The 227460-nt window shown below is 55.1% G+C and carries 208 protein-coding genes, 7 tRNA genes and 2 pseudogenes (1 of these 217 running past the window's edge); 115 read left to right on the top strand and 102 right to left on the bottom strand.

Annotated features, from left to right (window positions below; translation table 11 throughout):
- Positions 1 to 42: 42 nt before the first annotated feature.
- Together ACFQW4_RS14155 and ACFQW4_RS14160 are read right to left on the bottom strand one after the other, a co-directional pair.
- Entirely contained in the window at positions 43 to 1134 is a 1092-nt protein-coding gene (locus ACFQW4_RS14155; protein WP_137385000.1) for an ABC transporter ATP-binding protein, read from the bottom strand.
- A 13-nt stretch (positions 1135 to 1147) separates the two neighbouring features.
- Complete coding sequence (locus ACFQW4_RS14160; protein ID WP_336769150.1) at positions 1148 to 1747, bottom strand: GNAT family N-acetyltransferase; 600 nt, start codon at positions 1745 to 1747, stop codon at positions 1148 to 1150.
- Between the two features lie 528 nt (positions 1748 to 2275).
- Here ACFQW4_RS14160 and ACFQW4_RS14165 point away from each other — a divergent pair.
- The 4 genes from ACFQW4_RS14165 (at position 2276) to ACFQW4_RS14180 (ending at position 6774) form a co-directional block, all read left to right on the top strand.
- The gene (locus ACFQW4_RS14165; RefSeq protein ID WP_377725889.1) at positions 2276 to 3619 is read left to right on the top strand and encodes an ABC transporter substrate-binding protein; all 1344 of its coding nucleotides are present in this window, start codon (positions 2276 to 2278) and stop codon (positions 3617 to 3619) included.
- Between the two features lie 59 nt (positions 3620 to 3678).
- The gene (locus tag ACFQW4_RS14170) at positions 3679 to 4551 is read left to right on the top strand and encodes a carbohydrate ABC transporter permease (RefSeq protein WP_101762375.1); all 873 of its coding nucleotides are present in this window, start codon (positions 3679 to 3681) and stop codon (positions 4549 to 4551) included.
- Positions 4551 to 5366 (top strand): carbohydrate ABC transporter permease, encoded by an 816-nt coding sequence (locus tag ACFQW4_RS14175; RefSeq protein WP_101762341.1) that lies wholly within the window; start codon positions 4551 to 4553, stop codon positions 5364 to 5366. Before ACFQW4_RS14170 ends, ACFQW4_RS14175 begins: the two co-directional genes overlap by 1 nt.
- Positions 5367 to 5445: 79 nt before the next feature.
- On the top strand, positions 5446 to 6774 hold the full coding sequence (locus tag ACFQW4_RS14180) for a glycoside hydrolase family 28 protein (RefSeq protein ID WP_377725891.1): 1329 nt from the start codon (positions 5446 to 5448) through the stop codon (positions 6772 to 6774).
- Between the two features lie 14 nt (positions 6775 to 6788).
- Here the strand turns inward: ACFQW4_RS14180 and ACFQW4_RS14185 are convergent, their stop codons facing one another.
- Positions 6789 to 7082 (bottom strand): isocitrate/isopropylmalate family dehydrogenase, encoded by a 294-nt coding sequence (locus ACFQW4_RS14185; RefSeq protein ID WP_377725893.1) that lies wholly within the window; start codon positions 7080 to 7082, stop codon positions 6789 to 6791.
- Positions 7083 to 7273: 191 nt separating this feature from the next.
- Here ACFQW4_RS14185 and ACFQW4_RS14190 point away from each other — a divergent pair, with 191 nt between their 5' ends.
- The 3 genes from ACFQW4_RS14190 to ACFQW4_RS14200 are packed head-to-tail and all read left to right on the top strand — an operon-like array spanning position 7274 to position 10564.
- Entirely contained in the window at positions 7274 to 8695 is a 1422-nt protein-coding gene (locus ACFQW4_RS14190; protein WP_101762339.1) for a sodium:solute symporter family protein, read from the top strand.
- Between the two features lies 1 nt (position 8696).
- On the top strand, positions 8697 to 9884 hold the full coding sequence (locus tag ACFQW4_RS14195; protein ID WP_377725895.1) for an exo-alpha-sialidase: 1188 nt from the start codon (positions 8697 to 8699) through the stop codon (positions 9882 to 9884).
- On the top strand, positions 9881 to 10564 hold the full coding sequence (locus tag ACFQW4_RS14200; RefSeq protein ID WP_377725897.1) for an SDR family NAD(P)-dependent oxidoreductase: 684 nt from the start codon (positions 9881 to 9883) through the stop codon (positions 10562 to 10564). Before ACFQW4_RS14195 ends, ACFQW4_RS14200 begins: the two co-directional genes overlap by 4 nt.
- A 109-nt stretch (positions 10565 to 10673) precedes the next feature.
- Here ACFQW4_RS14200 and ACFQW4_RS14205 read toward each other — a convergent pair whose 3' ends face one another.
- Entirely contained in the window at positions 10674 to 12629 is a 1956-nt protein-coding gene (locus tag ACFQW4_RS14205) for a sigma-54-dependent Fis family transcriptional regulator (RefSeq protein WP_101762336.1), read from the bottom strand.
- Positions 12630 to 12826: 197 nt separating this feature from the next.
- On the opposite strand from ACFQW4_RS14205, the gene ACFQW4_RS14210 reads away from it, so the two are divergent.
- The 5 genes from ACFQW4_RS14210 (at position 12827) to ACFQW4_RS14230 (ending at position 18039) form a co-directional block, all read left to right on the top strand.
- The gene (locus ACFQW4_RS14210) at positions 12827 to 13846 is read left to right on the top strand and encodes a Gfo/Idh/MocA family oxidoreductase (protein WP_377725899.1); all 1020 of its coding nucleotides are present in this window, start codon (positions 12827 to 12829) and stop codon (positions 13844 to 13846) included.
- A complete protein-coding gene (locus tag ACFQW4_RS14215) occupies positions 13846 to 14625 on the top strand; it encodes a TIM barrel protein (RefSeq protein WP_110868111.1) in 780 nt (259 codons plus the stop codon). The genes ACFQW4_RS14210 and ACFQW4_RS14215 overlap by 1 nt, the downstream gene beginning before the upstream one ends.
- 85 nt (positions 14626 to 14710) lie before the next feature.
- Positions 14711 to 15625 carry a substrate-binding domain-containing protein gene (locus ACFQW4_RS14220; protein WP_137385009.1) on the top strand — a complete coding sequence of 305 codons (915 nt, stop codon included), beginning with the start codon at positions 14711 to 14713 and terminating at the stop codon, positions 15623 to 15625.
- Between the two features lie 197 nt (positions 15626 to 15822).
- Complete coding sequence (locus tag ACFQW4_RS14225) at positions 15823 to 16791, top strand: glycosyltransferase family 8 protein (RefSeq protein WP_101762332.1); 969 nt, start codon at positions 15823 to 15825, stop codon at positions 16789 to 16791.
- Entirely contained in the window at positions 16792 to 18039 is a 1248-nt protein-coding gene (locus tag ACFQW4_RS14230) for an O-antigen ligase family protein (RefSeq protein ID WP_217549996.1), read from the top strand. It begins immediately after the preceding gene.
- Positions 18040 to 18083: 44 nt separating this feature from the next.
- Here the strand turns inward: ACFQW4_RS14230 and ACFQW4_RS14235 are convergent, their stop codons facing one another.
- Positions 18084 to 19019: a glycosyltransferase family 2 protein gene (locus ACFQW4_RS14235; RefSeq protein ID WP_110868109.1), complete on the bottom strand. Its 936-nt coding sequence runs from the start codon at positions 19017 to 19019 to the stop codon at positions 18084 to 18086.
- 233 nt (positions 19020 to 19252) lie between these two features.
- Here ACFQW4_RS14235 and ACFQW4_RS14240 point away from each other — a divergent pair, with 233 nt between their 5' ends.
- Positions 19253 to 20704, top strand: coding sequence for a methyl-accepting chemotaxis protein (locus tag ACFQW4_RS14240; RefSeq protein ID WP_377725903.1), 1452 nt, complete (start codon positions 19253 to 19255; stop codon positions 20702 to 20704).
- Positions 20705 to 20749: 45 nt separating this feature from the next.
- On the opposite strand, the gene ACFQW4_RS14245 is transcribed toward ACFQW4_RS14240, so the two are convergent.
- The 4 genes from ACFQW4_RS14245 to ACFQW4_RS14260 all read right to left on the bottom strand — a co-directional run bounded on the left by ACFQW4_RS14245 (position 20750) and on the right by ACFQW4_RS14260 (position 24065).
- The gene (locus tag ACFQW4_RS14245; protein WP_277976898.1) at positions 20750 to 21040 is read right to left on the bottom strand and encodes a DUF1330 domain-containing protein; all 291 of its coding nucleotides are present in this window, start codon (positions 21038 to 21040) and stop codon (positions 20750 to 20752) included.
- On the bottom strand, positions 21040 to 21921 hold the full coding sequence (yghU, locus tag ACFQW4_RS14250) for a glutathione-dependent disulfide-bond oxidoreductase (protein ID WP_377725905.1): 882 nt from the start codon (positions 21919 to 21921) through the stop codon (positions 21040 to 21042). Before yghU ends, ACFQW4_RS14245 begins: the two co-directional genes overlap by 1 nt.
- A 101-nt stretch (positions 21922 to 22022) precedes the next feature.
- Positions 22023 to 23042, bottom strand: coding sequence for a LacI family DNA-binding transcriptional regulator (locus ACFQW4_RS14255; RefSeq protein ID WP_377725907.1), 1020 nt, complete (start codon positions 23040 to 23042; stop codon positions 22023 to 22025).
- Positions 23043 to 23183: 141 nt separating this feature from the next.
- Positions 23184 to 24065, bottom strand: coding sequence for a sugar phosphate isomerase/epimerase family protein (locus tag ACFQW4_RS14260; protein WP_007888450.1), 882 nt, complete (start codon positions 24063 to 24065; stop codon positions 23184 to 23186).
- 317 nt (positions 24066 to 24382) lie between these two features.
- On the opposite strand from ACFQW4_RS14260, the gene ACFQW4_RS14265 reads away from it, so the two are divergent.
- The 3 genes from ACFQW4_RS14265 (at position 24383) to ACFQW4_RS14275 (ending at position 27662) form a co-directional block, all read left to right on the top strand.
- Positions 24383 to 25411 carry a LacI family DNA-binding transcriptional regulator gene (locus ACFQW4_RS14265; RefSeq protein ID WP_377725910.1) on the top strand — a complete coding sequence of 343 codons (1029 nt, stop codon included), beginning with the start codon at positions 24383 to 24385 and terminating at the stop codon, positions 25409 to 25411.
- Between the two features lie 147 nt (positions 25412 to 25558).
- Entirely contained in the window at positions 25559 to 26482 is a 924-nt protein-coding gene (locus tag ACFQW4_RS14270) for a TIM barrel protein (RefSeq protein WP_110868105.1), read from the top strand.
- 10 nt (positions 26483 to 26492) lie between these two features.
- Complete coding sequence (locus ACFQW4_RS14275; protein ID WP_377725912.1) at positions 26493 to 27662, top strand: Gfo/Idh/MocA family protein; 1170 nt, start codon at positions 26493 to 26495, stop codon at positions 27660 to 27662.
- A gap of 62 nt (positions 27663 to 27724) precedes the next feature.
- On the opposite strand, the gene ACFQW4_RS14280 is transcribed toward ACFQW4_RS14275, so the two are convergent.
- Positions 27725 to 32455 carry an Ig-like domain-containing protein gene (locus ACFQW4_RS14280; protein WP_377725914.1) on the bottom strand — a complete coding sequence of 1577 codons (4731 nt, stop codon included), beginning with the start codon at positions 32453 to 32455 and terminating at the stop codon, positions 27725 to 27727.
- A 910-nt stretch (positions 32456 to 33365) separates the two neighbouring features.
- On the opposite strand from ACFQW4_RS14280, the gene ACFQW4_RS14285 reads away from it, so the two are divergent.
- The 4 genes from ACFQW4_RS14285 to ACFQW4_RS14300 are packed head-to-tail and all read left to right on the top strand — an operon-like array spanning position 33366 to position 38222.
- The gene (locus ACFQW4_RS14285; protein ID WP_101762319.1) at positions 33366 to 33890 is read left to right on the top strand and encodes a fimbrial protein; all 525 of its coding nucleotides are present in this window, start codon (positions 33366 to 33368) and stop codon (positions 33888 to 33890) included.
- A gap of 53 nt (positions 33891 to 33943) precedes the next feature.
- Entirely contained in the window at positions 33944 to 34630 is a 687-nt protein-coding gene (locus ACFQW4_RS14290; RefSeq protein ID WP_101762318.1) for a molecular chaperone, read from the top strand.
- 11 nt (positions 34631 to 34641) lie between these two features.
- Positions 34642 to 37200: a fimbria/pilus outer membrane usher protein gene (locus ACFQW4_RS14295; protein ID WP_377725916.1), complete on the top strand. Its 2559-nt coding sequence runs from the start codon at positions 34642 to 34644 to the stop codon at positions 37198 to 37200.
- 11 nt (positions 37201 to 37211) lie between these two features.
- On the top strand, positions 37212 to 38222 hold the full coding sequence (locus ACFQW4_RS14300; RefSeq protein ID WP_377725917.1) for a fimbrial protein: 1011 nt from the start codon (positions 37212 to 37214) through the stop codon (positions 38220 to 38222).
- Between the two features lie 40 nt (positions 38223 to 38262).
- Here ACFQW4_RS14300 and ACFQW4_RS14305 read toward each other — a convergent pair whose 3' ends face one another.
- The 7 genes from ACFQW4_RS14305 to nac all read right to left on the bottom strand — a co-directional run bounded on the left by ACFQW4_RS14305 (position 38263) and on the right by nac (position 43288).
- Positions 38263 to 38538, bottom strand: a complete 276-nt coding sequence (locus ACFQW4_RS14305; RefSeq protein WP_101762315.1) for a hypothetical protein — start codon at positions 38536 to 38538, stop codon at positions 38263 to 38265.
- Between the two features lie 88 nt (positions 38539 to 38626).
- Positions 38627 to 39364, bottom strand: a complete 738-nt coding sequence (locus ACFQW4_RS14310) for an amino acid ABC transporter ATP-binding protein (protein ID WP_101762314.1) — start codon at positions 39362 to 39364, stop codon at positions 38627 to 38629.
- Between the two features lie 9 nt (positions 39365 to 39373).
- Positions 39374 to 40129: an amino acid ABC transporter permease gene (locus ACFQW4_RS14315; protein WP_309836159.1), complete on the bottom strand. Its 756-nt coding sequence runs from the start codon at positions 40127 to 40129 to the stop codon at positions 39374 to 39376.
- 5 nt (positions 40130 to 40134) lie between these two features.
- Positions 40135 to 40830, bottom strand: a complete 696-nt coding sequence (locus tag ACFQW4_RS14320; RefSeq protein ID WP_061718311.1) for an amino acid ABC transporter permease — start codon at positions 40828 to 40830, stop codon at positions 40135 to 40137.
- Positions 40831 to 40852: 22 nt separating this feature from the next.
- Entirely contained in the window at positions 40853 to 41605 is a 753-nt protein-coding gene (locus ACFQW4_RS14325) for an SDR family oxidoreductase (protein WP_137385023.1), read from the bottom strand.
- 227 nt (positions 41606 to 41832) lie between these two features.
- Positions 41833 to 42255, bottom strand: a complete 423-nt coding sequence (locus tag ACFQW4_RS14330; protein ID WP_110868100.1) for an acetyl-CoA carboxylase biotin carboxyl carrier protein subunit — start codon at positions 42253 to 42255, stop codon at positions 41833 to 41835.
- Positions 42256 to 42364: 109 nt separating this feature from the next.
- Positions 42365 to 43288, bottom strand: coding sequence for a nitrogen assimilation transcriptional regulator NAC (nac, locus tag ACFQW4_RS14335; protein ID WP_049851333.1), 924 nt, complete (start codon positions 43286 to 43288; stop codon positions 42365 to 42367).
- Between the two features lie 485 nt (positions 43289 to 43773).
- Between nac and ACFQW4_RS14340 the strand changes: the two genes are divergently transcribed.
- Positions 43774 to 44976 carry a pyridoxal phosphate-dependent aminotransferase gene (locus tag ACFQW4_RS14340; protein ID WP_377725922.1) on the top strand — a complete coding sequence of 401 codons (1203 nt, stop codon included), beginning with the start codon at positions 43774 to 43776 and terminating at the stop codon, positions 44974 to 44976.
- A 112-nt stretch (positions 44977 to 45088) separates the two neighbouring features.
- On the opposite strand, the gene ACFQW4_RS14345 is transcribed toward ACFQW4_RS14340, so the two are convergent.
- Genes ACFQW4_RS14345 through ACFQW4_RS14360 form a run of 4 tightly spaced genes read right to left on the bottom strand, consistent with a single transcriptional unit; the run spans position 45089 to position 48415 of the window.
- On the bottom strand, positions 45089 to 45859 hold the full coding sequence (locus ACFQW4_RS14345; RefSeq protein WP_336768342.1) for a 5-oxoprolinase subunit PxpA: 771 nt from the start codon (positions 45857 to 45859) through the stop codon (positions 45089 to 45091).
- Between the two features lie 20 nt (positions 45860 to 45879).
- Positions 45880 to 46866 carry a biotin-dependent carboxyltransferase family protein gene (locus ACFQW4_RS14350; RefSeq protein WP_377725924.1) on the bottom strand — a complete coding sequence of 329 codons (987 nt, stop codon included), beginning with the start codon at positions 46864 to 46866 and terminating at the stop codon, positions 45880 to 45882.
- Positions 46863 to 47573 (bottom strand): 5-oxoprolinase subunit PxpB, encoded by a 711-nt coding sequence (gene pxpB, locus ACFQW4_RS14355; RefSeq protein ID WP_137385029.1) that lies wholly within the window; start codon positions 47571 to 47573, stop codon positions 46863 to 46865. The genes ACFQW4_RS14350 and pxpB overlap by 4 nt, the downstream gene beginning before the upstream one ends.
- Positions 47574 to 47575: 2 nt before the next feature.
- Positions 47576 to 48415 carry a transporter substrate-binding domain-containing protein gene (locus ACFQW4_RS14360; protein WP_277976877.1) on the bottom strand — a complete coding sequence of 280 codons (840 nt, stop codon included), beginning with the start codon at positions 48413 to 48415 and terminating at the stop codon, positions 47576 to 47578.
- A gap of 271 nt (positions 48416 to 48686) precedes the next feature.
- On the opposite strand from ACFQW4_RS14360, the gene ACFQW4_RS14365 reads away from it, so the two are divergent.
- The gene (locus ACFQW4_RS14365) at positions 48687 to 49607 is read left to right on the top strand and encodes a DMT family transporter (RefSeq protein ID WP_377725927.1); all 921 of its coding nucleotides are present in this window, start codon (positions 48687 to 48689) and stop codon (positions 49605 to 49607) included.
- A gap of 134 nt (positions 49608 to 49741) precedes the next feature.
- Here the strand turns inward: ACFQW4_RS14365 and ACFQW4_RS14370 are convergent, their stop codons facing one another.
- Positions 49742 to 50437, bottom strand: a complete 696-nt coding sequence (locus tag ACFQW4_RS14370; RefSeq protein WP_101762304.1) for an RraA family protein — start codon at positions 50435 to 50437, stop codon at positions 49742 to 49744.
- Between the two features lie 461 nt (positions 50438 to 50898).
- On the opposite strand from ACFQW4_RS14370, the gene ACFQW4_RS14375 reads away from it, so the two are divergent.
- Both ACFQW4_RS14375 and ACFQW4_RS14380 read left to right on the top strand, forming a co-directional pair.
- The gene (locus tag ACFQW4_RS14375; RefSeq protein WP_377725929.1) at positions 50899 to 51264 is read left to right on the top strand and encodes a type II toxin-antitoxin system RelE/ParE family toxin; all 366 of its coding nucleotides are present in this window, start codon (positions 50899 to 50901) and stop codon (positions 51262 to 51264) included.
- Entirely contained in the window at positions 51251 to 51550 is a 300-nt protein-coding gene (locus ACFQW4_RS14380; protein ID WP_176970147.1) for a helix-turn-helix domain-containing protein, read from the top strand. Before ACFQW4_RS14375 ends, ACFQW4_RS14380 begins: the two co-directional genes overlap by 14 nt.
- 88 nt (positions 51551 to 51638) lie before the next feature.
- On the opposite strand, the gene ACFQW4_RS14385 is transcribed toward ACFQW4_RS14380, so the two are convergent.
- The 5 genes from ACFQW4_RS14385 to aspA form a co-directional block, all read right to left on the bottom strand.
- A tRNA-Phe gene (locus tag ACFQW4_RS14385) sits at positions 51639 to 51714 on the bottom strand.
- Between the two features lie 108 nt (positions 51715 to 51822).
- Entirely contained in the window at positions 51823 to 52401 is a 579-nt protein-coding gene (locus tag ACFQW4_RS14390; protein ID WP_101762303.1) for a transcriptional regulator, read from the bottom strand.
- A 66-nt stretch (positions 52402 to 52467) separates the two neighbouring features.
- Entirely contained in the window at positions 52468 to 54168 is a 1701-nt protein-coding gene (locus ACFQW4_RS14395; RefSeq protein ID WP_377725932.1) for a protein-disulfide reductase DsbD, read from the bottom strand.
- Positions 54169 to 54251: 83 nt separating this feature from the next.
- Positions 54252 to 55553: an anaerobic C4-dicarboxylate transporter gene (locus ACFQW4_RS14400; RefSeq protein ID WP_192235898.1), complete on the bottom strand. Its 1302-nt coding sequence runs from the start codon at positions 55551 to 55553 to the stop codon at positions 54252 to 54254.
- A 117-nt stretch (positions 55554 to 55670) separates the two neighbouring features.
- Positions 55671 to 57107 carry an aspartate ammonia-lyase gene (gene aspA / locus ACFQW4_RS14405; protein WP_101762300.1) on the bottom strand — a complete coding sequence of 479 codons (1437 nt, stop codon included), beginning with the start codon at positions 57105 to 57107 and terminating at the stop codon, positions 55671 to 55673.
- 375 nt (positions 57108 to 57482) lie between these two features.
- Between aspA and ACFQW4_RS14410 the strand changes: the two genes are divergently transcribed.
- From ACFQW4_RS14410 to ACFQW4_RS14425, 4 genes are all read left to right on the top strand, one after another.
- On the top strand, positions 57483 to 57935 hold the full coding sequence (locus ACFQW4_RS14410) for an FxsA family protein (RefSeq protein WP_192236087.1): 453 nt from the start codon (positions 57483 to 57485) through the stop codon (positions 57933 to 57935).
- A gap of 191 nt (positions 57936 to 58126) precedes the next feature.
- On the top strand, positions 58127 to 58420 hold the full coding sequence (locus ACFQW4_RS14415; protein ID WP_101762298.1) for a co-chaperone GroES: 294 nt from the start codon (positions 58127 to 58129) through the stop codon (positions 58418 to 58420).
- Between the two features lie 46 nt (positions 58421 to 58466).
- The gene (groL, locus tag ACFQW4_RS14420; protein ID WP_101762297.1) at positions 58467 to 60119 is read left to right on the top strand and encodes a chaperonin GroEL; all 1653 of its coding nucleotides are present in this window, start codon (positions 58467 to 58469) and stop codon (positions 60117 to 60119) included.
- A 196-nt stretch (positions 60120 to 60315) separates the two neighbouring features.
- On the top strand, positions 60316 to 60663 hold the full coding sequence (locus ACFQW4_RS14425) for a DUF4156 domain-containing protein (RefSeq protein ID WP_008104416.1): 348 nt from the start codon (positions 60316 to 60318) through the stop codon (positions 60661 to 60663).
- Positions 60664 to 60727: 64 nt separating this feature from the next.
- Here ACFQW4_RS14425 and ACFQW4_RS14430 read toward each other — a convergent pair whose 3' ends face one another.
- Together ACFQW4_RS14430 and epmB are read right to left on the bottom strand one after the other, a co-directional pair.
- The gene (locus ACFQW4_RS14430) at positions 60728 to 61162 is read right to left on the bottom strand and encodes a DUF1090 domain-containing protein (RefSeq protein WP_101762296.1); all 435 of its coding nucleotides are present in this window, start codon (positions 61160 to 61162) and stop codon (positions 60728 to 60730) included.
- A 96-nt stretch (positions 61163 to 61258) separates the two neighbouring features.
- Positions 61259 to 62287, bottom strand: a complete 1029-nt coding sequence (epmB, locus tag ACFQW4_RS14435) for an EF-P beta-lysylation protein EpmB (RefSeq protein ID WP_101762295.1) — start codon at positions 62285 to 62287, stop codon at positions 61259 to 61261.
- A gap of 42 nt (positions 62288 to 62329) precedes the next feature.
- Between epmB and efp the strand changes: the two genes are divergently transcribed.
- Together efp and ACFQW4_RS14445 are read left to right on the top strand one after the other, a co-directional pair.
- Positions 62330 to 62896, top strand: coding sequence for an elongation factor P (gene efp / locus ACFQW4_RS14440; protein ID WP_034826669.1), 567 nt, complete (start codon positions 62330 to 62332; stop codon positions 62894 to 62896).
- Positions 62897 to 63041: 145 nt separating this feature from the next.
- Positions 63042 to 63176 carry an entericidin A/B family lipoprotein gene (locus ACFQW4_RS14445; RefSeq protein ID WP_007886592.1) on the top strand — a complete coding sequence of 45 codons (135 nt, stop codon included), beginning with the start codon at positions 63042 to 63044 and terminating at the stop codon, positions 63174 to 63176.
- Between the two features lie 39 nt (positions 63177 to 63215).
- Here ACFQW4_RS14445 and ACFQW4_RS14450 read toward each other — a convergent pair whose 3' ends face one another.
- Positions 63216 to 63740 carry a lipocalin family protein gene (locus tag ACFQW4_RS14450; protein ID WP_101762294.1) on the bottom strand — a complete coding sequence of 175 codons (525 nt, stop codon included), beginning with the start codon at positions 63738 to 63740 and terminating at the stop codon, positions 63216 to 63218.
- 136 nt (positions 63741 to 63876) lie between these two features.
- On the opposite strand from ACFQW4_RS14450, the gene epmA reads away from it, so the two are divergent.
- Complete coding sequence (epmA, locus tag ACFQW4_RS14455; RefSeq protein WP_101762293.1) at positions 63877 to 64854, top strand: elongation factor P--(R)-beta-lysine ligase; 978 nt, start codon at positions 63877 to 63879, stop codon at positions 64852 to 64854.
- A gap of 23 nt (positions 64855 to 64877) precedes the next feature.
- Here the strand turns inward: epmA and degS are convergent, their stop codons facing one another.
- The 3 genes from degS to zapG form a co-directional block, all read right to left on the bottom strand.
- The gene (gene degS / locus ACFQW4_RS14460) at positions 64878 to 65957 is read right to left on the bottom strand and encodes an outer membrane-stress sensor serine endopeptidase DegS (protein WP_110868088.1); all 1080 of its coding nucleotides are present in this window, start codon (positions 65955 to 65957) and stop codon (positions 64878 to 64880) included.
- Positions 65958 to 66043: 86 nt separating this feature from the next.
- A complete protein-coding gene (gene degQ, locus ACFQW4_RS14465) occupies positions 66044 to 67414 on the bottom strand; it encodes a serine endoprotease DegQ (RefSeq protein ID WP_101762291.1) in 1371 nt (456 codons plus the stop codon).
- A 104-nt stretch (positions 67415 to 67518) separates the two neighbouring features.
- Complete coding sequence (gene zapG, locus ACFQW4_RS14470; protein WP_064737767.1) at positions 67519 to 67923, bottom strand: Z-ring associated protein ZapG; 405 nt, start codon at positions 67921 to 67923, stop codon at positions 67519 to 67521.
- 190 nt (positions 67924 to 68113) lie between these two features.
- Here zapG and zapE point away from each other — a divergent pair, with 190 nt between their 5' ends.
- The 5 genes from zapE (at position 68114) to sspB (ending at position 71779) form a co-directional block, all read left to right on the top strand.
- Positions 68114 to 69241, top strand: a complete 1128-nt coding sequence (gene zapE / locus ACFQW4_RS14475) for a cell division protein ZapE (RefSeq protein WP_110868087.1) — start codon at positions 68114 to 68116, stop codon at positions 69239 to 69241.
- A gap of 238 nt (positions 69242 to 69479) precedes the next feature.
- Positions 69480 to 69908, top strand: a complete 429-nt coding sequence (gene rplM / locus ACFQW4_RS14480) for a 50S ribosomal protein L13 (protein WP_007886599.1) — start codon at positions 69480 to 69482, stop codon at positions 69906 to 69908.
- A 15-nt stretch (positions 69909 to 69923) separates the two neighbouring features.
- Positions 69924 to 70316, top strand: coding sequence for a 30S ribosomal protein S9 (rpsI, locus tag ACFQW4_RS14485; protein ID WP_007886600.1), 393 nt, complete (start codon positions 69924 to 69926; stop codon positions 70314 to 70316).
- 329 nt (positions 70317 to 70645) lie between these two features.
- Positions 70646 to 71287, top strand: a complete 642-nt coding sequence (sspA, locus tag ACFQW4_RS14490) for a stringent starvation protein SspA (RefSeq protein ID WP_008104394.1) — start codon at positions 70646 to 70648, stop codon at positions 71285 to 71287.
- Positions 71288 to 71290: 3 nt separating this feature from the next.
- Positions 71291 to 71779 (top strand): ClpXP protease specificity-enhancing factor, encoded by a 489-nt coding sequence (gene sspB / locus ACFQW4_RS14495; protein ID WP_064737765.1) that lies wholly within the window; start codon positions 71291 to 71293, stop codon positions 71777 to 71779.
- Positions 71780 to 71832: 53 nt separating this feature from the next.
- Here sspB and ACFQW4_RS14500 read toward each other — a convergent pair whose 3' ends face one another.
- Both ACFQW4_RS14500 and ACFQW4_RS14505 read right to left on the bottom strand, forming a co-directional pair.
- A complete protein-coding gene (locus ACFQW4_RS14500) occupies positions 71833 to 73587 on the bottom strand; it encodes a sulfite reductase subunit alpha (RefSeq protein ID WP_101762289.1) in 1755 nt (584 codons plus the stop codon).
- Between the two features lie 129 nt (positions 73588 to 73716).
- Positions 73717 to 79248: a glutamate synthase-related protein gene (locus ACFQW4_RS14505; protein ID WP_137385041.1), complete on the bottom strand. Its 5532-nt coding sequence runs from the start codon at positions 79246 to 79248 to the stop codon at positions 73717 to 73719.
- 902 nt (positions 79249 to 80150) lie between these two features.
- Between ACFQW4_RS14505 and arcB the strand changes: the two genes are divergently transcribed.
- Together arcB and mtgA are read left to right on the top strand one after the other, a co-directional pair.
- Positions 80151 to 82505 (top strand): aerobic respiration two-component sensor histidine kinase ArcB, encoded by a 2355-nt coding sequence (arcB, locus tag ACFQW4_RS14510; RefSeq protein WP_192412546.1) that lies wholly within the window; start codon positions 80151 to 80153, stop codon positions 82503 to 82505.
- A gap of 875 nt (positions 82506 to 83380) precedes the next feature.
- A complete protein-coding gene (gene mtgA / locus ACFQW4_RS14515) occupies positions 83381 to 84103 on the top strand; it encodes a monofunctional biosynthetic peptidoglycan transglycosylase (protein WP_192412544.1) in 723 nt (240 codons plus the stop codon).
- Positions 84104 to 84108: 5 nt separating this feature from the next.
- On the opposite strand, the gene npr is transcribed toward mtgA, so the two are convergent.
- The 11 genes from npr to ACFQW4_RS14570 all read right to left on the bottom strand — a co-directional run bounded on the left by npr (position 84109) and on the right by ACFQW4_RS14570 (position 92110).
- Positions 84109 to 84381 carry a PTS phosphocarrier protein NPr gene (gene npr / locus ACFQW4_RS14520; RefSeq protein WP_008104379.1) on the bottom strand — a complete coding sequence of 91 codons (273 nt, stop codon included), beginning with the start codon at positions 84379 to 84381 and terminating at the stop codon, positions 84109 to 84111.
- Positions 84378 to 85232 (bottom strand): RNase adapter RapZ, encoded by an 855-nt coding sequence (rapZ, locus tag ACFQW4_RS14525; RefSeq protein WP_101762285.1) that lies wholly within the window; start codon positions 85230 to 85232, stop codon positions 84378 to 84380. Before rapZ ends, npr begins: the two co-directional genes overlap by 4 nt.
- Positions 85233 to 85284: 52 nt before the next feature.
- On the bottom strand, positions 85285 to 85767 hold the full coding sequence (ptsN, locus tag ACFQW4_RS14530) for a PTS IIA-like nitrogen regulatory protein PtsN (RefSeq protein ID WP_176970221.1): 483 nt from the start codon (positions 85765 to 85767) through the stop codon (positions 85285 to 85287).
- A 160-nt stretch (positions 85768 to 85927) separates the two neighbouring features.
- Positions 85928 to 86215, bottom strand: coding sequence for a ribosome hibernation promoting factor (gene hpf, locus ACFQW4_RS14535; RefSeq protein WP_101762283.1), 288 nt, complete (start codon positions 86213 to 86215; stop codon positions 85928 to 85930).
- Positions 86216 to 86236: 21 nt separating this feature from the next.
- A complete protein-coding gene (gene rpoN / locus ACFQW4_RS14540) occupies positions 86237 to 87676 on the bottom strand; it encodes an RNA polymerase factor sigma-54 (RefSeq protein ID WP_377725945.1) in 1440 nt (479 codons plus the stop codon).
- A gap of 48 nt (positions 87677 to 87724) precedes the next feature.
- Positions 87725 to 88450, bottom strand: coding sequence for an LPS export ABC transporter ATP-binding protein (gene lptB, locus ACFQW4_RS14545; RefSeq protein ID WP_008104371.1), 726 nt, complete (start codon positions 88448 to 88450; stop codon positions 87725 to 87727).
- A 5-nt stretch (positions 88451 to 88455) separates the two neighbouring features.
- A complete protein-coding gene (gene lptA / locus ACFQW4_RS14550) occupies positions 88456 to 89010 on the bottom strand; it encodes a lipopolysaccharide ABC transporter substrate-binding protein LptA (protein ID WP_036648348.1) in 555 nt (184 codons plus the stop codon).
- Positions 88985 to 89557, bottom strand: coding sequence for an LPS export ABC transporter periplasmic protein LptC (gene lptC, locus ACFQW4_RS14555; protein WP_101762281.1), 573 nt, complete (start codon positions 89555 to 89557; stop codon positions 88985 to 88987). The genes lptA and lptC overlap by 26 nt, the downstream gene beginning before the upstream one ends.
- Complete coding sequence (gene kdsC, locus ACFQW4_RS14560) at positions 89554 to 90120, bottom strand: 3-deoxy-manno-octulosonate-8-phosphatase KdsC (protein ID WP_101762280.1); 567 nt, start codon at positions 90118 to 90120, stop codon at positions 89554 to 89556. The genes lptC and kdsC overlap by 4 nt, the downstream gene beginning before the upstream one ends.
- A gap of 12 nt (positions 90121 to 90132) precedes the next feature.
- Positions 90133 to 91113, bottom strand: a complete 981-nt coding sequence (gene kdsD / locus ACFQW4_RS14565; RefSeq protein ID WP_110868082.1) for an arabinose-5-phosphate isomerase KdsD — start codon at positions 91111 to 91113, stop codon at positions 90133 to 90135.
- 13 nt (positions 91114 to 91126) lie between these two features.
- On the bottom strand, positions 91127 to 92110 hold the full coding sequence (locus ACFQW4_RS14570) for a calcium/sodium antiporter (RefSeq protein ID WP_101762278.1): 984 nt from the start codon (positions 92108 to 92110) through the stop codon (positions 91127 to 91129).
- 227 nt (positions 92111 to 92337) lie between these two features.
- On the opposite strand from ACFQW4_RS14570, the gene mlaF reads away from it, so the two are divergent.
- The 7 genes from mlaF (at position 92338) to murA (ending at position 97118) form a co-directional block, all read left to right on the top strand.
- Positions 92338 to 93153, top strand: coding sequence for a phospholipid ABC transporter ATP-binding protein MlaF (mlaF, locus tag ACFQW4_RS14575; protein ID WP_377725950.1), 816 nt, complete (start codon positions 92338 to 92340; stop codon positions 93151 to 93153).
- 4 nt (positions 93154 to 93157) lie between these two features.
- Complete coding sequence (gene mlaE, locus ACFQW4_RS14580; protein ID WP_007886633.1) at positions 93158 to 93940, top strand: lipid asymmetry maintenance ABC transporter permease subunit MlaE; 783 nt, start codon at positions 93158 to 93160, stop codon at positions 93938 to 93940.
- 4 nt (positions 93941 to 93944) lie between these two features.
- Positions 93945 to 94481, top strand: a complete 537-nt coding sequence (gene mlaD, locus ACFQW4_RS14585; protein ID WP_137385047.1) for an outer membrane lipid asymmetry maintenance protein MlaD — start codon at positions 93945 to 93947, stop codon at positions 94479 to 94481.
- 18 nt (positions 94482 to 94499) lie between these two features.
- A complete protein-coding gene (gene mlaC / locus ACFQW4_RS14590) occupies positions 94500 to 95135 on the top strand; it encodes a phospholipid-binding protein MlaC (RefSeq protein WP_101762276.1) in 636 nt (211 codons plus the stop codon).
- A complete protein-coding gene (gene mlaB, locus ACFQW4_RS14595; RefSeq protein WP_008104353.1) occupies positions 95135 to 95440 on the top strand; it encodes a lipid asymmetry maintenance protein MlaB in 306 nt (101 codons plus the stop codon). Before mlaC ends, mlaB begins: the two co-directional genes overlap by 1 nt.
- Before the next feature lie 114 nt (positions 95441 to 95554).
- Positions 95555 to 95812 carry a BolA family iron metabolism protein IbaG gene (gene ibaG, locus ACFQW4_RS14600; protein ID WP_008104351.1) on the top strand — a complete coding sequence of 86 codons (258 nt, stop codon included), beginning with the start codon at positions 95555 to 95557 and terminating at the stop codon, positions 95810 to 95812.
- Positions 95813 to 95858: 46 nt separating this feature from the next.
- Positions 95859 to 97118 (top strand): UDP-N-acetylglucosamine 1-carboxyvinyltransferase, encoded by a 1260-nt coding sequence (gene murA, locus ACFQW4_RS14605; RefSeq protein ID WP_377725954.1) that lies wholly within the window; start codon positions 95859 to 95861, stop codon positions 97116 to 97118.
- 68 nt (positions 97119 to 97186) lie between these two features.
- On the opposite strand, the gene ACFQW4_RS14610 is transcribed toward murA, so the two are convergent.
- Together ACFQW4_RS14610 and ispB are read right to left on the bottom strand one after the other, a co-directional pair.
- Positions 97187 to 97468 carry a helix-turn-helix domain-containing protein gene (locus ACFQW4_RS14610; RefSeq protein ID WP_101762273.1) on the bottom strand — a complete coding sequence of 94 codons (282 nt, stop codon included), beginning with the start codon at positions 97466 to 97468 and terminating at the stop codon, positions 97187 to 97189.
- A 236-nt stretch (positions 97469 to 97704) separates the two neighbouring features.
- The gene (gene ispB, locus ACFQW4_RS14615; RefSeq protein ID WP_101762272.1) at positions 97705 to 98676 is read right to left on the bottom strand and encodes an octaprenyl diphosphate synthase; all 972 of its coding nucleotides are present in this window, start codon (positions 98674 to 98676) and stop codon (positions 97705 to 97707) included.
- Positions 98677 to 98928: 252 nt separating this feature from the next.
- On the opposite strand from ispB, the gene rplU reads away from it, so the two are divergent.
- The 3 genes from rplU (at position 98929) to cgtA (ending at position 100938) form a co-directional block, all read left to right on the top strand.
- On the top strand, positions 98929 to 99240 hold the full coding sequence (gene rplU / locus ACFQW4_RS14620; protein ID WP_007886644.1) for a 50S ribosomal protein L21: 312 nt from the start codon (positions 98929 to 98931) through the stop codon (positions 99238 to 99240).
- A gap of 15 nt (positions 99241 to 99255) precedes the next feature.
- On the top strand, positions 99256 to 99513 hold the full coding sequence (gene rpmA, locus ACFQW4_RS14625; RefSeq protein ID WP_007886647.1) for a 50S ribosomal protein L27: 258 nt from the start codon (positions 99256 to 99258) through the stop codon (positions 99511 to 99513).
- 249 nt (positions 99514 to 99762) lie between these two features.
- A complete protein-coding gene (gene cgtA, locus ACFQW4_RS14630) occupies positions 99763 to 100938 on the top strand; it encodes an Obg family GTPase CgtA (protein WP_101762271.1) in 1176 nt (391 codons plus the stop codon).
- Between the two features lie 40 nt (positions 100939 to 100978).
- On the opposite strand, the gene ACFQW4_RS14635 is transcribed toward cgtA, so the two are convergent.
- Genes ACFQW4_RS14635 through ACFQW4_RS14655 form a run of 5 tightly spaced genes read right to left on the bottom strand, consistent with a single transcriptional unit; the run spans position 100979 to position 105835 of the window.
- Positions 100979 to 101395 carry a hotdog fold thioesterase gene (locus ACFQW4_RS14635; RefSeq protein WP_101762270.1) on the bottom strand — a complete coding sequence of 139 codons (417 nt, stop codon included), beginning with the start codon at positions 101393 to 101395 and terminating at the stop codon, positions 100979 to 100981.
- A gap of 3 nt (positions 101396 to 101398) precedes the next feature.
- Positions 101399 to 102157 (bottom strand): 2,3-dihydro-2,3-dihydroxybenzoate dehydrogenase, encoded by a 759-nt coding sequence (gene dhbA / locus ACFQW4_RS14640; RefSeq protein WP_101762269.1) that lies wholly within the window; start codon positions 102155 to 102157, stop codon positions 101399 to 101401.
- Positions 102154 to 103008: an isochorismatase gene (locus ACFQW4_RS14645; protein WP_110868078.1), complete on the bottom strand. Its 855-nt coding sequence runs from the start codon at positions 103006 to 103008 to the stop codon at positions 102154 to 102156. Before ACFQW4_RS14645 ends, dhbA begins: the two co-directional genes overlap by 4 nt.
- An 18-nt stretch (positions 103009 to 103026) precedes the next feature.
- The gene (locus ACFQW4_RS14650; RefSeq protein ID WP_377725959.1) at positions 103027 to 104643 is read right to left on the bottom strand and encodes a (2,3-dihydroxybenzoyl)adenylate synthase; all 1617 of its coding nucleotides are present in this window, start codon (positions 104641 to 104643) and stop codon (positions 103027 to 103029) included.
- Between the two features lie 10 nt (positions 104644 to 104653).
- Positions 104654 to 105835 (bottom strand): isochorismate synthase, encoded by a 1182-nt coding sequence (locus tag ACFQW4_RS14655; protein WP_377725961.1) that lies wholly within the window; start codon positions 105833 to 105835, stop codon positions 104654 to 104656.
- A 176-nt stretch (positions 105836 to 106011) separates the two neighbouring features.
- On the opposite strand from ACFQW4_RS14655, the gene fepB reads away from it, so the two are divergent.
- Positions 106012 to 106977 carry a Fe2+-enterobactin ABC transporter substrate-binding protein gene (fepB, locus tag ACFQW4_RS14660; RefSeq protein WP_377725963.1) on the top strand — a complete coding sequence of 322 codons (966 nt, stop codon included), beginning with the start codon at positions 106012 to 106014 and terminating at the stop codon, positions 106975 to 106977.
- Here fepB and entS read toward each other — a convergent pair.
- Complete coding sequence (entS, locus tag ACFQW4_RS14665) at positions 106972 to 108222, bottom strand: enterobactin transporter EntS (RefSeq protein WP_192235872.1); 1251 nt, start codon at positions 108220 to 108222, stop codon at positions 106972 to 106974. The genes fepB and entS overlap by 6 nt on opposite strands.
- Before the next feature lie 141 nt (positions 108223 to 108363).
- Here entS and fepD point away from each other — a divergent pair, with 141 nt between their 5' ends.
- From fepD to ACFQW4_RS14680, 3 genes are read left to right on the top strand one after another with little or no spacing between them, the layout of a single operon-like run.
- On the top strand, positions 108364 to 109353 hold the full coding sequence (fepD, locus tag ACFQW4_RS14670; RefSeq protein ID WP_101762264.1) for a Fe(3+)-siderophore ABC transporter permease: 990 nt from the start codon (positions 108364 to 108366) through the stop codon (positions 109351 to 109353).
- Positions 109350 to 110333 (top strand): iron-enterobactin ABC transporter permease, encoded by a 984-nt coding sequence (gene fepG / locus ACFQW4_RS14675; RefSeq protein WP_101762263.1) that lies wholly within the window; start codon positions 109350 to 109352, stop codon positions 110331 to 110333. The genes fepD and fepG overlap by 4 nt, the downstream gene beginning before the upstream one ends.
- Complete coding sequence (locus ACFQW4_RS14680) at positions 110330 to 111127, top strand: ATP-binding cassette domain-containing protein (protein ID WP_110868073.1); 798 nt, start codon at positions 110330 to 110332, stop codon at positions 111125 to 111127. The genes fepG and ACFQW4_RS14680 overlap by 4 nt, the downstream gene beginning before the upstream one ends.
- 175 nt (positions 111128 to 111302) lie before the next feature.
- Here the strand turns inward: ACFQW4_RS14680 and ACFQW4_RS14685 are convergent, their stop codons facing one another.
- Positions 111303 to 115214 (bottom strand): enterobactin synthase subunit F, encoded by a 3912-nt coding sequence (locus ACFQW4_RS14685; protein ID WP_377725966.1) that lies wholly within the window; start codon positions 115212 to 115214, stop codon positions 111303 to 111305.
- Positions 115199 to 116428 (bottom strand): enterochelin esterase, encoded by a 1230-nt coding sequence (gene fes / locus ACFQW4_RS14690; RefSeq protein ID WP_350261471.1) that lies wholly within the window; start codon positions 116426 to 116428, stop codon positions 115199 to 115201. Before fes ends, ACFQW4_RS14685 begins: the two co-directional genes overlap by 16 nt.
- A gap of 259 nt (positions 116429 to 116687) precedes the next feature.
- Between fes and ACFQW4_RS14695 the strand changes: the two genes are divergently transcribed.
- Positions 116688 to 118958, top strand: a complete 2271-nt coding sequence (locus ACFQW4_RS14695; protein ID WP_377725968.1) for a TonB-dependent siderophore receptor — start codon at positions 116688 to 116690, stop codon at positions 118956 to 118958.
- Positions 118959 to 118964: 6 nt separating this feature from the next.
- On the opposite strand, the gene pmrB is transcribed toward ACFQW4_RS14695, so the two are convergent.
- The 3 genes from pmrB to dacB are packed head-to-tail and all read right to left on the bottom strand — an operon-like array spanning position 118965 to position 122118.
- The gene (gene pmrB, locus ACFQW4_RS14700; protein ID WP_101762258.1) at positions 118965 to 120026 is read right to left on the bottom strand and encodes a two-component system sensor histidine kinase PmrB; all 1062 of its coding nucleotides are present in this window, start codon (positions 120024 to 120026) and stop codon (positions 118965 to 118967) included.
- Positions 120023 to 120685 (bottom strand): two-component system response regulator PmrA, encoded by a 663-nt coding sequence (pmrA, locus tag ACFQW4_RS14705; protein ID WP_101762257.1) that lies wholly within the window; start codon positions 120683 to 120685, stop codon positions 120023 to 120025. The genes pmrB and pmrA overlap by 4 nt, the downstream gene beginning before the upstream one ends.
- Entirely contained in the window at positions 120685 to 122118 is a 1434-nt protein-coding gene (gene dacB / locus ACFQW4_RS14710) for a serine-type D-Ala-D-Ala carboxypeptidase (RefSeq protein ID WP_137386837.1), read from the bottom strand. The genes pmrA and dacB overlap by 1 nt, the downstream gene beginning before the upstream one ends.
- 246 nt (positions 122119 to 122364) lie before the next feature.
- On the opposite strand from dacB, the gene greA reads away from it, so the two are divergent.
- Complete coding sequence (gene greA, locus ACFQW4_RS14715) at positions 122365 to 122841, top strand: transcription elongation factor GreA (protein WP_110868068.1); 477 nt, start codon at positions 122365 to 122367, stop codon at positions 122839 to 122841.
- Between the two features lie 126 nt (positions 122842 to 122967).
- Here greA and yhbY read toward each other — a convergent pair whose 3' ends face one another.
- Positions 122968 to 123261, bottom strand: coding sequence for a ribosome assembly RNA-binding protein YhbY (yhbY, locus tag ACFQW4_RS14720; protein WP_007886683.1), 294 nt, complete (start codon positions 123259 to 123261; stop codon positions 122968 to 122970).
- A 125-nt stretch (positions 123262 to 123386) separates the two neighbouring features.
- On the opposite strand from yhbY, the gene rlmE reads away from it, so the two are divergent.
- The 17 genes from rlmE to ACFQW4_RS14805 all read left to right on the top strand — a co-directional run bounded on the left by rlmE (position 123387) and on the right by ACFQW4_RS14805 (position 141479).
- On the top strand, positions 123387 to 124016 hold the full coding sequence (gene rlmE / locus ACFQW4_RS14725; RefSeq protein WP_007886684.1) for a 23S rRNA (uridine(2552)-2'-O)-methyltransferase RlmE: 630 nt from the start codon (positions 123387 to 123389) through the stop codon (positions 124014 to 124016).
- Between the two features lie 175 nt (positions 124017 to 124191).
- Positions 124192 to 126099, top strand: coding sequence for an ATP-dependent zinc metalloprotease FtsH (ftsH, locus tag ACFQW4_RS14730; RefSeq protein WP_036620266.1), 1908 nt, complete (start codon positions 124192 to 124194; stop codon positions 126097 to 126099).
- 130 nt (positions 126100 to 126229) lie between these two features.
- On the top strand, positions 126230 to 127063 hold the full coding sequence (gene folP, locus ACFQW4_RS14735) for a dihydropteroate synthase (protein ID WP_350261474.1): 834 nt from the start codon (positions 126230 to 126232) through the stop codon (positions 127061 to 127063).
- Positions 127064 to 127066: 3 nt separating this feature from the next.
- Entirely contained in the window at positions 127067 to 128401 is a 1335-nt protein-coding gene (glmM, locus tag ACFQW4_RS14740; RefSeq protein WP_377725970.1) for a phosphoglucosamine mutase, read from the top strand.
- A 215-nt stretch (positions 128402 to 128616) separates the two neighbouring features.
- The gene (gene secG / locus ACFQW4_RS14745) at positions 128617 to 128952 is read left to right on the top strand and encodes a preprotein translocase subunit SecG (RefSeq protein WP_007886689.1); all 336 of its coding nucleotides are present in this window, start codon (positions 128617 to 128619) and stop codon (positions 128950 to 128952) included.
- 49 nt (positions 128953 to 129001) lie between these two features.
- A tRNA-Leu gene (locus ACFQW4_RS14750) sits at positions 129002 to 129088 on the top strand.
- A 59-nt stretch (positions 129089 to 129147) separates the two neighbouring features.
- Positions 129148 to 129224 (top strand) — tRNA-Met (locus tag ACFQW4_RS14755).
- 212 nt (positions 129225 to 129436) lie between these two features.
- Entirely contained in the window at positions 129437 to 129889 is a 453-nt protein-coding gene (gene rimP, locus ACFQW4_RS14760) for a ribosome maturation factor RimP (RefSeq protein WP_137386838.1), read from the top strand.
- Positions 129890 to 129913: 24 nt separating this feature from the next.
- Entirely contained in the window at positions 129914 to 131401 is a 1488-nt protein-coding gene (nusA, locus tag ACFQW4_RS14765; protein ID WP_101762251.1) for a transcription termination factor NusA, read from the top strand.
- A 17-nt stretch (positions 131402 to 131418) separates the two neighbouring features.
- Complete coding sequence (gene infB / locus ACFQW4_RS14770; protein ID WP_064737725.1) at positions 131419 to 134109, top strand: translation initiation factor IF-2; 2691 nt, start codon at positions 131419 to 131421, stop codon at positions 134107 to 134109.
- A 65-nt stretch (positions 134110 to 134174) separates the two neighbouring features.
- A complete protein-coding gene (gene rbfA, locus ACFQW4_RS14775; protein ID WP_101762250.1) occupies positions 134175 to 134582 on the top strand; it encodes a 30S ribosome-binding factor RbfA in 408 nt (135 codons plus the stop codon).
- Positions 134582 to 135526 (top strand): tRNA pseudouridine(55) synthase TruB, encoded by a 945-nt coding sequence (gene truB / locus ACFQW4_RS14780; RefSeq protein WP_354466991.1) that lies wholly within the window; start codon positions 134582 to 134584, stop codon positions 135524 to 135526. Before rbfA ends, truB begins: the two co-directional genes overlap by 1 nt.
- A 133-nt stretch (positions 135527 to 135659) precedes the next feature.
- Positions 135660 to 135929, top strand: coding sequence for a 30S ribosomal protein S15 (rpsO, locus tag ACFQW4_RS14785; protein WP_036620269.1), 270 nt, complete (start codon positions 135660 to 135662; stop codon positions 135927 to 135929).
- 309 nt (positions 135930 to 136238) lie between these two features.
- On the top strand, positions 136239 to 138377 hold the full coding sequence (gene pnp, locus ACFQW4_RS14790) for a polyribonucleotide nucleotidyltransferase (RefSeq protein ID WP_101762248.1): 2139 nt from the start codon (positions 136239 to 136241) through the stop codon (positions 138375 to 138377).
- 129 nt (positions 138378 to 138506) lie between these two features.
- Positions 138507 to 139391, top strand: coding sequence for a lipoprotein NlpI (gene nlpI / locus ACFQW4_RS14795; protein WP_008104288.1), 885 nt, complete (start codon positions 138507 to 138509; stop codon positions 139389 to 139391).
- Between the two features lie 104 nt (positions 139392 to 139495).
- Positions 139496 to 139552: a protein YrbN gene (yrbN, locus tag ACFQW4_RS14800; RefSeq protein WP_098053093.1), complete on the top strand. Its 57-nt coding sequence runs from the start codon at positions 139496 to 139498 to the stop codon at positions 139550 to 139552.
- A gap of 16 nt (positions 139553 to 139568) precedes the next feature.
- On the top strand, positions 139569 to 141479 hold the full coding sequence (locus ACFQW4_RS14805) for a DEAD/DEAH family ATP-dependent RNA helicase (protein WP_101762247.1): 1911 nt from the start codon (positions 139569 to 139571) through the stop codon (positions 141477 to 141479).
- Positions 141480 to 141547: 68 nt separating this feature from the next.
- Here ACFQW4_RS14805 and ACFQW4_RS14810 read toward each other — a convergent pair whose 3' ends face one another.
- Positions 141548 to 142294, bottom strand: a complete 747-nt coding sequence (locus ACFQW4_RS14810) for an SDR family NAD(P)-dependent oxidoreductase (protein WP_377725976.1) — start codon at positions 142292 to 142294, stop codon at positions 141548 to 141550.
- A 183-nt stretch (positions 142295 to 142477) separates the two neighbouring features.
- Between ACFQW4_RS14810 and ACFQW4_RS14815 the strand changes: the two genes are divergently transcribed.
- Positions 142478 to 143395: an AraC family transcriptional regulator gene (locus tag ACFQW4_RS14815; RefSeq protein WP_137385065.1), complete on the top strand. Its 918-nt coding sequence runs from the start codon at positions 142478 to 142480 to the stop codon at positions 143393 to 143395.
- Positions 143396 to 143398: 3 nt separating this feature from the next.
- Here the strand turns inward: ACFQW4_RS14815 and ACFQW4_RS14820 are convergent, their stop codons facing one another.
- The 3 genes from ACFQW4_RS14820 to ACFQW4_RS14830 all read right to left on the bottom strand — a co-directional run bounded on the left by ACFQW4_RS14820 (position 143399) and on the right by ACFQW4_RS14830 (position 146416).
- Complete coding sequence (locus tag ACFQW4_RS14820) at positions 143399 to 144409, bottom strand: luciferase-like monooxygenase (protein WP_377725978.1); 1011 nt, start codon at positions 144407 to 144409, stop codon at positions 143399 to 143401.
- Positions 144410 to 144526: 117 nt separating this feature from the next.
- Positions 144527 to 145411, bottom strand: a complete 885-nt coding sequence (locus tag ACFQW4_RS14825; protein ID WP_101762243.1) for a U32 family peptidase — start codon at positions 145409 to 145411, stop codon at positions 144527 to 144529.
- Between the two features lie 9 nt (positions 145412 to 145420).
- Positions 145421 to 146416, bottom strand: coding sequence for a peptidase U32 family protein (locus ACFQW4_RS14830; protein ID WP_137385068.1), 996 nt, complete (start codon positions 146414 to 146416; stop codon positions 145421 to 145423).
- Positions 146417 to 146619: 203 nt separating this feature from the next.
- Here ACFQW4_RS14830 and ACFQW4_RS14835 point away from each other — a divergent pair, with 203 nt between their 5' ends.
- A complete protein-coding gene (locus tag ACFQW4_RS14835) occupies positions 146620 to 147144 on the top strand; it encodes an SCP2 domain-containing protein (RefSeq protein ID WP_377726189.1) in 525 nt (174 codons plus the stop codon).
- A complete protein-coding gene (locus ACFQW4_RS14840) occupies positions 147138 to 147644 on the top strand; it encodes a GNAT family N-acetyltransferase (RefSeq protein ID WP_377725981.1) in 507 nt (168 codons plus the stop codon). The genes ACFQW4_RS14835 and ACFQW4_RS14840 overlap by 7 nt, the downstream gene beginning before the upstream one ends.
- Here the strand turns inward: ACFQW4_RS14840 and ACFQW4_RS14845 are convergent.
- On the bottom strand, positions 147628 to 147915 hold the full coding sequence (locus ACFQW4_RS14845; protein ID WP_101762240.1) for a GIY-YIG nuclease family protein: 288 nt from the start codon (positions 147913 to 147915) through the stop codon (positions 147628 to 147630). The two genes, ACFQW4_RS14840 and ACFQW4_RS14845, sit on opposite strands and share 17 nt — an antisense overlap.
- Positions 147916 to 147995: 80 nt before the next feature.
- Between ACFQW4_RS14845 and ACFQW4_RS14850 the strand changes: the two genes are divergently transcribed.
- A complete protein-coding gene (locus ACFQW4_RS14850; protein WP_110868059.1) occupies positions 147996 to 148421 on the top strand; it encodes a YhbP family protein in 426 nt (141 codons plus the stop codon).
- Between the two features lie 38 nt (positions 148422 to 148459).
- Here ACFQW4_RS14850 and ACFQW4_RS14855 read toward each other — a convergent pair whose 3' ends face one another.
- Entirely contained in the window at positions 148460 to 148981 is a 522-nt protein-coding gene (locus ACFQW4_RS14855) for a type 1 glutamine amidotransferase domain-containing protein (protein WP_101762238.1), read from the bottom strand.
- Positions 148982 to 149220: 239 nt separating this feature from the next.
- On the opposite strand from ACFQW4_RS14855, the pseudogene ACFQW4_RS14860 reads away from it, so the two are divergent.
- Positions 149221 to 150255, top strand: a pseudogene (locus ACFQW4_RS14860) (permease).
- Here the strand turns inward: ACFQW4_RS14860 and nrdG are convergent.
- Both nrdG and nrdD read right to left on the bottom strand, forming a co-directional pair.
- Positions 150148 to 150714 carry an anaerobic ribonucleoside-triphosphate reductase-activating protein gene (nrdG, locus tag ACFQW4_RS14865; RefSeq protein WP_110868057.1) on the bottom strand — a complete coding sequence of 189 codons (567 nt, stop codon included), beginning with the start codon at positions 150712 to 150714 and terminating at the stop codon, positions 150148 to 150150. The pseudogene ACFQW4_RS14860 and the gene nrdG sit on opposite strands and share 108 nt — an antisense overlap.
- A complete protein-coding gene (gene nrdD, locus ACFQW4_RS14870; RefSeq protein WP_377725984.1) occupies positions 150711 to 152849 on the bottom strand; it encodes an anaerobic ribonucleoside-triphosphate reductase in 2139 nt (712 codons plus the stop codon). The genes nrdG and nrdD overlap by 4 nt, the downstream gene beginning before the upstream one ends.
- A 268-nt stretch (positions 152850 to 153117) precedes the next feature.
- Between nrdD and ACFQW4_RS14875 the strand changes: the two genes are divergently transcribed.
- Positions 153118 to 155502: a beta-N-acetylhexosaminidase gene (locus tag ACFQW4_RS14875; protein WP_377725986.1), complete on the top strand. Its 2385-nt coding sequence runs from the start codon at positions 153118 to 153120 to the stop codon at positions 155500 to 155502.
- A gap of 152 nt (positions 155503 to 155654) precedes the next feature.
- On the opposite strand, the gene ridA is transcribed toward ACFQW4_RS14875, so the two are convergent.
- The 4 genes from ridA to argF all read right to left on the bottom strand — a co-directional run bounded on the left by ridA (position 155655) and on the right by argF (position 158781).
- A complete protein-coding gene (gene ridA, locus ACFQW4_RS14880) occupies positions 155655 to 156041 on the bottom strand; it encodes a 2-iminobutanoate/2-iminopropanoate deaminase (RefSeq protein ID WP_061718232.1) in 387 nt (128 codons plus the stop codon).
- 78 nt (positions 156042 to 156119) lie between these two features.
- Positions 156120 to 156584, bottom strand: a complete 465-nt coding sequence (pyrI, locus tag ACFQW4_RS14885) for an aspartate carbamoyltransferase regulatory subunit (RefSeq protein WP_007886734.1) — start codon at positions 156582 to 156584, stop codon at positions 156120 to 156122.
- A 10-nt stretch (positions 156585 to 156594) separates the two neighbouring features.
- Positions 156595 to 157530, bottom strand: a complete 936-nt coding sequence (gene pyrB / locus ACFQW4_RS14890; protein WP_137385077.1) for an aspartate carbamoyltransferase — start codon at positions 157528 to 157530, stop codon at positions 156595 to 156597.
- 243 nt (positions 157531 to 157773) lie between these two features.
- Positions 157774 to 158781 (bottom strand): ornithine carbamoyltransferase, encoded by a 1008-nt coding sequence (argF, locus tag ACFQW4_RS14895; RefSeq protein ID WP_377725989.1) that lies wholly within the window; start codon positions 158779 to 158781, stop codon positions 157774 to 157776.
- A 161-nt stretch (positions 158782 to 158942) separates the two neighbouring features.
- Between argF and rraB the strand changes: the two genes are divergently transcribed.
- Positions 158943 to 159365: a ribonuclease E inhibitor RraB gene (gene rraB / locus ACFQW4_RS14900; RefSeq protein WP_008104254.1), complete on the top strand. Its 423-nt coding sequence runs from the start codon at positions 158943 to 158945 to the stop codon at positions 159363 to 159365.
- A 60-nt stretch (positions 159366 to 159425) separates the two neighbouring features.
- Positions 159426 to 160187 (top strand): tRNA-(ms[2]io[6]A)-hydroxylase, encoded by a 762-nt coding sequence (locus ACFQW4_RS14905; RefSeq protein ID WP_101762230.1) that lies wholly within the window; start codon positions 159426 to 159428, stop codon positions 160185 to 160187.
- Between the two features lie 162 nt (positions 160188 to 160349).
- On the opposite strand, the gene ACFQW4_RS14910 is transcribed toward ACFQW4_RS14905, so the two are convergent.
- The 4 genes from ACFQW4_RS14910 to pepA all read right to left on the bottom strand — a co-directional run bounded on the left by ACFQW4_RS14910 (position 160350) and on the right by pepA (position 165923).
- Complete coding sequence (locus ACFQW4_RS14910) at positions 160350 to 160853, bottom strand: GNAT family N-acetyltransferase (RefSeq protein WP_377726191.1); 504 nt, start codon at positions 160851 to 160853, stop codon at positions 160350 to 160352.
- Positions 160854 to 160919: 66 nt separating this feature from the next.
- Positions 160920 to 163775 (bottom strand): valine--tRNA ligase, encoded by a 2856-nt coding sequence (locus ACFQW4_RS14915; protein ID WP_101762228.1) that lies wholly within the window; start codon positions 163773 to 163775, stop codon positions 160920 to 160922.
- Positions 163776 to 163777: 2 nt separating this feature from the next.
- Positions 163778 to 164239, bottom strand: a complete 462-nt coding sequence (locus ACFQW4_RS14920) for a DNA polymerase III subunit chi (RefSeq protein WP_110868052.1) — start codon at positions 164237 to 164239, stop codon at positions 163778 to 163780.
- A gap of 172 nt (positions 164240 to 164411) precedes the next feature.
- Entirely contained in the window at positions 164412 to 165923 is a 1512-nt protein-coding gene (gene pepA / locus ACFQW4_RS14925; protein WP_101762227.1) for a leucyl aminopeptidase, read from the bottom strand.
- A gap of 269 nt (positions 165924 to 166192) precedes the next feature.
- Here pepA and lptF point away from each other — a divergent pair, with 269 nt between their 5' ends.
- Both lptF and lptG read left to right on the top strand, forming a co-directional pair.
- On the top strand, positions 166193 to 167293 hold the full coding sequence (gene lptF / locus ACFQW4_RS14930; RefSeq protein ID WP_110868051.1) for an LPS export ABC transporter permease LptF: 1101 nt from the start codon (positions 166193 to 166195) through the stop codon (positions 167291 to 167293).
- Entirely contained in the window at positions 167293 to 168369 is a 1077-nt protein-coding gene (gene lptG / locus ACFQW4_RS14935; RefSeq protein ID WP_101762225.1) for an LPS export ABC transporter permease LptG, read from the top strand. Before lptF ends, lptG begins: the two co-directional genes overlap by 1 nt.
- 32 nt (positions 168370 to 168401) lie before the next feature.
- Here the strand turns inward: lptG and ACFQW4_RS14940 are convergent, their stop codons facing one another.
- The 3 genes and pseudogenes from ACFQW4_RS14940 to ACFQW4_RS14950 all read right to left on the bottom strand — a co-directional run bounded on the left by ACFQW4_RS14940 (position 168402) and on the right by ACFQW4_RS14950 (position 173110).
- On the bottom strand, positions 168402 to 169679 hold the full coding sequence (locus ACFQW4_RS14940; RefSeq protein ID WP_210080925.1) for a DUF445 domain-containing protein: 1278 nt from the start codon (positions 169677 to 169679) through the stop codon (positions 168402 to 168404).
- Positions 169680 to 169759: 80 nt separating this feature from the next.
- Positions 169760 to 171262 carry a helicase HerA-like C-terminal domain-containing protein gene (locus tag ACFQW4_RS14945; protein WP_377725993.1) on the bottom strand — a complete coding sequence of 501 codons (1503 nt, stop codon included), beginning with the start codon at positions 171260 to 171262 and terminating at the stop codon, positions 169760 to 169762.
- A 280-nt stretch (positions 171263 to 171542) separates the two neighbouring features.
- A pseudogene (locus ACFQW4_RS14950) lies at positions 171543 to 173110 on the bottom strand (ABC transporter substrate-binding protein).
- A gap of 532 nt (positions 173111 to 173642) precedes the next feature.
- Between ACFQW4_RS14950 and ACFQW4_RS14955 the strand changes: the two are divergent.
- Genes ACFQW4_RS14955 through ACFQW4_RS14965 form a run of 3 tightly spaced genes read left to right on the top strand, consistent with a single transcriptional unit; the run spans position 173643 to position 177442 of the window.
- Positions 173643 to 174374 (top strand): gluconate 2-dehydrogenase subunit 3 family protein, encoded by a 732-nt coding sequence (locus tag ACFQW4_RS14955; protein WP_110868049.1) that lies wholly within the window; start codon positions 173643 to 173645, stop codon positions 174372 to 174374.
- 37 nt (positions 174375 to 174411) lie between these two features.
- The gene (locus tag ACFQW4_RS14960; RefSeq protein WP_192235833.1) at positions 174412 to 176181 is read left to right on the top strand and encodes a GMC family oxidoreductase; all 1770 of its coding nucleotides are present in this window, start codon (positions 174412 to 174414) and stop codon (positions 176179 to 176181) included.
- A gap of 4 nt (positions 176182 to 176185) precedes the next feature.
- Positions 176186 to 177442 (top strand): c-type cytochrome, encoded by a 1257-nt coding sequence (locus tag ACFQW4_RS14965; RefSeq protein ID WP_377725995.1) that lies wholly within the window; start codon positions 176186 to 176188, stop codon positions 177440 to 177442.
- A gap of 89 nt (positions 177443 to 177531) precedes the next feature.
- Here ACFQW4_RS14965 and ACFQW4_RS14970 read toward each other — a convergent pair whose 3' ends face one another.
- The 3 genes from ACFQW4_RS14970 to ACFQW4_RS14980 form a co-directional block, all read right to left on the bottom strand.
- Positions 177532 to 178209, bottom strand: a complete 678-nt coding sequence (locus ACFQW4_RS14970) for a MarC family NAAT transporter (RefSeq protein WP_110868046.1) — start codon at positions 178207 to 178209, stop codon at positions 177532 to 177534.
- Positions 178210 to 178342: 133 nt separating this feature from the next.
- Positions 178343 to 178978 carry a hypothetical protein gene (locus ACFQW4_RS14975; protein ID WP_101762216.1) on the bottom strand — a complete coding sequence of 212 codons (636 nt, stop codon included), beginning with the start codon at positions 178976 to 178978 and terminating at the stop codon, positions 178343 to 178345.
- 95 nt (positions 178979 to 179073) lie between these two features.
- Positions 179074 to 179553 (bottom strand): carboxymuconolactone decarboxylase family protein, encoded by a 480-nt coding sequence (locus ACFQW4_RS14980; protein ID WP_137385086.1) that lies wholly within the window; start codon positions 179551 to 179553, stop codon positions 179074 to 179076.
- A gap of 110 nt (positions 179554 to 179663) precedes the next feature.
- Between ACFQW4_RS14980 and ACFQW4_RS14985 the strand changes: the two genes are divergently transcribed.
- Entirely contained in the window at positions 179664 to 181040 is a 1377-nt protein-coding gene (locus tag ACFQW4_RS14985; protein WP_377725998.1) for a PLP-dependent aminotransferase family protein, read from the top strand.
- A 45-nt stretch (positions 181041 to 181085) separates the two neighbouring features.
- Here ACFQW4_RS14985 and ACFQW4_RS14990 read toward each other — a convergent pair whose 3' ends face one another.
- The gene (locus ACFQW4_RS14990) at positions 181086 to 181595 is read right to left on the bottom strand and encodes a DUF2501 domain-containing protein (RefSeq protein WP_101762213.1); all 510 of its coding nucleotides are present in this window, start codon (positions 181593 to 181595) and stop codon (positions 181086 to 181088) included.
- Between the two features lie 273 nt (positions 181596 to 181868).
- Between ACFQW4_RS14990 and ACFQW4_RS14995 the strand changes: the two genes are divergently transcribed.
- Together ACFQW4_RS14995 and ACFQW4_RS15000 are read left to right on the top strand one after the other, a co-directional pair.
- A tRNA-Leu gene (locus tag ACFQW4_RS14995) sits at positions 181869 to 181953 on the top strand.
- A 600-nt stretch (positions 181954 to 182553) separates the two neighbouring features.
- Positions 182554 to 183894 (top strand): MFS transporter, encoded by a 1341-nt coding sequence (locus ACFQW4_RS15000; RefSeq protein WP_377726001.1) that lies wholly within the window; start codon positions 182554 to 182556, stop codon positions 183892 to 183894.
- Positions 183895 to 184203: 309 nt separating this feature from the next.
- Here the strand turns inward: ACFQW4_RS15000 and ACFQW4_RS15005 are convergent, their stop codons facing one another.
- The gene (locus ACFQW4_RS15005) at positions 184204 to 185154 is read right to left on the bottom strand and encodes an NAD(P)-dependent oxidoreductase (RefSeq protein WP_377726002.1); all 951 of its coding nucleotides are present in this window, start codon (positions 185152 to 185154) and stop codon (positions 184204 to 184206) included.
- Entirely contained in the window at positions 185154 to 185846 is a 693-nt protein-coding gene (locus ACFQW4_RS15010) for an RraA family protein (RefSeq protein WP_192235812.1), read from the bottom strand. Before ACFQW4_RS15010 ends, ACFQW4_RS15005 begins: the two co-directional genes overlap by 1 nt.
- A 171-nt stretch (positions 185847 to 186017) precedes the next feature.
- Between ACFQW4_RS15010 and ACFQW4_RS15015 the strand changes: the two genes are divergently transcribed.
- From ACFQW4_RS15015 to ACFQW4_RS15040, 6 genes are all read left to right on the top strand, one after another.
- Entirely contained in the window at positions 186018 to 186728 is a 711-nt protein-coding gene (locus tag ACFQW4_RS15015; protein ID WP_110867461.1) for an IclR family transcriptional regulator, read from the top strand.
- Positions 186729 to 187210: 482 nt separating this feature from the next.
- Complete coding sequence (locus tag ACFQW4_RS15020; protein WP_377726006.1) at positions 187211 to 187696, top strand: Hcp family type VI secretion system effector; 486 nt, start codon at positions 187211 to 187213, stop codon at positions 187694 to 187696.
- Positions 187697 to 187699: 3 nt separating this feature from the next.
- Positions 187700 to 188116 carry a polymorphic toxin type 44 domain-containing protein gene (locus ACFQW4_RS15025; protein WP_377726008.1) on the top strand — a complete coding sequence of 139 codons (417 nt, stop codon included), beginning with the start codon at positions 187700 to 187702 and terminating at the stop codon, positions 188114 to 188116.
- Positions 188094 to 188522: a hypothetical protein gene (locus tag ACFQW4_RS15030; RefSeq protein ID WP_377726010.1), complete on the top strand. Its 429-nt coding sequence runs from the start codon at positions 188094 to 188096 to the stop codon at positions 188520 to 188522. Before ACFQW4_RS15025 ends, ACFQW4_RS15030 begins: the two co-directional genes overlap by 23 nt.
- 94 nt (positions 188523 to 188616) lie before the next feature.
- Entirely contained in the window at positions 188617 to 189003 is a 387-nt protein-coding gene (locus ACFQW4_RS15035; RefSeq protein ID WP_277974486.1) for a DUF1090 domain-containing protein, read from the top strand.
- Positions 189004 to 189130: 127 nt separating this feature from the next.
- Positions 189131 to 189460: a DUF1493 family protein gene (locus ACFQW4_RS15040; protein ID WP_008107769.1), complete on the top strand. Its 330-nt coding sequence runs from the start codon at positions 189131 to 189133 to the stop codon at positions 189458 to 189460.
- Positions 189461 to 189490: 30 nt separating this feature from the next.
- On the opposite strand, the gene ACFQW4_RS15045 is transcribed toward ACFQW4_RS15040, so the two are convergent.
- A complete protein-coding gene (locus ACFQW4_RS15045; protein WP_377726013.1) occupies positions 189491 to 190270 on the bottom strand; it encodes an NAD(P)H-dependent oxidoreductase in 780 nt (259 codons plus the stop codon).
- A gap of 88 nt (positions 190271 to 190358) precedes the next feature.
- Here ACFQW4_RS15045 and ACFQW4_RS15050 point away from each other — a divergent pair, with 88 nt between their 5' ends.
- Both ACFQW4_RS15050 and ACFQW4_RS15055 read left to right on the top strand, forming a co-directional pair.
- Positions 190359 to 191252 (top strand): LysR family transcriptional regulator, encoded by an 894-nt coding sequence (locus ACFQW4_RS15050; protein ID WP_377726192.1) that lies wholly within the window; start codon positions 190359 to 190361, stop codon positions 191250 to 191252.
- A gap of 83 nt (positions 191253 to 191335) precedes the next feature.
- The gene (locus ACFQW4_RS15055; RefSeq protein WP_377726015.1) at positions 191336 to 192385 is read left to right on the top strand and encodes a DUF1176 domain-containing protein; all 1050 of its coding nucleotides are present in this window, start codon (positions 191336 to 191338) and stop codon (positions 192383 to 192385) included.
- Positions 192386 to 192467: 82 nt separating this feature from the next.
- Here ACFQW4_RS15055 and ACFQW4_RS15060 read toward each other — a convergent pair whose 3' ends face one another.
- Entirely contained in the window at positions 192468 to 193145 is a 678-nt protein-coding gene (locus tag ACFQW4_RS15060) for a YecA family protein (protein ID WP_101762207.1), read from the bottom strand.
- Between the two features lie 215 nt (positions 193146 to 193360).
- Between ACFQW4_RS15060 and ACFQW4_RS15065 the strand changes: the two genes are divergently transcribed.
- The 4 genes from ACFQW4_RS15065 (at position 193361) to ACFQW4_RS15080 (ending at position 197175) form a co-directional block, all read left to right on the top strand.
- A complete protein-coding gene (locus ACFQW4_RS15065; RefSeq protein ID WP_377726017.1) occupies positions 193361 to 194377 on the top strand; it encodes an isopenicillin N synthase family dioxygenase in 1017 nt (338 codons plus the stop codon).
- Between the two features lie 17 nt (positions 194378 to 194394).
- The gene (locus tag ACFQW4_RS15070) at positions 194395 to 195177 is read left to right on the top strand and encodes a MetQ/NlpA family ABC transporter substrate-binding protein (RefSeq protein WP_377726019.1); all 783 of its coding nucleotides are present in this window, start codon (positions 194395 to 194397) and stop codon (positions 195175 to 195177) included.
- Positions 195178 to 195360: 183 nt separating this feature from the next.
- Positions 195361 to 196506, top strand: coding sequence for a serine hydrolase domain-containing protein (locus ACFQW4_RS15075; protein ID WP_354467202.1), 1146 nt, complete (start codon positions 195361 to 195363; stop codon positions 196504 to 196506).
- A gap of 156 nt (positions 196507 to 196662) precedes the next feature.
- Positions 196663 to 197175, top strand: a complete 513-nt coding sequence (locus tag ACFQW4_RS15080; RefSeq protein WP_192412452.1) for an RcnB family protein — start codon at positions 196663 to 196665, stop codon at positions 197173 to 197175.
- On the opposite strand, the gene ACFQW4_RS15085 is transcribed toward ACFQW4_RS15080, so the two are convergent.
- A complete protein-coding gene (locus ACFQW4_RS15085) occupies positions 197172 to 198620 on the bottom strand; it encodes a PLP-dependent aminotransferase family protein (RefSeq protein ID WP_377726022.1) in 1449 nt (482 codons plus the stop codon). The genes ACFQW4_RS15080 and ACFQW4_RS15085 overlap by 4 nt on opposite strands.
- Before the next feature lie 107 nt (positions 198621 to 198727).
- On the opposite strand from ACFQW4_RS15085, the gene ACFQW4_RS15090 reads away from it, so the two are divergent.
- Positions 198728 to 199441 (top strand): GNAT family N-acetyltransferase, encoded by a 714-nt coding sequence (locus ACFQW4_RS15090; RefSeq protein ID WP_377726024.1) that lies wholly within the window; start codon positions 198728 to 198730, stop codon positions 199439 to 199441.
- Here the strand turns inward: ACFQW4_RS15090 and opgB are convergent.
- Complete coding sequence (opgB, locus tag ACFQW4_RS15095; protein ID WP_377726026.1) at positions 199438 to 201729, bottom strand: phosphatidylglycerol--membrane-oligosaccharide glycerophosphotransferase; 2292 nt, start codon at positions 201727 to 201729, stop codon at positions 199438 to 199440. The two genes, ACFQW4_RS15090 and opgB, sit on opposite strands and share 4 nt — an antisense overlap.
- 213 nt (positions 201730 to 201942) lie before the next feature.
- Positions 201943 to 202332, bottom strand: coding sequence for a tautomerase family protein (locus tag ACFQW4_RS15100; protein ID WP_101762200.1), 390 nt, complete (start codon positions 202330 to 202332; stop codon positions 201943 to 201945).
- A 120-nt stretch (positions 202333 to 202452) separates the two neighbouring features.
- Here ACFQW4_RS15100 and ACFQW4_RS15105 point away from each other — a divergent pair, with 120 nt between their 5' ends.
- Complete coding sequence (locus ACFQW4_RS15105; protein WP_101762199.1) at positions 202453 to 203376, top strand: LysR family transcriptional regulator; 924 nt, start codon at positions 202453 to 202455, stop codon at positions 203374 to 203376.
- Here the strand turns inward: ACFQW4_RS15105 and ACFQW4_RS15110 are convergent.
- Positions 203350 to 204363: a glycosyltransferase family 32 protein gene (locus tag ACFQW4_RS15110; RefSeq protein WP_222185209.1), complete on the bottom strand. Its 1014-nt coding sequence runs from the start codon at positions 204361 to 204363 to the stop codon at positions 203350 to 203352. The genes ACFQW4_RS15105 and ACFQW4_RS15110 overlap by 27 nt on opposite strands.
- A 415-nt stretch (positions 204364 to 204778) precedes the next feature.
- Here ACFQW4_RS15110 and ACFQW4_RS15115 point away from each other — a divergent pair, with 415 nt between their 5' ends.
- Positions 204779 to 205732, top strand: a complete 954-nt coding sequence (locus tag ACFQW4_RS15115; RefSeq protein ID WP_101762197.1) for a YncE family protein — start codon at positions 204779 to 204781, stop codon at positions 205730 to 205732.
- Here ACFQW4_RS15115 and ACFQW4_RS15120 read toward each other — a convergent pair.
- On the bottom strand, positions 205729 to 206283 hold the full coding sequence (locus ACFQW4_RS15120; RefSeq protein WP_137385106.1) for a histidine phosphatase family protein: 555 nt from the start codon (positions 206281 to 206283) through the stop codon (positions 205729 to 205731). The two genes, ACFQW4_RS15115 and ACFQW4_RS15120, sit on opposite strands and share 4 nt — an antisense overlap.
- A 584-nt stretch (positions 206284 to 206867) precedes the next feature.
- Here ACFQW4_RS15120 and ACFQW4_RS15125 point away from each other — a divergent pair.
- The 4 genes from ACFQW4_RS15125 (at position 206868) to ACFQW4_RS15140 (ending at position 211800) form a co-directional block, all read left to right on the top strand.
- A complete protein-coding gene (locus ACFQW4_RS15125) occupies positions 206868 to 208250 on the top strand; it encodes an MFS transporter (RefSeq protein ID WP_377726030.1) in 1383 nt (460 codons plus the stop codon).
- 75 nt (positions 208251 to 208325) lie between these two features.
- Positions 208326 to 209348: a LacI family DNA-binding transcriptional regulator gene (locus ACFQW4_RS15130; protein WP_101762194.1), complete on the top strand. Its 1023-nt coding sequence runs from the start codon at positions 208326 to 208328 to the stop codon at positions 209346 to 209348.
- Positions 209349 to 209360: 12 nt separating this feature from the next.
- Entirely contained in the window at positions 209361 to 210338 is a 978-nt protein-coding gene (locus ACFQW4_RS15135; protein WP_101762193.1) for a nucleoside hydrolase, read from the top strand.
- 241 nt (positions 210339 to 210579) lie between these two features.
- The gene (locus tag ACFQW4_RS15140; RefSeq protein ID WP_101762192.1) at positions 210580 to 211800 is read left to right on the top strand and encodes an MFS transporter; all 1221 of its coding nucleotides are present in this window, start codon (positions 210580 to 210582) and stop codon (positions 211798 to 211800) included.
- Here the strand turns inward: ACFQW4_RS15140 and ACFQW4_RS15145 are convergent.
- The 3 genes from ACFQW4_RS15145 to ACFQW4_RS15155 all read right to left on the bottom strand — a co-directional run bounded on the left by ACFQW4_RS15145 (position 211797) and on the right by ACFQW4_RS15155 (position 214412).
- Positions 211797 to 212261, bottom strand: a complete 465-nt coding sequence (locus ACFQW4_RS15145) for a YbaK/EbsC family protein (RefSeq protein WP_008107722.1) — start codon at positions 212259 to 212261, stop codon at positions 211797 to 211799. The genes ACFQW4_RS15140 and ACFQW4_RS15145 overlap by 4 nt on opposite strands.
- A gap of 95 nt (positions 212262 to 212356) precedes the next feature.
- Complete coding sequence (fhuF, locus tag ACFQW4_RS15150; protein ID WP_377726034.1) at positions 212357 to 213151, bottom strand: siderophore-iron reductase FhuF; 795 nt, start codon at positions 213149 to 213151, stop codon at positions 212357 to 212359.
- A gap of 166 nt (positions 213152 to 213317) precedes the next feature.
- On the bottom strand, positions 213318 to 214412 hold the full coding sequence (locus tag ACFQW4_RS15155; protein ID WP_137385109.1) for a diguanylate cyclase: 1095 nt from the start codon (positions 214410 to 214412) through the stop codon (positions 213318 to 213320).
- 227 nt (positions 214413 to 214639) lie between these two features.
- Here ACFQW4_RS15155 and ACFQW4_RS15160 point away from each other — a divergent pair, with 227 nt between their 5' ends.
- Positions 214640 to 214924 carry a DUF1435 domain-containing protein gene (locus ACFQW4_RS15160; RefSeq protein ID WP_110867479.1) on the top strand — a complete coding sequence of 95 codons (285 nt, stop codon included), beginning with the start codon at positions 214640 to 214642 and terminating at the stop codon, positions 214922 to 214924.
- A 93-nt stretch (positions 214925 to 215017) separates the two neighbouring features.
- Here ACFQW4_RS15160 and ACFQW4_RS15165 read toward each other — a convergent pair.
- From ACFQW4_RS15165 to rsmC, 4 genes are all read right to left on the bottom strand, one after another.
- A tRNA-Leu gene (locus ACFQW4_RS15165) sits at positions 215018 to 215104 on the bottom strand.
- A gap of 29 nt (positions 215105 to 215133) precedes the next feature.
- Positions 215134 to 215220 (bottom strand) — tRNA-Leu (locus ACFQW4_RS15170).
- A gap of 34 nt (positions 215221 to 215254) precedes the next feature.
- Positions 215255 to 215341 (bottom strand) — tRNA-Leu (locus ACFQW4_RS15175).
- A gap of 132 nt (positions 215342 to 215473) precedes the next feature.
- On the bottom strand, positions 215474 to 216505 hold the full coding sequence (rsmC, locus tag ACFQW4_RS15180) for a 16S rRNA (guanine(1207)-N(2))-methyltransferase RsmC (RefSeq protein ID WP_377726036.1): 1032 nt from the start codon (positions 216503 to 216505) through the stop codon (positions 215474 to 215476).
- Between the two features lie 106 nt (positions 216506 to 216611).
- On the opposite strand from rsmC, the gene ACFQW4_RS15185 reads away from it, so the two are divergent.
- The 4 genes from ACFQW4_RS15185 to yjjJ all read left to right on the top strand — a co-directional run bounded on the left by ACFQW4_RS15185 (position 216612) and on the right by yjjJ (position 219570).
- On the top strand, positions 216612 to 217022 hold the full coding sequence (locus ACFQW4_RS15185; protein ID WP_101762186.1) for a DNA polymerase III subunit psi: 411 nt from the start codon (positions 216612 to 216614) through the stop codon (positions 217020 to 217022).
- A complete protein-coding gene (gene rimI, locus ACFQW4_RS15190; RefSeq protein WP_101762185.1) occupies positions 216994 to 217434 on the top strand; it encodes a ribosomal protein S18-alanine N-acetyltransferase in 441 nt (146 codons plus the stop codon). The genes ACFQW4_RS15185 and rimI overlap by 29 nt, the downstream gene beginning before the upstream one ends.
- 8 nt (positions 217435 to 217442) lie before the next feature.
- Positions 217443 to 218126 carry a pyrimidine 5'-nucleotidase gene (gene yjjG, locus ACFQW4_RS15195; RefSeq protein ID WP_137385112.1) on the top strand — a complete coding sequence of 228 codons (684 nt, stop codon included), beginning with the start codon at positions 217443 to 217445 and terminating at the stop codon, positions 218124 to 218126.
- Between the two features lie 121 nt (positions 218127 to 218247).
- Positions 218248 to 219570, top strand: coding sequence for a type II toxin-antitoxin system HipA family toxin YjjJ (gene yjjJ / locus ACFQW4_RS15200; RefSeq protein ID WP_309836007.1), 1323 nt, complete (start codon positions 218248 to 218250; stop codon positions 219568 to 219570).
- Here yjjJ and ACFQW4_RS15205 read toward each other — a convergent pair.
- A complete protein-coding gene (locus tag ACFQW4_RS15205) occupies positions 219567 to 220247 on the bottom strand; it encodes a YtjB family periplasmic protein (protein ID WP_101762182.1) in 681 nt (226 codons plus the stop codon). The genes yjjJ and ACFQW4_RS15205 overlap by 4 nt on opposite strands.
- A 107-nt stretch (positions 220248 to 220354) precedes the next feature.
- Between ACFQW4_RS15205 and serB the strand changes: the two genes are divergently transcribed.
- The 3 genes from serB to nadR all read left to right on the top strand — a co-directional run bounded on the left by serB (position 220355) and on the right by nadR (position 224063).
- The gene (gene serB, locus ACFQW4_RS15210) at positions 220355 to 221332 is read left to right on the top strand and encodes a phosphoserine phosphatase (RefSeq protein ID WP_101762181.1); all 978 of its coding nucleotides are present in this window, start codon (positions 220355 to 220357) and stop codon (positions 221330 to 221332) included.
- Positions 221333 to 221345: 13 nt separating this feature from the next.
- On the top strand, positions 221346 to 222731 hold the full coding sequence (gene radA, locus ACFQW4_RS15215; protein ID WP_007886867.1) for a DNA repair protein RadA: 1386 nt from the start codon (positions 221346 to 221348) through the stop codon (positions 222729 to 222731).
- A 105-nt stretch (positions 222732 to 222836) separates the two neighbouring features.
- Positions 222837 to 224063: a multifunctional transcriptional regulator/nicotinamide-nucleotide adenylyltransferase/ribosylnicotinamide kinase NadR gene (gene nadR, locus ACFQW4_RS15220; RefSeq protein WP_110867484.1), complete on the top strand. Its 1227-nt coding sequence runs from the start codon at positions 222837 to 222839 to the stop codon at positions 224061 to 224063.
- Between the two features lie 50 nt (positions 224064 to 224113).
- Here nadR and ettA read toward each other — a convergent pair whose 3' ends face one another.
- Positions 224114 to 225781: an energy-dependent translational throttle protein EttA gene (ettA, locus tag ACFQW4_RS15225; protein WP_097095007.1), complete on the bottom strand. Its 1668-nt coding sequence runs from the start codon at positions 225779 to 225781 to the stop codon at positions 224114 to 224116.
- Positions 225782 to 226013: 232 nt separating this feature from the next.
- Positions 226014 to 226784, bottom strand: a complete 771-nt coding sequence (gene deoR / locus ACFQW4_RS15230) for a DNA-binding transcriptional repressor DeoR (protein ID WP_101762370.1) — start codon at positions 226782 to 226784, stop codon at positions 226014 to 226016.
- 360 nt (positions 226785 to 227144) lie between these two features.
- Here deoR and rbsK point away from each other — a divergent pair, with 360 nt between their 5' ends.
- On the top strand, positions 227145 to 227460 hold the start of the coding sequence (gene rbsK, locus ACFQW4_RS15235) for a ribokinase (RefSeq protein ID WP_377726042.1). The gene runs 602 nt beyond the window's last position; the window shows 316 of its 918 coding nt (coding positions 1-316); it begins with the start codon at positions 227145 to 227147; its stop codon lies off the right edge, out of view.

The raw sequence follows: 227460 nt of genomic DNA on the forward strand, positions 1-227460 counted from the left end.
GCGCGATTTATCGCGCCGCGACGAAAAGATGCGGCTTTTACCTTATCTGAGTCGCAAACCCTGCTCATCAAACAATAAACAATGCTCGGCACGCAGCTGATAACTCAGCCGCTCGCCAATCGCGTGTTCCGCCACGTTACGCTCCTCAATCACCAGCAGCTTCTCTTCGCCGATATCGAGATAGAGATAATTGGTGTGTCCCAGCATCTCGCTAAACGACAACTCGCCGCTGAAACTTAGGGCATCCTCATTGCTGCTCACTGGCTGGAAATGCTCTGGACGTACGCCCAGCGTGATTTTCTGCCCTTCGCGGCACGACGCGGCGATCGGCAGCGTAAGCTGATTAATGCCCAGCGCCGGCACGCGTAACTGCACCGCGCCCGGCGCGATCGCGGCCACTTCGGCAGTGAGGAAATTCATCTTCGGCGAGCCAATAAACCCGGCGACAAACAGGTTGTCGGGATCGCGATACAGCGCCATCGGTGCGCCGACTTGCTCAATGCGGCCCTGACGCAGCACCACGATGCGATCCGCCAGCGTCATCGCCTCCAGCTGATCGTGCGTCACGTAGATCATGGTGTTGCCCAGCGAAGCGTGCAGGCGAGCAATCTCAATGCGCATCTGCAAACGCAGCTCGGCATCGAGGTTCGACAGCGGCTCATCAAACAGAAAAATGCGCGGATGGCGGATTATCGCGCGGCCAATCGCCACACGTTGCCGCTGTCCGCCGGACAGCGCGCGCGGTAAGCGGTCAAGAAATTCTGTCAGATGCAGGCGCGCCGCAGTCTGTTTGATCGCCTGCTCAATTTCCGCTTTCGGGCGCTTCATCACTTCCAGCGGATAGGCCAGATTGCCGCGCACCGTCATGTTCGGGTAGAGCGCATAGGACTGAAACACCATGGCGATGCCGCGCTCGGTGGCGTGCTGATCGGTCATATCGGCGCCTTCAATCAGCAACTTACCGTCGGTGATCTCCTCCAGCCCGGCAATCATGCGCAGCAGCGTAGATTTCCCGCAGCCGGAAGGGCCGACAAACACCACGAATTCGCCGCTGTTAATGGTGAGATCGATGCCATGAATCACGTTTACATTTTCGTAGGACTTTTTAACGTTTTGCAGATGCAGGCTGGTCATGCGATGCCTCGACTCAGAGAAGTTGGCCCATATAAATGGCGTTGCTGCGCACAATCGGCGTGAAGCCAAGGCGCTGATAAAAGCCGCACACCTGCTCGTTCTGCAGGCTGACGCCGAGATAAACGCCCGGCACGCCCGCAGCACGCAGATCGTGTAGCAGCTGTTCAATCAGCTTGCGCCCCCAGCCACCTTGCTGCGCGGCGGGTAACAAATTGATGTGCAGATGCGCAGGCCATTGCGTCACCAGCTGATCCGCTGCCGCATCGGGCTGATGAATCGCTTCCAGCACTTTGCTGTCGAGCGGCGCCTGCGGCGCGTAATCGCGATACTGCTGTTGCAGCTGTGGCCACCAATCAGTATTCAACTTTGCTTCGAAGGCGCGCGTATCGGGCGCGGCGACCGCGTAGCCGACTACCTCGCCGTGCTGTTCCAGCACATAAGCAAATTCGGGCGCAAAGCGCGCGTAGGGAATGACAAAGCGCAGGCCTGGCAGCACGGGATCGGAGTAGAGCGCGCTGGCATCGGTGCCGGCATTGGCGGTCTCTAAGCAGATGCGCGACAAGGCGGGAAAATCTGCCTCGCTGGCGCGACGAATAACACCTTCAGCCGTCATGGTGGAGCCTCTGTGGTCAGGAGATGAACAGATTTTACGGTAAAGAAAGCCGACTTAGTTTTCAAGGTGTAATAATTGCGCTGGCGCACAAAGCTGATGCGAACTATAACCACAAAGCATGACTGGGCGGCTGACAAACTCACGCGCAACGTCGGTATGAGCGCTGGTTGAAAGCACATTGCCTTTCGCTTACCTATTGCTGTGATGATAACTATAGGATTTTCGTATGCTCTATCAGTATGTTAAAGCAGCTTGCCTGGCTGAGTGATTTATACTGATGCTCAGGCTTTACTGCGCAACGCTGTCCGGTTTGCGCGCTGAATCGCAGCATCCTCTGCTGTTCTGGCGGCTTTTCTTCTTACTCTTTGCACTGTATCACAGAGCAAAAATTCCGCAGTGGTGATGTTTGACTTTCTTTTGTGCATAAAGTAAGTATGAATTATGTGCGTTGTCGCTGCTGAATCAACCTGCCGGGAATCGCAGGTGTCGAGATGAAGGGATGCCAGTCATCTGTTGGAGAAACCGAGCATGATGTGTGATTCAACCAATCGTCCTTCCCGTTTGCAAAGCTCACTGCGCACGGTGTCGCGTCTGGTCTCCGCCGGGATTCTGCTCGGTGCGACCATGGCAGCCGCGCAGGCCGTTACCCTGAATGAGTGGGACATTTACAACTATCCGCAGCAGACCGAAGCGGTGGATGAAGCGGTAAAAGCGTTCCAGCAAAAGAATCCGGGCATTGTGATTCAGCGTTCGGTGCACTCCTTCGAAGACACGCGCATTCCGCTTAAGCTGGCGCTGACCGCCGGTGACGGCCCGCAAATCGCCCAAGTGAATCAGGGCGGCGGCGATATGGGCTCGCTGGTGAAAGACAAGCTGCTGTGGCCGCTGGATGATTACGCCAAAACTTACGGCTGGACCACGCGCTTCCCGGATTCAATCCTGAAACGTAACCGCTGGTCAGATAAACAAGATTTCGGCAGCGGCAAACTCTACGGCGTAGCGAGCCTCGGCGAGATAGTGGGTTTGTACTACAACAAAGCGCTGCTGGATAAAGCCGGTGTTGCGGTGCCTAAAACCTTGCCGGAACTCGAACAGGCGATGGAGAAACTCAAAGCCGCTGGCACACCGCCGATGATGCTCGGCCTGCTCGACGGCAACATGGGCCAGCAGCTGCTCAGCACCTTGTGGGAAGCGCAGATTGAGAGCAGCGACCGGAAAAAACTCGACGATCTGATTTACGACGTGGGCGGCACGTTCAAAGACGACAAGCTGGTGAAAGCCGCCAATATGATGAAAGGCTGGAACGACAAAGGCTATCTGTTCCCCGGCTTCCAGGGCATTGGGCACGACGATGCCGCGACCCTGTTCCAGAACGGTCAGGCAGCGTTCCTGGTGAGCGGAACCTGGTATCTCGGCCAGTTTAAAGACAACAAAGATCTGCACTTCGCTGCGATGCCAGCGGGCGAGGGCGTGCAGCATCCGCTGATGGTGGGTGGCACCGATCTGGCGTTCTCCATCACCAGCACCGCCAAAGACAAAGCGCAGCAGGATGCCGCAGCGAAGTTCATCGATTACATCGTCTCAGATGAGATGGCGAACCGCTGGCTGAAAGTGGGCTTCCTGCCGGCCGGCACCAGCAAAAATGCGCAGATTCCGGCGGATAACCCGCTGCTGGCAGAAGCGTATCAGGTGTGGGTGACGCTAAATGACAACGATGGTCTCGGCCATTATCTCGACTGGGCCACGCCAACCATGAACGCCGAGCTGAATCAGAATGTGCAGCTGCTGCTGGCGGGACGTCAAACCGCCGACCAGATGGTGATCAACTTCGATAACAACTATCAACGTTACCTGAAAACCCTCAAGCACTGATGACGTACGGCCCGGCATAAGTGGCCGGGCCGCGAACAGGCCCGCAAGCGAGTACGGTTATGCTGAATAAATCTGCCTGGCGCAATGCGCTCTATCTTCTGCCCGCGGTGCTGGTGTATGCGGTGTTTCTGCTGATGCCGCTGTTGGCCTCGTTAGGGATCAGCTTCACCGAATGGGACGGCACCTCGTGGCCGATTTTCATCGGCATGGGTAACTATCTGCGCATGTTCCAGGATCCGGTGTTCTGGGTGGCGCTCGGCAATAACGCCTTGCTGATGCTGTTCTACACACTCTTTCCAATTGGCGTTGGACTGCTGCTGTGCAGCTTCCTGTATGAGACGCGCAATAACAAAGAGCGCAGCGTGCTGCGTATCCTCTTCTTCCTGCCGTACATCATGCCGATGGCGGTGCTCGGCGTGGTGTGGCGCTGGCTGTATAACCCGGCGTTTGGCCCTATCGATCAATTCCTGCGCGCCGTGGGTTTGCCGCAGCTGGCGAAGTCGTGGCTGGGTGATTTTACCTGGGCGCTACCCGCGGTCGGCTTTGTCGCCACCTGGTACTTCTTCGGTTTCTGCCTGGTGCTGTTTATGGCGGGCTTGCAACGCATGGATCCGTCGCTGCTGGAAGCGGCCGATCTCGATGGTTCATCACGCCGGCAGAAATTTATGCGCATTACGCTGCCGTCGCTGCGTCCGGAACTGCGTATCGCGCTGCTGCTGACGGTGATCGCCAGCTTGAAAGCCTTCGATCTGGTTTACGTGATGACGCAAGGCGGGCCGGGCACGTCCACTATGGTGACCAACATCTTTATGTATAAGCAGGGCTTTGACCTGCACTACTTCGGCTATGCCTCCGCCGTGGCGGTGTTCAGTATGCTTATTGTTTTAATGATCAACGGCTTAATTCATCTATGTCTACGGGAGCGTCACTGATGCGCGGCACGCCAACTGTTTCACGCGCGCTGATCTGGATTGTCGCGTTGATGACCATCCTGCCGTTTTTAATGGCGCTGATGACCTCGTTCAAAACCCAGATGGAGCTATTTCAGGGCGTGTTTACCTTGCCCTCGTCGCTCAATTTCAAAAACTACATCACCGCGTGGCAGCAGGGACATTTCAACGTCTACTTCATGAATTCGGTGCTGGTGGTGATTCCGGTAGTGATCTGCAGCATCCTGCTCGGCATTCTGGCGGGATTCGGTTTTGCCTGGCTGAAGATCCCCGGCAAAACGGTGGTTGCCGCGCTGCTGGGCCTTGGCATGGTGCTACCAAGTGAAGCCTTTATTATTCCGCTCTATCACGAGCTGCGCTGGATGGGCCTCACCAACACCTATCTGGCGCTGATTCTGCCGCAAATTGCCTTGTCGCTGCCGTTTACCACGCTGATGATTGCCACCGCGTTGCAGCAGGTGCCGCGCGAGCTGGTGGAAGCGGCGGTGATGGATGGTGCCTCACGCCGCAAAATTCTCTGGGGCCTGCTGGTGCCGGCGATTTGGCCAACGCTGTCCACGCTGGCGCTGCTGCTGTTTATCTGGACGTGGAACGAGTTCCTTATCCCGCTGATTCTGGTGAATAAAGATGAGCTGCGCACCTTGCCGATCGGCATGATGTTTTTCCAGAATAAAAACACCATCGATATTCCGGTGCTGATGGCGGGCGCGATGATTGTCATCCTGCCGCTGGTGGCGGTGTTCCTGGTGTTCCAGCGCAAATTTATCAGCGGCGTCACCGAAGGCGCGGTGAAATAACCATCTTGTCCACCAGCAAAAGGTTTTGGTCATGCGGCGCGTGCTGCAATAGCGCATCGCCGCTATTCAGGAGAACCGCATGCACGTTTCACTGGCTGATTTCTATCCCATCGCCGATGGCGAAACGCTGGATACACACTGCTTCCAGCGCGCACTCAATCATCTGGCAACGCGCGGCGGCGGCACCTTATCAGTGCCGCCTGGCCGCTATCATCTCGGCACGCTAACGCTGGGATCCAACATTAATCTGCATCTTGAAGCGGGCGCCACGTTGCTCGCCAGCTCACGCGTTGAGGATTATCAGCAGCAACTGGCGCAGAGCCAGGCTGAACTGTCGCAGCATGTGCTGCTGTACGCCGTCGGACAGCGCAATATCAGCATCAGTGGCAAAGGGGTGATCGACGGTAACGGCGATGCGTGGTTTGCTGCGGAAAAGGACGAGCAGGGTTATCGCCTGCCACGTTCTCAGCGCCCGCGCATCGTGGTGTTTGAGGATTGCGAGCAGGTGACGCTGCAAGATTTCACCATCATTCAGGCGCCGATGTGGACGGTACATCTGGTGAGTTGCCGCCATGTACATGTCGACCATCTCACCATCAATAACAGCATGAGCATGCCGAACACCGATGCGCTGGATATCGACAGCTGTGAAGCGGTGTTTGTCAGCAACAGCTATCTGAGCGCGGCCGATGATGCTATCTGCATCAAAACCAGCCAAAAACCCGCGCATCTGCGACGTGCCGCGCGACAAATCATGATCAGCAACTGCCTGCTGCGCTCCTACAGCTGCGCGTTCAAAATCGGCACCGAAACCTTCGATGACGTGGAAGATGTCACCGTCTCCGGCTGCACCCTCTTTGATTCCAACCGCGCGATTGGCTTGCTGTCGCGTGATGGCGGCCAGTTCCGCCGTTTGCTGTTCAGCAATATCACGCTGGCCTGCCGCCACGCGCCGCCGTGCCATTGGGGTAAAGCCGATGCGCTGTTTGTTTCAGTGCGCGCACGCGATCCGGCGATAGCGCCGGGCAGCATTGAGCAACTGCAATTCAGCAACGTCAGCGGTGTGATGGAAGGAGCAATTAACCTGCATGCGGAACAACCGGGACAGATTCGTGATGTGATGCTGGCGAATGTGCAGCTGCGGCAAATGCTAGCAGCAGCTGCGGATCAAGGGCATTACGATGTGCGCCCGCCGTGTAATCCCGAATCGCCGACCGGCATGGGTTTGGACAATGCGTACAAACTGGATAGCGCATCGGGCTTAGCGTACGGTGTTGCCGCCTATCCGGATGGCTTGCCGGGCGTGTTTGCGCGCGGCGTGGAGAATCTGCAGTTGCATAACGTGGTGATTACGCGCCCGCAGCCGTTGCCCCACGGCTGGCATGCGGAAACAGTGCAGATTCTTTAGGGCACGCCTGGAGGTTACAACGCAGCAGCGATAGCCGCGCCCAGCTCCTCGATTGACGCGCGGCCGTCGAGGTCGCGCGTCAGGCTGTTGCCCGCCGCCAGCGTAAGCTCGATGGTATCCAACACCGCTGCGCCCGCTTCGGCGTAATCGAGGTGCTCCAGCATCATCGCGCCACTCCAAATCTGACCAATCGGGTTGGTCACCCCTTTACCCGCGATGTCGGGTGCCGATCCAAAGGCGCTGTAATAAATGCGTTGATTTTGATTACTTGTAATCATATTTGATGCTTTGTGAGCAACATCAAACAAATTAAGCCCTGTTTAGCCTATAAAACGCCTCTAATATGCGTAAATTCATTCTTATTTGAGCGAAATGAATCATAAGCATAAGTGGGGTGGCGAAGTGCGTAGACACGGTGAATAACAACATTGGCCACCTCATCAACGGGACGCGTGAAGCCCAGCGCGTTCCACGACCCTACGTTATCGATGAGGCTGAAATGAAACAATTCTCTACAGAAGGGATGGTGATTATCGTCGGGATTGTCATTGCGTACATCCTGTTCACCACCTGGCTCACCTGGCGTCTGCGCAGTAAAAACAGCGGCGACTTTATGGCTGGCTCCAATGTGATGCCGGCATTTGTGGTGGGCGTGATGCTGATGTCGGAATACATCGGCGCCAAATCCACCATCGGTACGGCTCAGGCAGCTTTCGAAGATGGCTTTGCCGCTTCATGGTCGGTGATTGGTGCCGCTATCGGTTTCCCGCTGTTTGGTTTTCTGCTGGTAAAGCGCATCTACAATACCGGTAAAATCACCATCTCTGCGGCGATCGCTGAACGTTATGGCAACTCCACCAAAAACATCATCTCGCTGATTATGATCTATGCGCTGTTGCTGGTTAACGTCGGTAACTACGTTAGCGGTGCGGCGGCGATCTCAACGGTGCTCAACCTCGATCTCACTACCGCTGCGGTGATCACCGCGATCGTCAGTACGTTCTATTTTATGTTCGGCGGCATGAAAGGTATCGCCTGGGTCACGCTGCTGCACAGCGGACTGAAATATATCGGCATTCTGATCATTCTCGGCGTGGCCCTGCACATGACCGGCGGCGTCAGCCCAATGATTAAAGAGATGCCGCATTTCTACTGGACGTGGGACGGCAACGTTGGCGGCAGCACTATTTTCGCCTGGATGATCGGTACTATCGGCTCGATCTTCTGTACTCAGTTTGTGATTCAGGCGATTGCCTCGACCAAAAGTGCCGAGTCCGCCAAACGTGCAACCTGGGTGGCGTTCTTCTTCTGCATGCCGATTGCCATTGCTATCGCGCTGATTGGCGTGGCGGCGAAATACCTGCATCCGGATATTAAAAGTCTCTATGCGCTGCCGGTGTTCCTGCAGGACATGAGTCCCTGGCTGGCGGGGATTGTCACCACCTCACTCGTGGCGTCGATCTTTGTCAGCGTCAGCACCGTAGCGCTGGCGATTGCCTCGCTGGTGGTAAAAGATTTCTATGTGCCCTATCGCAATCCGACGCCGGAGCGTGAGTTCCGCATGACGCGCTGGCTGTCGCTGCTGATCGGTTTCCTGCCGCTGATTTTCGTGCTGTTCGTGCCGGAAGTGTTGAAGCTCTCCTTCTTCACCCGCGCTATTCGGCTGTCGATTTCAGTGGTGGCAATCATTGCCTTTTACCTGCCGTTCTTTAAAAGCACGCGCGGCGCCAATGCAGGCCTGATTGGTGCGTGTGTCATGACGTCAGTGTGGTATCTGCTCGGCGATCCATTAGGTATCAACAACATGTACGTGGCGTTGATCACGCCGGCGGTCATCATGGTGATTGACCGCCTGATCCCTTCAAGCCAAACCCATGTGAAAAAAGCCCCGAAATCTTCAATGCAAAACAGTGGAGCCTGAAATGAGTGATTTAACCCTTACCGTTGAACGCAGCGGTAACCTCCATCCGCACGCGCAGGATGCGCAACAGCTCACGGCGATGCTGCCTTCGGTCTGCCCGCAGAACCATGCGGCGAATCTGCTGCCGCTACCCAATGGCGACTTGCTGTGTGTGTGGTTTGGCGGCACGCAGGAAGGGATCGCCGATATTTCTGTGTGGTGCTCGCGGCTGAAAAGCGGCAGCACACAGTGGAGCGAGGCGGAAAAACTCTCTGACGATCCCACGCGATCGGAGCAAAATCCGCTGCTGTTCCTCGATCCTGAACAGGTGCTTTGGCTGCTGTGGACGGCGCAGAAATCCGGCAATCAGGACACAGCGATTGTGCGCTATCGTCAGTCACGCGATTTTGGCCGCAGCTGGGGGGCAATCGACACCTTGCTCGATCAGCCCGGCACCTTTATTCGCCAGCCGATTGTGGTGCTGCCAAACGGTAACTGGCTGCTGCCGGTGTTTTATTGCCGAACTCAGCCTGGCGTGAAATGGGTGGGTAACGACGATATCAGCGCGGTGAAAATCTCCAGTGATAAAGGCCAAAGCTGGCGCGATGTGGCGGTGCCAGACAGCCTGGGCTGCGTGCATATGAACATCACGTTGCTGCAGGATGGCAGCTTACTGGCGCTGTATCGCAGCCGCTGGGCCGATTTCATCTATCAAAGTCGTTCGATCGACGGCGGCGAAAGCTGGAGTGCGCCGCTGGCGACTGACTTGCCAAACAACAACTCGTCGATTCAGGTCACGACATTGCACAACGGCCATCTGGCGCTGGTGTTTAATGCCATGAGCGCCAGAGATGCCAGCGAGCGCCGCTTATCGCTGTATGACGAAATCGAAGATGAAGAGGATGACGGCGATGTGGCGGTGGCGGCAGAGCCGCTGGTGCACAGCGGACGCAGCGCGTTTTGGGGCGCACCCCGCGCGCCAATGACGCTGGCGATTTCCGCCGATGGCGGCAAAAGCTGGCCATGGCAGCGTAATCTCGACGAGGGCGACGGCTACTGCATGACCAATAATTCGCAGCAAAAGCTTAACCGCGAGTTCTCCTATCCGAGCATCAAACAGAGTGACGATGGCGCGCTGCATGTGGCTTACACCTATTTTCGTCAGGCGATTAAATATGTGCGCGTCAATGAAAGCTGGGTGAAAGGATGAGCAGGCAGCGACACGCGCTGGTGACGGGCGTCAGCTCTGGCATAGGCGCCGCCATCGCCGATCATCTGTTGCAACAAGGTTGGCAGGTGACCGGTTTTAGCCGCACGTCGGTGCAGAACGATCATCCAGCGTTCACCTCGGTCAGCGTGGATCTGTTGGATGCCAATCTGCTGAAGCAGGCGCTACTGGCGCTGCCGAAGGTGGATGCGCTGGTGCATGCCGCAGGCATGATGGCGGCTGCGCCGCTCGGTGAGCTGGATGAGAAGCAGAGCGCGCATTTGTGGTACCTGCACGTGCAGGTGGCGGAGATAATGGCAAATGTCTTGCAGCCGCAGATGACACAGGGCGATCGTATCTTGCTGATTGGCAGCCGTACGTCACGCCGCGCGGCGAATCGCAGCCAGTACGTGAGCACCAAGGCGGCAATGGTGGGCATGGCGCGCAGCTGGGCGGCGGAACTGGCACCCAAAGGCATCACGGTGAATGTGATTGCGCCGGGGGCGACGGAGACGCCCATGCTGCTGCAGCCCGGCCGCGCCAGTTCACCCCCAAAGCTGCCGCCGATGGGGCGCTATATCAAGCCACAGGAAGTGGCGGCGCTGGCAGGGTTTGTGCTGTCGCCTGCCGCCGATGCGATTACCGGGCAGGAGTTGGTGATCTGTGGTGGGGCGTCGTTGTAGTTTTTTCCCTCACCCTAACCCTCTCCCACAGGGAGAGAGAATTGAATAGTGCACCGACTAACTCCCTCTCCCAGTGGGAGAGGGCTGGGGTGAGGGCAACAAGTCGCACCTAACCGCGCCGCAATCCCGCCACATCCACCTGCCACTGATGCAGCTTGTTATACAGTGCGGTGCGTGAAATCCCCAGCAGCTGCGCGGACTGGCGCAGGTTACCTTTTTGCTCACGCACCACCTGCATCACATGCTGGCGCTCATTCTCCTGCAGCGAGGTCAATTCGCTGGCGACAGGCGCGTTACGCTGCACCATCTCTTCCGGCAGATCGTGGCGCTCAATCTCCAACCCTTCACACAAATTCACCATGCGCTCGACCAGATTCTCCAGCTCACGCACGTTGCCGGGCCAGTGCCACGCCTGTAAACAGCGCATCGCCTCAGCGGAGAGCTGCGGCGCGATGCGCTTCAGCCGGGTGCAGAGCGCCTGAATAAAGGTATTCACCAGGCCGGGAATATCCTCCTGACGCTCGCGCAGCGGCGGGATCTCCAGCGAAATCACATTCAGACGATAGTAGAGATCGCGGCGGAACGCGCCTTTTTCCACCGCATCCAACAGATTGCAGTGGGTAGCGGCGATGATGCGCACGTTGACCTTGATAGGATGGGCCGCGCCGATTCGCACCACTTCGCCCTCCTGCAGCACGCGCAGCAGGCTGGTTTGCGCTTCGAGCGGCATCTCGCCAATCTCATCAAGGAACAAGGTGCCGCCATCGGCCAGCTCAAATTTGCCCGCCGAGCCGCCGCGTCGCGATCCGGTAAAAGCGCCGTCGACATAGCCAAACAGTTCGCTCTGCACTAAATCACGTGGCAATGCGCCGCAGTTCAGCGCGATAAAGGCTTCCTGCTGGCGCGGGCTGGCGTTGTGAATCGCCTGCGCGAACAGCTCTTTACCGGTGCCGCTTTCGCCGGTTAATAACACCGTACTGTCGCTGCGGCTGCTTGCGCGCGCTTTCTGAATCGCTTGCAGCACGCGCGGCGCGTGCCCGCGAATCATCTCAAAGGTGTAGCTGGCGCCGACGCCCATCACGCGGCGCGTAATGGCGCGGATACGTTGATTCTCGCGCAGCGACAGCACGCGGCCGCCGTCTGGCGCGGGCATCAGCGAAATCAGGCAGGAAAGGGGATGCACGCCATCCGGCATAAATTGCAGCTCGCGGTCATTGCAGAACGGCATGGTGAGCAGCGATCCGCCTTGCGGTTGCAGCAGCACGTCGATCGGTCCAGCGCTGGGATCGAGGCCGCTAAAGATCTGGCGCGCATAGCGATTCAGCGTTTTGATGCGACCGTGACGATCGCAGACGATTACGCCTTCGTTCAGGGTTTCGAGGATCGACTGCTGCTCGGCTAGCAAACGGCGCAGCATCAGCTGCTGACCAACCGCTTCGGCTGCCGCTTGCACCGTGCCGAGCGTATGCGCATTAAAGTTGTCAGGCGTGGCGGTCAGCGTGAGTACGCCCAGCAGCTGGCCGCTGGCATCGCGCACCGGTGCGGCAGCACATTGGCGATGGCGTTTGCGCAGATCCAGCTTCCAGTTTTCGCCACTCAACACGTACACCAGCCGCTGCTCAATCAGGCAGCGCGCGGTGCAGTTGGTGCCGAGCACCTCTTCGCGCAGGATGCTGCCGACCGGCGTCAGATCCGCGCCGCAGAAGTGCAGCGTCACGCCTTGCGCATCGGTCAGATTGATGTGGCCATCCGGGTTATACGCCAGCAGGTTTTCCATGATGCTGCGCGCCGCGAGGATCAACTCGGCATTGTGCTCAAGGATCGCCGCCAGTTCCGCAGCGGGTGGCGAGACATAGGCAAAGGTGGCGGGATCGATCGCGCGCTGCTGCGATCGCCGCCACGACTGCAAAATGCTGTGCCGCATCCAGCCGGGCTGTTCACCGCGTTCGAAGCTGTGCCAGCCCTGCCACAACAACGTATCCCATTCGCCCACCTCCGCGCTGTCCGGCAAGCTGAAGATCGGATCGCTTTCATCTTTAAACGGCAAACGCTCACTGGCACGCATGTGACACTCCTGAACGATATGGAATGTCCATTTTATTGACATGTGAAGTTGACATGTAAATTTTGTTGCCAGATTGTGAGCTATATCTGTGTTATGCCTCACATAAAGCGGCGGATTGCAGTTGGCATCGCCTTTGCACTACCGATTGCACATCCCTACGCTCGAATGAGCACATCCAAAACAATAAGGAATAGGTCATGACATTTCATCTTAAGCCAGTACGCGTCGGCCTGATTGGCGCCGGACGCATGGGCAGCTTCCACGCGGAAAACCTGGCCTGGCGCGTGCCGGGTGCGATCCTCGCAGCGGTGGCCGATCCGCAACCGGGCGCGGCCGACGCGCTGACCAATAAGCTCGGCGTCGCTAAAGCCTATAACGATCTGCATGCGCTGCTGCAGGATCCCGAAATTGAGGCGGTGGCGATTGCCGCACCGGCGCGCACGCACGCCGAATGGGTGATCGCTGCCGCCGAGGCGGGCAAACATGTGTTCTGTGAGAAGCCGATGGCGGTGACGCTGGAAGAGGCGGATCGTGCAATTGCTGCCGCGAAAGCGGCCGGCGTGGTGTTGCAGGTCGGTTTTAACCGCCGCTTTGATTCCGGCTTTGCTGCAGCGATCGCCGCGGTGAAAGCGGGTGAAAATGGCACCACGCAGCTGAGCCGATCGCTGACGCGCGATCCGGGCCTGCACGATCCTTCGCGCATCCCACAGTGGACGATCTTCCTTGAAACCCTGATCCACGATTTCGACACGCTGCTGCACTTCAACCCTGGCGCGAAGCCGGTGGAAGTCTATGCGCTGGCCGATGCGCTGGTGCGTCCGGATTTCAAAGACAAAGGCTTGCTCGACACATCGGTGGTTACCATCCGCTTTGATAACGGCGCGATCGCCACCGCTGAAGCCAACTTCCAGGCGGTATACGGCTACGATGTGCGCGGCGAAGTGTTCGGCAGCAAAGGCATGCTGCAGGCGGGCCACATCAACGTTAACAACTGTGTGCGCTATCACCAGGATGGCATCACGATTGAAACCTCACGCATGGATTCAGACCTGCTGCGCGAAGCCTATGTGGCGGAGATGGCCGAGTTTGCCCGCTGCATTCGCAGTGGCGAAACGCCGCGCGCTACCGGTGAAGATGCACGCAACGCGCTGGTAATCGCGCTGGCTTGTATCGACTCGGTGCAGCAGCAGCAACCCATCAAACTGGGAGCGCGCTAATGGCCGGTTATCAGCTGTCGGTGTGTGCCGAAATGGTGTTTCTCGATCTGCCTTTTGTCGAGCGCGTGAAACGCATTCATGCACTGGGCTTTGGCGTCGAAATCTGGGGCTGGGCCAACAAAGATATCGATGCGCTGGCGGCGACCGGCGCGCGTTTCACCTCGATGACCGGCTACCTCAGCGGCAACCTGACCGATGATGATGAGATTCAGCAACTGCTGCAAAGTGCTGAAGCGTCGCTGGCGGTGGCCGAGCGGCTCAACTGTCCGGCGTTGAACCTGCACGGTACCGGACTGGATGACAAAGGGTTGCCGGTCAAACCGGTTGACGTGGTGACCGGCGCGATGTGGCTGAAAGCGGCTGATACGCTGCGCAAAGTGGCGCAGCTGGGCGAGCGCGCCGGACGCGTCTTCACGCTGGAGAACCTTAACTTGCCGGTTGATCATCCCGGTACGCCGTTCGCGCTGGCGGCCGACACGCTGGCGCTGGTGGAAGCGGTTAACAGCCCGGCGCTAAAGATGAACCTCGACCTGTATCACGCGCAGATTGGCGAAGGCAATTTGATCGAACTGATTCGTCGCTGTGGTTCGGCGATAGGTGAGATTCAGGTGGCCGATGTGCCGGGGCGTCAGCAGCCGGGCACCGGTGAGATTAACTATCGCGCCATCGCCCGTGCGTTACACGATGTTGGCTATCAGGGCACCGTGGCGCTGGAAGGCTGGGCCAGCGGCGAAAGTGGCGCCGCGCTGCAGCAGTTCCGCGATCACTTCACGCTTTAACGGTTCCACCGCCGGGTATTCGCCTGTTGCCCGGCGTTAACTCGATGAAATAAATAATAATATCTCAACTCTACAGGACTAACCCATGAACATCAGAAATGTGATGCTGTGCCTCTGCGCGCTGCTGCTCAGCCTGAGCGTGAGCGCTAAAACCTTCACCGTCGGCGTCGCGCTGGCGAACTTCGATCTCAACTTCGTCTCGATTCTGCGCACCCAGATGCAGGCAGAGCTGAAAGCTAACCAGCTCAATAGCCAGTTTGTAGATGCCAAAGGCGATGTCGCGCTGCAAGTGCAGCAGGTGGATGATTTTGTTAATCAGGGTGTCGATGCCATCATCCTCAATCCGGTGGACACTCAAGGCGTATTGCCAATGATTACCGCGGCGAAAAATGCCGGCATTCCGCTGATCTTCGTCAATCGTAAGCCAGAAGTGAAACTGCCAAGCGACATGGCGTATGTTGGTTCAGACTCGGCGTTGGGCGGAGAAATGCAGATGGAAGCGCTGGCGAAGAAGATGAATTACAAAGGCAACGTGGCGATTTTGATGGGCGCGCTGTCGAATGAAGAAGCGCGTGAACGCACCCGCGCGGTGGAAGCCGTGATTGCCAAATACAAAGATATGAAGGTGATTGAAAAGCAGAGCGCCAAATGGCAGCGCAACGAAGCGGTGGATGTGGTATCGAGCTGGCTGCTGAATCAGCGCCCGATTGACGCTATCGCGGCGAATAATGATGAAATGGCGATTGGTGCCATCATGGCGCTCAACCAGGCGAAAAATGAGAAGATTTTGGTCGCCGGTATCGACGGCACGCCGGATGGTCAGCAGTTCGTGAAGAACGGCAAAATGACGCTGACCATTTTCCAGGACGCGAAAGGGCAGGCGACCGGCGCGGTGCAGGTGACTAAAGCGCTGCTGGAGAAGCAGAAAGTGCAGGAGTTCAACTGGATTCCGTATCAAACCATCACGCCTGAGAACTATGCGCAGTTCGCGGCGAAATAACATTTTTATTTACCAAAACTCTCCTGCTCGCAGGAGAGTTTTACGCTGGAAACCCGATTTATTCCTCCTCCACTTCGCTTTATTTGCCTAACTCTGACTGATAAACTCCGGCTGCAACCAGAATTGTCTCTGGTTAATGATTGCTCAGGCATGATGCATTAACAGAACGCATGCGTTCGACCGGAGAGAAGTGCAGGATGGATAAAGAGATTCTCAACACCATAAATTCTCAGCACCTTTTTCCCGCGCACAGCGACCGGCATATTTTTTTTGGTGTTGATGGTAAATTCATTGGCCACTCGCTGATTACCATCATGTCGATAATCAAGCATGCCAATGATGTTCGTTATCACTTTCATCTTATCTCTTCGGAAATATCTGCAGTTGATACTGCGCGTCTGGAAAAAATATTCGCTGGATCGCCACATGGGTTAACGCTGCATCATATTCAGGATAGTTTGTTTAGCGCGTTCCCTACCACAGAGTTGTTCACTCGCGCGACCTATTATCGTTTTCTCGCTCCGCTTATCTTGCCGCATGCCACTAAATTGCTTTATCTCGATGCCGATATGGTGTGTCTGAATCCTCTTGATGAATTATGGCAGATTGCCATGCCAGCTGACGTTATTGCCTTGGTGGTTGGCGAGATTCAGGCATTGCAACCGCAGTTGGCTGAAAAGGTGGGCTTGCGTGGAAAGCGCTATTTTAATGCCGGCATGATGCTGATTGATGTTCAAAAGTGGAACCGCGAGCAGATCAGTGAACGCGCTTTTAATTTGCTTAGCGAAAAGGGAAAACAATTCCAGTATCTCGATCAGGATGCGTTGAATACGTTGCTTGAGGATCGTGTGATATTTACGGAAACGCGCTTTAATACCATCAATATGCTCTCACACGATGATAGCGGTTATACACAGGATGTGCCGAAAAATACCTGCTTATTGCATTATGCGGGTGCCGATAAACCCTGGCAGCGGTGGAATCAACAGCACGTTGGCCATTACTATCGCGATCTTTATCAGATTTCACCATTAGCCGACGTCTCTTTTGAAACACCGAAAAACGCGCAACAAGCGAAGAGAATGTACAAATTTTTGTTCCGTAGTCATCAATGGATGCCGGCACTCTATTGGCGCATTAAGTATTTTAAAATGAGGTATTTTTGAGTGCAGACTTTACGTTTAAAGCCGCTGTTAACCGAAAGCAATATTTATCAGCTGTGCTTTCTGCTGTTAACCCTGGCATTTGCGACCTCGTTAGTTATCCCCGCATATCCTAAGAAAACATTTTATCTGGTGGGTTATTTAACGCTATTTTTTCTGCTGGCCCAGGGAATAAAAAGAAAATTCATTATCGATAAGAGTGCTTTCATCGTCGCTATTCCCATTCTATTATTGGGCATAGTCAGGGTAATATGGTCGCGTATTTATGCCGATGCCTATTTTAGCGATGTAGTGGATAACTATTTTCAGGGCGGTAAACTTTTCATTATCTCCGCTTTTGTCAGCTATTTTTTCATTGCGTGGCGTCACTGTTTGTCAGCGAAAGTCCTGCGCATTAGCGTGTGCTTGTTAATTTTTGGTTTGCTGCTGACGCTGGGCGCCGGCTGGTACGAACATGCTCAGACGCAGCAACGCATCAAATTACTCACAGATTCAGCCGGTACCGTTTCATACCTGATGACGGCGTTAGCATTAACTGCCCTGTTTATTGTGAATAAGGTGATAGTTCGCCGCCTTAATCAAATTCTGCTGTTCACCGCTATCTTTGTGGTGAATATGCTGCTGATGTTCCTCACTGAGTCACGTGCGGCGGTGTTGGTGCTGCCCGTTTTATACTTGCTCTGTTTTTATCTGGTTCATCGCTGGGCAGGAAAATATTCGCTGGTGATTTTAGTTCTTTGCATTGCGGGGGGGCTGTTCTTCATGCCCAGCTCCATTATGCATCGGTTGGACAACATCCAGAACGAAATAGACAGCTATCAGAAAAATAATGATACCTCAATTGGTGCGCGCTTCTCGATCTGGAAAAGTGGCTATCACAGCGTTTCCTGGTCGCTGCTGGGGCAAAGTCCGGATGACAGAACGGATAAAGCGCGCGTTTATATTAAAACCTATGAACGCGCTAATCCTGAGGCTTATAAAAATGTGATGTATCACTTGCACGATGATTTTTTAGAAACGCTTTCGCTGCAAGGTATCGCGGGTGCTGTCACCCTGATTCTTTTTTATGTCGGTTTAATTGTGGCGGCAATACGTCGTCGGGCATTGGATGTTGCGCTGCTTCCTGTTTCCATTTTTATATTCGGTTTGACTGATACCGTATGGATTCAAAGCAGTTCAGTATTTATTCTGATGGCATCGATTATTATGAGCTATGCGCTGATGCAGCATAAGCCCCGAACGCATATCTAATATTTGTCAGGTCGCCATTGAAGGCGACCGATTTTCTCAACGCTTCAGTTCATTCTCCGCAATTTCATTCTCAGATATTTTTTCTTCAAACTAAATCTGACTTTACTGTCCAGCAAAAATGAAACGAAAGAGACGTTTTCAATCGCCTGCTTCACCACCTGTTTCTCATGTTCATCGTTAATCAGCGGATAAAACTTATGCGCCAGATTGATCCAGTGACAAGCGAGCAGGTTGCGGTAGCTTTCACCGAGCACATTATCCATCTGTTGCGTGGCTTTGATCAGCATCGATATTTTATCGGCATCCAGCGCGCTGGAGAGACTTTTTTCTCGTTTGAAATAGAGATACGGGCTCTGCTTCGCTAAAAATATCGTCTGACTGGCTTTCAGAATCGAGGGGAATAAATACGCATCTTCGTAGCAACTGAAGTCAGGGAAATGGTTATCTTCCAACAGCGAGCGTTTAATAAACTGACCGATAAAATGCGCCTGAATATCACGATGGATGAGGAATTTTTCAATCACCTGATGTTGCGACAAGGCGTTGACCTGCAAACCTTTCCACTGCTGTAGTTTGGTCTTCTTTTCATAAATTTCATTCAGCGGCGCCAGCAGAATATCGGGTTGTTGCGCCTGCAAAAACTGCACGATGTCAGCAAAAGAGTTCGGCAAAAGCTGATCGTCACCATCCAGCATCGTGACAAAATGGCCGCTGCATTTGCTGACGCCGAAATTTCTCACTTTGCCGATGTTACGGAACATCACGTCAAAGATTTTCACCTGGCTGAATGAAGCGGCAAAGCTGTGCAGCAACGCGCTGGTGTTATCTGTGGATGCGTCATTCACCAACACAACCTCGACCGCATCCTCAACGCCAGAGCAGGCCTTTTTGAGGCTGTTTAACGTCTCAACAATGTATTTTTCGCAATTGTGAGCCGTGACCAGGACGCTGAGAGTGCAAGGTGAATCCATAGTTAGCATCTATCCGTTAATGTTCTGAGAGCATTCATTGCTAACAAGTCTATCGCTTTCTACGCTGAAGGGAATGAAATTGTGTTGCATGGTTTAGGTAATCATACTCACAGCTCTGCGCGTCGTTAATCAGCACAACTAAACTTTCCTCCCGCCTTGCCGATGTTTTTTACCACTGAGTCCGTGCGCTTTGCCCCACGATTTTGGGGCTCTACGATCAACTTCTGGTGTGGAAAAATGTCATGATCGCAACGCCCTTGTCAGGCCCGGCGGCTTCGCCGGTGGAGATGGTTTCGCTCAAACGTATCGCACAGCGCGCGGATAGCCTGGCGGTGTTCCTCAGTTGGGCGCTGTTGCCGATTGCACTTGGCGTTGGCTGGCTAAATGACAGCGTGCTGGTGGCGCTAATTGCGGGTTTGGTATTGGCGCTGCTGGCGACGTTTTTCGGCACCGCGCTGCGCGGTACGCTTACGTCGCGGCTGGTCTTATCCGCGCTGTTAATCGGCTGGGCTGGGCTGCTTATTCAGGTTGGCGGTGGCGCAACCGAATACCACTTCTCGGTGTTTGTGTTGATGTCGGCGCTGCTGGCGTGGCGAGATGTGCGCCCGTTATTGATGGGCGCTGCGGCGGCAGCCACGCATCATATATTATTCAATTATCTGCAGGAAAATGATCTGTTTGGCGTGGTGGTGTTTCATCATCCCGGCTGGGACATGGTGTTTTTTCACGCGCTGTTTGTCGTGGTGCAAACCGCGATGCTGCTGGTGATTGCACGCCAGATGGCAGCGGATGCGCGCTCGGCCAGCGAAGTGGCGCAACTGGCGGCACACATTAATCAGCAAGCCGGTTATCTCACGCTGCGTGCCGATACTCAGCAGAGTGAAACGCCGTTCGCGCGCACCTTCAGTACTACGCTTGGGACCCTACACGGCACTTTGCATCAGGTCAGCGACGGCGTCGGTCAACTGCTGGCGGAATCCGACAGCATTCTGGAGCGCAACGCCGCGCTCTCGACGCGTACCGACGAGCAGGCGCAAGCGCTGGAAGTGGCGGCCAGCGCCATGAGCGAAATCAGTATCGCTGCCAGCTTAACCCGGGACAAAGCGCAAAGCGCGTGCGAGCTGGCGAGTGAAACCCGCGCGGTGGCGACGCGTGGTGAAGAGAATATCCAGTCGGCGATTCGCTCGATGGAGAAAATCAGCGAAGAGTCGATAAGGGTGAAGATCATCCTGGAGCTGATCGACGGCATTGCGTTTCAGACCAACATTCTGTCGCTGAACGCCTCGGTGGAAGCGGCGCGTGCTGGTAATCAGGGACGCGGTTTTGCCGTGGTCGCCAGCGAAGTGCGTAATCTGGCGATGCGCAGCGAAAGTGCGGCACGCGAAATCCGTCAACTGATGGATGCCAGTTCCACCAGCACCGAACATGGCACCGTGCAGGTGGAGCATGCGGCGCAAACCATGCGCAAGATTCACAGCAGTATTAGCGGGTTATCGCAGCTGGTGACTGAACTGTCGGCGATGAGTGAGCAGCAGAATTTGAGCATTGAGCAGATTCAGCAGAGCATCAATAGCATTGATCACAGCGTACATCATAACGTGCAGCACGTGGCCGAAACGATGCAAGTGGCGCAGCAGCAACAGCAGCAGGCCAATGCGCTGAAGCAGGCGATTTCATTATTTAAGTTGGGGTAAGCGTGACCTTTGCAAAGGTCGCCATGAATGGCGACCTTACGTTAGTTACTCTACGCCATTAACCAGCAGCACGCGGTATTTCGCGCCTTTCAGGCGATGCGCTTTGGCTTCCTGATACGCCGGGCTGAAATACCAGCCTTTCGCCGCCTCAGCATCCGGGAATTCGAGCACCACCACGCCTTCCGCTTCCGGGCCTTCCAGCGTTTCCAGGGCGCCATAAAACGCCAACGGGGTGATGGGATGGTCGCCGCGCGCCTGTCCGGCTTTCTCGGCATACGTCGCCAGCTCGTCCTTGTCTAAGGTTTCGTCCTTAATAAACACCACATATGCAGCCATTATTTCTCTCCTCGCGCCTGGCGTTTGTCTTCAGTGTTGTTATCGAAATCGGCGGCATCATGGCGCTCCAGCAGCTGATCCTGCGGCTCGGCACCAAAAGCGCGATTCACTTTACGCCCGCGAATCACCGCCGGACGCTCGGCAATCTCTTTTGCCCAGCGCACCACATTTTTGTACGACTGCGCATCAAGGAATTCGCTGCCGCCATATTGGTTGTTCAGCACCAGATTGCCGTACCACGGCCAGGTGGCGATATCGGCGATGGTGTATTCGTCACCGGCGAGGAAGCGATGGTCGGCCAGATGACGATCCAGCACGTCCAGCTGACGTTTAGCTTCCAGCGTGAAGCGGTTGATGGCGTATTCGATTTTTTCTGGCGCGTAGTGATAGAAGTGGCCAAAGCCGCCGCCGAGGTACGGCGCAGAACCTTGCAGCCAGAACAGCCAGTTCAGGGTTTCGGTGCGGCCTGCCAGCGAGGTCGGCAGGAAGTGACCGAACTTCTCGGCCAGATAGAGCAGGATATTGCCGGATTCAAACACGCGCTGCGGTGGCGTGACGGAATGGTCGCTCAGCGCCGGGATTTTCGAGTTCGGGTTTACATCGACAAAACCGCTGGAGAACTGATCGCCATCGCCGATGCGGATCAGCCAGGCATCGTACTCGGCGTCTTTGGCGCCCACCGCCAGTAACTCTTCCAGCAGGATAGTAATTTTCTGGCCGTTTGGCGTGCCGAGCGAGTATAGCTGCAGCGGATGTTTGCCGACCGGCAAGGTTTTGTCATGCGTCGGCCCGGCGGTTGGACGGTTGGTTTTCGCGCCGTTACCTTTGGCTTCCGGGTCCCAGGTCCAGACTTTCGCGGGCTGATACTGATGTTCCGACATAGTGGTTTCGCCTTGTTGTGATTGTATTTTTGCTGCTACTGAGTGTAGCAGCGCGTGATACAGGCGATTTAACCGCGCTGGCGGTGGGACGCAAAGTCCGATTATGTAAAGTTCTCTTGCGTAAACAGCATAAAGTCCACTCTACCAGGCTGATAGGTGTCGGGGATGTCGCCCTCTTCCAGATGCCGCAGCATCAGCGTTAAGGCAAGCTGAGCATGGCGCAGGGTGTTTTGATCGAGGGTGAGGTTCAGCACGCGATCCTGCAACAGTCGGCGTGTGGTGCTGTACAACTCGTGCGTGACGTACAGCACTTTACCGTCGAGACGATGACGCGCCAGCGCTTCGTGCACCTGTGTGTTGCCAATGCCGGTGTTATACAGCCCGACAATCGGCGGCGAGGCGGCCAGCGTTTTTTCTAACAGGCGGCTGATGCGTTCGCGCTCATCCTGACCGGCAAGAATCTCGCGCAGGCGCAGCTGCGGAAAGCGTTCGGCCAGCACCGCCTGAAAGCCCTCAATGCGCAGGCGGTGGGCTGCGTAATCCGCGCGTCCGCTCATCAACACCACTTCACCCGGCTGCGACAGCATACTACCGAGCATCAAACCGGCGGTGCGCCCGGCTTTGTATTGATCGATACCGACGTGGCACAGCCGCGCGGCATCGGGCAGATCGGCGACCAGCGTGATCACCGGCACGCCGCGCGCTTTACAGGCGGCGAGCGCATCGTAGATTAGCGGGTTTTGATGGGCGAAGACGATCAGCGCATCCATCTTTTTACTGCTGGTGGTGATGTGTGCGGCGAGTTTTTCCGGTGCATTTTCCGGGATCAGCGTGCGATGCAGACGCAGGCGGCGATAACCGAGTTGGTCGGCGAGTTTGGCAAAGTCTTGCGCTAATTGCTGAAAGAAGAAGGAGGCGTTGCCGCTGAGCAGCACTTCGATCTGCCACGGATGGCGATGTTCCTCGGGCAAAATGCGTTTTAAACCGGCGTCACGCGCGGCCTGCAGGATTTTTTTGCTCATGGCGTGCGATACGCCACCGCGATCGTTGAGTACCCGGTCAACCGTGGCGACACCGACGCCCAGTTGTTTTGCCAGCTCGGCCAGCGTCACTGCTTTCATGTTGCGTGCATTCCAATAGAGCGGGCCCTCATCCTAACCTTCTCCCGCCAGCGGGAGAAGGGACCGATCGAGCAAGCCGCACCATCCCGTTCCCTCTCCCGGTGGGAGAGGATTAGGGTGAGGGCATCAGCGCGCACTCAACTATCCCAACAGCTCACGCTCAATCAGTTCGCGGGTTTCCACCGCCTGATACTTCATCTTCTCCGGATAACCGAACAGCGCCGCCGAGATAATCGACTCGCCGCCAACCTTAAAGGTGCGGTTGGCAAAATTCATCTCGCGCAGTGCTTCAAACAGCGCATCGAAATTCACTTCGCCTTCACCGACCGCCACGTGCTGGTGGATGGTGGCATCCACGCCTGGCGGGTTGACGATATAACGGCAGTGCTTGGTGTGGTTCATGGTATCGGCGATCAGCATATGTGAAAGATCGTCGCCGGCGTAATGCAGCATGTTCTTCACATCGCCCACACCTTTGTCGTAATAGAAGGTGTGCGGCGCGCTGTAGATGTACTTCACGTTTTCGCTGCGGAACGACTTCACAATGTCTGCAGTTTCGTTGCTCTGCTCACAGAAATCCCACGGATGCGCCTGAATTTCGACGCGGATGCCCTCACGTTCGATGATCGGCAGCAGCTCTTCCATCGAACGATAGAACATCTCTTCACAAATTTCTGGCTCGTTGGGATTGCCCGACAGCTCGGTGTTGATCACCTGCACGCCCATTTCGACGGCAATCTCGATCATGCGTTTCCAGTTCTTCACCGCCGCCTGACGACGCAGTTCATCCGGGCCAGACCAGCGATATACGGTAATGAACGAGGAGATCTCCAGCCCGGTCGCATTCAGCGCGTTTTTGTATTCGCGCATGATTTCACGGCTGGCTTTCGGATGTTTATAAAACGGGTTGATCTGCGGGTGCGGCGACTGCTCGATGTACTTGTAGCCCCATTCCGCCACCTGATGCACCATGCGCGTGATGCCGAGATCCCTGATTACATCCACATCAAAAGCGATTTTCATTGTTTTCTCCTGAGCGTTAAGCGGTGCGGACTTTGATGATGACCATACTGATCTTTTTACGCGCTTCATCACGTATTCTGATGTGAAACCATCAGCCAGACCGCTTTGAATACGCACATGAATATCAAACATTTATTCTGAATGGTATTGAGATGAAATGAGTTATTTCATTTTTGCGAGAGCGATCAAAATAATGAGAGATTCCCTATCACTTGAAGCCAATTACTGATGATTCCTGTGCGGGATGATTGGTGATTTACCGCAGGTTAGGGCATTATTTTTGATAATTTATTATCATATCATTCAGGAAGTAGCGCATGAGTAAAATCACCATGACCGCGATTGCCACCGCCGCCGGTGTTGGCGTGGCGACCGTTGATCGCGTGTTAAATCGTCGTGCACCGGTGCGCGCCGCAACGGAGCAGAAGGTGCTGGAAGCCGCTAATCGCCTCGGTTATCGCATCGGCAATGTGCCGCTGCTGAGCGGCACCGCGCCAGCCGCCAGCGTGACGCTGCGCATGGGCTTTATCCTGCTGTCAAAATCCTACTCGTTCTATCATTCCCTCACTGATGCGCTACGCCAGCATACGCAGCCGTTTCATCCGGCAGGCAGCGAACCGCTTTTTACCTGGCACGACATTGATGATGTGGAAGCGGTGGTGGCCTCGCTGTATGCGCTGGCCGGGCAGGTGGATGCGATTGGCTTAGTCGCGCTGGACCACCCGCTGATTCGCCATGCGATAGAAAACATATCGCGTCAGGGCGTGCGGGTTTATGCGCTGTTTTCCAACTTTTCGCCGTGCGGTCACGCCGGTTATGTCGGTCTGGATAACCAGAAAGCCGGACGCACCGCCGCGTGGATTGCCACGCACCTGTTGCATCAGCCGGGTTCGGTCGGCGTGCTGGTGGGCGACCATCGCTTTATCTGTCAGGAGAGCAATGAGATCAGTTTCCGCTCCTATCTGCGTGAGCAGGACAGCGCGCGACGCGTGCTGGAGCCGCTGAAAACCAACGAATCGATTGATGGCGGCTACCGTTCCACGCGTCAGTTACTGGAAGAAAATGCCGATTTGGCACTGATCTTCGCGCCTTGCGGCGGCATTGAGGGCGTGATTCATGCGTTGCGCCAGCAGCCGCAGCGTAAGGTGGCGTTGATATGTCACGGTCCGGTGAAAGAGGGCGAGCTGGCGCTGATTGATGGCACCATTACGGTGATGATCCGCAACCGCATCGACGAAATGGCCATGCGCCTGGCGCAGATGGTGCAGCAGCATCATGCGCAGCCGGGCGATCATTTCTCCCAGATCATCCTGCCGTTTGATATCGTCACGCGTGAAAACCTGTAGGCCGCGTCGTTGCTGTATTTGATATATTTTCTATCATTTTAATGATGCGAAATACTATGATCGCTATCAAAAAATGAATTTTTCATGGTTGTTGATGATGAAATATTTATTTGATACTTGCGCCATCCACTACCGCAAGGAACGATCATGACTATCCATATTGCTAACGCGCCCTGTAGCTGGGGCGTTGATGACCCGAAAAATCCCTTCCTGCCGCCGTGGCAGAAAGTCCTGAGTGAAGCGTCGCAGGCCGGTTATAAAAGCATTGAGCTGGGCCCATGGAGCTATCTGCCGGTTGAGCCTGCCGAACTGCGTCAGCAGCTGGAAGCGCACGACTTGTCGCTGGTGGCGGGCACCATTTTTGATGATTTGGTGAGTGAAGCCAATTTTCCGGCGATGGTTGAGCTGACGCACAACATCTGTCGCAACCTGTCTCTGGTACCGACCGCGACCAAAACCCATGCGGACAACAAACCCGCACCTTATCTGGTGATTATCGACTTCGGTAATCCAGAACGCGCCAAATACGCTGGTCAATCCGCCAAGGCGCCGCGCCTGTCAGCTGAAGCGTGGCAGCGCATGATGCAGCACATCACCACGCTGAGCCAGATTGCCTGGAACGAATACGGTGTGCGTGCGGTGATCCATCCGCATGCCGGTGGCTGCATTGAGTTCGCCGACGAGCTGCAACAGCTGGTGGAAGACATTCCGCATGAAGTCGCTGGTTTGTGCCTCGATACCGGCCATCTGTACTACTCCGGCATGGATCCGATTCCTTACCTCAGCCGCTACTGGGATCGCATCGATTATCTGCACTTCAAAGACGTTAACGATGCGGTATGGCGCGACGTGATTGCGCGCGGCGTCGATTTCTTTGCCGCCTGCGCAGAAGGCGTGATGTGCCCGATTGGCAAAGGGGCAATTGATTATCCAGCGGTGCGCGCCTTCCTGGCGGAGCGCAATTATCAGGGCTGGATCACCGTCGAGCAGGAGCGCGATCCGCGTGATGCCGACACCAGCCTGCGTGACGTCACCGCCAGCCTGCACTATTTGCAATCGGTCGGATTCTGAGGAGAACAACATGATCAACGGCATTAAGGCTCTGGATCGCTCGCTGCGCTGGGGCATGGTTGGCGGTGGCGGCACCAGCCAGATTGGTTACATTCACCGTTCGGCGGCCACGCGTGATAACAACTTCACGCTGCTGGCAGGCGCATTCGATATCAACGCCGAGCGCGGCCGCGCCTTTGGCACTTCGCTAGGTATCGAAGCCGATCGCTGCTACGCAGATTACGAAACCCTGTTTGCGGCAGAAGCGGCGCGCGCCGACGGCATCGAAGCGGTGTCGATCGCCACACCCAATAACACGCACTTCGCCATCTGCCGCGCCGCACTGAATGCGGGTCTCCATGTGGTGTGTGAGAAGCCGCTGTGCTTCACCGCTGCCGAGGCCGATGAGCTGGAACAGCTGTGTGCTGAGAAGAAGAAAATCATCGGTGTGACTTATGGTTACGCCGGACATCAGCTGATTCATCAGGCACGCGAGATGATTGCCGCAGGTTTGCTGGGTGAGATCCGCATCATCAACATGCAGTTCGCGCACGGCTTCCATAACGAAGCGGTAGAATTGCAGAACGAGAGCACCAAGTGGCGCGTCGATCCGCGCTTCGTCGGGCCGAGCTATGTGCTGGGCGATTTGGCGACGCATCCGCTGTTTATCGCCGAAACCATGGTGCCGCATCTGCAGATCAAACGCCTGCTGTGCAGCCGCCAGAGCTTTGTCAAAACCCGTGCGCCACTGGAGGATAACGCCTTCGTGATGATGGAGTACGACAACGGCGCAGTCGGCACCATGTGGGCATCGGCGGTGAACTGCGGTTCGATGCACGGTCAGAAGGTGCGGGTGATCGGCGAGAAAGCCAGCCTGGAGTGGTGGGATGAGCAGCCGAATCAGCTGCGCTATGAAGTGCAGGGCGAGCCGGTGCAGATTCTCGAGCGCGGCATGGGTTATCTGCATCCGAGTGCGCTGGCTGACGACCGTATTGGCGGCGGACATCCGGAAGGATTGTTTGAAGCCTGGTCCAATCTCTATCGCCGCTTTGCGCTGGCAATGGATGCCACCGATCGTGGCGATCAGGCATTCCTGAAAGACTTCTGGTATCCGGGCGCGCATGCCGGTTTGATGGGCGTGCGATGGGTGGAGCAGTGCGTGAAGTCTGCGGATGCGGGATCAGTGTGGGTGACGTGCTAAGGGGGCGGTAAAGAAAATGGGTCGGCATGTCCAGCCGACCCAAAATGAGCATACCGAATGACTTATCGCGTGCAAACAATGTAAACAGTAGGAGCTGTTGATTTTGAGGCGATATCTCCTACGGTGCCTAGGGTGGAATCGAAATTGCCTTTGAGGCCTTTCCAGCTATCACTCAATGCATACCAAGTGCTGATGAATCCACTTTGTGTTAACAGCGTTCTGGCTTCAACAAAGTCGCCGCCTTCCTGGGCAAATACGGCCAATTCTGCGGAACCAGCTAGATGGGCACCCATATTGTTACAAAAATCTCTCACCTCCTGAACAGGCGGTGTTACCCCAGTCGAGTCATAGGCAAGGGCAAGGTATTGATGATTGCCGGCTCTGTATACCGGAGTAATGGTCTGACTGATCGTTTTCTGAGAAGTGTTAGCCAGCAACGCTTGAACAGTGCCCTGTCTCTTATTGCTGTTCACATGCAAGCTATCAAGAGTGGCGGTCGCCGTACCTGTAGCATCAGTGAATGATTCGCTATCGATGCTACCAATATCGGTCGACCAGTTAACTTTGTAATTGGGTACCGCCTGATTTTGCGCATTTTTTACCACCACGCTAATCACTGGATTATCGCCACCAAAACCGTATACCGCGTTTTTAGAGGTTTGCATTGATGTAATCGTGGCGGTGGAGCTATCGACCACAAATTCGACTTCCGGTGCGGTAACTGGCGCGTTGGCTCCGACACTCACGCTGACAATCCCTTTGCCTGGTGCACCTGATTGCAAGGTATTATGCGATTTTCCCTCATCATCTGTGCGCTGTGTTTGCCCGTTAAGTTGGCCAAAGTTGGTGGTCCAGTTGATAAGCAGCCCTTTCACGGGATTGCCATAGCGATCTTTCACCAGTGCGGTATAGGTCGCTTTACTAGTGTTGTCCGCTGGAATTTGTCGTGCATCCACGATCAGATCACCGGCGTTAAGGCTGGCGCTACTGCTCTCCGCCGTGAACTCCACCGCCGTCGCCGCCACCGCCGTGCCGCTACCCGGCTGCGCCGTGACGATAGCTGCTCCCAAAACCGTTGAGCTTAACGTTACCGTCGCCACGCCTGAGACGTTGGTTTTACTGCTATTCTGCGCCAGGTTGCCGCGGTCGGTGCTCCAGCTCACAGATAAATTGCTCAGCGGGTTGCCATAGGCATCCTTAATCGTTGCACTGTAAGTAATTTTCTCACCGCTATTCGCGATGGCGCTGACTTTGTCCGCCGTCACACCGCCATTGGCGATTTGTGCACTGGCGGTATCTGCCGTCACCGTCACTGGCGGTGCATTCACAGCCTCGCTACTGTTGACGCGAGCGTTAACCTGCACGGTGCCTGCTAATGTGGCGGTGAGTGAGATAGTGGCCTCACCAGCGGTATTGGTGGTAGACGTCGTACCGCTCAGCGTTCCACCGCTGGTTGCCCAAGACACAGGCAGGTTGGCTACGGGGTTGCCGTGGGCGTCTTTCACTACGGCGCGGAAGATCGCCATGTCAAGAGTGCCCGCTGTGATGCTGGTTTTGTTTACCGTTAAATCACCGTCGCTGATGCTAGCCGAAGCGGCGTCAGCCTTGAAGTCAACCACCGGCGCATTAACCGCTGCGCGGCTGTTCACCACCGCCTTTACTTGCGCGTTACCTGCAGCCGTAGACGTTAACGTTATGGTTGCCTTACCGTCCGGACCAGTCACGCTGGCCGCACTGCTCAGCGTGCCGCGATCGCTACTCCATCCAACGGTTACGCCACTCACCAGGTTACCGGCGGCATCGATGACCCGTGCCGTATAAGACACGCTGTCGCTGCCGTTAGCCAGCGCGCTAGTTTTGTTGGCGGTGAGATCACCGCTGTCCAGACGGGCCGATGCCGCGTCGGCGACGATGTTTACCCTCGGTGCATTTGCCGGGTTGCCGTTGACCGCAGCGATGATCTGCGCCGACCCTACAGTGGTACCGGTGAAAGTAACCGTGGCCTCACCGTTGACGTTGGTGACAGACGTTGCATCGCTGAGTTTGCCAAGATTGCTGGTCCAGTTGACCTGCTGATGCGCCACTGGGTTGCCGTTAGCGTCTTTAACCACCGCCGTAAAGCGTGCTGCATCCGTGCCGCTACTTACAATGGTGGTTTTATCCACGGTCAAATCGCCGCTGCCGATTCGCGCGCTGCTGGCATCGGCGGCGAAAGTCACGAGGACGGCACTTAGCGCGGGTTTGCCAACCAGCGCTGCGCTTACACCCGCCTGGCCCATTTGGGTTGAGGTCAGCGTGACCTGGGTTTTGCCGTCTGGCCCTGTCACGCTTGTTGTCTGGCTAAGTGTTCCGAGTGAGGTCTGCCAGTTTACAACTTGTGCGGGCAGCGGGTTTCCGTTTTTGTCCTTCACAGTAATGGTGTAAGTCACGAGATCGCTGCCATCGGCCACGGCACTGGTTTTATCCACAATAAAGTCGCGCGCGTCGATGGTGGCGCTAGCGGCATCGGCGGTAAAGCTGATGACGGGTGCATCCACGGCGGCCTGCGTGCCAAGCTGTGCCTGTACCTGCACATCATGCGCCGCAGTATCTTTCAAGGTGACGATGGCAATACCGTTTTTGCCACTCTGACTCTCAGCAGCACTCAATGCACCACCGTTACTGTGCCAGTTGAGCTTCACGCCCGGTACTGGATTGCCATTGGCATCCTTAATCAGCGCGCTGAAAGTGACAGAATCGCTACCATTGGCGATGGCAGTGGTTCGATCAACTGTAAGGTTACTCCTATCCAGTGCGGCGGTGGATGCGTCGGCAATGAAATTCGCCAGGGCGTTGGCGCTGCCGTTGGCGGTAGACGCGGTAACTGTAATGGTTTCTGCCGCGGTATCGGTAAAGGCGATTACCACCATGCCGTTGTCGTCGCTGATGGCCGTCAGGCTACTGCCTGCTGCGACTTGCGCGGAGCCACTCAATGCAAAGGTCACGGTCACACCCGCAACCGGGTTGCCCATGGCATCTGTCACGCGAGCTTCTGCGCGAGCAATGGCACTGCCGTTGGCCACTACATTATCCCGTGTCAGACGTAGATCGCCGTCAGCCACGGTGGCGCTACCGATGTCGCTAATTTGTTTAATGGTCAGCGGGCTCAGTTGCAGCGTATCGATGGTGGCGCTGAGTTTAACGTCTGCTGCACGCGTACCGGCGGTTAGCGTGGCGAGGTATTCGCCATTGCCTTTTTCTGTGACAGCACTCAACACCGGCGTCTTCGCGGCAGCGGTAGCCGCATGGGTGCTGGGGCGAGCACCAACACCGGCTTTCTCCGGGGCGTTGCTCAACTCGGTAGCACTTAGCGCGATGGACGCAGCCACATCGGTCACTGGCTGCTCGTTTTCATCGCGCAGCAGGATGCTGATCTGCGACGTGGCCTTACCGTCGGCAAGCAAAGTGGCAGGCGAGGCGCTCAGCGTGCTAGTGCTGGCATTTATCGCCGGGCTACTGACGTTGACCACAGTCGAGGAAACTTTCGAACGGTTATTACGTGTGTCTATGGCCACGCCGCTCAGGGTATAGCGGTTATGGCCGCCAGCGATAAAGCGCGGTAACACGATTTGGTATTGGTTGTTACCCAGGTCCTGAATGTGACCACCCGCAGCGACGATCTCGGCGTCGTTCCAGATAATTGATGCCAGACCGTACTTGCTGATGATCTTGTAATTCAGAGTCACGGTTTTACCGCTGCGACCATTGATTTCGGTCGGCAGGCCAAGTTGAATCAGCTCCTGTTTGCGATATTCCAGCACGATATTGTTATTACGCTCAACCAGCGCCATACGGTTAGCAGCTAAAGTGCGGTTTAGATTTACGGCGCTGGGATCGAGCTGGCTACTGAGCGTCTGACCCAATTGATAGTTGAACTGGAGGCCTAATTGGGATTCGCGCTGATGACCACTGGCTTTATGGTCCAGTGTGAACGACACCAATGGCACCGGGGTATAGCTCAAACCTGCGGTGAAGGCAGCAGGGTTACTTTGGCGCCTCTCTTTGCTGAACAATGCAACTTCGTCACCGTAGTATTTTTCGTACATAAAACGCCCGCCAATCGCCGGGTAGACGGGTAGCCAGGCCTCGGCCCGAAGGTCGAACCCGTTTGCCGGGCGAGCATCGTAGTCTTCAACATCTACAGAGTTGCGCCAGCTGCTCAGGCGATAATAACCATTTCCGGAAAGCTTGAGGTAGTCGCGCCAGGCTTCGGCACCAATGCCCATTCGTTTATGACTGCGACTGATGTTCTGGTCGTAAAAGGCGTTGTAGCCAAGCATCCAGCGGCTGGTGAAGTGGCGCTGGCCGAGACCGAAGTTACCAGTAAATTGACCGTCTTTATTGCGCAGGCCTTGTTGAGCGAAAAGTAGGCGGTCCGGCGTCTGATTGAGCGGTAACAGCAGGTCAAACGAGCCAGTCTGCGGCTTAAAGTGCTCATCCGTGCCAAGCTCGACGCGTGCGGTACCCCATTGTTTTAGCCATTCTTGCGCCTGGCCTACGGCGGCGCCAGTGACCTGCTGGCTGAGATAGCCGCTTAGGTTACCGGATTGATGCGCCTCAGCCAGTCCACTGGCCTGCTGGGCAGCGCTGCTGAGTGAGGTCTCTTCGCCCGGACGGATGGCGGCTTCAACAGATAATGCCCAAAAGGGGGTGAGTGCCATGCCCACCTGGACGGCAATCTGGGTAAAGATGAGCGGCCGCATCCAGCGGGATGAGGCATCGGCGCGTGACGCTGACGAACGTGTGTTGTCCATAAAATTCTCGTGTTTTGGCTAAAAGGGGGTCATGAAGTAGGTGAGGGGGAATTCTCACGCGGGGAGAAGTTGTTAGCGCTTGAGACGGGTCTTAAACCTTTTAAGTGATTTGAAAAAAGCAAGGCAGGAACGACTTGCGAGGAACAAGATTAAAAGGGGGATAGGACGAAAATACCGCTAGATGGACAACAACACATACGCTTACGAGGCGACCTGTAGATAGGCAAGTGTGTAAAGCGCTGGCTTGATGCGATATCAGTTCAGGCGTCATACTTGCCGTTTTTTTCACGCTTTACCTAAAAATTTGATGCCATTTTATCTTCGATTTTTCTGCGTTTTTACGCGCTTTTTGGCGCCTTTATGCGCTTTTATACCAGGCGTAGAACAATATTCTGTCTGCAACCAATAATCACACCCCTCATCATTAACCCAACGCAATATAACAGTTTTATTTCTGTAATAGTTAAACCTGGCTTATAACTATTGTACAAATAAAAACCGAATTCATGCTGTCTTCCTGAAAATAAAGGGGCATCTTTGACGGTAATAGCAGAAAAAGAAGACATATCCTGGAGAAGTCACATTTTGTCTCATTCGCATAAAATGCTGTCTTAGGTGATTTTTTAGATCTTTAGATCGTTAAAATACAAATGTTAAGTTTTTTATTCTAAAAAAAGATCTTAAAAAAGATCAAAGATCTGTAAATAAACCGTCGCGCTAATTTTTTTAGGGTTATATTTCAAATTAAGCACGAATAATCAAAAAAACTTTCAATGACCTGAAAATTGTCATTTACTTAAAGCGGTCGAAGGGCTCCAACATTACTTCGATTAATGTTTCTTCTGCTGTGGAAATGAAAGTTCATTGCTTGAGCAGAGACATTTTTGATGACGATTTTTGAGGCTTAATCATGAAAAGCAAGTTCGCAGTATTAGTTGCAATTACGGCTTCTCTTGGATTTATTGGCACGACAACTGCTGCTGATGGCACGATTAATTTTACGGGTACAATTACCGATAACGCTTGCACGGTAGATACTGGCTCTGCCAACCAAACCGTGAATCTGGGCACCGTTTCGAGCAAAACCTTCACCGGAGCCGGTGTCACCGCGGCACCGACTCGCTTCAACATTAATCTGACAAGTTGTCCTGCTGCGGTAACCTCGGCCAGCGTACGTTTCGATGGCGCAACCTCTGCGGGAAATAACCAAATCCTCGCTCTGAACTCAGGGCAAACTGCCACCAATGTGGGTGTCGCGCTGTATGAGCAAGACAGTTCCACTCTCATCCCTATCGCCAGCAAATCGGCTGATCGTCCGATCACGGCAGCCGGCCCTAATGTACTGACCTACATAGCGAAATATTACGCTACGGCCACGCCAGTTACTGCGGGTACAGCAAACTCCACGGCGACCTTCACCATTGCTTACAACTAAGTAGTTTCAGAGCCGCGTCATGCGGCTCTTTCTTTCGTCACGGAGAGAGATGGATGTTTAAAAAAAGTCTTTGGCCATTGGCCATGGCACTTTTGTGCCTGTCGCCTATGGCTCAGTCTGGTGTGCAGATTGGCGGCACACGTCTGGTTTATGACGGTAAAAACAAGCTGGCCGCGATAAGTGTGACTAATCCAGACGATCGTCCCTATTTGATTCAATCCTGGGTTAGCAGTCAGGAAGAGAGTGATACCGCTGATGACACTTTCATCACCACGCCCCCGCTCTTCCGCCTTGAGCCTCATAGCCAGAATTCGGTGCGCGTTATCTACAGTGGTCACACGTTGCCAGACGATCAGGAATCCGTGCACTGGTTGAATATCAAGATTATCCCGACGGTCAATCGTCAGGCCACTAACGATCTCGTTATCACCATTAAAAACAAAATGAAGTTATTTTACCGGCCCGCAGAGTTAAGCGGCGATCCCGCATTGGCTTTTACCAGGCTCAAATTTCGCCAGCGTGAGGGCAAACTCGCCGTGTTTAATCCCACGCCTTACAGCGTTTCGCTCTACGACCTGACCGTAAACGGTTCAACTATGACCAAACCGCCGATGGTGTTGCCTTCACAGGAAATCGTTCTTGGCCAAAAAGTGCACGTTGGCAATCCGGTGAGCTGGCGAGCGATTAATGATTTCGGCGGCATTACAGCAGAACAAACATTAAAAGTGGGCACCGATTAAAGGAGAGGGCCATGTCGATGAGACAAAATATACCTTTAACGCTGAGGCCTGCTTTTCAGCGCACCTTACTTAACATGGTAATACTGGCTGCAATGCCCATTAATGATGTGGCTGCAGAGGATTATTTTGATCCTGACACGGTGGAACGACACAGCGGCCAGCGTGCAAATCTGGATCTTTCCACTTTTAGTCGCAGTGGGGGTCAAGCGGCGGGCGTTTACAACGCCGACGTTTACCTGAACGACAATTTTGTTGGATCAAAAAGCATACGCTTTGAACCCGGTGCGAAGGGTCTGCAGCCCCTATTAATAAAAGCTGATTTTATGCGGTGGGGCGTGAAAGAGAATGCCACACCCGCTTTCGTGAAAATCTCACCTGCGCAGGAAGTGACGAATATCGCTGCCATCATCCCGCAGGCGCAAACCCGCTTTGATTTAAGCCAGCAACGCTTAAACGTCTCCATTCCACAAGAATATGTACGACATAACGCACAAGGGTATGTTGGCCCAGAGGAGTGGGACGATGGTGTCAACGCGCTATTTATGAATTATGGCTATTCAGGTGCCAATAACTGGAGTGATTATCGTCAGGGAAGTGATAACAACGCGTATCTCAATTTGCGTAGCGGTATTAATCTCGGGGCCTGGCGCGCGCGCAATTACACCACCTATAGCCATAGTCAGGGTGATGATAAGTGGAACAGTATTAATACCTACGTTCAGCGTGACATCAAACCCTGGAAAAGCCAGCTGGTATTGGGAGAGAGCTATACGCCATCAGAGGTATTCGATAGCTTCCCCTTTCGCGGAGCTCAGCTCTACTCAGACGACAATATGCAGCCCGAGAGCTTACGAGGATTCGCACCCGTTGTACGAGGCATTGCGCAGAGCAATGCGCAAGTTACCATTCGTCAGGACGGTAACATCATTTGGCAAGCCTATGTGCCACCCGGACCTTTCGCCATAAATGATCTTTATCCTACCTCGGCCAGTGGCGATCTTGAGGTGGTAATAAAAGAAGCGAATGGCAGCGTCCGACAGTTTGTTCAGCCATTTTCTGCGGTGCCTATCATGCAGCGTGAAGGGCGTTTCAAATATGCTTTCACGGCCGGGCAATATCGTTCAACCGGGGGATCGGCAAAAAAACCGGGCTTTATACAAGGCACAGGTATCTATGGTTTGCCTTATAGCTCAACCGTTTATGGTGGATCTATTCTGTCGGGTGATTACACGTCAGCATCGGTTGGTGTGGGGAAAGGTCTGGGGTTATTGGGTTCGATTTCGCTGGACGGGACATTCGCCAATGCCCGTTTAATGGAAGAAACTCATCGCGGTGGCTCATTTCGTTTTCAATATGCAAAAGATGTCGCAATGAGCGGCACCACTTTTACTCTGGCAGGCTACCGTTATTCCACCTCTGGTTATTACGATTTTAATGAAGCCAATGGCTATTACGCGAATACACTGCCGCCGGGTTTCCGGGGTAATCCCAACAACCGCAATGAAGTTGAACAAGCCCGACGCGAATGGCGAAACTGGCGTTATAGCCATAACAGACGCAGTAAATCCCAACTCAACGTTAATCAATCGTTGGGTGATTATGGCAGTCTTTTTCTCTCCGCTTACCAGCAACAATATTGGGGCGTGACAGAAAAGGAGCGCAGTTTGACGCTGGGCTATAACACCAGCTTCAACGCCATCAATTACTCCTTTAACTACAGCTATTCACAGACGCCGTTCTACACCAAACACGATCAAATTTTTTCGCTGGCGGTGCAGATTCCCTTTGACCGATTTTTACCCAAAAGCTGGCTGAACTTCTCGGGCAGCACCGACAATCGCGATAAAACCACTGGCGCGGTGGGGTTGTCAGGCACTGCACTGGCAGACAATAACCTGAGCTATAGCGTGCAACAGGGTTACACCAATCAAGGGGTTGGCGCCAATGGCAATGCGTCAGTCAACTATAAAGCACGCTTTGGCGAATACCAGGCTGGCTATAACTACTCGCGGAATACCCGACAACTGAATTACGGCGCAACGGGCGGCATTGTGGTGCATCCCTATGGTGTGACTCTGAGCCAGCCGTTAGGTGACACCATGGCGTTAGTGCGCGCTGAAGACGCGGAGGCAGTTCGCGTGCTCAACCAAACCGGCGTGCTGACTGATGGCAGAGGTTATGCCGTCGTACCCAACGTAACACCTTATCGCCGCACCTCGCTTTCGCTTGATGCCAATTCGCTCGGCGATAACGTCGATCTGCTGAGTGACAGCCAAACAGTGGTGCCTACGCAGGGGGCCGTAGCATTAGCCAATTATCCCACGGTATCGGGGGCAAAAATGGTCGTTACCTTGCGTGGGCGTCAAGTGCCGTTCGGCGCACGTGCCAGCGTTGCCAACGGCGAAACCCTTTCGCATGGCATCGTTGATGACAAACAACATGTTTACCTCAGCGGCGTGCCCGCAGCGGGCGTGGTTAAGGTGAACTGGAAGGGCGGCGAATGTCAGGCTCCGTTTACGTTAGGAAAGGCTCAGTTTGGTGTCAATTCTGTGACGGCACAATGCCGCTAAAGGAAGCATTTATGCGTTTATTTCTTTTATTACCGAGCATATTTTTTATTGGGTTGTACGTTAACTTTGCGCAGGCTTATACCTGTACCACCACCACAGCCGCGACGACAGTTTCTCCTCCTGCGATAGTGATTCAACGCGATTTACCGGTGGGATCGTTGATTGGCAGCCAGATCACCTCGGGTGCGGTGAACACGTTTAACTGTACTAACACGGCCCCCGCGTTGACTTATCAAAGTGTGGGCGTAAAAGGCACCGGTAACTATGTCACGACCATTGGAGGCAGACGGATTTACAGCACCAATATTGCAGGGATTGGCTTTGCTATCGGTGGCATCTCAGTGAACAACTGCAATAACTTTAGTGGCTGGGTTGATGGAACCAGTACGGGAGATGGTAATGCGAACAATAGGTTGCTGTGTTCGGTCAATGGCTTAATAGCGGGACAACCTCTGCGCGAGCAAGCGTTGCTACAGTTCTATAAAACCGGACCAACCGGATCGGGGATGGTCACCGCGCAGCAGGCAGGATCGTTTATTTTGCACAACAACCAGGCGTTCTGGCATTCACCGGAATCGACTATTCTTATGAATGGTTTTAGTGTCACAACGCTGGCGTGTTCAGTCAGTAATACTGCCATCGCCGTGAATATGGGCAATGTGGATAAGCGTGCGTTCAGTGGGACGGGCAGTTCACCCGATGCCAGCTTTACGCGTAATTTTACCCTTCCGCTTAACTGTAATGCCGGCACCCGCATCAATGTGAAGATTGATGGAAATGCCCAAAACTCCGCCAATGGGGTATTAAATCTGACATCAGGTGCCAATACGGCAAGTGGAGTGGGCGTGCAGCTTCTGTTTAACAATGCGCCTGTGCAACTGGGCGCTAATATTGTTGCCGGAACTTCGGCCAGCGCGGGGAATTATAATATTCCGCTTCAGGCGCGTTATTACCAAACGACCGCAACCATTACACCTGGCACAGCTAACAGTTCCGCGACTTTCACTCTGACCTATCAATAAATAATTTTCCCCCTGGCGGGGGAAAATTGTCAGTGATGACTCACCGATAGATCACTTCAACAGCTTTAATATGACCCGATGATTGCACGCTGACATTGCCGAGTTGAAACGGCAGCGTCTGCTGTTGCTTATTGAATCTAATCTGACGCACTTTATCGACACCATTCTGGCTACATTGCACTGCGGCATGCTGGCTATTGGTCGTCGTCGTACAGGCAGGCTCAACTATCGCACCGGTAAAAGAAACGGTACCGCCCTCAGCCAGAACGGCTTGGGCAAATAGCAAACCAGAAAATAATACGAATGCTGTTTTCATCGGTCTTCTCCTGGTGGTGGCATAAAGAAGAACGACAAGTTAGGACCAAACTTTAATTAAAAATGGCGATAGTGAAAAAATATCCCCCTTAATGCGATCGCAGGTCGCTTAGAAAGCGCTGCGCGCGCGGGTGCTGCGGCTGGGTGAAGAACTGTTCTGGTTGTGATTTCTCCAGAATCTGTCCCTGGTCCATAAACCAGATGGTATCCGCCACCTCACGGGCAAAGTTCATTTCGTGGGTCACGCACATCATCGTCATCCCTTCCTGCGCCAGACCGCGCATCACCGACAATACTTCGCCGACCATCTCCGGATCGAGCGCCGAGGTCGGTTCATCGAACAGCATCACCGGCGGCTTCATCGCCAGCGCGCGGGCAATCGCCACGCGCTGCTGCTGGCCGCCGGAAAGCTGCGCCGGATAAGCATCGGCTTTATGCGCTAAGCCCACGCGCTCCAGCAATTCACCCGCCTGACGACGCGCTTCGCTGCGCTTTACGCCCAGTACTTTCATCGGCGACATCATGATGTTCTCGGCCACCGTCACATGCGGGAACAGGTTGAAGCTCTGAAACACAAAGCCGATGCGCGTGCGCAGCTGATTGAGGCGCGTGCTGCTGCCGTGAATATCGGTGCCATCAAACACAATCTGGCCGTCATCGATCGGTTCTAAACGGTTAACGGTGCGGATCAGCGTCGATTTGCCCGAGCCGGAAGGGCCGCACACTACCACCACTTCGCCGGGATTAATCTCGGCGCTCAGGTTGGTCAGCGCCTGATACGCGCCGTACCATTTATTAACCTGATTAAACATGATCATCGGTCCCATGCGGTTTCCTTATTGCGAAGAGGTTTTAGTCAGCATCACCGCGGGCGCCACGCTGGACGTTGGCTGCGGTGCTTGACGACGTTTCTGCGCAATGTGCGCTTCGAGTTTATTGGCCAGCCAGGTGAGGCTGAAGCAGATGAGGTAGTAGCTCAGCGCCACAATGGCGAACACCTGAAACGGTTTGGTCAGCAGCTGATTACTCACCTGATTGGCGGCAAAGGTCAGCTCTGGCACGTTAATCACGTAGCCCAGCGTACTGTCTTTGATAATCGACACCAGCTGGCTAACCAGGCTGGGCAGGGTGTTGAACAGCGCCTGCGGCAGGATCACCAGACGCAAAGTTTTCAGATGGCTCATGCCGAGCGCGCGTGAGGCTTCGTATTGGCCGTGCGGCAGTGCCTGAATGCCGCCGCGCACGATCTCGGCGATATAGGCACTCTCATAAATCACCAGCGTACACAGCATGGTGGCGAAGCCGCTGATGTTGTGGCCGATCAGCAGCGGCACACAGAAGTAGGTCCAGAACACCACCATCATCAGCGGGATGCCGCGCAGCAGATAAACCCAGCCGGTGGCGGGCCAGCTCAGCCAGCGCCACGGCGACAGGCGCGCCAGGCCCAGCAGCACACCAATCGGAAACGCCAGCAGCACCGCCAGCACCGAGATCAGCAGCGTACAGAGCACGCCGCCAATCGGACCGTTCGGGTATTGCCCCATCAACAGCAGCATGCCGTTGTCATGCAAAATGGTGAACATCTCAAACATCGCCATTACCTCGCATAGACGCGCTGGAAGCGGCGGGCCAGCAGTGCGCCAAGGCCCATCAGCAGCAGGGAGAAGAACAGATAGCCCACGGTCGCCACGATGTAAGATTCGAAGGTACGGAACGTTTGGTTCTCAATATCGCGCGTTACATAGGTGAGATCCGCCACGCCAATCACCATCGCCAGGCTGGTGTTTTTAAACAGCAGCACCGTGTGGTTGATCATCGCGGGCATCGCATTGCGAATGCCCTGCGGCAGAATCACGCCGTGCATGGCGCGCACGTAGCTCATGCCGAGTGCGCGCGCGGCTTCGTTCTGCCCGTCGGGAATGGCGCGCAGGCCGCTGCGGATATCTTCGGAGAAGTACGCCGCCTGACATAGGCCCAGCGCGGTAAGTGAGAACAGGAACTCGGCGTTGTAGTTGTTGATCCACATCTGCAGCGCTTCCGGCAGCAGCGTAGGAATGGCGAAGTACCACATCATCAACTGGATCAGCGTCGGCACATTGCGGTGATAAGAGACATAGGCTTTGACCAGCCCAACCGCGATGCGGTTTTCAGTCAGGCGAATCACCACCAGCAGCAGCGCCAGCACCATTGCCAGCAGCCAGGCACCCAACGCCAGTTCAAGGGTGATCACCGTTCCGTCAACGATCATCTGGCCGTATTGGCCGGTTATCACACTGCTGAAATCGAGAGCCATTCTGTTACCTCATCATCGCCTGCTACGCGCTGTGGTCGCCCGGTCGCATGGTGGAAAGACCGCCCGGCACCTGTAATGTCGGGGTGATTTCGATGTTGCCGATATTTACCGCCAGCGGTGCCGCGAGCGCGAAAGCAACGCAGTCGGCGATATCTTTGGCCTGCGGCAATTCAAAGCCATCAATGAAGCGGCGGCGCGCCTCTTCGTGATCGCCTGACACGTTGCCGAAGATATCGGTGGCGACGCGGCCCGGACAGATTTCGGTGATGCGCACGCGCGCGCCGTAGCAATCGACGCGTAGCTGGCGCGAAAGGGCATGCACGCCGGCTTTGGTGGCGTGATACACCGAGTTACCGTTGAAGTTGTAGATGGCAGCAATCGAGGTGATGTTGAAAACGTGGCCACGATCGCGCGCCACCATGCCCGGCACCAGCAAACGACACAGATGCAGCACCGCGCGCAGATTGACGTCCACCTGGGTTTCAATCACGTTCTCATCGGCATCGAGGATCGAGCCCGGATGCGACAGGCCAGCGTTATTCACCAGAATGTCGATTTCGAGATCCTGGCATAGCGCGGTCAGCGCCTTTATGTCACTGACATCCACCGCGTGCGGAATACAGCCGGTACGATCGGCCAGCGCTGCCAGCTGCTCTTTACGGCGCGCCACCGCGTGCACGGTGATGCCCTCCTGGCACAAGCGCTCAACAATCGCTTCGCCCATTCCCGCCGATGCGCCGGTCACCAGCGCGGTTTTGTAATCTGAAAATGGCATCTGCCTCTCCTCGTTATGGCGTCTTTTGACTGTATGCAGTTATGCCGCAAGGGCATAAGACATAAAAATTTTGAGGCAATAAGCGCCCCTTATAACGCTTGCCTGCTGCACTTCACCCGTTCCAACATTGCGCAATAAATTGCGCCGCTACGACATGTGCGGTGATTGAGATAGACCTACAAAATGCACGTATTTGTAGCGGCGCGATTTATCGCGCGGTATTGATCTTATGCGCTTGACGGCGCAAATGTCAGAATGTCCTCGTCATATTCCACCGCCGAAAGATGCTCAGCCATGAGCGATCGGATCGTGCCGCTATCCGGGCTAATCACCGGCACATACAGCGGGCCAACCTGCACCAGCGCCACCACCGCACCGGCATCGATGTGCTGGCCGGGCGCGACAAAATCCTGCGGGCTATGCGGATGGCGGCGCAGCAGCGTGCCGGGCATCGGTGCGCCGATGCGTTGCGGGATGAGGGGGATTTCAGCGGCGGGAAGCGTGACAGGCGCGGGCGTGGCTGGCGTGGCGGCGAAGGTCAACCGCACTGACCAGTGCTTGCCATCGAGCGCCAGGCTGTTCAGCCCGGAGGATTGCATCTTGCGCGCCAGCGCACGCAGCGTCGGCAGCGGTATTGCGGTTTTATCCATGGAATTCCCGTCAAAGCGAAACACGCCCGCCTGAGCGGGCAAAATCGTAATCTAGCGCGTTCGCAATACGGGCAGTAAGAGGGTTTCGCTTTGCGGCAATAAGCGGGACTTATCCCACCAACGTCAGAGGATGATTCTCAACGTTGCGGCGCGACATCAGCGACAGCAGGATCGATTTCACCGCTTCGGCCGGCTGTGACAGCGGCAAGTGATCCGACATGCAGAACGACAGCGACACCTGTACATCCGGATCGACGATCTTCGCCATCCACGCATCGCCGCTTTTCAGCATCGCGCGCGCTGCGGATTCCGGCATGATGGTGGTGCCGAGACCGGCGCTCAGGGCGGCATTCAGCGTGGTTTGCGACTCGATCTCGCATTTCACGCGGTACTGCAGATTGTTGTGTACGAAGGCATCGTCGAGCACTTTGCGCATGATGTTGTAGACGCGCGGCAGGAACAGATCGTATTGCGCCACCTGCGCCAGCGGGATCTCTTTCACCGGCTGCGCGAGGCTGAACGGGCAGACGAAGTAGAGATCCTCTTTCATCAGCGGCATAAAGCGCAGGCCGTGAATGGTGCGGTGATCGTAAATTACCGCCATATCCATGCGGCCATTCATGATCAGTTCGCTCAGCGTGGTGCCGAAGTTCTCATTGAAGTAGAGCACGATGCCGGGATGCTGCTGCTGCACTTCCATCATCAGCGGTAATGCGAGGTTTTGTGCCGCGGTGCCCGGCGCTAAGCCAACCGAGACGCTGCCGCTCAGTGACGCGCCGACCAGCTCGATGGCGCTTTGTGCCTGCTCGCACTGGCGTAAAATCGCCTGTGCGTGGGAATAGAGCGTTTTCCCGGCTTCGGTCGGCGTCACGCCGCGCTTGGTACGAATGAGCAGTTGCTGATTCACTTCCCCTTCCAGCGTAGCCAGCTGCTGGCTCAGCGCGGGCTGGGCAATATGCAAAATATCGGCGGCCTGGGTCAGGCTGCCCACATCAACAATTTTAACAAAGTACTTCAGGCGACGAAGATTCATGAACGCTTCCTCCAACAGAACGCATAGCGGGTATCAAGCAAAGTTGATGCCAAATAAGCTTTCGCGAATGAACTCAGACAGGAGGGTAGAGCCACAGTGCCTCCTACGGCAGGTGCTGAGTTGGACAGTTGCCGAGACGGCGAGGGTAAAACAGCGACCTTTGCACTGGTATGGTGCGATTCACTCATTAGATTTGGCGATGATAGGAGTGAGTAAACGGGCGTTACGCGCTGTTAACCGGCACTCAAAGTAACACTCTATTAACATTGCGTCAGGCGCTAGCGCGTGACCTGCCGCGCATTTCCACATCAGGCTCGCCATCTTTATGGCGAAAGTGTGCGGTCGGTTCAGTCATCGCTTTGTGTTATATCACCACAACAAAGCACTATTAACCGCCGCTTCGGGCAAAAACCTATCCTCTGGTAAACGTCGTGTTTGCAGCTTGCTGCAAACCGTTCATGCTGACACTGAGCCAGGATTAACCCATGCCCGAGATAGCCGATCGATTAAAGAATGTGACCGTTTCTGCCTCCGTTGCCATGACCCAAAAGGCCCGCGATCTCGCGGCGCAGGGCATTGATGTGGTGGCGCTTTCTACCGGTGAACCCGATTTCCCCACGCCACCTCACGCGATTGAAGCCGCTTATGCCGCTGCGCGCGCCGGGGATACGCGCTATCCGCCCACCGACGGCACGCCGGCGCTGCGCAAAGCGATCCAGCTGAAGTTCAAACGCGATAATCAGCTCGATTACGACGTCAGCCAGATCCTCACCGCCGGCGGCGCTAAGCAGATCATTTTTAACGCGATCCTCGCGACCATCAATCCTGGCGATGAAGTGGTGATCCCGACGCCGTCGTGGATCAGCTATGCCGATATCGTCAAATTCGCTGGTGGCGTGCCGGTGGCGCTACCCTGCACGCAGGAGAACGGCTTCAAACCGCTGCCGGCCGATTTGGACGCCGCCATCACCGATAAAACCAAATGGTTGTTGCTCAACTACCCGAGCAATCCCACCGGTTCGGTGGCGAGCCAAGCGGAGCTGCACGCGCTGGGCGAGGTGCTGCTGCGCCATCCGCAGGTGTGGATCATGACCGACGATATCTATGAACATCTGATTTATGACGATGTGCGTTTTTACACGCTGGCGCAGGTTGAGCCGCGCCTGGTTGACCGCGTGCTGACGGTGAACGGCGTGTCGAAAGCCTGGTCCATGACGGGCTGGCGATTGGGCTTCTGTGGCGGCCCGGCGCCGTTGATCAAAGCGATGAGCAACGTGAATACCCAGAACAGCGGCGGCGTCTGCACCTTAACGCAGGCCGCGGCGGTAGCGGTGCTGGAAGGCCCGCAGGATCTGCTGCAGGAGCGCGCGCGCATCTATCGCCAGCGCCGTGATTATGTACTGGATCGCCTGACGTCGATTGATGGCCTGCGCTGCCACAAACCGCAGGGCGCATTTTATCTGTTTGTGAATATCGCGGGCTACATCGGCAAAACCAGCGCCGGTGGCAGATTGATCACCAATGATGCCGATTTTGTGCTGGCGCTGATTGAGGAGCAGCACGTGGTGACGGTGCAGGGCGCGGCGTACGGCATGAGTCCGTTTATCCGGTTGTCGTATGCCACGAGCATGGAGCGGTTAGAGAAGGGATGCGATCGCATTGCGGCGTTTTGTGGTGGATGTGTTTGATTCATTGAAATAATTATCGCGCCGTTGCGGAGAGATGCAAAAACTGTAGCGGCGCAATTTATTGCGCGATAAATCGCGCCGCTACGTATCGGTGCGATTGATAAGCAGGCCGCTAATCAATGACCACCTCCGCCGCCGGGGCGACCTGATGGCCGCTGGCTTCGATTTCGCTGCGCACAATGGTGGCGAGCGTCAGGGAACCTGGCGTGTCGCTGTGAACCAGAATCGAGCGCGCACGTACCGCAATCTCTTCACCTTCAATCGTCGTCACCGTGCCGTGCTGCAAAAACTGGCGCACGCGGGCGCGCAGCGCGCTTTCCTCGTTGATCACCGCACCGGCAATGCCGCGCGGCACCAGACGGCCTTGCGCGTCATAGGCGCGGTCGGCCAGAAACAGCGTCAGCGTCTTCAGGCCTGCCGCCTGCGCCGCGACTTCAATGATCGTATCGGGCTGGGCGAAGATGATCAGCTCGCTATTGATGCGCGCCACTAACTCCATCACCTGTTGCGCCAGGTCGGCATCGCGGTTGACGATGTTGCCCATCGCGGCGTGGAAACTGAAGTGGGAAACGTGGGTGCCTTCCGCGCGGGCAATCGCCGTCAGCGCGCCGAGTTGATAGGCCACCTGCTGACAAATCTCTTCGGCGCTAAACGGCAGTTCACGGCGGCCAAAACCCTGGCGATCCGGCAAGCCGGGATGCGCGCCAATACCCACGCCATGTGCCTTCGCCAGCCGCACCATGTTGGTCATGATCGCCGGATCGCCAGCGTGGAAACCACAGGCGATATTGGCGGATGACACCACTTTCATTAGCGCGGCGTCATCGCACAGCTGGTAAACGCCGAAGCCTTCGCCCATATCGGAATTCACATCAATCTTCATGTCTGGTTTCCTTGTGCGGATTAAACGGTAAGCGCTTTACGCAGTGGCTGGCAGCTGAAGCGCAAACGGCTCAGCCAGCGCGCCACTTCCTGTTCGATGGCGATCGCTTCACGCACATCGCTGTGGATCAGCTGGATCGACTGGCCCGGCAGCACTTGCCCAAGCCGCCACAGATCCTGCTCGATCACGCCAGCGATCTTCGGATAACCGCCGGCGGTATTGGCATCGCTTAGCTGGATGATCGGTTCCCCCCCCGGCGGCACCTGCACAATGCCGGGGATCAGCCCGTACGATCGCATCTCAACGGTTTCAGAGGGGAAGATCGGATCGCCTGAAAGCCGATAGCCGGTGCGATTGCTTTGATTTGATACCTGCCAGGATTGCTGCCAGAAGCGCGCGGCATCGGCGGCAAACAGTGGGTATTCGCCGGAGGGAATGGCGCGCAGCTGAATGTCTCCGGCGCTGTTGCGGGGAAAACTGGCGTGTAATGCGCTGTCTGGCGGTTCAATACCGATGCCGCTGCGCGGAAGTGCCGGGCCGCGATTTTCGCCGAGTGCCAGCCGATCGCCACGCTGCAGCGGACGTCCTTCAACGCCGCCGAAGCCACCGCGCAGCGCGGTACTGCGCGAGCCAAGCACCAGCGGCACATCAATGCCGCCAGCAACACACAGATAGCCACGCGCGCCGCTGCGCGGATAACGCAGCTCCAGCACTTGCCCGGCACGCACGCCGCACCCCCACCACGGCGGCAGCGGCGTGCCATCCAGCGTGGCGCGGCAATCCGCGCCGGTCACCGCGATGCTGCTGTTTTGCAGAAAACGTACGCGGAACGGGAACAGCTGCACTTCAATTGCCGCCGCATTTTCGTCGTTGCCGAGGAGTAAATTACCGGCACGCAGCGCCAGCGGATCCATCGCGCCGCTCACCGACACGCCGATGTGGCGATAGTTGAAGCGACCTAAATCCTGCACCGTGTTGAGCGCACCGCTCTGTTCGATCTCAATCACAGCTCAATCCTCTGCGGCAGAAAACGGATGCGATCGCCCGGTGCCATCAGCGCGGGCGATGCGGCCAGCGGGTCAAACACCGCCAGCTCGGCAAAACCAATCGCATTCCAGCCGTTCGGGCCGGTCAGCGCCGAAACGCCCGCCTGCGCGCCACCGATGGTGACGGTTCCTTTCAACATGCTAAGCGACGGCACTTTCTTGCGCGGTGTCGCCAGCAGCGGATCCAAGCCGTGCAGATAGCCGAAGCCCGGCGCGCTGCCCAATGCAAACACCGTGTATTCGCTTTGATGGTGCAGGCGCACCACCTCGCGTGGGCTCAAACCGGTATGGCGGCACACCGCCTCGAGATCGGTGGCGTGTTCACCGCCGTAATGCACCGGAATTTCAATCAGTTTGCCCTGCGGACTGATCGCCTGCGCCTGATCCCATGCGGCATGCAGCTGCATGCGCACGGCGATTTCATCAGCTGGAATATGGCGGAACAGTACCAGCAGATTGGTGACGCCGGGGATCAGCGCTTCAATCGCTTCATCGGCATGCAGCAGGCGCGCCAGCGACCAGATGCGGCGCTGCGCCGGGAGATCGAAACCGCCTGGCGCTTCCACCAGCCACGCGCGTGCGCCGATGGTGGAGAGCTTGATAGCAGAGGAGCAAGCCAGCGCGGGAACGCTGGCAGGCTGGAGAGCAGAGTGCGACGTCACGGGCATGGTTATTCCAGCGGTTCAAATTTCAGACTGGAGAGCGGCTGTACGCGCTCTTCGCGCACCATTTTGTATTCGGTGTTGGGTCCAATCCACGTATCCCAGATTTTGTCGATGGTGCCGTCATCGTCCATCGCCTTCAGGCTGCTGTTGACGCTGGCCAGCAGCGCCGGTTCATCACGCTTCATGCCGACACCAATCGGCTCCAGCGCCATCGGTTCTTTGATCATCGCCAGATTGATGCCGTCTTTTTTTGCCTGCGAAATGGTTTTGATGCCGGTCATGGTGTTGGTGACGAAGCCCACCGATTTGTTCTGCTCCAGCGCGAGGAACGCGGAGGCTGAATCCTGGAAGGTAACCGCTTTGCCGCCTTTGATATGGATTGATTGCTCAGAAGTGGTGCCTTTGGTGGCGCTGATGCGTTTGCCCTGGAAATAGCTCAGCGGCTTGTCGGCCAGTGGTGCTTTCACCAGCAGCATCTCTTTGGCGACGTAATAGGGATCGCTGAATTGAATCTGGTTGCCGCGGGTTTTGGTGTAGGCCAGATTGGCGATCAGCACGTCGGCGCGGCCGGTCGCAATCACCGCAATACGCGCTTCCACCGAGGTGGGCACCAGCGTCAGTTTGACGTTCATCTGCTTTGCCAGCGCGTTACATAGATCGATATCCATGCCCGCCAGCTGACGTGTTTTCGGATCCGGAGAAGAGAAGGGCGGCACGTCCGAATAGACCGCGCACTTTAGCTCGCCGCTGGATTTGATGTTGGCCATCATGTCGGCATGCGCAGCCGAAATAGCCAGCAGCGGCAGCAGTGCCAGCCCGATGGTGGTAGGTCTTTTCATGGTCATGTGAACTTCCTCAATGATGAATACCACGGCGTCACCGGGACGGAGCGCCTGCGTTCTCGCTTTTCTGGACTATATCGGCTTTGTTTTCAGGCGAAAAAGAGGGAAACCCTGTCGTGCAATAGCAAAAAAATATGGCTAAGCGGCGCATAAGTTCTTTCTATTCGGGCAGAGCAAAAAAGTGTTATCCAGCGCACACTTTTCTCGCCAGGCTTGATCGCATGTCCTCTCGGCAGTCCCGCCGATTGCATGTGGTAGAGAGAAGTGAAAAAGCATGAATGCCCGATTAGGCGTGTTACTGAAGATACTGGCCGCGCTGTGCGCCACCTTGATGCTGGCGTGTGTGAAGGGGCTGAACGGCGCCCTTCCCACCGGCGAAGTGATTTTTTTCCGCAGTTTTATCGCGCTGTTGCCGCTGCTGATTTGGCTGAAAATGCAGGGCAACGTGCTGGAAAATCTCAAGACGCGTAACCTGTCTGGTCACTTTATTCGTGGCTTCTCCGGCACCGGCGGCATGTATTTTAACTATCTGGCGCTGGTCTATATTTCGCTGGCCGATGCCACCGCGTTGAGCTATGCGGCGCCGCTGTTTACCGTGATCATGGCGGCGATGCTGCTGAAAGAGCGGGTGCGGGTTTCACGCTGGGTCGCGGTGGTGGTGGGATTATCCGGCATTTTGATCATGCTCTCTTCCAGCCTGAGCACCAGCGGCGCGCTGTTTTCCCATGGGGCCAGCAACGCGACGACGAGTATTGGTGTGGCATGTGCGTTGCTGGCGGCGCTGTGCTCCGCGACCTCTAACGTGCAAATCCGCTTCCTCAACGGCATCGAGAAGCCGGGCGCGATAGTGTTTTACTTCTCACTGATGACTACCGTAATTGGCCTGGCGACGGCGCTGTTTGGCTGGAGCAAACCCAGCGCGATACAGCTGCTGTTGCTGGTGGGCTGCGGCCTGTTTGGGGGTCTGGCGCAGATTCTGGTGACGCTGAGCCTGCGTTACGCCGATGCGTCACTGCTGGCACCGTTCGATTACACCACGCTGGTGTGGTCGATGCTGATTGGTTATCTGTTCCTGAACAGCCTGCCGGGCAGCACCACCTTGCTGGGCGCATCGATTGTGGCGCTGGCTGGGATTTTCGCGGTGTGGCGCGAGAATCGCCAGCGCAAACTGGCGATGGTGAGCAGTACGCCTTAGCGTTGCGCAATAATTTGCGCTGCGACAAATAGGTGTACGCATCCGTAGCGGCGCGATTTATCGCGCAATGAATTGCGCCGCTACACATAGGTGCACGCATCGGTAGCGGCGCGATTTATCGCGCGGTTTTGTTTCTAACGAAACACATCATCAATGATTTCAACCTGCTTGGTGCGCAGCGTTTCGTCCAGCCAGCTGCGTTCGAGTGAGCCGGTTTTCGCCAGCTCGAAGTTGTGTTCATCAACGATTAAATACGCCTGCGCCGCTTCGAGAATGCGTGCTGCATCCTGGCGAGGAATCACAATCACACCATCCGCATCGCCCAGCACGATATCGCCCGGTGAAACGTGAATTTTACCGCAGGCAATTGGCACGTTGATCTCGCCCGGACCATCCTTGAACGGGCCGCCCGGCGTGTGACCGGCGGCGTAAATGGGGAAGTCCATGCGTGACAACCCTTCGATATCGCGGACCGGTCCGTCCAGCACAATGCCTTCCATACCGCGCTGTCTGGCATAGGTCGCCATCACTTCGCCCATCAGCGACTGACTGCGATCGCCCTCGTTCGACAGAATAATCACATCGTTTCGGCCCGCCATATCCAGCGCTTTGTGCAGCATCAGGTTGTCACCGGAACGCGCTTTAACCGTCACCGCCAGGCCGCACATGATCGGCTGACGCGGCGCGGTTTTCAGGCTGATCTCGGCCGACAAGGCGGGCAAGCGGCTCATGCAATCCGCCACCACCGCCGCTGGTAACCGGCGAAAGGCTTCCAACAGCGGTTCAGCATCGGCGGGACGACGTAAATAGATTCGGTTTCCTGCGCTCATGGTTATTTTCCTGTAGGGAGTGATTTAATTAATCGCGTTGTGTTCCTGGGTAAATAATTAAATGTAAAATTAAGAATTTTTATTTTTGTTTTTGATGAGTCATTACTTCATTGAATAGGGTGTTCAGCTAACAAGCTGAATCATCATATGATTACTGGCATATGATTAAGCTTACGCGATTACGCAGATGTTACGCAGAGGATGTTACGGCTAACCAAGACAGGATCACGAATTATTATTTCGGATGAATTTAACTCACTGATAATTAATTTTATTGGGTTTTATTATGGGGCGATAAATTAAAAGTATTAGCTGAGTCTTTAATTTATTTTCAGAAGCGTCTCTCAAATCTAAGACGTTCAGTACATCGGCAAGCAGAAAACATGATGAAAATCATCTCTCAAAAAATAATTTCCAGTTTATATGGTGTCGATATAAACTACAGTTTATGAGAGGCAATTTTGAACAGTTGGGAAGTCGAAATTACTTTGCTCTTTGCAGCATGGCTGCAAGAACAAGATGAAGAAATGGTTGAAGATGTGTTGTCGAGCCTCGAAGTTCTGAAAGTGTTTGGCCCAATGTTGGGGCGACCGGATGTCGATACGGTCACCGGTTCTCGTTTTGCCAACATGAAGGAACTTCGCGTCCAAAGTAATGGAAGGCCGATTCGCGCATTTTTCGCGTTTGATCCCGCAAGGAAAGCTATCGTGCTGTGTGCGGGGGATAAAACTGGAGTGAATCAGAAGCGTTTCTACCAATCGATGATCAAACTAGCCGATAAAGAGTACATGCAGCATCTGGAGGAATTAACCAATGCCAAAACTTGAAGAGCTGATCGCACAGCGTTCTCCTGAGTCCCAGGAGCGCATTAAAAATAAGGCAGACCAAAAAATTCTGGAGATCCGCCTGCGTCAGTTGCGTGAGGAGCTGGAACTTTCACAGGTGCAGCTGGCTGAAAAGATGGGGATCTCGCAACCTGCTATCGCAGCGATTGAGGCGCGAGGTGACGAGATAAAACTTTCCAGCCTGAAAAAATATGTAGAAGCGTTAGGCGGTAAGTTGAGTCTGAATGTTGAACTTCCCACCGGAGATGGTCGGATATTTCAGATCTGATGTGGGGGAAGATGTCGGTGATAAACTGGCATCTTTTTCAGAACGCAGAAAAGCAAAAACCCAGCCATAAGCTGGGTTTTCAGAATGTTGGTGCCCGGACGCGGAATCGAACCACGGACACGGGGATTTTCAATCCCCTGCTCTACCGACTGAGCTATCCGGGCAACGGGGCGCATTAAACCCTAATGGCTTACAGCCGTCAACGGCTTTCGTCAAAAAAGCGGTGCAATCGTGATTGATTGCTTGCTTTTCAGACAAGGTGAACAAAAAGGCTACGCCAGCGCACCATTTTTGCGGCACAGCGCGATACCGAGTACATCTTCCGCCAGACGGCGCGCCGTCGCGACATCCTGTACGTTGCGTTTCACCAGCAGTTTGCTCAGGCAACCTTCCAGAATCAATTCCATCTGATCGGCCACCATGCTGGGATTATCCAGCGCTAGATCGACCAGAATTTCATGGGTGAATTGCCAGGAACTGCGCTTTTGCTGTTCGGCTAGCTGATGCACCGGCTGATCGGGTTGCGGATAGAAACTGCAGGCGGCGATAAACAGGCAACCGGGAAAACGGCCTTTGCTGACGTGTTCACTCAGCACTTCGTAGCGGGCTAACAGCTTTTGTTCGGCGCTGAGGTGTTCATCGAGCTGCACCTGACGACGCCAGCTGTCAATCTGCTGGCCGTGATAGCGCAGCGCGTCATACAGCAAGGCATCACGATCGGGCCAGAAACGCGTGAGTTGTTCGGCTTCAAGACCGGTTGCGCCAGCCAACTGAGTTAGGGAAGTGGTAGCGGCCAGGCCGCTTTGTTCGAGCACATTCAACGCATGCTCGAGTATTTGTTCACGTTGCAAGTGACTCTCCTCTGGAATGCGGGCCCGCTCGCGGACGAACGGGCAGTGTCCTGCTGACAGTGTCGTTTAACGTGACACATTCTGCAAATGTGCGCGGAAATCGGCGGCGTTGAGGAAGCCGGTGACGCGCGAATCGGGGATCTCTTTGCCTTGCGCATCGAAGAACAGAATGGTGGGCAAACCTAAAACCTGCAGATGCTGCAACAGCGCGTTGTCCTGCGCGTTATTGGCGGTGACATTGGCTTGCAGCAGTTGTACCTGACTTAGCGCGTTACGCACGCCCTCATCGCTAAAAGTGTATTTCTCGAACTCTTTGCAGGCCACACACCAGTCGGCGTAGAGATCGACCATGGTGATACGGCCTTGCGCCTGCTGTAGCGCGCTGTCGAGCTGCTCGCTGCTGGTGATGGTGTGGAACGGCAGATGCGCCACGGCTTGCGCGCTGTTGCTGCTGCCAAACGCCCAATCCTGTAGCGGGCGCACACTGACCAGCGCGGCGGCGAGCATGATGATTTGCAGCACGCGCCATTTGCCGCTGGCACGCAGGCTGAGGCTGAATGCCCAGGCAAAAAACGCCACGCCAAGCAGGCTCCACAGACGGATGCCCCACAGATCGCCAATCACCCGTTCCAGCAGGAATACCGGCAGCGCCAGAATCACAAAGCCAAAACCCTCTTTGACGGTTTGCATCCACGGCCCACTTTTTGGCAGCAGCTTGTTGCCAAACATCGTCACGGTAATCAGCGGCAGGCCCATGCCGAAGGCATAGAGCCACAGCGTACCGGCTCCGGCCCACAGATTACCGCTCTGCGCGATGTACAGCAGAATGGCGCTGAGCGGTGCGGTGGTGCAGGGCGAGCAGATCAATCCGGCCAGTGCGCCCATCATAAATACGCCCGGCAGCGAGCCACCTTGCTGGCGATTGCTCCACAGCGTGAGGCGCGTTTGCAGGCTGGCAGGCAATTGCAGCGAGAACAGGCCAAACATCGACAGCGCCAGCACGATAAACAGCGCCGACAGGCCAATCAACACGTAAGGATGTTGCAGCGCCGCCTGGAAGCGTAATCCGGCCGCTGCCACAACCATGCCGAGCACGGTGTACGTCAGAGCCATACCTTGCACATACACCATCGCCAGCGCGAACAATCGCCCCATCGAATAGCGGCGCGGGCCTCCTAAAATGATGCTGGAGATCAGCGGATACATCGGCAGCACACACGGCGTGAAAGCGACGCCAATACCAATCAGCAACGCCCAAAGCGGTGAAAACGGCAGCGGCGTGCTGTGATTGGCGGGCTGCGCGCTGACCGCAGGCGCAGCCTGATTGGCGGCAACCGCGCTCAGCGGCACCGCGCGGGTTTCCGGCGGATAGCAGAAGCCCGCAGCCGCACAGCCCTGATAGGTCACGGTGACGGTCGCGCCGGCATCGGCCTGGCGCAGCCTGATCGGCAGTTGCAGATCCTGCGGATAGATTTCACTTTTGCCGTAGAACTCATCTTCATGCGGCTGGCCCGGCGGCAGCGTGAGTGGAGCAATTTGCGCTTTTTGCGGCGTGACGTGGATTTGCTGGCGATAGAGATAGTAGCCATCCTTCACTTTCCAGCTGAGCGTCAGCTGATTGCCTTGCTGAGTGAAATCGAAGCCAAACGCCTGATCAACCGGCACAAAGCGGCTGTTGTTGTTCGGGGAGAAGAGTGAGGCTTGTGCCGAAAGGCAGAAAAACAGCGCCAGGCAAAAGCCGGCAAGGCGAAAGAGTCGTGCAGCCATAGCGAATGAGTGAGCTCCGGTGGCGAATAGGCCGCGATAATAACACGACCGGTTCGCCACGAGGTTTTCAGGATGTAACCGCGCTACAGAATCAGGCTGCCAAACAGGAAGCCAAACGCCACCGAGAAGGCAATCGCCAACACGCCGGGAATAATAAAGGAGTGATTAAACACAAACTTGCCGATACGCGTTGAACCGGTGTCATCCATTTCCACCGCGGCCAGCAGCGTAGGATAGGTTGGCAGCACAAACAGCGCGGAAACCGCCGCAAAGGACGCGACGGCGGCCAGCGGCGAGACGCCCAGCATCAACGCGGCAGGCATCAACGCTTTGGTGGTGGCGGCTTGCGAATAAAGCAGCGTGGCGGCGAAGAACAGCACCAGCGCCAGCATCCACGGATAACCTTGCAGCATGTCACCGGCTAACGCCTGGATATCGTTGAGGTGCGCTTTGACAAAGGTATCGCCCAGCCACGCCACGCCCATCACGCAGATACAGGCGCTCATGCCCGATTTAAAGGTGCTGGCGCTGAGGATTTCACCGGTATCGACTTTACAGGTCAGGCAGATTAGCGTGGCAACGGTCAGCATAAACACCACGATGGCTTCGTTGCGCGGCAGCACGGGATTGCTGATCAGGCCAACGCTGTCGCTAATTGCGGTGGCGTAGAGCACCACGGCGGCGATGCCGATCAGGAACAGCAATACGGCACGCTTCGCGCCCGGTTTGATGTCATAAACCTGCTCACCGCGCAGTTTCACTTCACCTTTCGCTAAACGCGCCTGATATTTCTCATCATCCCTGAGCTCCTTGCCGAGAAAACTGGTGATGATGGCGGCGCAGAAGATCGCTGCCATGGTAGAGGGAATCGCCACACCCAGCAGCGCCAGATAACTCACGCCATGCGGTTCCAGGATTGAAGCAAAGAATACCACCGCCGCCGAGAGCGGCGAGGCGGTAATGGCAATCTGCGAGGCGACGACCGCAATCGACAACGGACGCGACGGGCGCACGCCTTGCTCTTTCGCCACTTCGGCAATCACCGGCAAGGTGGAGAACGCGGTGTGACCGGTGCCGGCCAGCAGCGTCATGACATAGGTGACCAGCGGCGCAAGGAAGGTGACATAGCGTGGATGGCGGCGCAGCAGGCGTTCTGCTAATCCCACCAGATAATCGAGACCGCCGGCGATCTGCATCGCGGCAATTGCGGCAATCACCGCCATGATAATTTCGATTACATCAAAGGGAATCGCGCCGGGTTTTAAGCCGCACATCAGCGTCAACGCCAGCACACCTAAACCGCCCGCGAATCCAATACCGATGCCGCCCAGACGCGCACCGAGCCAGATCGCCAGCAGGACAATAACCAACTCCACTACTACCATTCGTTCCACTCCCTGAGCCGCGGAGAAATCCCGACTCTTAAAGTTGTAGCCGCCAAAATGAAAAAAGCACGCCGCATTGTATATGGGCGTGCTGTTGGCAACTTGATCCGGAACGGATTACTGTTCGTTTTCGTCGGTATAACGTTTGGCTTTGTACGCCGGATGCATCAGGTTCTGAATGGAGAAAATGTCATCCAGTTCGGTTTCCGTTAGCAGGCCACGCTCCAGCACCACTTCACGCACGCTTTTACCGGTTTCGGCGCAAATCTTACCGACGATATCGCCGTTATGATGGCCGATGTACGGGTTGAGGTAAGTGACGATACCAATCGAGTTGAACACGTAAGCTTCACATACCGCTTTGTTGGCGGTGATGCCGTTGACGCATTTTTCCAGCAGGTTGAAGCAGGCGTTAGTCAGGATGCTGATCGATTCAAACAGCGCCTGGCCAATCACTGGCTCCATCACGTTGAGCTGCAGCTGACCCGCTTCTGACGCCATGGTGACGGTGATGTCATTGCCGATCACTTTGAAGCACACCTGATTCACCACTTCTGGCACCACCGGATTGACTTTGGCGGGCATGATTGATGAACCGGCCTGCAGTTCAGGCAGGTTGATCTCATTCAGGCCGGCGCGCGGACCGGAGGAGAGCAGGCGCAGGTCGTTACAGATTTTCGACAGTTTCACGGCCAGGCGTTTCAGCGCCGAGTGCACCATCACGTACGCGCCGCAGTCGGAGGTGGCTTCAATCAAATCTTCTGCAGGCACCACCGGCAGATTACTCACTTCCGCCAAACGCTGTACCGCCAGCTGCTGATAGCCATCCGGCGTATTGAGACGTGTGCCGATGGCGGTGGCGCCGAGGTTCACTTCCAGCAGCAGTTCAGCGGTGCGCAGAATGCTGCGAGTCTCTTCATTCAGCAGCACGTTAAACGCGTGGAACTCCTGGCCAAGCGTCATCGGCACCGCATCCTGCAGCTGAGTACGGCCCATTTTCAGAATGCTTTCGAATTCAACCGCTTTGCGCTGGAAACCTTCGCTCAGTTGATTAATGCCGTCGAGCAGTTTCAGGATCGAAGCGTACACCGCGATACGAAAACCGGTTGGATAAGCATCGTTGGTGGACTGACACTTGTTCACGTGATCGTTGGGATTGAGGTACTGATATTCACCTTTCTGGTGACCCATCAGCTCCAGGCCGATGTTGGCCAGCACTTCATTGGTGTTCATGTTGACCGAGGTGCCCGCGCCGCCCTGATAGACGTCAACCGGGAACTGATCCATGCATTTACCGTTATTCAGCACTTCATCACAGGCCTGAATAATGGTGTTGGCGATATTGCGGGGAATGGTCTGCAACTCTTTGTTGGCGAGCGCGGCTGCTTTCTTCACCATCACCATACCGCGGACAAACTCCGGTATGTCGCTGATTTTATTGTTACTAATGTAGAAGTTTTCAATCGCACGCAGAGTATGAACACCGTAGTAAGCGTCTGCCGGAACTTCGCGCATGCCTAACAGGTCTTCTTCGATACGAATGTTGTTCGCCATGATTACCTTCTTGTTATTGCTGCCTGGTTACTGCCGGGCGTCGGGATGGACGGGCGGCAAACAACGTGCAGGTGAAGCGATTATATTGTCGTGGAATGTCAGCGCCGACATATTATCCATCTTCGCACTGACGGGCACGATCATATTCTGATGTTACAGAATTGTTTGTGCACAGATCACTTTACGGGCTTTTGCAGGCCCAGCGGTAATAACGATATGTGATGTACTTCGCAATTTTAAGTCAGTGGGAAAAAAATGGCAGGATCGGTTGAAAATGCCGGTGCAAATGCCCATCTCTATCAATACTGTCACATAGACCCTCCCTTTCTGCTGCCTGGCCATTTGCGGGGCAGCTCCAACTCACAGGAGAACTCGGTGCGCTGGTTACCGTTCGTGATTTTTTTTGTTTTGGCCTGGATTGAGATCTCTATCTTTATTCAGGTTGCGCATGCGCTGGGCGTGCTGCTCACCATGCTATTGGTGATCTTCACCTCGTGTATTGGTGTGTCGCTGGTGAAAAATCAGGGCATGAAGAACTTCCGTTTGATGCAGGAGAAGCTGGCGCGTAACGAAAGCCCGGCGGCTGAGATGACCAAAAGCGTTTCGCTGATTATCTCCGGCTTCCTGCTGCTGTTGCCCGGTTTCTTCACCGACTTCCTCGGTTTACTGCTGCTGTTGCCGCCGGTGCAGAAGCATCTGACGTTGAAGCTGATGCCGCACTTGCGCGTATGGCGCGGTCCGGGCGCCGGTCCGGATGCGGGTTTCACCGTGGACGGTGAATATGAGCGCAAAGATCAGGACCAAATAGGTCATGACAAAGACCATTAGATAATCAAGGCGGCGCAAGCCGCCTTTTTGTTGCTTTTTTCGCCGTCTGTTGCAGAAACGAAAATATTTATATTTTTTGCCCTTGAAAGCCCACTTATTGCCCCTATCTCTTCCAGCACGAGGCTGGAAGCCCTGCTGTCCGGCTCAACCCCAAAAATGAATGATTGGACTTTCTAAAGGAGAGCTATCAAATGAAAATTCGTCCATTGCACGATCGCGTTATCGTCAAGCGTAAAGAAGTCGAAGCTAAATCAGCGGGCGGCATCGTGCTGACCGGTTCAGCTGCCGGTAAATCTACTCGCGGTGAAATCCTGGCTGTTGGCAAAGGCCGCATCCTGGAAAACGGTGAAGTTAAGCCACTGGACGTAAAAGTGGGTGATCTGGTGATTTTCAGCGAAGGCTACGGTGCCAAAACCGAGAAAATCGACAACGAAGAAGTTCTGATCATCTCCGAAAGCGACATCCTGGCAGTTGTTGAAGCGTAATTTACGCGCAATTCACTGAACGAAACGAATTTAAGGGATATTTGAAATGGCAGCTAAAGACGTAAAATTCGGTAATGACGCACGCGTAAAAATGCTGCGCGGCGTAAACGTACTGGCAGATGCAGTAAAAGTTACCCTGGGCCCGAAAGGCCGTAACGTGGTTCTGGATAAATCTTTTGGTGCACCGACCATCACCAAAGATGGTGTTTCTGTTGCGCGTGAAATCGAGCTGGAAGACAAGTTCGAAAACATGGGCGCACAGATGGTGAAAGAAGTGGCCTCTAAAGCGAACGACGCAGCAGGCGACGGCACCACCACCGCAACTGTATTGGCTCAGGCCATCATCACCGAAGGCCTGAAAGCCGTCGCTGCGGGCATGAACCCGATGGATCTGAAACGCGGTATCGATAAAGCCGTTATCGCCGCCGTTGAAGAACTGAAAACCCTGTCTGTGCCTTGCCAGGATTCACGCGCAATTGCACAGGTTGGTACCATCTCTGCTAACTCTGATGAAACCGTGGGCAAACTGATTGCCGACGCGATGGACAAAGTGGGCAAAGAAGGCGTTATCACCGTTGAAGAAGGCACCGGCCTGCAAGATGAGCTGGACGTGGTTGAAGGTATGCAGTTTGACCGTGGCTACCTGTCTCCGTACTTCATCAACAAGCCAGAAACAGGCGCAGTTGAGCTGGAAACCCCGTTCATCCTGCTGGCTGACAAGAAAATCTCTAACATCCGCGAAATGCTGCCAGTGCTGGAAGCCGTTGCGAAAGCCGGTAAGCCACTGCTGATCATTGCAGAAGACGTGGAAGGTGAAGCTCTGGCAACGCTGGTGGTGAACACCATGCGCGGTATCGTGAAAGTGGCTGCGGTTAAAGCACCTGGCTTCGGCGACCGTCGTAAAGCGATGCTGCAGGATATCGCTATCCTGACCGGCGGTACCGTGATCTCTGAAGAGATCGGTATGGAGCTGGAGAAAGCTACCCTGGAAGATCTGGGTCAGGCAAAACGCGTTGTGATCAACAAAGACACCACCACCATCATCGATGGCGTGGGCGATCAAGGCGCTATCTCTGGCCGCGTAACGCAGATTCGTCAGCAGATCGAAGAAGCAACCTCTGATTACGACAAAGAGAAACTGCAGGAGCGCGTAGCGAAACTGGCAGGCGGCGTAGCCGTGCTGAAAGTGGGCGCAGCAACTGAAGTTGAAATGAAAGAGAAGAAAGCGCGCGTTGAAGATGCCCTGCACGCGACCCGTGCTGCGGTTGAAGAAGGCGTGGTTGCCGGTGGTGGTGTGGCGCTGGTTCGCGTTGCAGCGAAAATCGCCGCATCTGGCCTGAAAGGCGATAACGAAGATCAGAACGTGGGTATCAAAGTTGCGCTGCGCGCAATGGAAGCCCCGCTGCGTCAGATCGTTTCCAACGCCGGCGAAGAGCCTTCAGTTGTTGCTAACAACGTGAAAGCAGGCGACGGTAACTACGGTTATAACGCGCAGACTGAAGAGTACGGCAACATGATCGACTTCGGTATCCTGGATCCAACCAAAGTGACTCGTTCTGCGCTGCAGTACGCTTCATCGGTTGCGGGCCTGATGATCACCACCGAAGCGATGGTGACTGACCTGCCAAAAAGCGACGCACCTGATTTAGGCGGCGCTGGCGGTATGGGTGGCATGGGCGGAATGGGCGGCATGATGTAATTGCCCCTGACTGCTTAAGTCATCTGGAAAACCCCCGATCGGAAACGGTCGGGGTTTTTCTTTTGCTGGGGAACAAGGTATAAGTAAGGGCGCAATACTTCGGCTTTACGGGTTTAGGGCAATGAATGTTCAGAAAAAAAGTGCGCTTTTCTGCTACGCTGCCGCCCGACACTGATGATAATAAATGGGGATTACAATGCGGATTAACCTCTTGCTCGGTCTGGCAGTCGGAACTTTACTGCTGGCGGGCTGTAGCAGCTCCAATCAATTGAGTGCTGGCGGCGAACGTGTGACCTTCGTCGACCAACAACCCGCAAGTCAATGTCAGCTGCTGGGAACGCTTACCGGCTCTCAGAGCAACTGGCTGAGCGGTTCAGGCGGTGAAGGCAGTTCACTGCGTGGCGCGGCTAACGACCTACGCAACCGCGCGGCAGAAATGGGCGGCAACGTGATTTATGGCGCCACCAGCCCGACGCAGAATCTGCTGTCAGCTTTCGCACCGCTCGACAGCAAAATGACCGGCCAGGTGTATAAGTGCCCGTGAATTTTTCCGGCGTAAATGCATGAAAAGTTGAATGCAAAATGGCCGAATTGCTTCGGCCATTTTGTTATTTCCTCAATGCGGACATCTCATTCTGTACTCGCGCTAGCTCTTGTTGTGCTTCAGCGAGTTCTTCTTGTTTATCTTCTAGCTTATGCTGATATTTGCGAATTTTTTTCGCATCTGCGTCTACACGAGCGCGCCTTAAATCAAACTCGATTTCACCAATGGATTTCTGCTTATCCGCCACTTTATCTTTGAGTTTATCGAGTTGGCGCTGTGTATCGTAAATGACGTTACTGCGGGTGCAATGCGCATTCAGTTCAGCGAGCGCGCTGCGCAGGCCGTTAATCCGTGAATAATTATTATTGGCTTCAGCGTAACGTAATTCTTCGCTAATTGCCGCGTGACGCGTGGCGCAATCCTGAGCGGCCTTGGCTTTCATAGTAAAAACCAAACTCAGCGATAACAGTGCCAGTAGCGTTAATGCCACTTTTTTCATAACAGCTCCTGTATAACCTCAGCACACCATGTGCCAGATAATTTCAGGAGCTTTTATAGAGGAACGATGGGCAGGAATCATTCAGTTGGGTCTTGGTTATACCTGACGCAGCTGCAAATCCAGCGGCGTCTTGCTTGGCTCGCCGCCAATCTCGCGCGCCAGTTTCGGCACCATATAACCGGAAACCATCGGCAGCAGCTGGCGCATCAGCCCACGTGCTTCCTCATCTGACACAAAGAAGTGCGCCGCGCCTTGCACCTTATCCAGCACGTGCAGGTAGTAGGGCAGAATGCCAGCATCAAACAGCGCATTACTGAGATCCGCTAGCGTCTGCGCATCATCATTCACATCACGCAGCAACACGCTCTGATTGAGCAGCGTCACGCCGGCACGCTTCAGCATCTGCATGCCGTAACGCAGCTCATCATCAATTTCCTGCGCATGGTTGATATGGCTCACCATCAATACCTGCAGGCGCGTGTCCGCCAGAATCTGACACAAGCTTTCGGTGATACGCGACGGGATCACCACCGGCAAGCGGCTGTGAATACGCAGGCGTTTGAGATGCGGGATTTTCTCCAGCGCGCCCACCAGCCATGCCAGTTCATGATCTTTCGCCATCAGCGGATCGCCGCCGGAGAAGATGATCTCGTCCAGTTCCGGATGCGTGGCGATGTAGTCAATCGCTGCCTGCCAGTTGCGCTTGTTGCCCTGATTATCCTGATAGGGGAAATGACGGCGGAAACAGTAGCGGCAGTTGACCGCACAGCCGCCTTTTACCAGCAGCAGCGCTCGGTTTCTATACTTATGCAGTAAACCCGGCACAACGCTGCTTTGTTCATCCAGCGGATCGGTGCTATAACCTGGCGCATCGATAAATTCCTGACGGCTGGTGAGCACTTGCAGCAGCAGCGGGTCGGTCGCATCGCCTTTTTTCATGCGTGCGATGAAGGCGCGCGGTACGCGCAGGGCAAAAAGCTTGCGCGCATCGGCGCCTGCAGCCAGATCAGCATGCTGATCAAGAGATAAAAGTTGCAGTAATTCAGCAGGTTCGGTGACAACATCAGCTAGTTGCTGCAACCAATCTTCTCTGACGGGGGGATTTAGGGTTACAATGTGTGCCATTTTTTTGGCTATTTACCAGTTCAATATTTACAGAGGGCCTTTATGGCGACTTATCTTAGCAACGATTTCCGTCCCGGTCTTAAAATCATGTTCGAAGGCGAGCCATATGCCATCGAAGCCAGTGAGTTCGTTAAGCCGGGTAAAGGCCAGGCATTTGCGCGCGTTAAAATGCGTCGTCTGCTGACCGGTTCTCGCGTTGAGAAGACCTTCAAATCTACTGACTCTGCCGAAGGCGCAGACGTTCGTGATATGACGCTGCAATACTCTTACAACGACGGCGACTTCTACTACTTCATGCACCCAGAATCTTTCGAGCAGTATCAGATCGAATCTAAAGTGCTGGATGACGTGACCAAGTGGCTGCAGGACAATGCGGATTGTATCGTTACCCTGTGGAACGATAAAGCGATCGCTGTTCAGCCACCGAACTTCATCGAAGCGGAAGTTATCGAAACCGATCCAGGCCTGAAGGGTGATACCGCAGGTACCGGCGGTAAGCCCGCTACGCTGTCAACTGGCGCGGTAATCAAAGTGCCACTGTTCGTACAGATTGGCGAAGTAGTAAAAGTAGATACCCGCTCTGGCGAATACGTTTCTCGCGTAAAATAATCGTCAAATCAGGCGCATCATTGATGCGCCTTTTTTCTCACTGTGTGTTTCCCTTCTCTTTTTTCATCCGTCCAATCCGCAGTTTTACAGATCAAGACTATGCTTTAAGAGCTGTACTTTTACTGCAACCAAAAAGGATATGGCTATGTTAAAGAAAAGTATTGTCGCGATTTTTTCCGTGCTGGTGCTCTCATCCGTTCTGACCGCTTGTAACACCACGCGTGGTGTTGGCGAAGACGTTTCGGCGGGCGGCAAGGCAATCCAGCGCAGCGCACAGTAAGATAGTCCGGTGCGAAAGCGACTTTCGCACCGGTCCTCTCTATTTCTGCTCCACCCAAATCAGCTCATCCACCGGGAATCCGGCACTTCTGGCCTGTTCAACCAGGCGTTGCTTAACATTTTCATCCAGCTGCGGCGTACGTGACAGAATCCACAAGTAGCTACGATTCGGCCCGCACACCAGCGCATAGCGATAGTCAGGATCCAATGCGATCACGTTGTAGCCGCCATAGAACGGGCCAAAGAACGACACCTTCAGCGCGGCGCGCTGTTTATCGCCGGTGAAGTAGGCTTTGCCAACGCTCTCTTGCCAGCGCTGTTTCTGCTGATTGTAGCCGCGATTGATCACCTTCAAACCGCCGTCCTCGCGCGGACTATAATTAGCGGTAACCTGTTGTAATCCGCGCTCAAAGCGGTGATCGAGGCGGGCGATTTCATACCATTGGCCGAGATAGCGCTGACTGTCGAAACCTTCTACTACCGTAACACCTTTAGGTGGCGCGGTTGAGCAGGCAACGGAGAGAAAAGCGCTCAGGCTGGCAAGCAGGGTTTTCCATGGGGACATTGTGGGATTCCTTTACGATTTTAATGGGTTAAGTATAGCTTCCCGCTAGCAAATTGCTGCCTGCGCCCGCTGCCGTTGTTTGCCATCGGCATTGCGGGTAGACTTCCACCCCTTATCTGTATGAGGAGTCATCAACATGAGCGAAACGGCAAGCTGGCAGCCGAGCGCACCCATTGCCAATTTGTTGAAACGCGCCGCTATCATGGCGGAAATACGTCGTTTCTTTGCCGATCGCGGCGTGCTGGAGGTCGATACCCCGGCGATGAGCCAGGCGACCATTACTGACATCCATCTGGTGCCGTTCCAGACGCGTTTTGTTGGGCCAGGCGCAGCCGAAGGGCGCGATCTGTGGCTGATGACCAGTCCGGAATATCACATGAAGCGCCTGCTGGCGGCCGGAAGTGGTCCGATTTACCAGATGGGTCGCAGCTTCCGTAATGAGGAGGCCGGGCGTCACCACAATCCCGAGTTCACCATGCTGGAGTGGTATCGTCCGCACTACGACATGTACCGCCTCATGAACGAGGTGGACGATTTGATGCAGCAGGTGCTGGAGTGCGACAGCGCGGAATCTCTGTCGTACCAGCAGGCGTTTATCCGCCATCTGGAAGTCGATCCGTTATCGGCTGATAAAGCGCAGCTACGCGAAGTGGCGGAGAAGCTGGGCGAGGGCGAGTTGGCCAATCGTGAAGAAGACCGCGATACGCTGCTGCAGCTGCTGTTTATGCTGGGCGTTGAGCCGAAGATTGGTAACGATAAGCCGTGCTTCGTCTACCATTTCCCGGCGACGCAGGCCGCGCTGGCGGAGATCAGTACAGAAGATCACCGCGTCGCCGAGCGCTTTGAGGTCTATTACAAAGGGATTGAGCTGGCGAACGGTTTCCGTGAATTAACCGATAGCCGCGAGCAGCGTCAGCGCTTTGAGCAGGACAATCGTCGTCGTGCTGCGCGTGGCCTGCCGCAACATCCTATCGATACCTATCTGCTGGATGCGCTGGCGCACGGTATGCCTGCCTGTTCTGGCGTGGCGTTGGGCGTGGATCGTTTGATCATGCTGGCGCTGAAAGCCAGCTCGCTAAGCGAAGTGATCGCCTTCCCGGTCGATCGCAGCTAAATCATCAGGGCGCGCAAGCGCCCTTATGGCGTGGTGGTGGCGGGCGCGGTCACTTCCGGGAATTCCTGAATCGTCACCGGCAAGGTCATTTTCTTTTCATTACGCAAGATCTGCACGTCAATCACCGAGCCCGGCCGAATTTCTGCCACCTGATCCATGGTTTCCTGCGCCGAGAGCGCCGGTTTACCATTCACTTCCAGCAGCACGTCATTGGCCTGAATGCCGGCGCTATCGGCGGGGCCGCCAGGCGTGACGTCGCTAACGATAATGCCCTGCACGCGATCAAGATTACTGCCCTGGCCGTGCAGCGGCGGCAGTTCGCGCCCGGTGATGCCGATGTAGCCGCGAATCACCCGACCATCACGAATCAGCTTATCCATGATTTTGCTCGCCAGCGCGGTGGGAATGGCGAAACCAATTCCTTCCGGCGTTTCGCCATCGCTGCTTTTATCAAACGTCAAGGTGTTAATGCCCATCAGTTCACCAAGCGAGTTAATCAATGCGCCGCCCGAGTTACCCTGATTGATCGAGGCATCGGTCTGCAGGAAGTTTTGTCGTCCGGATGAGCTCAGACCCACGCGTCCGGTGGCGCTGATAATGCCTTGCGTCACGGTTTGGCCGAGGTTGTATGGGTTGCCGATCGCCATGACGACGTCGCCGATGTGCGCGATACGTTTGGCGTTGATGGGGATAACCGGCAAGTTGGAGGCGCTGATTTTCAGCACCGCTAAATCGGTCATGGCATCGGAACCCACTAAGGTGGCTTCGAAGAAGCGTCCATCCTGCAGCGCGACGATGATTTGGTCGGCGTTATTAATCACGTGTTTGTTAGTGAGGATGTAGCCTTTGCCGTTCATGATGACGCCGGAACCCAGCGTCGTGATGCCGCGATTATTGTTGCCGTGGGCACTGCGGTTATAGACGTTAACGACCGCGGGCACGGCACGTCGCACACCCTGATTAAAACTAACGGGTGCTTCATCGTCGCTGTTGTCTTGATCAAAGGTGACGTTGCTGCCCATACGCAGCGCAGGGATCGCGACGAGCAGTAAGCCAGCCACGATCAGGCCCATCACCACAGAACGCAAAAGTTTAAGAAACATGGTGTTATTTCAAGCCAGGTGAGATCGCAGGGCAGAATAGCATGAGAAAGGCGGACAAACACCTGCTTGTCCGCCTGTTGCGAGGATTATCGCAGAAGCAGGTAAATCGTCTCTTCGCCGCGCACCACGTTCAGTGCCAGCACCGGCGGTTTGCCTTCCAGCACTTTGCGCATTTCGGCAATAGAAGCGACGCGATTGCGGTTTACGCCGATGATCACATCATCTTTCTGCAAACCGACTTGCTCCGCTGGCGTGCCTTTTTCAATGGCATCGACTTTCACGCCTTTATCACCGGTTTTGGTCGCGCCGTCGCTCAGCGTTGCGCCTTGCAGTGCAGGCGACATCAGCTGCGCGCTGGCGGTGGTTTGCGCGCTTTGTTCCAGCGTGACGGTGACGTTGACCGGTTTGCCTTCACGCAGCAGGCCGATTTTCACATCCTGGCCCGGCGGCGTGGTGCCGACTTTCACACGCAGCTCAGCAAAGCTGGTGATTGGCTTATCATTGATGGAGGTGATGATATCGCCAGCTTTGATGCCCGCTTTCTCGGCGGCTGACTTCGGCAGCACTTCCGAAACAAAGGCACCGCGCTGCGCATCAACGTTAAACGCTTTGGCGATATCGGCGGTCATTTCCGTACCTTTGATACCAAGCTGACCGCGCTTCACTTCGCCGAACTGAATCAGCTGCTGCGCCAGGTTCATCGCCATATTGGCGGGAATGGCGAAGCCAATGCCGATGTTGCCGCCACTTGACGCCAGAATCGCGGTGTTGATACCAATCAACTCACCATTCAGGTTCACCAGCGCACCACCGGAGTTACCGCGGTTAATCGCGGCATCGGTCTGAATGAAGTTTTCCAGTCCTTCCAGATTCAGGCCGCTACGACCGAGCGCAGAGATGATGCCCGACGTGGCGGTTTGACCCAGACCAAACGGATTACCGATGGCCACGGCAAAATCACCCACTTTCAGCGAATCAGAGTCGGCGATTTTCACCTGCGTCAGGTTTTTCGCGCCTTCAACCTGGATCAATGCGATGTCGGTTTGTTCATCGTGACCAATTAACTTAGCGTCATATTCGTTGCCGTCACCCAGCTGCACGCTAATTTTATCGGCGTTGCTGACCACATGGTTATTGGTGAGGATATAGCCTTTAGCGGCATCAATGATCACGCCAGAACCCAGACCTTCAAAAGGCTGCGGCTGCGATTGTCCCGGTGCCTGACCAAAAAAGCGCTTCAGTGGTTCAGGAATATCCTGCGCCTGCTGACCGCTGTCGGTACCTTCAACACGCACGCTCACTACTGCGGGCAGAACTTTTTCCAGCATCGGTGCCAGGCTTGGCAATGCTTGTCCCTGAATCTGGGCGGGAAGAGTTGCCAGCGCACTCGGCGCCGCAGCCAAACTCATCCCGATACCTAAGGCTAATGCGCTTAACAGACGTGCTTGTTTTTTCATTGCTACAACGCTCTCGCTGCGAAAGGGATAAAAGAAGTGTGACAGTAGTTTGTGGTTTGTGTTCGAAAACAAAAAGGGCACAGCTAAGCTGTGCCCCAAAAGGATTAATTACGCGGAGCGCGGTCGCTGCCACGTAACAGGCCGGATGCGCCTTCAGAGTAATCACGCGGCATCTGCACCGGCGCCTGATCGTTATCCGCTTCGGCTTCCGTTAACTGGTAGGCAAACGGATTTTTCTCGCCGGGCAGATTTGGCAGCAGGTCGTTAGACCCTTTCGCCATGTGCTGATACAGCTGGCGGTAATCATGCGCCATATTGTCCAGCAGCTCGGCGCTGCGGGCGAAGTGGTTGGTGAGCTCCTCGCGGTAATCCGCCAGCTCAGCCTTCGATTTTTCCAGTTCATACTGCATGCTACGCTGCTCACGCAGCTTCTTGTTGCCAAAACGCATGACGACTGCGCCGACAATAATGCCAATCACTAAACCAATCAGCCCGTATTCCCAGGTCATAATGACTCCCGTGTAATTTCCGTTGTTTCGTAGGGCATTGCTTCTGTTGCAACATCAACTTCAATAGCAGCCACTATACCCAATAATCTATTGGAAGTGGAACTATCGGGCTGCATCGCTTAGTGTAGAGCGGCCTAATTTTCGTCAACCGACCCGTGAATCGGACTTTTTCAGGGATTCTGAGAGAACCATGCAAACCTCATCTCCGCTTGCACGCTACGAGCAGGCGCTGTCGCAGGGCGAATTTCGCCCGGATGACGTACAACGAGAAGCGATTACCCGCTTAGATACCATCCAGCAAGGATTGATTGCCCGCCAGCAACAGGTTGAACCGGCTGCCAAAGGTCTGTTGGGCCGCTTGTCTAAGATAATGAATAAAGAGAAAAGCACCCGCGAAGCGCCAGTGCGCGGACTGTATATGTGGGGCGGTGTGGGACGCGGTAAAACCTGGGTGATGGATCTGTTTTTTCAGTCAATTCCTGGTGATCGTAAGCTGCGCCTGCATTTCCACCGCTTTATGCTGCGTGTCCATCAGGAACTGACGCAGCTGCAAGGCCACAGCGATCCGCTGCTAATTGTCGCCGATCGCTTTAAAGCGGAAACCGACATTCTCTGTTTCGATGAGTTTTTTGTCTCGGATATCACCGACGCCATGCTGCTGGGCACGCTGATGGAAGCGCTTTTTGCGCGCGGCATCTCGCTGGTAGCCACCTCGAACATTCCGCCGGATGAGCTCTATCGCAACGGCCTGCAGCGCCCGCGTTTCCTACCTGCCATCGAACAAATCAAGCGTCATTGTGAAGTGATGAATGTGGACGCGGGTATCGATTACCGTTTGCGCACACTAACGTCGGCGCATTTGTGGAACTTCCCGCTCAACGATGCCACGCATAGCGAAATGGAGCGCATGTTCCGCGCGCTGTCCGGCAAAGCGCGTGAAGACGCGCCGGTGCTGGAAATCAACCATCGCCAGATGCCCACGCTGGGCGTGCATGAAGGCGTGCTGGCGATCAATTTCCTGACGCTGTGCGGCGAAGGGCGCAGTCAGCACGACTATATTGAGCTCTCGCGCCGTTTTCACAGCGTCTTGCTGTATGATGTGCCGGTGATGATTTATAAGACCGAAGATCAGGCGCGCCGCTTCCTTGCGCTGGTCGATGAGTTCTACGAACGCCACGTGAAACTGGTTGTCGCGGCTGAAACATCACTGTTTGAAATTTATCAGGGCACACGCTTGAAGTTTGAGTATCAGCGCTGCTTGTCGCGTTTGCAGGAGATGCAGAGCGAAGAGTATTTGCGTCTGCCGCATCTGCCCTGATGACGTGGCATAAATCGTAGGTTTTAGATGCAAAAAGGTTCGATCTTTGAGTTCGACTTCTCTATAATCTTGCGACCCCACGTTACAGCATCGGTTTTCTTTCCCAAGAACTCGATGTGATCCGGTAACTCACTTGAAGGGGTGGCTTGCTGGGCAAAATGGTCGTGTGAGCCTCAATCGTTTACTTAGCGTTTGGGATTTCACCAACGTGTAACTTTTTATTTGGGTAAGCTTTTCAATGAAAACTTTTACAGCTAAACCAGAAACCGTACAGCGTGACTGGTATGTTGTTGACGCAACGGGCAAAACCTTGGGTCGCCTGGCGACTGAACTGGCGCGCCGTCTGCGTGGTAAGCACAAAGCGGAATACACTCCGCACGTTGATACCGGTGATTACATCATCGTTCTGAACGCAGAAAAAGTTGCTGTAACCGGCAACAAGCGTACTGACAAGATTTACTATCACCACACTGGCCACATCGGTGGTATCAAGCAAGCGACCTTTGCAGAGATGATCGAGCGCCGTCCTGAGCGTGTGATTGAAATCGCGGTTAAAGGCATGCTGCCGAAAGGCCCACTGGGTCGTGCTATGTACCGTAAACTGAAAGTTTACGCAGGCAACGAGCACAACCACGCGGCGCAGCAACCGCAAGTTCTTGACATTTAATCGGGATTATAGGCAATGGCTGAAACTCAAAACTACGGCACTGGTCGCCGCAAAAGCTCTGCCGCTCGCGTCTTCATCAAGCCGGGTAGCGGTAACATCGTAATTAACCAGCGCTCTTTGGAGCAGTACTTCGGTCGCGAGACTGCACGCATGGTCGTGCGTCAGCCGCTGGAGCTGGTTGATATGGTTGGTAAATTTGACCTGTACATCACTGTTAAAGGTGGTGGTATTTCTGGTCAGGCTGGTGCGATCCGTCACGGTATCACACGCGCTCTGATGGAGTACGACGAGTCTCTGCGTTCTGAACTGCGTAAAGCGGGCTTCGTTACCCGTGATGCGCGTGAAGTTGAACGTAAGAAAGTCGGCCTGCGTAAAGCACGTCGTCGTCCGCAGTTCTCCAAGCGTTAATTGTTTGCTGCTCCGGCAGCGGCAGTTGGCTCAAAAAACCCGCTTCGGCGGGTTTTTTATTGCCTGCATTAATGATTTTTTCCCACGAAAAACGCGAGCTTTACCCGCATTTTGCCCGCAAATCATCACGCCCGCCCCACAAGCTGCTTAAAATCTGGTAAACTCACTGTCACTTTGCGCCTGCAAGACGCAGCGTTGTGCATGTCGTTCCTGTCCGGAAGACCGGTCGATGCTCCTGACGCTGACGGTAGGCGAATCTGATGAGCCGGTGAGTCGCCGCGTGGTTGGCTATTCGCAGTATCTTTTTGTGAACAAACTTGGAGGTTTTCATGGCTGTCGCTGCCAACAAACGTTCGGTAATGACGCTGTTTTCTGGTCCGACTGACATTTTCAGCCATCAGGTACGTATCGTACTGGCTGAGAAGGGCGTCAGCGTGGAGATCGAGCAGGTTGAAACGGATAACCTGCCGCAGGATCTGATTGACCTCAACCCGTATCGCACCGTACCGACGCTGGTCGACCGTGAACTGACGCTGTATGAATCACGCATCATCATGGAATACCTCGATGAGCGTTTCCCGCATCCACCGCTGATGCCGGTTTACCCGGTAGCGCGCGGTGAAAGCCGTCTGATGATGCACCGCATTGAGCAGGATTGGTACAGCCTGATGCGCACCATCGAAACCGCCAACGGTGCCGAAGCCGATGCAGCGCGCAAGCAACTGCGCGAAGAGCTGCTGGCGATTGCACCACTGTTCGCACGCACACCGTTCTTCATGAGCGAAGAGTTCAGCCTGGTGGATTGCTATCTGGCGCCGCTGCTGTGGCGTCTGCCGCAGATGGGCGTTGACCTGTCTGGCGCCGGTTCTAAAGAGCTGAAAGGCTATATGACGCGTGTGTTTGAACGTGACTCTTTCCTTGCGTCACTGACGGAAGCAGAACGTGAAATGCGCCTGCAAGCTCGGGGCTAATGTATGGAAATGTCGCAACTAACGGCGCGTCGTCCTTACCTGTTGCGGGCGTTCTACGACTGGTTGCTGGATAATCAGTTGACGCCGCATTTGGTGGTCGACATCAATCTGCCTGGTGTGCAGGTGCCGCTGGAATATGCGCGTGATGGACAGATTGTTCTGAACATCGCGCCGCGTGCGGTAGGCAATCTTGACCTCGCCAATGATGAAGTGCGTTTCAACGCGCGTTTCGGTGGCGTACCGCGTCAGGTTTCTGTGCCGATGGCTGCAGTTCTGGCGATTTATGCCCGTGAAAACGGCGCTGGCACCATGTTCGAGCCGGAACCGGCTTACGAGCTGGCGACGGACGAGCAGGAAGGTAGCGGTCAGGAAGAGACAATGATGTCTGTGATTGATGGCGATCGTCCGGATGATGCGACTGATGACGATCACTCGCCAGATGATGAGCCGCCGCCGCGTGGCGGACGACCTTCACTGCGTGTGGTGAAGTAAAACGTGCAATAAAAAACGGGCCGATTGGCCCGTTTTTTTTATGCCTGCGCGTCTTAGTAGACGTCGCGCAGGTAGCGTTTATCTTTCTTCAGCTGATCAACGTAAGCCGCCGCGCGCTCGCTGGACAAGCCACCGAACTGACGAACCACTTCATACAGCGCCGCATCAACGTCTTTTGCCATGCGAGATGCGTCGCCACACACGTAGAAGTAAGCGCCATCCTGCAGCCAGGCGTAAAGCTCAGCGCCTTTCTCCAGCATGCGGTTCTGCACGTAGATCTTCTCTTCCTGATCGCGCGAGAAGGCCAGATCCAGATTAGTCAGCAGACCTTTCTCCTGCCATGCCTGCAACTCTTCTTCGTAGATGTAATCGTGTGCCTGATGCTGGTCACCGAAGAACAACCAGTTTTTACCTTCTGCGCCCGTTGCCTGACGTTCCTGCAGGAAGGCGCGGAACGGTGCGATACCGGTGCCTGGCCCAACCATGATCAGCGGCGCATTGCCGTTTGACGGTACACGGAACGCTTTGTTTGGTGAGATGAAGATCGCCGGCTTTTCGCCGCGACGTACACGTTCAGCCAGATAAGTTGAGCACACGCCTTTACGCTCGCGGCCGCTGCTGTGATAGCGCACGGAAGCAATGGTCAGATGTACCTGATTTGGGTGGGCTTTCGAGCTCGACGAGATGGAGTAAGCGCGATGCTGTAACGGACGCAGCATGGCAACGAATTCCGGCACCGACAGGCTGCGCGTCAGCTCGAGCTGCAGCAGATCCAGCGTGTCTTTGCCCCACAGCCAAACGGCAAGGGTATCTTTATCGTCGTGCTGCAGGACGTGACGCAGTTCCTGGTTGGTGGTGTGCTGGCCAACCCACTCAATCAGTTTGCGTGATGGCTCGGAAATTTCGAACTGATAAGTCAGCAGATCGCCGAGGTTGCGATCAAAGCTGGGAACTGGCGTTTCGTAATCTGCTTTCAGCTGAGTCAGCAGCAGTGAAACCAGTGCTGCGTCGTTCACCGGGATCACACCCAGCGCATCGCCCGCTTCATATTTCAAACCGCTGTCGGTGAGATCAAACTCGAAGTGACGAATATCTTTCGCCGACTCTTCTGCCGAAAGACGCTTGTTAGTCACCAACGCAGCCGCATAGGGGTTTTGCTTATTGCTGCCCGGAATGACCGGCGCTTCTGGCGCGCTTTCTAATGCTGTACCGCTGCTGCCTGCACTGGCGGCGAATTGCGGCATCGCCGTACCAATCCACGCGCTGGATGGCTCTTCGAAGTCGATATCGCAGTCGATACGATCGGCGACGCGTTTTGCACCGAGCTGCTCAAGACGCATATCGATGAATTTACCTGCCTGGCAGAAACCGTCGTAGCCGGTGTCGCCAATCGCCAATACCGCAAAGTGCATCTGCTCCAGACGCGGCGCGGTGCTGGCTGAAATCGCGTTCCAGAACAGCTGGGCGTTGTCCGGCATTTCGCCTTCGCCGTAGGTCGAGGTGACGATCAGCACGTGACGCATGGTAGCGAACACATCCAGATCCACTTCGCCCAGCGCTTGAACCACCGGCACCAAACCTTTGGCGCGTGCGGCTTTAGCGGCCGTTTGCGACAGCGCTTCAGCGTTGCCGGTCTGTGAACCGAACAGGATGTGCAACTGCGTATTGGTGCTGGCACCTGCAGCCGGTGCGCTCTGCTTGTCTTCTAATACCAGCAGGCGCGAATGGAGACCGGCGAGGAAGCCCGCCAGCCAGTATTTCTGCTCACCGTTAAACGGTGCATCTTCAGGAATGTAAGGAATTTTCATCGGTAAGGCTCAATCCTGTTCAAAATTTTATCCCTGTCATACTTCAGGTTGCAGATGCGTTTGCCGCCTTTCTGCACCATGAAGTATTGAGGGAAAGGTCAAAATTACACTTGTTCATTGGCGCTGTAATCAGGAAAGTTTCCCGACCGCAGCAGCGATTTCTGGCAGTGCAGCACGCGCAAACAGCTCTTCAAAATCAGGTAGATGACCAAGCACTTCACGGTTGCAGGCATCCTGATAGATGATCCAGCCGTAAGTCGCCAGGCTGTCCATCGAGCGAATGTTGCGCTGCGTTAATGCCGCTTTGTAATCTGACATTCGTTTCGCGGCGATCAGGCTTGCCAGCTCGTCATCGCTGTAACTCTCAATCGCCGAGCGTGCATGACGTTGCAGCTTGCTGATGAGCGTGAAATCTTCGGTCATCAGAAGATTACGTACCGCTTTTTCTACTGCTGGATCTTCCACCGCCGTGCCTTTCGGCAGCTTGCCCAGCGCCAGCTGCTGCGCGAGGCTGAGAACGGTGTAGTTGTTCAGCAGAACAAACATCTCCAGCGTATCGGTCGCGCCATAAGCCGGAACTGCGCCGTTGGCAATGGTTTTACCGTCACGCCACGCTGATTTGAACTTCGCAACCTGATGCGCAGCCAGCGAGGTTGACAGCTCTTCAAGCAGGTCTTTACGTGATTTGGCTTTCAGGATTTCGGTGCCATCCTGATACAGCAGCAGCGAACGCGGCATCACATAAACAAAGTGGTGGCACTCGGTTTCCCAGTTATCCAGCAGCCAGGCCGCGCGTGGCGATTGGGTTGCTTCCAGATGCCAGTTCAGCATGGTCAGCACCGCTTGTTTGTGCACCTGCGCCATTTCATCTTCATCGGCGATAGAACCAAACAGCACCGAATCACCTGCTGCGTGGGCTGCCAGCGATCCATACGGATCGTACTGGTAAGCGAAACCGCCGCTCATGCCGTTGCCAAAGCCTTTACCAAAGGTGCCAAGGTTGAGGATGGCGCCGTTGGTCATGTATTCGCAGCAGAAGTCACCAACGCCTTCCACTACCGCGGTTGCGCCGGAGTTACGCACGGCGAAGCGGTCACCCGCCTGGCCCTGAACGAACAGACGACCGCCAGTCGCGCCAAACAGCGCGAAGTTACCGATCAACACGTTGCCATCGCTATCCTGTGCGCCGCCGCCTGGTGACATCACCACCAACTCGCCGCCGCACTGGCCTTTGCCGACACCGTCGTTACAGGTGCCGTAATGCTTCATCTGCATGCCGTCGTTGCAGAACGCGCCGAACGACTGGCCAGCAGAGCCGCTGGTGTTAATCAGCACGGTGGCTGGCGCCAGATAGTGACGACCGCGATCGTCTTTCAGCACCGCTGGCAATGCAGCCAGCTGCTCTTTCGAGAGTTCATGGTTCAGCATGCGTTCGATATCGATCGCCAGCTGACCACCGACGCTTTTGTTACGGTTGTTCAGCGTGATGCCCGCGCCCAGCGCGATTTCACGGCTTGCCGCGCCAACCAGCTGCGTTTTCAGCTCGCTGACCCAGCCATCATCCAGCTCAAAGTCTTTTTCCAGATACACCGGCTTGGCAATTTTCTGCTCTGGCACCACGGTCAACATCGCACGCAGATCCAGTTTGCCGACTTCCAGCGGGTGATCCATCAAGTGCAGCAGATCCGAACGGCCACGCGCTTCACGCAGAGAACGCAGACCGAGGCGGGCGAGGAACTCACGCACTTCCTGCGCCACGTTGATGAAGTACTGCGCCAGCTGACGCGGATCACCATCAAAGGCTTCGGCGTTGGTGGTTAAACCGGCCGGGCATTTGACGTTACAGTTTTTCGCCATCACGCATTTCAGCATCATCAGCGCGGTGGTGCCGAACTCGAAGCTATCGCCGCCGAGCAGGGCAGATTTGATCACATCGCTGCCGGTTTGCTGCGCGCCGGAGCAGCGCAGCTGCACTTTGTCGCGCAGGCCGTTGGCACACAGCGCCTGATGCACTTCAGCGATGCCGATTTCCGCGACGCGGCCGGTATATTTCAGGCTGGTAACGGACGCTGCGCCGGTGCCGCCGGTGTTACCCGCGACGTTAATGACATCCGCGCCGGCTTTCGCCACGCCGACGGCGATGGTGCCGATACCTTCAGATGAAACCAGTTTGACGATGACACGCACGCGCGCGGCTTTACAGTCGTGGATCAGCTGCGCCAAATCCTCGATAGAGTAAGTGTCGTGGTGCGGCGGCGGTGAAACCAGCTCAACGCCCGGCGTACCGCCACGCGCTGCGGCAATCTCAACGGTCACTTTTGGTGCCGGCAGCTGGCCGCCTTCACCGGGCTTCGCGCCCTGACCGATTTTGATCTCCAGCTCTTCCAGCATTGGGTCAGCAAGATAAGCCGCCCACACGCCGAAACGCCCGGATGCCAACTGCTTGATACGTGACGCGCGGATGGTGCCGTGACGTGAATAGTGCTCGCCACCTTCACCACAGTTACTCATGCCGCCAACCATGTTAGTACCATGCGCGACAGCTTCGTGCGCCGGCGCAACCAACGCACCGTGGCTCATCGCACCGGAAGCAAAGGTACGGGTGATTTCGTGGGCTGGCTGAATCTCTTCCAGCGGCAGCGATGGCAGCGCGGTGAAGATCAGCGACAGATAATCGGCCGCTTTGCCGTAAGCGGTGATGTGCAGCACGCCATCCGCTACGTTGCTGCTTTCGATATCGTCGGTGAAACGGGTTTTCAGCGCCCGCGCCAGCGCTTCCAGACGCTCGCTTTCCGGTTTCAGGCCAGCAATGGCATCGATCAGACGCAGCTCGAACTGGTTCAGGCTGCCATTCACTGCTTCACATTTCAGGCCACGCGTAGCGAAGCCGTTGTTCACCAGCGAGTAGCGGCCCAGTTTGCGGCCGAATTCGGCTTCGCTGTCCACGTGGGTCAAATCGCATGGCAGCGCGAGGATGTCACGGAGCGCCGCAGGACGGCGTTTACGCTCGGCATGCATCAGGCTGGAGAACTGACGGTAATCTGGCGTGATGGCAAAGCTGTCGATCACATCATTCGGGATACGCTCGAAGCTGCTGTCTTTAAAGGCTTCGGCTTTGATGTTGAACGCGTTATCCAGTTTGGCCAGCGTCATCAAACGAATAAAGTTGTCCTCTTCGCGCTCTTTGTTAGCAAAGCGAATCGGTTGTTCCGTCATATCAATGAAGGTACGCACCGCGATGGTGCCGTATGAGTGGCCCGCGCCTTCAGCACGCTCTTTGAACAGGCCGAGCAACGGCACTTCCGCCTCGCCCTGAATTTTTAATGCGCTTTGATGCCAGTCTACTGCCATCTGGGCGATCGCCGGGAAGCCCGCGCCGCCAACCGGCGTTTTGATATTCGGGAAATACTTTTTCAATACCGGATCGTCGGTATTCAGGAAGTTCGGCTCGAAGAACTCGCCGCAGCTGTAGCTCTCAACGGTACACAGGCCGACTTTACCCATGGTTTTCATCAGCGCTTTTTCGGCTGCTTTGGCATAGCGTTTAAAGGCTTTATTGCCTTCTTCGCCTTCACCGAATTTCTCTTCCGCACGCATCTGCACGCCGAGTGGGTAAACGGCAGAAGCACCGAAGCCCAGCGTCGCCGCGATATGGTGTGAAGAGATGCTTTGACCACTTTCGACCACCAGCGAAACATCCAGACGCAGACCTTCCTGCACCAGACGTTGGTTGATCGCCGACACCATCAGCAGCATCGGGATCGCTGCGTGAGTTGAAGAGATATGACGATCGGTGATCACCGCGATGCCGCCTTGCTGGCGTGCGAAATCCACTACCTGCTGGGCTAAGTCATCAATGGCTTTTTCCAGCGCGTTGGCGTTGGCCGCACGGCTGACGATATCTTTGCCGACCACCGGCTCATACAGCATCTCGAAACGCGCATAAGGAGCGACGGTTTGCTCGCGCAGGCGCAGCATGTCGAGGTGCGTCAGGATTGGCGTCGGAACAATGATTTGCTGACCTTTGCTGCGGCCGAGATGGGGCTTCGCACCCAGCGCCACACGCAGCGTCATGCCGTCCGCTTCACGAATGGAGTCGAGCGGCGGGTTGGTAACCTGGGCAAATCGTTGTGAGAAGTAGTGCGCCATGCCGCCTTCGTGGTCAGACAGGCCGTTGATGGCGTTGCCGTAACCCATGGCTGAGATCTTCTCAGCGCCGGTTTGCAGCATCGGATCCATCATGAATTTGAAGCTTTCCTGGTTGTAGTAGTAGGCGACAAAACGTTGATAGGTTTTGAGGTCACCACGATAACGCAGCGGCGAGCCGAGCTGCTCTGCCTGAATTTCTGGCAGGTCGGCGAGATCGATACGCGCTTTGCTCAGCAGTGACAGATAATCTTTTTCAGCGGCCAGTTTTTCCAGCGCTTCAACCGTGGTGTAAGAGCGTTTCTCTTTGTGATCGTAATAGAGCATGCCGCCCGCTTCGATACGGCCACGACGCAGCACGCTTTCCGGTGGGAAGGCGATCTGGCCCGCTTCAGACATCGCACCGATGTACTCCGCGGTTTCAACGGAACGCAGCGGACGCAGACCGAGGCGGTCAAGTCGCGCGCCGATCACTTCACCGTTACCGAAGATCAGCGCAGCTGGGCCATCGTTCTTCTCTTCATATAAAGAGAAGTACTCGAGCATGGCGCGCACTTCGTTCGAGAGCGAGGTATCGTTCTCCCACGCTGGCGGCATCATCGAAACCACGGCGTTGATCAGGTCGAGGTTATCTTCCATCAAACGGCTGTGGATGCTCTGGTCGAGACGCGAACTGTCGGACTGACCTTTTGGACGCACGATTTTTTTACCGCGCGCCAGCATCAGTGCCGCTTCGGCAATGCGGTTCTTACGATCGGTGTTCAGCTCGCCGTTGTGCGCCATTAAGCGGAACGGCTGCGCCATGGTGGTATGCGGATCGGTGTTGGTCGAGAAACGGGTGTGGAAGAACAGCCCGCGCACCTGATGATCGGCATCGGTCAAATCTTTGAAGTAAGGAATTACTTCGTTGGAGTTCAGACGCGCTTTAAATACCTGCGTGCGCGAAGAGAGCGACAGCGGATAGAGGCCGCCGAATTCGCTTTCGGTAAAGGCGCGCGCTTCGATATCCAGCAGCGCGCGATAAATCTGGCGCTCGAATTCGAGTTGTTCAGTCACTTCCTGCGGCGCGGCAAAAATCCATTGCACAATCGGCAGCTGGAATTGCAGGGCGGCCGGGCGCGTCACGCTGCCGTCCAGCGGCATATCGCGTTTCACTAATACCGGGAAGTTATGCGCCGCCAGCGTTTCTTCAACCAGACGCTCAGCGTTTGCCCGCAGCTCTGCGTCTTTTGGCACAAAGAAGTTACCGACGCCAAAACGTCCGGCTTCCAGCGCCAGACCGGTGACCTTGCGGAAGAAGTTCAGGGAGAGATCGACGTTCACACCCGCGCCATCGCCCACGCCTTCGGCAGACATGCCGCCACGGTGCGGAACCGTGCACAGCGCGCTATGGGCCATCCGCAGAATCTCATGAGTCTGCTCGCCGTCCTTACGGGTAATGAAACCTACACCACAGCTGTCACTGCCAGCTGATGGGTCATACAAACCATAGGGATTCGGTTTTTGCGTGGACATTGAGAGTCTCCTTAAACTTCTTTTGACATTACCTGCATTATTTCGTGTACCGCAGCGTGACAATGTAAGCCAGCGCGGCGGTATCAATTCTTGTGCCGCTCAGTAAAGAGCAGGCGTCGCAGCACCGAGCAAGGGCTCTCAAGACACTGTTGTCACGTCCTTAATGAGCTGCTCTTTTTATTCCGGTCTCTTTCGGGAGATAGCTTGCATCCAGAGGGAGGCTTCTTGCTGCATAGATATGCCGAGACACAGGCCCACCAGGAAAGCTTCCAGTGGAATTCCAACTTATCGGGAAAGCGAACTCAGGTCAAATAGCCAGCTTTGATGCGGGTAATAGGCTTTCTTGTCACTTAATTAAATGATTAATAAGAATTTATTGCGTAAATTTATGTCAATATCCCGCTGCGCATTCCCCCAGGAAGTGTGAGCCGTCTCACTGTGACCCAGCCCTCTAATATCCAAACAATGCTGGCAGAAAGGGTTATAACAGCATTTAATGCTGTTAGGGGCAGTTGATACACAGCATGTATCTGTTTTTCTTATGGCGTCATATTTGAATCAAAATGGCGCTGCCATTAGTAAAATTAATCACGCAAAGCATGCGTAGAAAGTCATTTAAATTGAATGGGTATGCAATAAAGAGGTGCAACCATCAGGATGTATGGCTGCCAGGGTGCTGATTAGCACCGGATGTTGAGGAAAGGTTCGCAAAAGCGCGGCCCTCCAGATTATTCAGTTGGCAGAATTAGTCAAGCGCTTTGCGCATATAGAAGGGAACGTCGGCGAAATCACGCTGCGATGCACCATTACAGGGCATAACCTGCGCGATATGGCCGGGTGAAGCGGGGCAGCGCAGCGATAATTACGCTATCATGAGCCAGATTTCGTTCAGGGAGCTCGTAATGAAACAGATTCGTCTTTTAGCGCAGTACTACGTTGATTTGATGGTCAAACTCGGCCTGGTACGCTTTTCGCTGCTGTTAGCCTCAGCGCTGGTGGTGCTGGCGATGGTGGTACAGATGGCCGTCACCATGGTATTGCGTGGGCATGTGGAGAGCATCGACGTCGTCCGCTCCATCTTCTTCGGTCTGTTGATTACGCCCTGGGCCGTCTATTTCCTCTCAGTGGTGGTCGATCAGCTGGAAGAGTCGCGCCAGCGCCTGTCGAAACTGGTAGATAAGCTGGAAGAGATGCGTACGCGCGATCTCGAGCTGAACCAGCAGATGAAAGAGACCATCACCCAGCTTAATCAGGAAATTAACGACCGTATCAAAGCCGAGCAGGCGCGCGAGCAGGTGATGGATAAGCTGCGCGAAGAGATGGCACGACGCGAGCAGGCGCAAATCGAGCTGGAACAGCAATCCTCCTTCCTGCGCTCCTTCCTTGATGCGTCACCGGATTTGGTGTTCTACCGCAACATTGATAAGCAGTTCTCCGGCTGTAATCGCGCCATGGAACTGCTAACCGGCATGAGCGAAAAGCAGCTGATTGGCCTGACACCACGCGATATCTACGATGACGAAGCCGCCACCAAAGTGCTGGAAACCGATGAGAAGGTGTTCCGCCACAATGTGTCGCTAACCTACGAACAGTGGCTGCAATATCCCGACGGGCGCAAAGCCTGTTTCGAAATCCGTAAAGTGCCCTATTACGACCGTGTCGGAAAACGCAGTGGCCTGATGGGCTTTGGCCGCGACATTACCGAGCGTAAGCGCTATCAGGACGCGCTGGAGAACGCCAGCCGTGAGAAGACTACCTTTATTTCGACTATCAGCCATGAGCTGCGTACGCCGCTGAATGGCATCGTCGGACTGAGCCGCATCCTGCTGGATACCGATCTCAATCAGGAGCAGCTGAAGTACCTCAAAACCATCCACGTGTCGGCCATCACGCTGGGCAACATCTTCAATGATGTAATTGAAGTGGACAAAATCGAACGCCGCAAAGTGCAGCTGGATAATCAGCCGCTGGATTTCACCGGTTTCCTCGCCGATCTGGAAAACCTCTCCGGTCTGCTGGCGCAGCCAAAAGGGCTGAAATTTGTCATGGCGCCGGAGCTGCCGCTGCCCCATAAAATTTCGGCGGATGGCACGCGTCTGCGTCAGATTCTGTGGAACCTGATCGGCAATGCCGTGAAATTTACTCAGCAGGGCGAGATTGTGGTGCGCGTTGCCTATCGTCAGGATGAAACGCTGCACTTTGAAGTGCAGGATTCCGGCATGGGCATTCCGCAGGAAGAGCAGGATAAGATCTTCGCCATGTATTACCAGGTGAAAGATCAGCACGGCGGCAAGCCGGCAACGGGCACCGGCATCGGTTTAGCGGTCTCGCGTCGTTTAGCCCAAGCGATGGGCGGCGATATCAGCGTGAGTAGCGTCGCGGGGCAGGGTTCCTGCTTCACCGTGGAGATCAACGCGCCACGCGTCGCTGAGGAAGTGGAAGACGACAATCTGGATGACAGTATGCCGTTGCCGGCGCTGCACGTATTACTGGTGGAAGATATTGAACTCAACGTGATTGTTGCGCGTTCGGTACTGGAGAAGCTGGGTTGCAGCGTCGAAGTCGCGATGACCGGTACGGACGCGCTGGCGATGTTTGATCCGCAGGAGTTCGATCTGGTGCTGCTCGATATTCAGCTTCCGGATATGACGGGCCTCGACGTGTCACGTGCCATCCATCAGCATTACGCAGATGTGGCGCTGCCGCCGCTGGTGGCATTGACCGCCAATGTGCTGAAAGACAAAAAAGAGTATCTCGATGCCGGCATGGATGATGTGTTGAGCAAACCGCTTGCTGTGCCAGCGCTTACGGCGGTGATCAAGAAGTTCTGGGATTATCAGCCGGAGCTGGAAGAGATCGCCACCGAATCATCAGACGCGCAGTCGCGCACGCTGTTAGATGTGGCGATGCTGGAGCAATACATTGAACTGGTTGGCCCAGGATTGATTACCCAAAGCCTGACCATGTTTGAGCAGATGATGCCGGGCTACCTCGAGGTGCTGGATTCCAACATGATGGCGCGCGATCAAAAAGGCATTGCTGAAGAAGGGCACAAGATCAAAGGTGCGGCAGGTTCGGTTGGCTTACTGCATATACAGCAGTTGGCGAAGCAGATTCAGTCGCCGGAATTGCCAGCGTGGTGGGACAACGTGCAAGAGTGGGTCGATGAGTTAAAACAAGAGTGGCTGAAAGACGTGAACGTGTTACGTGAATGGGTAGCGGAGCGGGAAAAATTACAGGACGTTAGAAAAAAATGACCCCAGTCGAAACTGGGGTGCGCGAATACTGCGCCAACACCAGGGAAATGGGCACTGCTGCTATTATTAGAAATCGAATAAGAAAGCAGCAGTTCGGTATTGGTTAACGCTTCCAAATCACCTTAACAAATTCGCCAATGCTTGCGACAAGATTCATTAAATTGTGTGATGTTGAGCAGCGATTAAATACAGAAAACATTAATTTGCTGACACAGTCAAGCAAGGAATTAATTTCTTTGCCATATTGCACCTTTTTTGACCAATTGTTCTGCTTTTTGCCTGGTTTTGCTTCAGTCGTTAGCAGGAAAAGCCTGACACGAGCATGGAAAATGTGATTCTGACAAAAAATTGAAGTTAAGTTAGATTAACATGCTGATATTGATGAATAAAGTAAGGTTTTCTGACGGCTTATCCAAATCGTTTTGGAAACCTTAAACGGAAAGTTCCAGTTTATAGTTTATTGAATGATGTAAACCAATTGTGCGGTAAATCGCTTTACCATCATTGAGGCCCAATGCAGGCAGGATCATACAGATTTGGTCGCATTTTTCAGATTGGTCTCTGTAATCAATGAACAAGTTCGAACATCATAAAAAATTATAGTTAAGCTTCATGAAAGCTTTTGCGTGAGCGATATCACATTCAGTTAAGTGTTCATGCACGCAGCGCCTGGTGCATTTAACATCATGGAACCGATTCCTTTTTGGCGGAAGTGCTTGATGTGATTGGCTCTAATAGAGGAACGTTGATTGCGCAGGCAACAATTTCACTGACGTTTTGCCAATCAGAGGATAAAATTTAGTGGTTAATCGTTGGTGTTAGCTATTGTGACTTGGGTGATTGATTAATACAGGGAACAGGTAAGAGAAAATTGCATGAGCAAGAGTAAAGGGACGCTGGGAAAACGTATTAAAGTACTGATTGCTAAAGTGCTGCTGGCCTGGCTCGGCATCTGGTTAGCGGGCATTCTGCTGTTTGCTTTTTTACCGGTACCGTTTTCGGCGGTAATGATGGAGCGGCAAATCGGTGCCTGGTTTACAGGGCGTTTTGATTATGTGGCGCACTCGGATTGGGTCGGCATGGACGAGATCTCGCCGTGGATGGCTTTAGCGGTTATCGCTTCTGAAGATCAAAAGTTTCCCGAGCATTGGGGCTTTGATGTTGATGCCATTCAATCAGTGCTGGATAACGATGGCAATGAACGCATGCGCGGAGCTTCAACCTTGTCTCAGCAGACGGCGAAAAACCTGTTTCTATGGGATGGCCGCAGCTGGGTACGTAAAGGGCTGGAAGCGGGACTCACGGTGGGAATCGAAACCGTGTGGACCAAGCGGCGCATCCTGACGGTTTATCTCAATATTGCAGAATTTGGCGATGGCGTATTTGGCGTGGAAGAGGCCTCACAGCGCTATTTCCATAAACCCGCCAGCCGCCTGACGATGTCTGAAGCCGCGTTACTGGCGGCGGTTCTACCCAATCCGATCCGCTTCCGTGCCGATGCGCCTTCAGGCTACACGCGACAGCGCCAGCAGTGGATTATGCGGCAGATGCGCCAGTTAGGCGGCGAGGGTTTCCTGAATCGCTACAAGCTGCATTGAAAGGCTTAATCTTCGTCAAAGCCCGCTTCAAACAGTTCGATGACCGCTGCCAGCGCCTGCTCTTCCTGCGGGCCGCTGGCTTCGATTTCAATATGACCGCCTTTCGCTGAGTCGAGCATCAGCAACGCAATCACGCTGCTGGCTTCAGCTTCGGTGCCCGATTCGTTACGCAGCAACACTTCAGCATCAAAACTCTGCACCAGCTCGAACAGCTTCATCGCTGGGCGCGCGTGCATGCCCAGCTTGTTACGAATTTCAACGGTTTGCTTCACGGTCATGATTTGCGTTTTTCCAGAGTGCGATGACGAGACTGCACGTTTTTACCGCGTGAACGGAAATAATCCGCCAGTTGTTCCGCGATATACACCGAACGATGCTTACCGCCGGTACAGCCAATGGCGACGGTAAGATAGCTGCGGTTATTGGTTTCCAGCATCGGCAGCCACAGTTCCAGATAGCTGCGCGTTTGATAGATAAAGTTGTGCACTTCGGTGTGACGATCGAGGAAGGCGGCCACCGGGCGATCCAGACCGGTCATCGGACGCAGCTTAGGATCCCAGTGCGGGTTCGGCAGGAAGCGCACATCGAAAACATAATCGGCGTCGATCGGAATGCCGTGTTTGAAACCGAATGACTCAAACACCATGGTCAGTTCACGCTCGCGCTTGCCCAGCAAGCGGGTACGCAGCATCTCTGCCAATTCATGAACCGACATCTCAGACGTATCGATAATCAGATCGGCGCGTGAGCGCAGTGGCTCCAGCAGATCGTTCTCTTCATCGATAGCACTCTCCAGCGACAAGTTTTTGCTGGAGAGCGGATGCAGGCGACGCGTATCGCTGTAGCGGCGAATCAACGTGTTGCGATCGGTATCAAGAAACAGCAGCTGCGGCGAAAAGGCATCGGGCAGATTGTTGAGCGCCGCTTCAAAGACTTCCGGTGATTCCGGCATGTTACGCACGTCAATGCTGACCGCCGCAGAGATATTGCGTTCGGTTAAGGTATTCGCCAGCTCCGGTAGCAAGACCACCGGCAAGTTGTCGACACAGTAAAAGCCCATATCTTCGAGGGCACGCAGCGCGACTGATTTTCCTGAGCCTGACCGACCGCTAACGATCATCAGCACCATCACATTTCTCCCGTTTTAAACCGGCGAAAACGCCGGTAAAAGTGTTTCTCGCTTAAGAGTGTGCTTCCTGAGCTTCTGTGATAATGGCGTAGAGCTCTTGGTCGCTCTGTGCCGCGCGCAAACGACGACAGACCGTTTTATCTGCGAGGCGTTTGGCAACCAGCGAAAGCGTGTGTAAGTGGGTTTTACACTGGTCCGCGGGTACCAGCAGGGCAAACAGCAGGTCAACCGGCTGATTATCTACCGCATCAAAAGCGATAGGCTGATCGAGGCTAATAAACACGCCGACAGCGCGTAAGGTGTCCTCTTCCAGCTTGCCATGTGGAATGGCGATGCCGTTACCAATACCGGTACTGCCCATGCGTTCGCGGGTCAGGATGGCTTCGAAAAGCGTCTGGTGTGGCAGATTGAGCTGCTTCGCTGCCAGCTCGCTGATAATCTCCAGCGCGCGTTTTTTACTCTGGCAGTGTACGCCGCTACGGGTACAGTCCAGTGAAAGGACCGAGCTCAATTCCAGTGTTAGATCGTTGTTCATCATCGTTTCACTTGCGAGTTCACATAGCCGCGAGTTTCAGGCAATTGATTTCATTACCGTTCACCCGCTGGCGCTTGCGCAGATGACAAAACGGGGCGGTAAGTTCCGCCCCATTTATGCTCTAAGTGCCGAATCAGTCAGCACTCTGCAAGCGTGAAGGTTAGTGTTTTTTCAGTTTGTCTTTGTGCTTGGTCAGCTGACGGGAAAGTTTATCGATTAACCCGTCGATGGCCGCGTACATGTCTTCCGCTTCCGATGTGGCGTGCAGCTCTCCGCCGTTAACGTGCAGTGTTGCATCCGCAACCTGCGTCACCTTCTCTACCTTCAGAACAATATAAACCTGATTGATACGATCAAAATAGTGTTCCAGTTTGGCAAATTTGGTATTTACAAATTCACGCAGAGGTTCGGTAATTTCAACATTAAGTCCGGTAAGGTTTAGCTGCATAGGTCTTCCTTCTTCGTTCGGTCAAACCAATTGCTTGCGCTGGTTTGATGGCGGTATAGATAAAGACTCGCGATATTTAGCAACCGTACGTCGCGCAACCATGATGCCCTGTTCAGACAACATGGAGGTCAGTTTGCTGTCGCTCAAGGGTTTTGCGGGGTTTTCCGCCGAGATTAATTTTTTCACTAATGCACGAATCGCCGTGGAAGAGGCTTCGCCGCCGCCTTCGGTGTTGACGTGACTGGAGAAAAAATACTTCAGTTCAAAGATGCCACGCGGGCTGTGTAAATACTTTTGCGTGGTCACGCGGGAAATGGTGGATTCATGCATATCAACAGCTTGAGCGATATCCGCCAACACCATCGGACGCATGTACTCCTCACCCTGCTCAAAAAACGCCTGCTGCTGTTCAACGATACAGCGTGTCACTTTCAGCAGCGTGTCGTTGCGGCTCTCCAGGCTCTTAATCAGCCACTTGGCTTCCTGTAAGTTGCTGCGAATAAACTGGTTATCGCTTTCATTACGGCCAGCTCCGCCCATCGCCGCATACTGCTGATTGATTTTCAGGCGCGGCATGCTGTCCGAATTGAGTTCAACCGTCCAGCGCTTGCTGATTTTGCGCACCAGAACATCGGGAATGACATATTCCGGTTCGCTGGTGTTAATTGACTGGCCTGGGCGCGGATCGAGTGACTGAATCAGCAGCATCGCCTCTTTCAGCACTTCTTCCTTCAGACGGGTTACGCGCATTAGGCTGCGGAAATCATGGTTGGCCAGCAGATCGAGATGTTCGCTAACAATCAGGCGTGCTTCCGCCAGCATGGGCGTGTCGGCAGCATATTGCGACAGCTGGACTAACAGGCAATCACGCAAATCACGTGCACCGACGCCGATTGGATCAAAACGCTGCACGCGCTTGAGCACGGCTTCGACTTCTTCCAGCGCCAGCTCTTCATCACCAATGCTGTCATAAATGTCTTGTAAGCTGACGGTGAGGTAGCCGGTGTCATCAATGGCATCAACAATTGACGTGGCAATCGCGCGATCGGTATCAGTGAACGGCGTTAACTCAACCTGCCACATCAGGTAATCCTGCAGCGATTGGGTGGTTTCGCCTTGGTAGATCGGCAGTTCGTCATCCTGGTAATCGGTGCCGGTGCCTGACGGTGTGCCTGCGGTGTAGATTTCGTCCCAGGTAGCGTCGAGCGGAAGCTCTTCAGGCATATCTTTCTGCTCAAGCGCTTCGCGCGTGTCTAACGAATCACTTTCCTGATCCTGAAATTCACGTGTGTCAACTTCTTCGTGCAGTTCGGTTTGTTCAAGCAGCGGATTGCTTTCCAACGCCAGTTGCAGTTCTTGCTGGAGTTCAAGCGTAGAGAGTTGCAGCAAGCGAATGGCTTGCTGCAACTGTGGAGTCATCGCCAGCTGTTGGCTGAGCCTGAGTTGCAAACCTTGCTTCATAATTCGGTAAGAATTTCCTAAGCAAACGTAGGGTGTTACAACACCTTATCAGAGTCTGAACTCTTCGCCCAAATAAACACGCTTAACCTGCTCATCTACAAGAATTTCATCAGGCGTGCCATGGGCAATTAAATGTCCCTGGCTGACGATATAAGCGCGTTCACACACCGCGAGGGTTTCACGCACGTTGTGGTCGGTAATCAGCACGCCAAGGCCGCTGTCACGCAGATGCTCGATGATTTTCTTGATGTCGATAACCGAGATCGGGTCAACACCGGCAAAAGGTTCGTCCAGCAGGATGAATTTCGGATTAGCCGCCAGCGCGCGGGCAATTTCCACACGACGGCGTTCACCACCCGACAGCGCCTGGCCCATGCTGTCGCGCAGATGGCCAATATGGAACTCTTCCATCAGCTCGTTGGCCCGATCCTGACGCTGTTCTTCGGTTAAATCATCACGGATCTGCAGCACAGCCATCAGGTTGTCGTACACGCTCAGGCGACGGAAGATCGAAGCTTCCTGCGGCAGATAGCCGATGCCGCGACGGGCGCGCGCATGCAGCGGCAAAATGCTGATGTCTTCATCATCAATCACGATGCGGCCGGCATCGCGCGGCACAATGCCCACCACCATGTAGAAGGTGGTGGTTTTACCGGCACCGTTTGGGCCCAGCAGGCCGACAATCTCGCCGGATTTTACCTGCAGGCTAACATCTTCCACCACGCGGCGGCCTTTGTAGGCTTTCGCCAGGTTTTCAGCGATTAGTGTAGCCATAGCAATCAGTTACTCTTTTTAGGGCTCGCGGACGAACCGTTTTTGTCCTGCAGCTGCGACGGTACCAAAACGGTAGTCACGCGCTTGCTGTCGCCCTGGCTGAACGCCTGCATCTTCTGCTCTTTCACCAGGTAAGTGATGCGGTCGCCTTTGATGTTGCTGTCCTGCTGCTGAATGAAGGCATTGCCGGTCAGCTCAACAAAATCGTTCGCCAATTCATAGTGCAGTTTACTTGCGTGGCCTTGCACCGGCTTACCGTTATCTTGCATCTGATAGAAGGTGGCTGGCGTGCCGTAAGCATCAACAATGGTTTTTTTGCTATCGCCGCCCGGACGAGTGACCACCACTTTATCGGCGGTAATCTTGATGGAACCCTGCGTCACAATTACGTTGCCGGTAAAGGTCGCGACGTTGCCCTGCAGATCCAACGCCTGGTTAACGGAGTCGATATTTACCGGTTTGTCTGAGTCGCCGGTTAATGCCAGCGCAGGCAGGCTCGTTGCCAGCAGCGTACTCACCAGCAATAACTTAAGGCTATTTTTGTTCATTTTGAATTTCATAGGAAGTTTTGACCTTTTCAAGCAGCTCAGCATGTTTCGTCCGTAAATTGCCGCGCATTTTCATGCCAGTGGAATTAAAACTGCGGCCAAAAAGGGTGACTTGATCGTCAGATGTCACATCCTGGGTGACCAAATTAACCTGAGCGTTATCGGTAAGGATGCGCTCAAGCTGTGAATCCTGAGTCAAAGAATTGACAACAACGTTGCCGTAAAGATAAAGCATACGATCTTTGGTCAGCTTTGCCTTATCGGCGCGTACCGACCATGTCGCCACTTTATTTACGTCATAGGTGGTCATCACCGGATTATCGAACCAACTTATCTCATCGGCAGCAAAGTAGGTCACTTTATCGGAGACCAGCTTATAGCCCAGCGCGCCTGTGGGGTTATACACCACCGTGTTCGATTTCTCGCTGGTGTAGGTTGGCGCTTGATCGTTGGTTGCCACCGGCGTTCTGTCGTCATCCTGGTTGGTGAGATTCCAGCCGATCAGCACTAAGGCGATCAAGGCCAGGATCAGCGTCATCCAACGCCTGCTCTTACTCATATTGATTGCCCTTTGGCATCCTCAAATTTGTTCTGCGCCATCAAAATCAGATCGCACAACTCACGTACCGCACCGCGGCCACCAGCAATGCGGGTCACATAATGCGCGCGCGGCAGTAAAATCGGGTGAGCATCAGCAACGGCAACGCTCAAACCCGCCTGCGCCATTACCGGCCAGTCGATCAGGTCATCGCCAATGTAGGCGACCTGATCGGCCGTTAATGACAGTTTATCCAGGAGTTCCCGCCAGGCCAAAAGCTTATCCGATTGTCCCTGGTAAAGATGCGTAATGCCGAGCGTCTTACAGCGATCTTCCAGCAATTTTGCTTTGCGGCCGGTAATAATAGCCACTTCGACGCCGGAGGTCAGCAGGCAACGCACGCCATAACCATCACGCACGTTAAAAGCTTTCAGCTCTTCACCGCTGTTGCCCATATAAATGACGCCATCGGACATCACGCCATCAACGTCACAAATCAGCAGGCGAATCTTCGCAGCACGCGCCATGACGTCCGCGCTCACCGGACCGTAGCAAGTCTCGACCATCGCCGTTTCAGCACTCATTATTTCTTCCTGTTAGACCACGCCAGCGCGCAGCATGTCATGCATATGTACCACACCGAGCAGGCGATCGTCATCGGCCACCAGCAGGGCGGTGATGTTTTTGTTTTGCATCAAATTAAGGGCGTCAACGGCCAGCATATTGGGGCGCACGCGAATGCCGCCGCTGGTCATCACTTCCTGAATGGTGGCTTTCTGGAAATCGATGCCCATATCAAACACGCGACGCAAGTCACCATCGGTGAAGATGCCTTCAATTTTCATTAGGTCATCGACGATCACCGTCAAACCGAGATTCTTACGGGTAATTTCCAGCAGCGCATCACGCATCGACGCATCACGGCTTACGTGCGGGATCTCATCGCCGCTGTGCATGATATCGCTAACGTGTAGCAGCAGTTTGCGGCCCAGCGCACCGCCGGGATGCGACAGCGCAAAATCTTCCTGGGTAAATCCGCGCGCTTCCAATAACGCCACGGCCAGCGCATCGCCCATCACTAAAGTCGCGGTGGTGCTGGTGGTTGGTGCCAGGCCGAGCGGACAAGCTTCCTGCGGCACTTTCACGCACAGATGCACATCTGCAGCGCGGCCCATCGCGCTCTCAGGACGGCCGGTGATACAAATCAGCTGCACTTTCTGGCGCTTTAACACCGGCACCAACGCAAGGATTTCTCCGGATTCACCGCTGTTAGAAATCGCGATCACCACATCATTGGTGCTGACCATGCCGAGATCGCCGTGGCTGGCTTCGCCGGGATGCACAAAGAACGAAGGTGTACCGGTGCTGGCAAAAGTCGCGGCCATTTTTTTACCGATATGCCCGGATTTGCCCATGCCCATCACCACCACTTTGCCGCGGCATGCAAAGATCATCGCGCAGGCGCGATCGAAATCATCATTGATATATTGATCAAGCTGCTCCAGCCCTTCGCGTTCGATGCGCAACACCGCTTTGCCTGCTTGCTGAAAATCGAAATCCGGTTGCTGATGTGACATGGTCAGTCCGTCCTTAATAGCTTGTGATAAGCATGGGGCTCAGCCATAGCCACAGCACCCACGCGATAAAACCACCTAATAATAGTGTGCCTGCGATACGACCAATACGGCGTTTGCGCAGCAGGCAGAGCAGGGCGAACAGTACGCTCACTGCCAGCATCACCCAGTAATCACGTGCGAAGGCATGCGCATCAACGCTGCCGGGATGAATCAGCGCCGGCAGGCCGAGAACAATCGCCAGATTGAAAATATTGGCGCCGATCAGGTTACCGATCGCGATATCGTCCTCACCTTTCAGCGCGCCAGCCACCACGGTGGCCAGTTCGGGCAAACTGGTGCCGACGGCGATCAGCGTCAGGCCCATCACCAGTTCGCTCACACCAAAGTAGTCGGCAAAGACGGTAGCGTTGTCGATCACCATACGCGTCGACATCGGCAAAATAATCAGTGCAACCGCCAGCCACAGAAAGGCCACGGTGTTGCCTGCCTCATCGCGCGGCAGCTCCGCCAGCTGTTCGCGGGTTAGCGTGTCGTTGTTATCGCGTTCAGCACGGCGAGCAATGCGAATCACCACCAGCAGATAACCCAATGCAATCAGCAGTAATGCGATGCCGTCGAGTCGACTTAAATAGTTATCAAACAGCATGATGCCGCTGAGCAGTGAGACTAGCAGCATTAATGGCAATTCGCGCCGAATCAGATTGGAGTGTACTGTCAATGGGTGGAGCAGTGCCGCGCCGCCCAGAATTAATAGAATATTGGTGATGTTCGAGCCCAACGCGGTGCCAACCGCTAAATCCATCTGCCCATGCTGTGCGGCCGAAAACGAGACGATCAATTCCGGTAATGATGTGCCAATGCTCACCACCGTCATACCAATGATCAGCGGTGGGATGCCAAAGGATCGACAGAGGATCGCGGCGCTAAATACCAAACGGTCGGCACCGTAAACCAGTAATATCAATCCGATAAACAGCAAGGCAGAGGCTACGAACATTAAAAATCCTTGATGGATGGAGGTGTCGGCGAACCTTGTCCGACGGGTAAAAACATTCTGCACGCACTAACAGGCGCTGATTTTGACTGTCTGAGAGGCAAAAGTAAATTTTAAGGCCGTTTTCGCCACACTAAGTGGGTAAGTTTCTGTAAAACTATCGTGCATTCGAGGCTACCAGGCTACCATCCACAGCTTTGATAGCGCCCGATCCGCATAAAGAGGTAAAGATGATCCAGCAGCAAACGAATCTGGTTGAGGTTCGTGGCGTCAGTTTCACGCGCGGAGATCGTACTATCTTCGACGACATCTCGTTAACGGTACCTGCCGGTAAAGTCACCGCGATTATGGGCCCGTCCGGAATTGGCAAAACCACATTATTGCGTCTGATCGGTGGGCAATTACAGCCCGATAAAGGCGAGATTTGGTTCCGCGATCAAAATATCCCGACGCTTTCCCGCACCAAATTGTACGAAGCGCGTAAAAAAATGAGCATGCTGTTTCAGTCCGGCGCGCTGTTTACCGATCTCAACGTGTATGAAAACGTTGCCTGGCCGTTGCGTGAACATACGCAGCTGCCGCCAGAGCTGTTGCACAGCACCGTATTGATGAAGCTGGAAGCGGTGGGTTTGCGTGGAGCCGCTAAACTAATGCCTGCCGAACTTTCTGGCGGTATGGCCCGCCGTGCGGCGCTGGCGCGTGCTATCGCGCTGGAACCCGAACTGATGATGTTCGATGAGCCTTTTGTCGGCCAGGATCCGATTACCATGGGGGTGCTGGTGAAGTTAATTGACGAACTGAATCATGCTCTGGGCCTGACCTGCATCGTGGTTTCACACGATGTGCCTGAGGTCTTGAGCATTGCCGATCATGCCTATATTGTTGCCGGACAAAAAATCATTGCTCAGGGTAGCGCGCCGGAACTGCGAGAAAATCCCGATCCGCGTGTGCGCCAGTTTATCGAGGGTCATGCGGATGGTCCGGTGCCTTTCCGCTTTGCCGCTGGCGATTATCTCAGCGACTTGACCCGCTCAGGGAGAACGTAAACTGATGTTGTTACAGGCGCTAGCGTCATTTGGACGTCAGGGAATCAATACCTGTGCCGCTTTTGGCCGCGCAGGCCTCATGTTATTTCATGCGTTAGTCGGTAAGCCGGCGTTTCGTCGCCATGCGCCGCTGCTGGTAAAACAGTTGTATAGCGTGGGCGTGTTATCGTTACTGATCATCGTGGTATCTGGCTTGTTTATTGGCATGGTGCTGGGTCTGCAAGGCTATCTGGTGCTCACCACTTACAATGCGGAAACCAGCCTTGGCATGCTGGTGGCGCTCTCGCTGCTGCGTGAGCTCGGTCCGGTCGTCACGGCGTTGCTGTTTGCAGGCCGTGCGGGTTCAGCGTTAACCGCTGAAATCGGGCTGATGAAAGCCACCGAACAGCTCTCCAGCATGGAGATGATGGCCGTCGATCCGCTACGACGCGTGGTCTCACCGCGCTTCTGGGCAGGATTTATCAGCATGCCGTTGCTGGCGTTGATCTTTACCGCCGTTGGTATTGCCGGTGGCGCGCTGGTTGGCGTGAGCTGGAAAGGGATCGATCCCGGTTTCTTCTGGTCGGCGATGCAGAACGCGGTAGATTTCCGCACTGATGTCGTTAACTGCATGATCAAAAGCGCAGTCTTTGCCGTCACGGTAACCTGGATTGCGCTCTTTAATGGCTATGATGCCATCCCGACCTCGGAAGGGATCAGTCGTGCGACAACGCGTACCGTGGTGCATGCTTCACTGGCGGTACTCGGTTTGGATTTTGTGCTGACAGCACTGATGTTTGGGAATTGATGCAATGCAAAGCAAGAAAAACGAAATCTGGGTTGGCGTCTTCATGCTGGCTGCGCTGCTGGCGCTGTTATTCCTCGGCCTGCGCGTTGCCGATCTCAAAACTATCGGCACCGAACCAACGTGGAAGATGTATGCCACCTTCGATAATATCGGCGGACTGAAAGTCAGTTCTCCGGTGAAAATTGGCGGCGTGTTAATTGGCCGGGTGTCAGATATTGCGCTGGATGAGAAAACCCTCTCACCGCGTGTGACCATGGATATTAGCGATAAATACGCTGATAAGATTCCCGACACCAGCTCATTAGCCATCCGTACTCAAGGCCTGCTCGGTGAACAGTTCCTGGCGCTGAATTTAGGTTTTGACGATCCCGAGCTTGGTTCTTCTATGCTGAAAGATGGCGGCACGCTGCGTGACACCAAGTCGGCGCTGGTGCTGGAAGACCTGATCGGTCAATTCCTCTATAAAAGCGGCGATAACAAATCTGACGATAAATCACAGGGTGCGCAGAGTGCACCGGCAGCACCTGCAACAACGGAATAACCTACGAGGTAAAACATGATGTTTAAACGTTTACTGATGATTGCCCTGTTGGCAATCGCACCGCTGGCAGCCAACGCCGCAGCGGATCAAACTAATCCTTACAAGCTGATGAACGAAGCGGCGGAAAAGACCTTCACCCGCCTGAAAAATGAACAGCCGAAGATTAAGCAGGATCCGAACTATCTGCGCGAAGTGGTACGTCAGGAACTGATGCCGTACGTACAGATAAAATATGCCGGTGCGTTGGTTCTTGGTCGCTATTATCGCGATGCGACACCGGCGCAACGTGATGCCTACTTTGCCGCGTTCGGTGATTATCTGGCACAGGCTTACGGCCAGGCGCTGGCGCTGTACAACGGTCAAACCTACCAGATTCAGCCGGAGCAGCCGATTGGCGATGCCAATATCGTGGCGATTCGCGTCACCATCATCGATCCTAATGGGCGTCCGCCTGTGCGTCTCGATTTCCAGTGGCGTAAGAACAGCCAAACTGGCAACTGGCAGGCGTATGATATGGTGGCCGAAGGCATCAGCATGATCACCACGAAACAGAATGAGTGGGGCGATCTGCTGCGTACCAAAGGCATTGATGGCTTGACGGCTCAGCTGAAAACCTATGCCGCACAGCCGATCACCCTGGATAAAAAGCAATAATGAGTGAACCGTTACGCTGGCAGCGCACTGCCAGCACGCTGGCCTTAAGCGGCAAATTAGATCGTGATACTTTGCTGACCTTGTGGCAGGAACGTGACACTGCGGTGGCGGATATCACCACCATTGATGTCGCCGGACTGGAAAGGGTGGATTCAGCGGGTTTAGCGCTATTGGTGCATCTGCGTGAAATTGCGCGTGCTCAAGGCAGCGCACCGCTTTTCTCTGGGATCTCCGATAAACTCCAGTCACTGATCACGCTGTATAACCTGCAGCAGATTATTGTTTCTGCGGAAAAAATCGCCTGATCGAATGATGTCGATGCTAAGCCCCTGATTTTTTCAGGGGCTTTTGCGTATTTAAGAGTCAGACGCTTTCCTCTAAGATGTCTGCCTTATTATTATTAAGCGAAGTAACGAGCGATGGAAAATAGTGAAGTTCAGGCCGTGCTGATGCAGGCGCTGGCATTAGAAGAAGTACACGTACTTAGCAACGATGGCAGCCATTTTCAGGTCATCGCGGTGGGCGAAATGTTCGGCGAACTGAGCCGCGTGAAGAAGCAGCAGGCTGTGTACGCGCCGCTGATGGAATATATTGCGGATAACCGTATTCATGCGGTTTCCATCAAAACTTATACCCCAGCCGAGTGGGCGCGCGACCGTAAACTCAACGGTTTCTAAGTGCCTCACCGGTTGTTTTATTGATAGATAATTGAGAGCGGTGTTAATGGACAAATTTCGTGTGCAAGGCCCCACCCGTTTAAGTGGTGAAGTGACCATTTCCGGGGCGAAGAATGCTGCGTTGCCGATTCTGTTTGCTGCGCTGCTGGCTGAAGAGCCGGTAGAGATTCAGAACGTACCGAAGCTGCGTGATATCGATACCACCATGAAGCTGCTGAATCTGCTGGGTGCGCGCGTTGAGCGCAATGGGTCGGTCCACGTTGATGCTCGCGAAGTTAATGTTTTCAGTGCGCCATACGATTTAGTGAAAACCATGCGTGCTTCGATTTGGGCGCTGGGTCCGCTGGTGGCGCGTTTTGGTCAGGGCCAGGTTTCACTGCCGGGCGGCTGCGCTATCGGTGCACGCCCGGTCGATCTGCACATTACTGGCCTGGAACAGCTGGGTGCGGAAATTAAGCTGGAAGAGGGCTACGTTAAAGCTTCTGTCAATGGCCGTCTGAAGGGCGCGCATATCGTGATGGATAAAGTGTCTGTCGGCGCTACCGTTACCATCATGAGCGCGGCCACGCTGGCCACCGGCATCACCATCATTGAGAACGCCGCGCGTGAGCCGGAGATTGTCGATACGGCAAACTTCCTCAACACGCTGGGTGCGAAAATCACCGGCGCGGGCACAGACAAAATCACCATTGAAGGTGTTGAGCGTCTGGGCGGCGGCGTTTATCGCGTGCTGCCAGATCGTATCGAAACTGGTACTTTCCTGGTCGCAGCAGCCATTTCACGGGGCAAAGTTGTTTGCCACAACACGAAGCCAGATACGCTGGATGCCGTGCTGTCTAAATTGCGTGAGGCTGGTGCAGAGATCGAAGCGGGCGAAGATTGGATCAGCCTGGATATGCACGGTAAGCGTCCAAAAGCGGTGAATATCCGTACCGCGCCGCATCCTGGCTTCCCTACTGACATGCAGGCGCAGTTCACACTGTTGAACCTGGTGGCAGAAGGAACCGGTGTGATTACCGAAACCATCTTCGAAAACCGCTTTATGCATATCCCTGAGCTGATTCGTATGGGCGCGCACGCGGAAATTGAGAGCAATACAGCGATTTGTCATGGCGTAGAAACCTTGTCGGGTGCGCAGGTGATGGCCACCGATCTGCGTGCATCAGCGAGTCTGGTGCTGGCGGGTTGTATCGCGGAAGGCACCACGATAGTGGATCGTATCTATCACATCGACCGTGGCTACGAGCACATCGAAGATAAGTTGAAAGCGATGGGTGCAAATATCGAGCGCGTAAGCGGCGAATAATTTCTGCTTCGTAGATCAAAAAAACCAGTCACGGCAACGCGGCTGGTTTTTTTTCATTGGTATTACAGTCAGATCTTTTTACGATCCTTCGGCGATCGTATGCACTTCTTGCGATCCAATAACTGGCCGGTAACAGGATCGTAATATCGGCTTGGCCAGATGTCTGCCGGATGAACCTTGATCGCATTGGCGATTAGCCACTCACCTTTGGGCCAGGGACGCGACAGCGCATTGGCTAGCGTTGAGGAGCTGAGCCCTGATTCGCGTGACAGCGCTGCCAGTGATGTGCCTTTCTTACGTAATGCAGCAATGATATCTGCCGGGTGCCAATCCGCTTTCCTTGTGTACATAACTCTCTTCTCCATGTCCGTGTTATTACTTCATCTCCGCTGTAAAAAGGCGCTCCCGTGGCAGAGATATCTGGAAAAAACCCGCATTTTTATAGCAAATGTTTCCCGTAATTTTCCAGTAAATGTTTGGCCGGCGCACGAAACTGCGTCGCTTTTCGCAAAAGCGATGCAAGAGATGTAAGTAAAAAGGGAGAAGAGTGAGGAAGGAAACGGGGCCAGGGAAGGCCCCGTTGAAATCAGAAATCGCGCTGTACTGACATGTGCGCCAGCGCTTCGAGGGCGCTGCGCCACGGGCTTTCGGGTAATACCTGCAGGGCTGCGATGGCTTTATCTGCCTCTTCTTCAGCGCGTTTGCGCGTCCACTCCAGCGAGCCAGTCTGTTGCATCGCTGCCAGCACCGGTTCCAGCAGATGACGACCGTTACCTTCTTCAATGGCTTTACGGATCATCTGCGCCTGCTCAAGCGTTCCGTTGTGCATCGCGTGCAGCAATGGCAGCGTCGGTTTACCTTCGCTCAGGTCATCACCGGTATTTTTGCCCAGCGTTTCACCATCTGCGCTGTAATCCAGCAAATCATCAATTAACTGGAAAGCGGTGCCAAGGTAGCGACCATAATCCTGTAACGCCTTTTCCTGCGCGGGCGTCGCCTCAGCTAAAATCGCCGACGCTTGCGAAGCAGCTTCGAACAGGCGAGCGGTTTTGCTGTAGATCACCCGCATGTAGCTCTCTTCAGTGATATCGGGATCGTTGCAGTTCATTAACTGCAGCACTTCTCCTTCGGCGATCACGTTGACCGCTTCCGACATCAGCGCAAGGATCTTTAGGGATCCCATGCTGGTCATCATCTGGAATGAGCGCGTATAGATAAAATCGCCCACCAGCACGCTTGCCGCATTACCGAACGCGGCGTTAGCGGTGGCTTTGCCACGGCGCATATCGGATTCATCCACCACATCATCGTGCAGCAGCGTCGCCGTATGGATAAATTCGATCAGCGCCGCATTAGTGATGTGCAACGATCCCTGATAATTCAGCGCGCGTGCCGACAGCACAGCGATCATCGGACGGATACGTTTGCCCCCGCCGCTGATGATGTAATAGCCCAACTGGTTAATCAGTGAGACTTCTGAATTCAGCTGCTCGAGGATGGTCTGGTTGACGGCCGCCATGTCCTGCGCGGTTAATTCATTAATCTGTTCTAAGTTCATTCGTCTTTTCAGCTTTACTCGTTTTTTGCATGGTAAGCGCTTTACACAGCGTGAGTTCAGGTAATCTGTTACTGATTGTACTTGAAAAATCGGGTTGCGAAACGTTTGCATTCGCCTTGCGCTTTTTTTCTGCAAGAGAGTGCAAAGTGCTCTTGTCTTCTGCTGGAGTATTGCGTAGAATTCGCGCCCTATTGTGAATATTTATCGCGCCGCCTGATGAATAGAAAGGCACGCGCAGAAGCGGAGTTTTATATGTACGCGGTTTTCCAAAGTGGTGGTAAACAACACCGAGTAAGCGAAGGTCAGACCGTTCGCCTGGAAAAGCTGGACATCGCAACCGGTGAAACCATTGAGTTTGACCAGGTTCTGATGATCGCAAATGGCGAAGACGTGAAAATCGGCGCGCCACTGGTTTCAGGCGGTGTGATCAAGGCAGAAGTTGTTGCTCACGGTCGTGGCGAGAAAATTAAAATCGTTAAGTTTCGTCGTCGTAAACACTACCGTAAGCAAGCTGGTCACCGTCAGTGGTTCACAGATGTGAAAATCACTGTGATCGGCGCGTAAGAGGAGATCTGACAAATGGCACATAAGAAGGCTGGTGGCTCGACCCGTAACGGTCGCGACTCCAACGCAAAACGTCTGGGTGTAAAACGTTTCGGTGGCGAATCTGTTCTGGCAGGTAGCATCATCGTTCGTCAGCGTGGCACCAAATTCCACGCAGGTAGCAACGTAGGTTGTGGTCGTGACCACACCCTGTTTGCCACCGCAGACGGCAAAGTAAAATTCGAGATTAAAGGCCCGAACAACCGTAAATATATCAGCATCGTTGCTGAGTAAGGTTGTCGTGCTGCAGACGTCTAACGTCTGAATACACGAATGAAAGGCCCCGCAGCTTTGCGGGGCTTTTTACATTCTGCTACTGAGCTTGCTGGATAACAGTTACGCTTTAGCACAGTTGTTGTACAATTTATGTACTCCTGGCTTTGCCAGTCTTGTATTATCCGCCGTCGGTCAGCGCAGAAGACCCTGGCGGACCCGTTTGCGGCCTGCAAGCTGCCGTGAACGACAGCGTGACGGAGAAATAAAATGAAGTTTGTAGATGAAGCGACGATCCTTGCGGTCGCGGGTGATGGCGGCAATGGTTGCGTAAGCTTCCGCCGTGAAAAATATATTCCAAGAGGCGGCCCGGATGGCGGCGACGGCGGCGACGGCGGCGACGTGTATTTGTTGGCGGATGAAAACCTCAACACCCTGATCGATTACCGCTTTGAAAAGTCTTTCCGTGCCGAACGTGGCCAGAATGGCCAAAGCCGTGATTGCACCGGTAAACGTGGTAAAGACATTATCGTTAAAGTGCCCGTTGGTACCCGCGTAATTGACCAGGGTACCGGCGAAACGCTGGGCGACATGACGCGTCATGAGCAGAAGCTGATGGTGGCGAAAGGCGGCTGGCATGGCCTTGGTAACACGCGCTTTAAATCCTCAGTTAACCGTTCCCCGCGTCAAAAAACCATGGGAACACCGGGCGAGAAGCGTGATCTGCAACTGGAACTGATGCTGCTGGCTGACGTTGGTATGTTGGGTCTGCCGAATGCCGGTAAATCGACCTTTATTCGCTCGGTATCCGCAGCGAAACCCAAAGTTGCGGATTATCCGTTCACTACGCTGGTGCCAAGCCTTGGCGTGGTGCGTATGGACAACGAAAAGAGCTTTGTTGTCGCCGACATTCCTGGCCTGATTGAAGGCGCAGCGGATGGCGCAGGTTTGGGTATTCGCTTCCTGAAGCACCTTGAGCGCTGCCGCGTGCTGTTGCACCTGATCGATCTTGCCCCTATCGATGAATCTGATCCGGTAGAAAATGCCCGCATCATTCTCGGCGAACTGGAGAAATACAGCGATAAACTGTTCCAGAAGCCGCGCTGGTTAGTATTCAACAAATGTGACCTGCTGAGCCGCGAAGAAGCGGAAAGCCGTGCCAAAGCGGTAGTGGAAGCATTAGGCTGGGAAGAAAAATATTACCTAATCTCTGCGGCTAGCCATGATGGCGTGAAAGATCTTTGCTGGGATGTGATGAGCTTTATCATCGAAAATCCAAAAGAAGCCGAAGAAGAAACTAAAGAGCCAGAGAAAGTGGCCTTCATGTGGGATGATTATCACCGTGAAGCCATGGAAACGGCGCAGGAAGTGGAAGAAGACGACGATTGGGATGACGACTGGGACGAAGAGGACGACGAAGGCGTCGAAATCATTTACCAGCGTTAATCGTACAAAAAAGCGGCCCGAAGGCCGCTTTTTTTATGTCTTAACCCAGCACCGCCACCGTCAATCTCGAGGTGCAGCACAGTTGGTCGCGGGCGTTACGAATCTCAATCTGCCAGCTTTGATTACGCGCACCAAGGTGTAACGGGCGGCAAATACCGCGCACTTCACCGCTGCTTACTGCACGATGGTGGCTGGCGCTCACCTCAATCCCCACCACGCTTTTACCTTCTTCGATGCTGAGATAACCGGCAATCGATCCCATCGACTCCGCCAGCACTACAGAAGCGCCGCCGTGCAGCAGGCCAAACGGCTGATGCGTGCGGGCATCCACCGGCATGGTGGCTTCGAGATAATCTTCACCGATGGTGGTAAACACAATGCCAACGTGTGCCACCAGCGAGTTTTCACCCATCTTATTCAACGTTTCAACATCGACCGAACGTTTCCAGATTGCCATAACTTAGGATCCCAGCGTTGCGCCACCGTCGACCACAATATCCTGCAGCACCACGTGGCTGGCAAGATCCGACGCGAGGAACATCACGTTAGCAACGATCTCCTGCGGTTTAGCGATCTTACGCAGCGGGATCCCCAGCTTGTACTGATCCGGGAAACCATTGATCATCTCCTGCTCGGCTTCTGGCGTATGCCACAGGCTGCGTTGCATATCGGTATCGGTGGAACCCGGAGAAACGATATTGCAGCGCACGCCGTAAGGCGCCATCTCTAAACCCACGGTCAGACACAAGCTGCGCAACGCCGCTTTGGAAGCGCCATAAGCGGACATACCAAGGCGCGGCGCATGTGCCGCATTAGAGGCGATAGTCACAATCGCACCCGCACGCTGCTGGCGAAACACTGGCAAGGTTTGCTGGAACAGGTTGAACGCGCCGCCGGCATTCACCGCCAGACACGCCTGCCAATCGTCGAACGACAGTTCATCGGTGCTGCCAATACGCAGGATGCCGGCACCGTTCACTAGTACATCGAGACGCGGCTGATCTGCCAGCAAACGCTGACAAACCGCTTTCACCTCGGCGGCGTTCGCCACATCCAGCACCTGCGTGGTGAAAGGATAGTCGGCCTGTTCGAAACGCAGATCGAAGCCGATAACCTGCGCGCCCGCCTGATGGAAGCTCAGCGCGGTGTGGTAACCAATCCCTTTGCCTGCGCCGGTTACCCAGACGATTTTTCCACTGAAATCGAAAGTTGCACTCATTTAGCTGGCACCCGTGATAACAGCGCCCACCAGCCATCGATGGTCGGATTTTTTGCCAGACTGACGAAATCGATGTCGCTGTGCACCTGACGCCAGCGCGCCGCCAGCGCCATCACGCGTACTGAATCCAGACCGTAATCGATCAGGTTCTCGTCATCTGCAGGTACATCGTCATCTTCCAGCAGCGGCAGAATCAGCGCACGCAGATCGTCTTTGCTCAACGGCAGCGGCATCAGGTCGGCGGTCATCACTACTTTACCGCTGCGACCTGCGGTGTAAGTCAGCGCCATCATGTGCTCTTCGCGCGTGAAGTCGGCCAGCGCATCCGCCACCATAAATGGCTGGATATTACGCATAAAGGCGTCAGTCGCGGTGGTCAGGCAACCGATGTGCGCGTACACGCCGGTGATGATTAGCTGATCGCGGCCCATCTCCTGCAGGATCGATTCCAGCGGTGAGCGCACGAAGGCGCTGTAACGCCATTTGGTCAGCACCTGGTCGTCCTGATCCGGTGCCAGCGCATCAACGATCTTCTGCTGATCCGGATGTTTGTTCAGGCCCGGCCCCCACATGTCGTTGAGGAGTGCGCGATCGGCATCGCTCTGTTCGTTCGGCTGAGCGGTATAGAACACCGGTATGCCCTGCGCTTTGCAGTAAGCACGCAGACGAGCGATGTTTTCCACCACCTGATTAACCAGCGGGCTGTTTTCGCCCCAGAAATTAAGGAAGTAAGCCTGCATATCGTGAATCAGCAGCGCGGCACGCTGAGGCTCAAGCGCCCACTTCACTTTGTTGGTAGGCAGTTCAGTCGCTGCGGGCAGCGCGTAAGCGTTCAGTTTTGGAATAGCCATTACAATCTCCGGAACAGGTCAGGCTTGCGCTTGTTGGTCGGCAAGCTGTTGGCGTAAACGTTTTTTATCCACCTTGCCGACAGGCGTCAGCGGCAGGGCATCGACGCAGGTAATACGGTCAGGTAATTTGAACTCGGCCACGCCCAGTTCTCGCAGGTGACGACGCAACGCCACTGCTTTGATCGGTTGGCTGGAAACGATAAAGGCGCAGCTCTTTTCACCCATCAATTCGTCGTTCATCGACACCAGCGCGGCGTGGATCACATCCGGATGGCGTTGCAACAAATTTTCGATCTCTTCCGCGGCGATCTTCTCGCCACCGCGATTGATCTGATCCTTTTCCCGCCCTTGCACGGTGATGTAGCCCTGCGCGTCGATCTCAATCAGATCGCCCGAACAGTAAAACCCGTTGGCGTCGAAGCTGGCGGCGTTATGTTCCGGGCTCTTGTAGTAGCCACGGAAGGTGTAGGGGCCGCGCGTCATCAGGCGACCGATGGTGCCGGTTGGCAGCGCGTTGCCGTGCTCGTCAGCGACCCACACTTCGTCATCTTCAGAGATCGGGCGGCCTTGCGTGGTGAGAATGATGTTCTCATCGTCGCCAAAACGCGTGTAGTTCACCAGACCTTCGGCCATGCCGAAAACCTGCTGCAGCTGACAGCCAATTTCACGCTGAATGCGTGCCGCGAGGGTTTCGCCCAGCTTGGCGCCGCCCACCTGAATGCGCTGCAGCGAAGCCAGCTGTTTATTACTGCCCCATTCCTGAATCGCCTGTAGCCACAAACTCACCGCCGGCGGCACCAAACCGGTATCGGTGACCTGATGCTTCTCAATCAGCGGGAAGCAGAGCGTGGCGCTGGGATCGGCAGCCAGAATCACCTGACCACCGGCATAAAACACACCGAGCGAACCCGGGGAGCTCATGGCAAAGTTATGCGGCGCGGGCAGGGCGATGAGATAACGCGTATCGGCGGTCACCTGACAAATCTCATCACTGGCGCGAATGCTGTAGTAATAGTCGTTGTGGGTGCGCGGAATCAGCTTCGGCGTGCCGGTGCTGCCGCCGGAGAGCTGGAAAAACGCCACTTCATCAGCGGCGGTTGGTGTGGCGAGGTAATCACCCGCGGCTTCCGCCATCAGCGCTTCCAGCGTATTTTCCGGCTGGTTGTCATTACGCAGAATCACCTGCTGCAGCGAAGGCTGCGCGGCGCACAGCGCGTTGATAAAGCTATCATCAGCAAACAGCGTGTGAGTGCGATCGGCAATCAGCAGTTTAGGTTCGATCTGCGCCGCATAGGCGCTTAGTTCGGTGCGCTGATGGCTGAACAGCGCAAATACTGACGCTACGCCGAGCTTAAACAGCGCAAATGCCGTGACATAAAAATCGGCCACGTTGCCAAGCTGCACCAGCGCAGTATCGCCATTTTGCAGGCCACGACGCTGCAGCGCGGCGGCCAGGTTGCTGCTCAGCACGTCCATTTCGCGATAGCTGATCTGGCGATCGCCATCAATCACCGCGATGGCATCATTATGCTGATGACGCGTCAGAATGTCGGTCATCGGCACATCCAGCCAGTAACCTTTTTCGCGATAGCGCGCAGCCAGGTCGTCCGGCCAGCGAGTATAGGGAATGCTCATGTTCTTTCCTTTATTGCAGTCCAAAGGCGCGCAACATGGTGTCCAGCTTCACGCCGGTTTCACGCCATTCTGATTCAGGTTGGGAGTCGGCCACGATGCCCGCACCGGCAAACAGGCGCACCCGCGTGCCATGCACGGTGCCGCAGCGGATGGTGACCACCCATTCGCCATTGCCCTGGCTATCGCACCAGCCGACGATGCCGCCAAATAGTTGGCGATCAAAAGGTTCCAGCTGGTGAATAAGCTGCTGCGCGCGCTGATGGGGGAAACCGCTCAACGCAGGCGTCGGGTGCAGCAGGCAGGCCAGCGACAGCGCATTTTCGCGCTCATCCTGCACTTCGCCGTCGATTTGCGTGGCGAGATGCCACAGCGTGGCGGTGGTAATCAGCGACGGAATGGTCGGCACCGACAGCAAACGGCTGCGCGGCTGCAAGGTGTCGCGCATCGCGTCGGTTACCAGTTTGTGCTCATGACGATCTTTGCCGGAATCCATCAGCGTATCGCCAGCGGCACGATCCTGCTGGGCATCGTCGTGATTGCGCCGCGCTGAGCCCGCCAGCGGACAAGAGCTAAAATCGCGCCCCTGTTTGCGCAGCATCAGCTCCGGACTGGCACCAATCAGCGCACCGCCTTGCGGCAGCGGCAGATGGAAATGGTAGCTGTTGGGGTTCTGCGCAATCACGCGCTGCATCAGCGCTGCGGTATCAACCGGCTGTTCGGTAACGATATCCATCAGACGCGACAGCACCACTTTATCCAGATCGCCGCGCTGCGTGGCCGCCACCGCATCTGCCACCATCGTGGTAAACACATCGTGATCCGGCACTGCGGTGCGACGTCGCACCTGCGGCAGATCGCTGACGTTTTCCGGCAACGCGTTTTGCAGGTCAGCGCGATTAAACGTCTGATAGGATTCAGGAATGAACAGCGCGGCGGGCTGGCTGACGTCAAACGGGATCGCCCCGACCAGAATCGGATTGTCGATGCCCTGTTTTTTCGCCGCGGCAAAATGCTGACGTAACTGTTGTTGAAAATCACCGTCCAGCGACGCGGCGTCATCTACCGGCGCGGTAACGGTGGTATAGCATCCTTGCGTTGCCAAACTACGCCACGGCGAGGTAAAGAGGAAACCACGGCTTAGCGCGGAATAATCCTTCAGCCAGGCATTTTCAAACGTGGAAGATTCCACCATAATTTTCACCTATAAATGATAAGATTATTAAGAATGATTATCATTTTTATTATGGGCCTGTAACCTACGTCGATTGGGCAAAAGTGTCAATCCATTCGCGGGATTTCAGCTGCGTTTAGCCGTAATCAGGCGCTGACGCTCAGCAGGGCAATATGCTAAAAAGTGGACCAAAACTTATGAATAAATGCGGTTTTTGGGGCATTGCAGCCCTTATAGGTATTTTCCAGATTTTCACCAGCGTCGCTCATGCCGAACAAGGTTGGCCGCGCACCGTTCAGGGTGCCAACGGATCGATCACGCTCAATCACGCGCCGCAGCGCATTGTCTCGACCAGCGTCACGCTGACCGGATCGCTGCTGGCCATTGATGCGCCGGTGATTGCTTCCGGCGCGACTGCGCCGAACAGTCGCCTGGCCGACGATCAGGGTTTCTTCCGCCAGTGGAGCGATGTTGCCAAAAAGCAACATCTTCAACGCCTGTACATCGGTGAGCCGAATGCCGAAGCGGTTGCCGCGCAAGCGCCGGATCTGATTATCGTCAGCGCCACCGGCAACGATTCTGCCATCAAGCTCGCCGAACAGTTTTCGGCTATTGCACCGACGCTGGTGGTCAATTACGACGACAAAAGCTGGCAGGATGTCGTCACGCAGTTAGGCCAGGCGACCGGGCATGAAGCGCAGGCGGCGCAGCGCATTAAAGCTTTCGACGATCGTGAAGCGGCGCTGAAAAAAGCCATCACGCTGCCACCGCAGCCGGTCTCCGCCATGGTGTGGAACGGCGGCGGACGCGCAGTCAATGTGTGGACCGCGGCTTCGGCGCAGGGCAAGCTGCTGGAACAACTTGGCTTCACCCTGGCAACGCCACCGGCGACGGTTGAGCAGGGACACAGCATGGGACAGCGCAAAGACATCATTCAGCTGTCGGGCGAAAACGTCGCCAGCGGCCTGACCGGTAAAACCTTCCTGCTGTTCGCCGCTGACGATAAAACCACGCAATCGGTGATGAGCAATCCGTTCCTTGCGCAAAACGCGGCGGTGCAGGGCAAGCAGGTTTACGAGCTGGGCGTCGATTCCTTCCGCCTTGATTACTACAGCGCCAGCAATCTGCTGGCGCGTCTGGAGAAGCTGTTCGTTAAATCATGATGCCTGTTCCGTCAGCTCCGGTGCTGGCGGATGGTAACGACGTAAACGGCCCATCACCCACCACATCACGATGCCGAGCAGCGCCGCCGTAAAGCCAAATACCGCGGCGGCCTGCGGTGGCAGCAACCATGAACCCATCGCACCAATCACCGCCGCACCAATCGCATCGCCGGTCACGTTCTGCGCGGTCCACAAGCCGTTGATGCGGCCTAACAGATGATCTGGCGTTAATGCCTGAATCATCGCGTACTGCACCAGGCTGTTGATGGCGCTGAAGTAACCGAAAGCGACTAAGCAGGCCAACGCCAACGGCAGGTTCGGCATCAGGCTAAACAAACCCAGCGCGACAAACGCCGCAATCGCACTGCCGAGCACCAGCTGTCCGGGACGCGCGGCGTGTTTCAGTTTACCGCTGGTGAACGCGCCGATAGCTGCGCCGAGCGGCACGGCGGCATACATCAGGCCAAGCTGGTCAGCGCTCACAGACCAATGCGGCGCGAGCGACGGATAGAGCACGCGCACCGCGCTGGCCAGCGTGACTAATGCGCCAATCAGCGCCACCATGCCGACAATCGGACTGGCGAAAAGAAACTGCACGCCAGCGGCGAGGGATTTCAGCGGATGTTCACGCGGTTGTGGCGGCGGCGGCAAAGTGGGCAATTTCAGCAGCGTTAACACGGTAAGTAAGGTGCCAAAGGCAGCGAGTGCGTAGTTCCACGTCACGCCGCCGTGAGCAATCACCAGACCGGCAATCGCGGGCGATAAAATGGAGCCGAAGCGCACCGTCAACATGGTGATAGCGCCCGCCTGCATAATGTTTTCCCTACCGACCAGCGCGGGCGTCGCCGCCAGCAGCGCGGTGACGCCAATCGCGCCGAAAAAACCATCCCAGAAACCCAGCAGATAAACCGCGATCAGAGAGGGTTCTGGCAGCGCGGCGTTAATCGCCAGCGCGATAAAACCTAAGCCGCAGGTGGACCGGGCAAACAAAATCAGCTTTTTGCGTTCATGGCGATCCGCCAAAACGCCGCCGGTGAGCAGGCCGATAAACATGCCGGCAGCGGCCAGCGTCACCGCCAAGCCCACCAGCAGCGGTGAATGGGTCATGTGCTGAATCTGCACCGGCACCGCCACAGCGAGCATGCCGAGCGCGACAATCGAGATAAAACGCGCGATAAACACCGCGCGAAAAGCCGGGTGAGTTTTCAGCAGCGAGAGATCGATAAAGTGGGAAGATTTGTTCATGTGTTCGCCTTATTGCACCAATTTTCCTCATCGTCCGCGAGGCGAGTCATGGTAACATAGCTAAACGCGAGTAATAACGATAACCATTATCAAGTTACATCGCGCATGCGACGACGTTGAACAGTGAAGGTTTAGAACGCTATGCGCCAGATTCGTGCATTAGCAGGCTCAGGGATTCTGCTCTTGCTCCTCATCGCGCTCAGCTTAATGCTGGGGGCAAAATCAATACCGCTTCCCGATGTTTATCATTCGCTTACCACCTCCTGTCACAGCGCGGAGTGCGTCATCGTGCGTGACGCGCGCCTGCCGCGTACGCTGGCCGGTTTGCTGGCGGGCGTGGCGCTCGGCCTCGCTGGTGCGTTGATGCAGAGCCTGACGCGCAATCCGCTGGCCGATCCCGGCATTCTTGGCGTCAACGCCGGAGCAGGTTTCGCGGTGGTAATTGGCATTGCGCTGTTCGGTGCTGACTCGCCGGTGGATTGGCTCGGCTTCGCCTTTGGCGGCGCGCTGCTGGCGTCCGTGCTGGTGGCGATGACCGGCGCGATTGGCGGCGGGCGCGTCAATCCGGTGCGTCTGACGCTGGCCGGCGTGGCGCTGGGCGCGGTGCTGGAAGGATTAACCTCTGGCCTGTCGCTGCTCAATCCCGATATTTACGATCATCTGCGCTTCTGGCACAGCGGCTCGCTGGATATTCGCAATTTCACTACGCTGCGCACGCTGTTCCCGGCGGTGCTGCTCGGCAGTGTGGTCGCCATTGCGCTATCGCAGGCGCTGAACAGTTTGAGTATGGGCGGCGACATGGCGACCGCGCTCGGCACGCGGGTGGCGCGCACCCAACTGCTGGGCCTGCTGGCGATTGCGCTGCTGTGCGGCGCAGCCACGGCAGCAGTGGGCCCGATTGCGTTTGTCGGTTTAATGACGCCGCACTTTGCCCGCTGGCTGGTGGGCAACGATCACCGCTGGATGCTGCCTGCGACCGCGCTGATCACGCCGATTTTGCTGCTCGCCGCCGATATCCTTGGCCGCCTGCTGGTGGCGGGTGAGCTGCGGGTTTCCATCGTCACGGCGATGCTCGGTGCGCCGATGCTGATTGTGCTGGTGCGCCGTAAATTGGGCCGGGGTGCACTATGACGCGTCGTGTCGGGTTACATACGCTTTGGCTGCTGTGCGCCTGCGCTCTGCTGGCTTATCTGGCGATGACGCGCGGTGCATTGCAGATCAGCAGTGATCAAATCTGGCAAATTCTGCTCGGGCAGGGCGCCAGCAACGTCAAACTGATCGTGCTGGAATGGCGCTTGCCGCGCGTGCTAATGGCGCTGCTGATTGGTGCGGCGTTAGGCATCAGCGGCGCGATTTTCCAGTCGCTGCTGCGTAATCCGCTTGGCAGCCCGGACATTCTCGGTTTCAACACCGGCGCTTACAGCGGCGTGCTGGTGGCGCTGGTGCTGTTTAATCAAAGCGTCACGGCGATGACCGGCGCAGCGTTGATTGGCGGCATCGCCACGGCGGCGCTGGTCTATCTGTTTGCCTGGCGCAACGGCGTAGAGACCTTCCGGCTGATTATCGTCGGCATCAGCGTGCGCGCGCTGCTGATGGCGTTGAATTCCTGGCTGATTATCAGCGCCTCGCTGGAGTCGGCGCTGAGTGCGGGCTTGTGGAGCGCCGGATCGCTCAACGGCATTACCTGGGCAAAAACGCCGCCGGTGATTGCGGTACTGCTGCTGGCGTTACTGTTGATGGCGCTGCTGGCGCGGCGGATGCGTTTGCTAGAGATGGGCGACGATACCGCCTGCGCGCTTGGCGTGCCGGTGGAGCGCAGCCGCATGTGGCTGATGCTGATTGGCGTGGTGCTCACGGCGGCGTCAACCGCGCTGGTCGGGCCGATTTCGTTTGTCGCGCTGCTGGCGCCGCAGATTGCCCGTCGTCTCGGCGGCGGCGTTAAAGGTGCCTTGCCGCTGGCGGCGCTGTGCGGCGCGCTGTTGCTGATTGCCGCAGACTTCGCCGCGCAGCATCTGTTCCTGCCTTATCAATTACCGGTTGGCGTGATAACCGTCATTCTCGGTGGACTTTATCTGATCGCTTTACTGGTGCGGGAGGCGCGACGCCAATGACCGATATCCCTTCACGTCTGCGCGGCGATAGCCTGACGCTGGGCTATGACAAAAAGGTGGTGGCAGAGAATCTGTCAGTGACGATTCCGCAAGGTGAGCTGACGGTGATTATCGGCCCTAACGCCTGCGGAAAATCGACGCTGCTGCGCACGTTGAGTCGCCTGCATACGCCGTTAAAAGGTGAGGTGTTGCTGGATGGCGCGGCCATTGCCAGCTATCCCACCAAAGAAGTGGCGAGGCGTTTGGGTTTGCTGCCGCAAAGTTCCAACGCGCCGGCGGGCATCAGCGTCACCGAGCTGGTGGCGCGCGGACGTTATCCGCATCAGGCGCTGTTTGGTCGCTGGCGTGCGGAAGATGAAGCGGCGGTGCAGAACGCGATGCGCGCCACCGGCGTGGCCGATTTGGCCCAGCAGTCGGTGGATACGTTATCGGGCGGTCAGCGTCAGCGCGTGTGGATTGCCATGGTGCTGGCGCAGGAAACGCCGCTGCTGCTGCTGGATGAACCGACCACCTGGCTGGATATCACCCATCAAATTGAGCTGCTGGAATTGATGCAGGAGCTGAATCAACAGCATGGGCGAACGCTGGTGGTGGTGCTGCACGATCTTAATCACGCTTGTCGCTATGCCACGCATTTGATTGCGATGCGTGACGGCAGGATAGTCGCCGAAGGGAAGCCGTCGGAGATTGTGACGCCCGCGTTGATCGAGCAGGTGTATGGCTTGCGCTGCGTGATTGTGGACGATCCGGTGGCGCATACGCCGATGATTGTGCCGCTGGGGCGCGGGGGATAATTAAACACGGTGCGCGCGGGCCCTCATCCCAGCCTTCTCACGCAAGCGGGAGAAGGGGCCGACCCAGCTTGTATGTTACACCCGTTACCACACCTAAACATTCCCTCTCCCGTCAGCGGCTCCTGATTGTTCCCTCTCCCGCTTGCGGGAGAGGGTTAGGGTGAGGGAAAGATCGCTATCCCAACAACCGCTGCAACAACGGTCCAATCTGCTCAAACATCTGCGGTGAAATGATCTCCACGTGGGCGCAATCCATCGGCCACACTTCCAGTTCACCAACATAGGGTGCCCAGGCGCGGCGCGCATCTTGTCCTGGCTGCTGCGTCTGTTCGGCGAGGAACAGCGTGGCGCGACCGTTGAAACGCGCGCTGCGTGCGGTCGCCAGCAGGCGCACCGAACTGGCGTAGTTGGCCTCGATGGTATCGAACATCGCACGCATCTCTTCGCCGGCCTGATGGCGCTGCGCGGCGATAAACTGCTCGCGCTCGCGGTTCACCTCTTCCAGCACCGCCGGATCCAGCACGTTCTCGCCGCGTTTCTCATCCCAGTTTTGCGTTTCTGGTGGCCAGGTATCCAGCAGGCCGAGGAACGCCACCTCTTCACCGGCCGCTTCCAGCCGGGCCGCAATGCCTTGCGCCAGGGTGCCGCCAAGCGAATAGCCGAGGAAATAGTAAGGTCCGTGCGGCTGCACGTCGCGCAGGGTTTGCAGATGGGCGTCGCACACGTCATCCAGATGCGCGCTTTGGTTCAGCGGGCTACTGATATCCGGCGACTGAATGCCGACCAGCGACCAGCGCGCATCGAGATAACGCTGCAGGATGCTGAATTGCCAGGCAAACCCTGACGCCGGATGGAAGCAGAACAGCGTTGGTCCGTTGCCCTGACGCAGCGGCAGCACCGCTTCGAAACCGGCTTGCTGATGTGACTGCGTATCACTGAGCAGCGTTGCCAGCTTCTCCACCGTGGAGGCCACCATGATTTGTCCCACCGACACCGGCTGTTGCAGCTCACGGCGCAGCTGCGCCGCTAAGCGCATCGCCAGCAGCGAATGGCCGCCGAGGGCGAAAAAGTCATCCTGCGCGCTGATTTCCTCGCGCGCCAGCAGCTGACAGAAAGCGTTTGCCAGCGTGGTTTCCAACCCAGCGTGCGGTGCACGTCCCGCACTGGCGCTGGCGGATGCGGGCAACGGCAGCGCTTTGCGATCCAGCTTGCCATTGCTGCTGAGCGGGAAGGCATCGAGCTGCACAATGGCTACCGGCACCATATGCGCGGGCAAGCGTTGCGCCAGCGCCTGACGCAGCGCGTCGCGATCAACCGGCTGCCCGGCAATCACGTAGCCAACCAACTGACGCGCATCACCTTGCGCTGCCGTGCCGCCAAGCACCACCGCGTGTGTGACCGCCTGCTCAATGCCGGGCTGCGCGCTGAGCACATGATCGATCTCATTCAGTTCGATACGCTGACCGCGGATCTTCAGCTGATCGTCGCTGCGACCGAGATATTCCACCGCGCCGTTATCCAGCCAGCGCGCCACGTCGCCGGTGAGATACATGCGCTCGCCGGGCATGAAAGGATCGGCGATAAAGCGGCTGGCGGTGAGATCGGGACGGCCGAGATAGCCATGCGCCAGCTGCACGCCGGTTAAGTAGAGATCGCCCGCCACGCCCGGCGGCACCGGCTGCATGCGGGCATCAAGGATGCGCAGGCCGGTATTCCACATCGGGAAACCAATCGGCACGCTGGCACCTTCGACGGCGGCCAGGGCAGCACCAAACGCCGGATACCAGCTGACATCCACCGCCGCTTCGGTTGGGCCATACAGATTGTGCAGCGGCACGCGCGTCAGTTTTTCCCACTCGCGCGATAAATCCGTCGGCAGCGCTTCACCGCTGCAGAACACGTTACGCAGGCTGGCGCAGCGGGCAATCGCCGCTTGATCGTCCAGCGCCGCGACAAAGGCCGCCAGCATCGAGGGAACGAAATGCGTGGTGGTGACTTGGTAGCGGGCAAACAGCTGCTGCAGCGCTTCCGGGTCGCGATGGGCTTCTGGCGGTGCCATCACCAACTGCGCACCGACCAGCAGCGGCCAGAAGAATTCCCACACCGAAACGTCGAAGCTGCTCGGGGTTTTTTGCAGCACCACGTCGTCGGCTTGCAGCGGATAGCGATCCTGCATCCACAATAGGCGATTGACGATGGCTTCATGCCCTACCAGCACGCCTTTAGGGCGACCGGTCGAACCTGAGGTGTAAATGATGTAGGCGCCATCCTGCGGCGTCGGCGCGCTGGCCGGCTGCGGTGCAGGGGCATTGTGATACAGCACATCAAAATGCAGCTGATTGACCGACGCGATGGCGCTGAAGCGCGCGCTGAGCGCTGCGCAGGTGATCAGCGTTTTTGGCGCGGCGTCTTCCAGCATCAGCTGTAAGCGGTCATCCGGATAACCGGTGTCGAGCGGTAAATAGGCAGCGCCGAGCGAAACAATCGCCTGCAGCGCCAGGGAGAGCTGCACTGAACGCGGCAGCGCCACGGCGACAATATCGCCACGCTGAACGCCGGCGGCGCTGAGATCGGCGGCCAGCGCAAACACCTGCTGTTGCATCGCGCGATAGCTAAGCTGATGCTGCGCATCGGCCAGCGCCGGTGCATCGGGGGTGCGTGCCGCCTGCTGCGCTAACAGGGAAGCCAGCGTTTCTGCTGGCAGCGGATAGGCGGTTTGGTTGATTGCGGCAATCTGCGCATGCTCTTCGGCAGTGAGCAGATCGAGTTCGCCGCACGGCCGCTGCGGCTGTTGCGCCAGCTGATCGAGCAGCAGGGCAAAGCGGCTGGCATGACGCTGCAAGGTTTGTTCGCTGTAGCGTTCGGCATTGGCCAGCAGCTCCAGCGTCAGTTCACCGTCCTCGCTGATGTAAATGGCGATCTCCAGATCGCGCACCGGCCCGGACGCCAGTTGATGGGTGATGCCTTCCACGCCAGCGAAATCGAGCTGGTAATCAAACATCTTCAGGTTGATCACCGGACCGTACAGCGGATCGCCATCGCCGAGGCGGCCGAGATCGCGCTGCACCTGTTCGGCATCATAGCGCTGATGACGACGCATCTTTTTCACTTCACCCGCCAGCTGGGCGGCGAGCGCGGCGATCGGCTGCGTCGGATCGTAATGGATTGCCATCGGCAATACGTTGATCACCGGACCGGTGGCGCACAAGGCGGCCGAGCCGATGCGGCGCATAAAGATGAAGCCAGCGGCAAAGTCGTTTTGCCCGCTGAGACGCGCCAGCCACAGCGCCACCAGCGCAAAGGCGAGATCGGCCGCGCTGGCGTGCGGATGCTGCTGCACCAGCGTCTGGAAAGTGCTGCGATCCAGCGTAACGCTATGGCGCAGCAGATCGGTGCTGGCATGTTGTCCGGCGAGCGGCAGCGGCGAGAGCGAAGCCGGTGAGGGCAGCGCCGCCCCTTTTTCGCGCCAGAACTGGCTGTCACGCGCAAAAGAGGAGGATTCGCGGTAGCGCTGATACTCGTCCACCACTTCGCTAAACGGAATAAACGGCGTCGGTTCAGCGGCTTGCTGACGTACGGCCGCGCTGTAGAGATTGGCGATGCGGCGCGTCAGCGCGGTAAAGCTGAAGCCATCCACCACCAAATGATGATAGCGCTGATACCAAAACCAATGCTGATCGTCGAGACGGAACAGGCAGTGATGCCACAGCTTCGCGCCGCTCAATACGCGCAGATCGCCATTCATGTCGTCACGCATCAGCGCGCGCGCTTTGGCGGCCGCATCGGCCTCCGCGCGCAAATCGACAATCTGCGGCAGGCTAAAGGCGTGTGGCTGCGGCCACTGCAAGGCTTCGCCTTCCACCTCACCAAAGGCCATATTCAGCGTGTCGGCTTCCTGCATGCCCGCAACGATCGCCTGCGCCAACAGGGCGCTATCAATCTCACCGCGCAGTTCGACAAAGTGCGCCACCGCGTAAGCGTTGTGATGAGGTGACAGCTGATCGGCAATCCAGATGCCGGGCTGTGCCGCGACTAACGGCAAGGTTTGTTGGTCGGTCATAGGCTTATTCATCAGGGATTCGGACATGGATGCTCCGGTTTGCTCCACAGCGCTTGCAGGCCATTCAGCAGGCCGCCGCGCCAACAGAGCGCGTCATGGCCGCCTTCCACCGGCAGGTAATTCACCTGATAGCCGGCAGCGCTAAGCTGCTGTTGAAGTTGTTGATTAGCTTGCAGAATCAAGCCTTCGCGTTTGCCCGCTTCGAGCCAGAAACGCAGCGGTTGACGCGGTGCAAGACCGTTATCCAGCGCCTGCAGCAGCCAGCCGTGCGGATTGCCGCGTTCAGGCCACCAGAAGGAGCCCGATAAGCTGAGCGCGTTGCCAAAGGTTTCCGGCCAGTGCAGCGCGGCAAACACCGACGCCAGGCCGCCAAAGCTTTGTCCGGCGACGATGGTACTGTCCGCCTGCTGGCGATAAGGCGTTGATTGTGCAACTTGCGGTAACAGTTCTTGCTGAATGGCTTGCCAAAACTGCGCGTTACACGGCAGCTCGCGGCTGCGGTGTTCGCGGTCAATGATGTCGATAAACAGATACACCGCTGGCGGCAAAGAACCGGCATCAGTGAGCTGCTGCAGCGGTCCGGCAATCGGCATGCTGTGCGCCCAGAATTGCCCGTCAAGCATGATGGCCAGCGGACGCTGTGCGGGATTGGCTGCGCCGGTGGTGTAAATCCACACCTTGCGGCTGTTGCCTAATAGCGCGCTATCCCATTGCTGCTGTTGCAGTTCAATGGTTGGCGCTGTGCCGTTATCCACCGCTTGCCACAGTTGTTGATCGGGCGCGTGGGGCAGATGCAGCGGCGAGACGCCCATGCCGCGGCCACCGGACCAGCCACGTAAGCTGTTCAAAGGATCGGCCTGCGCCGTCGGGAATTTGTCGCGCCACCAGTTGCGCAGCGTGGACATGTCGGCAACGCCAGTGAAGTCCGTGGCCTGTTCATCGGGCATCAAACAGTAACTGCCGCGCCAGTTGGCGGGCAGCGAGGTCTGCCAATACCAGACGTTGGTGCCCGCCACACGCATTAACGACTGCGGCGGGCGGCGCTGGTGGTGATCGGTCACGCCGGTAATGTTAATCCACACGCGCTGGGTCGACGATTGCGTCTCGTCGCCTTGCGGGTCACGCCAGAAGAAGGTGACCTGACATTGGCCATCGTCTGCTAACTCAATGCGGGGAATGCCTTGGGATTGTTGCGCCTGCCACCAGGCTGCACTGCCGGTTACATCATTTCGCCAGGTCATAGGGCTGCCAGTCGGTGTTTACGCGGAGATTTACATAAGCTTGATGAATAATACTATTGATAATAATTTGCATTTGCAATAGGGTGGCTGCGCTCAAAAATGAGTACGCCTGTTCCGCCAGAGGCTTACCGTTCGGTAAGGTTGCGCTACGGATGGTTTGAAGGGTCTGGAACTGGGCGCGATATGGACAGGGATCTTCTCACCGGCTCGCCAGTTAAGCATCCAACGGCTTATTGCTGGCCATCCAGGAACGTATAAAATGAAAAATTACTCACGGTTATCGTTAGCCATTCTGATTGAACTGGGGCTCAGCGCCTCACTGCTTTCCAGCAGCGCCTGGGCAGCAGAGACTTCCTCCAGCAAAACCTCTGTCAGCACGACTGACGCACAATCAATGGACGGCGGCACCTTGATGGTCACCGCGCAGCAGCAGAACCTGCAAGCGCCGGGCGTCTCAACCATTACCGCCGACGAAATCAAAAAACATCCGCCCGCGCGTGATGTGTCTGAAATTATCCGTACCATGCCAGGCGTTAACCTGACAGGCAACTCCACCAGCGGCCAGCGCGGTAACAATCGCCAGATCGATATTCGTGGTATGGGCCCGGAAAACACCTTGATCATGGTGGACGGCATGCCGATCACCAGCCGCAACTCGGTGCGCCTTGGCTGGCGTGGCGAGCGTGATACGCGTGGCGACACCAATTGGGTGCCGCCGGAGATGATCGATCACATCGATGTGATTCGCGGACCTGCTGCGGTGCGTTACGGTAACGGCGCGGCGGGCGGTGTGGTGAATATCATCACCAAAAAACAGACCGATCAGCAGTGGCACGGTTCCTGGAACACCTATTACAACGTGCCGGAACATAAAGCGGAAGGCGCCACTAAGCGCACTAACTTCAGTCTGGAAGGGCCGCTGGGCGATGATTTCAACTTCCGTTTGTACGGTGGTTTAGCCAAAACCCAGGCCGATGCCTATGACATCAACGAAGGGCATGCGGCGGCGCGCACCGGCAGCTATGCGGGCAGCTATCCGGCGGGTCGTGAAGGTTCGGTTAATAAAGATATCAATGCCTTGCTGAGCTGGGCGTTTGCACCGATGCAGACGCTAGAGCTGCAGGCCGGTTACAGCCGTCAGGGCAACCTGTATGCGGGTGATACGCAGAACACCAACACCAGCGCGCTGGTGAAAAGTCTGTACGGTGATGAAACCAACCGCCTGTATCGCCAGAACGTCTCATTGAAATGGACCGGCGCATGGGATAACGGCGTCAGCACCAATACCTACGCGCGCTACGAGAAAACCCGCAACTCGCGCATCAATGAAGGTTTGGCCGGCGGCACCGAAGGCATCTTCTCTAACAGCGGTTTCAACACCATTCAGCTGGATGACGTGCTGCTGCATAGCGAAGTCAGCATTCCGTTTGAGCTGCTGTTTAACCAAACGGCGACGCTGGGTACCGAATGGAACCAGCAGCGCATGAAGGATGGCTCTTCCAACACGCAGGCGGCGAGCTACGGTGCGGTGCCGGGCATCGATAACACCGGTCGCAGCCCGTATTCCCAGGCAGAGATTTTCTCACTGTTTGCGGAAGACAACATGGAGCTGACCGACAGCACCATGCTGACGCCAAGTCTGCGTTTCGATCATCACTCGATTGTTGGCAATAACTGGAGCCCGTCGCTCAACCTGTCACAAGGTTTGGGCGATGACTTCACGCTGAAGATGGGGATTGGTCGCGCCTATAAAGCGCCGAGCCTGTATCAGACCAACCCGAACTACTTGTTGTACAGCAACGGTCAGGGTTGTGCGGCCAGCACCGGCGCCTGTTATCTGCAGGGTAACAGCGACCTGAAAGCGGAAAACAGCATCAACAAAGAGATTGGTCTGGAGTGGAAACACGAAGGTTATCAGGCCGGTTTAACCTGGTTCCGCAACGATTATCGCAACAAGATCGAAGCCGGTTACTCGCCCGTGAGCAAAGCATCCAATGGCACCACGGATATTTATAAGTGGGAAAACGTACCGAAAGCGGTGGTGGAAGGGCTGGAAGGCACCGTCAACGTGCCGTTCTCCGACAGCGTGATGTGGAATAACAACTTCACCTATATGCTGCAGAGTAAGAACAAAGAGACCGGCGATCGTTTATCGGTGATTCCGGAATACACGCTGAATTCGACGCTGAGCTGGCAGGCGACGCAGGATCTGTCGCTGCAAACTACGCTGACCTGGTACGGCACGCAGACGCCGAAGAAGTATGATTACAAAGGGAATCTTTCGACCGGCAGCGCAACGGATAAAGTGAGTCCTTACTCAATTATCGGTATGAGCGGTACCTACGATATCAACAAGTACGCCAGCGTCACGGTGGGCATTGATAACCTGTTCGATAAACGTCACTATCGCGAAGGTAATGCGCAAACCACCGGTAACGCCAACACCAACTCTTATCTGTATGGAGCGGGTGCGAATACCTACAACGAATCTGGGCGTACTTACTTTATGAGCCTGAATACCCACTTCTAACGGCGCTTAGCCAATCAGTTGATGCGGTAAATAGCAGCGGGCAATCAGCCCGCTGCGATCTTCACGGTTCACCAGCTCCAGCCTGCCGCGATGCATCTGCACGATGCGCAGCACGATATTCAAACCCAAACCGCTGCCGCCATAACGCTGATCGCGACGACGAAACGCCTGCGTCAGCTCTTCCGCAGCGGCGGCTTCAATACCCGGGCCTTGATCCCACACTTCAATGATCACCTGCTGCTGGTCCTGCTGCATCTTCACCGCGACTTCGCTGCCTTCCGGGCTGTAGCGCGAGGCGTTTTCCAGCAGATTGCGCAGCATCAGGCGCAGCAGTACCGCTTCACCTTGCTGCGGCACATCGTCGTTCTGCGGCCAGTGCAGGATTTGCTGACGCTGTTGATACAGCTCGGTCATTTCTGGCTCCAGCGGCTGCATGATGTCCTGTTGCCACTGCAACTGCTGATAGTGACCGCCCGCCAGCGCTTGCCCGGCGCGCGATAACATCAACAACTGTTCCACGGTGTGCATCAACTGATCGATACGTTCAATTAGCATCTCGCTCTGCGGCACGTTCTGCTGGTGGAGCAGCTCGAGATGCAGGCGCAATCCGGCCAGCGGCGTGCGCAGCTCGTGCGCCGCATCGGCAGTGAACAGGCGTTCCTGCTGCAACGTGTGATCGAGGCGTGAAAACAGTTGGTTGATCGAGGTGGTTACCGCCACGATCTCATCCATTTCGGAGTAGATCGGCAACGGTGTCAGATTATCCGCTGAACGATGCGCAAGGCTGTCCTGCAGCGATTTCAGCGGACGAATAATCCAGTTAATCGCCCAAAACGACAGCAGTAAGGTAAGGGCGACCATGACTAAGGAAGGCAGCAGCAACGAGGCAATGGCTTCACGGATCTCGTTTTCTACCCGATCGTTACGCGCCTGTGCAGAGAGCGTTTCGTTGACTAAAAAACTGATCTGCTCGCGGCTTTCATGCCACAGCCAGATGGCGCTCATCACCTGACAGGTGAGGAGAATCAGCGCCAGCATAATCAATAACCGCTGACGCATGCTGTTCATTCGCGGATTTCCAGACGGTAACCGACGCCGCGCACGGTTTTGATGCGATCTTTTCCGAGCTTGCGACGCAAATTGTGGATGTGAACTTCGAGAGTGTTGGAGCCGGGATCGTCATTCCAGCTGTAGAGATCCTGTTGCAGCGTTTCGCGGTGTACGTTTTGCCCCACGCGCATCAGTAAGCGGGTGAGCAGTGCGAACTCTTTGGGCGTGATCTCCAGCGGCTGATCTTCCAGCAAAACCTGTTGTGAACTGAGATTGAGCGTCAGATCGCCCTGTTGCAGCAGGTTGTCGCTGTGGCCCTGATAACGGCGGATGAGCGCCCGCACGCGTGCCTGCAGTTCAACCAACGCAAACGGCTTCACCAGATAATCGTCAGCACCGGCATCCAGACCATCAACGCGATCCTCCAGCGCATCGCGCGCCGTGAGGATCAGTACCGGCACCGCAATGCCGTCACGTCGCCATTGTCGCAGCAGTGATGCGCCATCGCGATCCGGCAAGCCGAGATCGAGCACGATCAGGCTGTACTGACCGCTACGCAGCAGCGCGTTGCTCTCTGCGGCGGTACTGGCGCAGTCGATGGCGTAGCCTTGCGAGCTTAACGCCTGCGCAAGGCCCGATTGCAACAGCGCATCATCTTCAACGATTAGCAGTTTCATCAGTTGTTCTTGTTGATATCCGTATAGAGGCGGCTCTCAAAACGTACCAGCGGAATGCGGCGCGTTTTCTGATTTTCCGGCGGAACCGCGTAACCGGACAGGAACTGGACAAAGGCGACGCGCGCGCCGCTGGAGGTGGTGATGAATCCTGCCAGATTATAGACGCCCTGCAGCGAACCGGTTTTCGCCGAGACTTTGCCATCCAGCCCTGCTTCATGCAGACCGCCGCGATATTGCAGCGTGCCGTCATAACCAGCCAGCGGCAGCATCGAAATGTAATTCAGCGTCGAATCATTTTTCGCAATGTATTGCAGCACTTGCATCATGGTCTCTGGCGCGATCAGGTCATGACGCGACAGTCCGGAACCATCAACCTGAATGCTGTTGCCGAGATCGACCCCGGCTTTTTCGCGCAGAATACGACGTACCGCATCTGAACCCGCGCGGAAGGTGCCCGGCACATTGAAGTAATGATGGCCGATGGTGCGGAACACGGTGTCGGCAATCATGTTGTCCGACTTCTTCAGCATAGTGTGCAGCAGCGTGTGCAGCGGCGCTGATTGCGTTGAAGCCAACACGGTACCCGGCGACGTCACTTGCGCCTGGCGAACCAGATGACCGCTGTAATCAATATCGGCGGCGCGCAGCTCGGCTTTAAGTATCTCACCGGCCCACGCAGCACCATCCTGCACGGCAAAGGCCAGCGGCAGCGGCTCTGAACGTTGACGCATGCAGCCGGTTAAGGTGTAACGATTGAGCTCGCCTGGCACCACATCCAGCTCGCAATATTGTCCGTCACCGCTGTTGCGGCCAATGGTGCGCACCTGACTGAACATGTGGGCCGGATAATAGGAGGCGATACGCACAAAGGCGTTTTCGCCCGGTGTATTGGCGCTATACAGCGACACGGAGAAACAGTTTTTATCGACGATGGCCGCTGCCGGTGGCGCACTGAAGCACTGCGTCAAATCGTTCCACGGCCAGCCTGGCGCCATATCGTGGCTGGCGAACACCGAGGTGTCGATCACCAGATTGCCCTTAATATGGGTGATGCCCTGCTTTTTCAGCGCCGTGACCATGTTGCGCAGATCCTGGCGGCTCAGCGTAGGATCGCCGCCAAATCGTGCCACTAAATCGCCATTCAGGGTGCCATCATTGACCGCTCCTTTGGTTTCCATGGTGGTCTGGAAACGAAAATCGGGCCCGAGCTCTAATAAAGCCGCCAGCGCTGTCACCACTTTCATGGTGCTGGCCGGTAACGCCATCTGTTTGCCGTGATAATCGATTATCGGGGTGGATGCGCCCACTTTTTGTACCATCAGCGCCAGGTTTGCGCCGTCTGGCAAATACTGCATGTATTCTTCAACGGGAGCTGCTTGTGCCTGCAGCATAAACGCACAGGTTAATCCGGTAACAAGTCGTGAAAATCGCATAATCTCGCGGTAACTGACGGGTGAGGGCGTCAATACTACGTCCCCGGACGGTGCAAAGTAAACGATGACCCACAGGGAACTCTGGGGTAAAATACGTATCAAAATGCAAAACCGAACCTGACCCGGAAAGCTTTCCGGGTCAGGCTTCTTTTGCTTGTGAAAAGAGGTAACGCGCTGCAGAAGCTGTTTTCTGCTGTCACCGGTCAGGATGACGCCGTTAACCAGGATAGATGACGAGGAGCCAAAATGAATCAGATTCCGATGACGTTGAAAGGCGCTGAGAAGCTGCGCGAAGAGCTGAACGAACTGAAAACTGTGAAGCGTCCGCGCATCATCGCCTCCATCGCCACAGCCCGTGAGCACGGCGATTTGAAAGAGAATGCCGAATATCATGCGGCTCGCGAAGAACAGGGTTTCTGCGAGGGGCGTATTCAGGAGATTGAAGCCAAGCTTTCCAATGCGCAAGTCATTGATGTGACTGCCATGCCGAAAACCGGTCGCGTGATTTTTGGCGCTACCGTGACCATCCTCAATGTGGATACGGATGAAGAATTCACCTACCGCATCGTGGGTGACGATGAAGCTGACTTCAAGCAGAACCTGATTTCAGTGAATTCGCCGATGGCGCGTGGATTGGTTGGAAAATCAGCCGACGATGTCGCGATTGTGAAAACCCCAGGCGGGGATGTGGAATATGAAGTCCTGAAGGTGGAATACCTTTAAGATATTGCTACGCTTTGCAATATGTCGCTGCATTTTGTAAAGAAAGGAAAAAGGCCGCATTGCGGCCTTTTATCACATGCAGGAGCGTGGCACTTTCTTTGCCCGTCGCCGCCTTTAAAGGCATGATTAACGCGGAAGAGTAATTTTACGCTCTTTGGCAGGGCGATACAGCACCAGCGTGTTGCCGATTACCTGTACGTTGCCTGCTTTAGTTTCACGCACGATAGCGTCCACGATCAGCTGCTTAGTTTCACGATCTTCCGAGGCAATTTTTACCTTGATCAATTCGTGATGTTCGAGCGCCAGTTCGATTTCGGCAAGCACGCCTTCGGTAAGGCCATTTCCGCCAAGCATGACAACCGGCTTAAGCGGATGGGCAAGACCTTTCAAGTGCTGTTTTTGTTTGGTACTCAGATTCATCGTATTTTTTGCTTACTCAGGGATTGAAAACGGTTCATTCTACCGCCATCTCGGGTATATCGCCAAATCAACGCGACCATTGCGTGCTGATTTATCGCTACGATGACGATTTAATTGGAAAAATTATGACGGGTAAAAAGCGTTCGGCCAGTTCCAGTCGCTGGCTACAGGAACACTTTAGCGATAAATATGTGCTGCAGGCACAGAAAAAAGGGTTACGTTCGCGTGCCTGGTTTAAACTTGAAGAAATTCAGCAGGGTGACAAGATTTTCAAACCCGGGATGACGGTTGTTGATCTCGGTGCGGCACCCGGCGGCTGGTCGCAATATGTGGTTCAGCTTATCGGATCAAGTGGTCGTATCATCGCCTGCGATCTGTTACCAATGGATCCGATTGTCGGCGTTGACTTTTTGCAGGGCGATTTTCGTGATGAGGCGGTACTTAACGCCTTACTGGAGCGCGTTGGCGACCAAAAGGTGCAGGTGGTGATGTCTGATATGGCACCCAACATGAGCGGTACACCTGCGGTTGATATTCCACGTTCGATGTATTTGGTAGAATTGGCGCTGGAAATGTGTCGGGATATCCTGGCCCCAGGCGGCAGTTTTGTCGTGAAAGTGTTTCAGGGAGATGGCTTCGATGAATACCTGCGGGAAATTCGCTCCCTGTTTACGAAAGTAAAAATTCGTAAGCCGGACGCTTCGCGATTACGTTCGCGCGAAGTGTACATTGTGGCGACGGGGCGCAAACTTTAGCCCGAATTGCCGGAATCAAAGCAAGACGACCAATGCGTTTACTCTGATGTGTAATTCTGAGTTTCAGGGTAAACAAGCAAAATCATCCGCACTGCGATTCCAGGTATGAAGGATCTATAGTACCCTACGCTGTCTGTTAACATCGTTGTAATATGAGGTTAATCCCTTGAGTGACATGGCGAAAAACCTGATTCTCTGGTTAGTCATCGCGGTCGTGCTGATGTCTGTATTCCAGAGCTTTGGGCCCAGCGAGTCGAATGGCCGTAGGGTTGATTATTCAACTTTCCTATCGGAAGTGAACCAAGATCAGGTCCGCGAGGCACGAATTAACGGGCGTGAGATTAACGTTGTCAAAAAAGACAGCAATAAATACACCACCTATATCCCCGTCAACGATCCTAAGTTACTCGATAACCTGTTGACCAAAAACGTCAAAGTCGTTGGCGAACCGCCTGAAGAACCAAGCCTGCTGGCTTCCATCTTCATCTCATGGTTCCCAATGCTGCTGCTGATTGGCGTGTGGATCTTCTTTATGCGGCAGATGCAGGGCGGCGGCGGCAAGGGCGCGATGTCCTTCGGCAAGAGCAAAGCCCGCATGCTGACCGAAGATCAGATCAAAACCACTTTTGCTGACGTGGCCGGTTGTGATGAGGCCAAAGAAGAAGTTGGTGAGCTGGTTGAGTATCTACGTGAGCCGAGCCGTTTCCAGAAGCTGGGCGGTAAAATTCCGAAAGGCGTCCTGATGGTCGGCCCTCCGGGTACCGGTAAAACGCTGCTGGCGAAAGCGATTGCTGGTGAAGCGAAAGTCCCGTTCTTTACCATTTCCGGTTCTGACTTCGTGGAAATGTTTGTCGGTGTCGGTGCATCTCGTGTGCGTGACATGTTCGAACAAGCGAAGAAAGCGGCACCGTGCATCATCTTTATCGATGAAATCGATGCGGTTGGCCGTCAGCGTGGCGCCGGTTTAGGCGGTGGTCACGATGAACGTGAACAAACGCTGAACCAGATGCTGGTTGAGATGGATGGCTTTGAAGGTAATGAAGGCATCATCGTTATCGCGGCAACTAACCGTCCAGATGTTCTTGACCCGGCGCTGCTGCGTCCAGGCCGCTTCGACCGTCAGGTTGTGGTGGGTCTGCCAGACGTGCGTGGTCGTGAGCAGATTCTGAAAGTCCATATGCGTCGTGTGCCGCTGGCAACCGATATGGATCCATCAGTTATCGCACGTGGTACGCCTGGTTTCTCCGGTGCGGATTTGGCTAACCTGGTCAACGAAGCTGCGCTGTTTGCTGCTCGCGGCAACAAGCGTGTTGTTTCGATGGTTGAGTTTGAAAAAGCCAAAGACAAAATCATGATGGGTGCGGAACGTCGCTCCATGGTGATGACCGAAGAGCAGAAAGAATCGACGGCTTATCATGAAGCGGGTCACGCGATCGTGGGCACGCTGGTTCCGGGTTACGATCCGGTGCACAAGGTCACCATCATTCCGCGTGGTCGTGCTCTGGGTGTGGCTTTCTTCTTGCCAGTAGGCGATGAGATCAGTGCCAACCGTCAGAAGCTGGAAAGCCGTATTTCTGTGGCTTACGGCGGACGTCTGGCGGAAGAGATCATTTATGGTCCGGACTATGTTTCTACCGGTGCTTCATCTGACATCAAAATGGCGACCAGCGTAGCACGCAACATGGTTACGCAGTGGGGCTTCTCTGAGAAGCTGGGTCCATTGCTTTACGCTGAAGAAGAGGGCGAAGTGTTCCTCGGTCGCTCAGTGGCGAAAGCAAAACACATGTCAGATGAAACGGCGCGCATTATCGATCAGGAAGTTAAACACCTTATCGATACCAACTATCAGCGTGCACGCCGTATTCTGAATGAAAACATGGACATCCTTCACGCGATGAAAGACGCGCTGATGAAGTATGAGACCATCGATGCACCGCAGATCAGCGATCTGATGGCACGCCGCGAAGTGCGTCCACCAGCAGGTTGGGAAGAGGCGAAAGTTGCTGTGGGTAACGGCGACTCTACGCAGGCTCCACGTCCTGTTGATGACCCGAAAACGCCGGGTTCAGACAAGATCATGTGATGGCATTCTGGCGGGATGCGTTGCTCACCGCCAGTTCTCCCTCCCGCAATACTTGTTACAATGCAAACCCCGGCCAGTCCGGGGTTTTTTACATTCCGTGATTCAGTGATTCCTCAAGGAGATTCTCGCCATGAAGTTGTTCGCCCGTGATTCCCATCTCGATCTCTCTTTTCCCCATGTGATGGGTATTTTGAATGTCACGCCGGACTCTTTCTCTGATGGTGGAAGTCACAACACGCTGGTCGATGCGCTGACGCACACCAATGAAATGGTGAATGCCGGTGCCACCATTATTGATGTGGGCGGTGAATCAACGCGTCCGGGCGCTGATGAAGTTAGCGTGGAAGAGGAGCTGGCACGCGTTATTCCGGTGGTGGAAGCCATCGCGCAGCGTTTTGAGGTGTGGATTTCGGTCGATACTTCCAAGTCAGAAGTGATCCGTGAAGCGGCGCGAGTGGGTGCTCACATTATCAATGACATTCGTTCTTTGTCCGAACCGGGCGCGCTGGCGGCGGCGGCAGAAACAGGCTTGCCGGTGTGTCTGATGCATATGCAAGGAGAACCGCGCACCATGCAGCAGGCACCGGAATATAGCCACATCGTGAGCGAAGTGGATGCTTACTTCGCTGCACAGATTGCGCGATGTGAAGCAGCCGGCATCAAAAAAGATAATCTGATGCTCGATCCTGGCTTCGGTTTCGGTAAGAATCTCAGCCACAACTATGAACTGCTGGCCAACCTCAGCCATTTCCACCACTACGGCTTACCGCTGTTGGTAGGAATGTCACGCAAGTCGATGGTTGGGCAGTTGCTAAATGTCGGTCCGGCCCAGCGTCTGACCGGAAGCCTCAGCTGTGCGGTGATTGCCGCCATGCAAGGGGCGCAAATTATTCGCGTGCATGATGTGAAAGAGACTGTCGAAGCGATGCGCGTCGTCGAAGCGACACGGAGAGCAAAAGGATAAAGCATGAGTAATCGTAAATATTTCGGTACAGATGGGATTCGCGGCAAAGTCGGTGAAGCACCGATTACCCCTGATTTTGTCCTCAAGTTGGGCTGGGCGGCGGGTAAGGTGCTGGCGCGCCAGGGTTCACGCAAAGTATTGATTGGTAAAGATACGCGTATTTCAGGCTATATGCTGGAATCGGCACTGGAAGCTGGCCTGGCGGCGGCGGGATTGTCGGCGGCTTTCACCGGCCCGATGCCGACACCTGCAATTGCTTATCTGACCCGCACTTTCCGCGCGGAAGCGGGTATTGTGATTTCAGCTTCTCATAATCCCTTTGACGACAATGGCATCAAATTCTTCTCGGCTGAAGGTACCAAGCTGCCAGATGAAGTTGAAGAAGCGATCGAACTGGAGATGGAAAAGCCGATCACCTGCGTAGAGTCGGCTGAACTGGGCCGTGCCAGTCGCATTGTCGATGCTGCTGGTCGTTACATCGAATTCTGCAAAGGGACTTTCCCAAGCGAGCTGAGCCTGAATGGGCTAAAGATTGTGGTCGATTGTGCGAATGGCGCGACGTATCACATTGCGCCTAATGTGCTGCGTGAGCTGGGTGCGAATGTGATTGCTATCGGCGTGCAGCCGGATGGCATGAACATCAACAAAGATTGCGGTGCGACCGATCTGCGTTTGCTGCAGCATCGCGTGTTGGAAGAGAAGGCCGATCTCGGACTGGCGTACGACGGTGATGGCGACCGCATCATGATGGTTGACCATTTAGGTCACAAAGTCGATGGCGATCAAATTCTCTACATCATTGCGCGTGAAGGGCTGCGTCAGGGCCAGCTGCGCGGTGGCGTGGTGGGCACGTTAATGAGCAACATGGGTCTGGAACTGGCACTGAAACAGCTGGGTATTCCGTTTACCCGTGCGAAAGTGGGCGACCGCTATGTGCTGGAAAAAATGCAGGAGAAGGGCTGGCGTCTAGGAGCGGAAAACTCCGGTCACGTCATTCTGCTGGATAAAACCACCACCGGCGACGGCATCGTAGCAAGTTTGCAAGTGCTTACTGCAATCGTACGCAACCATATGACGCTACATGACCTGTGCAGCGGCATGAAAATGCTGCCGCAGATTCTGGTCAATATGCGCTTCGCTGGCGAGCACGATCCGCTGGAAAGCGAAAGCGTGAAAGCTGTGACTTCGGAAGCTGAAAAAACGCTGGCGGGACGCGGTCGCGTGTTGCTGCGCAAATCCGGCACTGAACCCCTGATTCGTGTGATGGTGGAAGGTGAAGATGAGGCGCAGGTCAGTGCGCTGGCGCATAAAATCGCGGATGCAGTAAAAGCGGTGTAAGTTTTCAGGCGGGGAGTTTTTAAACTTTCCGCCTGCAAAATCACCGGGATGGTGCTTTTTTCCGCAATCGAAAGCGATGGTGAAAATTGCACTTGCAGAGGTATGTGCCTTTGGTTAGTATTCACACCCGCTTCTGATGGGTGATGACGAGACTCCCCATCGATATTGGTTGAAGCTTTAACTGTGCAGATAACGCGCAAGGAAACAGGTTGATTATGTACGAAGCTCTGTTAGTTGTTTTCCTTATTGTAGCGATTGGCCTCGTGGGTTTGATCATGCTGCAGCAAGGCAAAGGCGCTGATATGGGAGCCTCATTCGGTGCAGGCGCTTCTGGTACGCTGTTTGGTTCAAATGGGTCTGGCAACTTTATGACTCGTATGACCGCGGTACTGGCTACGCTGTTCTTCATCATCAGCCTGGTTCTGGGTAACCTGAACAGTAATAAAACAGCCAAAGGTAGCGAGTGGGATAACCTCACTGCGCCGGCGCAGTCTGAACAGCAGACTCAGCCAGCTAAACCGGCAACACCGGGCAATGATATCCCGCAGTAAGATCGTCAACGCTGTAGTGCGATAAAACAACGTCGCAGTCTAGTGATGTACCGAGGTGGTGAAATTGGTAGACACGCTACCTTGAGGTGGTAGTGCTCGAAAGGGCTTACGGGTTCAAGTCCCGTCCTCGGTACCAAATCTCAGTTTAACTTGCATTTTTTGCAAGGTCGGCGTATTATTCGCCACGTTTTCGGACGCGGGGTGGAGCAGCCTGGTAGCTCGTCGGGCTCATAACCCGAAGGTCGTCGGTTCAAATCCGGCCCCCGCAACCACTTTCCCTTAGAGTTCTTTTTCAAATATACTGTATGCATCGACGGACGCAATCTCAGTGATTTTTGAAAAAAATTCTTTTGGATTGTGCTCCGAAGCCGCTATGCGGCGTACAGGGTCCAGTCACAAAAAGCCCCGAATATTCGGGGTTTTTTGTTATCAGGAAATCGAAACACTGGGCTATAGGCCCTTTTTTTATGTCTTGGGGGTGGGCTTGTCCACATTAGAGCAAAAATTGACAGAGTTGATCTCTGCTCCAGTAGAAGCGCTTGGCTACGAATTAGTCGGTATTGAGTTTATTCGTGGTCGCACATCAACCCTGCGCATCTATATTGATAGTGAAGAGGGTATCAATGTTGATGATTGCGCCGATGTTAGCCACCAGGTTAGCGCAGTAATGGATGTGGAAGATCCAATTACCGTGGCTTACAACCTTGAAGTTTCCTCGCCGGGTCTCGAACGTCCTCTTTTCACTGCTGAACACTATGCACGTTTTGTCGGTGACGAGGTGAGCCTGGTACTACGCATGGCCGTACAAAACCGCCGTAAATGGCAGGGTATCATCAAGTCTGTTGAAGGCGAGATGATCACGGTGACCGTTGAGGGTAACGATGAAGTGTTCGCGCTGAGCAACATTCAGAAAGCGAACCTGGTCCCCCACTTTTAAAAGTCCGGATTGAGGCTAACCAGGATGAACAAAGAGATCTTAGCTGTAGTAGAAGCCGTTTCTAACGAAAAAGCCCTGCCGCGTGAGAAAATCTTCGAAGCGCTGGAGAGCGCTTTGGCCACTGCGACCAAAAAGAAGTATGAGCAAGAGATCGAAGTGCGTGTCAGCATCGATCGCCGCAGCGGCGATTTCGACACCTTCCGTCGCTGGCAGATTGTAGAAGAAGTCACGCAGCCGACTCGCGAGATCACGCTGGATGCAGCCCGTTATGAAGACGAAGCGTTCAATCTGGGCGAATTTGTCGAAGATCAGATTGAATCTGTCACCTTCGACCGTATCACCACCCAAACTGCTAAGCAGGTTATCGTACAAAAAGTACGTGAAGCTGAGCGCGCAATGGTGGTTGATCAGTTCCGTCAGCACGAAGGCGAAATCATCACTGGCGTGGTGAAGAAAGTGAACCGTGACAACATTTCACTGGACCTCGGCAGCAATGCTGAAGCGGTGATTTTGCGTGAAGACATGCTGCCGCGTGAAAACTTCCGTCCAGGTGACCGTATCCGCGGTGTGCTGTATGCCGTTCGCCCTGAAGCGCGTGGCGCGCAGCTGTTCGTCACCCGTTCTAAACCAGAAATGCTGATCGAGTTGTTCCGCATTGAGGTGCCAGAAATTGGCGAAGAAGTTATCGAGATCAAAGCGGCAGCGCGCGATCCGGGTTCACGCGCCAAAATCGCGGTGAAGACCAACGATAAACGTATTGATCCAGTGGGCGCTTGCGTCGGTATGCGCGGTGCGCGTGTCCAGGCGGTTTCGAGCGAGCTGGGTGGCGAGCGTATCGACATTGTGCTGTGGGACGACAACCCGGCGCAGTTCGTTATCAACGCTATGGCGCCAGCCGATGTGGCGTCAATTGTGGTGGATGAAGACAATCACACCATGGATATCGCTGTTGAAGCCGGCAATCTGGCTCAGGCGATCGGCCGTAACGGCCAAAACGTGCGTCTGGCTTCCCAACTGAGCGGTTGGGAACTAAACGTGATGACCGTCGATGATCTGCAGGCTAAGCACCAAGCTGAAGCCCATGCAGCGATCGATATGTTCACCAAACATCTCGACATCGACGAAGAGTTCGCCACCATTCTGGTGGAAGAGGGCTTCTCTTCGCTGGAAGAATTGGCTTATGTGCCAATCAACGAGCTGCTGGAAATCGACGGCCTCGATGAAGAGACCATTGAAGCCCTGCGTGAACGAGCAAAAAATGCGTTAACCACCCTGGCATTAGCGAAAGAAGAGAGCCTTGGTAATCAGGAGCCCGCTGAGGATCTTCTGAATCTTGAGGGCTTGGATCGTGCGCTGGCGTATCGCCTGGCGTCGAAAGGCGTTTGCACGCTGGAAGATCTCGCTGAGCAAGGTGTTGACGATCTGACAGATATTGAAGGGCTGGATGACGAGAAAGCCGGTGCGCTGATTATGGCTGCACGTAATATCTGCTGGTTCGGCGATGACGCGTAATAACAGGAAGGAACAGCATGACAGATGTAACCGTAAAATCGCTGGCCGCCGAAATTCAGACCCCGGTCGATCGCCTGGTACAGCAATTTGCTGATGCAGGGATTCGTAAGTCTGAAAACGATGCGGTATCCCAGCAAGAGAAAGAAACCTTACTGTCTCACCTGAATCGTGAGCACGGTCAGACCGGTTCAAGCAAGCTGACTTTGCAGCGCAAGACGCGCAGCACCTTGAATATTCCCGTCACCGGGGGTAAAAGTAAGTCGGTACAAATCGAAGTCCGCAAAAAGCGCACATACGTGAAAGGCGATGCAGAGTCTGAGCAAGCTCAGGCAGAAGCGGAAGCCGAGGCGCAGCGTGAAGCGGAAGAGCAGGCGCGTCGCGAGGCGGAAGAACAAGCCCGTCGCGAAGCTGAACAGAAAGCGCAACGTGAAGCCGAAGACAAAGCCAAGCGCGAAGCCGCTGACAAGGCTAAACGTGAAGCAGCGGAAAAAGAGAAATTGACTAATCAACCTACCGATGTAGTAGCCAAGGCTGCGCAATCTGATAAAGCCCGTCGTGAAGCAGAAGCTGCCGAACTGAAACGTAAAGCAGAAGAAGAAGCACGCCGTAAGCTGGAAGAAGATGCGCGCCGCGTGGCTGAAGAAGCCCGCCGCCTGGCTGAAGAGAAAGGCGCTGAATGGGCAAAACCTGAAGAAGAGGATAAGGGCGACTATCACGTCACTACCTCTACTCACGCCCGTCAGGCAGAAGACGAGAACGATCGCCAGGTAGAAGCTGGCCGTGCACGTGCTCGCACCACCAAAGCGGCTCGTCCGGTTAAGAAAGGCAACAAGCATTCTGAAGCTAAAACCGATCGCGAAGAAGCGCGTGCTCAGGTGCGTGGCGGCAAAGGCGGTAAGCATCGTAAGCCAAGCACCCTGCAGCAGGGCTTTAACAAGCCGGCTCAGGCGGTTAACCGCGATGTTGTCATCGGTGAAACCATCACCGTTGCTGAACTGGCCAACAAAATGGCGATCAAAGGTTCTCTGGTCGTTAAAGCGATGATGAAGATGGGCGCCATGGCGACCATTAACCAGGTTATCGATCAAGAAACCGCTCAGATGGTTGCGGAAGAGATGGGTCACAAAGTGATCCTGCGCCGCGAGAATGAGCTGGAAGAAGCGGTAATGGACGATCGTGACACCGATGCTGCGCAGGAAAGCCGTGCGCCAGTCGTCACCATCATGGGTCACGTTGACCACGGTAAAACCTCGCTGCTTGACTACATTCGTTCAACGAAAGTGGCATCAGGCGAAGCGGGCGGTATTACCCAGCATATTGGTGCTTACCACGTTGAAACTGACAACGGTATGATCACCTTCCTCGATACCCCGGGACACGCCGCGTTTACCGCAATGCGTGCTCGGGGTGCGCAGGCCACGGATATCGTTATCCTGGTTGTGGCTGCTGACGATGGCGTGATGCCTCAGACCGTTGAAGCTATCCAGCATGCGAAAGCCGCCGGTGTGCCAGTGGTTGTTGCGGTTAACAAAATTGATAAGCCAGATGCTGATCCAGACCGCGTTAAGAACGAACTGACCCAGTACGGAATTCTTCCGGAAGAGTGGGGCGGTGAGAACATGTTCGTTAACGTCTCTGCGAAAGCCGGTACCGGTATCGACGACCTGCTGAATGCGATTCTGCTGCAAGCTGAAGTTCTGGAACTGTCTGCTATCCGTGAAGGTATGGCGAGCGGCGTGGTGATTGAATCGTTCCTCGACAAAGGTCGTGGCCCGGTTGCTACCGTGCTGGTACGTGAAGGTACGCTGAATAAAGGCGATATCGTACTGTGCGGCTTCGAATATGGCCGTGTACGTGCGATGCGTGACGAACTGGGTCGTGAAGTACTGGAAGCGGGTCCATCCATTCCAGTCGAAATCCTCGGTCTGTCCGGTGTGCCGGCTGCGGGTGATGAAGCGACTGTAGTACGTGATGAGAAGAAAGCGCGTGAAGTTGCACTGTATCGTCAGGGCAAATTCCGTGAAGTTAAGCTGGCGCGTCAGCAGAAGTCTAAGTTGGAGAACATGTTCGCCAACATGACTGAAGGCGAAGTGTCTGAGCTGAACATCGTGCTGAAATCTGACGTACAGGGTTCTGTCGAAGCCATCTCTGATTCGCTGCTCAAACTCTCTACCGACGAAGTGAAAGTACGCATTATCGGTTCAGGCGTGGGTGGTATCACCGAAACCGACGCCACGCTGGCTGCAGCATCCAACGCCATCATTCTCGGCTTCAACGTGCGTGCTGATGCATCTGCTCGCCGCGTGATTGACGCTGAAAACGTTGACCTGCGTTACTACTCCGTCATCTATAATCTGATTGACGAAGTTAAAGCTGCGATGAGCGGTATGCTGGCTCCAGAGTTCAAACAGCAGATTATCGGTCTGGCTGCAGTACGTGACGTGTTCAAATCACCGAAATTTGGTGCCATCGCGGGCTGTATGGTCACTGAAGGTATCATCAAACGTCACAACCCAATCCGTGTACTGCGTGACAACGTGGTTATCTATGAAGGCGAGCTGGAATCTCTGCGTCGCTTCAAAGATGACGTCAACGAAGTTCGTAACGGCATGGAATGTGGTATTGGCGTGAAGAACTATAACGACGTTCGCGTTGGCGATATGATCGAAGTGTTCGAAGTGATTGAAATTAAACGCACCATCGATTGATCATCATTTGATGTGTTGCAATTTGGGAGGCCTCTGGCCTCCCGAATTATTTGGGAGAAAGAATAATGGCAAAAGAATTTGGCCGCCAACAGCGCGTTTCTCAGGAGTTGCAGAAAGAGATCGCAATTATCCTGCAGCGCGAAATTAAAGATCCACGTCTCGGTATGATGGTGACGGTTTCGGGCGTCGAAGTGTCGCGCGATCTTGCCTATGCCAAGGTGTTTGTGACCTTTTTGAATGATAAAGATGAAGAAGCAGTGCAAAACGGCCTGAAGGCGCTGAAAGAAGCCTCTGGCTATATCCGCACGCTGGTAGGTAAAGCGATGCGCCTGCGCATCGTGCCGGAGCTAACCTTCTTCTACGACAACTCGCTGATCGAAGGTATGCGCATGTCGAACCTGGTCAGCAACGTTATTAAGAGCGATGTTGAGCGTCGTGGCGATAGCCCGGCGGAAGATGACAAGGAGGACTAATGAGTCGTCCTCGTCGTCGCGGTCGCGACGTCCACGGTGTGTTTCTGCTGGATAAGCACCAAGGCGCATCTTCCAATGATGTGCTGCAGAAAGTAAAACGTCTGTTCAGCGCGAACAAAGCGGGCCACACCGGCGCCCTCGATCCTCTGGCGACCGGCATGCTGCCGGTTTGCCTCGGCGAAGCCACCAAGTTTTCGCAGTATCTGCTCGATTCGGACAAGCGTTATCGCGTCATTGCTCGCCTGGGTGAACGCACCGATACGTCTGATGCCGACGGTAATATTGTTGAGACGCGTCCGATTACTTTTGATCAGGCGGCACTGGATGCAGCGCTGGACTATTTTCGTGGCGACACCATGCAGGTGCCGACCATGTTCTCCGCGCTGAAGTATCAGGGACGCAAGCTGTACGAGTACGCACGTGAAGGCATAACCGTGCCGCGTGAAGCGCGCCCGATCAAAGTGTTTGAGCTGCAGTTTATTCGCTGGGAAGGTGATGAACTGGAGCTGGAGATTCACGTCTCTAAAGGCACTTACATCCGCACTATCATCGACGATCTCGGTGAACGGCTTGGCTGCGGTGCGCACGTTATCATGCTGCGTCGTCTGCAGGTGGCGCGTTATCCGATCGAAAGAATGGTGACGCTGGAGCAGCTGCAGGAAGTGGCGGCCACCGTCAACATGGCGGAAACGCCGGATTACAGTGCGCTCGATGCGTTATTGCTGCCGATGGATAGTCCGGCAGAAGAGTTCCCGATGGTGAATTTGCTGCCTACGGTGGCGGCTTATTTCAAACAAGGTATGCCGGTTCAGGTGGCGGATGCGCCGGAACAAGGATTGGTGCGCGTGACGGAAGGTGATGAGCAAAAATTCATTGGTATGGCCGAAATTGCCGACGATGGGCGCGTGGCGCCGCGTCGTCTGGTGGTAGAATTTCCTGCATAATCAAGCCTCTCGCATTTGACCTAACGGCGCATTTGCGTTGCTATCAGGCGAGGAGTAGAATGGCGCGGCTTTAAAAGCGGGCTGCTGAATTAGAGATCGGCACCCATACATTCATTATCTAACGGAGTTTATTATGTCTCTAAGCGTAGAAGCTAAAGCAGAGATCGTTGCTAAATACGGTCGTGGTACCAACGACAGCGGTTCAACTGAAGTTCAGGTTGCTCTGCTGACTGCTCAGATTAACCACCTGCAGGGTCACTTCTCTGAGCACAAGAAAGATCACCACAGCCGTCGCGGTCTGCTGCGCATGGTATCTCAGCGTCGTAAGCTGCTGGACTACCTGAAGCGTAAAGACGTTGCTCGCTACACCGGTCTGATCGAAAGCCTGGGTCTGCGTCGCTAAGTCTGAAGAATCTGATCAAGGATGTAGCGCATGCACCATGCAAAAAAACGCATCTGACGATCAGATTTGTGCGAGTTTCGCGAAAAGGGGGCCTTTATGGCCCCTTTTTTCGAGCAATCCGCAGCAATCCGGACCAAACTCATGTATTGTTGCAGAGAGTGATCTTTGCTTGCAGAGGTTCGCGCGGCTAATGAGAGGCTTTACCGCATGGGCGGTTAAGGTTGTCATTAGTCGCGAGGATGCAACTGAAGATCGGTAATCCCCGGCGCGCCAGAATGGGCTGCGCCTCTGAATTTAAGGACTTAAATTTTGCTGAACCCGATCGTACGCAAATTCCAATATGGTCAGCATACCGTCACGCTGGAAACCGGCATGATGGCGCGCCAGGCTACCGCTGCAGTAATGGTGAGCATGGATGACACTGCTGTATTCGTTACCGTTGTTGGCCAGAAAAAAACTAAACCAGGTCAGGATTTCTTCCCGCTGACGGTTAACTATCAGGAGCGTACTTACGCTGCTGGTCGTATCCCGGGTAGCTTCTTCCGTCGTGAAGGCCGTCCAAGCGAAGGCGAAACCCTGATCTCACGCCTGATTGACCGTCCAGTTCGTCCGCTGTTCCCGGAAGGCTTCATTAACGAAGTGCAGGTTATTGCAACCGTTGTTTCTGTTAACCCACAGGTTAACCCAGACATCGTTGCGATGATCGGTGCATCCGCTGCGCTGGCTCTGTCAGGTCTGCCGTTCAATGGCCCAATCGGCGCAGCGCGCGTGGGTTATATCAACGATCAGTACGTACTGAACCCAACTGCTGATGAAATCAATGAATCACGTCTGAACCTGGTTGTTGCCGGTACCCAGAACGCGGTGCTGATGGTGGAATCAGAAGCTGACATCCTGACTGAAGAGCAGATGTTGGGCGCTGTGGTATACGGCCACGACCAGCAGCAGATCGTTATCGAAAACATCAATGCGTTGGTTGCCGAAGCGGGTAAACCACGTTGGGATTGGCAGCCACTGCCAACTAACGATGCATTGATCGCACGCGTTACTGCACTGGCAGAAGCAGGCATCAGCGACGCCTATCGCATCACTGATAAGCAAGAGCGTTACACTCAGGTTGGCGCAGTGAAAGACGCGACCATCGCTGCACTGCAGGCTGAAGATGAAACGCTGGATGCTGGCGATATCGCTGACATCGTGCACGATCTCGAGAAGAGCGTTGTTCGTAGCCGCATCATCCGTGGCGAACCGCGTATCGATGGCCGTGAGAAAGATATGATTCGTGGCCTGGATGTGCGCACTGGCGTACTGCCACGCACGCACGGTTCTTCACTGTTTACCCGTGGTGAAACGCAAGCGCTGGTTACCGCAACATTGGGTACCGCACGTGATGCGCAGAATCTGGATGAGTTAATGGGCGAGCGTACCGATAGCTTCCTGTTCCACTACAACTTCCCTCCATACTGCGTGGGCGAAACCGGTATGGTTGGCTCACCGAAGCGTCGTGAAATCGGTCACGGTCGTCTGGCGAAGCGCGGCGTGCTGGCAGTAATGCCTAAGCAAGCGGATTTCCCCTACACCGTGCGTGTGGTTTCAGAGATCACTGAATCTAACGGTTCTTCTTCAATGGCTTCCGTGTGCGGTGCATCTCTGGCACTGATGGACGCTGGCGTACCGATCAAAGCTGCCGTAGCCGGTATTGCGATGGGTCTGGTTAAAGAAGCCGACAACTTTGTGGTTCTGTCTGACATCCTGGGTGACGAAGATCACCTCGGCGATATGGACTTTAAAGTAGCGGGTAGCCGCGATGGTATCACTGCGCTACAGATGGATATCAAAATCGAAGGCATCACCCGCGAAATCATGCAGGTTGCTCTGAACCAAGCGAAGGGTGCGCGTCTGCACATTCTGAGCGTGATGGAACAGGCAATCAGCACGCCGCGTCAGGAAATTTCTGAGTTCGCGCCGCGCATTTACACCATCAAAATCAGTTCAGACAAGATCAAAGATGTCATCGGTAAAGGCGGCTCAGTGATCCGTGCGCTGACCGAAGAAACCGGCACCACCATCGAAATCGAAGATGACGGTACCGTGAAGATTGCTGCTACTGATGGCCTGAAAGCCAAAGAAGCCATTCGTCGTATCGAAGAGATCACTGCTGAGATCGAAGTTGGTCGCGTTTACTCTGGTAAAGTGACACGTATCGTTGATTTCGGTGCCTTCGTGGCAATCGGCGGCGGTAAAGAAGGTTTGGTGCACATCTCTCAGATCGCCGACAAGCGCGTAGAGAAAGTGACCGATTACCTGCAGATGGGCCAGGAAGTTCCAGTGAAAGTCATGGAAGTGGACCGTCAGGGCCGTGTACGCCTGAGCATCAAAGAAGCGACAGAGCAGAAACCAGCGGAAGAAGTTGCTACCGCTGCATCTGATGCATCTGACGCCGAGTAAGCGTTTACCGATTTACCTCTCCCTGTTTTGCGGGGAGAGGTGTTTAGATCATCGCGAGGGCGGGAATCCTTGTGCACAGCAGGAGGATGACAGGATGGTTGTCCCAATGTTTGTATTCGGGAGTGGGAAATGAAGCCTTTTTTGCGCTGGTGTTTTGTTGCGACAGCTATCACGCTGGCAGGATGCAGCAACTCCAATTGGCGTAAGAACGAAGTTCTGGCAGTACCTTTGCAGCCCACACTGCAGCAAGAGGTGATCCTGGCGCGAATGGAACAAATTCTTGCCAGTCGTGCCCTGACCGATGATGAACGCGCACAGCTATTATATGAGCGCGGAGTGTTGTATGATAGTTTGGGTCTGAGGGCATTAGCGCGGAACGATTTTTCGCAAGCGCTGTCCATAAGACCAGATATGCCTGAGGTATTTAACTATCTCGGTATATACTTAACGCAGGCAGGCAACTTTGATGCTGCCTATGAAGCGTTTGATTCTGTACTTGAGCTTGATCCAACTTACAACTATGCGCATTTAAACCGTGGTATCGCCCTCTATTACGGCGGTCGATACAAGTTAGCGCAAGATGATCTGCTGGCGTTTTATCAAGACGATCCTAACGATCCATTCCGCAGCCTTTGGCTCTATCTCGTTGAAAGCGATATGGATGCCGACAAGGCAAAAGTTACGCTGAGACAGCGTCATGACAAAGCGGTTCGCGATCAATGGGGATGGAATATTGTCGAGTTCTACCTTGGCGACATCAGTGAAAAAACGCTGATGGAACGTCTCAAGGCGGACGCAACGGATAACACCTCGCTCGCTGAACATCTCAGTGAAACCAACTTCTATTTAGGTAAGTATTACCTAAGTCTGGGGGAGAAGGACGACGCGAAAGCGTTGTTCAAACTGGCGGTGGCCAACAACGTAAATAACTTTGTTGAGCACCGATACGCATTGTTGGAACTGGCGCAACTCGGCCAGACACAAGACGATTTATCAGAATCTGACCAGCAATAGCTGACGAACTTTTATTGCCTGAATACCTGTAAAGTCATCATCTTCAGAGATGAGGGCTTTTCTGTTCGTCAAAACTTCTAATTTGAGCCGGTTCACACTTTTTGATGAAAATGACTGAAAGTTTTCACGACGAGTTATGTAGACTGGCCGCCGCAATCTAAGAGGCACGTGTACTACATGACTGATATTCAAACCACTTTTGCTGACCTTGGCCTGAACGCCGACATCCTCGAATCACTGAACGGTATGGGCTACGTAAAGCCTTCTCCAATCCAGGCTGAGTGTATTCCTCACCTGCTGGCTGGCCGTGACGTGTTGGGTATGGCGCAGACCGGTAGTGGTAAAACTGCGGCATTCTCACTGCCGCTGCTAAACAACATTGATGCTACTGTTAAAGCACCGCAAATTTTGGTGCTGGCACCTACCCGCGAATTGGCGGTACAGGTTGCTGAAGCCGTCACAGAATTCTCTAAACACATGCGTGGCATTAACGTGGTAGCCCTGTACGGCGGCCAACGTTATGACGTACAGCTGCGCGCACTGCGTCAGGGACCACAAGTTGTTGTCGGTACCCCTGGTCGTCTGCTGGATCACCTGAAGCGTGGCACGTTAGATCTGTCTAACCTGCGCGGTCTGGTGCTGGACGAAGCGGATGAAATGCTGCGTATGGGCTTCATCGAAGACGTTGAAACCATCATGGCGCAGATTCCAGACGGTCATCAGACCGCGCTGTTCTCAGCCACCATGCCAGAAGCGATTCGCCGTATTACCAAGCGTTTCATGAAAGACCCACAGGAAGTGCGCATCCAGTCAAGCCTGACTACGCGCCCGGACATTTCTCAGTCTTACTGGACCGCTTACGGCCGTAAAACTGATGCGCTGGTTCGTTTCCTGGAAGCGGAAGATTTCGATGCAGCCATCATCTTCGTGCGTACCAAAAATGCCACGCTGGAAGTGGCCGAAGCGCTGGAGCGCAGCGGTTATAACAGCGCAGCACTGAACGGCGACATGAACCAGGCACTGCGTGAGCAGACGCTGGAGCGTTTGAAAGATGGTCGTCTCGACATCCTGATCGCGACCGACGTTGCAGCACGTGGCCTGGACGTTGAGCGTATCAGTCTGGTCGTAAACTTTGATATCCCGATGGATGCAGAGTCTTACGTTCACCGTATCGGTCGTACCGGCCGTGCTGGTCGTGCAGGTCGTGCGTTGCTGTTCGTTGAGAACCGCGAGCGTCGTCTGCTGCGCAACATCGAACGCACCATGAAGCTGACCATTCCAGAAGTTGAGCTGCCGAACGCAGAACTGCTGGGTGAGCGTCGTCTGGCTAAGTTCGCGGCTAAAGTACAGCAGCAGCTGGAAAGCAGCGATCTGGATCAGTACCGCGCACTGCTGAGCAAAATGCAGCCGGGCGAAGATCTGGATATCGAAACGCTGGCCGCAGCACTGCTGAAAATGGCTCAAGGCGAACGTCCACTGATTCTGCCACCAGAAGCACCGCGTCCAGCACGTCGCGAGTTCAGCGATCGTCCTGACCGTGGTGAGCGTCGCGATTCACGTGATTCTCGTGGTCCACGCGAAAGCCGTGACAGCCGCGATGGCGATCGTCCACGTCGTGAACGTCGTGACGTTGGCGAAATGCAGCTGTATCGCATTGAAGTGGGCCGTGATGATGGTGTTGAAGTTCGTCACATCGTTGGCGCGATCGCTAACGAAGGCGACATCAGCAGCCGTTACATCGGTAACATCAAGCTGTTTGGTACTCACTCAACCATCGAGCTGCCGAAAGGCATGCCGGGCGAAGTGCTGCAGCACTTTACTCGTACGCGTATTCTGAACAAACCGATGAATATGCAGCTGATGGGTGATGCGCCAGTGCACGAGCGCAGCGAACGTCGTCCATCTGCTGGTGGCGAACGTCGTGGCAATGGCGCACCGCGCGGTGATGGTGCTCCACGTGGCGAAGGCGCTCCACGTCGCTTCTCCGAACGTCGTGAAGGTGGCCGTGAAGGCGGACGCTTCAGCCGTGAAGGTGGTCGTGGCCCGCGTCCAGAAGGCGCTGCTGCACCACGTCGTCGTGACGCATAAGCGATAAACGCGAAAAGTAAAAAGGGACGCTAACGCGTCCCTTTTTTTATGCGCGTGGAAGGTAAATTTTACACGCCACCAGCAATCAGCACGCGTTCACCGCTAACGTAAGCTGACTCTTCTGACGCCAGAAACAGCGCCACCTGCGCCACATCTTCCGGCAAGCCAAAGCGTCCGAGCGGCGTTGCCGCTATCAGCTGTGCTTTCAACTCCGGGTGCATCTTCTTCGCCGCCAGCAAACCTTCGGTCAAAATAATGCCGGGTGCTAACGCATTGACGCGAATATTACGTGGCCCAAGCTCGCGTGCGAGGCCCTGCGTTAAGGTATCGATCGCGCCTTTGGTTGCTGCCCAAAGCACCGAGCCGGGCGTGCTGCGTTGGCTATTTAAAGCGCTAAGGTTGATGATGGAACCGCCGCGTGCGGGGAAATGTTTTGCCGCCTGCTGACACACCAGCAAGGTACCCAGCAGATTCACATTCAGCTGCTGCTGCATCTTGCTGAGGCTAAGCTCGGCAAAGTCACCGTGGTGAAAAATCCCGGCGTTATTCACCACAATGTCGGGCGCGCCAAACTGCTCAATGCTGCTAGCGAACAAGCGCTGCACATCGGCCTCGCGTGAAATATCAGCCTGTACGGCGATGGCGTCGCTACCCAGCGCCTTAATGTCGGTCACCACATCCGCCGCACCCACTTCGTCCTGAAGATAATTCACCACTACCCGAGCACCGGCCGCCGCGAAAGTCATGGCGATGGCGGCACCAATGCCTTTCGAAGCGCCCGTCACCAGCGCAATTTTGCCTTCAAGTGTTTTCATCGTGTCTCTCCACCTGAGATTTCGGGGAAAATAAAGCATGCGCTGTCCATACAATCGGGTGGTAGCGCAATCCTGCAAGCTTCTTGCACGATCCTGCAAATCTGCTTTTCAAGGACTAGTCGCAGCGCCAACCACAAGCGAGAATATCAAATCAGTGATTTCTTACCGCGGAGCACCGAGCGCATGATTCATCAGGAACAATGGCAGCAGTTGGTGGCAATTATTGCTCGCCACGCACCGCAGGATGGTCGTCACTATTGCCCAATCGATTTTCTCTCTTTCGGCCGCAGTTCTCAGCCCACCAGTTTGGCGCATGTGGCGACCTGGGCGAGCTTTGCCCTGATCGCGCAGGGGCAAAAAGCGCTGCGCATGGGTGATGAAGTGATGCATTACGGGCCGGGCGATTTACTGTTGGTGACGCTTGATATGCCGGTGCAATCCTGCGTGGTCATGGCAACGCCAGAGAAACCGAATCTAGGTGTGGGCATCACCATTAACGAAACGCGTCTGATGCGTTATCTGGAACACTTTCCGCACCATCAACTCGGCAGCACGGCGGTGAGCGAGCGCGGTATCGCCGTGCATAAAGTCGCGCCCCCGTTGGTGGATGCGGTGATGCGTTTAGTCGAATTGCTGGATCACCCGCAGGACATAGCCGCGCTGGCACCGTTGATTGAGCAGGAGATTTTCTATCGTTTGCTGACTGGACCCGAAGGGCCGCGCATTCTCAACATGGCGTTGACGGAACGGCCAGGCAACAAAGTGGCGCGCGCCGCGCGTTGGCTACGCGAAAACTTTCATCAGCCGTTGAAAATGGATTTTCTGGCGAGCAGCGTAGGGATGAGTATTTCGTCGCTGCATCATCACTTTAAAGCGGTAACGGCGATGACGCCGATGCAGTATCAAAAGCAGCTGCGGCTCAACGAGGCGCGGCGTTTGATGTTGATTGAGAAGCTGGATGCCGGCACGGCGGGTTATCGGGTGGGTTATCAAAGTGCTTCGCAGTTCAGTCGCGAATACAGCCGTTTTCACGGTCAGTCACCGGCGCGAGACGTGCGAACCATTGCGGTGGGCCCAGAGTGGTTAAACCCACCGCAATGAGGTTTACAGCGTGCTCGCTGCTTCCATTGCCAGCGCGAAGGAGCGCAGACGCGCCTGCGAATCGTAAATCTGGCCGTTAACCATAATTTCATCCGCCTGGGTTTCACGCATCAGCGCTGCGAGGCCGCTGCGGACTTTATCGCTATCGCCGACAATCGACATGCTGAGTGCCTGCTGCACGCCATATTGCTCGGACGGCGACCACAGATTATCCATGTTCTCCACCGGCGCAGGTAGCGGACCCGGTTTGCCGCGACGCAGGTTAATAAACTGCTGCTGCATCGAGGTGAACAGGAAGCGAGCGTCACGTTCGCTATCGGCTGCAACGACGTTGACGCACACCATCGCATACGGCTTCGCCAGACGCGCGGAAGGTTTGAATTTCTCACGATAGAGATGCAGCGCCTGGAACAGCAGATCCGGCGCGAAATGCGAGGCAAATGCAAACGGCAAACCCAGCTGAGCGGCCAGTTGCGCGCTGTACAGGCTGGAACCGAGCAGCCACACCGGAATTTTCAATCCTAAACCTGGAACCGGTTGTACTGGCGGATGTTCTCCCTCTTCGGCGTCAAACCAGCGAATCAGTTCAGAGACATCTTCCGGAAAACTATCTGCCTGGCCGCTGGAAAGATGACGACGCAACGCCAGCATGGTGCGTTGGTCGGAACCCGGCGCGCGGCCCAGTCCCAAATCGATGCGCCCAGGATAGAGTGACTCGAGGGTACCAAACTGTTCGGCGATCATCAGCGGCGCGTGATTGGGCAGCATAATGCCGCCTGAACCGAGGCGCAGCGTTTCGGTATTAGCCGCTAAATAGCCAATCAGCACTGACGTCGCGGCGCTGGCAATCCCCGTCATATTATGGTGTTCCGCCAGCCAGTAGCGGTGAAAGCCCAATGCTTCGGACTGACGGGCCAGTGCCAGCGAATTATGGAACGCGTCGCGTGCAGTGGAACCTTGTGGAATAGGGGCCAGATCCAACACGGACAGGCGAACAGTTTTTTTCTCAGACATGGGCACTCCAAATAGGGATGGCGCAGGTGTTTAGTCGGACCTGCGCTTGTGAGTATTACTCATCGTTACCTATATTAAAACTGCTAATAACAGCAGGAATATAGCCGGAATGTGCCTTTACCTGCCGCCTTCCAGTGCCATTCCCGCCAGGCGACGCCAATAACCATTACAATCACTGCCGCGCGCCATCATTAGCGGCGCCTGACCGGCTTCGTTGGCGCGGAAGCGATCCACTTCGGCGAGCGTACTTTCGCCCTGGGGCGACAAACGCACAATGTCGATCCAGTTATGCATGCCGCTCAGGTCATTGCCGAGGTTGTAGCAATAGCCGCTCATGGTCTGAATGCCGTTGAGCACAAACACCTGCTGGCCTTCCTGCGAGAGCACGCGGCGGCCGGTTGGGTAATTGATGCAGCAGGTTTGGCAATCATCTTTGCCACGATTCTCAGCGCGTGCGGTAAAGCAGCGTGCTGACAGCGCCAGCGGCAGATGACCATAGCCAAGCACTTCCACCTCAAATTGTTCGCGTACACCCGCCGCATCGCACTGTTGCAGCAGTTGAATCAGCCAGTCGCGGGACATCTCCACCGGAATGCACCAGCGCGTCATGCCTTCTTTCAGCAACAGTTGCAGCGTCTGCGCGTTATACACATTCAGCGTTGGGCCGGCGACAAACGGCAATTTGCGCTCCGCCGCCATATTCACGGTGCCGATATCATTGGCTTCCAGCAGGAACTCACCGTTCTCGACATAGCGGCGCAGCTCTTTGACTTCCGATGGCGACTGCAGCAGTGCCAACGTACTCAGCACCACTTGCTTGCCCTGCAGCGCCAGCATGCGCGCGATGTCCATCCATTGATGGAACGAGGTGGCGCGTCTTTTACTGCAGACGGCTTCGCCGAGATAAATGATCTCCGCGCTGCTCTCGGCGGCGCGTTGATAAAAGGTTTCCAGCGTTGCAGTTGGCCAGTACCACAGCACCGGCCCGATGGCGTATTTCATGCGATCTCCTTATTGCCAGTCACGGTGATAAGCACCGAGCGTGGTTTGGCTGCCTTCTGATAACTCGCCCAGCGCCTGCATCCAGGGTTCCTGCACGGCATACTGTTCAGGCGACGCCATACAGCGATCGATGGCCTGACGCCACACTTTCGCTACCTGCGCCACATAGGCCGGGCTGCGCTGGCGTCCTTCAATTTTCACCGAGGCAATGTTGGCGCGCAGCAGTTCAGGCAGCAGCGACAAGGTGTTCAGGCTGGTGGGTTCTTCCAGTACGTGATAGAGCTGGTTATCCACTTCGTAACGGCCTTTGCACAAGGTGGGATAGCCAGCGCTCTCGTCGGGCGCGTAACGGTCAATCAGCACCTCATTCAGGCGCGATTCCATGCCTTTTGGCGTCTGCTGCCAACGCACAAATTTCGCCGGCGAGCAGGCTCCCGCGCTATTAGGCGACTCGCCGGTCAGCCAGGAAGAGAGGTAGCAGCGGCCTTCAGCCATAATGCACAGGCTACCGAAAGCGAACACTTCCAGCGGTACCGGCGTTTCACGCGCCAGCTGTTTGACCTGATGCATCGACAGCACGCGCGGCAGCACCACGCGGCTGAGTTGAAAATGACGATGGTAAAAATGGATGGCCTGCAGATTGGTGGCGGAGGCCTGTACCGAAAGGTGACGCTCAACCTGCGGATAGTGTTTTGCCGCGTACTCCAGCGTGGCAATATCGGCCAGAATCAACGCATCCGCGCCGTTCTGAGCGGCAACATCAATCGCGCTTTGCCAGCGATTGATGCCATCAGGATGGGCGAAGGTGTTGATTGCCACATGCAGTTTGCGCCGATGCTGATGCAGATAGCGTGCGGCTTCAGCCAGTTTCTTATCGGTAAAATTGAGGCCAGCAAAGTGGCGGGCATTGGTATCGTCTTTCAGGCCGACATACACCGCGTCAGCACCATGCTCCACCGCCGATTTCAGCGCAGGCAAATTCCCCGCCGGACACAGCAGTTCCATACATTTTCCTCCCCGGATTCTGAAGCCGAAGAGTGTAAATAACTGACCCGACAGCAATGTTGATTTAAGGCAGTGAAAGCGACATTGATGATCGGGAGTGAAGGTTTTTCGTCCAGCCAGGCGGCGATTTCCTTGATCTCAGTGGAGGCGAAGCCGGTCAGATGTGGCAAAATAGATGAAATTTTCTGAAGGGAATGACGATGATGTTTGCGCGCTTACGCGGTCTGATTGTTGAAAAAGGGCCAGAATTCCTGGCTTTACCTGTTTCCATTACCCCTTTCCCGCTAAAAAAAGCTATTCTGCAACAACTCCTAAACTGGCAATTTCGTCATGCTTTGTCTGAAGGTGAGTTAGACTTTCTGGAAGGGCGTTATCTGGGGATTGAGGTTGCCGATGTGAATCTGCGCTGGATCACCACCCTGCAAGCAGGGCGCCTGACCGTTTCGCGCGACACCGAGGCTGATGTCTGGTTTCGCGGTGAAGCCAACGATCTGTTGCTGGTGGCAGCACGCAAAGCGGATCCCGATATGTTGTTCTTTCAACGCCGTCTGGTGATTGAAGGTGACACTGAGCTGGGACTTGAGGTGAAAAACCTGATGGATGCCATTGAACTGGATGCCATGCCCACGCTATTACGCACGGGATTGCAGCAGCTCGCTGCTTTTATTGAGACAGGAATGAAACAGGACGCGAAGGCCGCTGAGGCGCGCGCGGGGATCTCATGTTGATTCGTACTGAAATTGGCATTGATGCAGCAGGCATCGATAGCCTGTTAAAGCGCAGTTTTGCTACCGCTGCCGAAGCGGAACTGATACAGCAACTGCGCGAAGATGGCTTGCTGACTCTCGGTGTAGTTGCCACGGATGATGAAGGTCAGGTGCTGGGTTATGCCGCTTTCAGTCCGGTGACCCTGCAGGGAGAAGACCGCAACTGGGTCGCTTTGGCGCCGCTCGCCGTGGATGAATCGGTGCGCAAACAGGGCCTTGCTAAACGGCTGGTGTATGAAGGGTTGGATTCACTGAATGAGTTCAGCTACAGCGCCGTGGTGGTGCTGGGCGATCCTGAGTTCTACAATCCACTCGGCTTTGAACCGGCGGCACGTCATGGTTTGCACTGTCGCTGGTTAGGCAGTGAAGCGGCCTTTCAGGTCTACAAACTGGCCGACGATGCGTTTGTCGGTGCAGAAGGGCTGATCGAATTCGCGCTGCCGTTTAACCGTTTCGACTAAACCAGGCCACTAAGCAGGGCGGCTGCTGTGCAACCAGCAGCAGCTTTTGCGCGCGGCTCAGCTGCTTCACCTGATATTCCAGGCGTGACGCCGCCGCCCGATCGCCCGCATCGCAGTGAAACACCAGCGTCAGCGGGCCCTTACCACGCAGCGAACGCGCGCCGCGTCCCTGCTGATGCTGTTGCAGCCGACGATTAACATCGGTGGTGATGCCGGTATACAGCATGCCTGCGGCGGTTTGTAGCAGATAAAGCTGCCAGCCTTGTTCCATCATACTTATCCAGAAAATTAGCTGGCAGGCAGTGTAGCGCGCTTCAGGCCGCATCGCTATTCGCCGCACGGAGTCCAATTTTGTCCGACCATGCTCATCTGATTCGCTACTTAAAAAAACAGCACGTGCTGTCGTTATCTGCCAGCCACGGCGACGATCTGTGGTGTGCCAACTGCTTTTATGTATTTGATGCCGCGAACATGGCGTTCTGGCTGATGACTGAACCAGACACGCGCCATGGCGCATTAATCCAGTCAAATCCGCGCGTGGCGGGCACGGTGAATGGCCAGCCCAAAAGTGTGCTGCTGATTAAAGGCGTGCAGTATCGCGGCGTGATTAAGCTGCTAAGCGGAGACAGGGAAGTTATTGCGCGTCACGCCTATCAGAAGCGTTTTCCAGTGGCAAAGAAAGTCACCGCACCGCTATGGGAAATCGTGCTCGACGAAGTGAAGATGACCGACAATGCGCTGGGCTTTGGCAAAAAGATTATCTGGACCCGGCCTTAGGGTCGCCATTCACGGCGACCCCAATGCAGGAAAAACTATCAGGCCGCGTTCAAAATCCGCAGCGACTCGCGATTAAACGCGGGCAGGTCTTCAGGCGTGCGGCTGGTAACTAACTTGTCATCATCCACCACCACTTCTTTATCGTAAAAATCCGCACCGGCATTACGCAGATCGATGGCGATGGCTTTTACGCTGGTCATTTTGCGGCCGCGCACGCCGTTCGCGCTGATCAGCAGCTGCGGGCCATGGCAAATGGCAAACACCGGCTTGCCGCTGGCGACAAACTCCCTGGTGAAGTTGACGAAGCGATCGTCACCGCGCAGGGCATCGGGAGAGTGTCCGCCGGGCAGCAGCAGCGCATCGAACTCGGCTGCATTCACATCATCAATAGCCTTGTCGATGTTGACCTCAGCTTTACCCTGCTTCCCTTTAACGATGTTGCCGGCCTTAAACTCGATGGTAACCACTTCATGGCCCGCCTGAGTGTAAGCCTCCGCCGGTGAGGTAAACTCTGAGTCTTCAAATTCATCGGTAATCAGTACCGCTATTTTCTTGCTCATCTTTTTTCCTCCTTGTTGATCACGAACCTTATGTTCGTTGCACTTCTAACCCAACAAGTCTGGTAGCCATGTCGCAAAAAGCAAGCCAGCCGGCAATTCTTCCGGGAGGTAAATTTTCGTGCCGGATCAAGTTTAGGCGATTTCCACATGGCGCAATGAAATGACCTGAATGACACTACGGCCTTTCCGCCGCGTATCCTAACGCGGCATTGTTATTCAGTTGAATACGGAATTCCGTGATGACCCAACTCCCTTCTCATGCCCCGGCGACACGCTTCGCCTGGTGGAAACCGCTGCTGTTCCTCGCCGTGGTAGTAATCGGCCTGTGGTATGTCAAATGGCAGCCTTATTACGGCAAAGCCTTTACTGCTGCCGAAACGCATTCGATCGGTAAATCGATTCTGGCCAATGCGGCGGACTCACCGTGGCGCGCGGCGCTTGATTACGCCACGGTCTATTTCCTCGCCGTGTGGAAAGCGGCCGTGCTCGGGGTGATCCTCGGATCGTTGGTGCAGGTGCTGATTCCGCGCGCCTGGCTGCTGCGTCTGATGGGCAGCTCACGCTTTGGCTCGACGCTGATGGGCACTGGATTAGGTTTGCCGGGCATGATGTGCAGCTGCTGTGCGGCGCCGGTAACCGCTGGCTTACGTCAGTCACAGGTTTCCAGCGGTGCGGCGATGGCGTTCTGGCTGGCGAATCCGCTGCTCAATCCTGCCACGCTGATTTTTATGGGCTTTGTGCTCGGCTGGCATTTTGCGGCGATTCGGCTGGTGGCAGGTTTGATGATGGTGTTGGGCATCGCGTGGCTGGTGCAGTGCAGCGTGCCGGATCAAGCCGTTACCGCGCCCGTTATCCCGGCCCGCGATGAACAGCCGTTTCTGTCACGCTGGCTGCGGGTGATGTGGCGACTGTTCTGCAACACCATTCCGCTGTATATCGTCGCGGTATTGTTGCTCGGCGCCGCGCGCGTGTGGCTGTTCCCGCACGCGGATGGCGCGGTGGGTAATACGCTGTTTTGGGTGATGTTGATGGCAATCGCCGGCTGCCTGTTTGTGATTCCTACCGCCGCGGAAATCCCGATTGTGCAGACCATGATGCTGGCGGGCATGGGCATTGCGCCCGCGCTGGCGTTATAAGTCACGCTGCCCGCCGTGAGTGTGCCGTCGTTATTGATGCTGCATCGCGCCTTTCCCGCACGGGCGCTGTGGATCGCGCTGATCGGCGTGGCAGGCAGCGGCATGCTGCTCGGCGTGCTCGCTTTGTGGCTGGCGTAACCACCAAATCTTCTGATTGCGGCTGCCGCGCCACAGCAGCCGCGCATCTTTCTCCGCTTCGATAAAGCGTCCATCAATCAGCACATCAATTTCCTCCACCACTTCGCGCTGCGCCGCGCTGAGTTCCGCCATTTCATATCCGGTCCACAGCCAGATATCCTTATCCGGACACTCACGCCGCACGCGTTTCACCAGACGACGTATATGCGGCACGTTGTGCGGATGCAGCGGATCGCCGCCGCTCAGCGACAAGCCCTGGCGCGCAATGCGCCGATCGTTAAGATCGGCGATCAGCTGCTCTTCCATCTCCAGCGTAAACGGCACGCCGGAATCCAGCCGCCACGTGCTTTGGTTGTAGCAGCCGCGACATTGATGTTCGCAGCCCGCGACAAACAGCGTGCAGCGCGTGCCGGGCCCGTTAACGATATCAACCGGATAATAGCCGTGGATGCGCATCATCCCAGTTTTCCTGTCTCCAGATGTTTAACGCGCCGCTGTACTTCTTGCTGCTTACCGGCGTTAAACGGACGCGCATCCGGGCTGCCGAGATAGCCGCACACGCGGCGCGTCACCGACACGCGCGCCGGATCGTGATTACCACAGCATGGGCAGGTAAACCCTTTGCTGGTGCAGCTAAACTCGCCGCTAAAGCCGCATTCGTAGCACTCATCAATCGGCGTATTGGTGCCGTAATAGGGCACGCGGTGATAGCTGTAATCCCAGACATCTTCGAGCGCTTTGAGGTTGTGCTGGATGTTGGGATATTCGCCGTAACAGATGAATCCGCCGTTAGCGATGGCGGGATAGGGCGCTTCAAAGTCGATCTTGTCGTACGGATTGACCTTCTTCTCCACGTCGAGATGGAAGCTATTGGTGTAATACCCTTTGTCGGTAACGCCGGCCACCACGCCAAATTCGGCGGCATCGAGGCGACAGAAGCGGTCGCACAGATTCTCGCTCGGCGTGCTGTACAAGCTGAAGCCGTAGCCGGTTTCCGCTTTCCACGCATCCACCGCGCGGCGCAGGTGCGTGACAATTGCCACGCCTTTTTCCCGCAGGTAATCGGCGTCATACGGATGCACTTGGTTGCCGCTCAGCGCATTCAGCGTTTCATGCAAGCCGATGTAGCCAAGGGAAATTGAGGCGCGGCCGTTGCGGAAAATGGCGCCCACTTCGTCATCCGCTTTCAGGCGCACGCCGCAGGCACCTTCCATATAGAGAATCGGCGCTACGCGCGCTTTGGTTTTTTCCAACCGGGCTATACGCGTCATTAAGGCACGTTTCGCCAGCGCCAGACGTTCATCGAGCAAGCGCCAGAACTGCGCTTCATCGCCTTTGGCTTGCAGCGCGATACGTGGCAGATTGAGGCTAATGACGCCAATATTGTTGCGGCCTTCGTGAATCTGCTCGCCGTTCTCCTCGTAGACGCCAAGGAAGCTACGGCAGCCCATCGGCGTTTTAAACGAGCCGGTCACTTCCACCACTTTTTCGTAGTTGAGGATATCCGGATACATGCGCTTGCTGGCGCACTCTAGCGCCAGCTGCTTGATATCGTAATTAACATCGGCAGGCCGACGATTCACGCCTTCGCGGATTGCAAACACCAGTTTAGGAAACACCGCGGTTTTGTGATTTTTGCCCAATCCGGCAATGCGGTTGCGCAGAATGGATTGCTGGATCAGGCGCGCGGCCCAGTCGGTGCCGAGGCCAAAGCCAAAGGTGACAAACGGCGTCTGGCCGTTGGCGGTGTGCAGCGTATTCACTTCATATTCCAGCGACTGAAACGCGTCGTAGCACTCTTTCTCGGTGCGAACGCGCGCATAGGCTTCGGCATCCGGAATCTGCCATTCCAGCGCCACCGCGCGGTGTTTTTCCAGACTGAGCGTAACGAACGGTGCCAGCACTTCATCAATGCGATTGATGGTGGTGCCGCCGTAAATGTGGCTGGCGACCTGCGCGATGATCTGTGCGGTCACCGCCGTGGCGGTGGCGATTGATTTGGGCGGCTCGATCTCGGCGTTGCCCATCTTAAAACCGTGGGTCAGCATGCCGTGCAGATCGATCAGCATGCAGTTAAACATCGGGAAGAACGGGGAATAGTCGAGATCGTGATAGTGGATGTCACCACGTTCATGCGCCAGCACCACATCGCGTGGCAAGAGTTGCTGCTGAGCGTAATGTTTGGCGACGATGCCAGCCAGCAAATCGCGCTGGGTGGGAATCACTTTACTGTCTTTATTGGCGTTTTCATTGAGCAGTGCGGCGTTGGTTTGCTCCACTAAACCGCGAATAGCGTGATGCAGTTTACCGCGCTGCTCGCGTGCTAAATCGCGGTCATGGCGATATTCGATGTAGGCACGCGCCAGCTGCGGCCAGCGTCCGCTCATTAGCGTCTCTTCCACCGCACACTGAATGTCGCGGATATCCACTTCAGCCTGTTCAGCCAGCTGCTGGCTGACCTGCGCCGCCACTTGCGCGCACCACGCCGTATCATCGATTTGTGCCGCAGCTGCAGCCGCGTTGACTGCCGCCTCGATCCGCTGCGCATCAAACGGCACTCTGCAGCCGTCACGCTTAATCACCACCGTCGCCATTTCTTCTCCATGAAACTATATGTAGATAATTTTAAGGAGTTTAATCGCTATATGTGGTGTTTGTGCTGAGATTAATCGCCGGCGGTTTGACCTACAACAAAGAAGCCACAACCAGGAATGAAAGCCGCGCAATGGTTAATCTGGCTAAAATACAAAAGTATTAACCCGCCTTGATTTCAGTTTGCGGCCACTTGCTTTGCAATGCGAAACAGGTTTAATGGGCCTTTTGCCCATTTTGGTCCGTTGTTTCATTTACAAGGATGCCCAGATGCCATTGCAAAGAACTCTGCTTGCCTGTTGTTTATCCATGACTTTTTCCGCCTTCGCCGCGCCGGCTGGAGATTTACCGTTGATGCCGTGGCCACAAAGCGTTGTGCAGCCAGGCGGCGGCGGGGCGTATACGTTAACACCGCAGCTCACGTTGCATATCTCGGGCGATCATCTGGAAGGTGCTGAATCGCGCTGGCGCGCGCGTATTGCGCGGCAAACCGGCTGGCCGCTGCTGCCGGCCAGCGCATCCAGCGATCATCCCAGCATTCAGGTACAAATCGCGCAGGCGGTTGATCCGCTTCCCCAGCCAGACAGCGACGAAAGTTATCATCTGCTGGTTAACAGCGATGGCGTCTTGCTGAAAGCCAACACGCGCTTTGGTGCGATGCGCGGCATGGAAACCGTGCTGCAGCTGATTGAAAACACCGAAAACGGCACCGAAATTCCCTACGTCACCATTGATGACAAACCGCGCTTTCCGTGGCGCGGCGTGCTGATCGATTCGGCGCGCCACTTCCTGCCAATTGAAACCGTGAAACGACAAATCGACGGCATCGCCGCCGCGCGTATGAACGTGTTTCACTGGCACTTAACCGACGATCAAGGTTGGCGATTTGCCTCCAGCCACTATCCGCAGCTGCAGGAGAAAGCCAGTGACGGCTTGTACTACACGCAGCAGCAGATGCGCGATGTGGTGCGCTACGCCACGCAGCGCGGCGTACGCGTGGTACCGGAAATCGATCTGCCCGGTCATGCGTCGGCGATAGCAGTAGCGATGCCGGAGTTAATGAGCGCGCCGGGACCGTATCAGATGGAGCGCGGCTGGGGCGTGTTTAAGCCGCTGCTCGATCCCAGCAACGAAGCGGTATTTCGCTTTATCGACACCTTAATGGGCGAAGTGACGGCGATCTTCCCCGATCCCTACATCCACATCGGCGGTGATGAGGTTGATCCAACCCAGTGGAATGATTCCACTCGCATTCAGCAGTTTATGCGCGACCACGGTTTGAAGGATACGCATGCGCTGCAAGCCTGGTTTAATCAGCGCGTTGAGAAAATCCTCGAAGCGCATCAGCGCCGCATGATCGGCTGGGATGAGGTTTACCATCCTGATCTGCCTAAAAGCATTCTGATTCAATCGTGGCAAGGACAGGATGCGTTGGGCACGGTGGCGAAAAACGACTTTCGCGGCATTCTCTCCACCGGTTTCTATCTTGATCAGCCGCAAACCGCCGCCTATCACTATCGCAATGAACCCTGGCCGCAGGGGCTTAACGGCGCGGATCAGGTGCAGGCAGGTGAGCAGACACAGAGCTGGCAATTCACCATGCCGCGTTTGAAAGGCAGCGCGCTGAAAGGCAGCTTTACCCTGATAGAAGGGAAAAACGGCTGGCGCGGCTTTATCGATTTCAGCGGCAAAGCGCGTCGCATGGTCAGTGATATCCGCTGGCTGTCGCCCACACAGCTGACGTTCAGCGTCGATACGTGGATGGGGCCATTCCAGCCGATGGTGACGCTAACGCAAGACAAGCTGACCGGTTATATGCTGGTGGGCAACGTGCGCTATCCCGCAGAAGGCAGCAAGTTGCCGCAGGTGCCAACCGGCATTGCGCCAGCGCTGCCGACGCCGCAACAGATGCAGAACAACCTGATCGGCGGCGAAGCGGCGCTGTGGGCGGAGAATGTTAACAGCCGGGTAATCGACACACGCCTGTGGCCGCGCGCCTTTGTGGTGGCGGAGCGGTTATGGTCGGCGCAGGATGTCACCGACAGCGATAACATGTATCAGCGCCTGAGCGCGGTGGATCGCTGGGGCACTGTTTCAGTCGGCTTGCAGCAGCATCAGCAGGCTGAAGTGCAGATGATGCGACTGGCGAACAGCAGCGACATCACGCCGCTGCGCATATTGGCCGAAGTGCTGGAGCCAGCACAGTACTACACGCGCCAGCATCTGAAATTTCAGGCGGGACATTACGACTACTTTGAACCGCTCAATCGTTTGGCGGATGTGTTGCCTGCCGAGAGCAACGCGGTGCGTGTGCTGGATAAGCAGGTGGATCGCTTGATCGCCAATCGCGCCGATCATGCGGCGGCGCATGCCATCCGTCAGCAATTGCAGCGCTGGCAGAACAACAGCGATGCGGTGATGCCGCTAATTCTGGGCAGCTATCAGCTCAAGCCGCTGCAGCAGCAAGTACAGCAAGTAGCAGAGTTGAGCCGAATGGGACTGGATTTGGTCAATGCGCTGGAACGTAATCAGGCGTATGGCGCAGGTGAGGTGGCGCAGATGCATTCACAACTGGATGCGGCAGCGCAGGTGCAGGACGAAACAGTGCTGGCGCTGGTGCGGCCGCTGGAGAAGTTGCTGCGATCGTTTAAATAAATATTGTGCTGGCTGTCCCCCATCCCGGCCTTCCCCCGCAAGCGGGGGAAGGAGATGCTGCCACATGCAGCTTCAATACTGACATGTGGCAGCATCTTCCTCCCCCATTTATGGGGGAGGACCGAGGAGGGGGACAGCCAGCACTAACCAAATCAACGACGTACCGCAATCGCCTCGATCTCAATCTTCACATCTTTCGGCAGGCGCGCCACTTCCACGCACGAACGCGCTGGGAAGCTGGCGTTGTGCTCGGTGAAGAACGCTTCATAGGTCGCGTTCACGGTGGCGAAGTCATTCAAATCCTTCACAAACACGGTGGTTTTCACGATATCGCCCACTTTCAGGCCGGCGGCTTCGACAATCGCCTTCACATTTTCCAGTGATTGACGTGCCTGCGCGGAAACATCGTCGGCAACGGCGCCAGTGGCCGGATCAACCGGGATCTGGCCTGAAGTGATGATCATGCTGCCGAGATCCACGCCCTGCACGTAAGGGCCAATCGCTGCGGGTGCGTTTGAAGTACTGATTTCGCGAGACATTGTTTCTCCTTGAAAGTGCGCGGCCGACCGATGTCCGCCGCGAAATGAATCGTCCCATTATAGGGACGACGCGGGCGATTACCAGTGACCGAGCACCACGTGGCGCGCGAACTCTTTCTCGCAATATTTGCACTTCAGATGCACATCATCTTCACGCTTTTTCACCGCAAAACTGGTGAACACCGGCTCGTTACGGCTGATGCAGTTGCTGTTCGGGCAGGTCAGCACGCGGTCAATACGATCCGGCAAGGTGGGGGCGATCTTCGCCACCACTTCGTATTCGTCAATGCGGTTTACCGTGGCGAGCGGCGCATACACCGCCAACTGATTGATCTGATCGTCGGTCAGGAAGGTATTTTCGATCTTGATCAGATCTTTACGGCCCATCTCGCCCGACGGCAAGTTAAGGCCGATGGTGATGCGCTGATCGGTTTCGGTCAGACGAAACAGCGAAAGTAACTTAAAGCCGACCTGCGCCGGGATATGGTCAATCACCGTGCCGCGTTTGATGGCTTCAACCTGCAATTTATTATCGTGAGTCATCGCTTTCTCCTTACAGTGCCAGTTCGCGATTCAGTACCAGCGCCAGCAGCGCCTGGCGAGCGAAGATGCCATTTCCAGCCTGCTGAAAATACCAGGCGTGCGGCGTGCTATCCACGTCGGTGGTGATCTCGTCGATACGCGGCAGCGGATGCAGCACTTTCATGTTGTCGCGCGCACCGGCTAAATCAGCGGCACGCAGAATGAACTGTGCTTTAACGTTGGCGTATTCCGACGGATCGAGGCGCTCTTTCTGCACGCGCGTCATATACAGAATATCGAGTTCTGGCATCACTTCTTCGATGGTGTCGTGGCGTGACCAGGCAATGTTCTGCTCATCCAGCATATCGGTGATGTACGCAGGCATCGCCAGCGCATCCGGCGCGATAAAGAAGAAGCGGTTGCCATCAAACTTCGCCAGCGCCTGCGTCAGTGAATGCACGGTGCGGCCATATTTCAGGTCGCCGACCATTGCCACATTCAGGTTATCCAGGCGATTTTGCGTTTCGCGGATGGTGAAGAGATCGAGCAGCGTTTGCGTTGGATGCTGGTTGGCGCCATCACCGGCGTTGAGGATTGGAATGCCGCCGGAGAATTCCGTCGCCAGACGCGCTGCGCCTTCCTGCGGATGACGCATCACGATGGCATCAACGTAAGTCCCAATCACCGAAATGGTATCGGCGAGGGTTTCGCCTTTCTTGCCGAGCGAGGTGTTGCTACCGTCGGCGAAGCCCACCACCGACGCGCCGAGACGATGCATCGCGGTTTCAAACGACAAACGCGTGCGCGTTGAAGCCTCAAAGAAGCAGCTGGCGATCACATTGTGTTTCAGCAGCTCCGGCTGGGGATTGGCTTTCAGCTGGGCAGCGGTATGCAGCACCAGCTCCAGCTCGTCGCGGTTGAGATCGTTGATGGAAATGATGTGCTTGCGATATAGCGGGTTGGCCATAGCGTTCTCCTCTGCGCTGCCGGATTGCGGACAAAAAAAAGCCCCTGCTTAAGGGGCTTTTTTTACGATCGATTGATGACGGAAAGAAACAGATGCGCCGCCCGCTGTCAGGCGTCGTTGAGCGTCAAATTGTGCGCTGCGCTGTTGCATGTTTCCTCCGGCAAATTGGGCCGCATTATACGCATTCACTGATTTGCATCAAGCAAATATCGCGCGCGAGGTAAACGTTTGCGGCGCCACCAATCATAGCTTGCCGAGCGTCGCGACCATCACCGCTTTAATGGTGTGCATGCGGTTTTCAGCCTGATCGAACACAATGCTGTGCGCAGATTCAAACACCTCATTACTCACTTCCATGCCATCGTGCAAACCGTGCTGCTCGGCCATTTGACGGCCCAGCGTGGTTTTGTCGTCATGGAAGGCCGGTAAGCAGTGCAGGAACTTCACCTGCGGATTGACGGTCAGCGCCAGCATCGCGCTATTAACCTGATAAGGACGCAGCAGGGCGATGCGATCTTCCCACACCGATTTGGCTTCGCCCATCGATACCCACACATCCGTGTAGATGAAGTCAGCACCTTGCACGCCTTCGGCGATATCTTCGGTCAGGGCGATTTTGCCACCAGTTTGCTGTGCGGCCACGCGGCACTGCTCCACCAGTTCCGCTTCCGGCCAGCAGCCTTTTGGCGCCACCAGACGCAGATCGAGGCCGACCAGCGCAGCGGCTTCCAGCATGCTGTTGCCCATGTTGTTGCGCGCATCGCCGACGTAAACCAGCGTCATTTCATTCAGCGATTTACCCGGCAGATGCTCCTGCATTGTCAGCAGATCGGCCAGCAGTTGCGTGGGATGGAATTCGGTGGTCAGGCCGTTCCACACCGGCACGCCAGCGAATTCCGCTAAGGTTTCCACCAGTTCCTGGCCGTAGCCGCGATACTGAATACCGTCATACATGCGTCCCAGCACGCGCGCGGTGTCTTTCATCGACTCTTTATGGCCGATTTGGCTGCCGCTTGGGCCGAGATAGGTGACGTTAGCGCCCTGATCGTAAGCGGCAACTTCGAAAGAGCATCGGGTACGAGTCGAGTCTTTTTCGAAGATGAGCGCGATGTTTTTGCCTTTCAGGTACTGCGTTTCGCTGGCATTTTTCTTTGCGTATTTTAATTCACCTGCCAGACTCAGCAGAGAATCGATTTCGGCTGGGGTGAAATCCAGCAATCTCAGGAAATGTCTTTGATGTAGCTGACTCATACAGCGCTCCGGATGCCTACATTAAATGAATTAAAATTCAATCTAACCGTATGAATATGCATTTTCAACCCCAGCGCTAAGAAACTTGTTGTTTTGTGTAGTGGCGCGCGAGGCAGTGTGGGAAAATAATTGAATTCAGCCGAATATTTGAGGACACACCCATGGCATATGAAGCATTGCTGGAAGAACAGCGCGAAGAGACGCGACTGATCATTGAAGAGTTGCTGGAAGACGGCAGCGATCCAGATGCGCTTTACACTATTGAGCATCATCTCTCCTGCAACAACTTCGACTCGCTGGAGAAGGTGGCGGTTGATGCCTTCAAGCTGGGCTACGAAGTGAGCGAGCCAGAAGAGCTGGAGCTGGAAGACGGCACCACCGTAATGTGTGTGGATATCCTGAGCGAAGGCGCGTTGAAGCCAGAGCTGATTGATGCGCAGGTTGAGCAGCTGGTGAATCTGGCGGGCAGCTACAACGTCGATTACGACGGGTGGGGCACCTACTTTGAAGATCCTGATGCCGAAGATGAAGACGACGATGGCGAGTTCATCGACGACGAAGAAGACAACGGTGTGCGTCACTAAGCATGACTGGGCGGCACTCGTCGCCCTGAACACGTTTCCCCGTAAGACAAAAGACTGCCCATGAATTACGCTCCGCTATTAGAACCGATCTATCAATTCCTGCATTGCCGCACGCCACAAGCGTGGATTGATGAAGCGCGCAAGCCGGAAAATCTGACGTTGCTGCTCACCGATCACATGGTTTGTGAATTGAAAGCCGCGCAAACCGCGGTGTTCATCATCCGTAAATACGTGGCGGATAAGCCAAGTGGTGATGCCATTCTGGCGTGGCTCAAGCCGTATGAAGATTTTATCTACCGCGACGAGCAGGACGGTAACTTTATCAATGCCCACAAGAATCTGACCAAAAGCATTATCGTGCGCAACGAGCTGCCGTGGGCCGATGATTTGGTGGAGATGATGGTGCTGCTGGTGAAAGAGGAGCTGCACCACTTCTATCAGGTGTGGGAAATCATGCAGTCGCGCGGTTTGCCGTATCGCAAAATCACTGCCAGCCGCTATGCCAAAGGTTTGATTCGCGAGATTCGCACATACGAGCCGGAAGCGCTGGTGGATAAGCTAATTTGCGGGGCGTACATCGAAGCGCGATCCTGCGAACGTTTCGCCAGCCTGGCGCCGTATCTGGATGAGCAACTGGAGAAGTTCTATATTTCGCTGCTGCGCTCGGAAGCGCGTCACTATCAGGATTACCTGAAGCTGGCGCAGCAGATTTCGCCGAAGGAGATTGCGCCGCGCGTGCAGGTGTTTGGCGAGGCAGAAGCGCGCTTAATCAGCGAGCCGGATGGCGAACTGCGGTTTCATAGTGGGGTGCCGGCGGTTTAGGTTTGTGCGCGCTGTCCCCCTCCTCGGTCCTCCCCCATCAATGGGGGAGGAAGGTGCTGCCACATGCCAGTGATGAAGCTGCATGTGGCAGCATCTCCTTCCCCCGCTTGCGGGGGAAGGCCGGGATGGGGGACAGCGAGCACACACAGCGAGCACATCAAATCACAACACCTTCAGCATCCGCACTTCACAATCCACATGCCCGGTACAACCCATCGCGCTCTCAATCAGCTCGAACCCCAACGACTCATACAACTTAATCGCACGCGTCAAACTGCCGGTGGTTTCCAGATAGCAGCGCTGAAAGCCCTGCTGACGGGCGAATTCCATGGCACGCAGCGCCAGATCGCGCGCCAGACCTAAGCCGCGCACCTGCGGCAGGAAATACATTTTCTGCAGCTCACAGATATCCGGCGCGCTACAGGCCAGCGGTGCAACGCCGCCGCCGCCCACCACCACACCATCATGTTCCACAATCCAGTAAGCGCTGTTGGCTTCGCTGTAGAGTTCGAACAGGCGATCGAGATGGGGATCGGACACGGTGTAGCCTTTATCCGCCGTCAGGCCAAATTCGGCTGACACATCACGGATCACCTGTGCAATCAGCGGGTTATCGGCGGCTGTAATGGGGCGCACCTTTAAATTGATGGGAGCGTCGCTGGTCATCATTATCTTCCGGTATAAAAAAGCCGGGCAGTGCCCGGCTTCGATTAAGCAGTTGGACTGAAGCGCTTACAATGCCGCAATCACGCCCTGCTGTTCAAACAGTTTTGCTTTTGATTGCTCAAGCTCAGCCACACGCTCACGCTCTTTGGCGACAACCGCTTCCGGCGCACGTGAGACAAAGCCTTCATTGGCCAGCTTGGTCTGGATCTTCTCGATTTCGACATCAAGTTTCACCAGCTCTTTCGCCAGACGCTCCAGCTCGGCTTCTTTGTTGACCAGATCCGCCATCGGGATCAGCAACTCAGCGCCTTCAACAATCTTGGTGACCGAAACCGGGCCTTTCTCGCCTGCAGGCAGAATGGTCAGACTTTCCAGACGCGCCAGACGCGACAGGAAGGTGCGGTTCTCTTCGACGCGACGCTGCGCGGCGGCAGAGCAGTCACGCAGCAGCACGTCGAGCGGCTTGCTTGGTGCGATGTTCATCTCAGCACGGATATTACGTACCGCGACGATCGCCTGCTTCATCCACTCGATATCGGCTTGCGCCTCGGCATCCTCTTTCGCCGCGTCATACTGCGGGAACGGCTGCAGCATGATGGTATCGTGATCGATGTTTTTCAGGCCTTTCACACGCTGCCAGATGGTTTCGGTGATGTAAGGAATGATCGGATGCGCCAGACGCAGCAGCGCTTCCAGCACGGTGACCAGCGTATTACGCGTACCGCGCAGTTCCGCTTCGCTACCGCTGGTCATCACCGGCTTGGTCAACTCCAGATACCAGTCACAGAACTGGTTCCAGGTGAAGTCGTACAGAATGTTGGCCGCGATATCAAAGCGATAGTTATCCAGCGCTTCGCGATAGGCTTTCACGCTGCGGTTGAACTCGCTCAGAATCCAGCGATCCGCCAGCGACAGCTTCATTTCGCCGCCATTTTGTCCGCAATCCTGCTCTTCGGTATTCATCAGCACGAAGCGGCTGGCGTTCCACAACTTGTTGCAGAAGTTGCGGTAGCCTTCGAGGCGCTTCATATCCCAGTTGATGTCACGACCGGTAGAAGCCAGCGCGGCAAGGGTGAAGCGCAGCGCATCGGTACCTGAAGGCACGATGCCGTCCGGGAACTGCTTTTCGGTACGTTTGCGGATCTTCTCAGCCAGCTGCGGCTGCATCATGTTGCCGGTACGTTTCTCCAGCAGATCTTCCAGCGAAATGCCGTCAATCATATCCAGCGGATCGATGACGTTACCTTTCGACTTGGACATCTTCTGGCCTTCTTCATCGCGGATCAAACCGGTCATATAAACGGTTTTGAACGGCACCTGCGGCTTGCCGTTTTCATCTTTGATAAAGTGCATGGTCAGCATGATCATGCGCGCAATCCAGAAGAAGATGATGTCGAAGCCGCTCACCAGCACGCTGGTTGGATGGAAAGTACGCAGCGCTTCGGTATTCTCCGGCCAGCCCAGCGTCGAGAAGGTCCACAGACCGGACGAGAACCAGGTATCCAGCACGTCGTCATCCTGGCGCAGCGCCACATCGGCGGCCAGATTGTTTTCCTGACGCACTTCGTCTTCGGTGCGGCCAACATAGACGTTGCCGTCGTTGTCGTACCATGCTGGGATGCGGTGTCCCCACCACAGCTGACGTGAAATACACCAATCCTGAATGTCACGCATCCATGAGAAGTACATGTTTTCGTACTGCTTAGGCACGAACTGGATATCGCCATTTTCTACCGCTTCAACCGCGACTTTCGCCAGCGGTGCGGTGCGCACATACCATTGGTCGGTCAGCATTGGCTCGATCACCACGCCGCCGCGATCGCCGTAAGGCACGGTGAGGTCGTGCGGTTTGATCTCTTCCAGCAGGCCAATCTCATCAATGGCGGCAACCATCGCTTTACGCGCGGCGAAACGCTCCATTTTCTGGAACTGTGCCGGGATGTCGTCTGCGCACGCGTCGCTGACTTCGCCATTGGTGTCGAACACTTCCGCGCGCTCGCGGATGTCGCCATCAAAGGTCAGAATGTTGATCATCGGCAGCTTATGACGACGACCCACTTCGTAGTCGTTGAAGTCATGCGCAGGCGTGATCTTCACGCAGCCGGTGCCTTTTTCCATATCAGCGTGTTCATCGCCAACGATCGGAATACGACGGTTCACCAGCGGCAGGATCAGCTCTTTGCCGATCAGATCTTTATAACGCGGATCTTCCGGGTTAACCGCGACGCCGGTATCGCCCAGCAGGGTTTCCGGACGCGTGGTCGCCACCACCAGATAATCTTTACCTTCAGCGGTTTTCACGCCGTCAGCCAGCGGATAGCGGATGTGCCACATCGAGCCTTTGCTCTCGCGGTTTTCCACTTCCAGATCGGAGATTGCGGTACGCAGTTTTGGATCCCAGTTTACCAGGCGTTTGCCACGGTAAATCAGGTTCTCTTTGTACAGGCGGACAAACACTTCGCGCACGGCGTTGGACAGACCTTCGTCCATGGTGAAGCGCTCGCGCTCCCAGTCAACCGAGTTGCCGAGACGACGCATCTGGCGAGTAATGGTGCCGCCGGATTCCGCTTTCCACTGCCAGATTTTGTCGATGAATGCATCGCGGCCATAATCCTGGCGCGTTTTGCCCTCTTCAGCGGCGATTTTGCGTTCTACCACCATCTGCGTAGCGATACCGGCGTGATCGGTACCGGCCTGCCACAAGGTATTTTTACCCTGCATGCGCTGGTAGCGAATCATGGTATCCATGATGGTCTGCTGGAAAGCGTGACCCATATGCAAGCTGCCGGTGACGTTCGGCGGCGGGATCATGATGCAAAAGCTTTCCTGGCTGGTATCGCCATTCGGTTTAAAGTAGCCCTGCTGTTCCCAGTGCTCGTAGAGCGGCTGCTCGATATCTTGCGGGTTATATGTCTTTTCCATTTCTACACTGTCGTTTGCGGCGAGGGTGGCGTCGCCGTATTCAATTGGAAACCAACGCTGCGATAGGCTTTGTAGCGATCGCGCGCCAGTTGTTTTAGGGATTCTTCATAAGGAACGAAGTCTATCACTTCATGGAAACCAGTAGCAAAATCTGCGAACTGTGGCAGAAGGCTGATCAGCAGATCGCGCGGTGAACTACCGCGACGCTGTGGCCAGGCCAGCTCAACCGGAGCGCCGTAGCGCGGGCCTTCTCCCGCCAGGTTGTGCGGCACAAAGGCGTTTGCCGGAAGTTGCCAGAGCGCTTCATCCAGCCGATTGGCTTGTTCTTCGTTTTCACAGGCAATCAGGATGCGTTTGCCGTCACGCCAGCGTGTTTCGGCAAGAGAGCACACCAACGCTTCGATGGCGGTTAGGCCATCACCGGCGCTCTCAGACTCCATCACATAGAAAGTGGCGTTTTTCATGGGATCCTTTGGATGAGAGGGGGGGGCTGGGTGCTTGCTGTCCCCCACCTCGGTCCTCCCCCACAAGTGGGGGAGGAAGATGCTGCCCTATGTTAGTTGTGAATTCGCATGTAGCAGCGTCTCCTTACCCACTTGTGGGGGAAGGCCGGGATGGGGGACAGCCATCACCAGATCAATCGTCGCCGTTCAACCCTGCGCGATTCAGCAGGAACTGCGACAGCAGCGGTACCGGACGGCCGGTTGCGCCTTTGGCTTTACCGGAACGCCATGCGGTACCGGCGATATCCAGGTGCGCCCAGTTAAACTTACGCGCAAAGCGCGCGAGGAAGCAGGCGGCGGTAATCGCACCGCCAGGACGGCCGCCAATATTCGCCATATCAGCAAAGTTGGATTCCAGCTGCTCCTGATACTCATCCGCCATCGGCAGACGCCAGGCGCGGTCGCCGGACTGCTCAGATGCGCTGATCAGCTCGTGCGCCAGCGGATTGTGGTTCGACATCAAACCGCTGACATGGTGACCCAGCGCAATCACGCAGGCGCCGGTCAGTGTGGCCACGTCAATCACCACTTCTGGCTCGAAGCGTTCAACGTAGGTCAGCGCATCGCACAGCACCAGACGGCCTTCGGCATCGGTATTCAGCACTTCAACGGTTTGACCTGACATAGTGGTCAGCACGTCGCCCGGACGCATCGATTTGCCATCAGGCATGTTTTCACAGCCCACCAGCACGCCCACCACGTTCAGCGGTAAATTCAGTTCCGCCACCATGCGCATCACGCCGTAAACGGACGCCGCACCGCACATGTCGTACTTCATCTCATCCATGGAATCGGCCGGTTTGATCGAGATACCGCCGGAATCAAAGGTTAAGCCTTTGCCGACCAGCACGATGGGGCGCGCTTCCGGATCGTGATTGCCTTTGTACTCAATCACCGACATCAGCGATTCATTGTGCGAACCTGCGCCGACCGCCAGATAGGCGTTCATCCCCAACTCTTTCATCTGCTGTTCGCCGATGACGCGGGTGGTGACATTTTTGCTGTACGCATCCGCCAGCTGACGCGCCTGCGACGCCAGATACGCGGCGTTACAAATATTTGGCGGCATATTGCTGAGATCTTTGGCGGCTTTCACACCGGCAGCTACGGCCAAACCGTGCTGGATGGCACGCTCGCCGCTGGTAAGTTCACGGCGGGTCGGCACGTTGAACACCAGCTTACGCAGCGGACGGCGCGGCTCGACTTTGTTGCTTTTCAGCTGATCAAAGTTGTAGAGCGCTTCTTTAGAGGTTTCGACCGCCTGGCGCACTTTCCAGTAAGTATTGCGACCTTTGACGTGCAGTTCAGTCAGGAAGCACACCGCTTCCATTGAGCCGGTGTCGTTCAAAGTATTGATTGTCTTCTGAATGACCTGCTTATACTGGCGCTCATCAAGCTCGCGCTCTTTACCGCAGCCGATCAGCAGGATGCGTTCGGAGAGGATATTCGGCACATGGTGCAGCAGCAGCGTTTGGCCCACTTTTCCTTCCAGTTCACCGCGGCGCAGCAGGGCGCTGATGTAGCCATCGCTGATTTTATCCAGCTGCTCAGCAATGGGTGACAAACGGCGCGGTTCGAAAACGCCAACAACAATGCAGGCGCTACGCTGTTTTTCCGGGCTACCGCTTTTTACACTGAACTCCATGCACTCTCCTGAATCTTAAAGACAACGGCCTTGGCTGTCGTTAGAATGTAGCGCGCTCGTAACTCATTAATTCGTTGCGACGCCATGACAATTCAACGCCGGTAGTCATAATGAGTGATGGTGACAAGTATGTTGTTTTTTCACCACACTAACGCGTTCGTCATACTATTTTAGCTACGATGACGGCCATTGATGAAGAAAAATGGCTGATAAGCGTTGAAACTAGCGATTTTCCTGCAAAAAGACAAGTTATCACAGGCGTACTAAGCGTGATCATCATTAGATATCTGGTTCGGGAAACGCTCAAAAGCCAGCTGGCTATCCTCTTCATCCTGCTGCTGATCTTCTTTTGTCAGAAGTTAGTGCGGATTTTGGGAGCTGCGGTGGATGGCGAAATCCCAACAAACTTAGTTCTGACATTGTTAGGACTCGGCGTGCCTGAAATGGCACAACTTATCCTGCCCCTAAGCCTGTTTCTGGCGATTTTAATGACCCTTGGGCGGCTGTACACCGAAAGTGAGATCACGGTGATGCATGCCTGCGGCCTGGGCAAAAGTGTGCTGATTAAAGCCGCGATGATCCTGATGCTGTTCACCTCGCTTGTGGCGGCAGTCAACGTCATTTGGTTAGGGCCATGGTCATCACGTTATCAGCAGGAAGTGACGCAAAACGCCAAATCAAACCCAGGCGCGGCGGCGCTGGCGGCTGGGCAGTTCCAGACCTCTAGCGACGGCAATGCGGTGCTGTTTGTTGAAGATGTGAAGGGCAATACCTTCGGCAACGTGTTCCTGGCGCAGCTGCGTCCGAAAGGTAACGCGCGTCCCTCGGTGGTGCTGGCTGATAGCGGCCACATGGAGCAACACAAAGATGGCTCGCAGGTGGTGACGCTGGATAAAGGCACGCGTTTTGAAGGCACCGCCTTGCTGCGTGACTTCCGCATCACGGACTTCGTCAACTATCAGGCGGTGATAGGCTACAAAGAAGCCACGCTCGATCCGAACGATGCCGATCAGGCGGATATTAGCACGCTGCTCAAGACCAAAACCCCGCAGTTCCAGGCGGAGTTGCACTGGCGTTTGACGCTGATCTTTGCCGTCCTGGTTATGGCGTTGATGGTGGTGCCGCTTAGCGTGGTGAACCCGCGTCAGGGCCGCGTGCTGTCGATGCTGCCTGCCATGCTGCTGTATCTGATCTTCTTCTTACTGCAAAGTTCTCTGCGTTCCAACGCCGCGAAAGGCCGCTTCGATCCGGCCATCTGGATGTGGGTGGTGAACTTCTCCTATCTGGCGCTGGCGGTGCTGCTGAACATGTGGGATACCGTGCCGATGCGTCGCATCCGCGCGCGCTTTAGCCGTGGAGGATCGGTCTGATGTTTAAGGTTCTTGACCGCTATATCGGCAAAACCATCTTTAACACCATCATGCTGACGCTGTTCATGCTGGTGTCGCTGTCGGGCATTATTAAGTTCGTCGATCAGCTGCGGAAAACCGGGCAGGGCGCTTATACCGCGCTGGACGCCGGTTATTACACGCTGCTCAGCGTACCGAAAGATATCGAAATCTTCTTCCCGATGGCGGCGCTACTGGGCGCACTGCTCGGTTTGGGCACGCTGGCGCAGCGTAGTGAACTGGTGGTGATGCAGGCATCGGGCTTTACCCGCATGCAGGTGGCGCTGGCAGTAATGAAAACCGCGATTCCGCTGGTGCTGTTGACCATGGCGGTGGGCGAATTCGTTGCACCGCAGGGTGAACAGATGGCGCGTAACTATCGTGCGCAGCAGCTGTACGGCGGCTCGCTGGTTTCAACGCAAAACGGCCTGTGGGCGAAAGACGGCAACGACTTCATCTACATCGAGCGCATCAAAGGTGATAACGAGATTGATGGCGTCAGCATCTACAAGTTCAGCGATCAGCGCCGTTTACTCAGCGTACGCTATGCGGCGAGTGCCGCCTGGGATGCGGATAAAAAGGTCTGGGCGCTGTCGCAGGTCGATGAATCGGATCTGCAAGATGCCAAACAAATTACCGGCTCGCAAAGCCTGAGCGGCGAATGGAAAACCAACCTGACGCCTGACAAGCTCGGCGTAGTGGCGCTGGACCCGGACGCGCTCTCGATCACCGGCCTGTATAACTACAGCAAATACCTCAAGCAGAGCGGCCAGGTTGCCGGGCGCTACCAGCTGAATATGTGGAGCAAAATCTTCCAGCCGCTCTCTGTGGCGGTGATGATGCTGATGGCGCTGTCGTTTATCTTTGGTCCGCTGCGAAGCGTATCGATGGGCGTGCGCGTGGTGACGGGGATTAGCTTTGGCTTCCTGTTCTACGTGTTGGACCAGATTTTTGGCCCGCTAAGCCTGGTATACGGTTTACCGCCGATTCTGGGTGCGATTCTGCCGAGCGGTGCATTCTTCGCCATCAGCTTGTTCCTGCTGATGAAACGCCGCTAAGCCTTGTAAGGTCGCCATTCATGGCGACCTTTTTACTGAATACGCTCGATCCAACCCGGCACCTGCGACAACACATACAAAATCAGCCCAATCGTCCCGCCAACCAGCGTGCCGTTAATGCGGATAAACTGCAGGTCGCGGCCAATATTCAGCTCAATTTGCTGCGACATATCGCGCGCATCCCAGCTTTTCACCGTATCGCTAATGTGGCGCGTCAGGAAGGCAGCAAACTCCGGCGCCACGCTGCGTGCGGCATCTTCCAGATGCTGATTCATCGAGGCGCGCAGCGCTTCGTCAGCCGCCAGCGTCTCGCCCAGCCACAGCGCGGCCAGTCTGACGCGCTCCTGCACCCGTGAATCCTCACTATTTAGATCGTCTTTCAGCCAGCCCCGTAAATCCTGCCACAGCTCGCCAATGTAGCGATTGAACGACTCATCTTCCTTCAGCCAGCTCTTGATGTTTTCAGCACGTTCCGCCATTTCAGGATCGCTTTTCAGCCGCTCAATCAGCCGCTGCACCGCGCGGTCGAAGCCCAGGCGCAACTCATGCCCCTGATCGAGCGCGACCTGATCGAGTATCGAATCCACCGCATTCGCAACCAAATCGGCGCTGTGTTCGCCCAGCCATTCGGTTGGCAGCATTTTGGCTTTGATCGGATGTTCGCGCTTGAGCCAGCGCACAATCTGCGCGGCGATAAACTCGCGCGTACCGGGCTTGTGCAGCAAGCGCAGCAGCTGTTGTACCGCCGCATCCAGCAGCTCCTGATGGCGATTATTTTTCGTCAGGCTATCCAGCAGCAGCGCGCTGGATTGGGTGAGATCGACCTTATCCAGCGCGCGATGCACCGCACGGCGCAGAAAGCGCTGAATGCGTTGATCATCGGTGAGATCGAGAAAACCGCGCATCACCTGTAACAGATGGCGACCAATGCGATCGGCGTTGCCCGGCGTGTTGAGCCACTGCGCCAGCATCTGCGACGGATCGTGGCGGCGAATCAGCGCCAGCAGCGAATCGGTATCGAGGAATTTCTCCTGCACGAAGCGACCCAGATTCTCGCCAATGCGATCTTTATTGCGCGGAATAATTGCTGTATGACGCGAGATAAACGGCACCGGCACGCGCCGGAACAGCGCCACCACGGCGAACCAGTCGGCTAATGCGCCGACCATCGCCGCTTCTGCGATTGCCTTCAGCCCAAGCACCCAAAAGTTGGCTGGCAGAAACAGCGTCACAATAAAGGTGGCTGCCGCAATCAGCAGCAGTGACAGCGCCAGACGTTTGCTGCGCTTAAGTTGTTGGAATTTATCCATAGTTCCTTAAATACCCTAAACAATTCGAGTTGCAGGAAGACATACAGCTAACGCACCTGCGGCTTGAAGTATGCCGGGTATTAGCGACGGCGGCCGCCAAGAAGGCTTCCTAATACACCTCGAATGATCTGATTGGTGACCTGGCGCGCGGCACTCTTCGCCACGCTCTGCACCACGCCGTCGCGCTTGCCGCCGCGTGGGCCAGTGGTGCCGAACAGAATGTCCTTCAGGCCGCCGAGAATACCGTCATCAACGGCAACCTTGTTGCCTTTGGCTTCCGGCGCATTGGCTTGCTGCGTGGTGGCCTGCACGCCTTTTTGCAGCATTTCGAACGCCGACTCGCGATCGACTTCGCTATCGTATTTACCGTACAGCGGCGAATTGTTGATCCGGCCATTGCGTTCATCCTGCGTAACCGGCCCCATGCGCGAGCCGGGCGCAATCACCATCGCCCGCTGCACCATCGATGGACTGCCTTTTTCATCGAGAAAGGAGATCAGCGCTTCGCCGGTGCCGAGCGCCTGAATCGCCTCGACGGTATCAAACGCCGGATTGGCGCGCATGGTTTCGGCGGCACTTTTTACCGCTTTCTGATCTTTCGGGGTAAAGGCGCGCAGCGCATGCTGCACGCGGTTGCCGAGCTGGCCCAGCACGTTATCGGGAATATCGGCGGGATTCTGCGTAACGAAATAGACGCCAACGCCTTTCGAACGGATCAGGCGAATCACCTGCTCAACTTTCTCCAGCAGCACCGGCGGCGCGTCGGTAAACAGCAGATGCGCTTCGTCGAAGAAAAACACCATTTTCGGCTTATCGAGATCGCCGGCTTCGGGCAAGTGCTCATACAGCTCGGCCATCAGCCACAGCAGGCTGGTGGCGTAGAGTTTTGGCATTTGATAAAGCTTTTCTGCCGAGAGGATGTTGATAAAGCCTTTGCCGTTGCTATCGCAGCGCATCCAGTCGCGGATATCCAGCATCGGCTCGCCAAAGAAGTGCTCGGCACCTTGCTGCTCCAGCGCCAGTAATCCGCGCTGAATCGCCCCAACGGACGCGCTGTTGATGTTGCCGTATTGCGTCTGGAAGGCTTTGGCGTTGTCGCCGATGTATTGCGTCATGGCGCGCAGATCTTTGAAATCCAGCAGCAACAAGCCCTGATCGTCGGCGATGCGGAAGATGATTTGCAGCACGCCCGATTGCACGTCGTTAAGGTTGAGCAGCCGCGCCAGCAGCAGCGGGCCGAGATCGGATACCGTGGCGCGCACCGGATGGCCTTGCTGACCAAAAATATCCCACACCATCACCGGATTTTTCTGCGCCTGCCAGTCGCTGACGCCAATCTTCGCCAGACGCGCCAGCAGCTTCTCGGATCCTTCGCCTGCGGCGGAAATGCCGGTGAGATCGCCTTTCACATCGGCCATAAACACCGGCACGCCGATATCGGAGAAGGATTCCGCCAGCTTTTGCAGCGTAACGGTTTTGCCGGTGCCGGTAGCGCCGGTGATCAAACCGTGGCGGTTCGCCATGTTGGAGAGAAGATGCAGTTGAACGTCAGGCGCTTGGGCAATCAGTAACGGAGTGGTCATGATTTTTTCGCTCTCAGGCAATAGGTTATGCCAGAAGGATAGCAAGCGGCGCGCGAGGAGGGAGGAGGATTGTGCCGAAAAAGGCGTAATTATGTGCCTGCTGTCCCCCATCCCGGCCTTCCCCCGTAAACGGGGGAAGGAGATGCTGCCACATGCAGCCTCAGCACTGACATATGGCAGCATCTTCCTCCCCCATTTATGGGGGAGGACCGAGGAGGGGGAAAGCGAGCACAATTTTGGTGGGAGGACCGAGGAGGGGGAAAGCGAGCACAATCCAAAACTATTTCTGCACCGTATCAAAAAACAGCAAACTCACACCAATCCCCTGCTGCACATGATTCACGTTATTCCGCACCGCAACCTGCTGCGCGCCCTGCAGCGTCACCACGAACGGTGAGTTCTGCTGCACGGTTTTCTGCAAATCGGTATAGAGCGCACGGCGCTTAACCGCATCGCTTTCACCGGCCGCTGCGCGGGTTTTCGCACTCAGATCCGGAATATCCCAGCCGACGCGCCACGCCAGGGTTTTGGAACCGCCCGGCACGTTATAGGCAAAGGCGCTGGCGTTGGTGTTTGGATCGACATAGTCTGCGCCCCAGTAAATGAAGATCGACTGGAAATCGCGACTGCGCATTTTGCTCCACAGCTCCGATTCCGCCACCGGCTGCAACTCAATCTGCACATCCGCTTGGGCGAAGCTGGCCTGAAGCGCCTGCGCCACGTCAATGTAGGGCGGCTGATTGATCACCGTCAGCGCAAACTTCGTCCCCGGCTTGATGCCGCCTTTGGCTAAAATCTCTTTGGCTTTCGCCACATCGTAGTGGAACGGCTGATCGTCCAGCGCGCCGTCAAAACCCTGCGGCAGGAAGCTCTGATGAATGCGGTACTGACCTTTAGCAAATCCTTCGAGAGGGTGTTGTAGTCCACCAACCAGCGCGCGGCTTGCCACAGCGCCGGATTGCCCAAGGCCGGTTGCGCTTTATCTTTGGTATTGAAACCGAGGTAGTAAACCAGGCTGGAAGGGAAGGCTTCAATGCGCAGATTCTTGTCGCTCTTCAGCGCATCAATCTGATCCGGGCCAAGCTGATACGCCACATCAACATCGCCTTGCTGAATCAGCAGACGACGCGCACTGGCATCCGCCACGCCTTTAAGCAGAATGCGTTTCAGCTTCGGCTGCGGATTCGCTTGTTGGTTGGCGCTCAGCACCAGCGCCTGCTGCGGCACATATTGCTGAAGGATAAATGCGCCGCTGCCGGCGGAATGGGTATGCAGCCAGCCGTTGCCGAGATCGTTATTAGCGACGTGTTGCTGCACGGTTTTGCTATCCACCACCGAGGCCACCGGAGCGGTCAGCAGGCGCAGCGCCAGGTTCTGACCAATCTGCGCTGGCCACTGAATCTCCAGCTGATGGTCATTCAGCACTTTGAACTGGCTGGCGATGTTTTCATTGGTCCAGCCAAATTCGGCGAGGATGAAAGAGGGCGCTTTGTTCAGCTGCACCGCGCGCGTCAGTGAGAAGATCACATCCTGCGCCGTCACCGGATTGCCGCTGGAGAAGTGTGCGTTGGGTTTGATGTTGAACACTAAGCTGTGCGGCGTGCTGCCCTGTTGCCAGTGGGTGGCCAACAGCGGTGCCAGCTTCTGCGGATCATGACGATCCGCCTCCACTAATGTTTGGTAGATGTTGCGCTGCACGCTGTTACTGACGGTTTCGAAGCTTTCAGCGGGATCGAAGCTAATAATGCCGTCGAGCGGGACGGCGACGACAAGGGTATCTTTCGGTGTGGCGGCGTGCAGTGCAAAACTGCTGCCCCATAAAGCGACGAGCAAAATCAGTGAGCGCATTATTATTGTCCTGAGTGATAGATAAATTCACTCTATCTCTGCCGTCGCTTTGACAAAATGCCGGTTTGTTCTGAGCTGTGCCGGAATATAACAATTGATTACCTGGGGGAATTATTGCGTTTATTTTGTGCGCGACTTGTCATTTCCACGAAATAGATCGTTCATCTGCTGGTCAATAAAGTAAATAAGATGTTATAAATGAGAATAGTTCTCTGGTATGGAAGTATGATTTTTTTTCATTGATTCATTTCTGCGATTATTTCTTTGCGCGATAATTTCTGGTCAAATGCCCACTGATTAGTGCCTCTTTCCCATCAAATGTACGGTTAAACCCTGTTTTTTCGCCTCGAAAGCCTTTTACCAAGCCTTAACCTAAATTCAACATGATGACTGAATTTCATCAAAACACATCCATAATTGAATTTTTACATTCTGAAATACCTATATCCCTAAGATTGCCAGGTTATTTACCGATTTATAAAGCTATTAACAAAAATAATTATCTTTCTTAGCAAGTGAGAGTCGTCGCGCCATGCTTCTAAATAAACCGACCACCAGACGTAAGTTTTTACTTGGGTCGCTTTTGGCTTTGCCATTAAGTGACCTGGTATTTAAGGGATTGACTGCGGCGCAAGCTGCGGAAATGGCAGCACCCGAGCTCGCCGACTATAAACCGATCTTTTTCAGTGCCGATGAGTGGCAATTTATTCTGGCCGCAACCGATCGCCTGATTCCAGCCGGCGGCAAAGGTAAAGCGCCAGGTGCACTGGAAACCAACGTGCCGATCTTTATCGATCAGCAGCTGCACAGCCCGGAGTTCGGGGCAGAGATCTACATGCAGGGTCCGTTCAACGTGCATGCGCCTGCCACCATGGGTTATCAAATCCCGTTCACGCCACAGCAGATGTACCAAACCGGTATCAAGCTGGTGAATCAGTGGACGCAAAGCAACTTCCAGAAACCGTTCCATGAGCTGTCACTGGAAGAGAAAGATGCGGTGCTGACCAAAGTGAACAAAAACGACGGCATTGACTTCGCCGCCCTGGGCGAAGAGAACCTGAAGGCCTCGCAGTTCTTCGGCCAGCTGCTCTCAGATACCAAACATGGCTACCTCGCTGACCCAATGTACGGCGGCAACAAAGGCATGAAAGCCTGGATTGCCATTGGCTTCCCGGGCGCGCGCGCCAGCTTTACCGAATGGGTGAAGCAGCACAACGTGCCGTACCCGCTGGGACCGGTCAGCCTCCTGGGTGAAAGCGCGTAAGCACACCCCCGTTTTTGGTATGTGAGACAGGATTAACATGGCACAGATTACAAAGAAAGAAGTCGACGTCGTCGTTTGCGGCCTCGGCTGGGCCGGCTCGTTGATGAGTATTGAACTGGCGATGGCGGGACTCGAAGTGCGCGCATTGGAGCGTGGCGGCGAGCGTGATTACCCGGATTTCGCTTATCCGAAACCGGCTGATGAATACGCCTACAACGTGCGTAACAAAGTGTTCGCTACGCCAAAAGAAGTGGCGGTCACGGTGCGTTACAACAGCAGCCAGACGGCGTTGCCGACCCGTAAATGGGGCGCGTTTGCGCCGGGAACCGGCGTGGGCGGCGCGGGCATGCACTGGACGGCGGTGCTGATTCGTCCAACCCCAACCGACCTGAAGTTGAAAACCTACGTCGATGAGGCCTACAAGCCGGGCATCCTGCAGGAAGATATGCGCGTGATGGACTTCCCGTTCACCTGGGAAGAGATCGAGCCGTATTACTACAAGTTTGAGCTGATCTGCGGTCAATCCGGCACCACCGGCAACCTGCGCGGCCAGATTCTGCCGGGCGGCGATCCGTTTGAAGGTCCGCGTTCTGAACCTTATCCGTTGCCTGCGCTGGAAGACACGCTGAACAACGTGATGTTCAAAGAGGCGGCCACCAAACTCGGCTACCATCCGTTCCCGAACCCATCTGCGTGCGTATCACGCGCGTGGAAAAACCCTTACGGCAACCAGATCGCGCCGTGTAACTACTGCGGCTACTGCTCGAAATATCCGTGCCTCAACTATTCAAAAGCCTCACCACAAACGGCGGTAATGGATGCGTTGAAACGTATGCCGAACTTCTCTTACGAAGTGCATGCGGAAGTGGTGAAAGTGGTACTGCATGACGACCAGAAAACTGCCAAGGGCGTGATTTACTACGATGTGGACGGCAACGAAGTGTTCCAGCCGGCGAAGATCGTGGTGCTCTCCAGCTTCCAGCTCTACAACGTACGCCTGATGCTGCTCTCCGGTATCGGCAAGCCGTATAACCCAATCACCGAAGAGGGTGTGGTGGGGCGTAACTACGCGTTCCTGTCGAACGGCGGCGCAACCCTGTTCTTCAAAGACAAAAACTTCAACTCTTACGCCACCGCCGGCGCCACCGGCCAGATGTTCAACGACATCTCGCCAGGCAACTTCGACGGTCCGGGCCTTGGCTTCCTTGGCGGCGCCAAGATCCACAGCTCGCAAGCCACCGGCACGCCAATGGCTGCTGCGCTGCCGAAAGGCACGCCATCGTGGGGCATGGGTTACAAAGAAGGTCTGGAGGAGTGGTACAACCATTCCATGAAGATCAGCATCACCACTACCTGCCAGTCGTATCGCGATATCTATCTGGATCTGGATCCGAATTACACCGACCATCGCGGTCAGCCGTTGCTGCGCATGACGTTCAACTGGAAAGAGAACGAACTGAAGCTGCAACAGCACCTGAAAGGCATCGTCGGCAACATCGCCAAAGAGCTGAACCCAGACAGCATGAGCATGAGCTTCCTGCCAATGGGCGCGGACTTTGACCTCACCAAATACGTTTCGACCCACAACGTGGGCGGCGCGGTGATGGGCGATAACCCGAAAACTTCTGCACTGAACAAGTACCTGCAGAGCTGGGATGTTCATAACGTGTTTGTACCGGGCGGCAACGCCTTCCCGCAAAACTTCCAGGCGAACCCGACCGATACCATCGGCGCGATCACCTTGATGGCGGCACAAGCCATTAAAGAACATTATCTGAAAAATCCCGGTCCACTGGTACAGGCATAAGCGCATGAAATTAAAATCATTGTTAATCGCCAACGCCGTGCTGCTGGGCAGCTTTGCACTGCAGGCACACGCGGAAGATGAAGCTCAATTGATCAAGCAGGGTGAATACCTGTCGCGTCTCGGCGACTGTATGGCGTGCCATACCGTTTCCGGCAAAGGGGATTACGCTGGTGGTTTGGCGATTGAGTCGAATCTCGGCACCATTTACTCCACCAACATCACGCCGGACAAAGAGCACGGCATCGGCAACTACAGCGAGCAGCAGTTCTCCGACGCGGTGCGCAAAGGCGTATTGCCGGATGGGTCGCGTCTCTATCCGGCGATGCCGTACCCGGATTACGCCAAAATCTCCGACGCCGATATGCACGCGCTTTACGTCTATTTCATGAAAGGCGTGAAGCCGAGCAGCGAGCAGCCGCCGGAAACCGATCTGAGCTTCCCGTTCAGCCAGCGCTGGGGCATGCGCTTCTGGAACTGGGCGTTCACCTCTGACAAGCCATTCCAGCCGATTGGCGGCGCGTCAGAAGAGGTTAATCGCGGTGCTTACATCGTGGAAAGCCTGGGTCACTGCGGCAGCTGCCATACGCCACGCGGCCTCGGCATGAACGAGAAAGCGCTGGATAGCGGCGACGATCAGTTCCTTGCCGGTGGCAGCCTGAACAGCTGGGATGTACCGTCACTGCGCGGTCTGCCGCGCTGGAGCGAGCAGGAGATCGTTGATTACCTGCAAACTGGTCGTAACGATAAAGCGGCGGTGGGCGGTGAGATGAAGTCAGTGATTGAGCACTCGAGCTCGCACATGACCGATGCCGACTTGAAAGCGATTGCCTCCTATCTGAAGTTCCTTGGCGGCAACCCGGCGCTGCAGGCGTATGACGTGAAGAAACAGCAGGCGACGGAAGCGAAACTGACCGCTGCGAAAGGCTTGTCGGAAGGTGAGCGTCTGTATATCGACAACTGCGGCGCCTGCCACTTTGTCACCGGTAAAGGTGCGCCGGGGATCTTCCCGGAGCTGGATCAGGCGACCATCGTCAATGCCAAGGATCCAACTGGTTTGATCCACACCATTCTGGCCGGTGCGCAGCAGCCATCCACTGAGAAAGCGCCATCAACGCTGGCTATGCCTGGTTTTGCTAAGCGTCTGGATGATGATCAAGTGGCTAAACTGGCGACCTTCATTCGTCAGGGCTGGAGCAACAATGCGCCAGCGGTGACGAAAGATCAGGTAGCAGAAGTGCGTAAAACGTTGAAAGGTGAGTAAATCGCTTAAAACTGCGTGATAAATCGCGCCGCTACGGATAGGCGCAAATACCGTAGCGGCGCAATTCATTGCGCGTCTTCAACGTGGTCTCAATGATAATTGTGAATCACTTCTAACACGCCATTAATCACGAACTGCACGCCCATACACACCAGCAAAAAGCCCATCAGACGTGAAATCGCTTCGATGCCACCTTTACCAACCAGCTTCATGATGGCGCCCGAACTGCGCAGCGAAATCCACAAAATCACCGACACGGCCAAAAACGTCAGCACCGGGGCGACGGCAACCACCCATGCCGGGAAATCTACGCCCGATTTAACCGTCGACGCGGAACTGATGATCATCGCAATGGTGCCCGGTCCCGCGGTGCTCGGCATCGCCAGCGGCACAAATGCGATGTTGACGGTTTCACGGTTGCTGTCGGTCGCGTCCAGTTCATCCTGCTTGTGCTCGGCTTCGACCGAATGCCCGACCGGTTTCGCCGGAAATAGCATGCGAAAACCGATAAACGCCACAATCAATCCGCCCGCCATGCGCAGGCCGGGAATGGAAATGCCAAAGGTGTGCAACACCGCGCTGCCGGCATACCACGCCACCATCATGATCAGGAACACGTAGATCGAGGCCTGCATCGCCTGGCGATTACGCTCCTGGAAATTCATCTCTCCGGCCAGGCCGAGAAACAGCGCCACCGTGGTCAGCGGATTGGCGAGCGGCAAAATCACCACCAATCCCAGCCCGATGGCTTTAAACAACTCCAGCATGAAATGTCCCATTTGAAAAATTATTCGATAATCGCACGGCTCGTAGCGGCGCAATTTATTGCGCGTTAAGAGGATGGAGAGTCGGTCAAAACCGCGCGATCAATCGCGCCGCTGCGGTGCGTGCGTTCATTGATTAGTGCTTCGGCGTATCCAGCGCCTCGATCAGCTCAGGGAAGAAATCCTGCAGCAGCTCAGGCGTCATCAGTTCGGGATAATTGATTAAATGCTCGCGAATGCGCTCATTCACATCCGGCAGCAGGCGTTGGGCGGCGTCTTGCGCACTGATCTTCTTCTGCTTCATCAGGCGCAGCACGTCATCCGGCAGATTGTCTTCATCTTCAACTTCATCCACACCTTCGAGATCGTCCAGCTCATCCAGCAGATCCATCAACGCTTCAATCTGCGGCGTGCGTGACTGGTATTCGGATGGCTGCTCGTTCTCCAGATAACGCAGCAGCGCGCGCACCGGTGAACCATCGGGTTCGGCAGGCGGTTCGTTGGCGAACCAGGTCAAGAGATCGTGCTGCGTCACCTGATGGACGTGATAACCGTTATCCACCAACTCATCGGCAAGGATATCGGCGGTATCGTGCTCAATCAGGCAAATGTGGGTGCGATTAGGCGTGAACTGCTCCAGCCACTGATAGATCTCTTCAATTACGCTGTCGTCGTAAATAAAGTGTTGGCTGAGATAGCTGTCATCCTGCTGGTGAACGCAGATGTGAATCTGGTCGGGATCGAAGTAAATCGCAATGTTGATGCCTTTCATGTGCGCTGTCCTGTGTGGTGCAAAATCTCACTATAGCCTCAGGCAGCGCAGATGAACATGGTGCCGCCAGCAGCATGAGCGACTGGCGGTAAAAATTAACGTAAATCAGCACGATCCAACCCATAAGCGCTGTCCAGTGCGCCCGGCGTCATCTGCGACAGCACCATCAGGCGATTCCAGGTATTGATCACCGCGATACAGAACGTCAGCTCGCTGGTCTCCACTTCGGAGAAGTGCGCGCGCACCTCGCTATACAGCGCTTCGTCGATGCCGTGATCGCCCAGACGCGTCAGCGCTTCGGTTAGCGCCAGCGCCGCTTTCTCTTTGGCGGTGAACAGCGGGGATTCGCGCCAGATCGCCACATGGTGCAGACGCAGCTCGCGCTCGCCGTGCAGTTTGGCCTCTTTCACATGCATGTCGACGCAGAACGCGCATTGATTGAGCTGCGAGGCGCGCAGATCGACCAGATGCTTCAGTGAGGTTTCTAATGAAACATTACTGACGTTCATGGAGAGATCGGACATGGCTTTGACCAGTGTCGGAACGGTTTTGAAGTGGTTAACGCGTGCAGTCAAGTTTTTTTCCTCAGGTCAGTCGTTTTTCAATGCGAAGGTGATGCGGGCATCTTAAACTTCCATGTCTGAGTGAAAAGGGTCAAAAAACATGAAAACAGGTAGGACATGGCGTGGGTTATAAAGAGATTTATGCGCGATATCGCCAGCAGATTCTTGCAGGGCAGCTGAAGCCGGGCGACCGCGTACCGGCGATCCGTACGCTGGCGAGTGAGTTGCAAGTGGCGCGAAAAACGGTGGAAGCCGCTTATGAAATCCTGATCGGCGAAGGCTATTTTGTCAGTCAGGGCGCGAAGGGCACGCGCGTTAATCCCGAACTGATTCTGCCGGAAACAACCGGGAAAACGGCAGTGCCTGCGCCGTCAGTGAGCGCGTTAACCCAGCGTGAGAGCAAAGGCGAGCTGCGGCTTGGCATCCCGGCGCTGGATGCGTTTCCGCACAAAAAATGGCTGCTTATTTCCGGCAAAGCGGCGCGCAGCCTGCGCGCCGATGAGATGATTTTGCCGCCGGTCATGGGTTATCAGCCGCTGCGGGAAGCCATCGCCAGCTACCTGAATATTTCGCGTGGACTTAACTGCCAGCCGGAACAGATTTTCATCACCAGCGGCTATCGCGCCAACCTGCGACTGATTCTGGCGGTGCTGGCGCAGCCAAGCGACAAGGTGTTGTTTGAAGATCCCGGCTATTTCTTCGGGCAAAAACTGCTGAAGCGGATCGCGCCAAATCTGCATTACGTGCCAGTCGATCGGCAAGGCATGGATGTGGATTATCTGCTGCGCTATCACGCCGATGCGCGTTTCGCCATCGTCACGCCTACGCATCACAGCCCGCTGGCGGTAACCTTATCGCTGCCGCGCAAACATCAACTGCTGGAGTGGGCACAGCACAACGACAGCTGGATCATTGAAGATGATTACGACGGCGAGTTTCACTACACGCGCAAAGTGATTCCGGCGCTGAAAAGCCTCGATGTGCACGATCGGGTGATTTACACCGGCACCTTCAGCAAAACCATGATGCCGGCGATGCGCGTGGGTTATCTGGTGATGCCGAAAGAGACCATCGCGCGCTTCAGCGAGTTGGGGGAAATCCTTGAAACCGGTATGTCGCTGCTGCCGCAAAAGATTCTGGCGCAGTTCCTGAGCGAAGGGCATTTCTATCGCCACATCAAAAAGATGCGCACGCTTTATCAGCAGCGACGCCGCATGATGCTGGATGCCTTGCAGGCATGTTTCCCGGATGTGTTTGATTTTGAACTGACGGATGGCGGCATGCACATTGTCGCCTTCCTGCCGCATGGCACGCAGGACACAGCGCTGGCGGAGATTTGGCAGCGGCATCAGCTGCGCGTATTGCCGCTCTCCGGCTGGTATATGCAGACGCAGAAACGCTATGGCCTGGTGATTGGCTATACCAACATTCGGTCGCTGGACCAGGCGCGGGAGTTGTTGCAGAGAACGGTGCTGGAGACGCGAGCGTTACTGGACTAAAGAAAAGGCGCGAGGGACAGCTCGCGCCTTGATATCGGCGCGTCCTTACATGCCGATATATTTTTTGCCTTGCTTCAGAACCACATCGCAGGCTTTGGTTTTCAGCTTCTCACCCATCGGCGAGTTGCTCAGACTTTGCAAATTCAGTTGCTGACCGTTGCCAGTGTTAAGCAAGCCTTGCAAACCCTGCTGGTAATCGGTTTTCTGCTCTTGCGCGGTGGTGCTGTTCAGGCCGAGTTTGCTCAGCACCTGATCTTTTACCGACTTCACGTTGTTATCCACCACGTTGTGCTGCACGCAGTAGGACATCACGCCTGCAGCGTTGGTCATGCTGTTGGAACTCACCGCTTTATCGCCGCCGTTGAGCAGGCCGGTAAGCGATGAGAGCGACATGCCGCCGTTCTGCGTGGTGCTGGTGTTGCTGGTGCTGTTGTTTTGCTGTGACAGCTGCGATGCCGCGCTGCTCAGCTGATCCTGCCAGCTTGCTGCCGATGCGCTCCCCGCAACCATGGCTGCCGCGATGCCCCATCCCCAAATCATGCGTTGTACTTTCATCTCAACCTCGTTGTCTTTTATGTTCTGACTGCGTCAGTTTTGGTTAAGAGAGGTTTGAATTCGGAAAGTTCCAGTTAACCGGGCTGATTGGGGAAAATTGGGAGCGTTCTGGATTTAGGTTTTTGGGATCCGTTTGATGGGATCGATGTTATAACAAGCAGTTATCCGCGAAGTGCTGTTTTTTTCAACGCTTAGCGCACATCCCTAACGATTCCGGTTGCGCACGCTGTTCGTAACGGTATAATCCCCAACGTTTTCCGCATCCTCTTCAGTGCCGAAGTGGCGAAATCGGTAGACGCAGTTGATTCAAAATCAACCGTAGAGATACGTGCCGGTTCGAGTCCGGCCTTCGGCACCATTTAAAGATACGAGAACTTCAGTAACAGTCCGCAAGTTACTAAAATTAAAGCCGAAAGGCTTTTTTTTTGGTCCAAATCCGTCCGAGCCTTATTGTGGTTATGCTAAGGTCGACGGGGCACTTCATCTTCTATTGTCTTTTTCTCCTGAAGTACAATTCAACGCCCGCCCGATCAAAACATGACTTTTTGTTTATTGGTTTCGCTTTGTATCGTCACAGTGAGTTTTAATAGCAGCGCCTGTTGATGATATCCATCCTGCGAAATTGGAAATAAATTTAATTGATTGATATTGCTGATTTATATTTCCTTTATTAGTCTCAGTTAATTTTTCCATTCCTGCCGTTTTACTTACCTCATTTCGTATGATTTTCAGTAGACCCGCGGTGCGCGCGAAAAAGAAATCTCGCCAGCATCACAAAAATGAAAATCATCAGATACCTTTCTGTGACAAAAGACACAACCTGATTACAACTTCAGGCACAGAAGGGCGTTTGTCGAGATAATGATTGTACTCTGTACATCTAAGTTTTACACAGTACAACAATCAGCTTTGCGAACACATCATCGCGTAAGGCCATGACAAACTTGTGAGGATTATCATGTCTGAGAAAAAGCACACCACGTCTTTCTCTGCCGATATAGAGCAGCAGACCGTTAAGAAGGTGGTTTGGCGCATTTTGCCCTTTCTCATCGTCTGCTATCTGATTGCCATCATTGACCGTGGCAACATCGGTATGGCCTCGCTACAGATGAATGAAGATTTGGGATTATCTAAAGCCGTTTTTGGTCTGGCCAGTAGCCTGTTCTTTGTGGGTTACTTTCTTTTTGAAGTACCCAGCAACCTTGCGATGCAGAAAATCGGTGCGAAAATTTGGATCTCTCGCATCATGGTCTCGTGGGGCATTATCTCGGTCTGTACCGCCTTCGTTGAGAGTGCCAATACACTTTACGTATTGCGTTTTTTACTGGGTGCAGCTGAGGCTGGATTCTTCCCTGGCGTGATTCTTTATCTGACTTACTGGATTCCGGGTAAATATCGCGCCCGCGTGATCGCCACCTTTATGGTTGCCATTCCCGCAGCGAATTTTATCGGCTCGCCCATTTCTGGGGCCATATTGTCACTTGATGGCTGGTACGGCATGCGCGGCTGGCATTGGTTGTTCATCCTGGAAGGCATTCCAGCGGTGGTTTTGGGTATTGCCGCCTTCTTTATGCTGAGCAACAGACCCAGCGATGCCAACTGGTTAAATCAGGAACAAAAAGCGTGGCTGAATAGCACGCTTGAAGCCGAGAACGCGAAGAAGAAAGCGATCGGCCACATCTCTTTGTGGCAACTGCTGCGCCATAAACATATCTGGGTGATGGCGCTGATTTATGCCGGCGCTTCTGCGGCAGGCTCAACGCTGAGCGTCTGGTCGCCGCAACTGCTTAAATCATATGGCCTGGATAACTTTACCACCGGTTTGGTGAACGCCATCCCTTACGGTCTGGCATCTATCCTGATGATTGTGTGGGGCAGAAGCTCCGATCGCAGCGGCGAGCGTCGCTGGCATACCGCGTTAACCCTTTTCCTGATTGCGGGTGGTCTGTTATCTGCCTTTATCACCAACAGTTTGACGGGCAGCGTGGTGATTCTGTCGCTGGTGCTGGTAGGCGCGTATTCAATGAAAGGTCCGTTCTGGGCGCTCGCATCGGGATGGATGTCTTCCACTACTGCGGCCGCCGGTCTGGCTGCGATTGGCGCCATGGCTAACCTGATCGGCGGCGGACTGATGGTCAACGTTTACGGCATCATCAACCAGGCCACGGGCAGCCACACACTGGCTATGGTGCCGCTGGCGATTCTGTGTGGTATTGGCGGTATCGCCGTGCTGATCATGGGCCGCAAAAAAGAGTTAAACATTGAAGTCGAAAACACCGCGTCGCCGGTGAGTAAATAACGTCACCCTCCCGCGGGCGCTTATCTGAGCGTCTGCGGGAGGCTTTTCTCCCATTCCTCCCACCATCAATCCACTCCAAAAGAAGTTCACGTTCCGCCTCATCCAAGCTATGCACTTCTCGTTATCAAGCCGCTAAACGTCAGTGAGATCTCAGTGACAAGTCTGGATTGGAAAGACGTAACTGTCTTATCGAAGGGGCAACGCTGAGGGAGTGACGGAGATTTGCAGTGATAGCCGAGGTTGATGAACGACCTTACCGGCAAGCAAGTTGGTAAGGTCGTTTAACAAATGGTGGGGAGGGTTAATGCATTAAGACAGGGCACTTTCACTTTTGATCGGTTCAGCCAGCACCTTCAAAACGTTACTCGCTGCAGCTGTTCCCATTTTCACGTATGAGTTGTCACTGACGCCACCAATGTGCGGCGACAGGATGACGTTATCAACAGCCTGCCAGACATGTGGTGCGGTCAGCGGCTCAACAGCAAAACTATCCAGAGCAGCCCAGCTAAGGGTGCCGTCACCCAGCGCCGTTAGAAGCGCGTTATCATCGATCAGGCCACCGCGTGCAGTATTGACGAGAATCGCGCCTTTTTTACACTGACTCAGCCTGTCGCTGTTGATCATGTGCTGTGTCTGTTCCGTCAATGGGCAGTGCAATGAAATCACATCTGCCTGTTGTAGCAGAGCTTCAAGCGTGGAGGATTCACACTCGTCGGGAAAGGACCTGGCGAACGGGTCATAGGCAAGGACTTTCATACCAAACGCTTTGCCAATGCGAGCGACCCGACCGCCAATCGCACCCAATCCAATCAGACCCAGCGTTCGGCCTTCAAGCTCAACCGACTTGTGGGTCGATTTGTCCCAATGTCCCTGACGCATTCGGCGATCCAGCGGGAGAACCGCTTTGGCGCAGGCCAATATCATCGTCCATGTATGTTCAGCCACCGCTGCTGCATTAGCACCGGGCGCTGACTGCACGCTGATATGGCGCTCAGCCGCCGCTTTTTGATCGATAACATCAATGCCGCTGCCGTGCTTGGAAATAACCCGCAGGTGAGGTGCGGCATCCATGATGCGGGCGCTGATTTTGCCGTATCGAACAATAATCGCCACCGGATCGTGTTGGTGACACAGCTGACACAATTCGTCTTCACTGGGCTTTATGCCTGCGTAAACGATATCAAAGCCCTTGAGCAGGCCTAACGCTTCCTGCGCCAAATCGCTGCCAGTTACCAAAATTACGGGATGAGAAGATGCCATTACAATTCCTCCCCTTCATTCAACATTCCAGCCGCAAGCAGGGCTTTTTCCAGCCAGGGTGCGCGAATATCGCCTTCACGGATGGCGGCAATGCGTTTGGTCTCGGCATCCAGTTTTTTCTGTGCCAGTTCAATCAGCGCCGGAACGGCTTCACGTGGCAGAACGACCACGCCGTCGACATCACCAATGATCAAATCACCAGGCTGGATTGCCGCTCCGGCCACAGAAACAGGATAGTTAACGCGGCCCGCGACAGATTTGGTTGGGCCACAAGGATTCAGACCTGCGGAAAACACCGGGAAGCCGTTTTCGCACAGTGCGTCGGCGTCGCGAACTGCACCATCGATGATGATTCCTGCGATGCCCGACGCTTCTGCCTGAGTGGACATGATTTCACCAATCAAAGCACAGCTGATATCGCCTTTACCGTCGACGACGATAACATCGCCAGGCTGAGCGATGGCGAGCGCCGCGTGAATGGCAAGGTTATCGCCCGGCCGAACCTCAACCGTGATGGCGGGGCCAGCAACTTTCATGGTGGGTGAAACGGGCTTTACGCGACCGTGCAGCGTACCGCGACGTCCGGCAACATCGGCAAGAATAGCGGCCTGAAACTCAGCAGCCTGTTTGACCAGCTCGGGCGCTGTACGGGTAAGGTCGCGCTTGATGAACGTATTCTCTGCGTGTGGCATAAATCACCTCTTCATGTTTTACCTGATACAACTATGTTGTACTATGTAAAACCACTATATCGATGTTAAATCAGATCGCACCAGCGTTAAGCTTTCATTTGTGATGTAAATACGATGTGAATCACAAATTGCACGGTAAACTCTTACCGTCGCAAACAGGAGACCGTACCGATGGGGAATGAAGGCGTAATTGCCGTTGAGAAAGCGCTGGCACTACTGGATTGTTTTAAGCCTGGCGAAGAGGCGTTGACGCTCACCGCTCTGGCACAATTTTCGGGCTACCATAAAACGACGGTTTACCGTCTTATGAACTCACTTGAACGCATGAACTACGTCATCAGACGCGACAGCGGCGTTTACACGTTGGGTCCCAGACTGCTTTATCTTGGCAAGCTCTATGAACAGTCATTTCATCTGGCCAGTATTGTCCAGCCTGAACTGCACGCGCTGGCAACGGCGACGGGTGAAAGCGCCACATGGTATGTGATTGAGAACGGTCAAAGGCTTTGCTTATTCAGAGCGGAGCCCTCCGAAGGATTACGAGAAACGCGCTTACCCGGTACTTTTTTGCCGCTGGATAATTCAGCAATAGGGCAAGTGCTTCGCCATTGGGGACTCAATGAACCGCTTCTTGAATCTGCCCCAGAATTACCGCTCTTTACCTCCGGCATGCGTGATCCGCACATTGCTGCATTCTCTCTTCCCGTTTTTGGTGAGGGAAATAAACTGCTTGCGGCGCTGGCATTAACAGGTCCGTCATCACGTTTAACGCAATCGATGCGCGACAGCGGTGTGGGCAAGATAATGAAAGAGACGGCTTACAGCCTCTCCCTGAAGCTCGGCGCCCCTAAGATCAAATGTGATCATTTTTATTCGCTCTAGCTGGCCTGGATAGGTTCGCTTTGTAAATGATATGCCGCGAGTATTGCTAACTTCGGCAGTATGAATGCTAACTATTTCACCTGGGTATGAAGAAGATAACCGGGTGAATCGCACAGCGAAAGCAATCCTGCATCGCTACCAGCTTAATTAAGTCGCTTACGAGCGCTTTTTATGTGTCTGAAATTCTGTCTGGCCCCGTAGAAAAATGCCCAAAATGAAGTTCATTACACATTCGCCATCAGTAAGTATTCAAAAAGTTAAAACTATGGTTCGTCGTTTCAACATTATTGTTGGAATCTTTTATGCGAACTCCTAATTTAAAATTGAGGGTGTTTCCCTCCGCATTTCTAGCAGTTTTAAAACATCGATTCCAATACAGCATCTAAATCAAAATTTGCTCTAAACACCATGAAATAACTGTGTGTTATTGATTTTTTTGTGTATCCTAGCTTAAAGGATGAACAAAAAAAGGACGATGTAAAATGCCTATTCCAGCAAATCTCTGGCTAAAAGATGATGGCGGGGCTGATATTCGTGGCTCCGTTGATGTGCAAAATCGTGAGGGCAGTATTGAAGTTACCGGATTTTCTCATAACGTTAGACTCCCCACTGATCCTCAAACAGGTAAACCCACTGGCACACGAAAGCATGCACCTATAATCATTCAAAAAGAATTTGATGCTTCTTCACCGTATCTTTACAAGGCTGTAGCAACAGGTCAAAACTTAGCATCAGCTGAATTTAAGTGGTATCACATTAATGATGCTGGACAGGAAGTCGAATATTTCAATATCCTGATCGAAGGTGTGAAAATAATTGGTGTGTCACCAGTAATGCACGATACAAAAGACCCTGAAAAAGAGAAGCATAATCACCTCGAATGTGTTGAGTTTGCAAACGAAAAAATTACATGGAAATATTGTGACGGCAATATTATGTTCTCTGATAGCTGGAATGAGAGAGCATAATCAATGCGCTATCCAACTTTGGCTGCATCGCCGCAGCCGCCATTTGATATTATCTCGTTTAGCCCGCCGGGAGTTTCAATCCTCAACAATATGATGCTGGCTCGTTTGCACAAAAGCCCGTCAGCCATGACCTATGTGTGGTTTTATAGTCAAGTGAGAGGACATGGCCCATGGGATTATAAAAATCAACGCGGTAAACAGTATGCCAACTTTGGGAACTTCAATTATGGTGCTGTTGGACATGCGGCTGGAATTACCGAGGCTGTATTATTAAGAGCTGCAGGATGGGCGCAAAGTCGCGCAGGAACAAGCAACATAGAATTTGGAAGTTGGTATGGTTCTAGCCCATTTGGCGACGATCCGGAAGACCAGTATTGGATAAGAGCAGGAATTGAATATGCTAAACGCTCAGGCTTTTAAGAAGCATCATGCCTTAATAATGTTTATTATAATGATGATTTGTTTAGGTGCTTATTTTTTATCAAAATTATCTCCGTTGGAACAATCAATTGTCCATGAGCAGGCGGTTAATACTCATGCTACTGTTTTCATAACTGAGGCAAGTGCAGGCGCTACGACGGATTTTTCCTATCGTTTTTACTTATACGATGCAAGTAAAACCGTGGAGGAATTTAAGAAGGCTTTAAGTAATAATTATTCACCCTTCCTCATTACTTCTGATTCCAAAGCACTAAATAAGATTGAAAATGGAGTGATTTATTTGAATGTGAAAGGTAAGGTTTTTTCTTTTAATAATCTCCCTGCTTATAAATACAATAATTCCATTTATACCATTCCCGTCGTTATCACGGCAAAGCCATACTGATTCTATGCAAAGTTAGTGCTGATGTGTGGTCCTTAAGATCTTGTTAAGAACTCTTCGTATAATAGCGCCCATCAATGTAAACCAAGAGTTCACCATGAAAAACACCCTGATTTCCCTTTCGATTCTTTTCTCTGCTTTGACCGTGACGTCTGTTCAGGCTGCCAACCCAGCCACCGGCTGCGCCGCTAAAAAGCAGGATATCCAGCAAGAGCTGGCGATGGCGCGTGAGCATGGCAATGCTGCGCGCATCGCCGGTCTGGAAAAGGCGTTACGCGAAACCAGTGCAAATTGCACCGACAGCGGCTTGCTCAAAGCGCGCCAGCAGAAAGTGGCCGAGAAGCAATTGAAAGTGCAGGAGCGCGAACAAGATCTAAGGGAAGCGCAGGCCAAAGGCCGCAGCGATAAAATTGAGAAGCAGCAGCGTAAACTGGCTGACGCGCGAGATGAGTTGAAAGAAGCGCGGGATGCATTAACGCAATAAACCAGGCATCCCGGCTGGAAAACTGGCTCTTTGTCTCAAAATTCTCCCGCGGAGATTTTTTTCATCCAACTGTTGGGATTGCATGGCAGAATGGCGCTCCGGTGAAATCAGTGGAGGTGCAGAAGCGATGACAGTTGAAATTGAGCAGCGTATCTACGAGTTGGTGCGACGTTACGACGGCGTTTACCTGTTTAAGCAAAAGACGCTGACGCCGCAAATTGATATCGATAGCGATCTTAACTTCGAGCGTGAAGAAGCCGCTGCGCTGATGGATGAGTTCTTCGGCGAGTTCAGCGTCGATCGCGGCGGATTCGTCATTGAAACTTACTATCCCGATGAGCCCTCGCTGGCGCAGATTCTCAATCCATTCAATAAGCGTGAAGTGCCAGTGGTACCCGATTTCACGCTGGGAATGTTGATTGAATCAGCAAAAGCGGGGCGCTGGCTGTACGAGTAACAGCAGGCTCAGCGCCGAGTCTGCCACCTTTCACCGCTTCACATGCACGCCAAAGCCACTCTCTTCCGGGACAAACTCCGCCTTTAAGGTCAGCGCAGGAATCTCATAGTCGCCGCTGTTCTGCTGACGGTAGGCAATGGGCGCGGTTTCCGCCAACGTATCTAGCCTTGTAGCCAGCGCATCGCACCAGCCAGCAAATCGTTCTGCTGCTGACTTTTGTACCCGATAGAAAACCAGCGGCGGCAGCACGCTAAAGCCGGGATAAAACAGCATGCCGTGCTGAATCGGAAACAGCAGATCGTTGATCGGGCCGTTAATGCCGCGCGGGCTGTAATGCGATTCCCATCCGCCGGTCGTCACCACCAGCATTGCACGTTTGCCGCTAAGATTGCCTTCGCCGTAACGATCGCCCCAATGCTGTTCGTTGTGCTCGCCCACGCCGTAAGCAAAACCGTTGGCGTAAACGCGGTCAAACCAGCCTTTCATGATGGCGGGCATCGAAAACCACCACAGCGGAAATTGAAAAATCATCGTATCGGCCCAGCGCAATTTTTCCTGCTCCGCGGCGATATCGGCGGCCTGCAGCTGATGATCGTAGGCGAAGCGAGAATCCAGCGTCGCATCGTAGTGATCGCCCACAAACGGGGCGCGCGTGTCGGCAGCGTCGAGCGGCGCTTTCCACTGCATCGCATAGAGATCAGAGACCTGTACCTGATGTCCGGCATGCTGCAAATGCTGCACGGCAAAATCTTTGAGTGAACTGCTCAGCGAACATGGTTCCGGATGGGCATACACAATCAGTACATTCATGGGCTTAATCCTGTGAGATGAAAACCACTGCAGATTAAGTCGGCGCTAGCTATAGTGGAAATCAATTGCTGATATCTCAGGTATAGCTATAGTGAATATCAACTCGCTGGATTTGAATCTGCTGCAGACGCTCAACGTACTGTTAAGCGAACTCAACGTCACGCGCGCGGCGCAGCGTTTGCATCTCTCGCAGCCTTCCGTCAGCGCTCAGTTGGCGCGATTGCGTAGGCATTTTGACGATCCGCTATTGTTACCGGGGCCGCGTGGCATGCTGCCAACGGCGCGCGCAGCAGCTCTGCGTGAGCCGCTGCGTCTGGCGCTGGAAGCGGTTGAGCGTGCGGTCGCGCCGCCCGATACCTTTAATCCGGCCAATGCCGATAACACCTGGCGCATTGCCGCCACCGATTACACCTCGTCAGCGTTGGTGCTGCCCGCGCTCAACCTGATCCGCGCTGCTGCGCCGCAAAGTCGTATGGCGATATTGGCGCTGAATCCGCCGCTGGTGGCGCAGCAGTTGGAAAAAGGCGAGCTGGATGTGGTGTTTCATACGGGCGATAACGCGCCGCCGACGCTGCATCAACGCAAACTGTTCAGCGAGCGCTACGTGCTGGCGGGACGGCGCGATCACCCGCAGTTGCAACGTCTGCCGACGCTGGATCAATTCTGTCAGCTGGAATTTGTCATGGTATCGCCCGATGGCGGTGGCTTTAGCGCCGCCACCGATAATGCGCTGGCGAAGCTCGGGCGTTCACGCCGCGTGGTGCTGTCGGTGCCGCACTTCTTGTTTATGCAGGAAACGCTGGCGAGCAGTGATTTAGTGGCGGTGCTGCCCGAGCGGTTGGTGCGTCACGATTCGCACCTCGCGGTTGTCGATCTGCCGCTGGAGGTGCCAGGCTTTGATATTTTGCTGCTGTGGCATGAACGTCTGCATCGCGATCCGGCCCAGCAGTGGCTGCGGAAACAGATTGTAGCGGCGCTGTAAATCAGCATCGCCGCAAAAAATTCACTTCTCCCGCGTCACAAAAATCATCACACTAGCCACCTTTACCATTATGGAGAGATGGCATGATTACCCGATTGCTGCTGGCGATGTCGCTACTTGCCAGCCTGAGTGCGCCGCTGTTGGCAGATCAAGACGGCGTCTCCTTTAGCCACAAAGACTGGGAACTGGCCTGCGATAACACGCTGACCTGTCGTGCCGCCGGTTACAGCGCCGAAGAGGGCGCGGGCGGCTCGGTGTTGCTGGTGCGCGCGGGCGGTCCCAATGCGGTGACGCACGGTCGCGTGGTGCTGGCCGATACCGGCGATGACGATTCTAAAGTGGTGAACAACTTAGCGTTGTGGATTGATGATCGTGCGCTGGGCGACGTGGCGAAAGCTGATAACGACGAATGGACGCTGACGGATGAACAAACCCAGGCGCTGATCAACGGCATTAAAGGCAGCGGCAAAGTGGAGTTTCGCGGTGGTGAAGAGCCTTTCGATCTCTCCAGCAATGGCGCATTTGCGGTGCTGCTGAAGATGGATGATGCGCAAGGTCGTCTTAGTACGCCGGGCGCGTTGGTGCGCAAAGGCCACAAGCCGGAAAGCAGCGTACCGGCAGCGATGGCGATGCCGGTGATTCAGCAGGTAAAAGTGACTAAGGCCGATGCGCGTCCGTTGACGGCCGATGAGCTGGCGCTGTTGAAGCCAAAGCTGATTGCCTCACTCACCGACGACGACAGCTGCGACAATCTGGCTCCGTCCGACGATCAGCCGGAAGAGGGCGCGGAGCCGCTGACCTTAACGCCGGTTGATGATGCGCATGTGCTGATCGCCGCGCTATGCTGGCGCGGAGCGTATAACGAAGGTTATGGCTATTGGCTGATCGATAAAGCATTGCAGGGCACGCCGCAGCTGGTGACGGATTCCGGCTCTGATTACAGTGAAGGTGTGATCTCAGAAGCGCAGAAAGGGCGCGGCATCGGCGACTGCTGGAGTACAGCGGCGTGGGTGTGGGATGGCAAAGCGTTTGAGCAGAGCAGCGATGCCACCACCGGCATGTGCCGCGCGATTCGTGCGGGCGGCGCATGGCAGTTGCCAACCTGGGTGACCGAGGTGAAACCGGCTCCCTGAAAAAAAACGCACATATCGGTAGCGGCGCGATTAAAAGGCCAGGGACGCGCAATAAATTGCGCCGCTACGGAAGGTGCACATATTATTTACCGCAGCACTGCTTATATTTTTTACCGCTGCCGCACGGGCAAGGATCGTTACGGCCGGTTTTCTCGCCGGCAAAGTGCGGCAGTTGAGGTTCAGGATCGGGCTGCGCCATGCGCTGTTCCTGCCAGTATTCATGCAGCTCCAGCGCCGCGGGGCGAATCGCCTCGATGCTGGCTTCAAACTCTTCCGGCGTGAAGGCTTCGCGCTTCGCCAGATGATCTTCGCTGCCGTGCAAGGCAATCGTATCCATCATCGGCTGCAGTGATTCTGGCAGCAGCGACCAGTCCGCATCCAGCGCCACGCCGCGCAAATAGCCATAGCACCAATCTTCCACCACGGTGAATTCCTGGCCTTCCATCTCTTGGGTGCCAAACAGCGGATCGAACTGCTCCGGGAATTCGGCCAGGCGCTCGGCGATGTCGTTCAGATGCTGGAAGGTCAGCGTCATAAAGCGATCCATCTCACGCTCATTCGACCACTTTGGAATGTGCTTTTTGCCGCCCCACATCGCCACCAGCCATTCGCTCGGTTCGATGTCGTTCGGGCCTGAGAGCAACGCCGTCAGCATGCCGTCCAGCTCAGCGGTATCCACCACCGAGTGTTCATTGCCGTATTTCTCCAGCATATCTTCAAGCCAGTTGAGCTCTTTTTCGGTTAACGGACCCTGGTTCATACGGCGTCTCCTGCTGTTCATTGATGGGCCATGCCCAAAGTTAATTGGCGGCGATTATAGCGGGAAGCGGGCACGATTTATCGCTTTTTGCATATCGATTGCTGAACCTCTCCTAAAAATGATTCGCCATAACTTATCGCGCAACAGTATTGGCTGCATTTGTCAGCAGATGGCAGCGTAAAGGCAGAATTTTTCTGCATGAAGGATGCAAAAGTATGGCCAGCACATTGCCGGTACTGGATTTAGCCCTGCTGGAACTGCCGGATGCGGAACAGGCGCAATACCTCGCCGAGCTGCGCGAAACCGCGCGTGACGTCGGCTTCTTCTATCTGGTGAATCATGGCATCAATCCGCAGCTGTTAAAGAACGTGCAAAGCATCACGCGCGCGTTCTTTGCCTTGCCGGATGAAGAGAAGCAGCGCGTTTCGATGATCCATTCACCGCATTTTCGTGGCTACAACCGCGCGGGCGTGGAATACACCCGTGAGCAGCGCGATCAGCGTGAGCAGTTTGATATCGGTGCAGAACGGGCCGCCCTGACGTTGCAACCAGACGATCCGGCGTGGAAGCAGCTGCAAGGACCCAATTTGTGGCCGCAGGCGCTACCGCAGCTGCGTCCGGTGATCCACGCGTGGCAGCAGGCGATGACTGACGTGGCGCTGCGTTTACTGCGCGCCTTCGCCAAATCCCTGTCGCTGCCGCCGGACGCTTTCGATGCGCTGTACGGCACGCACCCCAACGAACATGTGAAGCTGATTCGCTATCCGGGTCAGGATGCCGCTGCCAGCCAGCAAGGTGTCGGCGCGCATAAGGATTCCGGCTTTCTTACCTTTCTGTTGCAGGACGATCAACCCGGATTGCAGGTTGAAGTCGCGCCAGATCAGTGGATTGATGCGCTGCCGAAACCGGGCGCTTTTGTGGTGAACATCGGCGAACTGCTGGAGATCGCCACCAACGGTTATCTGCGCGCCACCGTGCATCGTGTGGTGTCACCGCCGGCAAAACAGCAGCGCATCTCCATCGCTTTCTTCCTCGGCGCGCAGCTTGACGCCGAAGTGCCGTTGTACCAATTACCGCCGCAGCTGGCGGCAGAAGCGCGCGGACCGACCAGCGATCCCAGCAATCCGCTGCTGCGTGAAGTGGGCTGGAACTATCTCAAAGGGCGTTTGCGATCGCATCGCGACGTGGCGCAGCGTTATTACGCTGACACTCTCAATAGCGTTAAATCATAAGAAACTAAGGGAAGCAGATGAATAAAAAGGTGATAGCCGCGTTGGCGATGGTTTCGGTGTTCAGCACTTACGCCTCGGCGGCCGCGCTGCGCGTGGCGGCCGATGCCGTACCGCACAGCGAAATCCTCAACCACATCAAACAGAGCGACAAGAAACTCGATCTCAAAGTGATTGAACTCAACGGCAACCTCAACGCCAACGAACTGCTGGCGCGCGGTGACGTGGATGCCAACTACTTCCAGCATGTGCCTTATCTGCGCGATCAGGAAAAAGCGCTGGGCGAGAAATTTTCTGTGGTCGCCACCGTGCATATTGAGCCACTTGGCATCTACTCGCACAAAGTGAAATCACTGAAACATCTGCCTGATGGCGCGCAGGTGGCGGTACCGAATAATGTCACCAATCTGAGCCGCGCACTTTATCTGTTGCAGGCCAATGGTTTGATCAAACTGAAAAGCAGCAGCGCCAACACGCTGGTGACTTCCGCAGACATTACTGACAACCCGCACCATCTGAAGATTATCGAAGTGGAAGCGCCGCAGCTGCCGCGCGCGCTGGATGATGCGCAATTGGCGATCATCAATGGTAACTACGCGTTGCAGGCCGGTTTAGTGCCGTCGAAGGATGCGCTGGCGCTGGAACAGGCGAAAGATAATCCGTATGCCAACGTGCTGGTCACTACGCCGAAACTGGCGCACGATCCGCGTATTCTGGAACTAGCGAAAGATCTGGAGTCAAAGCAAACTGCTGAATTTATTAACCAGCACTATAAAGGATCGGTTATTCCCGTTAATCAATAATCCCTGCCGCCACCTGTTTTTGGCAGGTGGCGCTGACTTTCTTCTGTGCTATATTTCGCCACCAACACCCGTCGCACCCTTTATAAAACATAAAAATTCGCTCAATCCATTGCCATGATTACCTTCGCCAGGAATAAACGGGTGCTGTGCCATCGTTTAACAATATGCATCATTGTGCTGGGCATGAGCGTATTGCTCAGCGCCTGCGGCACCTTGTCGCAAACCTCCGCGCCCGTCAGCGATAAAGTCTATCTTTCACACGCGACTTTTAATGAAAACGTCGATGACATCGTGCGCCATTATATGCAGCAAAAGCAGGTTTCTGGCATCAGCATCGCCATTATCCATCAACGCAGCCAGCCTGAATTTTACAGTTTTGGTGTCACCGATGCGCTGCACCGTTATCCCATTACGCCAGACACTTTATTTGCGCTCGGCTCGCTGAGTAAAGGCATCACCGCGGAGGTGATTATTGAGCTGGTGGATCGCGGTGAACTGCACTGGAACGACACCTTAGCGACGCTTTTGCCGCCCAACGTGCCGCTGAGCGCCGATGCCAAACGCATCACGCTGCTGCAGCTGGTGACGCACACCTCGGGCTTGCCGCGTCAGGATATGGATTTGCCGATGTTCATGAAATTTATGGGCTATCTGCGTAGCGGCGAGAACTTTTATGGCAACCTCGACAGCGACGCCGTGCTGGATTATCTGGCCGACTTTGACGCGCCCGCGCATCCTGGCGCGCGCTATTCCAATCTCGGCTATGCGCTGTTGGGCTACATCCTTAAATATCGCTTCCATCAGGACATCGAAACGCTGGCGCAGCGTAATCTGTTCCAGCCGCTGGGCATGACCAGCAGCAGCTTCAAGCCGCAGAGCCTGCGCGGCTATCCGTGGCGTGCGCTCGGCCATGCCGGCGATCAGCCTAAGCTAATTCCTCGCGGGCAAATCACGCCGGACTGGGCGTTTAACAACAATATGGTGGCGGCCGCCAGCCTCTACAGCAACGCGCGCGATTTGATTCGCTATCTTGATGCGCACCTGCATGACGGCGCGGGCGCTTCGCTCAATGCGGCGTTTGCGCAGGTCAATCACGGCTACGAACAGCACGGCAATCAGTCACAAAATATCGCCTGGGTTACGGATACCTACGGCGATCAGCAGATTACCTATCAGGTTGGCTATATCGGCGGTTACTCCAGCTTTATTGGCTTTGATAAACAGAACGGCAATGCGATTGTGGTGCTGCAGAACGCGTTTAACTGGAGTAACTATCTGGGCATCGCGTTATTGAGGGATCTGGCAAATAAAGCGCACGACAAAAACTAACATGGTTGCTTGCAATTTTACTGCGCCAAAAAGCGCCTGAGCTGAGGTATGCTGAGCAGCGAAATTTGACGCGCTAAGCGCGCCGGGGGAACCTTCTGCGTGCTTAACGTGTCAGTTAAATGGACAGTTAATAATTAACCAGAGTGGAAATCACCCATGCGCAGGACACACGTCAATCTTCTTTCTGCAGGAATTTTTCTGGGCGCTTTAAGCCTTGCTCCGGCCGCGCTGGCGGAAGGCGAGCAAACAGACGCCGTACCCATGCCGCCACAGGTGCAGCAAACCGCACCCGACGCGCAAACCCAGGCACCCGCCGCTGATGCACCCGCTCAGGCGCCGGCCGCCGATGCGCCTGCCAGCAATGAACCGGCTGAATCCAGCGGCGATGTCGCGCCGATTCGTCCACCGCAAAGCGGTAATGCGGCTGCGCCAAACAACTATGATCTGAACACCATCATCATCGACTACAAAGAGTACAAAGTGGGCGATGTGGTGCCAGATGAGTACCGTAAAAAGCAGTACACCATTGTTGAGTGGAAGCCACGCCATCTGCCAGCGCCGCAGCCAGGCACGCACTGGGCGTACATCAATGCCAACTACATCCTGATCACCGATGACACCGGTAAGATCGTGATGGGCAAATCAGGCGAAATCTTCTTCCGCGGTTAATTCCTGCGCAGTAGACGCGCTAACTGCGCGACGCCCGCCGTAATCTGGCTGGTGCTGGTGTTACCGTAACCCAGCACCAGCCCTTGTTGCTTCTGCTCACCGAGATAAAATCCCGACAGCGCGCCCGGCGCGTAGCCACTCTGGATCAGCCGATCCACCAATGCCATATCGTTTTGATCCGCTGCCAGTGATAACACCAGATGCATGCCGCATTCGCCGCCCAGCAACGGAACCTGTGCGCCAAACGTTTGCTGCAATGCCTGTCGCAACGTCGTCTGCCGTTGGCGGTACAGACGGCGCATTTTGCTCAGATGACGGCTAAAATCACCGCTGCGTAAAAACAGCGCCAGCGCCTGCTGCTCAGGACGATTCCCGCCGCGCAGCAGTTCATGCAGCGCAGGGCGCAGCGGCGCGACCAACTGCGGCGGCAACACCATAAACCCGAGGCGTAGCGCCGGAAACAGCGTTTTGCTGAACGAGCCGACGTAGATCACCGGCGTTGGCTGCGTCATGCCTTGCATGGCGGCGATTGGCTCGCCGCTGTAACGAAAATCGCTGTCGTAATCATCTTCGATAATCCACGTTTGCTGTTGCCGCGCGGCCGCCAGCAGCGCCAGACGACGCGGTGCGCTCATGATTGCGCCGGTGGGATATTGGTGCGTTGGCGTGGTGTAAATCAGGCGCGGCGGACGCTGCTGCCAGTCCTGCGGCTGCGGCGCCAGACCTTGTGCATCGACCGCTATCGGTTCAATACGCATATCTCCCAGCCGCATCGCCGCTTTGGCACCGCGATATCCCGGCTCCTCCACCCAACCGATGTCGCCAGGGCTGCTGAGCAGCGCCACGCACAGCGTTAATGCCTGCTGCGCGCCTTCGGTAATCACGATTTGTTCGGGCGTACAGCGCACGCCGCGCGCTAATGCCAGATGCTGCGCCAGCGCGGCGCGTAGCGTGCGTTCGCCGAGCGGATCGCCATAGCCCAGCAGTTGCTGCGGCTGATGCAGCATCACGCGGTTCAGCGCCCGTCGCCACTGAGCCAGCGGGAAATGTGCTAACGAAGGAACACCGGGCCGCAGCGCCATCTCCTGACTCAATGTGCGATGGCTGGATCGCAACTGAGCGATGCGCGGTGACAAGGCAATTTCGCTGCTGGCGGCCGGCTGAGTTTCCTGCGGTAGCTGCGCCATTTTGCTGATGCGACTGCCCTGGCGATCGCTCAGCAAAAATCCTTCAGCCTGCAGTTGCGCCCAGACGGCGATCACCGTATTGCGTGAAACCGCGAGATCCAGCGCCAGCTGGCGTGTTGCGGGCAAACGCGTACCGGCAGCGAGTTTGCCGGTCAGAATCGCCTGCTTGATACGCTGGAACAGCTGCTGTTGCAGCGTCAGCTCGCCATTGGTCTCTAGTGGGGCCAACAATAATCGGTGCAGTGCAATATCACTCATTTACGCGGTTCCGTGGATCCATCAATTTCAACCATTGTGGCGCTTTTTAACACACCAGCAAAGTGGCACTCTGCGTTTCTGGCCCTGACTGATAAAGGAATTAAGCTATGTCGCAACACACGAATGATTACGGACAACCGGTAGGATTTCCGCTGCCAGATTGGCAACCCCGCGCCTGGCCGAGCTATGAAACCTTCACCGGTGACTATTGCCGCCTTGAACCGCTGAGTGCCGAGCGTCATGGCCGCGAACTCTATGCTGCCTATGCGCTGGCTGAAGATGGCCGTGACTGGACCTATATATTCGCCGAACCTTTTGCCGATGAAGCGGCCTATATTGCCTATGCGCGTCAGCTGGAAAACGGGCGCGATCCGATGCATTTCGCGGTGATCGATCCCGTTAGCAACCGCGCGGTCGGTAGCCTGGCGTTAATGCGCATCGATGCGACAAACGGATCGGTGGAGATCGGCCACGTCGCCTTCTCGCCGTTGCTCAAACAAACGCGCATGGCCACTGAAGCGCACTATCTGCTGATGCGCTACGCCTTTGAGCAACTGGGCTACCGGCGCTATGAGTGGAAGTGCGACAGCTGTAACCAGCCATCACGAAACGCGGCACAGCGTTTAGGGTTTCAGTTCGAAGGGACTTTCCGTCAGGCGATTGTCTATAAAGGCCGCAGCCGGGATACCTGCTGGTTCTCGATTATTGATAGCGATTGGCCGCAGGTGAAACAGGGCTTCGAACGCTGGCTGGCGGCAGAGAACTTTACGGCGGAGGGGACGCAACGCGAAAAGCTGGAGGCGCTGCGCACCCTACGTTAGTTTTGCGGAATTATTTTTATATCCACCATGCCGATCCCCAGTTTGCGGGGATCCTGGCCGATGATATTGCCGACATTCGACTCCTGCGGCTCCGGTGGCGCAATGATCAAATTGCGGCTGCCGGTTGGATTGGTGAAATGCAGCGTGGTGGTAGAGAAATCCTCACCCAAATTTAGTTGCTGCTCTTCATCGCCAACGCGCACCGGAATCGGACGGTGCGCATTCGGACCGAACGCCCGCGCGGTGATCACCACATCAAAGCGTTCTGGCAGCGGATCGGTGTACTCAATATTCACTTCCGGCGCCAGATTGGCATTTGACCAGCGTCCCCACTCTTCCGGGCGAGATATCCCTCTAAAACTTTTGACGCTGGTTGGCGCGCCGGGCACTGATAACAGGAAGCTGTCCGCGTTGTAGCGAATCGCGTTGTCTTCAATCCGAATCTGCTGCTCGTTGAGCTGGAAGGTTGCCGCACTGACTTCGGCTTTGGGGAAGCTGACTTTCGCTTTCCACTGCGGTTTATCAATGCGGGTAACGCTCGGTTTGGCGCCCATCTCTCCCATCGAAACACACAAATCGTTCGACAGGGCTAAATCTGGCTGCCACAGGCGCGCCATTTTGAAGCAGCGATCGACCCAAACGAATTTGTCGTCGGCAGCAAATTTAGCCAGCTGATAACGCAGTGGCTCCGCGTATTCGCCTTCGGGCAGCGGTTCAACATGCTTATCGGAGACGCGGAACAGAATCGGCAATTTGAAGGTTGCGCCGGAGAAGGTGAAGGTGTTTTTTTGTTGATCGACGGTAAAGCTGTCCATCTTACTGGGGAAATTCCACAGTTGAATGATATCCGCTTTCCACGCCGTGACGCGCTTCGCCATGTCTTCAAACTCGGTTGACAGCGAAGTGGAAGAGAGGCCGCTGCGACCAAGTCCAATCGCGTTATCCCCGCCGAGAATATCCAGCACCGTGGCGCCGTTATCCAGCGTACTGCGTTTGGCGTCGAGCACTTCCGCCTGTGGCTGATCGCCACGAATCACCATAAACAGGTCACGGCGCGGCTGCTTGATCAGGTATTGATGCGCGGTGTTATTCATTGCCAGATGATCGGAGGTCACCACGATGATGGTGTTTTTAAACCACGGCGACGCTTTGATGCGTTCAATGAGACGCGCCACATGCTCCTGCGAGCAGGCGACCGCGCTAAAGGATTGGTTTGGTTTGCCATCATAGCTGTAGCTTTTGCGCTGGCAGCTGCGCGAGATAAAACCATCCGGGTGATGGGTGTCGACGGTAAGGGTGAACAATGCGAAGCGTTTTTGCGCGCGCGACAGCTCTTCGTATTTCTCAAACACCTCGTCCATCACCGTGTCATCGTAGTAGCCCCAGTTATTACGATAGCCGGGATCGGCGACGCGACTTTTCAGCTCCTGCGAGCCATACATATTGGCCGCATCAAAGCCATGCGACAGCAGAAAAGTGTCTTTACCGGCGAAGCGTAAATCGGCGCCCTGAATAAACCAGTTCTCATAGCCAGAGTTTTTCAGGATGTCGCCCAGACAAATATTCTGCGGATAGAAGCTGGAGAGCGAGGCCGAGGCGTTGCCATCAAAAGGCGCAAACAGCGGGATGCCGCACTGTGAAGCCACCATGCCCGCGATGGTGTAATCAGTGCCAGGCAATTGTTCGGTTTGGCTGAAATCGATGCTGTTATCTTTTTCGCGGCTGAGTTCCGGGGCCAGACCGGGAAATGCCTGCTGATCGAAGTAGGTCCGTTCAAGACTTTCGCCATAAATGTAGACCAGGTTGAGCTTTGGCTCGGCGATCACCTTATTAGGCGTTTTGTAATAGGTTTCGAAGTCCGAATCGGCGAGGCGCGAATGTGAGGCGATCAGCTCTTTCACCTGGCGGAACGCAGGCGTGGTTTGTACCGAACCCGCAGCACAGGCAATCGCCAGCAAACTCCAGCCGAGGTGATGCGGCCGCTTACGGCGGCGCAGTAACCATGAAAGCAGGCAAAATAGCGAGAACAGCGCGATGATCAGTCCGATGGCTGGCACGACATATTTGCTCACGCCCGCGCCGGTCAGGCTGTTGGTCAGGGTATACAGCACCGCGTCATTAATGCCATCGCCGGTAAAATAGTTGCTGGCGACCAGCGTGACGTTAAGCACGATAAACAGCGTGAGCAGCAGCAGGATCAGACTAAACCAAAATTTATTTCGCCCGGCTTTGAAGGAGTAGACTGCAATCGCAGCCAAAAAGAGTACAACCGAAACCAATTCGGACAACGTCAGATCCTCATTTTGAATGAATACGCAATCCTTGCGCCAACGACCCTCTGCGGGGATTTTGCGACAATCTATATTGGGTGTCACATGGCTGCAACACATCCAACCAGATTTGTGCGATGCATTCCGATTCGTTTAAGGCGGGTTCAGGCTGACTGTGGTTTAGCCTGGCAGCAACGGACGGGCTGCTGCCAGTGAGGGCAGAGAAGGGAATCAGAGTTTTCCAGTGAGGTATTGCGCTTCGCCGTCGGCAAAGCTCCAGTCGCCTTTACTGTTGGTGATAAAACTAATCATCAAATCCGTGCCCTGTACGCCACAATTTTCCAGCAGCTCGCGTGCTAACTCTGCCATAAACAGGCACTTCTGTTCTTCACTTCTCGGGCTGGTATATACGCGCACCATGACCAGATTGTCGGTTCGCGCAAAGCCCAAGCCGGTATCCTGAAAGACCATCTGATAACCTTTGTTTTCGTGAACAATCTGATAACGATCGCGCGCCGGGACTTTGAAGGCGGTTAAGACCGCACGGTGTGCGGCATCCAGCAATGTGCGGATTTCTGATTCTGAACGGCCCTGAATAACGTCGAATGTCAGTAACGGCATAAATAAAACCTCGTTTTTGCTCACATGAAAAGAGTAGGATGTGGCGCTATGCTGCCGCTTGCTGCCGGAAAGAAAAAGCGCGCTGGTTGAATTGATTATTTATTATTTTGAACAATCGATATGAAAGAAATTAAAACCGATAGCCTTTGGGTCCATTTGCACTGGTTAACCGTGCTGGCTGAGCTCGGCAGTTTTACGCGCGCGGCGGAACGATTAGACGTCAGTAAAGCGGCGATGAGTCAGAAGATTAAAGAGCTGGAAAAGATGGCGGGCGTGGCGTTGGTGCAGCGCACTACGCGCAGCGTGCGACTGACTTCCGCCGGTGAAAAGCTGGTGGATGAGCTGCGCGATCCCTTCGCGCGTATCGCGCAGAGCTTTTTCAGCGTGCGCGATGAAGCCGGTCCGGTGCGTGGCATGGTGCGCGTCACAGCGCCGGTGGCGTTTGCGCGTCAGCAACTGGTGCCGATCATTGGCGATTTCCTGCGCGACTATCCGCAGGTGCGCTTGCAGCTGGATGTCACCGATCGTCTGGTGTCGCTCGGCAGTGAAGGCTTTGATCTGGCGATTCGCCACAGTGATAGCCTGCCTGAAACCCATGTTGCGCTGCCGCTGTGTGAAACCCGCGCGCTGCTGGTGGCGTCGCCGGCATATCTGGCGCAAAACGGCCTGCCGGATTCACCGCAGGCGTTGCAGCAGCATAATTGTCTTTATTATCCGCGCGGACTCGAATCGCCGCAGTGGCGCTTTCGATTAGCGGACGGCGGCAGCGAAACCGTGCAGGTGAAGATTCAGGGCAACTTTGCCACCAACAACAGCGAGTCGATCCGCGATGCCGCATTGCAGGGTTTGGGCATTGCGATGCTGCCGGATTTCAGTGCCAGCGCGGCACTCGCCAGCGGCACGCTGCAGCAGGTGCTGCCGCAGTGGCAAGCGGTGGATGCGTTCGCCGACCGGTTGTGGGTGGTGCGCCCGTATGCCGCACAGGTACCACGGGCGGTGACCACCTTAATTCACTGGTTACGCGCGCGCTTTGTTGATGGGTGATGCCAGCGCGATCGGCGCAGGCGTTTGCATCATCTGACCCAACAAACTGCTGCGGTTGTAGTTGCCGAGCCGCAGGTTGAAGTCGAGATGCAACTGCTCATTGCCGCTGAGTTTAATCACCGGTGGCGGCGTGAGTGGACGCTGGTGAAACAGCACCGCGTGGGCAAACGCCTCGCTTTTCCAGCCGCTTAAACGCTGATAGTAATAAGCGTTCGCCTCGCATTTACGCAGATAGAGATTCACCCGGCGATGTTCGCGCATGGCGATCTGCTGCGCCAGAGAACCTAATTGCTGCTGCGGCTGCGCAATTTTCTGCGTCAGCAGGGAATAATCATCGCGCTTGGTCAATTCACTGAAGTAATTCTGTTCGCCGAGATGTTTGATCGGCGCGTAATGTTTTTGCCACTCGCGGATAAAGGGATTATTGGCGGTTGCCGCCAGGAACCAGCTCTCAATCACCGGCGCGAGATAGTTGACGGTGGCGTTTTCGTGATAATAACCAATCACATCCATGCGACGTTCCTGATGCGCGCGATGTACCCAGGAGAGATCTTCAAATAATAAAGTGCTGCAATCAATGGCAATGCCGCCATAACGCAACAGTAATTCCAGACGAATCACTTCGCTGCGTTGTTGGGCGGTTAATTGGGTCGAGGTAAAGATAAAATCCGGTAAAACTTCTTTTATCGTTAAACGATTTAATAAATGAATTTCATGATCGGGATTATCCTGACGAATCTTTTTAATATTTAACGCCATTGATTTCGGTAAATATTCATTATCCCAATACATCCAGACTTTCTTTGGAATCTCTGGCAGATCTTTTTCGCCAGAAAGTAACACGATATTGTCCTCCTGGCTGGGATCGTATTCCGGCGCACAGAGCGCATTATGCTGTTTTTTCTGCAGGAAAGTCTGGCTGGTAAAAGCGAGTCTTTTCCAGTTATGCCAGAGGGTTAACGCTGGCTGAAGGCGTTTTTTATTCATGATGCACCTGATTATTGTGATTATGCTGGCAAGGCGTCCCTGAATCGCGGCGCTGAGCGCTCTTGATTGTCCTTTAGGCTGTGTGTAAAAAAGTACTCTCCTATGCTTAATAAAACATTCTGTGCGGCGCGGCTATCACTTTTTGATCCTTTCAGATAAACCGGAAAATCAAGGATCCGTTAAGCTTTAAATTAACGATAAATAACCGCGTGGATTGTTGATTATTCTATTTTATCTCATTGAGACTATTCCTAATAAAATAACAATAGCGTGGCGTAAGTCGCGGGGCGGATTAAAAATTGCGTGTGAGATCACGTGTTAACCTCGCTGCATTTTTCGCTGGCCTGCCGCGAAAATCCCCTCCTGATTGCGGGTTGGCTACGCTTAAAGGAGGTGACGAACAAAAGGAGACACTATGCAGCGACACAACCGTGGATTACTGGCGGTCGATAAGCAGGGCAATCGCGTGCTGTTTCTCAATCCCGAAACCTTTGCCGTTGAACAAGAGTTAAATGCCTTTCCGCCGCGTCCACACGAGCTTCTGATGCTGCCGCAGCTGGAGAAAGCTTACGTGCCGATCTACGGCGACGGCATTCACGGCGACAATCCGCATCCCGGCCACAAAGTGGCGATCATCGATCTGCGCCTGCGGCAGATCAGCGGTTTTATCGATCTGTCGCCGTTAAAAGCACCGCACAGCGGCCAGCTGGGACGAGACGGTAAAGTTTATCTCTGCTGTGAAAACAGCGCGGCGGTGGCGGTGATTGATCCCGTTAGCGATCGCGTGGAGAAAACCATTCAGCTACCTTCGCACAATGCGCACCGACTCACTTTGTCGCCCAGCGGTCGCAAGTTGTTCACCGAGAATGAAGAGGACGCCAGCATTACCGTGGTGGATCTGTGTGAGGCGGAAGGGCGGATTATTGACAATATTCTGATGCCCGGCCCGATTTCCGGCATCGCCGCCTCGCCGAAACATCCTTATCTGGTGGCGAGCGCCGCCGATGCGCCGCTGCTGTATGTGGTGGATCGGCAAAGCCATCGTATCCGCCAGCGCCTGACGTTGCCGGGCCACCAGCAACCGTGTCAGGTGGTGCGCTTCAGTGCCAACGGCGAGCGGCTGGTGGCGATTGGCGATCAGGAGCCGGTGGTGACGCTGTTTGACGAGCTGCTCAATCCGCTCGGCGATATTCATGTTGGCAACAAGCCGATGGATGGCTGCTTCAGTGAGGATAATCACAGCTTGCTGATTGCTAATGAGGGCGACGGTTCGCTCAGCCTGATTGATCTGCAGCAGATGAAAGTGATTGCCACGCCGCAGGCCGGTACCGGTTGTGAAGTGCTGAGTTACTTTCAGCTCAAACCTTAAATAAACGGGCGATGATAAATCGCACTGCTCCAGTGGCGGCTGCTGGCATGTTTTTCGGCTTGCCAGCCGCGCTTGCGTAACTCGCGTGCAATCAGCTTATTCATGATGCCGTGCCCAACCAATAACACCGTGCCTTGCTGCGACAGCACCACCAGTTTATCCGCCGCCAGACGGGCACGTTCTCGCGCATGCTGCACCGATTCGACATGGCCGGCATAGCCGCACAGCCACAACAAGCGTAATAGCGCCAGCCAGACGTTGAGCGGCAGATGCAAGCGTTCAAACGGCAACGTCGGTATCGCCACTTCGCTGAACACCTCATCCACCGCGTTTGGCTGCAAGCCCAGCCGCGTTAACGACGAGCGGGCGCGCGGCAGCGGGCTGGTGGCGATCACACTCGCCAGGCGCGCAATAGTCTGACTGCGCGGCGGCGGGGAGTCGCAAATATCAGCCTGATCGTAACCTTCACACCAGTCGGCCAGCGCCCGAGCCGTGAAGCGCCCCGTGACCGGATGATTGGGTTTACCGTGTCGCATAAGAATAATGGTCATAGCGCTCCTGAGTGATCTTTCTCCAGTGTAATGCAGACGTTGAGTCAGTCGCGCACCGGTAACGGCATTTAAGAATATTGCGGGTGTGTCATTAAACCTTAACTGAACTGTGCGAAAACCAGCGCGATGAAGATGCAGTATGCGCCGTTAAATGGTAAGCAATAATCGTTAATTACGTTGTAATCAGACATTTCTTGCATACGCGCATTAGATGTAATGTCATGAATTAACGCCTCTTTTATCTTGTGCTCATGAGTTATAGTGAAGTTTATCTAATAAATGTCACTATTTTTGCTTGATTTATCTACGCGCGTAGATAGACTATGCCCATAGTGATAACTCACGGTGCCAGAGACGAAGTTGGCCTTGAGATGACCCAGTTACATTTGCCTTACTAATGCGATCGATGAAAATTACATCGGCGGGAACAGGCGAAGAAGCGGATTCCAACACCAGGGAATTCATTACTGATTTTTCATCCAGGTTTGCCTACTGAACGTCGCCACCGGGGAGTTCCGCTTGTTGCAAGGGAACTGACCCACGGAAGGGCGTTTGCTGTTTTTACCTCATTCAGGGATTGGGTTATGACGGTTTCGCAACAAAGCTCACTGACATCCTCCTCAGCTGCCGACGCGCGGCTTGAAACATCATCCGGCCGCAAAGATTTCTGGCGCGCCACCTTCTCGTGCTGGCTCGGCACCGCGATGGAATATGCGGATTTTGCGCTGTATGGCCTCGCTGCCGGCATTATCTTTGGTGATGTCTTCTTCCCCGAAGCCACGCCGACTATCGCCTTGCTCTCGAGTTTTGCCACCTGGTCGGTTGGCTTTATTGCCCGCCCGATTGGTGCCTTGCTGTTCGGCTGGATCGGCGATCGTAAAGGCCGCAAAACAGTGATGATCTCGACCATCATTCTGATGGGCGCCTCCACAACATTAATCGGTTTGATTCCCTCCTATGCCAGCGTTGGCGTTTGGGCACCGGCGTGTCTGGTGCTGCTGCGCTTTACCCAGGGTTTGGGGGCGGGCGCAGAGTTGTCCGGCGGCACAGTGATGCTGGGCGAATACGCACCGGTTGAGCGTCGCGGTTTGGTCTCGTCGGTGATTGCGCTGGGCTCAAACAGCGGCACGCTGATCGCCTCGCTGGTTTGGCTGGCGGTGATCCAGATGGACAAAGAGAGCTTGCTGGCGTGGGGCTGGCGTATTCCGTTCCTCAGCAGCGTACTGATTGCGGTGGTGGCGTTGTGGATTCGTCGTCATCTGCGAGAAACGCCAGTGTTTGAACGCCAACAGGCGGAATTGCAGGCCGAACGAAACGCCACGCTGGCGCAGGTGAAAGCAGAAGTTGATACGCGCAGTTTCTGGCGTCGCACCCGCGCCTTCTGGACCATGGTGGGTTTACGCATCGGCGAAAACGGCCCCTCTTATCTGGCGCAGGGCTTTATCGTCGGTTACGTCGCCAAAGTGCTAATGATCGATAAGTCGGTGCCCACCACCGCGGTATTCATCGCCTCGTTACTTGGCTTCGTGATTATTCCGTTTGCCGGTTGGCTGTCGGATCGCTTCGGTCGCCGTATAACCTATCGTTGCTTCTGCTTATTGCTGATGTTCTACGCCTGGCCCGCCTTTAGCCTGATGGACAGCCGCGACCCGACGATTGTAATCGCGGTGATTGTGGTCGGCATGGCGCTGGCATCGCTGGGTATTTTCGGCGTGCAGGCAGCGTGGGGCGTCGAGATGTTTGGCGTGAAGCGTCGTTATACCAAGATGGCGGTAGCGAAAGAGCTGGGGTCTATCCTTTCAGGAGGCACCGCACCATTAGTGGCGGCGGCGCTGCTGTCGTTTACCGGACACTGGTGGCCGATCGCGGTTTACTTCACGGCGATGGCCAGCATCGGTTTTCTCACCACTTTCGTGGCGCCGGAAACGCGCGGACGCGATCTCAATCTGCCGGAAGATGCCATCTGACCAGCAGGATCGCGTAAATCACAACCCCCATTGGCCGGATATTCCGGCCAATGGCATTTACGCAGGGGCAAAGGAATGGCGAAATCTCCAACCGGAAACGTAACGCGCACGGACGTGGCAAAAATCGCCGGCACCTCGGTGGCGGTGGTCAGTTACGTGATCAATAACGGCCCGCGTCCGGTGGCAGAAGCCACGCGTCAGCGCGTGCTGGAGGCGATCAAACAGACCGGCTATCGCCCCAACGCGGTGGCGCGCGCGCTGGCTTCGGGCAGCACTAAAACCTTTGGTTTAGTGGTGCCAAACATCGGCAATCCCTTTGTTGCCTCGATGGCGCACATGCTGTTGCAGGAGTCGATGAATCACGGCCACGTCATGCTGTTGGGGGATGCCGGCGACGATCGCAAACGCGAGCTGGAGATTATTCAGGGCCTGTTAAATCGTCAGGTTGATGGCCTGTTTTACAACAGCGTCGATCGCCATCCCTACATCGATGTGATTCAGGCCAGCGGTACGCCGCTGGTGATGCTGGATCGCATTGAGCCGCGTCCAGGCGTTGGCATGCTGCGCGTCAATGAGCGCGAAGCGGCGTGCCAGGTGACCGCGCATCTGCTCAGCCACGGTTATCAGCAGGTGGGCATGATCAGCGGTCCACTGGACATGCTTAACGCGCAGGACCGTATTCACGGCTGGCGCGATGCGCTGGCGCAGAAAGGGTTGCTGGCAGATGAGGCAATGATTTTCCCTGCCAGCTACACGCGGCAGGGCGGTTACGACGCCGCGCAGCGCATGGTGGCCAGCGGTCGTGTGCCGCGCGCGCTGTTTACCAGTAATGAAGGCCAGGCGATTGGCTGCATTCGTGCGCTGTCGGAGCATGGACTGCGCGTGCCGCAGGATGTCGCGCTGGTGTGTTTTAACGGTACCGATCAGTCGGCGTTTCATGTGCCGACGCTCACCACCGTACGTCAGCCGCTGCGCGATATGGCGCGCAGTGCGATTGCTATGCTCAAAAATTGGGATGGCGACGCGAAGCTGGCGGAATTTCCTCACCATTTAGAAATCGGTGAGTCCTGTGGCTGCCAGCTTACTCAACAAGAATAAAATTATAACACTATGAAAAGATTGATTATTGATTGTGATCCGGGAAACGGTATAGCGGGTGCCAACACCGACGATGGCCTCGCGCTGGCGTTAGCATTGGCCTCAAAGTCACTGTCGCTGGAACTGATTACCACTGTGACCGGCAACACGCCGAGCGCGGTGGGGGCGCAGGTCGCGAAAGATCTGCTGCAGCGGCTGGGACGCAACATTCCGGTGGTGCAGGGCGCGCTGCAGGCGCTGCGTGAAGATCCTGCGCCGTGGCGTGCGCGTCTTGATAACGTTGCTGATGAAAAGCTCGGTGAACTGTGGCGCGGCGTTCGTCAACCGCAGCGTATTCCGGCGGATGGACATGATGCGGCTGGCGTAATGGGCCAACTGATTTGTGACAATCCCGGCGAGTTTACGCTGGTAGCCATTGGCCCGTTGACCAACGTGGCGCTGGCACTGCAGCGTTATCCAGAGATGGCTGAATCGGTGGCAGAGATTGTGATTATGGGCGGCGTGTTCGCGCTGGATGATTACATCAAAGACACCAATTTTGGCCTCGATCCGGAAGCCGCGCATCAGGTGCTGCACAGCGGTGCTGCCATCACGCTGGTACCGATGGACGCCACCACGCAAACCCTGATGACGCAGCAGGATCTCACGCGGCTGACCGCTAACGATCATCCGTTGCCGCAGTTTGTGCGCGAGACGTTGCGGCCGTGGATCGATTATTCGATCCGCACCCGTCATCTGCCAGGTTGCTGGATACACGACGCGCTGGTGGTGGCGTGGCTGCTGAATCAGCGTGTCGCCGACGGCGTGGATTATCATGTGGATATTGAGCTGCGGCCTGGCGCCACGCGCGGCAAAAGCTGGCGTTATCGCACGCCGCTGCGGCTGGATATTGGCGTGCCACCGCAGACCGGCGCCTTGGTGCATGTGATTCAAACCGTTAATAATGCGCTGCTGCTTGAGATGATCGAAAAGGCATTTAATCAGTTATAAAACCGTTGACTGCACCTGCCGTAACGGCGCGATAAAACGCGCCGCTACAGGATATTACCTCCATCAATGACACGTTTTTTTACACCGCGCATCACTCGCTGACAATTCCTACCACAGCCCGCCTTTCTGACATGCTATATACAAATAGTTAACAAATTAGTAACCCGTGAAATTATTTGCGCGGTAACTTCTACTATAAATCCGGCCAACGAACCGGAAGCTCATCAGACAGGATACCAACATGTTCAACTGGACTGCGACCCAGCGCAACGTGGCTTTTGCCAGTTTCGCGAGCTGGACGCTGGATGCGTTCGACTTCTTCATCTTAGTGTTTGTCCTCAGCGATCTTGCCCAATATTTCCATACCAGCGTCTCCGATGTTTCTCTTGCCATCATGCTCACGCTCGCCGTGCGTCCGATCGGCGCGCTATTGTTTGGTCGGCTGGCGGAGAAGTACGGCCGCCGACCGATTTTGATGCTCAATATCGTGATGTTCTCGGCGTTTGAGCTTCTGTCGGCGTGGTCGCCCACCTTCACGGCGTTCCTCGGTTTCCGCGTGATTTACGGCGTGGCGATGGGGGGGATTTGGGGCGTGGCGTCGTCGCTGGCGCTGGAAACTATTCCGGATCGCTCGCGCGGCTTGATGTCCGGCATCTTCCAGGCAGGTTATCCGTGCGGCTATCTGCTGGCGTCGGTGATTTTTGGTTTGTTCTTCGAAACGGTCGGCTGGCGCGGCATGTTCCTGATTGGCGCGTTGCCGATTCTGCTGCTGCCGTTTATCTACTTCAAAGTGCCGGAATCGCCGGTGTGGCTGGCGGCGCGCGAGCGGAAAGAGAGCAATGCGCTGCTGCCGATTATCCGCCAGCACTGGAAAATCTGTATCTATATGGTGCTGCTGATGGCCTGCTTTAACTTCTTCAGCCACGGTACGCAGGATCTCTATCCCACCTTCCTGAAAGTGCAGCATCAGTTTGATCCGCACACCGTCAGCATCATTGCCATCAGCTACAACATCGCGGCGATGCTGGGCGGCATTACCTTTGGTGCACTCTCCGAGCGCATTGGCCGTAAGCGCGCGATTATTCTGGCGTCATTCCTCGCGCTGCCGGTGTTGCCGCTGTGGGCCTTCTCCAGCGGTTCATGGATGATCGGTATCGGCGCGTTCCTGATGCAGTTTATGGTGCAGGGCGCGTGGGGCGTGGTGCCGACCTATCTTACCGAACTGGTGCCCGCCAATGCGCGCGCGGTGCTGCCGGGCTTTGTCTATCAGCTGGGGAATTTGATCGCCTCCGTGAATGCGACGCTGCAGTCGCGTATCGCCGAGGCGCACGGCGGCAATTATGGTTTGGGCATGGCGATTGTCGCCGGAACGGTGGCGGTGCTGATTTGCGTATTAGTGGCCTTTGGTCGCGAGACGCGCGGCATCGAAATCTCCGGTGCCGCCGCGCGCGAGTCGTCTTAAAGCGCCTCGCAGACGTCAACCCATTTCGCCGCGGTGAGTTCCGCCATGCGCTGCGGCGAAATGCGCACCGCGCTATGAATCGATCCGGCTGCGGGCAGCACTTCATCAAAGCTGCGCAGCGACACATCGCAATAGACGGTAAGCGGATTTTCCAGCCCGAACGGGCAAACGCCGCCGACCGGATGTCCGGTCCAGTTCACCACCTCATCCACGCTTAACATGCGTGCCTTGGCGCCGAGCGCAGCTTTCAGCTTGCGGTTGTCGAGACGCGCATCGCCGCGCGTAACGATCAGCACGATGGCATCTTTCACTTTCAGCGACAGGGTTTTGGCGATTTGCCCAGGCTGAACGCCATGAACGCGTGCGGCCAGCTCAACGGTGGCGGTGCTTTCCGGCATCTCGATGATGTCGATATCCGGTGCATGTTCGGCAAAGAAGTGCCGTACCGACTCCAGGCTCATTGTTATCTCCGGTAAAAACAGAGCCGAAAAAATGCCACAAGCCTGGAAAAGTGTAAACGGGAGAAAAGGAGAATCTGTAACAGAATGCGCGGGGGCTACACCGCTTTTAACGTGCAGTTACCGCAACGTTCTACATCGGGGATACGATAGCGCTGGCAGCAGCTGCGTCGTTCCATTTCGCCATTACGCGGGATCATGGTGCGATACAGCGGATTATCGCTGCCATCGAGCAGGGATTTGCTAAAAAATAGCGCCTGTTCCAGCTGCAAAATCGTCTCTTCTGGCAACTGGTTTTTCAACTCGCCAAGGAACCAGTAAAACGAAAAGCCCATGTTGTTCCAGATAAGCTTCGCATTGATATCACCGTGCTGCGTCATGCCGTTAACCGCCGGAATCAGGCATTGCTGAATCAGGCGATCGATACGCTGCTGGGCATTGAGGTAGCGCGCATCCTCATCTTCCTGCACATCCAGCCAGAAAGCGCACGGATGGCCGTTTTCGTGGAACTCAACGTGAATCAGATGCGGCGAGCAGTTCAGCGCACGCGGTTCCTGCAATAACGCCATCATCAGCGGTGGCAGCAGCAGGCCAAAATACCACTGCGCCCACAGCGATTGCAGCGGCTTAGCTTCCTGCTGCACATCAGGATGATCGCGATAGAGATAGTCGCTGTAGCGCTGCGTCAGGCGGCGATAGTGAAGCGGATTAGACCACTCGGCCAGGGTTAACGTCCCGGCGGGTGCCGGCTGGCCAAGCTTGAGGTTATCCAGCATGTAGCTGCGTTGATCGCGCATCAGATCTTCCAGTGCGCTCGCTAAACTGCGATCGCTCTGCATAAAGATCAGTGAATGCTCGCTGAAGCGATGATCCTGACGCGTGATGATGGCCATGCCGGTCCTGAGTGATAACGGGAATCGAGAGACAAATGATAATCGTTCCCAGCATTTTGAACAACATTTCTGCACATGCGTCTGTTAACGCACATTTCGTCGCGGCACGTTTTATCGCGCAATAAATTGCGCCGCGACGAGGTGTGCGTTTGGTAATGACGAGGCCTTATATCAGTTCATTACTCGCCTGCGTCAATTTCGGCAAATCTTCCCACGCCAGAATAGTGTTACGTCCCTGATTTTTCGCCACATACAGCGCGCGGTCAGCATTGGCGACCGCCTGGTCGAAATCGTCAGCAAAGATAGGCGCGATACCAGCGCTGATGGTGACGTGCGTCGAGACTTTCTCATTGAAGCGGTGCGGAATTTCTAAATCCACCACGTACTGACGAATGCGTTCAGCCAGTTTCATTGCGATTGAGGCATTCACATTGGTCATCAGCACCAGAAACTCTTCGCCACCGTAGCGTGTGACCACATCGCGCGAACGCACCGCGTCGCGGATCGCCACGGACACGCGCGCCAGCGCCTGATCGCCCATCGCATGGCCGTAATTGTCGTTGTAGGCTTTGAAGTGGTCGATATCCAGCAGCAGCACAAAGTGGCTGCCGGCGTGGTTTTCCAGAATGGTATCAAGGCGATTCTTCAATCCACGGCGGTTGTACAAGCCGGTAAGCGGATCGAGCATGCTCAAATCGCTGAAGCTCTCTTTTTCCTCATACAACTGGCTCACCAGCCGACGGGTGAAGGTATCAAAGCGACGACGCATTAAATGGTGCAGTGAAAAGCCGATTAATGGCAGCGTAATGGTGAATAAGATCATCATTAAATGCTGACCATCATCCAATAACAGCACGGTTAATACCGGCGGCGTGATGTGTAAACAGAATGCAATCAAATAATCACTCAGCGCAATGGCACTGATAAAGAACACGCTTAACAGGCTGATAATTAAAAAGCTGCCATCAAAATAGTAAACCAGATGATATCTGTGGTTAATATGCCACGCCCACAGCGCACCCAAAATAAAAGCCACAGGATTTAATAGCGGTAATTTTTGTTTTGACGCCATTAAGCAAATAACCAGCAGCGTGGAGCTGAAGCCCGCTACAACGTCCACCGGCAGCGAGCGTATTGGGCTATCGCTGCCTAAAATCGGCAGCAGGCAAAAAAGCGAAACGGCGACATTAAGAAACAGAAATAGCATCAGCGACAGCCGATATTTACTCTGTTTCAACTCATCATAAGATTGTAATTTCATTATTATTCTCGTGACAGCCCTGATATATCAAAGCGCTACCCGCAAGTAATAGTTTACCTACCCGGATAGAGAGCACGTTATTGTTGTGTTAGCGATATTGTTATCGGCGGCAATTTAGCATTTTCCAGTAATTCTGTCATCCGGCATGGCTTGCGACAAAAATTCGCTGCAAGATGAGAAATATTGTCATATGATAATGCGAATATTTATCATTTGAGGGTTGCGCGATGATCATGGCGATAATAGCCGCCTGCGGACTATGGGGCGTGAGCTGGGTAATGGGTAAACGTCTGGATAGCGGTTGGGGCGTGTTATTACCCTGCGCGGCGATGCCGATTTTTGCGTTATGGGAACCGAGTTTCAGTCAATGGCGAGTGGTGATGATTGTGGCACTGCTGCTGACCGTGGTGATGCTGTTTCACCATCGCCTGCGTCACTATCTGTTGCTGCCATCTTGTCTGGCATTGGCGGGCGGCTTAGCGGCGGTGTCGGTCAATTTCCACGTTATCTGATCAAATCGCAGAAACGACCACATCACGCTGAGAGCGTGAAGTTCGTTGAAAAATCTTTCGGGGGATTTACGGCTCGAAAGGAGTGACAACTGTTGGTGCGAAGGGAGGGACTTGAACCCTCACGTCCGTAAGAACACTAACACCTGAAGCTAGCGCGTCTACCAATTCCGCCACCATCGCATCTTAGTTGTCTGTTTATATCGTCGCATTGGTGCGAAGGGAGGGACTTGAACCCTCACGTCCGTAAGAACACTAACACCTGAAGCTAGCGCGTCTACCAATTCCGCCACCATCGCTCAGTGCGCAGATATAAACTGTGTGATTTTAGTTTGGTGCGAAGGGAGGGACTTGAACCCTCACGTCCGTAAGGACACTAACACCTGAAGCTAGCGCGTCTACCAATTCCGCCACCATCGCAAACTAACAACACCCTAAAGTATTGCTAACCACGGAGGCGCATTTTAGAGATTTTACTCATTGCGTCAACACATATTTCGCGACGGCAAAACGATCGCTGTAAAAAGCAACGTTTCTGCCGCCGCGCTGCTGTTAACGCGTTTTGGCACCGCGACCATATACGGCGCGATAGACTTTGAAGCGTCCGGTTTGCGCCAGCACTTCGTGATTGCCAAAGGTTTCATCCAGAATTTGTGGATATGGCAGGAAGGCGTTAGCCACGATACGCAGTTCGCCGCCGCTGTTCAGATGCTTAAGCGCACCGCGAATCAGCGTGTTAGCCGCTTCAGGGCTGGTTTGCAGGCCATCGTGGAACGGCGGGTTAGAGATGATCATGTCGAAACGGCCGGTAACGTCAGAGAACACGTTACTGGCAAACACTTCACCTTCCAGTTCATTGGCGGCCAGCGTGGCTTTACTCGCTTCAATCGCAGCAGCATGCACATCACACAGCCACAGACGCACGCGCGGCGACACTTTCGCCATCACAGTTGCCAGCACACCGCTACCACAACCGATATCCAGCACTTTGCCACGGAAATGCGGCGTCAGCGTGGAGAGCAGCAGATCGCTGCCGATATCCAGACCATCACGGCTGAACACGCCCGGCAAGGTATGGATGGTGAGATCCTCGAGCTGATAAGTATGGCCGTAGCTGCTGGCATCAAAGGTTGGCTGCTTATCGAGACGACCGTGATACAGGCCACAACGACGCGCGCTATCAACTTTCTCCAGCGTCGCCCACGCTTCCAGCATGCCTTCGGCGCTGCGCACGCCGCTGCGGTTTTCACCCACCACGAAGATATCGCAGCCTACCGGCAGCAAAGAGAGCAGGTTTTGCAGCTGGTACTGCGCTTCGGGTTTGTTCTTCGACCAGTAATAAACCAGCGTATCGCAGCCTTCAACATCGGCAGCGGTTGCAACCATGCTGTAAACCGCACGTTCGCCAAGGCGATGGCTTAGATTCTGCCAGTGATGATATTGCTGGGTATGCACGCGGCTCGACGCGGTTTCTAGCTGGGCGGGCAGGTCATCCTGCAGGTCGCCAGCAAACAAAACGTTGCGGGCGGTAAATTCATCACTGTGGCGCAGAATCACTTCGCTGGCCGGGGTAAAAGCAGACATGGAACGCTCCTGTTAAATCAGAGCCGCGATTATAGTGCTTTGTTGGCGCATGTTCGATGGGTTTGCTAGCATAGCGTCGCATTCTGGCAGCATAACGGGTAATAGCATGAGCACAAGGCGCGACTGGCTTCTACAGCAAATGGGGATTACGCAGTATCAGCTGCGGCGTCCGCGCGTGCTGCAAGGGGAAATTGCCGTCACGCTTTTGCCCGACACGCGTTTGGTTTTGGTGGCCGAACAGGCACCCACGCTACAAGAACCGCTGATTCGCGACGTGCTGCGCGCGCTGAACATTCAACCCGCGCAGGTCATGGCGTTAACGCCAGACCAGCTGCAAATGCTGCCGGAGCAGGTCGATTGCGCCGGTTGGCTGCTGGGCGTTGAGAGCGAACATCCCTTTAACGGCATTACCTTCAACACCGCCGTTTTCAATGAACTGATCAGCAGCGGCGCAGCAAAACGCGCCCTGTGGCAACAGATGTGTAACCATGACAGCCATCTCTTTAGTCACCCCTGAAGACCAGCCGCAGCTGCTGGCGATTGAGCGCCGCGCACATGCTTTTCCGTGGAGCGAGCAGACGTTTAGCAGCAATCAAGGCGAACGTTTCGTTAATATCCGCATTGAAGTTGAAGGTAAGCTGGCCGGATTCGCCATCACCCAAGTGGTGCTGGATGAAGCGTCGCTTTTCAATATTGCGGTGGATCCCGACTTCCAGCGCCGCGGCCTGGCGCGCCAGCTGTTGCAGCATCTGATTGCTGAGCTCGAGCAGCGCGACGTGATGACGCTATGGCTGGAAGTGCGCGCCTCAAATATGCCGGCGATTGCGTTGTATGAGCAGCTGGATTTCCATCAGGTGAGCGTACGCCCCAACTATTATCCCACTGCCAGCGGACGAGAAGATGCCATCATTATGGCGCTAACGCTTTAAGGAGCACCATGCTAAACGATTGGGACTGCATCCTGTTTGATGCAGACGAAACGCTTTTCCATTTCGATGCTTACGCTGGTTTGCAGCGCATGTTTGCCCGCTATGACGTGCAATTTTCTGCGCAGGATTACACCGATTATCAGGCGATCAACAAGCCGCTGTGGGTCGATTACCAGAACGGCACCATTTCCGCACTGCAGCTGCAAACGCGCCGCTTCACCTTGTGGGGCGAAAAGCTGAGCGTCGCACCCGAAGTACTCAACAGCGATTTCCTCAGCGCAATGGCCGATATCTGCCTGCCGCTGGAAGGCGCAGCCCACCTGTTATCAACGCTGAAAGGCAAAGTGAAAATCGCCATCATCACTAACGGTTTTACTGCGTTACAGCAGGCGCGACTTGAGCGTACCGGATTCCTCGATGTGTTTGATGCGCTGGTGATTTCTGAAGAAGTTGGCGTACCGAAACCTGACGTGGCGATTTTTGATCACACGCTGGCCTTGCTGGGCAACCCGGATCGCAGCCGCGTGCTGATGGTCGGCGATACGCCAGAATCAGATATTCTCGGCGGCATGAATGCCGGCCTGAAGACCTGCTGGATCGATCACGGTACGCGTCCGTTACCCGATCACATCACGCCAACCTGGCAGGTGAAAACGCTGGCCGAGCTAGAAGCGATTCTGACTGAAGGTTAAAAGTATCTATTCATCGTTACCATCGTGATGATGCTGAGAAGCCCGCTGTGCGGGCTTTTTTTATGTTATTATCTATGCATGAATCTATTCATTAATCTATTCATCAGACAAGGTGGCGGCAATGGCTGAGCTACAAAGTTTGCTGCTGGAAGGACCGCTTAGCGCGGCGGATCTGCTGGCTCGATTGCATATCAGCCAGGCCACGCTTTCACGCCAACTGCGTCAGCAGCCGCAGATTATCAAATGGGGCAAAGCGCGCGCGACGCGTTATGCGTTGCTGCGGCCCATCCGGGGTGAAAGCCGCTTCCCGCTGTATCGTATTTCTGCTGAAGGTCAGGCATCGCCCGCTGGCATCCTTTTGCCAACCTGGCCGCAGGGCAGTTGTCTGCATCTGGACCAGCACGATCAAGGCCGCTTTTATGACGGCTTACCGTGGTTCCTGCAGGAGATGCGTCCGCAAGGTTTTCTGGGCCGACAATGGGGCCGTGAATACGCGCCACAGCTCGGGCTGACGGATGATATTCGTCTCTGGAGTGATGAGCAGTGCCTGATGGCGCTGGCAAGCGGCGGCATCGATATGCCGGGCGCTTTTATTGTTGGCGACATGACATACCAGCGTTGGCTGCAACAGCCCGCACCGCAAGCCATCAGCGAGGCGCAAAAAATCGCGCGTTATCCGCTGATGGCACAACAGGCGCTGAGCGGCGATGAACCGGGCTCATCGGCTGGCGGCGAACAACCGAAATTCCTGTGCTATGCCGCAACGGCGAATGGCGATCGTCATTGTCTGGTGAAATTTACCGTCGCCCGTCAAAGTGATAATGCTGAGCGCTGGCGTGATTTGTTACGCGCGGAGCATCTGGCGTTGCAACATTTACTGGCGGCGGGATTGCCTGCCGCACATAGCCAGCTGATTGATAGTGAAGGACAATTGTTCCTCGAAGTGCAGCGTTTTGATCGCATTCATCAACGGGGTCGACGCTGCATGAGTTCATTAGAAGCGGTAAGCGCAGAGTTTATCGGCCATCAACAACACTGGCCGGATGCGCTGCGTGAGTTGCAGCGTCAGCAACGTGTTGATGCGGTAGCGGTTGAACGCGGGACTTTGCAGTGGGCGTTTGGACGACTGATTGCCAATAGCGACATGCACGCGGGCAATCTGTCTTTCTTTACTGATGAAGAACGTTTCAGCCTGACACCGGCTTACGACATGCTGCCGATGGCGCTGGCGCCCAATTCTCAGGGGCACATGCGCGATGAAGTCAAACTGACGCTGGATTTCGCGCTGCCAGGCGCCGTGTGGCGCGCTGCCAGCGCTATGGCGAAAATCTACTGGCAGGCGATTGCAGAGGATGCTGAGTTTAGCGCGAACTTCCGCAGCATTGCCGGGCAGGCATTACAGCAACTGGAAGCGATGGAAGTAACAATGCATAAAATGGCTTAACGCTCTTTTTCAGTCTCTGTGGTTGCCGCCGCCGCCTCTTCTTGCTCTTTCTCTTTATCCTCTTTCACCGTGCGGCTCGCCGTTAGCAGGAACGGCGATTGCTGCCAGCGGGTGCGACGGTCGCGCAGCAGGGTGCGCGTCAGGATAATGCCGATGGCCAGCGCCAGTAACATCATCAGGCGCAGGATGTTGGTGGTGTTATCCACCTGACGTGATTCCGTCACCAGCACGTGAGTATCCAGCGTGACGCGCAGGAAACCTTGCGGGCCATCTTTGCCTTCCAGCGGCTGCACAATTTGATGGTTGAAGTAGCTACCAGCGCGTTTGCCATCCAGCGACAGCCGATCACGCACATTAATGCTTTCGCCGCTGTGCGCCACCAGGCTGCCATCATCGGCGTAGACGGAAGCATCAAGAATGCGGCTGTTGTCGGTCATCTGATTGAGGATGGCGGCAATCTGCGTGCGGTTATCGTCGCTGTTATCCATCAACGGTTTAAGGCTAAACGCCACCTGTTTGGTCAACGTGCGCGCCAGTTCTTCCACTTGTTCAGAGCGAGCCATTTGATGGCCGAGGCTAAACCAGGATGCGCCTTGCATCAGAACCACTAACAGAGCCAGCGAGATAAGAACAATCACCGTGCGATGCAGGCGAAATTTCAGTGCGGTTTTAACCATCAGAAACCCGTGTGATGTAACAGCAGAAAGGCTGGCAATTATGTTGCCAGAACCCGCGCAGACAAGGTAGCCTCTTGCGTGGTTTTGTTGTCCCTACAGGAGCTGTAATGCCAAATCGTCTTACCTGGTGCGATCTGCCCGCCGATGTTTCACTTTGGCCGGGTTTACCCCTTTCCCTCAGCGGTGATGAAGTGATGCCGCTGGATTACCGTGCTGGTCGGACTGGCTGGTTGCTGTATGGGCGCGGGCTCGATAAACAAAAACTCACCGATTATCAGCATAAGCTGGGGGCGGCGATGGTGATCGTCAGCGCCTGGAATGTCGATGAGTATCAGGTGATACGTCTGGCAGGCTCGCTGACGCCGCGCGCCAGCAAACTGGCGCATGAAGCCGGTTTTGATGTGGCACCGCTCGGCAAAATCCCGCATCTGAAAACGCCAGGTTTGCTGGTGATGGACATGGATTCCACCGCGATCCAGATTGAGTGCATCGATGAGATCGCCAAACTGGCGGGTTGCGGCGAGCAGGTGGCGGAAGTCACCGAGCGCGCGATGCGCGGCGAGCTGGATTTCAAAGCCAGCCTGCGCGAGCGCGTCGGCACCCTGGCGGGCGCCGATGCCAATATCCTGATGCAAGTGCGCGATGCGCTGCCGCTGATGCCAGGCTTAACCACGCTGGTGCAGAAGCTGCAGGCGCTGGGCTGGCAGGTGGCGATCGCCTCGGGCGGCTTTACCTTCTACGCCGACTATTTGCGCCAGACGCTGCATTTAGCCGCGGCGGTGGCCAACGAGCTGGAAATTCGCGACGGTAAGTTAACCGGCCAGGTGCTGGGACAAATTGTCGACGCCCAATTTAAAGCCGATACCCTGAACGATCTGGCACAGCGCTTTGAAATTGCTCCGGAACAAACCGTGGCGATTGGCGATGGTGCCAACGATCTGCCGATGATTAAAACCGCGGCGCTGGGTATCGCCTATCATGCTAAACCTAAAGTGAATGAGCAGACGGAAATCATCATCCGTCATGCTGACCTGATGGGTGTGTTCTGCATCCTGACCGGCAGCCTGATTCACGAAGAGCGTTAACTGAGGATTTGATTTGGCCAAAGCGGCAAAACGCGCCTTCGTTTGTAACGAATGCGGCGCTGATTATCCGCGCTGGCAGGGGCAATGCAGCGCCTGCCATGCGTGGAACACCATCACCGAGGTGCGCATTGCCGCCTCGCCTGCGGCGGCGCGTAATGAGCGCCTGAGCGGTTATGCCGGCGGCAACGCGGGCGTTAGCCGCGTGCAGAAGCTGTCGGAGATCAGCCTCGAAGCCCTGCCGCGTTTCTCAACCAGTTTCAAAGAGTTCGATCGCGTATTGGGCGGCGGCGTGGTGCCGGGCAGCGCCATCTTAATTGGTGGTAATCCGGGTGCCGGTAAATCGACGCTGCTGCTGCAGGTGATGTGCAAGCTGGCAGAAGGGATGAAAACCCTGTATGTCACCGGCGAAGAGTCACTGCAACAGGTGGCGATGCGCGCCCATCGTCTGGGATTACCGACCGAAAACCTCAATATGTTGTCGGAAACCAGCATCGAGCAGATCTGCCTGATCGCCGAGCAGGAGCAGCCGAAATTGATGGTGATCGACTCGATTCAGGTAATGCACATGGCGGAGATCCAATCCTCGCCGGGCAGCGTAGCGCAGGTGCGTGAAACGGCCGCCTACCTGACACGCTTCGCCAAAACGCGCGGCGTGGCGATCATCATGGTCGGTCACGTCACCAAAGACGGTTCGCTGGCCGGCCCGAAAGTGCTGGAACACTGTATCGACTGTTCGGTGATGCTGGATGGCGACGCCGATTCCCGTTTCCGCACCTTACGCAGCCATAAAAACCGCTTTGGCGCGGTGAATGAGCTCGGCGTATTCGCCATGACCGAACAAGGCATGCGCGAAGTCAGCAATCCATCGGCCATCTTCCTGTCACGCGGTGATGAGATCACCTCGGGCAGTTCGGTGATGGTGCTATGGGAAGGTACGCGTCCGCTGCTGGTCGAGATTCAGGCGCTGGTGGACCATTCGATGATGGGCAACCCACGCCGCGTCGCGGTGGGTCTGGAGCAGAATCGCCTGGCAATCCTGTTAGCGGTGCTGCATCGCCACGGCGGCTTGCAGATGGCGGATCAGGATGTGTTCGTTAACGTGGTCGGCGGCGTAAAAGTCACCGAAACCAGCGTCGATTTGGCGCTGCTGATGGCGATGGTATCGAGCTTCCGCGATCGTCCGCTGCCGCAGGATCTGGTGATCTTTGGTGAAGTGGGCCTTGCCGGCGAAATTCGCCCGGTGCCGAGCGGCCAGGAGCGCATTTCCGAAGCGGCGAAACACGGCTTTAAGCGCGCCATCGTCCCGGCCGGTAATGCACCGAAGAAACCGGTCGAAGGGATGAAGGTGTACAGCGCAAAGAAGCTGGCGGATGCGTTAGCGATTCTGGATGAGTTGTAAGTTTTACCGGTCGGCATGAATGCCGACCCTACGTTTGTAGGGTGCGCATTTATGCGCACCGTCTTAAAGGCCGCACCGCCCTTTATTCCACGCAGGAGGCACTAAATGTCATCGTTTGACTACCTGAAAACAGCCATTCGCCAGCAAGGCCACACGCTGCAGCAGGTTGCCGACGCCAGCGGAATGACCAAAGGCTACTTAAGCCAGCTGCTCAACGCCAAAATTAAAAGCCCGAGCGCGCAGAAGCTGGAAGCGCTGCACCGTTTTCTTGGCCTGGAATTTCCGCGCCGCGATAAAACCGTTGGCGTGGTGTTCGGGAAATTTTATCCGCTGCATACCGGCCACATATATTTAATCCAGCGCGCCTGCAGTCAGGTGGATGAGCTGCATATCATCATGGGCCACGACGAGCCGCGCGATCGTGAACTGTTTGAAAACAGCGCCATGTCGCAGCAGCCGACCATCAGCGATCGACTACGCTGGTTGCTGCAAACCTTCAAATACCAGAAAAATATCCGCATCCATTCGTTTGATGAAGAGGGCATTGAACCTTATCCGCACGGCTGGGATGTGTGGAGCGGCGGCGTCAAAACCTTTCTGGCTGAGCAGGGCATTGAGCCGAATTGTATCTACACCAGTGAAGAGCCGGATGCCGCGATGTATGAGCAGCACCTCGGCATTCCGGCGGTGGTGATCGATCCCAATCGATCCTTTATGAACATCAGCGGCGGGCAGATTCGTCAGGATCCGTTCCGCTACTGGGAATACATCCCGACCGAAGTGAAGCCATTCTTCGTGCGCACCGTGGCGGTGCTGGGCGGCGAGTCGAGCGGCAAATCAACGCTGGTGAACAAGCTGGCGAACATCTTCAACACCACCAGCGCATGGGAATATGGCCGCGATTATGTCTTCTCGCACCTCGGTGGCGACGAGATGGCGCTGCAATATTCCGACTACGACAAAATCGCGCTCGGTCAGGCCCAGTACATCGACTTCGCGGTGAAGTACGCCAGTAAAGTCGCCTTTATCGATACCGATTTCATCACTACGCAGGCGTTTTGCCTCAAGTACGAAGGTCGCGAGCACCCGTTTGTGCAGGCGTTGATTGATGAATACCGTTTCGACCTGGTGATTTTGCTGGAAAACAACGTGCCCTGGGTGGCGGATGGATTGCGCAGCCTCGGCAGCTCAATGGATCGTCGCGAGTTCCAAACCATGCTGATCACCATGCTGCGTGAAAACAATATTGAGTTTGTGCACGTTAAAGAAGATGACTATGACACGCGCTTCCTACGTTGCGTCGAGTTAGTAAAGCAGATGCTGGGCAGCTGATTCAGCCATAAAAAAAGGCGCCTAATGGCGCCTTTTTCACAGCAACAGACTTACTTCGCCATACGCTTGTACTTGATACGCTTCGGCTCGAGCGCATCGGCGCCGAGGGTGCGTTTCTTGTACTCTTCGTACTCGGTAAAGTTACCTTCGAAGAACTCCACCTTGCCTTCATCCTGATAATCGATGATGTGGGTGGCGATACGGTCCAGGAACCAACGGTCATGCGAGATCACCATGGCACAGCCCGGGAATTCCAGCAGGGCGTTTTCCAGCGCGCGCAGGGTTTCAATGTCAAGGTCGTTGGTTGGTTCATCGAGCAGCAGCAGGTTACCGCCGACTTGCAGCAGCTTGGCGAGGTGCAGACGACCGCGCTCACCACCTGACAACTCGCCCACGCGTTTGCCCTGATCGGTGCCTTTAAAGTTGAAGCGACCGACGTAAGCACGGCTTGGCATCTCAGTGTTGCCAACGCGCATAATGTCCTGACCGCCAGACACTTCTTCAAACACGGTTTTGGAATTGTCCATTGCGTCACGGAACTGATCAACCGACGCCAGCTTGACGGTTTCGCCCAGCTCGATGGTGCCGGAATCCGGTTGCTCCTGGCCTGACATCATGCGGAACAGCGTAGATTTACCCGCGCCGTTCGGACCGATGATGCCAACAATTGCGCCTTTCGGTACAGAGAAGGTCAGATCGTCGATCAGCACGCGATCGCCATACGATTTCTTCAGGTTGGTCACTTCCAGCACTTTGTCGCCGAGGCGTGCGCCAGGTGGAATAAAGAGTTCGTTGGTTTCGTTACGCTTCTGGTAATCGGTGTTGTTCAGCTCTTCAAAGCGTGCCAGACGGGCTTTGCCCTTCGACTGACGGCCTTTCGCGCCTTGACGCACCCACTCCAGCTCTTTCTCGATAGATTTGCGACGCGCCGCTTCAGAAGAAGCTTCCTGCGCCAGACGCTGATCTTTTTGCTCCAGCCAGGAAGAGTAGTTACCTTCCCACGGAATACCTTCACCGCGGTCCAGTTCCAGAATCCAGCCAGCCACGTTATCCAGGAAGTAACGGTCATGCGTGATCGCCACAACGGTGCCTTCAAAGTCGTGCAGGAAGCGCTCGAGCCACGCCACGGATTCGGCATCCAGGTGGTTGGTCGGTTCATCGAGCAGCAGCATGTCTGGCTTTTCCAGCAGCAGACGGCACAGCGCCACGCGGCGGCGCTCACCACCGGAAAGGGTAGCGATTTTGGCATCCCAGTCTGGCAGACGCATCGCGTCGGCGGCACGGTTCAGCTGGGTATCGAGGTTGTGACCATCGTGCGCCTGGATCACTTCTTCCAGACGGCCCTGTTCCGCGGCCAGCTTGTCGAAATCCGCATCGGGATCGGCATACAGCGCATACACTTCGTCGAGGCGCTTCAGCGCGCCAACCACCTCTGAAACCGCTTCTTCAACGGATTCACGCACGGTGTGCTCCGGGTTCAACTGCGGTTCCTGCGGCAGATAACCCACATTGATGCCCGGCTGTGGGCGTGCTTCCCCTTCGATATCGGTATCGATACCGGCCATGATGCGCAGCAGCGTCGATTTACCCGAGCCGTTCAGGCCGAGTACACCGATTTTTGCTCCAGGGAAGAAGCTAAGAGAAATATTCTTCAGGATGTGACGCTTCGGCGGAACGACCTTGCCGACGCGATGCATGCTATAGACGAATTGAGCCACGTTGTATTGAGCCTTTTGGTCTGTGAGTTATGAACTTTAGGTACAGAAGTTTAGCTGTTTTCACCCTTTATTCATACCCGTCATACTTCGCGCTGCAGGTGCGTTGGCTGCGTGTGTCCACCCCAGTCACATACTAATGTATGCTCCTGGGGATGAACCCACTTGCCGCCTTCCTGCAACACGAAGTATTTAGGGTCTGGTTTTGTTTCCCGGTAATAGAAACAGAGGAATTCTAAGCTTTAGGCAATCGCAGCGGAATATTCTGTTGTGCCAGCCAGCTCTTCAGCGCCGGTTCGGGTGCGCTATCGCTGACCAGCAAATCAAAACGGCGCAATTCACCGATACGCGCGGGCAGCACTTTGCCAAATTTACTGCTGTCCGCCACCAGCACGCGCTGACGTGCGCGCAGCATCGCGTGGTGCTTCATCGCCAGCTCGTTAATGTTGTAGCAGGTGGCGCCCTGTTCCTGATCGATACCTGCCGCCGAAATAAAGGCCAGCGTCGGGCAGAGATCGTCGAGGATCGAATGCGCGCCAATCGGCGTGAACAGCGCGTTATCGGCGTGGAACTCACCGCCGCTCAGGATCACGTTGCAGGCCGGTTTCTCTTTCAACGCCAGGAAAGTGTTCATCGCGCAGCAGATGGCGGTGAACGGCAAGGTGTCAGGAATCGCATCTACGATGTACGGCAGCGTGGTGCCGCAATCAAAAAATACCGTGTCATTTTCACTGATCAGATCCGCAGCAGCCTGCGCCAGGCGCTGTTTGCGTGCGGCGTTCTGACCGTGCTGATCGGAGATGAAATAGTGTCCGGCGTGGCTTTTCGGATCGCTGACGATATAGCCGCCCAGCAGCACCACGGTTGAAGCCGGTTCGGTGAGATCGCGGCGGATGGTCATTTCCGACACGCCGAGCAGCTGCGCCGCGTCTTTCAGGTGCAGTTTATCGGTGCGTTTCAGCGCCTGAGCCAACTTGTGAATACGTTCGTCGCGCCGGGTTTCCATGATCATCTCTGCGTAATTAATCCTGAAGTCGAAGTGGCCTGGTCAAAAATCACGATAAATCTCACATATTTTAATGATTTGCGACGTATCCAGCAGGCCAGTTTTCAATCTTACCTGTAATGAGATCGGCCCGCAAACCTCATGCAATGCCGCCAACGTGTTGCTCTCAAGCCGCTTCGCTCTGATTCTCAATGTTGTTCCATTGTTAGAATAATAACATTCATTTCTACGGATGAAGGGCTGTTTATCGGCTTTTCATCAGGATGTCGAGGTGTGAAATTTATCACATAATTAACTTTATTAACCTGATATTGTTATTTTAATAACATTATAAAGCTAAAAATTCACCGGGAGAAAACAATGGATATTGCGGTTATTGGGTCAAATATGGTGGACCTCATTACCTATACCAATCAGCTGCCTAAAGCGGGCGAAACGCTGGAAGCACCCGATTTTGCCATCGGCTGCGGGGGTAAAGGTGCCAATCAGGCTGTGGCAGCGGCGAAGATGGGCGGCAGCGTGATGATGGTGAGTAAAGTCGGCGACGATCTGTTCGCGCCGAATACCGTGGCCAATCTGCAGCAGCAAGGCGTTGATACCCGCTTCGTCACCACCGCGCCAGGCACCTCCAGCGGCGTGGCACCTATCTTCGTCGACGATGAGTCGCAGAACCGCA

This window comes from Pantoea sp. GCM10028869 (genome assembly GCF_042666835.1).
Lineage (GTDB): Bacteria > Pseudomonadota > Gammaproteobacteria > Enterobacterales > Enterobacteriaceae > Pantoea > Pantoea leporis.

Excerpts from the sequence above, each read along its gene's own strand:
- ACFQW4_RS14155 (WP_137385000.1), bottom strand. The coding sequence starts at position 1,134 with ATGACCAGCCTGCATCTGCAAAACGTTAAAAAGTCCTACGAAAATGTA.
- ACFQW4_RS14160 (WP_336769150.1), bottom strand. The coding sequence starts at position 1,747 with ATGACGGCTGAAGGTGTTATTCGTCGCGCCAGCGAGGCAGATTTTCCC.
- ACFQW4_RS14165 (WP_377725889.1), top strand. The coding sequence starts at position 2,276 with ATGATGTGTGATTCAACCAATCGTCCTTCCCGTTTGCAAAGCTCACTG.
- ACFQW4_RS14170 (WP_101762375.1), top strand. The coding sequence starts at position 3,679 with ATGCTGAATAAATCTGCCTGGCGCAATGCGCTCTATCTTCTGCCCGCG.
- ACFQW4_RS14175 (WP_101762341.1), top strand. The coding sequence starts at position 4,551 with ATGCGCGGCACGCCAACTGTTTCACGCGCGCTGATCTGGATTGTCGCG.
- ACFQW4_RS14180 (WP_377725891.1), top strand. The coding sequence starts at position 5,446 with ATGCACGTTTCACTGGCTGATTTCTATCCCATCGCCGATGGCGAAACG.
- ACFQW4_RS14190 (WP_101762339.1), top strand. The coding sequence starts at position 7,274 with ATGAAACAATTCTCTACAGAAGGGATGGTGATTATCGTCGGGATTGTC.
- ACFQW4_RS14195 (WP_377725895.1), top strand. The coding sequence starts at position 8,697 with ATGAGTGATTTAACCCTTACCGTTGAACGCAGCGGTAACCTCCATCCG.
- ACFQW4_RS14200 (WP_377725897.1), top strand. The coding sequence starts at position 9,881 with ATGAGCAGGCAGCGACACGCGCTGGTGACGGGCGTCAGCTCTGGCATA.
- ACFQW4_RS14205 (WP_101762336.1), bottom strand. The coding sequence starts at position 12,629 with ATGCGTGCCAGTGAGCGTTTGCCGTTTAAAGATGAAAGCGATCCGATC.
- ACFQW4_RS14210 (WP_377725899.1), top strand. The coding sequence starts at position 12,827 with ATGACATTTCATCTTAAGCCAGTACGCGTCGGCCTGATTGGCGCCGGA.
- ACFQW4_RS14215 (WP_110868111.1), top strand. The coding sequence starts at position 13,846 with ATGGCCGGTTATCAGCTGTCGGTGTGTGCCGAAATGGTGTTTCTCGAT.
- ACFQW4_RS14220 (WP_137385009.1), top strand. The coding sequence starts at position 14,711 with ATGAACATCAGAAATGTGATGCTGTGCCTCTGCGCGCTGCTGCTCAGC.
- ACFQW4_RS14225 (WP_101762332.1), top strand. The coding sequence starts at position 15,823 with ATGGATAAAGAGATTCTCAACACCATAAATTCTCAGCACCTTTTTCCC.
- ACFQW4_RS14235 (WP_110868109.1), bottom strand. The coding sequence starts at position 19,019 with ATGCTAACTATGGATTCACCTTGCACTCTCAGCGTCCTGGTCACGGCT.
- ACFQW4_RS14240 (WP_377725903.1), top strand. The coding sequence starts at position 19,253 with ATGATCGCAACGCCCTTGTCAGGCCCGGCGGCTTCGCCGGTGGAGATG.
- ACFQW4_RS14245 (WP_277976898.1), bottom strand. The coding sequence starts at position 21,040 with ATGGCTGCATATGTGGTGTTTATTAAGGACGAAACCTTAGACAAGGAC.
- yghU (WP_377725905.1), bottom strand. The coding sequence starts at position 21,921 with ATGTCGGAACATCAGTATCAGCCCGCGAAAGTCTGGACCTGGGACCCG.
- ACFQW4_RS14255 (WP_377725907.1), bottom strand. The coding sequence starts at position 23,042 with ATGAAAGCAGTGACGCTGGCCGAGCTGGCAAAACAACTGGGCGTCGGT.
- ACFQW4_RS14260 (WP_007888450.1), bottom strand. The coding sequence starts at position 24,065 with ATGAAAATCGCTTTTGATGTGGATGTAATCAGGGATCTCGGCATCACG.
- ACFQW4_RS14265 (WP_377725910.1), top strand. The coding sequence starts at position 24,383 with ATGAGTAAAATCACCATGACCGCGATTGCCACCGCCGCCGGTGTTGGC.
- ACFQW4_RS14270 (WP_110868105.1), top strand. The coding sequence starts at position 25,559 with ATGACTATCCATATTGCTAACGCGCCCTGTAGCTGGGGCGTTGATGAC.
- ACFQW4_RS14275 (WP_377725912.1), top strand. The coding sequence starts at position 26,493 with ATGATCAACGGCATTAAGGCTCTGGATCGCTCGCTGCGCTGGGGCATG.
- ACFQW4_RS14280 (WP_377725914.1), bottom strand. The coding sequence starts at position 32,455 with ATGGACAACACACGTTCGTCAGCGTCACGCGCCGATGCCTCATCCCGC.
- ACFQW4_RS14285 (WP_101762319.1), top strand. The coding sequence starts at position 33,366 with ATGAAAAGCAAGTTCGCAGTATTAGTTGCAATTACGGCTTCTCTTGGA.
- ACFQW4_RS14290 (WP_101762318.1), top strand. The coding sequence starts at position 33,944 with ATGTTTAAAAAAAGTCTTTGGCCATTGGCCATGGCACTTTTGTGCCTG.
- ACFQW4_RS14295 (WP_377725916.1), top strand. The coding sequence starts at position 34,642 with ATGTCGATGAGACAAAATATACCTTTAACGCTGAGGCCTGCTTTTCAG.
- ACFQW4_RS14300 (WP_377725917.1), top strand. The coding sequence starts at position 37,212 with ATGCGTTTATTTCTTTTATTACCGAGCATATTTTTTATTGGGTTGTAC.
- ACFQW4_RS14305 (WP_101762315.1), bottom strand. The coding sequence starts at position 38,538 with ATGAAAACAGCATTCGTATTATTTTCTGGTTTGCTATTTGCCCAAGCC.
- ACFQW4_RS14310 (WP_101762314.1), bottom strand. The coding sequence starts at position 39,364 with ATGGGACCGATGATCATGTTTAATCAGGTTAATAAATGGTACGGCGCG.
- ACFQW4_RS14315 (WP_309836159.1), bottom strand. The coding sequence starts at position 40,129 with ATGTTTGAGATGTTCACCATTTTGCATGACAACGGCATGCTGCTGTTG.
- ACFQW4_RS14320 (WP_061718311.1), bottom strand. The coding sequence starts at position 40,830 with ATGGCTCTCGATTTCAGCAGTGTGATAACCGGCCAATACGGCCAGATG.
- ACFQW4_RS14325 (WP_137385023.1), bottom strand. The coding sequence starts at position 41,605 with ATGCCATTTTCAGATTACAAAACCGCGCTGGTGACCGGCGCATCGGCG.
- ACFQW4_RS14330 (WP_110868100.1), bottom strand. The coding sequence starts at position 42,255 with ATGGATAAAACCGCAATACCGCTGCCGACGCTGCGTGCGCTGGCGCGC.
- nac (WP_049851333.1), bottom strand. The coding sequence starts at position 43,288 with ATGAATCTTCGTCGCCTGAAGTACTTTGTTAAAATTGTTGATGTGGGC.
- ACFQW4_RS14340 (WP_377725922.1), top strand. The coding sequence starts at position 43,774 with ATGCCCGAGATAGCCGATCGATTAAAGAATGTGACCGTTTCTGCCTCC.
- ACFQW4_RS14345 (WP_336768342.1), bottom strand. The coding sequence starts at position 45,859 with ATGAAGATTGATGTGAATTCCGATATGGGCGAAGGCTTCGGCGTTTAC.
- pxpB (WP_137385029.1), bottom strand. The coding sequence starts at position 47,573 with ATGCCCGTGACGTCGCACTCTGCTCTCCAGCCTGCCAGCGTTCCCGCG.
- ACFQW4_RS14360 (WP_277976877.1), bottom strand. The coding sequence starts at position 48,415 with ATGACCATGAAAAGACCTACCACCATCGGGCTGGCACTGCTGCCGCTG.
- ACFQW4_RS14365 (WP_377725927.1), top strand. The coding sequence starts at position 48,687 with ATGAATGCCCGATTAGGCGTGTTACTGAAGATACTGGCCGCGCTGTGC.
- ACFQW4_RS14370 (WP_101762304.1), bottom strand. The coding sequence starts at position 50,437 with ATGAGCGCAGGAAACCGAATCTATTTACGTCGTCCCGCCGATGCTGAA.
- ACFQW4_RS14380 (WP_176970147.1), top strand. The coding sequence starts at position 51,251 with ATGCCAAAACTTGAAGAGCTGATCGCACAGCGTTCTCCTGAGTCCCAG.
- ACFQW4_RS14395 (WP_377725932.1), bottom strand. The coding sequence starts at position 54,168 with ATGGCTGCACGACTCTTTCGCCTTGCCGGCTTTTGCCTGGCGCTGTTT.
- ACFQW4_RS14400 (WP_192235898.1), bottom strand. The coding sequence starts at position 55,553 with ATGGTAGTAGTGGAGTTGGTTATTGTCCTGCTGGCGATCTGGCTCGGT.
- aspA (WP_101762300.1), bottom strand. The coding sequence starts at position 57,107 with ATGGCGAACAACATTCGTATCGAAGAAGACCTGTTAGGCATGCGCGAA.
- ACFQW4_RS14415 (WP_101762298.1), top strand. The coding sequence starts at position 58,127 with ATGAAAATTCGTCCATTGCACGATCGCGTTATCGTCAAGCGTAAAGAA.
- groL (WP_101762297.1), top strand. The coding sequence starts at position 58,467 with ATGGCAGCTAAAGACGTAAAATTCGGTAATGACGCACGCGTAAAAATG.
- ACFQW4_RS14425 (WP_008104416.1), top strand. The coding sequence starts at position 60,316 with ATGCGGATTAACCTCTTGCTCGGTCTGGCAGTCGGAACTTTACTGCTG.
- ACFQW4_RS14430 (WP_101762296.1), bottom strand. The coding sequence starts at position 61,162 with ATGAAAAAAGTGGCATTAACGCTACTGGCACTGTTATCGCTGAGTTTG.
- epmB (WP_101762295.1), bottom strand. The coding sequence starts at position 62,287 with ATGGCACACATTGTAACCCTAAATCCCCCCGTCAGAGAAGATTGGTTG.
- efp (WP_034826669.1), top strand. The coding sequence starts at position 62,330 with ATGGCGACTTATCTTAGCAACGATTTCCGTCCCGGTCTTAAAATCATG.
- ACFQW4_RS14445 (WP_007886592.1), top strand. The coding sequence starts at position 63,042 with ATGTTAAAGAAAAGTATTGTCGCGATTTTTTCCGTGCTGGTGCTCTCA.
- ACFQW4_RS14450 (WP_101762294.1), bottom strand. The coding sequence starts at position 63,740 with ATGTCCCCATGGAAAACCCTGCTTGCCAGCCTGAGCGCTTTTCTCTCC.
- epmA (WP_101762293.1), top strand. The coding sequence starts at position 63,877 with ATGAGCGAAACGGCAAGCTGGCAGCCGAGCGCACCCATTGCCAATTTG.
- degS (WP_110868088.1), bottom strand. The coding sequence starts at position 65,957 with ATGTTTCTTAAACTTTTGCGTTCTGTGGTGATGGGCCTGATCGTGGCT.
- degQ (WP_101762291.1), bottom strand. The coding sequence starts at position 67,414 with ATGAAAAAACAAGCACGTCTGTTAAGCGCATTAGCCTTAGGTATCGGG.
- zapG (WP_064737767.1), bottom strand. The coding sequence starts at position 67,923 with ATGACCTGGGAATACGGGCTGATTGGTTTAGTGATTGGCATTATTGTC.
- zapE (WP_110868087.1), top strand. The coding sequence starts at position 68,114 with ATGCAAACCTCATCTCCGCTTGCACGCTACGAGCAGGCGCTGTCGCAG.
- rplM (WP_007886599.1), top strand. The coding sequence starts at position 69,480 with ATGAAAACTTTTACAGCTAAACCAGAAACCGTACAGCGTGACTGGTAT.
- rpsI (WP_007886600.1), top strand. The coding sequence starts at position 69,924 with ATGGCTGAAACTCAAAACTACGGCACTGGTCGCCGCAAAAGCTCTGCC.
- sspA (WP_008104394.1), top strand. The coding sequence starts at position 70,646 with ATGGCTGTCGCTGCCAACAAACGTTCGGTAATGACGCTGTTTTCTGGT.
- sspB (WP_064737765.1), top strand. The coding sequence starts at position 71,291 with ATGGAAATGTCGCAACTAACGGCGCGTCGTCCTTACCTGTTGCGGGCG.
- ACFQW4_RS14500 (WP_101762289.1), bottom strand. The coding sequence starts at position 73,587 with ATGAAAATTCCTTACATTCCTGAAGATGCACCGTTTAACGGTGAGCAG.
- ACFQW4_RS14505 (WP_137385041.1), bottom strand. The coding sequence starts at position 79,248 with ATGTCCACGCAAAAACCGAATCCCTATGGTTTGTATGACCCATCAGCT.
- arcB (WP_192412546.1), top strand. The coding sequence starts at position 80,151 with ATGAAACAGATTCGTCTTTTAGCGCAGTACTACGTTGATTTGATGGTC.
- mtgA (WP_192412544.1), top strand. The coding sequence starts at position 83,381 with ATGAGCAAGAGTAAAGGGACGCTGGGAAAACGTATTAAAGTACTGATT.
- npr (WP_008104379.1), bottom strand. The coding sequence starts at position 84,381 with ATGACCGTGAAGCAAACCGTTGAAATTCGTAACAAGCTGGGCATGCAC.
- rapZ (WP_101762285.1), bottom strand. The coding sequence starts at position 85,232 with ATGGTGCTGATGATCGTTAGCGGTCGGTCAGGCTCAGGAAAATCAGTC.
- ptsN (WP_176970221.1), bottom strand. The coding sequence starts at position 85,767 with ATGAACAACGATCTAACACTGGAATTGAGCTCGGTCCTTTCACTGGAC.
- hpf (WP_101762283.1), bottom strand. The coding sequence starts at position 86,215 with ATGCAGCTAAACCTTACCGGACTTAATGTTGAAATTACCGAACCTCTG.
- rpoN (WP_377725945.1), bottom strand. The coding sequence starts at position 87,676 with ATGAAGCAAGGTTTGCAACTCAGGCTCAGCCAACAGCTGGCGATGACT.
- lptB (WP_008104371.1), bottom strand. The coding sequence starts at position 88,450 with ATGGCTACACTAATCGCTGAAAACCTGGCGAAAGCCTACAAAGGCCGC.
- lptA (WP_036648348.1), bottom strand. The coding sequence starts at position 89,010 with ATGAAATTCAAAATGAACAAAAATAGCCTTAAGTTATTGCTGGTGAGT.
- lptC (WP_101762281.1), bottom strand. The coding sequence starts at position 89,557 with ATGAGTAAGAGCAGGCGTTGGATGACGCTGATCCTGGCCTTGATCGCC.
- kdsC (WP_101762280.1), bottom strand. The coding sequence starts at position 90,120 with ATGAGTGCTGAAACGGCGATGGTCGAGACTTGCTACGGTCCGGTGAGC.
- kdsD (WP_110868082.1), bottom strand. The coding sequence starts at position 91,113 with ATGTCACATCAGCAACCGGATTTCGATTTTCAGCAAGCAGGCAAAGCG.
- ACFQW4_RS14570 (WP_101762278.1), bottom strand. The coding sequence starts at position 92,110 with ATGTTCGTAGCCTCTGCCTTGCTGTTTATCGGATTGATATTACTGGTT.
- mlaF (WP_377725950.1), top strand. The coding sequence starts at position 92,338 with ATGATCCAGCAGCAAACGAATCTGGTTGAGGTTCGTGGCGTCAGTTTC.
- mlaE (WP_007886633.1), top strand. The coding sequence starts at position 93,158 with ATGTTGTTACAGGCGCTAGCGTCATTTGGACGTCAGGGAATCAATACC.
- mlaD (WP_137385047.1), top strand. The coding sequence starts at position 93,945 with ATGCAAAGCAAGAAAAACGAAATCTGGGTTGGCGTCTTCATGCTGGCT.
- mlaC (WP_101762276.1), top strand. The coding sequence starts at position 94,500 with ATGTTTAAACGTTTACTGATGATTGCCCTGTTGGCAATCGCACCGCTG.
- mlaB (WP_008104353.1), top strand. The coding sequence starts at position 95,135 with ATGAGTGAACCGTTACGCTGGCAGCGCACTGCCAGCACGCTGGCCTTA.
- ibaG (WP_008104351.1), top strand. The coding sequence starts at position 95,555 with ATGGAAAATAGTGAAGTTCAGGCCGTGCTGATGCAGGCGCTGGCATTA.
- murA (WP_377725954.1), top strand. The coding sequence starts at position 95,859 with ATGGACAAATTTCGTGTGCAAGGCCCCACCCGTTTAAGTGGTGAAGTG.
- ACFQW4_RS14610 (WP_101762273.1), bottom strand. The coding sequence starts at position 97,468 with ATGTACACAAGGAAAGCGGATTGGCACCCGGCAGATATCATTGCTGCA.
- ispB (WP_101762272.1), bottom strand. The coding sequence starts at position 98,676 with ATGAACTTAGAACAGATTAATGAATTAACCGCGCAGGACATGGCGGCC.
- rplU (WP_007886644.1), top strand. The coding sequence starts at position 98,929 with ATGTACGCGGTTTTCCAAAGTGGTGGTAAACAACACCGAGTAAGCGAA.
- rpmA (WP_007886647.1), top strand. The coding sequence starts at position 99,256 with ATGGCACATAAGAAGGCTGGTGGCTCGACCCGTAACGGTCGCGACTCC.
- cgtA (WP_101762271.1), top strand. The coding sequence starts at position 99,763 with ATGAAGTTTGTAGATGAAGCGACGATCCTTGCGGTCGCGGGTGATGGC.
- ACFQW4_RS14635 (WP_101762270.1), bottom strand. The coding sequence starts at position 101,395 with ATGGCAATCTGGAAACGTTCGGTCGATGTTGAAACGTTGAATAAGATG.
- dhbA (WP_101762269.1), bottom strand. The coding sequence starts at position 102,157 with ATGAGTGCAACTTTCGATTTCAGTGGAAAAATCGTCTGGGTAACCGGC.
- ACFQW4_RS14645 (WP_110868078.1), bottom strand. The coding sequence starts at position 103,008 with ATGGCTATTCCAAAACTGAACGCTTACGCGCTGCCCGCAGCGACTGAA.
- ACFQW4_RS14650 (WP_377725959.1), bottom strand. The coding sequence starts at position 104,643 with ATGAGCATTCCCTATACTCGCTGGCCGGACGACCTGGCTGCGCGCTAT.
- ACFQW4_RS14655 (WP_377725961.1), bottom strand. The coding sequence starts at position 105,835 with ATGGTGGAATCTTCCACGTTTGAAAATGCCTGGCTGAAGGATTATTCC.
- fepB (WP_377725963.1), top strand. The coding sequence starts at position 106,012 with ATGAATAAATGCGGTTTTTGGGGCATTGCAGCCCTTATAGGTATTTTC.
- entS (WP_192235872.1), bottom strand. The coding sequence starts at position 108,222 with ATGAACAAATCTTCCCACTTTATCGATCTCTCGCTGCTGAAAACTCAC.
- fepD (WP_101762264.1), top strand. The coding sequence starts at position 108,364 with ATGCGCCAGATTCGTGCATTAGCAGGCTCAGGGATTCTGCTCTTGCTC.
- fepG (WP_101762263.1), top strand. The coding sequence starts at position 109,350 with ATGACGCGTCGTGTCGGGTTACATACGCTTTGGCTGCTGTGCGCCTGC.
- ACFQW4_RS14680 (WP_110868073.1), top strand. The coding sequence starts at position 110,330 with ATGACCGATATCCCTTCACGTCTGCGCGGCGATAGCCTGACGCTGGGC.
- ACFQW4_RS14685 (WP_377725966.1), bottom strand. The coding sequence starts at position 115,214 with ATGTCCGAATCCCTGATGAATAAGCCTATGACCGACCAACAAACCTTG.
- fes (WP_350261471.1), bottom strand. The coding sequence starts at position 116,428 with ATGACCTGGCGAAATGATGTAACCGGCAGTGCAGCCTGGTGGCAGGCG.
- ACFQW4_RS14695 (WP_377725968.1), top strand. The coding sequence starts at position 116,688 with ATGAAAAATTACTCACGGTTATCGTTAGCCATTCTGATTGAACTGGGG.
- pmrB (WP_101762258.1), bottom strand. The coding sequence starts at position 120,026 with ATGAACAGCATGCGTCAGCGGTTATTGATTATGCTGGCGCTGATTCTC.
- pmrA (WP_101762257.1), bottom strand. The coding sequence starts at position 120,685 with ATGAAACTGCTAATCGTTGAAGATGATGCGCTGTTGCAATCGGGCCTT.
- dacB (WP_137386837.1), bottom strand. The coding sequence starts at position 122,118 with ATGCGATTTTCACGACTTGTTACCGGATTAACCTGTGCGTTTATGCTG.
- greA (WP_110868068.1), top strand. The coding sequence starts at position 122,365 with ATGAATCAGATTCCGATGACGTTGAAAGGCGCTGAGAAGCTGCGCGAA.
- yhbY (WP_007886683.1), bottom strand. The coding sequence starts at position 123,261 with ATGAATCTGAGTACCAAACAAAAACAGCACTTGAAAGGTCTTGCCCAT.
- rlmE (WP_007886684.1), top strand. The coding sequence starts at position 123,387 with ATGACGGGTAAAAAGCGTTCGGCCAGTTCCAGTCGCTGGCTACAGGAA.
- ftsH (WP_036620266.1), top strand. The coding sequence starts at position 124,192 with ATGGCGAAAAACCTGATTCTCTGGTTAGTCATCGCGGTCGTGCTGATG.
- folP (WP_350261474.1), top strand. The coding sequence starts at position 126,230 with ATGAAGTTGTTCGCCCGTGATTCCCATCTCGATCTCTCTTTTCCCCAT.
- glmM (WP_377725970.1), top strand. The coding sequence starts at position 127,067 with ATGAGTAATCGTAAATATTTCGGTACAGATGGGATTCGCGGCAAAGTC.
- secG (WP_007886689.1), top strand. The coding sequence starts at position 128,617 with ATGTACGAAGCTCTGTTAGTTGTTTTCCTTATTGTAGCGATTGGCCTC.
- nusA (WP_101762251.1), top strand. The coding sequence starts at position 129,914 with ATGAACAAAGAGATCTTAGCTGTAGTAGAAGCCGTTTCTAACGAAAAA.
- infB (WP_064737725.1), top strand. The coding sequence starts at position 131,419 with ATGACAGATGTAACCGTAAAATCGCTGGCCGCCGAAATTCAGACCCCG.
- rbfA (WP_101762250.1), top strand. The coding sequence starts at position 134,175 with ATGGCAAAAGAATTTGGCCGCCAACAGCGCGTTTCTCAGGAGTTGCAG.
- truB (WP_354466991.1), top strand. The coding sequence starts at position 134,582 with ATGAGTCGTCCTCGTCGTCGCGGTCGCGACGTCCACGGTGTGTTTCTG.
- rpsO (WP_036620269.1), top strand. The coding sequence starts at position 135,660 with ATGTCTCTAAGCGTAGAAGCTAAAGCAGAGATCGTTGCTAAATACGGT.
- nlpI (WP_008104288.1), top strand. The coding sequence starts at position 138,507 with ATGAAGCCTTTTTTGCGCTGGTGTTTTGTTGCGACAGCTATCACGCTG.
- ACFQW4_RS14805 (WP_101762247.1), top strand. The coding sequence starts at position 139,569 with ATGACTGATATTCAAACCACTTTTGCTGACCTTGGCCTGAACGCCGAC.
- ACFQW4_RS14810 (WP_377725976.1), bottom strand. The coding sequence starts at position 142,294 with ATGAAAACACTTGAAGGCAAAATTGCGCTGGTGACGGGCGCTTCGAAA.
- ACFQW4_RS14815 (WP_137385065.1), top strand. The coding sequence starts at position 142,478 with ATGATTCATCAGGAACAATGGCAGCAGTTGGTGGCAATTATTGCTCGC.
- ACFQW4_RS14820 (WP_377725978.1), bottom strand. The coding sequence starts at position 144,409 with ATGTCTGAGAAAAAAACTGTTCGCCTGTCCGTGTTGGATCTGGCCCCT.
- ACFQW4_RS14825 (WP_101762243.1), bottom strand. The coding sequence starts at position 145,411 with ATGAAATACGCCATCGGGCCGGTGCTGTGGTACTGGCCAACTGCAACG.
- ACFQW4_RS14830 (WP_137385068.1), bottom strand. The coding sequence starts at position 146,416 with ATGGAACTGCTGTGTCCGGCGGGGAATTTGCCTGCGCTGAAATCGGCG.
- ACFQW4_RS14835 (WP_377726189.1), top strand. The coding sequence starts at position 146,620 with ATGTTTGCGCGCTTACGCGGTCTGATTGTTGAAAAAGGGCCAGAATTC.
- ACFQW4_RS14840 (WP_377725981.1), top strand. The coding sequence starts at position 147,138 with ATGTTGATTCGTACTGAAATTGGCATTGATGCAGCAGGCATCGATAGC.
- ACFQW4_RS14845 (WP_101762240.1), bottom strand. The coding sequence starts at position 147,915 with ATGGAACAAGGCTGGCAGCTTTATCTGCTACAAACCGCCGCAGGCATG.
- ACFQW4_RS14855 (WP_101762238.1), bottom strand. The coding sequence starts at position 148,981 with ATGAGCAAGAAAATAGCGGTACTGATTACCGATGAATTTGAAGACTCA.
- nrdG (WP_110868057.1), bottom strand. The coding sequence starts at position 150,714 with ATGATGCGCATCCACGGCTATTATCCGGTTGATATCGTTAACGGGCCC.
- nrdD (WP_377725984.1), bottom strand. The coding sequence starts at position 152,849 with ATGGCGACGGTGGTGATTAAGCGTGACGGCTGCAGAGTGCCGTTTGAT.
- ACFQW4_RS14875 (WP_377725986.1), top strand. The coding sequence starts at position 153,118 with ATGCCATTGCAAAGAACTCTGCTTGCCTGTTGTTTATCCATGACTTTT.
- ridA (WP_061718232.1), bottom strand. The coding sequence starts at position 156,041 with ATGTCTCGCGAAATCAGTACTTCAAACGCACCCGCAGCGATTGGCCCT.
- pyrI (WP_007886734.1), bottom strand. The coding sequence starts at position 156,584 with ATGACTCACGATAATAAATTGCAGGTTGAAGCCATCAAACGCGGCACG.
- pyrB (WP_137385077.1), bottom strand. The coding sequence starts at position 157,530 with ATGGCCAACCCGCTATATCGCAAGCACATCATTTCCATCAACGATCTC.
- argF (WP_377725989.1), bottom strand. The coding sequence starts at position 158,781 with ATGAGTCAGCTACATCAAAGACATTTCCTGAGATTGCTGGATTTCACC.
- rraB (WP_008104254.1), top strand. The coding sequence starts at position 158,943 with ATGGCATATGAAGCATTGCTGGAAGAACAGCGCGAAGAGACGCGACTG.
- ACFQW4_RS14905 (WP_101762230.1), top strand. The coding sequence starts at position 159,426 with ATGAATTACGCTCCGCTATTAGAACCGATCTATCAATTCCTGCATTGC.
- ACFQW4_RS14910 (WP_377726191.1), bottom strand. The coding sequence starts at position 160,853 with ATGACCAGCGACGCTCCCATCAATTTAAAGGTGCGCCCCATTACAGCC.
- ACFQW4_RS14915 (WP_101762228.1), bottom strand. The coding sequence starts at position 163,775 with ATGGAAAAGACATATAACCCGCAAGATATCGAGCAGCCGCTCTACGAG.
- ACFQW4_RS14920 (WP_110868052.1), bottom strand. The coding sequence starts at position 164,239 with ATGAAAAACGCCACTTTCTATGTGATGGAGTCTGAGAGCGCCGGTGAT.
- pepA (WP_101762227.1), bottom strand. The coding sequence starts at position 165,923 with ATGGAGTTCAGTGTAAAAAGCGGTAGCCCGGAAAAACAGCGTAGCGCC.
- lptG (WP_101762225.1), top strand. The coding sequence starts at position 167,293 with ATGTTTAAGGTTCTTGACCGCTATATCGGCAAAACCATCTTTAACACC.
- ACFQW4_RS14940 (WP_210080925.1), bottom strand. The coding sequence starts at position 169,679 with ATGGATAAATTCCAACAACTTAAGCGCAGCAAACGTCTGGCGCTGTCA.
- ACFQW4_RS14945 (WP_377725993.1), bottom strand. The coding sequence starts at position 171,262 with ATGACCACTCCGTTACTGATTGCCCAAGCGCCTGACGTTCAACTGCAT.
- ACFQW4_RS14955 (WP_110868049.1), top strand. The coding sequence starts at position 173,643 with ATGCTTCTAAATAAACCGACCACCAGACGTAAGTTTTTACTTGGGTCG.
- ACFQW4_RS14960 (WP_192235833.1), top strand. The coding sequence starts at position 174,412 with ATGGCACAGATTACAAAGAAAGAAGTCGACGTCGTCGTTTGCGGCCTC.
- ACFQW4_RS14965 (WP_377725995.1), top strand. The coding sequence starts at position 176,186 with ATGAAATTAAAATCATTGTTAATCGCCAACGCCGTGCTGCTGGGCAGC.
- ACFQW4_RS14970 (WP_110868046.1), bottom strand. The coding sequence starts at position 178,209 with ATGCTGGAGTTGTTTAAAGCCATCGGGCTGGGATTGGTGGTGATTTTG.
- ACFQW4_RS14975 (WP_101762216.1), bottom strand. The coding sequence starts at position 178,978 with ATGAAAGGCATCAACATTGCGATTTACTTCGATCCCGACCAGATTCAC.
- ACFQW4_RS14990 (WP_101762213.1), bottom strand. The coding sequence starts at position 181,595 with ATGAAAGTACAACGCATGATTTGGGGATGGGGCATCGCGGCAGCCATG.
- ACFQW4_RS15000 (WP_377726001.1), top strand. The coding sequence starts at position 182,554 with ATGTCTGAGAAAAAGCACACCACGTCTTTCTCTGCCGATATAGAGCAG.
- ACFQW4_RS15005 (WP_377726002.1), bottom strand. The coding sequence starts at position 185,154 with ATGGCATCTTCTCATCCCGTAATTTTGGTAACTGGCAGCGATTTGGCG.
- ACFQW4_RS15010 (WP_192235812.1), bottom strand. The coding sequence starts at position 185,846 with ATGCCACACGCAGAGAATACGTTCATCAAGCGCGACCTTACCCGTACA.
- ACFQW4_RS15015 (WP_110867461.1), top strand. The coding sequence starts at position 186,018 with ATGGGGAATGAAGGCGTAATTGCCGTTGAGAAAGCGCTGGCACTACTG.
- ACFQW4_RS15020 (WP_377726006.1), top strand. The coding sequence starts at position 187,211 with ATGCCTATTCCAGCAAATCTCTGGCTAAAAGATGATGGCGGGGCTGAT.
- ACFQW4_RS15025 (WP_377726008.1), top strand. The coding sequence starts at position 187,700 with ATGCGCTATCCAACTTTGGCTGCATCGCCGCAGCCGCCATTTGATATT.
- ACFQW4_RS15030 (WP_377726010.1), top strand. The coding sequence starts at position 188,094 with ATGCTAAACGCTCAGGCTTTTAAGAAGCATCATGCCTTAATAATGTTT.
- ACFQW4_RS15035 (WP_277974486.1), top strand. The coding sequence starts at position 188,617 with ATGAAAAACACCCTGATTTCCCTTTCGATTCTTTTCTCTGCTTTGACC.
- ACFQW4_RS15040 (WP_008107769.1), top strand. The coding sequence starts at position 189,131 with ATGACAGTTGAAATTGAGCAGCGTATCTACGAGTTGGTGCGACGTTAC.
- ACFQW4_RS15045 (WP_377726013.1), bottom strand. The coding sequence starts at position 190,270 with ATGAATGTACTGATTGTGTATGCCCATCCGGAACCATGTTCGCTGAGC.
- ACFQW4_RS15055 (WP_377726015.1), top strand. The coding sequence starts at position 191,336 with ATGATTACCCGATTGCTGCTGGCGATGTCGCTACTTGCCAGCCTGAGT.
- ACFQW4_RS15060 (WP_101762207.1), bottom strand. The coding sequence starts at position 193,145 with ATGAACCAGGGTCCGTTAACCGAAAAAGAGCTCAACTGGCTTGAAGAT.
- ACFQW4_RS15065 (WP_377726017.1), top strand. The coding sequence starts at position 193,361 with ATGGCCAGCACATTGCCGGTACTGGATTTAGCCCTGCTGGAACTGCCG.
- ACFQW4_RS15070 (WP_377726019.1), top strand. The coding sequence starts at position 194,395 with ATGAATAAAAAGGTGATAGCCGCGTTGGCGATGGTTTCGGTGTTCAGC.
- ACFQW4_RS15075 (WP_354467202.1), top strand. The coding sequence starts at position 195,361 with ATGAGCGTATTGCTCAGCGCCTGCGGCACCTTGTCGCAAACCTCCGCG.
- ACFQW4_RS15080 (WP_192412452.1), top strand. The coding sequence starts at position 196,663 with ATGCGCAGGACACACGTCAATCTTCTTTCTGCAGGAATTTTTCTGGGC.
- ACFQW4_RS15085 (WP_377726022.1), bottom strand. The coding sequence starts at position 198,620 with ATGAGTGATATTGCACTGCACCGATTATTGTTGGCCCCACTAGAGACC.
- ACFQW4_RS15090 (WP_377726024.1), top strand. The coding sequence starts at position 198,728 with ATGTCGCAACACACGAATGATTACGGACAACCGGTAGGATTTCCGCTG.
- ACFQW4_RS15100 (WP_101762200.1), bottom strand. The coding sequence starts at position 202,332 with ATGCCGTTACTGACATTCGACGTTATTCAGGGCCGTTCAGAATCAGAA.
- ACFQW4_RS15105 (WP_101762199.1), top strand. The coding sequence starts at position 202,453 with ATGAAAGAAATTAAAACCGATAGCCTTTGGGTCCATTTGCACTGGTTA.
- ACFQW4_RS15110 (WP_222185209.1), bottom strand. The coding sequence starts at position 204,363 with ATGAATAAAAAACGCCTTCAGCCAGCGTTAACCCTCTGGCATAACTGG.
- ACFQW4_RS15115 (WP_101762197.1), top strand. The coding sequence starts at position 204,779 with ATGCAGCGACACAACCGTGGATTACTGGCGGTCGATAAGCAGGGCAAT.
- ACFQW4_RS15120 (WP_137385106.1), bottom strand. The coding sequence starts at position 206,283 with ATGACCATTATTCTTATGCGACACGGTAAACCCAATCATCCGGTCACG.
- ACFQW4_RS15125 (WP_377726030.1), top strand. The coding sequence starts at position 206,868 with ATGACGGTTTCGCAACAAAGCTCACTGACATCCTCCTCAGCTGCCGAC.
- ACFQW4_RS15130 (WP_101762194.1), top strand. The coding sequence starts at position 208,326 with ATGGCGAAATCTCCAACCGGAAACGTAACGCGCACGGACGTGGCAAAA.
- ACFQW4_RS15135 (WP_101762193.1), top strand. The coding sequence starts at position 209,361 with ATGAAAAGATTGATTATTGATTGTGATCCGGGAAACGGTATAGCGGGT.
- ACFQW4_RS15140 (WP_101762192.1), top strand. The coding sequence starts at position 210,580 with ATGTTCAACTGGACTGCGACCCAGCGCAACGTGGCTTTTGCCAGTTTC.
- ACFQW4_RS15145 (WP_008107722.1), bottom strand. The coding sequence starts at position 212,261 with ATGAGCCTGGAGTCGGTACGGCACTTCTTTGCCGAACATGCACCGGAT.
- fhuF (WP_377726034.1), bottom strand. The coding sequence starts at position 213,151 with ATGGCCATCATCACGCGTCAGGATCATCGCTTCAGCGAGCATTCACTG.
- ACFQW4_RS15155 (WP_137385109.1), bottom strand. The coding sequence starts at position 214,412 with ATGAAATTACAATCTTATGATGAGTTGAAACAGAGTAAATATCGGCTG.
- ACFQW4_RS15160 (WP_110867479.1), top strand. The coding sequence starts at position 214,640 with ATGATCATGGCGATAATAGCCGCCTGCGGACTATGGGGCGTGAGCTGG.
- rsmC (WP_377726036.1), bottom strand. The coding sequence starts at position 216,505 with ATGTCTGCTTTTACCCCGGCCAGCGAAGTGATTCTGCGCCACAGTGAT.
- ACFQW4_RS15185 (WP_101762186.1), top strand. The coding sequence starts at position 216,612 with ATGAGCACAAGGCGCGACTGGCTTCTACAGCAAATGGGGATTACGCAG.
- rimI (WP_101762185.1), top strand. The coding sequence starts at position 216,994 with ATGACAGCCATCTCTTTAGTCACCCCTGAAGACCAGCCGCAGCTGCTG.
- yjjG (WP_137385112.1), top strand. The coding sequence starts at position 217,443 with ATGCTAAACGATTGGGACTGCATCCTGTTTGATGCAGACGAAACGCTT.
- yjjJ (WP_309836007.1), top strand. The coding sequence starts at position 218,248 with ATGGCTGAGCTACAAAGTTTGCTGCTGGAAGGACCGCTTAGCGCGGCG.
- ACFQW4_RS15205 (WP_101762182.1), bottom strand. The coding sequence starts at position 220,247 with ATGGTTAAAACCGCACTGAAATTTCGCCTGCATCGCACGGTGATTGTT.
- serB (WP_101762181.1), top strand. The coding sequence starts at position 220,355 with ATGCCAAATCGTCTTACCTGGTGCGATCTGCCCGCCGATGTTTCACTT.
- nadR (WP_110867484.1), top strand. The coding sequence starts at position 222,837 with ATGTCATCGTTTGACTACCTGAAAACAGCCATTCGCCAGCAAGGCCAC.
- deoR (WP_101762370.1), bottom strand. The coding sequence starts at position 226,784 with ATGGAAACCCGGCGCGACGAACGTATTCACAAGTTGGCTCAGGCGCTG.